The 230,686-nt window shown below is 71.2% G+C and carries 191 protein-coding genes, 5 tRNA genes and 10 pseudogenes (2 of these 206 running past the window's edge); 108 read left to right on the forward strand and 98 right to left on the reverse strand.

All coding sequences use genetic code 11. From position 1 onward, the window contains the following. Window positions 1-412: the 5' portion of a methyltransferase domain-containing protein gene (locus tag V4Y04_RS12435; RefSeq protein WP_332427717.1), read on the reverse strand. The gene continues 584 nt to the left of window position 1, outside the view; only the first 412 of its 996 coding nucleotides appear in the window; the start codon lies at window positions 410-412; its stop codon lies off the left edge, out of view. Between the two features lie 137 nt (window positions 413-549). On the opposite strand from V4Y04_RS12435, the gene V4Y04_RS12440 reads away from it, so the two are divergent. Continuing rightward, on the forward strand, window positions 550-954 hold the full coding sequence (locus V4Y04_RS12440) for a globin (RefSeq protein WP_332427719.1): 405 nt from the start codon (window positions 550-552) through the stop codon (window positions 952-954). Between the two features lie 57 nt (window positions 955-1,011). Here V4Y04_RS12440 and V4Y04_RS12445 read toward each other — a convergent pair whose 3' ends face one another. From V4Y04_RS12445 to ettA, 3 genes are read right to left on the reverse strand one after another with little or no spacing between them, the layout of a single operon-like run. Next, entirely contained in the window at window positions 1,012-1,713 is a 702-nt protein-coding gene (locus V4Y04_RS12445; protein WP_332427720.1) for a hypothetical protein, read from the reverse strand. After that, complete coding sequence (locus tag V4Y04_RS12450) at window positions 1,710-2,156, reverse strand: acyl-CoA thioesterase (RefSeq protein WP_332427722.1); 447 nt, start codon at window positions 2,154-2,156, stop codon at window positions 1,710-1,712. Before V4Y04_RS12450 ends, V4Y04_RS12445 begins: the two co-directional genes overlap by 4 nt. A gap of 4 nt (window positions 2,157-2,160) precedes the next feature. After that, complete coding sequence (gene ettA, locus V4Y04_RS12455; RefSeq protein ID WP_332427723.1) at window positions 2,161-3,825, reverse strand: energy-dependent translational throttle protein EttA; 1,665 nt, start codon at window positions 3,823-3,825, stop codon at window positions 2,161-2,163. A gap of 345 nt (window positions 3,826-4,170) precedes the next feature. Here ettA and V4Y04_RS37745 point away from each other — a divergent pair. Further along, window positions 4,171-4,410 (forward strand): annotated as a pseudogene (locus V4Y04_RS37745) (DUF6928 family protein); the annotation flags it as partial. Window positions 4,411-4,434: 24 nt separating this feature from the next. Here V4Y04_RS37745 and V4Y04_RS12460 read toward each other — a convergent pair. The 5 genes from V4Y04_RS12460 to V4Y04_RS12480 all read right to left on the reverse strand — a co-directional run bounded on the left by V4Y04_RS12460 (window position 4,435) and on the right by V4Y04_RS12480 (window position 10,824). Further along, entirely contained in the window at window positions 4,435-4,563 is a 129-nt protein-coding gene (locus V4Y04_RS12460; protein WP_332427724.1) for a hypothetical protein, read from the reverse strand. Window positions 4,564-4,572: 9 nt separating this feature from the next. After that, window positions 4,573-5,952, reverse strand: coding sequence for a Cys-Gln thioester bond-forming surface protein (locus V4Y04_RS12465; RefSeq protein ID WP_332427725.1), 1,380 nt, complete (start codon window positions 5,950-5,952; stop codon window positions 4,573-4,575). A 333-nt stretch (window positions 5,953-6,285) separates the two neighbouring features. Beyond that, window positions 6,286-6,879, reverse strand: coding sequence for a single-stranded DNA-binding protein (locus tag V4Y04_RS12470; protein WP_332427726.1), 594 nt, complete (start codon window positions 6,877-6,879; stop codon window positions 6,286-6,288). Window positions 6,880-7,137: 258 nt separating this feature from the next. Beyond that, complete coding sequence (locus V4Y04_RS12475) at window positions 7,138-9,216, reverse strand: YfjP family GTPase (protein WP_332427727.1); 2,079 nt, start codon at window positions 9,214-9,216, stop codon at window positions 7,138-7,140. A gap of 3 nt (window positions 9,217-9,219) precedes the next feature. Then, complete coding sequence (locus tag V4Y04_RS12480; protein WP_332427728.1) at window positions 9,220-10,824, reverse strand: dynamin family protein; 1,605 nt, start codon at window positions 10,822-10,824, stop codon at window positions 9,220-9,222. A 320-nt stretch (window positions 10,825-11,144) separates the two neighbouring features. On the opposite strand from V4Y04_RS12480, the gene V4Y04_RS12485 reads away from it, so the two are divergent. Then, window positions 11,145-11,220, forward strand: a tRNA-Arg gene (locus tag V4Y04_RS12485). A gap of 87 nt (window positions 11,221-11,307) precedes the next feature. On the opposite strand, the gene V4Y04_RS12490 is transcribed toward V4Y04_RS12485, so the two are convergent. The 3 genes and pseudogenes from V4Y04_RS12490 to V4Y04_RS12495 form a co-directional block, all read right to left on the reverse strand. After that, window positions 11,308-11,658: a tyrosine-type recombinase/integrase gene (locus V4Y04_RS12490; protein ID WP_332427730.1), complete on the reverse strand. Its 351-nt coding sequence runs from the start codon at window positions 11,656-11,658 to the stop codon at window positions 11,308-11,310. Window positions 11,659-11,721: 63 nt separating this feature from the next. Beyond that, a pseudogene (locus tag V4Y04_RS37750) lies at window positions 11,722-11,853 on the reverse strand (IS630 family transposase); the annotation flags it as partial. 121 nt (window positions 11,854-11,974) lie between these two features. Beyond that, window positions 11,975-12,409, reverse strand: a complete 435-nt coding sequence (locus V4Y04_RS12495) for a pentapeptide repeat-containing protein (protein WP_332427731.1) — start codon at window positions 12,407-12,409, stop codon at window positions 11,975-11,977. 272 nt (window positions 12,410-12,681) lie between these two features. On the opposite strand from V4Y04_RS12495, the gene V4Y04_RS12500 reads away from it, so the two are divergent. The 3 genes from V4Y04_RS12500 to V4Y04_RS12510 all read left to right on the forward strand — a co-directional run bounded on the left by V4Y04_RS12500 (window position 12,682) and on the right by V4Y04_RS12510 (window position 15,367). After that, window positions 12,682-13,617 (forward strand): DUF1963 domain-containing protein, encoded by a 936-nt coding sequence (locus V4Y04_RS12500; RefSeq protein ID WP_332427732.1) that lies wholly within the window; start codon window positions 12,682-12,684, stop codon window positions 13,615-13,617. A gap of 248 nt (window positions 13,618-13,865) precedes the next feature. Further along, entirely contained in the window at window positions 13,866-14,156 is a 291-nt protein-coding gene (locus tag V4Y04_RS12505; protein ID WP_332427734.1) for a chaplin, read from the forward strand. Window positions 14,157-14,392: 236 nt separating this feature from the next. Further along, window positions 14,393-15,367, forward strand: a complete 975-nt coding sequence (locus tag V4Y04_RS12510) for an alpha/beta fold hydrolase (RefSeq protein WP_332427736.1) — start codon at window positions 14,393-14,395, stop codon at window positions 15,365-15,367. A 125-nt stretch (window positions 15,368-15,492) separates the two neighbouring features. On the opposite strand, the gene V4Y04_RS12515 is transcribed toward V4Y04_RS12510, so the two are convergent. From V4Y04_RS12515 to V4Y04_RS12545, 7 genes are all read right to left on the reverse strand, one after another. After that, window positions 15,493-15,771, reverse strand: a complete 279-nt coding sequence (locus V4Y04_RS12515; protein WP_332427738.1) for a hypothetical protein — start codon at window positions 15,769-15,771, stop codon at window positions 15,493-15,495. 143 nt (window positions 15,772-15,914) lie between these two features. Further along, window positions 15,915-16,181 (reverse strand): hypothetical protein, encoded by a 267-nt coding sequence (locus V4Y04_RS12520; protein WP_332427740.1) that lies wholly within the window; start codon window positions 16,179-16,181, stop codon window positions 15,915-15,917. A gap of 148 nt (window positions 16,182-16,329) precedes the next feature. Continuing rightward, window positions 16,330-16,608, reverse strand: coding sequence for a hypothetical protein (locus V4Y04_RS12525; RefSeq protein WP_332427742.1), 279 nt, complete (start codon window positions 16,606-16,608; stop codon window positions 16,330-16,332). Window positions 16,609-16,750: 142 nt separating this feature from the next. Beyond that, window positions 16,751-17,020 (reverse strand): hypothetical protein, encoded by a 270-nt coding sequence (locus V4Y04_RS12530; RefSeq protein ID WP_332427743.1) that lies wholly within the window; start codon window positions 17,018-17,020, stop codon window positions 16,751-16,753. Window positions 17,021-17,251: 231 nt separating this feature from the next. Beyond that, window positions 17,252-18,121 carry a tyrosinase family protein gene (locus V4Y04_RS12535; protein ID WP_332427744.1) on the reverse strand — a complete coding sequence of 290 codons (870 nt, stop codon included), beginning with the start codon at window positions 18,119-18,121 and terminating at the stop codon, window positions 17,252-17,254. After that, window positions 18,105-18,614, reverse strand: coding sequence for a tyrosinase family oxidase copper chaperone (locus V4Y04_RS12540; protein WP_332427745.1), 510 nt, complete (start codon window positions 18,612-18,614; stop codon window positions 18,105-18,107). Before V4Y04_RS12540 ends, V4Y04_RS12535 begins: the two co-directional genes overlap by 17 nt. Window positions 18,615-18,750: 136 nt before the next feature. Beyond that, window positions 18,751-19,026, reverse strand: a complete 276-nt coding sequence (locus V4Y04_RS12545) for a hypothetical protein (protein WP_234373339.1) — start codon at window positions 19,024-19,026, stop codon at window positions 18,751-18,753. Between the two features lie 541 nt (window positions 19,027-19,567). Here V4Y04_RS12545 and V4Y04_RS12550 point away from each other — a divergent pair. The 8 genes from V4Y04_RS12550 (at window position 19,568) to V4Y04_RS12585 (ending at window position 29,128) form a co-directional block, all read left to right on the forward strand. Further along, the gene (locus V4Y04_RS12550) at window positions 19,568-20,665 is read left to right on the forward strand and encodes a DUF3344 domain-containing protein (RefSeq protein ID WP_332427749.1); all 1,098 of its coding nucleotides are present in this window, start codon (window positions 19,568-19,570) and stop codon (window positions 20,663-20,665) included. Then, window positions 20,662-22,008: a glycosyltransferase family 4 protein gene (locus V4Y04_RS12555; protein ID WP_332427751.1), complete on the forward strand. Its 1,347-nt coding sequence runs from the start codon at window positions 20,662-20,664 to the stop codon at window positions 22,006-22,008. Before V4Y04_RS12550 ends, V4Y04_RS12555 begins: the two co-directional genes overlap by 4 nt. Beyond that, the gene (locus tag V4Y04_RS12560; protein ID WP_332427753.1) at window positions 22,005-23,432 is read left to right on the forward strand and encodes an exopolysaccharide biosynthesis polyprenyl glycosylphosphotransferase; all 1,428 of its coding nucleotides are present in this window, start codon (window positions 22,005-22,007) and stop codon (window positions 23,430-23,432) included. The genes V4Y04_RS12555 and V4Y04_RS12560 overlap by 4 nt, the downstream gene beginning before the upstream one ends. Window positions 23,433-23,437: 5 nt before the next feature. Next, a complete protein-coding gene (locus V4Y04_RS12565; RefSeq protein ID WP_332427755.1) occupies window positions 23,438-24,817 on the forward strand; it encodes an O-antigen ligase family protein in 1,380 nt (459 codons plus the stop codon). Then, complete coding sequence (murJ, locus tag V4Y04_RS12570; RefSeq protein WP_332427756.1) at window positions 24,814-26,508, forward strand: murein biosynthesis integral membrane protein MurJ; 1,695 nt, start codon at window positions 24,814-24,816, stop codon at window positions 26,506-26,508. The genes V4Y04_RS12565 and murJ overlap by 4 nt, the downstream gene beginning before the upstream one ends. Window positions 26,509-26,620: 112 nt before the next feature. After that, window positions 26,621-27,310, forward strand: a complete 690-nt coding sequence (locus tag V4Y04_RS12575; RefSeq protein WP_332432811.1) for a polysaccharide deacetylase family protein — start codon at window positions 26,621-26,623, stop codon at window positions 27,308-27,310. 1 nt (window position 27,311) lies between these two features. After that, entirely contained in the window at window positions 27,312-28,469 is a 1,158-nt protein-coding gene (locus tag V4Y04_RS12580; protein ID WP_332427758.1) for a glycosyltransferase, read from the forward strand. Continuing rightward, entirely contained in the window at window positions 28,466-29,128 is a 663-nt protein-coding gene (locus tag V4Y04_RS12585; protein WP_332427759.1) for a lipopolysaccharide biosynthesis protein, read from the forward strand. Before V4Y04_RS12580 ends, V4Y04_RS12585 begins: the two co-directional genes overlap by 4 nt. Before the next feature lie 47 nt (window positions 29,129-29,175). Here V4Y04_RS12585 and V4Y04_RS12590 read toward each other — a convergent pair whose 3' ends face one another. Further along, a complete protein-coding gene (locus tag V4Y04_RS12590) occupies window positions 29,176-30,534 on the reverse strand; it encodes a glycoside hydrolase family 26 protein (protein ID WP_332427760.1) in 1,359 nt (452 codons plus the stop codon). A 203-nt stretch (window positions 30,535-30,737) separates the two neighbouring features. Between V4Y04_RS12590 and V4Y04_RS12595 the strand changes: the two genes are divergently transcribed. Further along, window positions 30,738-32,009: a carboxylate--amine ligase gene (locus V4Y04_RS12595; protein ID WP_332427761.1), complete on the forward strand. Its 1,272-nt coding sequence runs from the start codon at window positions 30,738-30,740 to the stop codon at window positions 32,007-32,009. Window positions 32,010-32,011: 2 nt separating this feature from the next. Beyond that, the gene (locus tag V4Y04_RS12600) at window positions 32,012-33,280 is read left to right on the forward strand and encodes an FAD-dependent oxidoreductase (protein ID WP_332432812.1); all 1,269 of its coding nucleotides are present in this window, start codon (window positions 32,012-32,014) and stop codon (window positions 33,278-33,280) included. 236 nt (window positions 33,281-33,516) lie between these two features. On the opposite strand, the gene V4Y04_RS12605 is transcribed toward V4Y04_RS12600, so the two are convergent. The 5 genes and pseudogenes from V4Y04_RS12605 to V4Y04_RS12625 form a co-directional block, all read right to left on the reverse strand. After that, complete coding sequence (locus V4Y04_RS12605) at window positions 33,517-34,452, reverse strand: chaplin (RefSeq protein ID WP_332427762.1); 936 nt, start codon at window positions 34,450-34,452, stop codon at window positions 33,517-33,519. Between the two features lie 356 nt (window positions 34,453-34,808). After that, a pseudogene (locus V4Y04_RS12610) lies at window positions 34,809-35,024 on the reverse strand (long-chain fatty acid--CoA ligase); the annotation flags it as partial. A gap of 216 nt (window positions 35,025-35,240) precedes the next feature. Then, on the reverse strand, window positions 35,241-36,944 hold the full coding sequence (locus V4Y04_RS12615; RefSeq protein ID WP_332427763.1) for a vWA domain-containing protein: 1,704 nt from the start codon (window positions 36,942-36,944) through the stop codon (window positions 35,241-35,243). A 217-nt stretch (window positions 36,945-37,161) separates the two neighbouring features. Continuing rightward, complete coding sequence (locus tag V4Y04_RS12620) at window positions 37,162-38,088, reverse strand: ABC transporter permease (protein ID WP_332427765.1); 927 nt, start codon at window positions 38,086-38,088, stop codon at window positions 37,162-37,164. Next, window positions 38,085-40,739 carry an alpha/beta fold hydrolase gene (locus tag V4Y04_RS12625; RefSeq protein WP_332427766.1) on the reverse strand — a complete coding sequence of 885 codons (2,655 nt, stop codon included), beginning with the start codon at window positions 40,737-40,739 and terminating at the stop codon, window positions 38,085-38,087. Before V4Y04_RS12625 ends, V4Y04_RS12620 begins: the two co-directional genes overlap by 4 nt. A gap of 896 nt (window positions 40,740-41,635) precedes the next feature. Here V4Y04_RS12625 and V4Y04_RS12635 point away from each other — a divergent pair. The 4 genes from V4Y04_RS12635 to V4Y04_RS12650 all read left to right on the forward strand — a co-directional run bounded on the left by V4Y04_RS12635 (window position 41,636) and on the right by V4Y04_RS12650 (window position 45,003). Next, entirely contained in the window at window positions 41,636-41,830 is a 195-nt protein-coding gene (locus V4Y04_RS12635; protein WP_055691319.1) for a helix-turn-helix transcriptional regulator, read from the forward strand. A gap of 45 nt (window positions 41,831-41,875) precedes the next feature. Beyond that, entirely contained in the window at window positions 41,876-42,232 is a 357-nt protein-coding gene (locus V4Y04_RS37755; RefSeq protein ID WP_443080004.1) for a TetR/AcrR family transcriptional regulator, read from the forward strand. Between the two features lie 66 nt (window positions 42,233-42,298). Further along, window positions 42,299-42,538 (forward strand): heavy-metal-associated domain-containing protein, encoded by a 240-nt coding sequence (locus V4Y04_RS12645; RefSeq protein WP_332427768.1) that lies wholly within the window; start codon window positions 42,299-42,301, stop codon window positions 42,536-42,538. 98 nt (window positions 42,539-42,636) lie between these two features. Further along, on the forward strand, window positions 42,637-45,003 hold the full coding sequence (locus V4Y04_RS12650) for a heavy metal translocating P-type ATPase (RefSeq protein WP_332427770.1): 2,367 nt from the start codon (window positions 42,637-42,639) through the stop codon (window positions 45,001-45,003). Window positions 45,004-45,747: 744 nt separating this feature from the next. Here the strand turns inward: V4Y04_RS12650 and V4Y04_RS12655 are convergent. Together V4Y04_RS12655 and recD2 are read right to left on the reverse strand one after the other, a co-directional pair. Further along, entirely contained in the window at window positions 45,748-47,037 is a 1,290-nt protein-coding gene (locus V4Y04_RS12655) for a citrate synthase (RefSeq protein WP_332427772.1), read from the reverse strand. 243 nt (window positions 47,038-47,280) lie between these two features. Continuing rightward, window positions 47,281-49,533, reverse strand: a complete 2,253-nt coding sequence (recD2, locus tag V4Y04_RS12660) for an SF1B family DNA helicase RecD2 (protein WP_332427773.1) — start codon at window positions 49,531-49,533, stop codon at window positions 47,281-47,283. A gap of 69 nt (window positions 49,534-49,602) precedes the next feature. On the opposite strand from recD2, the gene V4Y04_RS12665 reads away from it, so the two are divergent. Continuing rightward, a complete protein-coding gene (locus tag V4Y04_RS12665) occupies window positions 49,603-50,175 on the forward strand; it encodes a Uma2 family endonuclease (RefSeq protein WP_332427774.1) in 573 nt (190 codons plus the stop codon). A 94-nt stretch (window positions 50,176-50,269) separates the two neighbouring features. On the opposite strand, the gene darG is transcribed toward V4Y04_RS12665, so the two are convergent. Further along, on the reverse strand, window positions 50,270-51,358 hold the full coding sequence (gene darG, locus V4Y04_RS12670) for a type II toxin-antitoxin system antitoxin DNA ADP-ribosyl glycohydrolase DarG (RefSeq protein ID WP_332427775.1): 1,089 nt from the start codon (window positions 51,356-51,358) through the stop codon (window positions 50,270-50,272). 40 nt (window positions 51,359-51,398) lie between these two features. Beyond that, the gene (gene darT / locus V4Y04_RS12675) at window positions 51,399-52,064 is read right to left on the reverse strand and encodes a type II toxin-antitoxin system toxin DNA ADP-ribosyl transferase DarT (protein ID WP_332427777.1); all 666 of its coding nucleotides are present in this window, start codon (window positions 52,062-52,064) and stop codon (window positions 51,399-51,401) included. Between the two features lie 256 nt (window positions 52,065-52,320). Between darT and V4Y04_RS12680 the strand changes: the two genes are divergently transcribed. After that, window positions 52,321-52,626 (forward strand): hypothetical protein, encoded by a 306-nt coding sequence (locus V4Y04_RS12680; protein ID WP_332427779.1) that lies wholly within the window; start codon window positions 52,321-52,323, stop codon window positions 52,624-52,626. Window positions 52,627-52,658: 32 nt separating this feature from the next. On the opposite strand, the gene V4Y04_RS12685 is transcribed toward V4Y04_RS12680, so the two are convergent. Together V4Y04_RS12685 and V4Y04_RS12690 are read right to left on the reverse strand one after the other, a co-directional pair. After that, the gene (locus V4Y04_RS12685) at window positions 52,659-52,856 is read right to left on the reverse strand and encodes a DUF397 domain-containing protein (RefSeq protein ID WP_332427780.1); all 198 of its coding nucleotides are present in this window, start codon (window positions 52,854-52,856) and stop codon (window positions 52,659-52,661) included. Window positions 52,857-52,864: 8 nt separating this feature from the next. Further along, a complete protein-coding gene (locus V4Y04_RS12690; protein WP_332432813.1) occupies window positions 52,865-53,590 on the reverse strand; it encodes a DUF5753 domain-containing protein in 726 nt (241 codons plus the stop codon). Window positions 53,591-53,725: 135 nt separating this feature from the next. Between V4Y04_RS12690 and V4Y04_RS12695 the strand changes: the two genes are divergently transcribed. Then, entirely contained in the window at window positions 53,726-54,490 is a 765-nt protein-coding gene (locus V4Y04_RS12695; protein WP_332427781.1) for a hypothetical protein, read from the forward strand. A 558-nt stretch (window positions 54,491-55,048) separates the two neighbouring features. Here V4Y04_RS12695 and V4Y04_RS12700 read toward each other — a convergent pair. Then, a complete protein-coding gene (locus V4Y04_RS12700) occupies window positions 55,049-55,924 on the reverse strand; it encodes an alpha/beta fold hydrolase (protein ID WP_332427782.1) in 876 nt (291 codons plus the stop codon). Window positions 55,925-56,032: 108 nt separating this feature from the next. Here V4Y04_RS12700 and V4Y04_RS12705 point away from each other — a divergent pair, with 108 nt between their 5' ends. Beyond that, window positions 56,033-56,539 carry a CGNR zinc finger domain-containing protein gene (locus V4Y04_RS12705; RefSeq protein ID WP_332427784.1) on the forward strand — a complete coding sequence of 169 codons (507 nt, stop codon included), beginning with the start codon at window positions 56,033-56,035 and terminating at the stop codon, window positions 56,537-56,539. 122 nt (window positions 56,540-56,661) lie between these two features. On the opposite strand, the pseudogene V4Y04_RS12710 reads toward V4Y04_RS12705, so the two are convergent. After that, window positions 56,662-56,868: pseudogene (locus V4Y04_RS12710) on the reverse strand (IS1380 family transposase); the annotation flags it as partial. Here V4Y04_RS12710 and V4Y04_RS12715 point away from each other — a divergent pair. Next, window positions 56,810-57,031 (forward strand): hypothetical protein, encoded by a 222-nt coding sequence (locus V4Y04_RS12715; RefSeq protein WP_332427785.1) that lies wholly within the window; start codon window positions 56,810-56,812, stop codon window positions 57,029-57,031. The pseudogene V4Y04_RS12710 and the gene V4Y04_RS12715 sit on opposite strands and share 59 nt — an antisense overlap. A 48-nt stretch (window positions 57,032-57,079) precedes the next feature. Here the strand turns inward: V4Y04_RS12715 and V4Y04_RS12720 are convergent, their stop codons facing one another. Genes V4Y04_RS12720 through V4Y04_RS12730 form a run of 3 tightly spaced genes read right to left on the reverse strand, consistent with a single transcriptional unit; the run spans window position 57,080 to window position 59,717 of the window. Next, a complete protein-coding gene (locus V4Y04_RS12720) occupies window positions 57,080-57,739 on the reverse strand; it encodes a response regulator transcription factor (RefSeq protein WP_332427786.1) in 660 nt (219 codons plus the stop codon). Continuing rightward, a complete protein-coding gene (locus tag V4Y04_RS12725) occupies window positions 57,736-58,884 on the reverse strand; it encodes a sensor histidine kinase (RefSeq protein WP_332427787.1) in 1,149 nt (382 codons plus the stop codon). The genes V4Y04_RS12720 and V4Y04_RS12725 overlap by 4 nt, the downstream gene beginning before the upstream one ends. Then, complete coding sequence (locus V4Y04_RS12730) at window positions 58,881-59,717, reverse strand: CPBP family intramembrane glutamic endopeptidase (RefSeq protein WP_332427789.1); 837 nt, start codon at window positions 59,715-59,717, stop codon at window positions 58,881-58,883. Before V4Y04_RS12730 ends, V4Y04_RS12725 begins: the two co-directional genes overlap by 4 nt. Window positions 59,718-60,499: 782 nt before the next feature. Between V4Y04_RS12730 and V4Y04_RS12735 the strand changes: the two genes are divergently transcribed. After that, window positions 60,500-61,723, forward strand: coding sequence for an RNA-guided endonuclease InsQ/TnpB family protein (locus V4Y04_RS12735; RefSeq protein ID WP_332427791.1), 1,224 nt, complete (start codon window positions 60,500-60,502; stop codon window positions 61,721-61,723). Window positions 61,724-61,839: 116 nt separating this feature from the next. Here V4Y04_RS12735 and V4Y04_RS12740 read toward each other — a convergent pair whose 3' ends face one another. Continuing rightward, entirely contained in the window at window positions 61,840-62,004 is a 165-nt protein-coding gene (locus tag V4Y04_RS12740) for a hypothetical protein (RefSeq protein WP_332427793.1), read from the reverse strand. A 203-nt stretch (window positions 62,005-62,207) separates the two neighbouring features. Here V4Y04_RS12740 and V4Y04_RS12745 point away from each other — a divergent pair, with 203 nt between their 5' ends. From V4Y04_RS12745 to V4Y04_RS12805, 13 genes are all read left to right on the forward strand, one after another. Continuing rightward, window positions 62,208-63,296, forward strand: coding sequence for a LacI family DNA-binding transcriptional regulator (locus V4Y04_RS12745; RefSeq protein WP_332427795.1), 1,089 nt, complete (start codon window positions 62,208-62,210; stop codon window positions 63,294-63,296). After that, window positions 63,293-64,861: a sugar ABC transporter ATP-binding protein gene (locus V4Y04_RS12750; protein ID WP_332427796.1), complete on the forward strand. Its 1,569-nt coding sequence runs from the start codon at window positions 63,293-63,295 to the stop codon at window positions 64,859-64,861. Before V4Y04_RS12745 ends, V4Y04_RS12750 begins: the two co-directional genes overlap by 4 nt. Beyond that, window positions 64,851-66,806: an ABC transporter permease/substrate-binding protein gene (locus V4Y04_RS12755; RefSeq protein ID WP_332427797.1), complete on the forward strand. Its 1,956-nt coding sequence runs from the start codon at window positions 64,851-64,853 to the stop codon at window positions 66,804-66,806. Before V4Y04_RS12750 ends, V4Y04_RS12755 begins: the two co-directional genes overlap by 11 nt. Before the next feature lie 117 nt (window positions 66,807-66,923). After that, window positions 66,924-67,826 (forward strand): ribokinase, encoded by a 903-nt coding sequence (locus tag V4Y04_RS12760; protein ID WP_332427799.1) that lies wholly within the window; start codon window positions 66,924-66,926, stop codon window positions 67,824-67,826. Further along, complete coding sequence (gene rbsD / locus V4Y04_RS12765; RefSeq protein ID WP_332427801.1) at window positions 67,823-68,212, forward strand: D-ribose pyranase; 390 nt, start codon at window positions 67,823-67,825, stop codon at window positions 68,210-68,212. The genes V4Y04_RS12760 and rbsD overlap by 4 nt, the downstream gene beginning before the upstream one ends. 374 nt (window positions 68,213-68,586) lie before the next feature. Further along, window positions 68,587-68,919 (forward strand): hypothetical protein, encoded by a 333-nt coding sequence (locus V4Y04_RS12770; RefSeq protein ID WP_331450291.1) that lies wholly within the window; start codon window positions 68,587-68,589, stop codon window positions 68,917-68,919. A 46-nt stretch (window positions 68,920-68,965) separates the two neighbouring features. Continuing rightward, window positions 68,966-69,277: a pore-forming ESAT-6 family protein gene (locus V4Y04_RS12775; RefSeq protein WP_055574214.1), complete on the forward strand. Its 312-nt coding sequence runs from the start codon at window positions 68,966-68,968 to the stop codon at window positions 69,275-69,277. Between the two features lie 89 nt (window positions 69,278-69,366). After that, entirely contained in the window at window positions 69,367-69,756 is a 390-nt protein-coding gene (locus V4Y04_RS12780) for a DUF6507 family protein (RefSeq protein ID WP_332427812.1), read from the forward strand. Beyond that, window positions 69,753-72,356 carry a hypothetical protein gene (locus V4Y04_RS12785; protein WP_332427814.1) on the forward strand — a complete coding sequence of 868 codons (2,604 nt, stop codon included), beginning with the start codon at window positions 69,753-69,755 and terminating at the stop codon, window positions 72,354-72,356. Before V4Y04_RS12780 ends, V4Y04_RS12785 begins: the two co-directional genes overlap by 4 nt. A gap of 140 nt (window positions 72,357-72,496) precedes the next feature. Then, window positions 72,497-73,237 carry an immunity 49 family protein gene (locus V4Y04_RS12790; RefSeq protein ID WP_332427816.1) on the forward strand — a complete coding sequence of 247 codons (741 nt, stop codon included), beginning with the start codon at window positions 72,497-72,499 and terminating at the stop codon, window positions 73,235-73,237. A 72-nt stretch (window positions 73,238-73,309) separates the two neighbouring features. Further along, window positions 73,310-74,209, forward strand: coding sequence for a hypothetical protein (locus V4Y04_RS12795; RefSeq protein ID WP_332427819.1), 900 nt, complete (start codon window positions 73,310-73,312; stop codon window positions 74,207-74,209). Between the two features lie 174 nt (window positions 74,210-74,383). Further along, entirely contained in the window at window positions 74,384-75,247 is an 864-nt protein-coding gene (locus V4Y04_RS12800) for an immunity 49 family protein (protein ID WP_332427821.1), read from the forward strand. Between the two features lie 142 nt (window positions 75,248-75,389). After that, complete coding sequence (locus V4Y04_RS12805; RefSeq protein WP_332427823.1) at window positions 75,390-76,268, forward strand: immunity 49 family protein; 879 nt, start codon at window positions 75,390-75,392, stop codon at window positions 76,266-76,268. A gap of 42 nt (window positions 76,269-76,310) precedes the next feature. Here the strand turns inward: V4Y04_RS12805 and V4Y04_RS12810 are convergent, their stop codons facing one another. The 3 genes from V4Y04_RS12810 to V4Y04_RS12820 all read right to left on the reverse strand — a co-directional run bounded on the left by V4Y04_RS12810 (window position 76,311) and on the right by V4Y04_RS12820 (window position 77,311). Beyond that, on the reverse strand, window positions 76,311-76,706 hold the full coding sequence (locus V4Y04_RS12810; RefSeq protein ID WP_332427825.1) for a hypothetical protein: 396 nt from the start codon (window positions 76,704-76,706) through the stop codon (window positions 76,311-76,313). 76 nt (window positions 76,707-76,782) lie between these two features. After that, a complete protein-coding gene (locus V4Y04_RS12815) occupies window positions 76,783-76,983 on the reverse strand; it encodes a hypothetical protein (protein ID WP_443080005.1) in 201 nt (66 codons plus the stop codon). Between the two features lies 1 nt (window position 76,984). Beyond that, window positions 76,985-77,311 (reverse strand): hypothetical protein, encoded by a 327-nt coding sequence (locus V4Y04_RS12820; RefSeq protein ID WP_332427827.1) that lies wholly within the window; start codon window positions 77,309-77,311, stop codon window positions 76,985-76,987. Between the two features lie 201 nt (window positions 77,312-77,512). On the opposite strand from V4Y04_RS12820, the gene V4Y04_RS12825 reads away from it, so the two are divergent. The 7 genes from V4Y04_RS12825 (at window position 77,513) to V4Y04_RS12855 (ending at window position 87,366) form a co-directional block, all read left to right on the forward strand. Further along, entirely contained in the window at window positions 77,513-78,361 is an 849-nt protein-coding gene (locus V4Y04_RS12825) for a helix-turn-helix domain-containing protein (RefSeq protein WP_332427829.1), read from the forward strand. Then, window positions 78,340-78,549 (forward strand): DUF397 domain-containing protein, encoded by a 210-nt coding sequence (locus V4Y04_RS12830; protein WP_332427830.1) that lies wholly within the window; start codon window positions 78,340-78,342, stop codon window positions 78,547-78,549. The genes V4Y04_RS12825 and V4Y04_RS12830 overlap by 22 nt, the downstream gene beginning before the upstream one ends. A gap of 308 nt (window positions 78,550-78,857) precedes the next feature. Next, entirely contained in the window at window positions 78,858-79,124 is a 267-nt protein-coding gene (locus V4Y04_RS12835; RefSeq protein ID WP_332427831.1) for a hypothetical protein, read from the forward strand. A 16-nt stretch (window positions 79,125-79,140) separates the two neighbouring features. Further along, complete coding sequence (eccD, locus tag V4Y04_RS12840; protein ID WP_332432814.1) at window positions 79,141-80,526, forward strand: type VII secretion integral membrane protein EccD; 1,386 nt, start codon at window positions 79,141-79,143, stop codon at window positions 80,524-80,526. Window positions 80,527-80,547: 21 nt separating this feature from the next. After that, window positions 80,548-81,831, forward strand: coding sequence for a hypothetical protein (locus V4Y04_RS12845; RefSeq protein ID WP_332427832.1), 1,284 nt, complete (start codon window positions 80,548-80,550; stop codon window positions 81,829-81,831). Between the two features lie 112 nt (window positions 81,832-81,943). Further along, on the forward strand, window positions 81,944-85,960 hold the full coding sequence (eccCa, locus tag V4Y04_RS12850; protein ID WP_332427833.1) for a type VII secretion protein EccCa: 4,017 nt from the start codon (window positions 81,944-81,946) through the stop codon (window positions 85,958-85,960). Beyond that, entirely contained in the window at window positions 85,957-87,366 is a 1,410-nt protein-coding gene (locus tag V4Y04_RS12855; protein WP_332427834.1) for a DUF6177 family protein, read from the forward strand. Before eccCa ends, V4Y04_RS12855 begins: the two co-directional genes overlap by 4 nt. A gap of 101 nt (window positions 87,367-87,467) precedes the next feature. Here the strand turns inward: V4Y04_RS12855 and V4Y04_RS12860 are convergent, their stop codons facing one another. Genes V4Y04_RS12860 through V4Y04_RS12870 form a run of 3 tightly spaced genes read right to left on the reverse strand, consistent with a single transcriptional unit; the run spans window position 87,468 to window position 90,636 of the window. Continuing rightward, window positions 87,468-88,301, reverse strand: coding sequence for a sugar phosphate isomerase/epimerase family protein (locus V4Y04_RS12860; RefSeq protein WP_332432815.1), 834 nt, complete (start codon window positions 88,299-88,301; stop codon window positions 87,468-87,470). A 20-nt stretch (window positions 88,302-88,321) separates the two neighbouring features. Next, window positions 88,322-89,488, reverse strand: a complete 1,167-nt coding sequence (locus tag V4Y04_RS12865) for a dihydrodipicolinate synthase family protein (protein ID WP_332427836.1) — start codon at window positions 89,486-89,488, stop codon at window positions 88,322-88,324. Further along, window positions 89,485-90,636: a Gfo/Idh/MocA family protein gene (locus tag V4Y04_RS12870; RefSeq protein WP_332427837.1), complete on the reverse strand. Its 1,152-nt coding sequence runs from the start codon at window positions 90,634-90,636 to the stop codon at window positions 89,485-89,487. The genes V4Y04_RS12865 and V4Y04_RS12870 overlap by 4 nt, the downstream gene beginning before the upstream one ends. A 320-nt stretch (window positions 90,637-90,956) precedes the next feature. On the opposite strand from V4Y04_RS12870, the gene V4Y04_RS12875 reads away from it, so the two are divergent. The 3 genes from V4Y04_RS12875 to V4Y04_RS12885 all read left to right on the forward strand — a co-directional run bounded on the left by V4Y04_RS12875 (window position 90,957) and on the right by V4Y04_RS12885 (window position 93,829). Continuing rightward, window positions 90,957-92,003, forward strand: a complete 1,047-nt coding sequence (locus V4Y04_RS12875) for a LacI family DNA-binding transcriptional regulator (protein WP_332427838.1) — start codon at window positions 90,957-90,959, stop codon at window positions 92,001-92,003. Window positions 92,004-92,248: 245 nt separating this feature from the next. Beyond that, complete coding sequence (locus V4Y04_RS12880; protein WP_332427839.1) at window positions 92,249-92,881, forward strand: dihydrofolate reductase family protein; 633 nt, start codon at window positions 92,249-92,251, stop codon at window positions 92,879-92,881. Window positions 92,882-93,028: 147 nt separating this feature from the next. Further along, window positions 93,029-93,829, forward strand: coding sequence for a sugar phosphate isomerase/epimerase family protein (locus tag V4Y04_RS12885; protein WP_332427840.1), 801 nt, complete (start codon window positions 93,029-93,031; stop codon window positions 93,827-93,829). Between the two features lie 230 nt (window positions 93,830-94,059). Here the strand turns inward: V4Y04_RS12885 and V4Y04_RS12890 are convergent, their stop codons facing one another. Next, a complete protein-coding gene (locus V4Y04_RS12890) occupies window positions 94,060-95,118 on the reverse strand; it encodes an EamA family transporter (protein WP_332427841.1) in 1,059 nt (352 codons plus the stop codon). A 91-nt stretch (window positions 95,119-95,209) separates the two neighbouring features. On the opposite strand from V4Y04_RS12890, the gene V4Y04_RS12895 reads away from it, so the two are divergent. From V4Y04_RS12895 to V4Y04_RS12905, 3 genes are all read left to right on the forward strand, one after another. Next, on the forward strand, window positions 95,210-96,211 hold the full coding sequence (locus V4Y04_RS12895) for a LysR family transcriptional regulator (RefSeq protein WP_332427842.1): 1,002 nt from the start codon (window positions 95,210-95,212) through the stop codon (window positions 96,209-96,211). A 437-nt stretch (window positions 96,212-96,648) separates the two neighbouring features. Beyond that, window positions 96,649-98,616: a glycoside hydrolase family 3 protein gene (locus tag V4Y04_RS12900; RefSeq protein WP_443080006.1), complete on the forward strand. Its 1,968-nt coding sequence runs from the start codon at window positions 96,649-96,651 to the stop codon at window positions 98,614-98,616. A gap of 197 nt (window positions 98,617-98,813) precedes the next feature. Beyond that, window positions 98,814-99,461 (forward strand): hypothetical protein, encoded by a 648-nt coding sequence (locus V4Y04_RS12905; RefSeq protein ID WP_332427843.1) that lies wholly within the window; start codon window positions 98,814-98,816, stop codon window positions 99,459-99,461. 28 nt (window positions 99,462-99,489) lie between these two features. Here V4Y04_RS12905 and V4Y04_RS12910 read toward each other — a convergent pair whose 3' ends face one another. The 3 genes from V4Y04_RS12910 to V4Y04_RS12920 all read right to left on the reverse strand — a co-directional run bounded on the left by V4Y04_RS12910 (window position 99,490) and on the right by V4Y04_RS12920 (window position 105,680). Continuing rightward, a complete protein-coding gene (locus V4Y04_RS12910) occupies window positions 99,490-100,932 on the reverse strand; it encodes a S28 family serine protease (protein WP_332427845.1) in 1,443 nt (480 codons plus the stop codon). 166 nt (window positions 100,933-101,098) lie between these two features. Continuing rightward, entirely contained in the window at window positions 101,099-101,485 is a 387-nt protein-coding gene (locus V4Y04_RS12915) for a hypothetical protein (RefSeq protein WP_332427847.1), read from the reverse strand. Window positions 101,486-101,948: 463 nt separating this feature from the next. Further along, window positions 101,949-105,680, reverse strand: coding sequence for an ABC transporter ATP-binding protein (locus V4Y04_RS12920; RefSeq protein ID WP_332427848.1), 3,732 nt, complete (start codon window positions 105,678-105,680; stop codon window positions 101,949-101,951). A gap of 233 nt (window positions 105,681-105,913) precedes the next feature. Here V4Y04_RS12920 and V4Y04_RS12925 point away from each other — a divergent pair, with 233 nt between their 5' ends. Next, window positions 105,914-106,789: an endonuclease I family protein gene (locus tag V4Y04_RS12925; protein WP_332427849.1), complete on the forward strand. Its 876-nt coding sequence runs from the start codon at window positions 105,914-105,916 to the stop codon at window positions 106,787-106,789. Between the two features lie 51 nt (window positions 106,790-106,840). Here V4Y04_RS12925 and V4Y04_RS12930 read toward each other — a convergent pair whose 3' ends face one another. The 5 genes and pseudogenes from V4Y04_RS12930 to V4Y04_RS12950 form a co-directional block, all read right to left on the reverse strand. Further along, on the reverse strand, window positions 106,841-107,620 hold the full coding sequence (locus tag V4Y04_RS12930; RefSeq protein ID WP_332427851.1) for a M48 family metallopeptidase: 780 nt from the start codon (window positions 107,618-107,620) through the stop codon (window positions 106,841-106,843). Window positions 107,621-107,624: 4 nt separating this feature from the next. Then, a complete protein-coding gene (locus V4Y04_RS12935) occupies window positions 107,625-109,958 on the reverse strand; it encodes a type I restriction enzyme subunit R domain-containing protein (RefSeq protein WP_332427852.1) in 2,334 nt (777 codons plus the stop codon). Further along, a pseudogene (locus V4Y04_RS12940) lies at window positions 109,852-110,574 on the reverse strand (type I restriction endonuclease); the annotation flags it as partial. The gene V4Y04_RS12935 and the pseudogene V4Y04_RS12940, both read right to left, overlap by 107 nt. Window positions 110,575-110,642: 68 nt before the next feature. Further along, complete coding sequence (locus tag V4Y04_RS12945; RefSeq protein WP_332427854.1) at window positions 110,643-111,008, reverse strand: hypothetical protein; 366 nt, start codon at window positions 111,006-111,008, stop codon at window positions 110,643-110,645. Then, window positions 111,005-111,484 carry a hypothetical protein gene (locus V4Y04_RS12950; RefSeq protein WP_332427855.1) on the reverse strand — a complete coding sequence of 160 codons (480 nt, stop codon included), beginning with the start codon at window positions 111,482-111,484 and terminating at the stop codon, window positions 111,005-111,007. Before V4Y04_RS12950 ends, V4Y04_RS12945 begins: the two co-directional genes overlap by 4 nt. 77 nt (window positions 111,485-111,561) lie before the next feature. Between V4Y04_RS12950 and V4Y04_RS12955 the strand changes: the two genes are divergently transcribed. Together V4Y04_RS12955 and V4Y04_RS12960 are read left to right on the forward strand one after the other, a co-directional pair. After that, window positions 111,562-112,356 (forward strand): helix-turn-helix domain-containing protein, encoded by a 795-nt coding sequence (locus tag V4Y04_RS12955; RefSeq protein ID WP_332427856.1) that lies wholly within the window; start codon window positions 111,562-111,564, stop codon window positions 112,354-112,356. Next, complete coding sequence (locus tag V4Y04_RS12960) at window positions 112,349-112,570, forward strand: DUF397 domain-containing protein (RefSeq protein WP_332427858.1); 222 nt, start codon at window positions 112,349-112,351, stop codon at window positions 112,568-112,570. Before V4Y04_RS12955 ends, V4Y04_RS12960 begins: the two co-directional genes overlap by 8 nt. 82 nt (window positions 112,571-112,652) lie before the next feature. Here the strand turns inward: V4Y04_RS12960 and V4Y04_RS12965 are convergent, their stop codons facing one another. From V4Y04_RS12965 to V4Y04_RS12980, 4 genes and pseudogenes are all read right to left on the reverse strand, one after another. Continuing rightward, on the reverse strand, window positions 112,653-113,963 hold the full coding sequence (locus tag V4Y04_RS12965) for an AAA family ATPase (RefSeq protein ID WP_332427859.1): 1,311 nt from the start codon (window positions 113,961-113,963) through the stop codon (window positions 112,653-112,655). A 218-nt stretch (window positions 113,964-114,181) separates the two neighbouring features. After that, window positions 114,182-114,337, reverse strand: a pseudogene (locus tag V4Y04_RS12970) (aminoglycoside phosphotransferase family protein); the annotation flags it as partial. A gap of 106 nt (window positions 114,338-114,443) precedes the next feature. Next, a pseudogene (locus tag V4Y04_RS12975) lies at window positions 114,444-114,836 on the reverse strand (VOC family protein). 33 nt (window positions 114,837-114,869) lie between these two features. Then, window positions 114,870-116,093: an RNA-guided endonuclease InsQ/TnpB family protein gene (locus V4Y04_RS12980; RefSeq protein WP_332427861.1), complete on the reverse strand. Its 1,224-nt coding sequence runs from the start codon at window positions 116,091-116,093 to the stop codon at window positions 114,870-114,872. A 14-nt stretch (window positions 116,094-116,107) separates the two neighbouring features. Between V4Y04_RS12980 and V4Y04_RS12985 the strand changes: the two genes are divergently transcribed. Further along, on the forward strand, window positions 116,108-116,266 hold the full coding sequence (locus V4Y04_RS12985) for an Arc family DNA-binding protein (protein WP_332427863.1): 159 nt from the start codon (window positions 116,108-116,110) through the stop codon (window positions 116,264-116,266). An 83-nt stretch (window positions 116,267-116,349) separates the two neighbouring features. Here the strand turns inward: V4Y04_RS12985 and V4Y04_RS12990 are convergent. After that, window positions 116,350-116,505, reverse strand: a pseudogene (locus V4Y04_RS12990) (helix-turn-helix domain-containing protein); the annotation flags it as partial. Window positions 116,506-116,704: 199 nt separating this feature from the next. Here V4Y04_RS12990 and V4Y04_RS12995 point away from each other — a divergent pair. Then, window positions 116,705-117,571 carry an AraC family transcriptional regulator gene (locus V4Y04_RS12995; protein ID WP_332427864.1) on the forward strand — a complete coding sequence of 289 codons (867 nt, stop codon included), beginning with the start codon at window positions 116,705-116,707 and terminating at the stop codon, window positions 117,569-117,571. Between the two features lie 821 nt (window positions 117,572-118,392). Here the strand turns inward: V4Y04_RS12995 and V4Y04_RS13000 are convergent. From V4Y04_RS13000 to speB, 8 genes and pseudogenes are all read right to left on the reverse strand, one after another. Then, window positions 118,393-118,677: a hypothetical protein gene (locus V4Y04_RS13000; RefSeq protein ID WP_332427865.1), complete on the reverse strand. Its 285-nt coding sequence runs from the start codon at window positions 118,675-118,677 to the stop codon at window positions 118,393-118,395. A gap of 189 nt (window positions 118,678-118,866) precedes the next feature. After that, entirely contained in the window at window positions 118,867-119,178 is a 312-nt protein-coding gene (locus tag V4Y04_RS13005) for a hypothetical protein (protein ID WP_332427866.1), read from the reverse strand. A 428-nt stretch (window positions 119,179-119,606) separates the two neighbouring features. Further along, a pseudogene (locus tag V4Y04_RS13010) lies at window positions 119,607-120,552 on the reverse strand (RHS repeat-associated core domain-containing protein); the annotation flags it as partial. Between the two features lie 117 nt (window positions 120,553-120,669). Beyond that, window positions 120,670-121,422 (reverse strand): annotated as a pseudogene (locus tag V4Y04_RS13015) (transposase family protein). Between the two features lie 565 nt (window positions 121,423-121,987). Next, window positions 121,988-128,254 (reverse strand): DNRLRE domain-containing protein, encoded by a 6,267-nt coding sequence (locus V4Y04_RS13020; RefSeq protein ID WP_443080007.1) that lies wholly within the window; start codon window positions 128,252-128,254, stop codon window positions 121,988-121,990. Window positions 128,255-129,060: 806 nt separating this feature from the next. Further along, entirely contained in the window at window positions 129,061-130,377 is a 1,317-nt protein-coding gene (locus V4Y04_RS13025; protein ID WP_332427868.1) for an MFS transporter, read from the reverse strand. Between the two features lie 79 nt (window positions 130,378-130,456). Beyond that, window positions 130,457-132,142, reverse strand: coding sequence for a thiamine pyrophosphate-binding protein (locus V4Y04_RS13030; protein WP_332427869.1), 1,686 nt, complete (start codon window positions 132,140-132,142; stop codon window positions 130,457-130,459). Beyond that, window positions 132,139-133,119, reverse strand: a complete 981-nt coding sequence (gene speB, locus V4Y04_RS13035) for an agmatinase (protein WP_332427870.1) — start codon at window positions 133,117-133,119, stop codon at window positions 132,139-132,141. The genes V4Y04_RS13030 and speB overlap by 4 nt, the downstream gene beginning before the upstream one ends. Before the next feature lie 175 nt (window positions 133,120-133,294). Between speB and V4Y04_RS13040 the strand changes: the two genes are divergently transcribed. The 4 genes from V4Y04_RS13040 to V4Y04_RS13055 all read left to right on the forward strand — a co-directional run bounded on the left by V4Y04_RS13040 (window position 133,295) and on the right by V4Y04_RS13055 (window position 137,274). Beyond that, window positions 133,295-134,881: a PucR family transcriptional regulator gene (locus V4Y04_RS13040; protein WP_332427871.1), complete on the forward strand. Its 1,587-nt coding sequence runs from the start codon at window positions 133,295-133,297 to the stop codon at window positions 134,879-134,881. A 280-nt stretch (window positions 134,882-135,161) separates the two neighbouring features. Then, window positions 135,162-135,896: an RNA-guided endonuclease InsQ/TnpB family protein gene (locus tag V4Y04_RS13045; protein WP_332427873.1), complete on the forward strand. Its 735-nt coding sequence runs from the start codon at window positions 135,162-135,164 to the stop codon at window positions 135,894-135,896. Next, on the forward strand, window positions 135,850-136,446 hold the full coding sequence (locus V4Y04_RS13050) for an RNA-guided endonuclease InsQ/TnpB family protein (protein ID WP_332432817.1): 597 nt from the start codon (window positions 135,850-135,852) through the stop codon (window positions 136,444-136,446). Before V4Y04_RS13045 ends, V4Y04_RS13050 begins: the two co-directional genes overlap by 47 nt. 27 nt (window positions 136,447-136,473) lie before the next feature. Next, window positions 136,474-137,274 (forward strand): phosphatase, encoded by an 801-nt coding sequence (locus V4Y04_RS13055; protein ID WP_332427875.1) that lies wholly within the window; start codon window positions 136,474-136,476, stop codon window positions 137,272-137,274. A gap of 33 nt (window positions 137,275-137,307) precedes the next feature. Here the strand turns inward: V4Y04_RS13055 and tesB are convergent, their stop codons facing one another. From tesB to V4Y04_RS13070, 3 genes are all read right to left on the reverse strand, one after another. Beyond that, complete coding sequence (gene tesB, locus V4Y04_RS13060; RefSeq protein ID WP_332427876.1) at window positions 137,308-138,198, reverse strand: acyl-CoA thioesterase II; 891 nt, start codon at window positions 138,196-138,198, stop codon at window positions 137,308-137,310. 47 nt (window positions 138,199-138,245) lie between these two features. Further along, a complete protein-coding gene (locus tag V4Y04_RS13065) occupies window positions 138,246-139,403 on the reverse strand; it encodes an acyl-CoA dehydrogenase family protein (protein ID WP_332427878.1) in 1,158 nt (385 codons plus the stop codon). A gap of 673 nt (window positions 139,404-140,076) precedes the next feature. Further along, complete coding sequence (locus V4Y04_RS13070) at window positions 140,077-140,673, reverse strand: SACE_7040 family transcriptional regulator (protein WP_332427879.1); 597 nt, start codon at window positions 140,671-140,673, stop codon at window positions 140,077-140,079. 85 nt (window positions 140,674-140,758) lie between these two features. On the opposite strand from V4Y04_RS13070, the gene V4Y04_RS13075 reads away from it, so the two are divergent. From V4Y04_RS13075 to V4Y04_RS13090, 4 genes are read left to right on the forward strand one after another with little or no spacing between them, the layout of a single operon-like run. Next, window positions 140,759-142,375 carry a carboxyl transferase domain-containing protein gene (locus tag V4Y04_RS13075; RefSeq protein WP_332427880.1) on the forward strand — a complete coding sequence of 539 codons (1,617 nt, stop codon included), beginning with the start codon at window positions 140,759-140,761 and terminating at the stop codon, window positions 142,373-142,375. A 41-nt stretch (window positions 142,376-142,416) separates the two neighbouring features. Beyond that, window positions 142,417-144,396 (forward strand): acetyl/propionyl/methylcrotonyl-CoA carboxylase subunit alpha, encoded by a 1,980-nt coding sequence (locus V4Y04_RS13080; protein WP_332432818.1) that lies wholly within the window; start codon window positions 142,417-142,419, stop codon window positions 144,394-144,396. Next, window positions 144,393-145,340 carry a hydroxymethylglutaryl-CoA lyase gene (locus V4Y04_RS13085; RefSeq protein ID WP_332427881.1) on the forward strand — a complete coding sequence of 316 codons (948 nt, stop codon included), beginning with the start codon at window positions 144,393-144,395 and terminating at the stop codon, window positions 145,338-145,340. Before V4Y04_RS13080 ends, V4Y04_RS13085 begins: the two co-directional genes overlap by 4 nt. Before the next feature lie 5 nt (window positions 145,341-145,345). Beyond that, window positions 145,346-146,509: an acyl-CoA dehydrogenase family protein gene (locus V4Y04_RS13090; RefSeq protein ID WP_332427882.1), complete on the forward strand. Its 1,164-nt coding sequence runs from the start codon at window positions 145,346-145,348 to the stop codon at window positions 146,507-146,509. Between the two features lie 51 nt (window positions 146,510-146,560). Here V4Y04_RS13090 and V4Y04_RS13095 read toward each other — a convergent pair whose 3' ends face one another. Continuing rightward, window positions 146,561-146,899: a hypothetical protein gene (locus tag V4Y04_RS13095; RefSeq protein WP_332427883.1), complete on the reverse strand. Its 339-nt coding sequence runs from the start codon at window positions 146,897-146,899 to the stop codon at window positions 146,561-146,563. A gap of 186 nt (window positions 146,900-147,085) precedes the next feature. On the opposite strand from V4Y04_RS13095, the gene V4Y04_RS13100 reads away from it, so the two are divergent. The 8 genes from V4Y04_RS13100 to glmS all read left to right on the forward strand — a co-directional run bounded on the left by V4Y04_RS13100 (window position 147,086) and on the right by glmS (window position 157,132). Continuing rightward, entirely contained in the window at window positions 147,086-148,132 is a 1,047-nt protein-coding gene (locus tag V4Y04_RS13100) for an ABC transporter substrate-binding protein (protein ID WP_332427885.1), read from the forward strand. 608 nt (window positions 148,133-148,740) lie between these two features. Further along, window positions 148,741-150,183 carry a lysine decarboxylase DesA gene (gene desA, locus V4Y04_RS13105; protein ID WP_332427886.1) on the forward strand — a complete coding sequence of 481 codons (1,443 nt, stop codon included), beginning with the start codon at window positions 148,741-148,743 and terminating at the stop codon, window positions 150,181-150,183. Continuing rightward, complete coding sequence (locus tag V4Y04_RS13110) at window positions 150,167-151,459, forward strand: lysine N(6)-hydroxylase/L-ornithine N(5)-oxygenase family protein (RefSeq protein ID WP_332427887.1); 1,293 nt, start codon at window positions 150,167-150,169, stop codon at window positions 151,457-151,459. The genes desA and V4Y04_RS13110 overlap by 17 nt, the downstream gene beginning before the upstream one ends. Beyond that, entirely contained in the window at window positions 151,456-152,046 is a 591-nt protein-coding gene (locus tag V4Y04_RS13115; protein WP_332427888.1) for a GNAT family N-acetyltransferase, read from the forward strand. The genes V4Y04_RS13110 and V4Y04_RS13115 overlap by 4 nt, the downstream gene beginning before the upstream one ends. A 26-nt stretch (window positions 152,047-152,072) precedes the next feature. Then, a complete protein-coding gene (locus V4Y04_RS13120; protein WP_332432819.1) occupies window positions 152,073-153,851 on the forward strand; it encodes an IucA/IucC family protein in 1,779 nt (592 codons plus the stop codon). Between the two features lie 145 nt (window positions 153,852-153,996). Continuing rightward, window positions 153,997-154,935, forward strand: coding sequence for a DUF4429 domain-containing protein (locus V4Y04_RS13125; RefSeq protein ID WP_332427889.1), 939 nt, complete (start codon window positions 153,997-153,999; stop codon window positions 154,933-154,935). A gap of 108 nt (window positions 154,936-155,043) precedes the next feature. Next, window positions 155,044-155,301 carry a hypothetical protein gene (locus tag V4Y04_RS13130; protein ID WP_332427890.1) on the forward strand — a complete coding sequence of 86 codons (258 nt, stop codon included), beginning with the start codon at window positions 155,044-155,046 and terminating at the stop codon, window positions 155,299-155,301. A gap of 13 nt (window positions 155,302-155,314) precedes the next feature. Then, window positions 155,315-157,132, forward strand: coding sequence for a glutamine--fructose-6-phosphate transaminase (isomerizing) (gene glmS, locus V4Y04_RS13135; protein WP_332427892.1), 1,818 nt, complete (start codon window positions 155,315-155,317; stop codon window positions 157,130-157,132). A gap of 186 nt (window positions 157,133-157,318) precedes the next feature. Here glmS and V4Y04_RS13140 read toward each other — a convergent pair whose 3' ends face one another. Then, a complete protein-coding gene (locus V4Y04_RS13140; RefSeq protein WP_332427894.1) occupies window positions 157,319-157,861 on the reverse strand; it encodes a universal stress protein in 543 nt (180 codons plus the stop codon). Window positions 157,862-158,740: 879 nt separating this feature from the next. On the opposite strand from V4Y04_RS13140, the gene V4Y04_RS13145 reads away from it, so the two are divergent. From V4Y04_RS13145 to V4Y04_RS13155, 3 genes are all read left to right on the forward strand, one after another. Next, window positions 158,741-160,033 (forward strand): helix-turn-helix domain-containing protein, encoded by a 1,293-nt coding sequence (locus V4Y04_RS13145; RefSeq protein ID WP_332427896.1) that lies wholly within the window; start codon window positions 158,741-158,743, stop codon window positions 160,031-160,033. Window positions 160,034-160,254: 221 nt separating this feature from the next. Then, entirely contained in the window at window positions 160,255-160,857 is a 603-nt protein-coding gene (gene orn / locus V4Y04_RS13150; protein WP_332427898.1) for an oligoribonuclease, read from the forward strand. A 141-nt stretch (window positions 160,858-160,998) separates the two neighbouring features. Further along, window positions 160,999-161,071, forward strand: a tRNA-His gene (locus V4Y04_RS13155). Window positions 161,072-161,194: 123 nt separating this feature from the next. Here V4Y04_RS13155 and V4Y04_RS13160 read toward each other — a convergent pair. Then, complete coding sequence (locus tag V4Y04_RS13160; protein ID WP_332427900.1) at window positions 161,195-162,250, reverse strand: LacI family DNA-binding transcriptional regulator; 1,056 nt, start codon at window positions 162,248-162,250, stop codon at window positions 161,195-161,197. Window positions 162,251-162,596: 346 nt separating this feature from the next. On the opposite strand from V4Y04_RS13160, the gene V4Y04_RS13165 reads away from it, so the two are divergent. The 4 genes from V4Y04_RS13165 (at window position 162,597) to V4Y04_RS13180 (ending at window position 167,536) form a co-directional block, all read left to right on the forward strand. Next, window positions 162,597-163,955: an ABC transporter substrate-binding protein gene (locus tag V4Y04_RS13165; RefSeq protein WP_332427902.1), complete on the forward strand. Its 1,359-nt coding sequence runs from the start codon at window positions 162,597-162,599 to the stop codon at window positions 163,953-163,955. A gap of 5 nt (window positions 163,956-163,960) precedes the next feature. Then, window positions 163,961-164,983 (forward strand): carbohydrate ABC transporter permease, encoded by a 1,023-nt coding sequence (locus tag V4Y04_RS13170; protein WP_332432820.1) that lies wholly within the window; start codon window positions 163,961-163,963, stop codon window positions 164,981-164,983. A gap of 12 nt (window positions 164,984-164,995) precedes the next feature. Next, window positions 164,996-165,901 carry a carbohydrate ABC transporter permease gene (locus tag V4Y04_RS13175; RefSeq protein WP_332427904.1) on the forward strand — a complete coding sequence of 302 codons (906 nt, stop codon included), beginning with the start codon at window positions 164,996-164,998 and terminating at the stop codon, window positions 165,899-165,901. A gap of 195 nt (window positions 165,902-166,096) precedes the next feature. After that, on the forward strand, window positions 166,097-167,536 hold the full coding sequence (locus V4Y04_RS13180; protein ID WP_332427905.1) for a GH1 family beta-glucosidase: 1,440 nt from the start codon (window positions 166,097-166,099) through the stop codon (window positions 167,534-167,536). A gap of 259 nt (window positions 167,537-167,795) precedes the next feature. Here the strand turns inward: V4Y04_RS13180 and V4Y04_RS13185 are convergent, their stop codons facing one another. Continuing rightward, on the reverse strand, window positions 167,796-169,205 hold the full coding sequence (locus V4Y04_RS13185; RefSeq protein WP_332427907.1) for a sensor histidine kinase: 1,410 nt from the start codon (window positions 169,203-169,205) through the stop codon (window positions 167,796-167,798). After that, on the reverse strand, window positions 169,202-169,921 hold the full coding sequence (locus V4Y04_RS13190; RefSeq protein ID WP_332427908.1) for a response regulator transcription factor: 720 nt from the start codon (window positions 169,919-169,921) through the stop codon (window positions 169,202-169,204). Before V4Y04_RS13190 ends, V4Y04_RS13185 begins: the two co-directional genes overlap by 4 nt. A gap of 108 nt (window positions 169,922-170,029) precedes the next feature. On the opposite strand from V4Y04_RS13190, the gene V4Y04_RS13195 reads away from it, so the two are divergent. Then, window positions 170,030-170,662: a hypothetical protein gene (locus V4Y04_RS13195; RefSeq protein ID WP_332427910.1), complete on the forward strand. Its 633-nt coding sequence runs from the start codon at window positions 170,030-170,032 to the stop codon at window positions 170,660-170,662. 131 nt (window positions 170,663-170,793) lie between these two features. On the opposite strand, the gene V4Y04_RS13200 is transcribed toward V4Y04_RS13195, so the two are convergent. Beyond that, the gene (locus tag V4Y04_RS13200) at window positions 170,794-171,663 is read right to left on the reverse strand and encodes a spermidine synthase (protein ID WP_332427911.1); all 870 of its coding nucleotides are present in this window, start codon (window positions 171,661-171,663) and stop codon (window positions 170,794-170,796) included. 42 nt (window positions 171,664-171,705) lie between these two features. Beyond that, complete coding sequence (locus V4Y04_RS13205) at window positions 171,706-172,206, reverse strand: hypothetical protein (protein ID WP_332427914.1); 501 nt, start codon at window positions 172,204-172,206, stop codon at window positions 171,706-171,708. A gap of 374 nt (window positions 172,207-172,580) precedes the next feature. Here V4Y04_RS13205 and V4Y04_RS13210 point away from each other — a divergent pair, with 374 nt between their 5' ends. Next, window positions 172,581-174,023: a tetratricopeptide repeat protein gene (locus tag V4Y04_RS13210; RefSeq protein WP_332427915.1), complete on the forward strand. Its 1,443-nt coding sequence runs from the start codon at window positions 172,581-172,583 to the stop codon at window positions 174,021-174,023. A 128-nt stretch (window positions 174,024-174,151) separates the two neighbouring features. On the opposite strand, the gene V4Y04_RS13215 is transcribed toward V4Y04_RS13210, so the two are convergent. After that, the gene (locus V4Y04_RS13215; protein ID WP_332427916.1) at window positions 174,152-174,748 is read right to left on the reverse strand and encodes a histidine phosphatase family protein; all 597 of its coding nucleotides are present in this window, start codon (window positions 174,746-174,748) and stop codon (window positions 174,152-174,154) included. A 183-nt stretch (window positions 174,749-174,931) separates the two neighbouring features. Here V4Y04_RS13215 and V4Y04_RS13220 point away from each other — a divergent pair, with 183 nt between their 5' ends. The 7 genes from V4Y04_RS13220 (at window position 174,932) to V4Y04_RS13250 (ending at window position 181,473) form a co-directional block, all read left to right on the forward strand. Then, window positions 174,932-175,906 (forward strand): phosphatase PAP2 family protein, encoded by a 975-nt coding sequence (locus V4Y04_RS13220; RefSeq protein ID WP_332427917.1) that lies wholly within the window; start codon window positions 174,932-174,934, stop codon window positions 175,904-175,906. After that, entirely contained in the window at window positions 175,887-177,083 is a 1,197-nt protein-coding gene (locus V4Y04_RS13225) for a hypothetical protein (RefSeq protein ID WP_332432821.1), read from the forward strand. Before V4Y04_RS13220 ends, V4Y04_RS13225 begins: the two co-directional genes overlap by 20 nt. Further along, entirely contained in the window at window positions 177,074-178,747 is a 1,674-nt protein-coding gene (locus tag V4Y04_RS13230; protein WP_332427919.1) for a hypothetical protein, read from the forward strand. The genes V4Y04_RS13225 and V4Y04_RS13230 overlap by 10 nt, the downstream gene beginning before the upstream one ends. Beyond that, window positions 178,744-180,096 (forward strand): AAA domain-containing protein, encoded by a 1,353-nt coding sequence (locus V4Y04_RS13235; protein WP_332427921.1) that lies wholly within the window; start codon window positions 178,744-178,746, stop codon window positions 180,094-180,096. Before V4Y04_RS13230 ends, V4Y04_RS13235 begins: the two co-directional genes overlap by 4 nt. 105 nt (window positions 180,097-180,201) lie before the next feature. After that, window positions 180,202-180,573, forward strand: coding sequence for a hypothetical protein (locus tag V4Y04_RS13240; RefSeq protein ID WP_332427922.1), 372 nt, complete (start codon window positions 180,202-180,204; stop codon window positions 180,571-180,573). 200 nt (window positions 180,574-180,773) lie between these two features. Continuing rightward, a complete protein-coding gene (locus tag V4Y04_RS13245; protein WP_332427924.1) occupies window positions 180,774-181,409 on the forward strand; it encodes a bifunctional DNA primase/polymerase in 636 nt (211 codons plus the stop codon). Continuing rightward, window positions 181,400-181,473, forward strand: a tRNA-Lys gene (locus V4Y04_RS13250). The genes V4Y04_RS13245 and V4Y04_RS13250 overlap by 10 nt, the downstream gene beginning before the upstream one ends. Window positions 181,474-181,510: 37 nt before the next feature. On the opposite strand, the gene V4Y04_RS13255 is transcribed toward V4Y04_RS13250, so the two are convergent. Continuing rightward, on the reverse strand, window positions 181,511-182,965 hold the full coding sequence (locus V4Y04_RS13255; protein ID WP_443080174.1) for a M6 family metalloprotease domain-containing protein: 1,455 nt from the start codon (window positions 182,963-182,965) through the stop codon (window positions 181,511-181,513). A gap of 336 nt (window positions 182,966-183,301) precedes the next feature. Between V4Y04_RS13255 and V4Y04_RS13260 the strand changes: the two genes are divergently transcribed. Beyond that, on the forward strand, window positions 183,302-185,269 hold the full coding sequence (locus tag V4Y04_RS13260) for a putative bifunctional diguanylate cyclase/phosphodiesterase (protein ID WP_332427925.1): 1,968 nt from the start codon (window positions 183,302-183,304) through the stop codon (window positions 185,267-185,269). Here the strand turns inward: V4Y04_RS13260 and V4Y04_RS13265 are convergent. The 3 genes from V4Y04_RS13265 to V4Y04_RS13275 form a co-directional block, all read right to left on the reverse strand. Beyond that, entirely contained in the window at window positions 185,197-186,387 is a 1,191-nt protein-coding gene (locus tag V4Y04_RS13265; RefSeq protein ID WP_443080008.1) for an LLM class flavin-dependent oxidoreductase, read from the reverse strand. The two genes, V4Y04_RS13260 and V4Y04_RS13265, sit on opposite strands and share 73 nt — an antisense overlap. A 204-nt stretch (window positions 186,388-186,591) precedes the next feature. Beyond that, on the reverse strand, window positions 186,592-187,323 hold the full coding sequence (locus V4Y04_RS13270) for a maleate cis-trans isomerase family protein (protein WP_332427927.1): 732 nt from the start codon (window positions 187,321-187,323) through the stop codon (window positions 186,592-186,594). Next, window positions 187,320-188,345, reverse strand: coding sequence for a maleate cis-trans isomerase family protein (locus V4Y04_RS13275; protein WP_332427928.1), 1,026 nt, complete (start codon window positions 188,343-188,345; stop codon window positions 187,320-187,322). The genes V4Y04_RS13270 and V4Y04_RS13275 overlap by 4 nt, the downstream gene beginning before the upstream one ends. Window positions 188,346-188,602: 257 nt before the next feature. On the opposite strand from V4Y04_RS13275, the gene V4Y04_RS13280 reads away from it, so the two are divergent. Together V4Y04_RS13280 and V4Y04_RS13285 are read left to right on the forward strand one after the other, a co-directional pair. Beyond that, window positions 188,603-189,568 (forward strand): D-2-hydroxyacid dehydrogenase, encoded by a 966-nt coding sequence (locus tag V4Y04_RS13280; protein WP_332427929.1) that lies wholly within the window; start codon window positions 188,603-188,605, stop codon window positions 189,566-189,568. A gap of 62 nt (window positions 189,569-189,630) precedes the next feature. Then, a complete protein-coding gene (locus V4Y04_RS13285) occupies window positions 189,631-191,052 on the forward strand; it encodes an amidase (RefSeq protein ID WP_332427931.1) in 1,422 nt (473 codons plus the stop codon). A 470-nt stretch (window positions 191,053-191,522) separates the two neighbouring features. Here V4Y04_RS13285 and V4Y04_RS13290 read toward each other — a convergent pair whose 3' ends face one another. Next, on the reverse strand, window positions 191,523-192,017 hold the full coding sequence (locus V4Y04_RS13290; protein ID WP_332427934.1) for a DUF3830 family protein: 495 nt from the start codon (window positions 192,015-192,017) through the stop codon (window positions 191,523-191,525). A gap of 97 nt (window positions 192,018-192,114) precedes the next feature. Between V4Y04_RS13290 and ehuB the strand changes: the two genes are divergently transcribed. The 6 genes from ehuB (at window position 192,115) to V4Y04_RS13320 (ending at window position 196,494) form a co-directional block, all read left to right on the forward strand. Further along, window positions 192,115-193,041: an ectoine/hydroxyectoine ABC transporter substrate-binding protein EhuB gene (ehuB, locus tag V4Y04_RS13295; protein WP_332427935.1), complete on the forward strand. Its 927-nt coding sequence runs from the start codon at window positions 192,115-192,117 to the stop codon at window positions 193,039-193,041. Then, window positions 193,038-193,754 carry an ectoine/hydroxyectoine ABC transporter permease subunit EhuC gene (gene ehuC, locus V4Y04_RS13300; protein ID WP_332427937.1) on the forward strand — a complete coding sequence of 239 codons (717 nt, stop codon included), beginning with the start codon at window positions 193,038-193,040 and terminating at the stop codon, window positions 193,752-193,754. Before ehuB ends, ehuC begins: the two co-directional genes overlap by 4 nt. Further along, window positions 193,754-194,404, forward strand: coding sequence for an ectoine/hydroxyectoine ABC transporter permease subunit EhuD (gene ehuD, locus V4Y04_RS13305; protein ID WP_332427939.1), 651 nt, complete (start codon window positions 193,754-193,756; stop codon window positions 194,402-194,404). The genes ehuC and ehuD overlap by 1 nt, the downstream gene beginning before the upstream one ends. Before the next feature lie 124 nt (window positions 194,405-194,528). After that, window positions 194,529-195,257 carry an ectoine/hydroxyectoine ABC transporter ATP-binding protein EhuA gene (gene ehuA, locus V4Y04_RS13310; RefSeq protein WP_332432825.1) on the forward strand — a complete coding sequence of 243 codons (729 nt, stop codon included), beginning with the start codon at window positions 194,529-194,531 and terminating at the stop codon, window positions 195,255-195,257. Window positions 195,258-195,528: 271 nt separating this feature from the next. Continuing rightward, on the forward strand, window positions 195,529-196,287 hold the full coding sequence (locus V4Y04_RS13315) for an IclR family transcriptional regulator (RefSeq protein ID WP_332427940.1): 759 nt from the start codon (window positions 195,529-195,531) through the stop codon (window positions 196,285-196,287). Window positions 196,288-196,420: 133 nt separating this feature from the next. Then, window positions 196,421-196,494: transfer RNA gene (locus tag V4Y04_RS13320), tRNA-Lys, on the forward strand. Window positions 196,495-196,615: 121 nt separating this feature from the next. Here V4Y04_RS13320 and V4Y04_RS13325 read toward each other — a convergent pair. The 3 genes from V4Y04_RS13325 to V4Y04_RS13335 form a co-directional block, all read right to left on the reverse strand. After that, window positions 196,616-197,221, reverse strand: coding sequence for a lytic polysaccharide monooxygenase auxiliary activity family 9 protein (locus tag V4Y04_RS13325; RefSeq protein WP_332427942.1), 606 nt, complete (start codon window positions 197,219-197,221; stop codon window positions 196,616-196,618). Between the two features lie 275 nt (window positions 197,222-197,496). Continuing rightward, complete coding sequence (locus tag V4Y04_RS13330) at window positions 197,497-198,675, reverse strand: SPFH domain-containing protein (protein ID WP_332432826.1); 1,179 nt, start codon at window positions 198,673-198,675, stop codon at window positions 197,497-197,499. Window positions 198,676-198,700: 25 nt separating this feature from the next. After that, window positions 198,701-199,594 carry an NlpC/P60 family protein gene (locus tag V4Y04_RS13335; protein ID WP_332427944.1) on the reverse strand — a complete coding sequence of 298 codons (894 nt, stop codon included), beginning with the start codon at window positions 199,592-199,594 and terminating at the stop codon, window positions 198,701-198,703. A 322-nt stretch (window positions 199,595-199,916) separates the two neighbouring features. Between V4Y04_RS13335 and V4Y04_RS13340 the strand changes: the two genes are divergently transcribed. The 3 genes from V4Y04_RS13340 (at window position 199,917) to V4Y04_RS13350 (ending at window position 204,588) form a co-directional block, all read left to right on the forward strand. Beyond that, a tRNA-Lys gene (locus tag V4Y04_RS13340) sits at window positions 199,917-199,990 on the forward strand. A gap of 468 nt (window positions 199,991-200,458) precedes the next feature. Next, window positions 200,459-202,651 (forward strand): glycosyltransferase family 2 protein, encoded by a 2,193-nt coding sequence (locus V4Y04_RS13345; RefSeq protein ID WP_332427946.1) that lies wholly within the window; start codon window positions 200,459-200,461, stop codon window positions 202,649-202,651. Continuing rightward, a complete protein-coding gene (locus V4Y04_RS13350; RefSeq protein ID WP_332427948.1) occupies window positions 202,648-204,588 on the forward strand; it encodes a kelch motif-containing protein in 1,941 nt (646 codons plus the stop codon). The genes V4Y04_RS13345 and V4Y04_RS13350 overlap by 4 nt, the downstream gene beginning before the upstream one ends. Window positions 204,589-204,732: 144 nt before the next feature. Here V4Y04_RS13350 and V4Y04_RS13355 read toward each other — a convergent pair whose 3' ends face one another. From V4Y04_RS13355 to V4Y04_RS13365, 3 genes are all read right to left on the reverse strand, one after another. After that, entirely contained in the window at window positions 204,733-205,755 is a 1,023-nt protein-coding gene (locus V4Y04_RS13355; protein ID WP_332427949.1) for a glycoside hydrolase family 6 protein, read from the reverse strand. 307 nt (window positions 205,756-206,062) lie between these two features. Further along, window positions 206,063-206,725 (reverse strand): class F sortase, encoded by a 663-nt coding sequence (locus V4Y04_RS13360; RefSeq protein WP_332427951.1) that lies wholly within the window; start codon window positions 206,723-206,725, stop codon window positions 206,063-206,065. Between the two features lie 11 nt (window positions 206,726-206,736). Next, the gene (locus tag V4Y04_RS13365) at window positions 206,737-207,333 is read right to left on the reverse strand and encodes a hypothetical protein (protein WP_332427953.1); all 597 of its coding nucleotides are present in this window, start codon (window positions 207,331-207,333) and stop codon (window positions 206,737-206,739) included. 475 nt (window positions 207,334-207,808) lie between these two features. Between V4Y04_RS13365 and V4Y04_RS13370 the strand changes: the two genes are divergently transcribed. Beyond that, window positions 207,809-208,588: an HAD-IIA family hydrolase gene (locus tag V4Y04_RS13370; protein ID WP_332427955.1), complete on the forward strand. Its 780-nt coding sequence runs from the start codon at window positions 207,809-207,811 to the stop codon at window positions 208,586-208,588. 7 nt (window positions 208,589-208,595) lie between these two features. Here V4Y04_RS13370 and V4Y04_RS13375 read toward each other — a convergent pair whose 3' ends face one another. Then, entirely contained in the window at window positions 208,596-209,396 is an 801-nt protein-coding gene (locus V4Y04_RS13375; protein ID WP_332427957.1) for a hypothetical protein, read from the reverse strand. Window positions 209,397-209,562: 166 nt separating this feature from the next. Then, window positions 209,563-210,888, reverse strand: coding sequence for an ROK family transcriptional regulator (locus V4Y04_RS13380; RefSeq protein WP_443080009.1), 1,326 nt, complete (start codon window positions 210,886-210,888; stop codon window positions 209,563-209,565). Here V4Y04_RS13380 and V4Y04_RS13385 point away from each other — a divergent pair. After that, a complete protein-coding gene (locus V4Y04_RS13385; RefSeq protein WP_332427961.1) occupies window positions 210,887-211,966 on the forward strand; it encodes a Gfo/Idh/MocA family oxidoreductase in 1,080 nt (359 codons plus the stop codon). The two genes, V4Y04_RS13380 and V4Y04_RS13385, sit on opposite strands and share 2 nt — an antisense overlap. Continuing rightward, window positions 211,963-212,454 carry a heme-degrading domain-containing protein gene (locus tag V4Y04_RS13390; protein ID WP_332427962.1) on the forward strand — a complete coding sequence of 164 codons (492 nt, stop codon included), beginning with the start codon at window positions 211,963-211,965 and terminating at the stop codon, window positions 212,452-212,454. The genes V4Y04_RS13385 and V4Y04_RS13390 overlap by 4 nt, the downstream gene beginning before the upstream one ends. A gap of 124 nt (window positions 212,455-212,578) precedes the next feature. Here the strand turns inward: V4Y04_RS13390 and V4Y04_RS13395 are convergent, their stop codons facing one another. From V4Y04_RS13395 to V4Y04_RS13410, 4 genes are all read right to left on the reverse strand, one after another. Then, window positions 212,579-213,013: an SCO4225 family membrane protein gene (locus V4Y04_RS13395; protein ID WP_332427965.1), complete on the reverse strand. Its 435-nt coding sequence runs from the start codon at window positions 213,011-213,013 to the stop codon at window positions 212,579-212,581. Window positions 213,014-213,343: 330 nt separating this feature from the next. Beyond that, window positions 213,344-214,114 carry a YidC/Oxa1 family membrane protein insertase gene (locus V4Y04_RS13400; RefSeq protein ID WP_332427967.1) on the reverse strand — a complete coding sequence of 257 codons (771 nt, stop codon included), beginning with the start codon at window positions 214,112-214,114 and terminating at the stop codon, window positions 213,344-213,346. Window positions 214,115-214,242: 128 nt separating this feature from the next. Further along, window positions 214,243-214,590, reverse strand: coding sequence for a DUF6412 domain-containing protein (locus V4Y04_RS13405; protein WP_443080175.1), 348 nt, complete (start codon window positions 214,588-214,590; stop codon window positions 214,243-214,245). A gap of 229 nt (window positions 214,591-214,819) precedes the next feature. Further along, window positions 214,820-218,035, reverse strand: a complete 3,216-nt coding sequence (locus tag V4Y04_RS13410; RefSeq protein WP_332427969.1) for an alpha-L-rhamnosidase — start codon at window positions 218,033-218,035, stop codon at window positions 214,820-214,822. A gap of 374 nt (window positions 218,036-218,409) precedes the next feature. On the opposite strand from V4Y04_RS13410, the gene V4Y04_RS13415 reads away from it, so the two are divergent. Beyond that, window positions 218,410-219,420 (forward strand): SEC-C domain-containing protein, encoded by a 1,011-nt coding sequence (locus tag V4Y04_RS13415; protein ID WP_332427971.1) that lies wholly within the window; start codon window positions 218,410-218,412, stop codon window positions 219,418-219,420. Window positions 219,421-219,520: 100 nt separating this feature from the next. Here the strand turns inward: V4Y04_RS13415 and V4Y04_RS13420 are convergent, their stop codons facing one another. Continuing rightward, the gene (locus V4Y04_RS13420; RefSeq protein WP_332427973.1) at window positions 219,521-220,282 is read right to left on the reverse strand and encodes an IclR family transcriptional regulator; all 762 of its coding nucleotides are present in this window, start codon (window positions 220,280-220,282) and stop codon (window positions 219,521-219,523) included. A 249-nt stretch (window positions 220,283-220,531) separates the two neighbouring features. On the opposite strand from V4Y04_RS13420, the gene V4Y04_RS13425 reads away from it, so the two are divergent. The 3 genes from V4Y04_RS13425 to V4Y04_RS13435 all read left to right on the forward strand — a co-directional run bounded on the left by V4Y04_RS13425 (window position 220,532) and on the right by V4Y04_RS13435 (window position 224,152). Beyond that, window positions 220,532-221,884 (forward strand): MFS transporter, encoded by a 1,353-nt coding sequence (locus tag V4Y04_RS13425; protein ID WP_332427974.1) that lies wholly within the window; start codon window positions 220,532-220,534, stop codon window positions 221,882-221,884. Window positions 221,885-221,948: 64 nt separating this feature from the next. After that, window positions 221,949-222,527, forward strand: coding sequence for a nuclear transport factor 2 family protein (locus V4Y04_RS13430; protein WP_332427976.1), 579 nt, complete (start codon window positions 221,949-221,951; stop codon window positions 222,525-222,527). 269 nt (window positions 222,528-222,796) lie between these two features. Next, entirely contained in the window at window positions 222,797-224,152 is a 1,356-nt protein-coding gene (locus tag V4Y04_RS13435) for a S28 family serine protease (RefSeq protein ID WP_332427978.1), read from the forward strand. A 475-nt stretch (window positions 224,153-224,627) separates the two neighbouring features. On the opposite strand, the gene V4Y04_RS13440 is transcribed toward V4Y04_RS13435, so the two are convergent. The 4 genes from V4Y04_RS13440 to V4Y04_RS13455 all read right to left on the reverse strand — a co-directional run. Beyond that, window positions 224,628-225,965, reverse strand: a complete 1,338-nt coding sequence (locus V4Y04_RS13440) for a jacalin-like lectin (protein ID WP_332427980.1) — start codon at window positions 225,963-225,965, stop codon at window positions 224,628-224,630. Between the two features lie 301 nt (window positions 225,966-226,266). Then, window positions 226,267-228,423, reverse strand: a complete 2,157-nt coding sequence (locus tag V4Y04_RS13445) for a glycoside hydrolase family 9 protein (protein ID WP_332427982.1) — start codon at window positions 228,421-228,423, stop codon at window positions 226,267-226,269. Window positions 228,424-229,603: 1,180 nt separating this feature from the next. Next, window positions 229,604-230,341: a VOC family protein gene (locus V4Y04_RS13450; RefSeq protein ID WP_332427984.1), complete on the reverse strand. Its 738-nt coding sequence runs from the start codon at window positions 230,339-230,341 to the stop codon at window positions 229,604-229,606. Window positions 230,342-230,565: 224 nt separating this feature from the next. Continuing rightward, window positions 230,566-230,686, reverse strand: the end of a protein-coding gene (locus V4Y04_RS13455) for a GNAT family N-acetyltransferase (protein ID WP_332427985.1). It continues 590 nt past the right edge of the window; 121 of the gene's 711 nt are visible here — the last part of the coding sequence; the start codon falls outside the window, past its right edge; the stop codon is at window positions 230,566-230,568.

The following is a 230,686-nucleotide window of genomic DNA, read 5'->3' on the forward strand; positions in this document are numbered from 1 at the left end:
GGTGGGCGAGCAGGGCGGCGTTGTAGCCGCTGCCGGTGCCGATCTCCAGGACCCGGTCGCCGTCGCGGACGCCCAGTCCGACGAGCATCACCGCCATGAGGGACGGCTGGCTGCTGGAGGAGAGCAGCTCGCCGTCGCGCATCCGGATGGCCAGCGGGACGTCCTCGTACGCGCCGCGCAGCCAGGCCTCGCCCGCCCGGGGGTCGGTGCCCTCGCCCCACCGCCGCTCGTAGCCGCCGATGGCGCCCACGTAGTAGTACGGCACGAACAGATGACGCGGAACGGTCTCGAAGGCCTCCCGCCACACCGGGTCGGCGTCGAACGCCCCGCTCGCGGCGATCTCGCGCACCAGCGCCGCCCGCGCCGAGCCGGCGAGGTCGTCCAGGTCCCGCTGAGCAGCGTGCCCACCCATGCCTCCACAGTACGAGCACCAGCACGGGGCGGGTCCCGGAACCGGGGCGGGGTCCCGTCCCGGTTCCGGGACCAAAGGGCAGAACGGCGGGACCTAGGGCTTGAGGCCTATGCCGCCCCGTCTGAGACCATGGACGGGTGACAGAGATTCGGCGCGGCACGCTTCAGGAGCAGACGTTCTACGAGCAGGTCGGCGGGGAGGAGACCTTCCGCCGGCTCGTCCACCGTTTCTACCAGGGCGTGGCCGGTGACCCGCTGCTGCGTCCCATGTACCCGGAGGAGGACCTCGGACCGGCCGAGGAGCGGTTCACGCTGTTCCTGATCCAGTACTGGGGCGGTCCGACCACGTACAGCCAGAACCGGGGCCATCCGCGGCTGCGGATGCGGCACGTGCCGTTCAAGGTCGATCAGGCCGCGCACGACGCCTGGCTGAGTCACATGCGCGACGCCATCGACGAACTCGGCCTGTCCGAGGAGCACGAGCAGACGCTGTGGAAGTACATGACGTATGCGGCGGCCTCGATGATCAACTCCCCGGGCTGAGTCACCCTCCGGGCCGAGCCCTCTCCGGACCTGGACACACCGGGGGCACACCGGCGTTCAGCGCACGCTGAGCCCCAGCGCCCCGGCCGTTCCCGCCCGACGCAGGGCGATCGACCCGTACGGCGTCCGCAGCCGGAGCCATGCGCCCGAGGCGAGCAGCACCGGCTCACCGGGGTCGCCGTCCGCACCGGCGGACGTGGCCGCCGCCCGCAGGAACCCCAGCGACTGGGCCGCGTGCACGGCCCGCACCGGAAGGTCGGTGCGGGCGACCGTGCGGGACCAGATCTCCCGCCCGATCCGGTCGAGTTCGGCCCGGGTGCGCGACTCGGGCGCCAACTCGCCCGTACGCGCCTTGAATTCGGCGACCGCGGCGGCGACGAGCGCCCGCAGGGAATCCGGTGCCGGCAGCCCGGGTTCGGCCTGCCAGCCCTTGCGCGGAGGCAGCATCCCGGCCCATGGCGGCCCGGTCACCGCGCCCGGCACGGCGGCGGTGACAGCGGTCTCGTCCACCGACTCCAGCAGCTCACCGGCGGACACCGTCACGTCCAGGGTGACGTCGATGCCGTCCTCGTACGGCTTGGCCAGCCGCACGGTGCGGACGGCCAGCACCTCGAAGGAGGGCGGCCGGCCGAACACGGCGAGTGCGGTGCCCGACGCCTGGAGGCGCACCGCGGCCCCACGGTCGTAGTGGAGCAGCCGGGAGAGGAAGGCCGCGAGGTCCGCGGCCTCCCTCTCGTCGGCGAGATGGAGCACCGTCATGCCGCGACGGCCTCCTCCTGCTCGGTGTCGGCGGCGGCGTCGCTCCCGCTGTCGCCGTCGTCCGTGTACTCCTGGAGGAACTCCCGCTCCTCCTGGGTGATCCGGCGCGGACGCTGCGCCTCGAAGTCGAACGGCACGATCACCGTGGAGGCCCGGACATAGACCTGGTCGCCGTCCTTCACCTCGTAGGTGAGGGTGAAGGAGGCGGCCCGGATCTGTGTGACCCACAGCTCGATGTCCACGGGCGCGTGCCGGTGGACGAGCTGCCGCTTGTAGTCGATCTCGTGGCGGGCCACCACGGACCCCTGCTGGAAGTCCTTGTCCGGGCGGAACAGGAAGTCGATACGGGCCTCCTCCAGATACCGGAGGAAGACCACGTTGTTGACGTGACCGTACGCGTCCATGTCCGCCCAGCGCAGCGGGCAGCGGTAGATGTGCCGCAAGAGATCAGCCCCGGGTCAGCTTCTTGTAGGTGGCGCGGTGCGGGCGCGCGGCGTCCGCGCCGAGCCGCTCGACCTTGTTCTTCTCGTACGAGTCGAAGTTGCCCTCGAACCAGAACCACCTGGACTCGCCCTCGTAGGCGAGGATGTGGGTGGCGACGCGGTCCAGGAACCACCGGTCGTGGGAGATGACCACGGCGCACCCGGGGAACTCCAGCAGCGCGTTCTCCAGGCTGGAGAGGGTCTCGACGTCGAGGTCGTTGGTCGGTTCGTCGAGGAGCAGCAGGTTGCCGCCCTGCTTGAGGGTGAGCGCGAGGTTCAGCCGGTTGCGCTCACCGCCGGAGAGGACACCGGCGGGCTTCTGCTGGTCCGGACCCTTGAACCCGAAGGCGGAGACGTACGCCCGCGAGGGCATCTCGACCTGGCCCACGTTGATGTAGTCGAGCTCGTCCGACACGACCGCCCAGAGCGTCTTCTTGGGGTCGATGTTGGCGCGGTTCTGGTCGACGTAGGAGATCTTGACGGTGTCGCCGACCTTGACCGACCCGGAGTCGGGCTCCTCGAGGCCCTGGATCATCTTGAACAGCGTGGTCTTGCCGGCGCCGTTCGGGCCGATGATCCCGACGATGCCGTTGCGCGGCAGCGTGAAGCTGAGGTCGTCGATCAGCAGCTTGTCGCCGAAGCCCTTGCTGAGGTTGTTCGCCTCGACGACGACACTGCCCAGCCGCGGGCCCGGCGGGATCTGGATCTCCTCGAAGTCCAGCTTCCGCATCTTGTCGGCCTCGGCGGCCATCTCCTCGTACCGGGCGAGACGGGCCTTGGACTTGGCCTGGCGTCCCTTGGCGTTGGAGCGGACCCACTCGAGTTCGTCCTTGAGGCGCTTCTGCCGCTTGACGTCCTTGGCGCCCTCGACCTTGAGGCGGGTGGCCTTGGTCTCGAGGTACTTGGAGTAGTTGCCCTCGTAGCCGTGCAGGCGGCCGCGGTCGACCTCACAGATCCACCCGGCGACGTTGTCCAGGAAGTACCGGTCGTGGGTGACGGCCACGACGGTGCCCTCGTACTTGGCGAGGTGCTGCTCGAGCCAGTTCACCGACTCGGCGTCGAGGTGGTTGGTGGGCTCGTCGAGGAGCAGCAGGTCGGGCGCCTCGAGCAGCAGCTTGCAGAGCGCGACGCGGCGCTTCTCACCACCGGAGAGGTTGGCGACGGCCCAGTCGCCGGGCGGGCAGCCCAGGGCGTCCATGGCCTGCTCGAGCTGGGCGTCGAGGTCCCAGGCGTTGGAGTGGTCGAGCTGCTCCTGCAGCTTGCCCATCTCGTCCATGAGCTCGTCGGTGTAATCGGTCGCCATCTGTTCGGCGATCTCGTTGAACCGGTCGAGCTTGCCCTTGACCTCGGCGACACCCTCCTGGACGTTCTCCAGGACGGTCTTCTCCTCGTTCAGCGGGGGCTCCTGGAGCAGGATGCCCACCGTGTAACCGGGGGTGAGGAAGGCGTCACCGTTGGACGGCTGCTCCAGCCCCGCCATGATCTTCAGAACGGTCGACTTACCGGCACCGTTCGGACCGACGACACCGATCTTCGCCCCCGGGTAGAAGCTCAGGGTGACGTCGTCGAGGATCACCTTGTCGCCGTGCGCTTTGCGCGCCTTGCGCATGGTGTAAATGAACTCAGCCAAGAGAAACCGTCCGGCAGCTTGAAACTGGCAGTGGGCAGATACACCCCATCTTGCCCGACCGCCACCCCTAGGGGGAAACCCGTTCCGCCCGGAACCTCCGATCCAGGGCTTCGACGGCCGCGACGGCGACTCGTCCATCACTTCTGCCACTTCCGATACTTCCGACACTTCCGACACTGTCGGTCGCTACTGGTCGGCGTCGAGAGCCCCAGACAGCCCGGGAACGGCCCTCGGCCGAGCAGACGGGCCGGGTCACCTTCGTTGTCAGTGCCTGCGGCTACGGTGCGTCCGCCATCAAGGGCAACGCTCTGGGGAGGGGCTTTGGGAGCCAAGACGGGACTGTTGGTGTACGCCGACGGCGACGTGCCGGGGTTGCTGCGACGAGTGGGTGCGGCGGACCTCGACCGGACAGCCGTCATGATGTGGCGGCTCTACCCGGACCGGGAGATCGAGCAGTGCGAGGGCTCGAACCTCTGGGACGGCGTGTACCCGCCCGAGGGAACGGTGTACGCGGCGGGCCGGCCGGGTGTGGAGGTCATCGGCGATCGGGAAGTGATGATCGGCGCCCCTTCCCGGCTCCCGGAACACCTCGCGGGGGACGCCATCCGCTCAACTGATCACCTGATAGAGCCAGTCCGACAGCACGAACGCCTGATCGCGGGTGAGCGTGATGCTCACCGTTTCGTCGTCCTCGCCGCCCGCCGCGTCCCGGGCCGGTCGGCGGTCGGCGGTTGGCACCGGTGTCGGTCAGTTGCCGCGGCCCGCCTCGCGCTGTCGGGTGATGACCAGGGCCGTTCCGCCGAGGACGACCAGGGTGATGGCGGTGCCGACGATCCAGGGGGCGGCGCTGGGGGCGCCAGTGGCGGCGAGGTTGACGTCGCCGTCGGTGGAACCGGCCGCCGCCACGGGGGCGGGGGTGGGGCCGCTCAGGGTCTGGATGTCGACGCCGGTTTCGGCGGCCTTGGTCCTGCAGTCGAGCATGCCGGTGAACCGCTTCTCGAAGCCGTCCGCGCCCTGGACCGTGAAGTCGTACGTCCGGTCCTCGGCCACCGGAACCGTCACCGTGCGGGTACCGCCCGGCTCCACGGTGTACTCGCGCTCCGCCACTTCGAAGGTGAAGGGCTCGTCGTCCTGATTGGTGGTGACGACGTCGACGCCGCCCTCGGCGCAGTTCTTCCGGGCGGTCATCGCCGGGATCGCGCCCTGCTCCGCCCATGTCGCGCTCGCCGTCGCGGAGACCGTCGAGGTGCTGGAGCCGGCCAGGATCTGCGTCTGGCTGCGGCTCTCGGCGGCGAACGCCCGGCCGACCGGCACCGTGGCCGAGGCCTGCGCGGCCACCTGGACCGTGCCCTCGGGCGTGTCCTCGGGTATCTCGAAGAACACCTCGGTGCCGTCCACCGCGCTGATGACCGGCAGGCCGTCCGCGTCCAGGATCCGCACCCCGCTCGTGGCGGCGTCCACCGGCGGCGACATCGTCACACCGCGCGCGTCCGTACGTACCGTCACCGGGCCGAGCAGCTCTCCGGGGCGTCCGGAGACGACCGGCGGGTCCAGGGTGAGCGACGCCTGCGGCTCCGCCTGGTCGCGCGCGTTCTTCTCCAGGTAGTCGGCGAGCTGCTCCGCCTGGGGGTCGACGGCGTCCACGTCCACGTTGTCGGAGTAGCGCCAGATCGCCACCTGCGTGCCGGCCGCCGCGTCCTGCTCGGTCAGCTCGCCCCGGACGCCCGCCCGGTCGGCGAGTGCCGCGAGGTCGTTCACCTGGGGGTAGGAGTTCCGCAGGATCCAGTGGATCCGGCCGGCGTCCTCGTTGGCGCCCAGCGAGGTCCCGCTCCAGTCGGCCTCGTGGTACTCGGCGTCCGTCTGCGTGGGGGTGTGGATGTCGACGCAGTAGGTCTGCAGCATGCCGCCGCCCTCGACGGACATCTCGAACAGGCCCGCCGACACCTGCTGGTCCCCGGCGGCGCCGCGGATCACGGCCTCGCCGTACGTCTTCAGGCCCTCCACGGTCGCCGCCGCTCCGCCCTCACCGTGCGTCGCCCCGTCGTCGGCCACCGCCGTCCCGGCGCCGGCGAGCACACCGGCGGCGATGAATCCGGACACCAGCGTTCCGGCGGCGAGACGTCTCACCGGCCCGAGCCCACGTGCGGACGACGCAGAGAATCCAGAGGACGCAGCAAACACCGATTTCCCTTCCGAGCGGGACCCGTTGACGTGGGGGGCGGGTCCCACCAGCAGAATTACCGGCCCCGAGAACCCCGGGAGCCATGCCCGGAATCCTAAGTACGTCGCGAACCGCGTCCGTCGGTGATCACGTCGGAGGGCTGATCCGACGTGGAATCGTTATCGCCGGAGTGGGTACGAACACGGCCTGTCGATAAATCATCTCGGGATCGTTCGCCATGGATTCGCCGATAAGCCGCACTTCGGTCAGCTCCGTCACCGAGGGCCGGACCGGCGACATCACGTCACCATGGCTGGTTCCGGCGACGGTTGTGCGGCGGCAGGCTGGGTGGTGGCGGTGCCGGCGGCGGCTCCGACCATTTCCGCGACACCCACCACGCCCGTCACACCCGCCACTTCGACGGTTTCGGCGGTCTCGGCGGTCTCGGCGGTTCCAACCTCCTTGGCTCCCTCGCCCGGCCTGGTCTCCCACGTGGGTTCCGGCCGGTCCGGGGAGGCCTGTTGCGGGTCCGGGCGGCCCGCCCGGCGGAAGGCCGACGTGCCCCGGGCCAGGTCGTGACCGATCGCCACCGCGTCGAGGTCCGCCGAGGTACGGCCCTGCTGCCCCTCGCGGGTCTCCGTGCGCACCTTCAGCCTCCCCTGCACGATCACGGGTTCGCCCACCGACAGCGAGGCCGTGGCGTTGGCGGCGAGCTGGCGCTGGGCCCACACCGTGAAGAAGTTGGTGTGTCCGTCCGCCCACATGGCCTTGTCCCGGTTCCAGTACCGCGACGTGACCGCCAGCCGGAACCTCGCCACCGGTCCGGACGCCGTCTCCCGGAACACCGGCTGCGTCGCCACGTTTCCCACCGCGCAGATCATCGTCTCGTTCATCGCGCCTGCCTCCCCCGCCCGGATACCGGCACCGGCGGCCGGGCGGTTACGCGTACGGGCCCGTCCCGTACGGCTGCGCGTCAGACTGCCGCCGTCGGGCCGGGCCCGCTGACACCTGTGGACCACCGCCGGTCTGTGGACAACTCCGCCACCCGTACGAGCGACAGCGCAAAGGGGCCGTGCAGGAGGAGGTGCACAGGAGAGAGGTGCGCAGGAGGAAGCTGGCAGAAGGCTGGCAGGAGTGGCCCCTCGTATGCCTCAGCCCATCCCCACACCCACCCCCGCCACCCGTCCGTACTCCTCCCGTACCTCCCGGTACCGCAGCAGTTCCGAAGCCACCGGGTCCAGGACCCGGGCGCGGCCGCACCCCGCGGCCGCCTCCCGCAGCCGTTTCTCCGCCGCCAGGCCGTGCCGCCGGGCCGGCCCGCGGGCCGCCATCCGGCAGCTCCACTCGACGATCGGGCCGCCGACGATGCCGATCACCATCAGCAGCACCGGCACGCCCAGATTCGGTGACATGAATCCGATGATCTGGCCCAGCAGCCACAGCCCGCCGACGAACTGGATGATCGTCATCGACACCTGGGCGAGTACGGCCGCCGGCCACCACCCGGGCCGCGGCGGCCGGCCCGGCGGCAGTGCGGCGCGTACGGCGAGGTCGTCCAGCGCCTCCGGCAGCCCCTGGGAGCCCCGTACGGCCGCCTCGCGCACCGCCTGCGCCCACGGCTCGGGCAGTCCGTCCGAGGCCTGGTCGGACACCGTGCGCACCGCCTGTTCCACCCGCTGCCTGGCCGTGATCTCCTCGTCGGGCTGCGTCCACTGCGGAAGTTTCCCGGTGAGCGGCCCGCCCCGGTCCTCGAACCAGCGCCACAGCCGCAGCCACGGGGTGCCGCACGCGCGGTTGGCGTTGCGCAGCCAGGCGCGTTCGGCGGCCTCGCCCGCCGCGGTGGCGCCCACGGCGTCCGCGAGCCGGTCCGTGAACTCCTCCAGCGCCTCCTCGCTGAGCCCGGCCCACCGGCGGTTGGCGTAGACGGGCCACAGCCGGGCCGCGGTGATGTCCACGTCCGCCGCGACACGGCGGCCGGCCGCTCCCCGCTCGGCCACGAACTGGCCGAGCGCTTCGCGTAGTTCACCGACCCCGTCGCCGGTGAGCGCGGACAGCGCGAGGACCGTCGTACCGGGTTCTCCGTACTCGCCCAGGGCGATGCCGTCCTCGTCGAGCAGGCGGCGCAGATCGTCCAGGACCTGTTCGGCGGCCTCCCCGGGCAGCCGGTCGATCTGGTTGAGGACGACGAACATGACCTCCGCGTGGGCCGCCATGGGCCGCAGGTAGCGCTCGTGCAGCATCGCGTCGGCGTACTTCTCCGGGTCGACGACCCAGATGACGGCGTCGACCAGGTCCAGCACCCGGTCGACCTGTTGACGGTGCTGCACGGCCGCCGAGTCGTGGTCCGGCAGATCGACGAGGACGAGTCCGCGCAGCTGCTCGTCCGCGTCCGCCGTCGCCTGCAACGGGCGCCGTCGCAGCCGGGGCGGGATGCCGAGCCGTTCGATGAGACCCGCGGCGCCGTCGCTCCAACTGCACGCGATGGGCGCGGAGGTGGTCGGCCGTCGTACGCCGGTCTCCGAGATGACGGCTCCGGCGAGGACGTTGAACAGCTGCGACTTGCCGCTGCCGGTCGCGCCCGCGATGGCGACGACGGTGTGCTGCCCGGAGAGCTTTCGCCGCGCGGCGGCCTCGTCGAGGACCCGGCCCGCCCCGGCCAGCGTCCGGCTGTCGAGCCGGGCCCTGGACAGCCCCACCAGTTCGCGCAGCGCCTCCAGCCGGGACGTCAGGGACGCGTCGTACGCCAGGGAGGTCACCGTCTGCGGCACGGACGCGCGGGGCTCCAGCGCGGCGTACGGCTCGGACCCGAAACCGAACCCGGCCCGGCTCCCTGTCCCGGCCCCTGTCCGCGGCCTGGCCCTTCTTCCCGACCCGGCGGTCCCGCTCACCCGGCGTGCGATCAGCCCGTCGGCCCAGGAGGCCTGCGTGGACGCCCTGTCCTCGGGTGCCCTGCCGTCGTCCCCCTCGTCCCCCTCGTCCTTCTCGTCCTCCTCGTCCTCCTCGTAGGCGTCATCATCCCTGTACACGTGGTCCCCGTACTTGTCGTTCCCGTACTTGTCGTCTCCGTACGGGCCCTGCTCGCGCCCGCCCTGCTCCTGCCCCTCCGCCCCGCACGCGTCCTCGGGAAGACCGGCCCCCTCGGGCCGCTCGGCCGCCTCGGCCGTCCCGGACGCCTCTGAACCCTCGGAGCGCTCGGTGTGGTCCTGGTCCTGGTCAGTGATGGCGGTCACCGGTCACCTCTCCTTCTGCAGTACGGACAACGCGGCGATGAGTTCGGCCTGGGGCTCCGGATGCACCTCGAGCGCGTCGAGCGGCGTGAGCCGGCGTTCACGTTCGGCGTGCATGACCTGGTTCACGTACTCGATGAGCAGCCGTCCGCTCCGGTCGCGCAGCCGTACCGCCCCCTGTGCGCCGATCCGTTGGGCGAGCTTCTCCCCCGCGGTCCGCGCCCGGCGCCCGCTCAGCAGCGCCGTGGCGGTCAGGGCGGCGACGGTCTCGGGATCGGGGGCGGGACCGCGGTCGAGCTCTCGGACCTCTTCCTCGGCGTACTCCTCCAGTTCGCGCCGCCACCGTCGTACGGCCAGCCCGATCCGGTGTTCGACGCTCTCCGTCGCCCCGTCGCGGTCGGTGAACTCCGGTGATTTCGCAGCCGGTTCGCGCCGCCAAGCGGTGTCGACCCGTTCGTCGGCGGCGGCGACGGCGCACAGCAGCAGGGCGCCCATGCCCTCCACGAGGGTGTCGAGGAGTTCGCCGGGCGTGCAGTCGAGCGGGAAGGCGCGCCACCGTTTGAGCGCGTCGCCGGCGAGCACGGTTCCGGCCTGCAGCCGGCCGCGCAGGCGTGCGTGCTCCTTGTCGTACGCCCCCTCGACGGCGGAGGTGAGCCGCAGCGCGGCGGCGTGCTGCGCGGCGGCGGCACCGGCGAGTTCCGGCATGCGGGAGTTGAGGGAGTCGAGGATGCCGTGGGCGGTGCGCGCCATGACGTGCGCGCGGGCGGCGGGGTCCTGCGTCTGGTGGACGAGCCAGGTCCGCAGCGACGCCACGGCGGAGGCCGGCAGGAGCCCGCCGCCCCAGGCCGACTCGGGCAGTTCGGGCACGGTGAAGCGCGGTACGTGGCCGAGTCCGGCCTTGGTGAGGAGGGCGCCGTACTGCCGGGACACCTCGGACACGACCTGGTGGGGCACCCGGTCCAGGACGGTCACCAGGCTGACGTCGTACTCCTTGGCGGCGCGCAGCATGTGCCAGGGCACGGCGTCGGCGTAGCGCGCGGCGGTGGTGACCATGACCCAGATGTCCGCGGCGCAGATGAGTTCGGCGGCGAGGACGCGGTTGTCGGCGACGAGGGAGTCGATGTCGGGGGCGTCGAGCAGGGCGAGGCCGGGCGGGACGCTGTCGGCGGTCTCGATGCGCAGGACACGTGCCGGGTTCTCTCCCGGGAGCAGCAGGTCGTCGACCTCCCGACGGGGACCCCATACGCGCGTGAGGTCGGGCAGGATGCGCATCCCGCTGAACCAGTGGTGGTCCTCGGGGTGGCAGACGAGCACCGGTGTCCGGGTCGTCGGCCGCAGCACGCCCGCCTCGCTGACGCGCCGCCCCACGAGTGAGTTCACCAGGGTGGACTTGCCGGCCCCGGTGGACCCCCCTACGACGGCGAGCAGCGGCGCCTGGGGCTCTCTCAGCCGGGGTACCAGATAGTCGTCGAGTTGTGCGAGCAGTTCGTCGCGGTTGGCACGCGCGCGTGCGGCCCCCGCCACAGGCAGCGGGAAGCGTGCGGCGGCGACACGGTCGCGCAGGGCGGAGAGTGCGTCGAGCAGCTGAGGCCGTACGTCCAAGGTCACCACATGTGAAGAATGCCCAATTTCATGGGAATTCTGAAGCATATGACCATGTCTGCGCGCCGATCTAACACAAGCGGATGGAAGGGGCGACCGGGGCGCGCACACAGCCGAGGCATAACGAGTGCACAACACCCGATGCGCTAGGGGTCAAAATCGGTGCATGATTCGTACCCGCCTGCGATTATCGGGACCGCTTCACCGGACCTCCACATCGAGCCACGGAGGCGAGGCGACAGGGGCAAGGACGCGGGAGCCCTATCCTTGTCCCCGGCGACGTCAAGGACCGGGACACCCGGGCACCACGACAGTGGCCACCACACCCGGCCCCCGTAGCTCAGTGGATAGAGCAGGCGCCTTCTAAGCGCTTGGCCGCAGGTTCGAGTCCTGCCGGGGGCGCCACCCGTCACCAGCCAGAACGCCCCAGAGGGGTCCTCCCCTCCAGGGCGTTTCGTGCCTCTGACGGCAATACTGACGGCAACGACCCCGTCACTCGGCGGCCGGCAGGCTCCCCAGCCGGTCCGGAGCGGCCCGCTTCTCCGTCATGCCGGCGTGCGCGTAGATGTTCATCGTCACATCCAGCGCGTGGTGACCCGCGATGTCGCGGACGATGTGCGGCGGGATGCCGAGACCCAGCAGCAGCGTCACGCAGGTGTGCCGGAGGTCGTGGAACCGGACCTCCCGACCCGGCCGCTCGCGGATCGGGCAGAAGTGCCGGTTCAGGTTCCGCGGCTCGATCGGGGTGCCCCGCCGGTGGTGAAGACCAGGCCCGTCTCCTGCCCCCTCTCCCCTGCCGCCTGTCGCCCCCCGCCTGGATCCCACGGCGCCGGCGGAGAGCATCCACGCAGACAACCGGGAGCGGGACAGGACGCTCCGAGCGGCGCGTCCTGGACGCGGTCGACATCTGGCCGGCTCCTGCTCCGGAATTGCGAACAGGGCCTCGTTCAGCTTGGGGCGGGCAGCCGACCCCTTGGAGTGCAGAACTTGCCGGCCGTCGTCCTGCCAGGCTCGGGGCCACCGTTGCACCGAGCGCACATCTGATACTCCGGCTGTAGATCGTGATCTTGCGTGGCGTCGCTGGGTACTTCGGTTGGCGCGGGTCGGCGCTCAACCTCAGCCTGGTCGGGGTTGAGATCGGCGCGCCGCCTGGCAGGCCCTACTCGTTCCCGTCATGCCCGAATGGCCAGCCGATGACGCCTTCCGCTTGGACATTGCGCAGGGTCGCTCCCCCGAACCGGGCCCCGGTGACGTCGGTCGGCCCGAGCGGGGGCATACCGGTGTTCACACTTCCGAGCCTGGCGCCGGTCAGATCGGTGTCGCGCAGGTCGGCACCCCGTAGATCGCATCCGGCCAGGCTGACCTCGCGCAGTGAAGCCCCGCGCAGGTCTGCGCCACTGAGGTCGCAGAACTTGAACCAGCACCCGTCCAGAGTGGCGTGGCGTAGATCTGCCCCGATGAACAAGCAGCGGGTGAACCGCAGCCGCGACGTGCGGGTGGAAGCAAGGTTCCGGCCGGTGAAGTCCTCACGGTTCACGGCCGCATGGCGGTGAAGCGCGGCAAGTCGCTGTCTCGCGGTCGGTGACGTGGCCATGTGCGCCAGGGTGTCAGCCGGGCCGGTGGCCGTCGCCCGGATTTCCGACGGTTCGCCGCCCGCCGGCCGATCACGCAGGTCCAGGCGGGGCCGGGAACGGGTGCGGCCACCGGTGAACTCGCCCACCACCGCTGTCACTCCACCACGTCGGCATCCCCGCCCACCCTGGTCAAGGTCGCAGGTTCCCGACGGCGGGTGGCCCGGCGTCTTCCGCGTGGCGGCGGCGAGGCCCTGGGGAGGGAATTGTCAGAGGTGCACGGCAGGATGACGGGATGTCATACACCGATGAGTTCCGGGTCTTCGCCCGTCGGCACGGCGTCTCCGACGACTCCATCACGCGCATCATGTGGATGATGCAGCCGTCCGTCCACCTGCGCATCCTTGATCCGTCCGAGGTCGGCCCCGACGATCTCGTGGTGGGTCACACCGGCGGGCTGCCGGAACTGCCCGAGGATGTCCCGTGGGACGGGGACGTCTACGTGGCCGGTCTCGACCTGGCCGCGATACCGGAGCAGCCGCTGGACCTCGGGCTCCCCCGCGAAGGGCAGTTGCTGTTCTTCACGAACCGCGGCTACGACGACGAAGAACCCGCGCCGGTCGTCCACGTACCGGCGGGAACCGTGACAGCCGTACGCCCCGCGCCCTCGGGCGCGTACTCCGAGGACCCCTCCGACACGTGGACGACGGACGTCCTCGAACGGCGGGTGCTGGTGTGCCGCACCACCGGCACGTCGTGGGACGTCCTCGACTGGCTGTGGGATCCCGACGACGACTTCGCCGAGGCGGAGGGCCGTATGCCGGACCTCGAGGGAGCGGACGTGGAGGACGAGGCCCGTCCGCTGCTGGCCGCGTTCACGGAGTACGCCGAGCGGGTCGGGACCGTTCCGTTCGTACACCGGACCTGCGGACTGCGCGGGGTGGAATTGAACCCCCAGTACTACCGGGCCGACTACGCAACGGACTTCCTGAAGAAGGGGGAGGAGGCCGTGGTCGTCTGCAGGGACGAACCGGAGCGGTTCGACGAGCTGTACGCCGAGGCCCTGCGGAACGCCGTCTCCGAGCAGGAGGGCGGACCGTGGCTGAACCTCCTGGAGTTCGGCGAGGACGCCGTCTTCCACACCGGGGACGGCGAAGTGGGCTGGCTCATCAACCGTGACGACCTTCTGGCGGGGCGTTTCGACGACGTCGTGCAGTCGTACCACTGCTGACCCCGCCGCCGCCTTCCCGGACCGTGGACCCGATCCGTGCCACCGGACGCGGAGCGAACGCGGGCGATCAGGACACCCCACACCGTTCGGGATGTCCGCAGTGACCGGGAACGGACCCAAGACCCATTCCTGGTCACTGCTCAGAAATCGGTGGCGGATCACCGTGACTCGTCGCGCTTCTCCGCGTTGAACGGGGAGCACGGCCGCGCCCCCTGCGGCCGCGCTCATCGAACAAGAAGGAGAACGTGATGTCGCGCATCGCGAAGGCTGCCTGCGTCGCACTCGGCACGGGTGTCGTGGCCCTGAGCGGGGCCGGTACGGCTCTGGCGGACGCGGGTGCCCAGGGCACCGCCGCCCACTCCCCGGGCGTCCTGTCGGGCAACCTGGTCCAGGCCCCGGTCCACGTGCCGGTCAACGCGTGCGGGAACACCGTCAACGTCATCGGCGCGCTGAACCCGGCGTTCGGCAACACCTGCGTGAACGAGGACGGTCAGCACCACAAGAACCACAAGAACCACAAGAGCGCTTACGGGAACTGACCCCGTACGCGTCATCAGCAGAACGTCCAGAGCCCCGGCACCTCGAGCGCCGGGGCTCTCGCCGCTCCCGGCACCGCCCCTGGGAACCCGGCTCTCAGGCTCGGCGGTTGCCGCCCGGCGGACCGTACATGCCTTGCCGCCGGGATCGCCCACAAATGAGTGATTACGAACAAAAGCCTTGATTGCTGGTAATCATGGACTGGTTCGTCGTCATTTCCCCTGTCCCGGAGCCGTCCATGCGCACTGCCCTCACCACCCCCCAGGGTTCACTGACCACACAACGCCGCGGGTCCGCTTCCCCACCGCCGGAGCAGGTGGAGGAGCGGACCCTGACGTTCGAGGGCTTCACTTACGGGTGCCGGATCGTCCATCAGAGCGCTCCGCGCACGGCGCCGTTGCTGCTGCTAGGGGGCTCGTCCCAGAACCGGTATTCCTGGCAGGGGCACGAGAAGTGGCTGGCGCCGTTGTGCACAGTGATCACCGTGGATCTCCCCGGATACGGCAGTGCGGACTTCCTGCCCTCCCGCTACGGGATCGATTTCCTTGCCGCCGCGGTCCAGCACATGCTGGTGGAGATCGGGATGCCGCCGGTGAATCTCTTCGGAGGCTGCTTCGGTGAGGTCGTCGGCCTCCGCTTCGCGCAGCTGCATCCCGAGTCCGTCCGTCGCATCGTCTTCTGCGGCGCCGCGATGCGTCTTCCCGAGATCTACACCGAGGCGGTACCGCGTCTGGCGCAGGCGCTGGAACGGGGGGAGATCGAAGCGGCGGCCGACGGTCTGGTGGGGCTGTTCATGTCGAACCCGGGTGCCGGTCAGGTCCGCAGGCACGCGGCCGTCGCGCGCCTTCTGCATCACCAGTTCATGAACCAGACGCCGGACGAGCTCAAGAAGGCGGTCGAACACAACACGAGGCTGGTGACGCACGGCTGTTACGAGCCCCTGCCCGCCCCCGCCGTGCCCGCCCTGGTGTTCACGGGCGAGTACGACACCCTGTGCACACCGCAGATGGGCCGTGAGCTCGCCGCGACGATTCCGGCGGCGCGGTTCACGACGGTCAAGGAGGCGGACCATCTGGTCACGGTCGAGCGCAGGCAGGAGTCCTCGGAGCTGATCGGCCGCTTCTGTACCGACCGCCCCATCGACGACCTGCCGTACTGCACTCCCGTGGAGTCACCGGGTGCCGGCCTCGCCTGCGCGACGGCCCAGCGGTGACGGACGCACGACGAGTGGCCGGAACCCGGTACCGGGTTCCGGCCACTCTCCGCCGTACGGGTGGTCCGACGCGGGGGATGCCGACGTGAGGGGTGCCGCGAAACGGCACTCGGTCGTCGGAGGCTTCAGGACTTCTCGGCCGGGAGGACGAGGTTGTTGGCGCAGGAGACCTCGGCGTTCTCACCGGAACAGGTCTGCTCCGACTTGTTGACGAAGTGGATCGTTCCGTACTGGTCGGTCACGATCTCCTGCTCGCTCACCTGCACGCAGCGAACGGTGCCCTTTTCGTCCTTGACGCAGTTGTCCGGATCCTCGGCACCGAACGCCTGGACGGCACCGGCGCCAACCAGCGCGAGCCCACCGAGGACCCCCGCCGCCGCTGCGATCTTGTTCGACTTCACCATCTACCTTTTTCCTTGACGGTCAACCCGCCGCGACCGAGCGGCGGGGCCGGTCCGGACCTCCGGACCGGCCGATGTGCCGGGCGGTCCCGGGGCCCGAACCACGGGTTCGGGCCCCGGGACCCCCCTGGATCACCTGGCGGTGATCAGCCGCCGATGGCGAAGCTGGAGGCGCAGGAGACCGCGTTGGTCTCGGTGTTCTCCGCGTTGCCGAGGCCCAGGATGCCGACCGCGAGGTTGATGTCGTCGATGTTGATGAGGCCCTGCTTCGAGTTGTCCTGGACGCAGGTCGTGGTCTGCGTGTTGTTGAGCTCGACCTCCGGCCCGTCGTTGGCGTGACCGACTCCGGCGCCGAGGAAGCCGGCACTGCCGAGCATGGCCATGACGACCGCAGCCTTCTGGTACTTGCGCATTACTTCTCCTTCTGATTTGACACGGACCGTGAGGGCCCGGTCACTTTCAGTCGCTAATGTAGGCGACGATTACGGCAGTTGATAGACGAAACGCCGCATCGCTCCTTTTTTTCAAACAAGGCGATATCGCACCCGAGCGGCGGAGGCCTCAAGCCCTCCCGCCACCGAGGAGAGCGCCGCTCGCACAGGAGACCTCGACACCCGAACCGGAGCAGGTCTGCTCCTGCTCGTTGGTGAAGCGGACCTTCCCCTGCAGGTCGGCCGGGAGTCGGTACTCCCGCACCTGCTCGCAGCGGATGGTTCCCTTGCCGCCCTTGAGGCAGCTGCCGGAGCCCTCGACGCCGACAGCCTGGACGGCACCGGTGCCGATCAGGGCGACGCCGCCCAGGATCCCTGCCGCCGCTGCGATCTTCTTCGGCTCGAACATCTGCCTTTTCCTTGACGGTGGCCCCGCCGCGACTCGGCGGCGGGGCCGGTCCGGACCTCCGGACCGGCCGATGTGCCGGGCGGTCCCGGGGCTCGAACGCGCGGTTCGAGCCCCGGGACCCCCCTGGATCACCTAGCGGTGATCAGCCGCCGAAGGTGAAGCTGGAGGCACAGGCCACCGCGTTGGTCTCGGTGTTCTCCGCGTTGCCGAGGCCCAGGAGGGCACCGACACCGGCGTTGACGTCGTCGATGTTGACGAGACCCTGAACCGAGTTGTCCTGGGCGCAGTTCGTGGTCTGCGTGCTGTCGAGCGTGAACGAGGGGTCGTCTCCGGCGTGGCTGACGCCGGCACCGAGGAACCCAACACTGCCGAGCATGGCCAGGACGACGGCAGCCTTCTGGTACTTGCGCATTACTTCTCCGATTTCACGAGTCCACACAGCCCGTGTTGGGCTGGTCACTGACAGTGCATAACGTAAGCGACGTTTGCGACTTTGGACAGCCAAAACACCCATGCACGTAAGTTTCTTGTGAAAATGCACGTCACAGGCCTGTCACACGCGCATCGGGCGGCCCAAGAGCGCGTGTCCGCCCGGCGCCCCGAGCGCCGGGGTTCTTCTCATGGGGCCCGACACGGCGCCGCCTCACGCGTACCGGTAGATCCGGCCGACGTCCTCCAGCTCGTCCGGTGTCACGTCCCACGGCGGCAGCTTCTCGTGCCGTGCCACGATCCGGCGGTGCTGCTCGTCGTCGGGGCCCGGCGGTTTCGCGGGGAGGTAGCGGGCCCCGCCGCCGTGCCGGCGCTGCCAGCGGTACCACTGCAGATCGACGAAGGCGTGGTGCAGCCAGAAGACGGGGTCGTTGACGGAGGCGGCACCGAGCATGGCCCCGCCGACCCAGCGGTGCACCCTGTTGTGGTTGCGCCAGGACGGGCTGCCCCAGCCGGTGCTCCAGCCCTCCAGCTTGTTGCGGAAACCCCGCGTGACCGTCGAGTCCCAGGGCCCCGCGTCGTAGACGGGATCCTCCAGCGCCTGCTCCAGGTCGCTCGTGGTGGGCAGCTCGATCGGGTCGCGGCGGCGGCCGAGGTCCCGGGTGAGGAACCCCCCGTCGGTCATGCCCACTTCGATGGTCCAGTTGCCCTGACCGTACGCGAACGGCCCCGTCATCACCTGCTGGTCGGACCGGCGCCCGTCGCCGCCGAGGAAGTCCGCCGTCCACAGTGCGGAGGTGGTCGTGCGGTCACGGGTCCAGTCCCAGTACGGAATGGTCACCGCCGAGTCCACCCGGCGCAGGGCGTCCTCCAGGTCGAGCAGGAACCGGCGGTGCCAGGGCAGGAAGGAGGGCGCCATGTGCGCGGTGCGCAGTCCGCGCTCGCCGTCGGAGGAGTAGTACGCGAGGTGCATCCGCACGAACTCGTCGTACTCGCCCCGCCGTTTGACCTCCAGCAGCGCCTTGACGAGCCGTAGCCTCTCGGCCGCCGTGAGCGTGCCCGCGTCCTTACGCACGTACGCCATGCCGGCCCTCCCCGTGCGCGTGTCCCGCACCTCCCGGCTCCGACGCCGCATCGCTCAGCCGCTCGCCGGGGCCGAGCGTGTCGACGGCCGCGCAGGCGGCCTCTAGCGGCGTCCGGTGGGAGAAGTAGTGGTCGACCGTGCTCAGCCAGCCGCCGTCGGCGCGGCGCATCAGATGCAGGGGGCGGCCGTCCACCGTGACGTGCCACCGGCCGTCCTCGGCCGCGGTGCGCCCCGGCACCCACACCCCTCGGATGCGGCGGCCGCGGTAGGTCCGCTCGAAGGCGGAGGCGGTGTCGCCCGGGGGGTCCGTTTCCGCGGGCCCGGGGCGCGGAGACCGGAAGGCGGCGAGCACCGGGGCCAGGACGCCGGCGAGGGCACCGGCCCGCAGGCCTCGTGCCACGTCCCGCCGTGTTCTGCCCGCCGGTCCGGGCGGCGCCGGGCGCGGCACCGCGTCCTCGGCACCCACGGGTGCTGAGCCAATGGGAACGACCATGATCCACTCCTTGTCCGAACGGTTGTCGCTGTTCCAACCGTCGAACCTGCCGCATGGTCACCTCCGCGTGGCGAAGGGGTGAACACACGAAGTCGGCCCCCGGTCCGGACCGGGGGCCGACTTCGTACGGCGCGTCTCAGGCGTGCAGCCCCAGATCGCCGTGCACCGGCTTGGCCTGGTTCACCACGTCCGCCGCCTCCTCCGCGGTGCCGAACATCGACGTCCGGGACTCGGTGGCGCTCGACTCGTCCTGCGGCGACATGAGTTCGAAGGGGACCGCAGCGCGCGTGTTCAGGCCGGTGTCGAGGCCGGTGGACGCCAGGTCGATCTCCTGCGCGTACGCGGGCGCGGCCATGCCGGCGGCGATCAGGGACCCGGCAATGACGGCGGCAGCCTTCAGGGACTTCATCATGTTCCTTTCTTCGGCAACGCGGGTCGCCGGAGGGGGCTTTGTGTCGCCGTGCTCAACGATCCTCGGCCGGTGCGGAAACCGGGGAACCACGGATTGGCGAGTCGTCATATGAGATCAAACGGGTGGTGGCACCACCGGCGCCGGCGGAACGGTGACCGCGGGCGTCGAGGTTTCCGGTCCGCACGAGCGGCGCGGCAAGCCTTCGACGTCCCCTTTTCACCCGTACGGCCCTGATCCGCCCGATGAGGTGGCGGGGCGGGACCGCCCGGGTGTCACCCACGGAGGGCCGAATTCACGATTCCAACACACTTGTCGGCGTTGATTGAGTTTCGGCAAATTTGTCCGGCTGGTGGCTAGAGTTGTGCCGACGCACCCCCAGAAGCGGACGCATCGCACTCGTCGTGCTGCCTGCTCCATCCCGGCGGTCCTGCTCGTCGTCGCCGTCCTCGGGCGAGGCTCCGACATCGGCGGCACCGCCGGCCGCGGACGTCGTCTTTACCCATCCGGTCACCGCCACCCGTTCCGAAAGGCTCCGACGGTCATGCGCCAATCCCTGGGTCAGTTGCTTCGCCCTGCCACGGTGGGTGTCCTCGCTCTTGTCGCGATGTGGGCACCCTGCGGCTCCCCCGCCGCTGCTCCGGCCGCGCCGCCCGCGCCGGAAGCGAGCAGTCTCGCGTTCGACCAGCGGTATCACGCGCTCCAGCACGGCGGCATCGTGCGCGCGGCCAACTCCTCCGCCACCTGCCGTACGGCCCAGGCCTCCTCGTGCGCGGACGTGCAGGCGGGCGCGCAGGCGGTGAACGGCGACTTCGACATGTTCTACGTCGACGTCGACCGCGACCCGAACACCTACAACTCCTCCCGTTCGGAGGTCCGCCTGCCCTCCGGCTCGCAGGTGACGTACGCGCGCCTGTACTGGGGCGGCAACCTGCGCGTGGGCGAACAGAAGCCCGCGGAGGACAACGGGCGGGTCCTGATCGCCGAACCGGGCGGGGACTACAAGGAGCTCCTCGCGGACACCGTCGTCGGACACGACGTGGCGGACGGCGCGGACGCCTTCCAGGCCTCGGCGGACGTGACCGGGCTGGTGCGGGACAGCGGGCCGGGCCCGTACACCGTGGCGCAGGTCAACGTGGCCGCCGGCCGGTCGGCGGCCGGCGCGTGGGGCGGCTGGACCCTGGTGGTGGCGTACGAGAACCCGGCGGAGCCGCTGCGGCACCTCTCCCTCTGGGACGGCTTCGCGCCGCTGCAGTCCCGCACGGGACCCGAGGTCCGGCTCAGCGGCCTGGACCTCGCCGCGGGCGCGGAGGGCCAGGTGGGACTGGTCGCGTACAACGGCGACCGCGGCACCACGGGCGACTCGCTCACCGTGACCACCGGCACGCCCGCTTCCACCGCGACGCTCTCCGACTCCGCCAACCCCGCCGGCGACGTCCTCAACTCCACCATCAGCGGGCCCGCCGGGGCGGCCCCGGCGCGGGTGCCGGCGTACGCCAACACCCTCGGCTACGACTCCGACGTGTTCACCCTCGGACGCGGTCTGCTGCACGCCGACGACCGGATGAGCCTCCGGCTCTCGTCCCAGCGGGACGCGGCCTGGGCCGGCGTGCTCTTCACTGCCCTCGACGCCCGGCGATGAACACGCCGCTCCCCGTCCCGAGCTCCGTCACGAACGAGGAATCCGGACGCACGGACCTGCCCCCCTCCGACCGCCGGCCACGGGTACTGCACCTCACCCAGCCGGTGGAAGGCGGGGTCGCGCGCGTGGTGACGGACCTGGTCCGTACGCAGGTCGCGGACGGCCTGGACGTCACCGCGGTCTGCCCCGACAGCGCACTCGCCCTCCACCTGGGGACGCTCGGCGCGCAGGTACGGAGCTGGCGGTCGACGCGGTCGCCCGGCCCGTCGCTCGTGCGGGAGGTACGGCACCTCACGCGGGTGATCGACGAGGTGCGCCCCGACCTGGTGCACGCGCACAGCGCGAAGGCCGGGCTCGCCGGGCGGCTCGCGGTGCGCGGGCGGATTCCGACGGTCTTCCAGCCGCACGCCTGGTCGTTCGAGGCGGTGGGCGGGGTCACCGCGACGCTCGCGCTCGGATGGGAGCGATGGGGGGCGCGCTGGGCCACGCGGGTGGTGTGCGTGAGCGAGGCGGAACGGGCGACCGGCATGCACGCCGGGATTTCCGGACGGTGGACCGTCGTCCCCAACGGCATCGACCCCGAACGCTTCTGCCCGGCCGGCACCGCCACCGCGCGGGCCGGGCTCGCCCTGCTCGCCGCCCTCCACCCCGCGGCGCCGCTCGTGGTCTGTGTGGGGCGGCTCTGCCGGCAGAAGGGGCAGGACGTCCTGCTGCGGGCGTGGGACGCCGTCGTGCAGCGGGTGCCCGCCGCGCACCTCGTCCTGGTGGGCGACGGGCCGGACCACGACCGGCTGCGCGCCCGGGCCCCGGAGTCCGTGCTGTTCGCGGGAGCCGTCCCCGACGCCTCGCTCTGGTACCAGGCCGCCGATCTCGTCGTCCTGCCGTCCCGTTGGGAGGGCATGGCCCTCGCCCCGCTGGAGGCGATGGCCTGCGGACGTCCCGTGGTGGTCACCGACGTCGACGGCGCTCGCGAGAGCCTGCCGCCGTCCTTCGCCTCCCGTTGTCTGGTACCGCCGGAGAACCCGAGGGCTCTGGCCGAGGCCCTGTCCGGGCTGCTGCTCGACCCGCCGCTGTGTGAGTCGCTCGGCGACCTGGGCCGTCGGCACGTGCTGTCCGTCCACGACGTACGGCACACCGCCGAACAGGTCGCCGACGTCTACCGCGACCTGCTCGGCACCTGGCCCTCCAGAGGGAGGGCGTGTCCGTCCCGGGCCGTCGAGCGTGACGAGGCCCGCGGCGCCGAGCAGGGGCAGCCGCTCGACGCGGGCTGCCGTGCCGAGGCGGCCGACCGGACCGCGCAGCGCGTCGATCCCACCAAGTACAGGGAGACCATCCACTCGTGACCGCCGAACGCACCATGACCTCCCCCGGCGTGCCGCCGGGGGACCACGGTTCCTCGTCCGTCTCCGTCATGCCGCCGCGCGACACCGCCGGCGGTCTGCGGCTGTCCGGCCCGCGTCCTTCGGCGCGGCCGCCTTCGCCCGTACCGCTGTTTCTCACGGACGCCGCCGCGGCCCTGCTGGGTGTGCTGGCGCTGTCCGGCACCCAGCGGCACTCCCTGCTCGTCGCCCTGTTGACCGCCGCGTCGCTGCTGCTGCGCCCTCGCGGCGGCCGGTCGCCGGGGCCGGGGCTGCTGGAGGAACTGCCCGCCGTGTGCGGGCGGGTCGCGGTGGCCTGGCTGGCGTCCGCGGCGCTCTGGGCGGCGTACCGGCCGGAGCACGCGTTGTCCGCCGGCACCGTGCTGACGGGCCTCGTCCTGCAGTCGGCGGCCGGCTGTGCGCTGCGCGCGGCCGTGCGCGGGCGGCGGCGCGCCGCGCTGCGGCGCCATCCGCACGCGGCGCTCGTCATCGGCCCGGCGGCGACCGCGCAGCGCGTGGCCGCCGCCCTGCTGCGCCACCCGCGGTGCGGTGTGCGGCCGGTGGGGGTCGTCGCCGAGCAGCCGGACGGCGTCCAGGGCCTGCCGGTGCTGCGCACCGGTGCGGAGGTCGAGCGGGCGGTCATCCAGAACGGGGTGCGGGCCGTGCTGGCCGTTCATCCCTCCGTACGCGCCGGACAGGGCCCGCTCCTGCGCGCGCTGGCCGAGGCCGGCTGCGTGATCTGGGAGGTCGACGCCGATTCCCCGTCGTACCCGGCGAAGGAACGACTGGCCGGTTTCCCGTGCCGTCTCCTGGACCTGTCACCGGCGCGCCGCGGCAGCGCGGGCAAGCGCATGCTCGACATCCTCGTGTCGGGGGCGCTGCTGCTGCTGGCCGGTCCGCTGCTGCTGGTGTGCGCGCTGACGCTGCGGATCGTCGACGGGCCGGGCGTGGTGTTCCGACAGGAGCGCATCGGCAGGGGCGGAGAGCCGTTCACACTGCTGAAATTCCGTACGCACCGGCCGGTCGACGCGCACGAGTCGGCGACCCGGTGGAGCGTGGCCGACGAGAACGAGATGCGCCGGTTCTGCCGCATGCTGCGGCGCACCTCGCTCGACGAACTGCTCCAGTTGTGGAACGTGCTCCGCGGCGACATGAGCCTGGTCGGGCCGCGCCCCGAACGCCCTTATTTCGTCTCCCAGTTCAGCCGGACCCACCCGGGTTACGCGGCCCGGCACCGGATGCGGGCCGGCATCACCGGCCTCGCCCAGGTCCACGGCCTGCGCGGCGACACCTCGATCGAGGACCGCTGCCGGTTCGACAACGTCTACATCGACGACTGGTCGCTGTGGCAGGACATCTGCATCCTGCTGCGCACCGCGGTCACGCTGGTCCGTCCGACGGGGAGCTGACCGACGTGAGTCTCGCTCCCGCACCGCTCCTACGCCGGGCCGCCCACCTGGTGCCGGTGCTGCCCCTGGTGGCGTTGCCCGCCCTGCTGGCCCTGCCGCTGACGTACGACGGAGCGGGGCCCGCGGACGTGGTCTCCGGGCTGGTGGTGGTGTACTGCGTGATCCGCCTGCTGCGCGAGCGGCGGCGTCCGCTGTCGCCCGCCGCGGCCGTGGTGCTGGGCCTGCCGGTCGTGGGGCTCGCGCTCGCCGCGATGGGGGCGTCCTCGCCGGAGGCCGGGTTCACCGGCCTGGGCCGCTATCTGCAGGTCTTCGTGCTCGTCCCGGCGGCCGTGCTCATCCTGGTCCGTGACCGCACCGACTTCCGGGTGCTGGCCTGGTCGTTCGTGGGACTCGCGCTATGGCAGGGAGCCGTCGGCGTGCATCAGTACGTCACCGGGACCGGCGCCTCCTACCAGGGCGAGGGCGTCCGGGCGGTCGGCACCTTCGGCGCCCATGACGTGATGGGCATGGCGACGGCGGTCTCCCTCGGCCTGGTGTGCGCGGTCGGGATCGCGCTGGGCCGGACGGTCGTGTGGCAGCGGGTGACGGCCACCGGATGCGCTGCGGCCCTGCTGCTGCCGCTCGCCCTCTCCTTCAGCCGGGGTGCCTGGATCGCGACCGCCCTGACGTGCGCCGTGCAGTTGGCCCTGACCGGGCCGCGGCGCGCGCTGAAGGTGGCCCTGGCCGTGGCCGCCGCAGGCGTGGTCCTGACCGGCGGGTTCGGCATCGGGACGGCCCAGTTGCAGGAGCGGATCGACAGCATCGCGCAGGTCGGCGACACCCCCGACCAGTCGGTCGTGGACCGGTACGCCCTGTGGGCGTCCGCCGGCGGCATGTGGCGCGAGCAGCCGCTGACGGGCGTGGGTCTGAAGGGCTTCCCCGAGTACCGCGACGGGCACGCCACCCTGGCGCTGTCCTCGGGCAGTGACATCGGGGGCGCGGGGACGGAGTACCGGAAGCAGGCGCTGCTCTCGCCGCACAGCATGTACCTGCTGGTGCTGAGCGAGCAGGGCCTGATCGGGCTGCTCGCACTCACCGGCGGCTGGCTGGCGCTGCTGGTGGGCGGGGGACGGAGGCTGCTGCGCGTCCGCAGCCGCGAGCCAGGACCCGGCGACGGACCGGGACCCGGCCGCGGACCGGAACTCGACTGTGGGCTCGTCGCCTGCGGGCTGCTGCTCTGGCTGCTGACCGACTTCGTGTACGGCGACATCGGCGGCCCCTCGACGATGCTGACCGCCCTGAGCCTGGGGCTCGCGGCGTGGTGGGCGCTGGCCGGCGGCGAGCGGGTGGACGCCGTGCCGCGGGGCGCGGTACCGGAGCGTGTCGAGGGAGCCGCGGCGCGATGACGGTGGTGCCCTCGCAGAGCCCCGCCCCCGACACCGACGGGGCGGCGACCGTGCCCGCGGCCCGTGCCGCCACGCCCGCCCGGCACGGCACCGACCCGGCCTCGGCCTCGGCTTCCCGGAAGTTCCTCGCCCGGGCCGCGCTCGTCACGGCGTCGCTGTCCATCGCCGGCTCCCTGCTCGGCCTGGTGCGCGACCAGTCACTGGCACGGCTGTTCGGTGCCGGCAGCGACACGGACGCCTTCCTGATCGCGTGGACCGTGCCGGAGATCGCCGCCACGCTGCTGATCGAGGACGGGCTGGCGATCGCGCTGATCCCGGCGTTCAGCATGGCGCTGGCCCGACGTGCCCGGGGCGAACCGGGCGACCCGGTCCGCGCCCTGGTCGCCGCCACGCTGCCCCGGTTGTGCCTCGCCTTCGCCGCGACGGCCGCCCTGGTCGCCGCTGTGGCCCCTTTCCTGGTCCAGGTCCTCGCACCGGGACTGCCCGACCCCCGGCTGGCCGTCGACTGCACCCGGCTCACGGCGATCAGCCTGCTGGCCTTCGGGATCGCCGGTTACTGCAGCGCCGCTCTGCGGGCCCACCGCCGCTTCGCCGCGCCCGGGGCGATCTACGTCGCGTACAACACCGGGATCATCGCCGCGATGTTCCTGCTCGGCCGCACGTGGGGCGTGCGTGCCGCGGCGGTCGGGGTGGCGGTGGGCGGCTGCCTGATGGTGCTGGTGCAACTGCCGTCGCTGTGGCGGCAGCTGGCATCCCGCGCACCGGCCGTCGAGGGGGCGGTGGGCGACGCGCAGGAGCGGCCGGTACGGCTCGCCCTGATCGCTGCCGTACTCCTCTTCTCGCTGTGCCGCCAGTCGCAGGTCCTCGTCGAACGCTTCCTCGCCTCATCCCTGCCCTCCGGGGCCATCTCGCACCTGAACTACGCGCAGAAGGTCGCCCAGATTCCGATGACACTGTCGCTGATGGTGTGCACCGTCACCTTCCCCGTGGTGGCGCGGGCGCTGGCGGACGGGGACACCGAACGCGCGCGCGACCGCGTGGAGCGGGATCTGGTGCTGTCCTCCTGTGTGGTGTTGACCGGCATGGGCGCGGTGATCGCCTGCGCCCCGCAGATGATCGAACTGCTCTTCCAGCGCGGCGCGTTCACCGCGAGTGACACCGGGGCGACCTCGGCCGTCATGCGCGTGTACGCCCTCGGGCTGCTGGGACAGACCCTGGTGGGGGTGCTGGTCCGCTCGTACTTCTCGGCGGGCCGGCCCAGCTGGTATCCCCTCGCGGTGATGGTCGCGGGCATCACCGCCACGTCGGTGATCGGTGCCGTCGCCGTGCGTCCCTGGGGGGTGGCGGGGATCGCCGCCGCCAACGCGTTCGGCATCACCGTCACGGCCGTCCTGCTGCTGACCGGTCTGCGGGCGTCCCGGCGCGGCAGTCCCCACGGTGTCTCCCTCCGGGTCCGGCCGGTCCTGGCCGAACTGAGCAGGCCGGTGCTCGCCGCGGTCGTCGCCACCGCCGTCGGGGCATTCGCCGCGAGCCGGTTCGCGTCCCCCGTGGCGGGTCTCGCGGCCGGCGTTCTGAGCGTGGCCGGCGTCTTCGCCGCGCTTTCCCTGGCCCTGGGCGTCCAGGGCTCCGTATCCGCAGTGCGCTCCGTGCGCACCGTCACCCGAAGGCTCATCCATGGCCGCTCCCATTGATTCCGTCGGCTCCGTCGACACCGCTGACACCGCTGACACCGCCGACACCGTCGGTTCCTTCGACACCGGCAGACGCCCCGCCGCGCCCCCGGGCCCTGTCCCATGGGTGGCGATGTACCACTCGGTGGGAGACTGCTCGGACGATCCGTACCGCATCACGGTCACGCCCGAGCGGCTCGAGGGGCAGCTGGCCTGGCTGCGCCGGCGGGGGCTGCGGGGCGTGTCCGTGGCCGACCTGCTCGCCGCCCGCGCCCGGGGCGAGGGGCGGCACCTGGTGGGGCTGACGTTCGACGACGGGTACGTCGACTTCGTCACCGAGGCCCTGCCGCTGCTGCGCCGCTGGGAATGCGGCGCCACGCTCTTCGTCCTGCCCTGGCGGCTCGGCGGCGACAACACCTGGGACCCGCTCGGCCCGCGCAAGCCGCTGCTGACCGCGGCCGGCATCCGGCACGCGGCGGCCGAGGGCGTGGAGATCGGCTCGCACGGGCTGACCCACGTCGATCTCACCCGGGCGGACGACCTCGTCCTCGAGGCCGAGGTGGCCGAGAGCCGCGATCGGCTCGCGGAGTTGACCGGCACCCGCATCGACGGCTTCTGCTATCCGTACGGCACGGTCGACGCCCGGGCCGTGCGGGCCGTGCGGGAGGCGGGCTACGCCTACGCCTGTGCCATCGCCCCCGGCCCGCTGACCGGCCCGCACGCCCTGCCGCGCGTGCACATCGGCCAGAACGACACGGCGTGGCGCCTGGGTCTCAAGTACCGGCTGCACCGGCTGCGCCGACACCCGGTGGGGGGCCGGTGAGATGAGGGCTCTGCACATCATCACCGGCCTCGGTGTGGGCGGGGCCGAGCAGCAGTTGCGTCTGCTGCTGCGTCATCTGCCCGTCGACTGCGACGTCGTGACGCTCACCAACCCCGGTGCGGTCGCCGAGGGCCTCACCGCCGACGGTGTCCGCGTCACGCATCTGGGCATGGGCGGCAACCGTGACGTGACCGCGCTCCCGCTGCTGGTCCGGCTGATCCGCTCGGGCGGCTACGACCTGGTGCACACGCACCTGTACCGGGCCTGCGTCTACGGCCGGCTCGCCGCGCGCGTCGCCGGGGTCCGCGCGGTCGTCGCCACCGAACACTCCCTGGGCGACTCGCAGATGGAGGGCCGCCGGCTGACGGCGGGGGTGCGCGCGCTGTACGTCTCCAGCGAGCGGCTCGGTTCGGCGACGGTCGCCGTGTCCCCGGCGGTGGCCGACCGGTTGGAGCGCTGGGGCGTGCCCGCTCCCCGTATCGAGGTCATCCCGAACGGCATCGACCTGGAACGCTTCCGTTTCGAGGCGGAGGGGCGCGCGCGCACCCGCCGCCGTCTCGGCCTGCCCCAGGGCGCTTTCGTCGTGGGCGGTGTCGGCCGGCTCGCCCCCGGGAAGCGGTTCGACGTCCTGGTCCGGGCGCTCGCCCGGCTCCCGGACGACCACTGGCTGCTGCTGGTGGGCGGCGGCCCCGAGGAGCACGCCCTGCGCCGTACGGCGCGGGAGGCCGGGGTGGCCGACCGGGTCCTGTTCACCGGCGAGTGCCCCCATGCCGCGGACGGCTCCCCGGGCCCCGACCTGCCGTCGCTCACCTCGGCGATGGACGTGCTGGCGTCCCCGTCCCTGGAGGAGGCCTTCGGCCTGGCGGTCGTGGAGGCGCTGGCGTCGGGCCTGCCCGTGGTCTACGCCTCCTGCCCGGCGATCGAGGACCTGCCGCCGCAGGCCTCGGCCGGCGCCCGGCGGGTGCGGGGCGGCCCCGAGGCGTACGCGCGGGCGATCGCCGAGGCCCGGGCGGCGGGCCCGCTGCCACGCACGGCCCCGAAGGCCGCGCACCGCTACAGCATCACCCGCAGCGCCGACCGTCTCATGGACGTGTACGCGACAGCCGTTTCCCGTTCTTCGTCGTCCCCTTCCTCTTCTCCGGGAGCAAGCTCCTCATGACCGACACTCCGACCCGCCGGCTCCGTCCGTTCCTGGCCCGTGCCAGGAGGTTGCCGGCCTGGTCCGCGATCGCGGCCGGCGCCCTCGTCGGCGGCCTGTCCGGTGGCGCGTACGGCCTGCTCACCTCCACGACGTACACGGCCACCAGCTACGTCGTCGCCGTACCGACCGTGAACTCCACCCCGGAGTCCGCCCGCGGTTTCGCGCAGGCGTACGGACGGGTGGCCACGCAGCTCGCGGTGCTCGGGGACGCTCAGGTGTGGGCGGGCGTGCCGACGCGGACCCTGCGGGACAGCGTGCGCACGGCGACCTCGCCGGACGCGCCGATGGTCGCCGTCTCGGCCACCTCCTCACGCCCCGACCTCGCCGTCGACATGGCCAACGCGGTCTCCCGCGCGCTGACGCAGCACGCGGAGAAGACCGCAAGCAGCACCCAGGTCCGGCTCGTGCAGTTCTCGCGCGCGGTGAAGCCGAGCAGACCGACGTCCGCCTCCCCGGCGTCGACCGCTCTGGTAGGGGCGAGTGCGGGCGGGCTGCTGGGCGGGCTGGCGTTGCTGGCCCGGCCGCGGCGGACCGGTGGGGACGGGGACGACGCTCCCGTCCCCACCGCTTCGGTACCCGGCCCCGCCACCGCCGCCGCTGTGCGCGGACAGCGGTGACGAGGGCGAATCCCGCCGGGCCGGTGACGGCCGCGGCGGGCGCGCGCTCACCAGTCGGAGCGGAGGCAGAACTTCCCGCCGAGCCAGAACTCCACCCTGCTGCCCAGATCCAGCGGCGAGCACTTCTTCGGGGGCGACGGTGCGGTGGGGACGGGTGGCACGGGCGTGAGTACCGGGGGCACCTGTGGCACCGGGAGCACCTGTGGCACCGGGAGCACCTGTGGCACCGGGGGCACCACGACATCACGGCCGGAGAGCACGGACCGGTAGTGGCGGGACGAGGCCGGGTTCTGGTCGCACCACCACACACCGTGCGGGCAGTAGTCGGTCAGCGTGTTGTACAGCGGCTTGTGCTCGTCCATCCAGGCGAGCATGCGCCGCATGTACTCGAGATTGTCACCGTTGCGGAAAAGCCCCCATTCGGGATAGGAGAGGGGTTTGCCGCGGGCTTTCGCGAAATCCACGTGTGCCTGAAGTCCGTAGGGCTCCCCGACCTGTTCGTCGAAGGACATTCCGGCCGGCTGGTCGTAGGAGTCCATACCGATGATGTCGACCGTGTCGTCCCCCGGGTAGCACTGCGTCCAGGGAACGGCGTCCCGGCCGCGGCTCGGCGTGAAGTCGAAACGGAACTCCTGGCCCGGCACCGCACGCATGGTGGTGACGATCCTCTTCCAGTACGTCTTCCAGGCCTGAGGGTCCGGTCCGCACCGATGGGTGTAGGTGACGCCGTTCATCTCCCAGCCGAGCACCAGGATCGTGTCCGGCACCTCCAACCGGACCAGCCGTTCGGCCAGCGCGCGGAAGTGGTGATCGAACTCCCCGGCCGCGCCCCGCCGCAGCAGTTCCCGGACCTCGTGGTCCGGGACGCCCTCCTCGTTGCGCTCCTGCAGGGGCACGTTGAGGACGAGCATCCGGTCGTCCTTCTCGTTGCGCCAGCGCGCCCACGACTCGAGGAAGCGGACGTCGCCCTCGATGTCGCTCCAGTGGTTGCCGGGCAGGTAGGTGTGACCGACACGGAGTTCGGCGCCGCCCAGCCAGCTGCTGAACTGCTCCATCCGCGCCACGCCCCGCTCGTCGGAGCCGAGGAAGGCGCCGAAGGGCGGGCCCTGCGCGCCCGGCACCGGGACGGCCGGGACCGGCACCGGGACGGCCGGGGGCCTGACGGCCGGGACCGGCGGGACGGCGACCGGCGGCGCCAAAACCGGTGGCGTAGGGGCGGGCCGCTGTACGAGGTCCGGGAAAACGGCCGCGGACGCCGTCGGTTCCGGGACCGGAACGCGGGAATCGCCGGTGCCCGCCACCCCCACCCCCGCCGCCGGACCGGACACCAGGGCTGCCGACACGGCCATCGCCACCGCGCCCACGACCAGTCCGCGGACCCGGACACGTTCGCGCTGTGGGGCCATTCCTGCTCCTGTCTTCGCTCTCGTTTCCGGCCTTTGAGGTTCTGACCTTCCGAGCTTCCGACCTTCCGCCTCCGGGCTCGTTATTGACGAACAGTCATCCGGAAGTCAGTCACAGGAATTCCCATGGTGCCACTGCCACTGCGGCTTTCGAGTGCCATGCTCGCCCGTGCGGGTGAGCGAATTCAGAAAGAAAGAGAAAATTCGTGCCGCTGCTCGACACCCGTGTCCCCGCCGTGATTCTGCGGGTCGACCGGAATCCCTTCCATCACGGAACGCTGGGGGCCGTGCGTTCACTGGGCAGGGCGGGAGCGGAGGTGCACGTCGTCGCCGACGAGTCCCGAAGCCCCGTGCGCAGCTCCCGCTATGTGCACCGGCTGCACACACCGCCGCCGCCCGGAGCGTCCGCGGACGACATCCTCGCCGTGCTGCGCCGTGTCGCCGGCCGGATCGCGCGTCCTGCCGTTCTGGTTCCGATGGACGACGCGAGCGCGATCGCCGCGGGACGCCTGCGGGACGCCCTCGCCCCCTCCTACCTGCTGCCGGCGATGCCGGGCACGCTGCCCGAACGCGTCGCCGACAAGGCGGAACTGGCCGCCGTGTGCGCGTCGGCGGACCTTCCGCACCCGGAGACACTCGTTCCCGACAGCCCGGAGCGGGCCGCCGCCGACGCGACGCGGCTCGGGTTTCCGGTGGTGGCGAAGTGGAGCCGGCCCTGGCTGCTGCCGGCCGGCAGCGGGCTGCGCAGCACCCTGCTGGTGCGCTCCGCCCAGCAGGCCCGGGACTTGTACCTGCGCAGCGAGGAGGCGGGCAGCCCGCTCCTGCTGCAGGCGTATCTGCCGCCGGGCCCGGCCCGGGACTGGTTCTTCCACGGCTACGCCGACCACTCGGGTGCCGTGCGCGCCGGCGGACCGGGGGTCAAACGGCTGGCCTGGCCGCGGGGTGCGGGGCTGACCGCGGTGGGCAGTTGGGCACCCAACCCGCGGGTGCGGGCCCTGGCCGAGCGGCTCACCGGTGAACTGGACTACCGCGGCGTCTTCGACCTCGACTTCCGCCGCTGCCACGCGACGGGCCGTTACCACCTGCTCGACTTCAACCCGCGCCCCGGCGCCCAGTTCCGGCTCTTCGAGGACACCGCCGGGCTGGACGTCGTACGCGCCCTGCACCTGGACCTGACGGGCCGTCCGCTGCCGGACGGGGACCCGGTGGCCGGGCGGGCTTTCGTGGTGGAGAACTACGCGCCGCTCGCCGTGCTGCGTGCGGCGCCGGGCGGACGCGAACTGGCCTGGTACGCCCCGGACGACCGAGGGCCCGGACGGGCGATGTGGTCCCTGTGGGCCCGTCATGTGTCCGGCCGGCTGCGGGAGCGGCTGGGCGGCGGCCCGGTGGCGCCGGCGTCCCCCGTGGCCCCCTTGGCTCCCGTGGCCCCCGTGGCGGTCTCCCCCTCCCTGACCGACGACGAGAAAGCGAGCAGTTGATGATGTACGACCTCCTGGTGGTCGGCGCCGGCCCGTACGGTCTGTCGATCGCCTCCCACGCCGCGGCCGCCGGGCTGCGCCTGCGCGTGTTCGGCCGGCCCATGGCGTCCTGGCGGGACCACATGCCCGGCGGCATGTTCCTGAAGTCCGAGCCCTGGGCGTCCAACCTTTCGGATCCGGGCGGACGGTGGACCCTGGCCGCGTACTGCGAGGAACAGGGGCTGACGGCACGTCACGCCGAGCCGATCCCGGTGGAGGAGTTCGCGTCGTACGGCCTGTGGTTCGCGCGTCACGCCGTGCCGGACGTGGACGAGCGCATGGTGACCCGGGTGTCGTCGGGCCCCCACGGCTTCACGGTGGTGACCGCGGACGGTCAGGCGCTGCAGGCGCGGACGGTGGCGCTGGCGGTCGGGGTGATGCCGTTCATCGAGGTCCCGGCGGTCCTGCGCGGACTGCACCCGTCCCTGGTGACGCACAGCAGCCACCACAACGGCCTCGACCAGTTCCTCGGCAAGGACGTCACGGTGATCGGCGGCGGCCAGGCGGCCCTGGAGACGGCGGCGCTGCTCGCCGAACAGGGCACGCGCGTAAGGGTGCTGGCGCGGTCCGAGCGACTGGTGTGGAACGACGTGCCGCCGCCCTGGGAGCGCCCCTGGTGGCAGTCGGCCCGCTCTCCGCACAGCGGTCTGGGCCCCGGCTGGCGGAACTGGTTCTACTCGGAGCGTCCCGGCCTCTTCCGGCGGCTGCCGCAGCGGACCCGGACCCGTATCGCGGAGACGGCACTGGGCCCGGCGGGGGCGTGGTGGGTGCGGGACCGGGTGGAGAGCGCGGTGGATCTGATGCCGGGCCACGAGGTCACCGCCGCCTGTGCGGTGCCGGGCGGGGTGCGGCTGGACACGGTGAACCACGAGGGCACCGCGGGCGCCCTGGAGACCGAGCACGTCATCGCGGCCACGGGGTTCCGGGCGCAGCGCGACCGGCTCGGCCTGCTCTGTGCCGAACTGCGCGGGGCGCTGGCGGTCCTGCCCGACGGCTCCCCGGTGACCGGACGCGGCTTCGAGTCGTCCCACCCCGGCCTGTTCCTCGCGGGCCTGGTGACCTCCTCCGGTTTCGGTCCGGCCATGCGCTTCGTCCACGGCGCGACGTTCACGGCACCCACCCTCGTCCGGGGGGTGCGCCGACGGCTCGGGGCGACTCCGCTGCGCGGGGCGACGGTCCCCGTCCCCTCGGGCGGCAGCCGGACCGAGTCGCCGGCGCCGGTGAGCGGCTGACACGGAGTCCCGCGGGACCCTTCCGGGCCGCTGCCGGCGAACAGGCCGTCAGCGGCCCGTCCCCATCGCCCGCCCCACCCCCCGTTGCCCGCCCCCTGCCCGTACCCGTCCCGTACAGCACAGCGCCCCCGGACCGGTCCGGACCCCCCGAAGGGTGGGCTCGGACCGGTCCGGGGGCGTGCTCGGCCGACAGGGTCGCGGGTGCCGGCCGGACGGGGTCCGGCACCCGGGAACCGCTATCGGCGGGCGGCCGCCCGCCCGCGGCGGTACAGCAGCGCCCCGCCCACGAGCAGGGCCGCGCCGGCGCCCGAGGCCAGCAGCGCGTTGTCACTGCCGGTCTCGGCGAGCTGGGACGGCTCTTCGCCGGTGGCCGGAGGCGGCGTGTACGTCACCGGCGTGCGAGGCGGGGTGTCCGTGCGGACGGGCGGGGACGGCGGGGTCTCGTCCTCGGGCTCGTAGCCGGGCCTCTGCGGCTCGTCCGGCGTGTATCCGTTGCCGCAGTCGTTGTCGTAGGCGGAGTTGAGCAGCCCGAGCACACCGATGGAGTTGCCGCACACGTTCACCGGCGCGTGGACCGGGACCTGGATGAGGTTCCCGGACAGTACGCCGGGAGAGCCCTCGGCGACTCCCTCCGCGTACGCGCCACCGCCGCCGGAACGGCCCTGCGAGGTGCTGGACGCGCGGTTCTCGGACCTGTCGTCGTGGCGCGAGCCGTTGACGCACGTGTTGCCGGACGCCTCGTTGAGCGCCCCGACCACGTCGACGGTGTTGCCGCACGCGTTCACCGGCGCGTGGACGGGTGCCTGGACGTTGTTCCCGGACAGCACGCCGGGGGAGTTCTTGGCGACCCCCTCCGCGTGCGCGCCACCGCCGCCGGAGCCGCCGTACGCGGGGGTGGCCGCGCGCTGATCGGACCTGTCGTCATGGTGCGAGCCGTTGACGCACGTGTTGCCGGACGCCTCGTTGAGTGCGGAGACCGCACCGATGGAGTTGCCGCACACGTTCACCGGCGCCTCGATGGGCGCCTGGACGTTGTTGCCGGACAGCACGCCGGGAGAGTTCGTGGCGGCTCCCTCCGCGTACGTGTCGGCGAGGGCGGGGGCACCGTACAGGGAGAGGAGGCCCGTGGCGGCGGCCGCCGCGAACGCTCCCCTGCTCAGAGTCTGTCGCAATGTCGTGGTCTTCCTGCTTGAAGAGGTGGAAAGCCGGCCCGGGCACGGAGATCGACGTCCGAAGTCGGCCGCGGCGGAGCCGAGAGGCCGGTGCGTCGGACGCCACAGCGTGCTACGCGTCGAGAAGAACACCCGGAGGTCCGACGGCGGCAGACTCGACGCCGGCAGCGGCTCCCGTGTTCGCCCTCGACTCACAGGCGGGAAGGCCTGCGGGACAAACCCGTGTACCGCGGACGGAGCAGCACAGCGCGTTCCTTTCTCGTGGCGTCGCGTGCCCTACTGCTTCAGTAACCCGGCATACGGGAAACGGTTGCGCAGGTTCACCCGGTTGGCCCCTTCGCGGGCCGTACGCCCCGTCAGGAGTACAGCTTCTCGATCTCCCGTGCGTACGCCGCCTGTGCCGCCCCGCGTTTGACCTTCAGGGACGGGGTGAGCAGTCCGTTCTCCTCGGTGAACTCGCCGTCGACGAGGGTGAAGGCGCGGATCGATCCGGCGCGGGAGACGGCCTCGTCGGCGTGGTCGACGGCCTTCTGGACGTCGGCGCGCGTCCGGGGGTCGTCGATCACCTCGGACCGCCGTGACCGGGTGCCAGGTGCCGTGCCGCTCCCGGCGCAGGATGACGTCGTGCGGGGCCTCGGCCGCGTTGGTGAACGGGATGTCGGCGGTGCTGCCGGTGGCCGGCCGCGGTGCGAGGGGCTCCGTACGGACCTCGCACACGACGCCGTGCTCGTCCCTGGTGGTCCCGGTTCTGGTGCGGGCGGCCAGGCCGGTACGCCGTTTCGCACGTTTCAGGACAGGCGGTCGGCGGTGCGGATCGCTTCGGCCAGGTCGTGGAGGTCCCTGTCCCCGGTGCGGTCCGCCAGGCCGGCCGCGTGGCCGGCGAGTTCGCCGAGGCCGGGAGCGCCGGGCAGGGCGCGGTGGCGGCGGCCGTCCGGGCCCAGGGCGTCGGCGAAGTAGGCGGCGGTCGCGGTGACGGCGAGGCCCCGGCCGCCGGTCCAGACGGAGTCGCCGAGGTCTCCGGCCTCCAGGGAGCCGCTCTCCTCGTGCGGGGCGCGGGAGGTGGGGTCGAGCCAGCGGACGGTGGCCGTGGCGAGGTGGCCGTCGGAGGCGCCGGACCGGGTGCGCACCGCGTACAGGGCGGTGACGGTGTGGCCGGGGCCGACCTCGCCGCCGTCGACGTCGTCGTCGCGGAAGTCCTCGTCGGCGACCCGGCGGTTCTCGTAGCCGACGAGGCGGAACTCGGCGACCACCTCGGGGTCGAAGGCCACCTGGGCCTTCGCGTCGCGGGCGGTCAGTTCGATGTTCCGCGGCAGCTGTTCGCTGAAGACCTCGCGGGCCTCCTCCTCGTCGGACACGTACACCGTGTGGCCGTCGCCCTTGTCGGCGAGGCGTTCCATGAGGGCGTCCCCGTAGTCGCTGCCGACGCCGACGCCGAAGAGGGTGATGCCGTGCTCGCGGCGGGACTCCCCGACGCGTTCGAGGATCGTGTCGGCGTCGGTGTCGCCGGTGTTGGCGAGCGCGTCGGAGACCAGGACGACCCGGTTGGTGGCGCCCTCGCGCAGCCCTTCGACGGCGGTCTCGTAGCCGGTCTCGACGCCCGCGCCGAGGTTGGTGGACTGCGCGGGCTCCAGGGCGTCGACGGCGTCGTGGATCTCGTCCCGGTTGCCGTCGAGGCGGGTCATCGGCAGAACGGTCTCGGCCTCGTCGCTGAAGGTGACGATCGCCACGGAGTCCTCGTCGCGCAGCCGGTCCGTCATGGTGGCGAGAGATTCCCGGGCGAGGTCGAGGCGGCCCGGTTCGGCCATGGAGCCGGAGATGTCGATGACGAAGGTGAGCGCGGCGGGCGGGCGGTCCCCGTCCGGCCCGGCGGACCGGGTGGCGAGGCCCACGCGGACCAGGGACCAGTCGTCCTCGTCGGTGCGGGCGCCGTCGGTGCGGTCACTGTCGGTGCGGTCACTGTCGGTGCGGTCGCTGTCGACGCGGGCGCCGTCGACGGTGACCGTGAAGCCGTTGCCGTCCGGGCGTTCGTAGTCCTGCCGGAAGCTGTTGACGAACTCCTCGGGCCGGATCGTCGACGGGTCGGGCAGCCGGCCCTCGGAGAGGGTGCGGCGGGCGTAGCCGTAGGAGGCGGTGTCGACGTCTAGGGCGAAGGTGGACAGGTGATCGGGGTCGGGCGCGATGTCCCGCCGGTCGTCCTGCTCCCCCTCGCGCTGCCGGTCCGCGCCGCGGGTGCCGTCGGGCGCGGGGAGCGGGGCCGCATCGCTGTTCCCGCCGCCCCCGGTTCCTCCCCCGGGCCCGCCCCCGCCCTCGTACGAGGAGTCGGAGGCCTTGCCGTCGTGGTCGCCTCCGTTGCACGCGGTGAGCAGCAGACCGCTCGCCGCCGTGAGCGCGACCAGCGCGGTGCGGAGGCGACGCGCCCCCCGGCGTGTCCGGGCGCCTTTCCTCCGGGTCGCCCTCGTCCCGTCCCTCGTCCCGTCCGTCGTCCGCTTCATCGTCCGTTCCCCCTGCTGCCGTTGGCGTCGACTTCTCGACTGTGACGCCGGGGCGGGGCGGAACGTGCGCTACGGGGCGTTGCGGATGGGTCTCGAAGCGGGCACGGGACGGGCCCGCCGAGACCGGTGGGTGACCTTCCGTCGAACCGGTGGGTTACCTTCCGTCAACCTGAGCCGGATCCGGGGCCTCTCGTATCGAAAAGCCCATCGAAAAGCCCTACGACACCACGTCCTTGCGGGCGAAGCCGCGGAAGGCCAGCGCGAACAGTACGAGCGCGTACGTCACCGAGACCGCGGTGCCCTGGATCATGCCGGACCACTGCGGGACCGGCTGGACCGCGTCGGCCCAGGCGAACTGCCAGTGCGCGGGCAGGAAGTGACGCCAGTCGCCGAGGGCGGTCACCTGGTCCAGGACGTTGCCGACGATGGTCAGGCCGACCGCGCCGCCGACGGCGCCCAGCGGGGCGTCGGTGCGTGTCGACAGCCAGAACGCGAGTCCGGCGGTGACCAGCTGGGACACGAAGAGGTAGCCCACGACCACCACGAGCCGCTGTGCCGCCGTCGCGGGGTCGAGCGAACCGCCGGTGGGGATCTGCAGCGGCCCCCAGCCGTAGGCGGCCGTGCCGACGAGGAGCGCGACCACCGGCAGCAGCACCATCGCGGCGAGGCTGAGTCCCAGGCCGACGACGAGCTTGGACCACAGCAGCCGCATCCTCGGTACCGGGGCGGCGAGGAGGTAGCGCAGCGAGGACCAGCCGGCCTCCGAGGCGACCGTGTCCCCGCAGAACAGGGCGACGGGGATGACGAGGAGGAAGCCGGCCGAGACGAACAGGTTCACCGCGGCGAAGTTGGCGCCGGACGCGGTGGCCGTGTCCATCAGGGTCACCCGGCCCTCGCGGCCCTCCGGTTCGCCGCCGATGGCGAAGGCGACGGCCAGCACGAACGGCAGGGCGGCCAGGATCGCGCCCATGACGAGGGTGCGGCGTCGCTTCAGCTGCCGGGCCAGTTCGACCCGCAGCGGCAGCGTGCGGCCCGCGCGGTAGCCGTCGGCCGTCTCCACCGGTTCCGCCGGCTGTCCGGGGCCGGTGGTTCCAGCGGTCCCGGCGGGCCCGTCGGCCCCGGTCCGTTCGTCGAGCGCGCTCATGCGGGACCTCCGATCATCGTGAGGAAGGCGTCTTCGAGGCGGCGGTGCGGGCCGACCGACGCCACCGGCACGTCCAGCCGTACCAGTTCGGCGACCAGGCGCGCGGCGGTGCCGTCGGCGTCGAGGCGGACCAGCAGCCCGTCGTCGGTGGGGACCGCCGAGGCGACGCCCGGCAGGGCGGCCACCTTCCCGGCGAGCGGCTCGTCCACGGGGGACCCGGTGCCGACGAGCAGGGTGTCGCCGGAGCCGACGATCTCGTGCACCGGCCCGGCCTGGACCAGCTGTCCGCGGTCCATGACGACGAGGTGGGTGCAGGACTGTTCGACCTCGGAGAGCAGATGGCTGGAGACGATCACCGTGCGTCCGGCGGCCGCGTACCGGATCATCACCTCGCGCATCTCGCGGATCTGGGGCGGGTCCAGGCCGTTGGTCGGTTCGTCCAGGATGAGCAGGTCCGGCAGGCCGAGCATGGCCTGGGCGATGGCGAGGCGCTGGCGCATGCCCTGGGAGTAGGTGCGCACCGCGCGGGCGAGGGCGTCGCCGAGGCCCGCGATCTCCAGGGCCTCCTCCATGCGGGAGTCCTCCTGCGGGCGGCCGGTGGCCTGCCAGTACAGCTCCAGGTTCTCCCGGCCGGACAGGTGCGGGAGGAAGCCCGCGCCCTCGACGAAGGCGCCGACCCGGGAGAGCACCGGCGCGCCGGGGCGGATGGCGTGGCCGAAGACGCGGATCTCGCCGTCGTCGGGCTTGATCAGGCCCATCAGCATGCGCAGGGTGGTGGTCTTGCCCGCGCCGTTCGGTCCGAGCAGGCCGAGGACCTGCCCCTTCTCCACGCGGAACGACAGGTCCCGTACGGCGTACCGGTCGGCGGACCGGGCGTAGCGCTTGCTGAGGCCGGTGATCTGCAGCGGTACGCCGGCGAGTCCGGGGTCGGGGGGCGTGGCCGTCGCGCGGCGGCGGCCGGTGAACACCAGGGCGAGGGCGGCGACGGCTCCGGCGAGCGGCAGCCACCACACCCAGGAGGGCAGCGGTGCCGCGGCGGTGGCGACCTCGGGCGCGGTGGGCACGGTGAGGTCGCCCTTCAGGGAGACCGTGTACGTCGCCGGGGCGGCCGGGGAGGCGTAGCCGAGGTCGGTGGAGGCCAGGACGAGCCGCAGGCGGTGGCCCTGCCGGACCTCGTGGTCGACGGCCGGGAAGGTGACGGTGACGTCCTTGCCCGCCTTGGCGTCCTCGACCCGGACCGGCGTGACCAGCTGGGAGGGCAGCACCTGCTGCCGCCCGTCCGGGCCGACGTCGTACACCTTGCCGAAGAGGACGGCGTCGTCACCGGTCGACTTCACGTGGACGGTGGCGGTCGGCGAGCCGGTGATCCGTAGGTCGCCGGTGACCGGGGCGGACTCGAAGCGGGCGTGCTGGCCGGGGAAGTCCAGGGAGACGCCGACGCCGAGGGAGGAGAGCTGGGAGAGGCCGCCGGCCCCGCCGAGGCCGGGCAGGGCGGAGACGGCGGGCGGACTGGCGCCGGCCGGGTTGGCGAAGCTCTGCTCGCGTCCGGTGAGCGGGAAGGTCTTCCCGCCGCCGGTCAGGCCCGGGTAGCGGTCCGCGCTCGCGCCGCTCAGCACGGCCCGCCCGTCGGTGGAGTCGACGCCTCCGGTGCGGGTGACGCGGAAGGCGGGGCCGGTGTCGGCGCCCTTGTCGTCCTTCAGATACCGGTCGAACCAGGCCCTGGTGCGGGCGCGGACGCGGTCCGCCTCCGGTTCCCCGCCGTCGTGCCCGCCGGCGATCCAGTCGACGTCGACCGGGGCGCCGTTCGCGCGGATCGCCTTCGCTGCGGCGTCGGCGTGGCCGAGCGGGAAGAGGGAGTCGGACTGGCCCTGCGTCAACAGGGTCGGCACGTCGATGCGGTCGGCGACGGCGGACGGGGAGCGCTCCTTCAGGAGCGCGACGGCCTCGGCGTCCGGGGTGCCGGACTCGGCGACCCGCTCGTACATCCGGCACAGCGCGGGCTCGAACTTCTCGCAGCCGCCGCCGGAGTTGACGAAGATGCCCGCCCACAGCTTCTTGAACACGCCGTTCGGGAACAGTGCTTCGGAGAGGTCGAAGTAGGTGATCGCCGGGGCGATGGCGTCCACCCGGTCGTCGTGCCCGGCGGTGAGCAGCGCGATGGCGCCGCCGTAGGAGGCGCCGGCCATGCCGAGGCGCGGGTCGCCGTCCTTGTCCAGCTCGACCTCGGGCTGTTCGGCGAGCCAGTCGATGAGCCGGGAGACGTCGGCGACCTCGCCCTTCGGGTCGTTCAGCCCGATCTTCCCGGTGGACTTCCCGAAGCTGCGCGCGGACCAGGTGAGTACGGCGTACCCTTCGCGCGCGAGCTCCTCGGCCTGCTTCCGCACGTCGTTCTTGCTGCCGCCGAAGCCGTGCCCGAGCAGGACGGCGGGCCGGCGGCCGTCCGGTCCGGCGGTGAAGTACGAGGTGTCGATGCGCACTCCGTCGCCGGTCGCCACCGTCCGGTCGGCGCGGTCGACCGCGGGCACGTCGTCCGAGGCGGCGGCGGTCCAGGTACCGGCACCGGCGAGCACGACGGCGGCGGCAGCGGCGGCCGCGATCCGTCGTGACCGCCGCGACCGGAGCCGTCGTGCCCCGGGCAGTCGAAGATCCATGCGTCAACCGTACGGGGTCCGCCCGTGGGTCCGACGCCGCCCGTGGGCCGAACCCGGGGACCTCCCAGCGGCGTATGCGAGGGCTCGCGCGTACTGCGTCCGTGGTAGCGGCGGGACGGCGCCGGCCGGAAGCACGGGGCGATGCGGCCCTCCGGCCCGTCCGCCGACACCACGCGCGACGTCACGCCAGGACGAACGGGCTTGCCGGTGCGGTGCGGCCGGCCGACGGGCCGTCACGCACCCCATGGGCCTTCGGACCACACCTCCCGGGTGGAAGCCCTCGGGTCAAAACCTCCGGCGCGGGGCCGTGGCGGACGGGGAGTCGTCGCACGCACTTCGCTCCTGCCAAAGCAAAGCGGCCGTCCGCGCCGGAGGTGGTCGGTGCCGGGGCCGTCAGGGGCGCCCCGGGGCGGGGACGGCGGTCGTCCCACGCGGCTCACCTCGGTTCTAGCCGTGGAGGCGAAGCCCTGTCAATGCTTTGTCCAGACATAAGGACGAGATCTTGACCTTACGTCCCCGGAACAGGCGAACCGTCCAGGGGGAACAAGGGGAAACAGCGGGTCGACGCCCGGCCGGACGGTGCCTTCACGGCCGCCGGCCGGGCCGCGGGACGACGGGCGACCCTGGCGGATCAACGGTTCCGGCGGGGCGGGTCAACACGGCCCGCCGAGAGAGCGGAGCGCACCTTTGCTTCACTTGCGTCACAAATATCCCGCTCGTGTCACGCGTGTCCCATGTACACGGCCTTTCCGTCACGCCCGGCGCACAACGGCGCCCCACCCCCGTAGGGCGTCGTTCACCGGGCAGAACGCTTGGTGATCGCCAGCACAGCACCCGGTTCCCCCTGACGGCCGCCCCCTGGCCGCCTCCGTGGTGCTCGCGGGGAGGTACGACGCATGACCGACCGACGCCTGTGGTCCTACAAGGACATCGCGGCGCACATCAAGGTGCAGCCGGACACCGTCCGTTCGTACCGCAAACACGGCCTGCTGCCTCCGCCCGACCATGTGGAGAGCGGCAAGCCGTACTGGTACGCGGACACGGTGCGCCGCTGGGTGGCCGCCCGGCCGGGCAACCGGCCACGCTCCTGAACCCCGTCCACCCCGGACACGACGGACGACGGCTGTGCCCCACCCGTGTGGTGGGGCACAGCCGTTCCCGTCGTTCAGTCGTTCCCGTCGTTCGGTCGCACCAGTCGTTCCCGTCACCCGGTCCGGCCATACGGTCGTCCGGGCCGGCTCGGCTCCGGACCGGGGCTCGAGCCCGGACTTTCCGCCTCCGCCTCCGCCTTCCGGGCCACCGGGTACACGGCGGCCGGCACCGACGCCGTCGCCCGTGAGGCGGGCGTCTCCCCCGGCGCGCCGCACCAGCTCTTCCCGGACAAGGAAGCGGTCGCGGTCGAGCTGAGCGACCCCCTGATGCACGGGATGAGGGAGATCGCCGGGGAGGCCCTCGGCCCGCCGCTCCCGGATTCATACCCCCTAGGGGTATAGTCTGGAAGTGGAGGCCCCGGCCCCGTGGGCCCCCTCGACCCCATACGCCTCGACGAGGAGCAAGACATGACCGTCCGGACCGACACCCAGGGCTCCGTCACCACCGTCTACAAGGTGAGCGGCATGAGCTGCGGCCACTGCGAAGGCGCCGTCTCCGGCGAGATCTCCGAGCTCCCCGGGGTCGAATCGGTGAAGGCCGTCGCCACCACCGGCGAGGTCGCCGTCGTCTCCGCGGCCCCGCTTGACGAGGAGGCCGTCCGCGCCGCCGTCGACGAGGCCGGCTTCGAGCTCGTCGGCCCCGCCTGACGCTGCCGTCGGCTCGGCCCGGCGTCAGGACGACACGCCCGAGCCCACTGGGGACACCGCGACCCCTCCGGAGTCCCGGACCTGCCTGGAGTACGGATATGACCGGCACCACCGCCACCGGAGCACCGATACCCGCCGATCCGGCGGGCCCGGACACCCCGGCGGCCCCCACGGCCTCGGAGGCCCCGCCCGCCTCCGAGGTCGAGCTGATCGTCGGCGGGATGACCTGCGCCTCCTGCGCGGCCCGCGTCGAGAAGAAGCTCAACCGCATGGACGGCGTGACCGCCACGGTGAACTACGCGACGGAGAAGGCCCGGATCGCCTACCCCGCCGGCACCGAGATCGCCGATCTCATCGCCACCGTGGTGAAGACCGGCTACACCGCCGAGGAACCCGCTCCCCCGCCGTCCCCCGCCTCCGTACAGGAGTCCGCACCGGACGGGCCCGGCAGGCAGGACACCACGCCGGCGGACCCCGGGCTCGCCGCCCTGCGCGACCGGCTGACGGTCTCCGCCGTGCTCGCCCTTCCCGTCGTGCTGCTCGCGATGATCCCGCCGCTGCAGTTCGACAACTGGCAGTGGCTCTCGCTCACCCTCGCCGCCCCCGTCGTCGTCTGGGGTGCGCTGCCCTTCCACCGGGCCGCCTGGACCAACCTGCGGCACGGCGCGGCCACCATGGACACCCTGGTCTCCGTCGGCACGCTCGCCGCGTTCGGCTGGTCCCTGTGGGCGTTGTTCCTCGGCGACGCGGGGATGCCCGGCATGCGGCACCCCTTCGAGCTCACCGTCGCCCGCACCGACGGCGCCTCCACGATCTACCTGGAGGTCGCCGCCGGCGTCACCGTCTTCATCCTCCTCGGCCGCTACCTCGAGGGCCGCTCCAAGCGCCGCGCGGGCGCCGCGCTGCGGGCCCTGATGGAGCTGGGAGCCAAGGACGTCGCCGTGCTCCGCGACGAGGGCGGCGGCCGGGTGCGCGAGGTGCGCGTCCCGGCGGAGCGACTGGCGGCCGGTGACCGGTTCGTCGTACGCCCCGGAGAGAAGATCGCCACCGACGGGACCGTGGTCGAGGGTTCCTCCGCCGTGGACGCGTCGATGCTGACCGGCGAGTCGGTGCCGGTGGACGTCACCGTCGGCGACGCCGTCACCGGCGCCACGGTCAACGCGGGCGGCCGGCTCGTCGTCGAGGCCACCCGTGTCGGCGCCGACACCCGACTCGCGCGGATGGCACGGGCCGTGGAGGACGCGCAGAACGGCAAGGCCGAGGTGCAGCGGCTGGCGGACCGGATCTCCGGGGTCTTCGTCCCCGTGGTGCTGTTCATCGCCGCCGGTACCTTCGGCGGGTGGCTCGGTGTCACCGGCGACACCGTCGCCGCCTTCACCGCGGCCGTCGCGGTGCTGATCATCGCCTGCCCGTGCGCCCTCGGGCTGGCCACCCCGACCGCGCTCATGGTCGGCACCGGGCGCGGCGCGCAGCTCGGCATCCTCATCAAGGGCCCCGAGGTCCTGGAGTCCACCCGCCGCGTCGACACCGTCGTCCTCGACAAGACCGGCACGGTCACCACCGGCCGGATGACCCTCCAGCGGGTCCACACCGCCGACGGCACCGACGAGAAGCGGCTGCTGCGGCTCGCCGGCGCCCTGGAGCACGCCTCCGAGCACCCGATCGCCCGTGCGATCGCCGCCGGCGCCGAGGAGCGGGTGGGGGCACTGCCGTCGGCCGAGAGCTTCGAGAACGTCCCGGGGAGGGGCGTACGCGGGCGCGTGGACGGCCATGAGGTGGTCGTGGGGCGGCTCGGCGGGGGTCCGGCGGGCGAGGAGACGGGCCCCGGGCTGCCGCCGGAGCTGGAGCGGGCCCGGGACGAGGCCGAGAAGGGCGGGCTCACGGCCGTCGTGGTCGGCTGGGACGGCACCGCGCGCGGGGTCCTCGCCGTCGCGGACGCGGTCAAGGAGACCAGCGCGGAGGCCGTCCGGGACCTGCGCGCCCTCGGGCTCACCCCCGTCCTGCTCACCGGCGACAACCGCACCGTCGCCGAGGCGGTGGGCCGGGCCGTCGGCATCGACCGGGTGATCGCCGAGGTCCTGCCCGAGGACAAGGCCGCCGTCGTCCGGCAGTTGCAGGAGGAGGGACGGTCCGTCGCCATGGTCGGTGACGGCGTCAACGACGCCGCCGCCCTCGCCACCGCCGATCTGGGCCTGGCCATGGGCACCGGCACCGACGCGGCGATCGAGGCCGGCGACCTGACCCTCGTCCGTGGTGATCTGCGAGTGGCGGCGGACGCCATCCGGCTGTCCCGTCGCACCCTCACGACCATCAAGGGCAACCTCGTCTGGGCCTTCGGCTACAACGTCGCCGCGCTGCCGCTGGCCGCGGCCGGCTTGCTCAACCCGATGATCGCGGGAGCCGCCATGGCCTTCTCCTCGGTCTTCGTCGTCACCAACAGCCTGCGGCTGCGCTCGTTTCATTGAGGTCTCGACTGGGATGACCCCCTGGAGTCCGGTACGACATTTCACATAAGCTCTTCACAAGGCTCCCGCATCTTCCTTACTCTTGGGGCGCGTCGGTAATTCAGGACCTATGCGCACCTAGCGGACAAATGCAAGAGACGCAGATCACAGTGATGTGAACGTAACCATCGAAGGGGTTCGAAGGTCTAAGTTGGCGATGTCAGGAAGCGTCTTGGGGGGCGCGACCTGGCATCTGGGGATGTCTTGGGGGACTTTCCCGGAGTTGCGTTGCCGGGGCACGTACATCGGAGAGCTTTGAGCGGCCCTCTCGAGCGTGCGCGTCCCGGCAGACCGCACGAGGCGCGGTGAGTTCCGCTCATCGCGCTCAGAGACAGCGATTCAGGCGCTGATCTTCACAGACGCCCGGCCGGATCCCGTGGGGGGAATCCGCACCGGGACATGGGAAGGCGCCCTGACGTCGGCCCGTGGGGGGACCGGCGCAGGGCGCCTTCTTTTTTTGGGGCTCGGTTCGCCTCGGGGAGCCGCCCGCCGACTCCTGCCTGCCTGTCTTCCTGCCGGTCCCTGCCGCACGAGACCGGCAGGGACCGGCAGGAGTCGGCAGGGACCGGCAGGAGTTGGCGAGGGACCGGCAGGAACCGGCGACGGGACGACGGCACCCGCCTCCGAGGGGCCGTTGATCGAACGACGAACGGCACGCCCCTCAGGGGCGTGCCGTTCGGTGGTCGCGTCGTGTGCCGCGTCCGGTCAGCGCTCCTCGACCGGGATGAAGTCGCGCTCCACCACGCCCGTGTAGATCTGGCGGGGGCGGCCGATGCGGGAACCCGGCTCCTTGATCATCTCGTGCCACTGGGCGATCCAGCCCGGCAGCCGGCCGATGGCGAACAGGACCGTGAACATCTCGGTCGGGAAGCCCATCGCCCGGTAGATCAGACCGGTGTAGAAGTCCACGTTCGGGTAGAGGCTGCGCGAGACGAAGTAGTCGTCGGAGAGCGCGTGCTCCTCCAGCTTGAGCGCGATGTCCAGCAGCTCGTCGGACTTGCCGAGGGCGGACAGCACGTCGTGCGCGGCGGCCTTGATGATCTTGGCGCGCGGGTCGAAGTTCTTGTAGACCCGGTGGCCGAAGCCCATCAGGCGGACGCCGTCCTCCTTGTTCTTCACCTTGCGGATGAAGGCGTCGACGTCGCCGCCGTCGGCCTGGATGCCCTCGAGCATCTCCAGCACCGACTGGTTGGCGCCACCGTGCAGCGGGCCCCACAGGGCGGAGATGCCGGCGGAGATCGAGGCGAACATGTTCGCCTGCGAGGAGCCGACCAGACGCACCGTGGAGGTCGAGCAGTTCTGCTCGTGGTCCGCGTGCAGGATGAGCAGCTTGTCCAGGGCGGAGACGACGACCGGGTCGGGCTCGTACTCCTGGGCCGGGACGGAGAAGGTCATGCGCAGGAAGTTCTCGACGTAGCCGAGGTCGTTGCGCGGGTAGACGAACGGGTGGCCGATCGACTTCTTGTACGCGTAGGCCGCGATCGTCGGAAGCTTGGCGAGCAGCCGGATGGTGGAGAGGTGGCGCTGGCGCTCGTCGAACGGGTTGTGGCTGTCCTGGTAGAACGTCGACAGCGCCGAGACGACCGACGACAGCATCGCCATCGGGTGGGCGTCGCGCGGGAAGCCCGTGTAGAAGTTCTTGACGTCCTCGTGCAGCAGGGTGTGCTGCGTGATCTCGCCCCGGAACGCGGTGAGCTCGTCGACGGTCGGCAGCTCGCCGTGGATCAGCAGGTAGGCGACCTCCAGGAAGGAGGAGCGCTCGGCCAGCTGCTCGATGGGGTACCCGCGGTAACGGAGGATGCCCCCCTCACCGTCCAGGTACGTGATCGCGGATTTGTATGCGGCGGTGTTGCCGTAACCGCTGTCCAGCGTCACCAGGCCGGTCTGGGAACGGAGCTTCCCGATGTCGAAGCCCTTGTCACCGACCGTACTGTCGATCACCGGGTAGGTGTACTCGCCGTCGCCGTACCGCAGTACTACAGAGTTGTCGCTCACGTCATCCCTCACCGACGTAGTGCCTCACCTTCGAGGTGCCCTGACTGTCTCTACCATCCCCCACTTGGCTCAGGAGAGTGCACTCGGGGTCGACCATCGGGCCTATTGGCGGCACTCAGTGCCGCTAGCTTGCCCATCCTGCCTCCTGTGTCCCCCTTCCGGAAGACCTCTGTGACGTTCCCGACTCACTTGATCGATCATTTTTCTTCCGGGAACGGGACGAAGGACAGCAACAACGACGGTTCAGGCGCCCGCGAGCCGGAAGTCGAGCGCCGTGCAGCGCCGGCCGGCCGAGACCGTGCGTACCGCCTGTCCGATCGCCCTGCGGGAGCCGACGAGGACGACCAGCCGCTTGGCCCGGGTGACCGCCGTGTAGAGCAGGTTCCGCTGGAGCATCATCCAGGCGCCGGTGGTCACCGGGATCACGACGGCCGGGTACTCGCTGCCCTGGGAACGGTGGATGGTCACCGCGTAGGCGTGGGCGAGCTCGTCCAGTTCGTCGAACTCGTACGGCACCTCCTCGTCCTCGTCCGTCAGCACCGTCAGCCGCTGGTCGACCGGGTCGAGCGAGGTGACCACGCCGACGGTTCCGTTGAAGACCCCGTTCTCACCCTTCTCGTAATTGTTACGGATCTGGGTGACCTTGTCGCCCACGCGGAAGACCCGGCCGCCGAACCGCTTCTCGGGCAGGTCGGGGCGGCCGGGGGTGACGGCCTGCTGGAGCAGCCCGTTCAGCGTGCCGGCGCCGGCCGGGCCCCGGTGCATGGGGGCCAGGACCTGCACGTCCCGGCGCGGATCGAGCCCGAACCTCGCCGGGATGCGGCGCGCGGCGACGTCCACGGTGAGCCGGCCCGCCTCCTCCGTGTCGTCCTCGACGAAGAGGAAGAAGTCCTTCATGCCGTCGGTGAGCGGATGCTGTCCGGCGTTGATCCGGTGCGCGTTGGTCACCACACCCGACTGCTGGGCCTGGCGGAAGACGCGGGTGAGGCGGACGGCGGGGACGGGACTGCCGTCGGCCAGCAGGTCCCGGAGCACCTCGCCCGCGCCGACGCTGGGCAGCTGGTCGACATCGCCGACGAAGAGCAGGTGGGCACCGGGAGCCACGGCCTTGACCAGCTTGTTGGCCAGCAGCAGGTCGAGCATGGACGCCTCGTCGACCACCACCAGGTCGGCGTCCAGCGGCCGGTCCCGGTCGTAGGCGGCGTCACCGCCGGGCTTGAGCTCCAGCAGGCGGTGCACGGTGGAGGCCTCGGTGCCGGTCAGCTCCGCGAGCCGTTTGGCGGCGCGCCCGGTCGGGGCGGCGAGCACCACCTTGGCCTTCTTCGCGCGGGCCAGCTCCACGATGGACCGCACCGTGAAGGACTTGCCGCAGCCGGGGCCTCCGGTGAGGACGGCGACCTTCTCGGTGAGCGCCAGTTTGACGGCGGCCTCCTGCTCGGGGGCGAGGTCGGCGCCCGTACGGCCCTTCAGCCAGGTCAGCGCCTTGCCCCAGTCCACCCCGGCGAACCCCGGCATCCGGTCCTCACCGGTGCGCAGGAGGCGCAGCAACTGGGCGGAGAGGGCCAGTTCGGCGCGGTGGAAGGGCACCAGGTAGACGGCGGTGACGGGGTCGCCGCCCTGCGGGTCGGGGACCTTCTCCCGTACGACTCCGGGGTCCTCGCCCTCCTCCGGCCCGGCGGCCAGTTCGGCGAGGCACTCGATGACGAGCCCGGTGTCCACCTGGAGCAGTTTCACCGCGTCGGCGATCAGCTTCTCCTCGGGGAGATAGCAGTGGCCCTGGTCGGTGGCCTGCGACAGCGCGTACTGCAGACCGGCCTTGACCCGGTCCGGGCTGTCGTGCGGGATGCCGACGGACTGGGCGATCTTGTCGGCGGTGAGGAAGCCGATGCCCCAGACGTCGGACGCCAGCCGATAGGGCTGGTTCTTCACGACGGAGATCGAGGCGTCCCCGTACTTCTTGTAGATCCGCACGGCGATCGACGTCGACACCTCGACGGTCTGGAGGAAGAGCATGACCTCCTTGATCGCCTTCTGCTCCTCCCAGGCGTCGGCGATCTTCTTCGTCCGCTTGGGCCCGAGGCCGGGGACCTCGATGAGCCGCTTGGGCTCCTCCTCGATGACGGTCAGGGTGTCCAGGCCGAAGTGCTGCGTGATGCGGTCGGCGAAGACCGGCCCGATGCCCTTGACCAGCCCGGAACCGAGGTAGCGCCGGATGCCCTGGACGGTGGCCGGCAGCAGCGTCGTGTAGTTCTCGACGTGGAACTGCTTTCCGTACTGCGGATGCGACCCCCACCGCCCCTCCATCCGCAGCGACTCGCCCACCTGCGCCCCGAGCAGCGCCCCGACGACGGTGAGCAGGTCGTTGGCGCCCCTGCCGGTGTCGACGCGGGCGACCGTGTAGCCGTTCTCCTCATTGGAGTACGTGATGCGCTCGAGAACGCCTTCGAGGGTGGCGAGGCGCCGCTCACCGGGGGCCGCCGCAGACTGGTTGGACATGGGTCCGACGGTACCGGTGGGGTGTGACAGGGTGCGGCCCGGAAGGGCCCTTCTCCGTAGTCTTGGGGCATGGACTACGCCAGGATGCGCGCCATCGCCGAAGACCTCGGGGCATACGCGGAGCGGCTCGAAGGGGCCTGGAGCGTCGAGATCGGGCCGTCCGGTCCGATACTGGCCATGATGCGCCCGTCCAAACGCCATGAGGGCACCATCCGCCGCATCTGCAAGCAGTTGGACGCGCAACTCCTCAGTACCCACCCCGGTCACATCTGCGCGAGCGGCCCCGAGATCGAGCATCCGGCGATCGGCCGCATGCGCCGCCCCGACGCCGTTGTCATCCCCGAGGCCACCCTCGACGAAGAAGGCCTCGCCGTCGACGCGACGCAGGCGCTGGCCGTCGTCGAGATCGTCTCGCCGTCCAACCCGAGCAACGACTACGCCGAGAAACTGGCCGACTATCCGGCCATGGGCATCCCGTATTACATGATCGTCGACCCGCGCACCGGAACGATCCAGGTGCACTCCGACCTGTGTAAGGGCCGCTACAGCAACAAGGAGCCGTACATCTTCGGCGACTCGGTGCCGTTCGGGCCGTGGACGGTGGAGACGTCGGAGTTCCGGCGGTACGGCAGGGACGGTTAGGGGCAGCGGCGGGGGTTCGGCTCGAGGGCTTCGAGGAAGGGGGCGAAGGCGGCGGCGGGGAAGGTGAGGGTGGCGCGGACCGGGGCCTGTTCCCTCACACGGGTGAGCCAAGTTCCGGTGAGGGCAGGAGGCCCGCCTCGGAGAGGCGCTGCCACGCGGTGCGCACATGAGCCTGTGTGAACAGGCGCTGCTTACGCTTGTTCCACCCGCTGATGCACGCGACAACGGCATCGGGATTGGGGGGCGGCGTGACCAATTCTTCCGCAGCGAACAGAACGGTGCTCAGGAGTTCCATGCCGAAGGCGTCTTCGAAACCGGCAGTCAGTATGTGGAATCTGTCCGCGATCTCCTCGAACTCCGGGTGCTGCTCAAGAAGCCGCTCGGCTTCGTCCACGGAGCCCCTGTCAAGCTCCAGGATCGCCTGAGCTCCGCTGGTGCCGTCCCCATACCCCGTGATGAAGTGCCCCTCCATCGCCGATACCGCCCTGTCCAATGGCTGCGAGTACGGACCGTAGATCCCCTTTTCGAAGTGAAGACCCAGCGGCAGTCGCAACTTCTGCAGAAGATATGCAATCTTGTGCGCTTCGAGCAGAGAAACGCGAGGCTCAAAGGCAAGCCCCCGCGAGATTCCACTACGGATATAGCGGTCGAGCGCAGCAAGGAAAGCGGCACGCTCGCGGTTCATGGGGGGCGCTTCGGTGGCGTTCGGCATGGAGCGGGCACTCGGCGCGCCAGACGGTTCCCACAGCCGGACCTCGACCCCGGGGATGGTGCCCAGCGCCTGGCGAATCATGGGCTCGACCTCACGCCAGGACAGACCTCCATTGCCGCACCCGAGCGGAGGGACCGCGATTGACCCGATTCCCCTCTCGACAATCTCGTCACGCAATGCGACAAGCCCCGAGGCGATGTCCTCGATTCGGGACGGCGCGCGCCAGTGACGCTTGGTCGGGAAGTTGATGACAAATCTGGGGCCCGCCATCTGACCGACCTCATGCACGTGCATTCGGCCGACCGTCACATCCCCGCGATCACAGGACGCCTTGTAATCCTTGAAATTCTCTGGATAGGCCCGCTTGAACTGCAAGGCGATGCCCTTGCCCATAACACCCACGGTGTTGACCGTGTTCACAAGGGCATCGACATCCGCCAGAAGCAGATTGCCGGTGCCGCGCGTAATCATCGCCGTCCTTCCCTCGGAGGGTCCGATCTCCTCCGCCAACTCAGTAGTACCACTCACGTCTGACACTCAGCGGGAGCTCGGCCCCCGCCTCTCTGAGCAAGCGATGCGCTTGTTGAGCATGAGCATGATCATAGGCCCCGACCTCATGCAGGGCGGTGACCGGGAGGTGTTCGAGGACCAGAAGTTCAGCCATGCGGCGTCTCATCCGGTCACCGTCGTCAGCCGTGTTCGCCCAGTACCGAGCCGCCATGATCTCCCAGTCGACAACAGTGGGCATCTCACCCAGTGTCGTGAAGTGCTGGGTGATCTCGTTTGCGCAGTTGCCGTCGCTGAAGACGAAAGGCCTTCCGGACTCCACCACCGCACCCACGGACGTGACGAGGTAGACGAGGGGCGTCTGCCCCTCCCGGTACGTCGGCACGCCACCCCGGCTGATCACGTACAGCATGGGGGACCGTGGAGCGAAGTAGAACGGAACGTAGTCAGCCGGGCAACCGTACGGCGGAACGGTGATCCGTCGGGTGCGCCGTTCGGCCTTGACCTCTCTGTCCCCGCACTCCAGCAGCACCCCTCCCCTGCCCTGCATGACGGTGTCCGAGACCAACTGCTTCTCGGTAAGGATGTCGCGCAGGTTGCGTACGTGCGTGAAGTGGAAGAGTCGCCGTTCCCCAACGTTCGTCACGAGAGCCGAGTAGACCACACTCATGCACTCCCAAGAACAGTAGTCACATCATCAACTAGCTTTGTTCGAACAATGGTTGGATGACGACAGCCGAGTCCGACGGCGAGGCCGGCGCGGGAGGACACCACGGACGGCAAGCCACCGTTCACCGGGGGCCGCCGCGGACTGGTTGGACATGGTTCGACGGCACCGGTGGGTTGTGACAGCCCACGTCCTGCCCGAGAGGCCGGAATCGGTAGGCTCTCGCGAACCAACTCGAGCAGATGGCGAGCCGCACGTGATGCGAGACCTCTACAACGTCCGGTTGCGTCCCACCGAGGCCGCTGCCGCACCGCTGACCGACGAGGAGGAGCAGCGCTTCCGGGCCGTGCTCTTCAGCGAACTCGGGAACGAGATCGCCGACCACGGCTCTGCGCGTTTCCCGGCGTACACGCCGGAGGACCGCCGCCGGCTCGTCGATGTCGCACACCGCCTCACCGCGTACTGGGGGCAGCAGGTGTTCGTCGAGGCCGAGGACCTCACCCGCCTGAGGCTCCACCTCGCGGGCCACGAGGCACGTCCGCAGACGCTGCCGACGCCCTCCTGAGGCCCCACGCCGGCAACGGCTCCGCGTACGTGTCACAACTGCTTCGCCGACTCCTTGAGGGTTTCGAGGAAGGGGGTGAAGGCGGCGGTGGGGAAGGTGAGGGTGGCTCGGGTGGGGATCTTCGAGTTGCGTATGGCTATGCGGGTGGGACTGTGCGCGATCTCCACGCACGAGTCGCCATCGCCCGGACCGGAATAGGACGACTTCTTCCAGTTGCCTGAGGTTTCCATGAAGCGCCTCACAGCTCCTTCGCCAACTTGTGAATGAAGTCGTGCGACTGCTCGGGGGAGAGCGACACATCCTCCACCCTATGAAAGAGCGTTCGAAAAGCGACGAGCTGGGCTTCCGAGTCGATGAAGGCCGCACCATGTGGGCCGTCGCGTACCACGGTGTCCAGCTTGGACACGGAACCTCCCGCGTACGTCATGGCGCTCGCGGCGCCGGCGAAGCCTTCCAGTTCGAAGGGGATGACACGGACAGTGGCATGCCCCCGTTCGGAAAACTCCAGAAGCCGAGCCAACTGGGCCCGTGATGTGCCCCGGTCGCCCACCATGATGCGCAACGCGGCCTCGTGGATGACCGCTTCGTACGGCGTCGGGGTGGACCCTTCAAGGACATTCTTGCGCTGCATCCGGTGCCGGACCCGCGCCTCAAGCTCCTCCTGCGGAAGTTCGGGAATCCGGTAGGCGAAGACAGCGCGGGCGTAGTCCTCCGTCTGGAGCGGGCCAGGGACATACAGGAACTGGACCTCGCGCAGGAACGCGGCATGGCCCTCCAGTTCGGCCAAGTCCAGGAAGGACGTGGGCAGCAGACCCCGGTACTCCTCCCACCAGCCGCGTGTCCGATCGGTGGCCATGGCGACCAGGGCGCCGATGAACTCCGCGTCCGTGCAGGCGTAGTGGGACGCGAGGCGACGCAGTCGCTGCTCACTCACTCCCACGAGGCCGGATTCGATCTGGCTGATCTGAACCCGGTTCGCTCCATTGTCTGATGCCCCATTGTGATTCGCGGGTGTACAACCCCGTGTGGATACCGGCTGTCTGTAAGGCGCTGGAGGGATGAGCCTTCGGTGCCCTTCCGTACGGAGATTGGGGATCAGGTGGGGAAGCAGGTCTGGAGAGTCGTCGTGGCCGGTGGTGCGGCGGCGGTGTTCACGGCCGTGGCCGCGGTGCCGGCCGGGGCGGCCGAGGGTGGGGTCTCGTTCACCCGTGTCCAGGTGAACGGCGGCAAGCCGATTGTGATCGGGGTGTCGAAGGAGGTCGCTGCGCCCGCCTCCTTCCGGATGGCGACCACTCACAAGTGGAAGTGGCCGGCGGTGTTCCTGTACCGCGGTGGTGCGGGTGATCGGCTGTGGCACGCCATCGAGACGAGCGACTGCATCAAGGTGAGATCGGGCGTCTGCGACTTCAACGAGACGATGTACTTCGACCCGAGCGTGTGGGACATGCGCAACAGCGAGGCCGGGGCCTGGAAGGTCGGGGCCGAGGTGTACTTCAAGGGCGGCGGTGGTGACACCGACGACAAGGGTCTGACGGTCCACGTCAAGCGCAACTCCCGCCTGACCGTCAACGCCTCGCCCGAACCGGTGTCCAAGGGCAGGACCATCACCGTGACCGGAAAGGTCACGCGGGCCAACTGGGAGACCAGGAAGTACGCCTCCTACGGAGGCCGCCTGGTGAGCCTGCAGTTCAAGCCTGCCGGCACCGCCTCCTACACCACGGTGAAGAAGGTGTACGCGAACGGCTCGGGCAGTCTCAAGACGACCGTGAAGGCCTCCAAGACGGGTACGTGGCGCTGGGTGTACTACGGCAACACCACCACCGGGCCGTCGACGTCGTCCGGGGACAAGGTCGTGGTGAAGTGATGTCCGCGGTGCCGGCGGGCTGGTGGGGGCCGAGCCGGCGGTAACGGCTGCGACGGTCAAGGCGTCGGGTCCGCCGCGAGCGGCCGTGCACGGGCCTCAGTGCAATCGGCGGTGTCCGTCCATCTGGGACAAGTGAGGTCTGGTGCGTTCAGCTGCAAGGCGGAGGAGGGCGCCGACGCGATGGGGGTCCCTCCCGCGCATGGGGGTCCCTCCCGCGCATGGGGGTCCCTCCCGCGCATGGGGGTCCCTCCCGCTCGAGCGCAGCCGAGAGTGGGGGAGCAGCCGAGAGTGGGGGAGCAGCCGAGAGTGGGGGAGCAGCCGAGAGTGGGGGAGTCGGCAACCGACGACAACGCCGCTGGGGGTCCCCCTGCTCGAAGAGCTCGGGGGAGAGCGTGCCAGACCCCACGTCTCCGGCATGATCCGCCGGACAGGCCCTGGGGCTCTTCCGGATGCGGGCGGCGGCCGGCCCGCTGGTCGAGGCGGTGGCGAGCGGTGCGTCCCGGCCGGATCCCGGCCTTGAAGATCCCGTTCACCCGCCCCGGGAACTCTTCACGGGCTTCACGCCGGTGCTCCGGCGGCGGTCAGGAACCCGCGTATGTACCCGGCCACGGTGTCCAGGTGGCTTTCGAGCAGGAAGTGGCCGCCTCCGGGAACCAGGTGGATCTCGGCGTCCGGCAGGTCCCTCGCGAAGGCGCGTGCTCCGTCCGGGCCGAAGATCTCGTCGTTCGCGCCCCAGACCGCGAGGAGGGGAACCCGGCGTTCCCGGAAGTAGGCGTGCACCTGGGGGTAGAGGGGCCGGTTGCCGGCGTAGTCGCGGAACAGGGCGAGCTGCACGAGGTCGTTGCCCGGCCGGTTGACCTCGCGGTGGTCGGCGGTCCAGGTGTCGGGGTCGACCAGTTCGGGCCGGTCCACTCCGTGCAGGTACTGCCAGCGGATGGCGTCGAGCGAGAGGGCGCCGCGGACGGCGGGTTCGGTCCGGGGGCCCGGATCCTCGCCGTACGCCCATACGGGCTTCCAGAAGTCCGGTACGAAGCCGTCCTCGTAGGCGTTGCCGTTCTGCGTGATCACCGCGGTGATCGCGTCCGGGGTGCGCAGGGCCAGCCGCCAGCCGATGGGCGCGCCGTAGTCCTGGACGTACACGGCGTAGCGGGTGACGCCGAGCTGGGCCAGGAGGGCTTCGGTGATGTCGGTCAGGGAGTCGAAGGTGTAGGTGAACGCGTCCACGGGCGGGGCGTCGGAGTTGCCGAAGCCGAGGTGGTCGGGGGCGATGACGTGGAATCGGTCGGCCAGCGCCGGAACGAGGTGACGGAACATACGTGAGCTGGAGGGGAATCCGTGCAGGAGCACGAGCGTGGGCGCCTCGCGGGGTCCCGCCTCGCGGTAGAAGACGCGATGTCCCCGCACCGTCGCGTACTGGTGGCGGATCTCAACCATGACTAACCCCTTCAATGGATTTTGATGGTTATCGCTCGGCGTCCAGTAGACCGCCCTGGGAGTAACCTGTCAAGCGACTTGATGGAGTTAGCCGGGAAGGTGAGGGCCGTGCTGGACGACCAAGCCCTGATGCAGGCACTGAACAGCACCCCTGTCACGGAGGGCCGACGCCAGGACCTGTGGCGTGACGACCAGGAGATGGACGGGTGGGCGCGGGAGCACGGGGGCCTCGGCGGCGAGGAGGAGCGCGGGTGGCTGCGCACCGCCCGGGACGCGCTCCAGGCGGCGGAGTCGGGCACACCGGCGGAGCCCCGTCTGCGCCGAGTCCTCGCGGGCGTTCACAAAGTCCCGCAGCCCAGCGCGTCGGGCGTCGAGTGGCACCTGGAGGTGCCGCCGGAGCGCAGGCTCGCCGTGGAACTCGTGCTCGCGTGGGCGGACGTCAAGGAACGCCTGCCCGGCCGTCTGCGGCCGTGCGGGAACCCCGAATGCCGCCTCTTCCTCCTGGATCGCAGTCGCGCCAACACCGCACGGTGGTGCTCGATGAAGACCTGCGGGAACCGGCTCAAGGCCCGCCGGCACCAGGCCCGGGCACGGGAGACCCCGCGCCCCGAGTAGAGCGCCGGCGAGTCGGCACCCGCACGCCGGCCGGGCGTTCGCGGCAGCCGGCGAATTCGCCTGGTGCTGTGTCCGCACGGGTTCGCCGGGTTGGGTCAGGTTGCGGTTTCGACGAGGCTTCCGCCCCAGGCACGGGCGGCACGGATGCGGTCCTCGGCCCGGGCCCGCAGCCGGTGACGGGGCTCGAGCTCGGCGATCGGCCGGCCTGAAGTGCTGGTGGCGAAACAGGTCAGCCGCATGCCCTTGGGCCGGCCGTCCAGGACATCGCCGGTGAGTTCGGCGACCCAGGCGCCGGCGCGGATCTCGCCGTCCGCCTCGGAGGACCACGCGTCCCGCCTCGGCTACAAGGTGCTGCACCTGTCGACGGGTGTGCTTCAGCCCGATGCCATCAGGTTCTACGAGCGCGAGGGCTACGCCCGCACCGAGGGCTACGGCCCCTACGTCGGCCATCCTCTCGCCGTGTGCTTCGCCCGCCGACTGGTCTGCGACTGACGGCGATTGCGACCGGCGGCGGACAGTGGGTCGGGGCCGTGGCCCGCTTCAGGACACCAGGCCCTGACGGTAGGCGTAGACGACTGCCTGGACGCGGTCGCGGAGGCCGAGCTTCGTGAGGATGCGGGAGACGAAGGTCTTGACCGTCTCCCGGCTGATCACGAGGGCCGCGGCGATCTCGTTGTTGGAGAGGCCGTCCGCGATGAGGCGCAGGACCTCCAGTTCGCGGGGGGTCAGCGGGACGTCGGGCCCGTTGTCCTCGGTGGGGCGGATCCGGACGGCGTACCGGCCGACGAGCCGGCGTGTCACCTCGGGGTCCAGCAGTGCGGCGCCCGCCGCCACGGTCCGGATCCCGTGCAGCAGCTGGGCCGGTGGCGCGTCCTTGAGGAGGAAGCCGCTCGCGCCGGCGCGGAGCGCCTCGTAGACGTACTCGTCGAGGTTGAACGTCGTCACCACGAGCACCTTGACGGGGTGCGGTACGCCGGCGCCGGCCAGGAGGCGGGTGGCCGATATGCCGTCGAGCACCGGCATGCGGATGTCCATCACCACGACGTCCGGGCGGAGTTGTCCGACGAGATCGACGGCGGTCTGCCCGTCCCCGCACTCGGCCGCGACCTCGAGATCGGGCTGGGCGTCGATGATCGTCGCCAGTCCGGTGCGGATCAGTACCTGGTCGTCGCAGATCAGGACGCGGATGGGCGCGGTCACGACGGGCTCCCGGCGGGTATGTGGGCGCGGACGACGAAGCCGCCGTCCTTCTGTTGCTCCGCGCTGAAGTCGCCGCCGAGGACGTCGACCCGTTCACGGAGACCGGCCAGGCCGCGCCCGCTCCCGGAGAGTCCGGGGGTCTTCGAGCCGGAGCCGTCCGTGCCGACCTCCACGGTGATCTCTCCCGAGCCGTGGCGCACCCGGACGGAAGTGCGGCTGCCATGGGCGTACTTGAGGGCGTTCGTCAGGGACTCCTGCACCACCCGGTAGGCCACGAGGTCGGCGCTGCCGGTCGACTCGGCCGGTGTGCCCTCTTCGGTGAACTCCACGGGCTGACCGGCCCGCCGTGTCTGTTCGACGAGGGTGAGGAGCCGGCCGGCGGGTGGGGTCCTGGGCTCGGTGCCGTGGTCGGGGTTGAGCAGGTCGAGCAGGTGCCGCAGATCCGTGATGGCACGGCGGCCGGTGTCGGTGACGGCGGTCAGGCTCTGGTCGAGGCGATCGGGGACGGCGGTCAGATAGCGGGCCGCCTCGGCCTGTACGACCATCGCCGTCACGTGGTGGGTCACCACGTCGTGGAGTTCGCGGGCGATGCGGGCGCGTTCGGCGGCGCGAGTGTCCTCGGCGACGCGGCGGCGGCTCTCGTCCTCCAGGGCCCGGGTGTGACGAACCCATGACCCGACGCCCCAGGCGAGTGCCACGGCCAGGTAGAACGTCACGAACTCGACGGGCGGTTCGCCGGGGCCGAGCCGGTGGAGCGCGACCGCCAGCGGGACGTATGCCACGGAGGCGGCGATCGCGGTTGCCCGCCTGTGGTGTTCCAGGTGGGAGGCCACGCTCAACAGCGTGATGGGCAGCGCGATGCCGGCGAGTGAGTGGTAGCCGCGGAGCTGGTCGAGGGCGAAGCCGATCGACACCACGGCGAAGCAGAGGACGGGCCACCGCCGGCGTCCGGCGAGCGGGAGGCACTGGAGGGCGATCGCCGCGACGGCCAGGGCGTCGAGGGGGCGGGTCGGCAGGCCGCCGAGCTCCGTGCCGTTGTCGTGGTAGACCAGCGAGGCGGCGAACAGGACCGCTGCGAGCGGGACGTACCAGACCGCGGCGCCCGACCGGCGCCACAGTTCCTGGATCCGCGGAAGTCCGGTCACCGGGGCAGTGTAGTGGGGGTGGCGGCGATCCGGTCGGCGCGCCGACGGGGCACCAGGTTGCCGCGCTTGCGGGCCAGCCACATGAACCCGATCGTCACCAGTACGCCGAACAGCACCGCGTACACGCTGCCTTCCGGTCCGAAGTCGCCGCCGGTGACCCATGTCGGACCCGACATCACGGTGTCCAGCAGTCCCTGCGGGGTGTCGTTGCCGGAGACCTCGGCGCTGAAGATGCCGGCCTGGACGAAGTTCCAGGCGAAGTGGAGGCCGATCGGCACCCACAGGGTGCGGGTCGCGGCGTAGGCGGCGGCGAGCATGCCGCCGGCCTCGATCGCGATGGCGAGGGCGCCCCACAGGTCGGCGTGGGGGTTCAGCAGGTGCGAGAGGCCGAACAGCAGCCCGGTCAGCGTCAGTGCGATCCAGGTGCCGGTGTACTCCTCGATGATCCTGAACAGCACCCCCCGGAAGATCAGTTCCTCCGTCACGGCGGCGGCCGCCATGAAGCCGACCAGTCCCACGGTGCCGGACACCGAGCCCAGGCCGTTGATCTCGTAGTGCGCGTTGACGTAGATGTTGGTGAGCACGGCGCCGAACATCGCGACGCCGATCAGCATCCCCCGGCCGATCGCGGCCCCGGCACCCTTACGGGCCACTTCAATGGCCGGGCGGTGCTCGGTCCTGCTGACCACCCGTCCGTAGACGAGTACGGCGAGCACGGAGACCAGGAGGCCCAGGACGAGCTGGAGCCAGGGGTCATTCTCCACGGCGGCGACCACCTGATAGCCGATCATGGCGACCACCACGACCGCCGACAACTGCCAGACGAACCTCATGAACGCTCCTCCTCCGGGTCCGCGGCCGGGGCGCCGCGACGCCTCGAACGCTACGGATCCGGCGTCCGCGAATCGTCACCTCACGGTGGACACCTGCGCGTAGCTCGCGTGGGGGACAGGCGCTCCGACGGGCCGTTCGATTCGGGTGTCGGCGCACCTGGCTGCCGGGAAGACCGCCCGCGTGTTCGCGCGTTCTCGCGCAGGAGGCACCGTCCGACGCCCCCCGAAGCGGTCACCGGCCTGGGAGTGCCTCGACGGGTATGACGTCCCGGTCGCGCTGACGTCCGGCGGGGGCCCGGCGCCCGGGACCCGGGCTCCGGGCTCCGGGCTCCGAGAAGAGCCCGACCAGGACGATCACTACGAGCGGGTTGTAGACGAAGTACGCGAAGCACGCGACACCAGTCCAGACGGGGATCGGCAGGAGCGAGCCGCGCAGCACCGTCCAAAACCTGATCCGTTCCGGCCCCGACGCCCCCACACGTTCATGCCCCACCTCAATGTGGTTCCTGGTCACCTGGTCTCTTGCGAGGAGGCCCCGGCGTTCACGCCGGGGAGGAATCGCATTCCATGACAGCGGCGCGGGACGTCGCGGCGTCCCGCCCCCTCTGAGCGTGGAGTGTCGCTGTGGCTTGCCGGGTGGGGCCGCGGGTGTGGGCGAACGTGCGTGCCCGTGTTCGCTGGTGGGGGTGGTCGGGGCGGGAGAGGGGTGCGGGTGTGCGGATCTCGTGCGTATGGTCGCCTCGCAGGGTCGGCGCGGCCGGAATGCGGACGGGGGTGAGGGCGTGGCGCACGCAGCAGGGGCCGACAGGGCGGGGCGTGCCCGGTACACCTACCGGCTGCGGGTGTCGTCGACCGCCCGCACCGCCCTGCTCGCCGAGTGGGACCGATGCCGCTGGGTGTGGAACGAATGCGTGGCCAAGTCCCGGCAGGTGCACGCCCGCAATCGCGCGCACCCGGACGACAGGCTGACGTGCGGCCCGGCCCGGCTCGACAAGATGCTGACCGAGGCCCGTGCCCGTACGCCATGGCTCCGCGACGGCGCGAGCGTGCCGCAGCAGCAGACCGTCCGGGACTTCGCCACGGCGCGTTCCAAGGCGCTGAAGGACATCGACAAGCGTCTCCCGGTGAAGCGACGTGCGGGAATGCCGCGCCACAAGAAGAAGCGCGAGGCCGCCCCGAGCCTGAACTACACCACCCGGGGCTTCCGCCTGAAGGACGGCCGTCTGCACCTGGCAGGCGGGATCGCCCTGACGGTGGTGCGGTCGCGGGACCTGCCCTGCGCACCCTCGTCGGTGCGCGTGTACCGGGACAGCGTCGGCCACTGGTACGCGTCGTTCGTCGTCGCCATCGAAGTCCAGCCGCTCCCGGAGACGGGCGCTGTGATCGGCGTGGACTGGGGCGTCAAGCAGACTGCGACCACCACGTCCGACGCGCACGACCTGCCGCACGCCCGGCACGGGAAGAACGCCGCCCAGCGCCTCGCCCGCTATCAGCGGATGATGGCCCGCCGCAAGCCCGCACGCGGGCATGCTGCGTCCAAGGGCTACCGGCGGGCGCAGGCGCAGGCCGCGAAGCTGCACAAGAAGGTGGCCCGGCAGCGGCAGGACACCGCCCGCAAGTGGGCCAAACGCGTCGTGACCGACCACGACGCAATCGCCGTCGAGGACTTCCGGCCGAAGTTCCTCGCCCACACCACCATGGCCCGCAAGGCCGCCGACGCCGCGATCGGCGCCACCAAACAGGCCCTGATCGAGATGGGCCGCAAGCACGGGCGGGACGTCCGCCTGGTGCACCCCGCGCACACCACCATGGACTGTGCGTCGTGCGGAGCGAGAACCAAGCACGCACTGCCACTGTCGGAACGTACCTACACCTGCACCGCCTGCCAGGCCGTCTCCCCCAGAGACAAGAACTCCGCACGCGTGATGCTCGTCCGGGCTGGTCTCAACCCGGCTGGTGCTGAGGGCGTAAGACCCCCGGGAGCGCTGCTCCCGGCGGCAGCCTGAGCCAGGAATCCCCCTCCTTCTCCAGGAGGGGGAGGATGTCAAACAATGCTCAGGTCGTATGACGCCATCCCACCACCGACAGCCCGGAACTTGTGCGGTGATCCGCAAGAAACTGCCTAGCCCTCTTCGGAGCGGGTCCGCCCGCGTCGCCGCAGCGGGGCCGTCGCCCACATCGTCAGGCCGACCAGGGACAGGATCACCGCACCTCCGATGACGGTGGGGACTGCCACCATGAGGAAGAAGGTGAGCAGCAGCTCCACTCCCGCCGGCTCCTCGCCCATCGTGCTCCCGCCCCGCTCCATGAACACCACGACGCCGGCCGGGAGTGATCGGTTCCGGCCCGCCGAGGGAAGGCTCCGGCGGCACCCCGCACCCCGGTCACGATTTGGTTTCGGCCGTCTTCACCCCTTGTTTCCCCTCGTGTAATCGATTCCAATCCTTGGTGCACAGCCGATGTAATCGATTCCACAAGGAGGTGGAGGCGATGGTGGGCATCAAGGATGTCGCCGCCGAGGCGGGCGTGTCCGTCGCGACGGTCTCCCGTGTCCTGAACGACCACGCGTCGGTCAGCGCGGCCGCGCGCGAGCGGGTGCTGGCCGCCGTCGAGACGCTGGGCTACCGTCCGAACGCCGTCGCCCGGTCGCTGCGCACCCACCAGACCCGCACCCTCGGCCTGGTGATCAGCGACGTCATGAATCCGTACTTCACCGAGCTGGCCCGCTCCGTCGAGGAGGAGGCCCGCGCGCTGGGCTACAGCGTGATCATCGGCAACGCCGACGAGCGGCCCGACCTCCAGGACCACCACGTCACGACCCTGCTGGACCGCCGGATCGACGGGCTGCTGGTCTCCCCCACCGACGGCGGTTCGCCGCGGATGCTGGACGCCGCCCGCGCGGGGACGCCGATGGTCTTCGTCGACCGGTGGATCCCCGGCGTGGACGTGCCCGTGGTCCGGTCGGACGGGCGGACCGCCGTACGGGACCTGGTGGCGCACCTGCACAGGCTCGGTCACCGGCGGCTCGCGATCATCGCGGGGCCGGCCGCCACCACGACCGGACGTGAGCGCGTCGACGCCTTCCGCGAGGCGCTCCGCGCGTACGGGCTCCCCCTCCCCGACGGCTACATCGGCCAGGGCGACTTCCAGGCCGACAGCGGCCGCCGGGTCACCGAGGGCTTCCTCGACCTGGCCGAGCCGCCCGAGGTCGTCTTCGCCGCCGACAACCTGATGGCACTCGGCGCGCTGGACGCCGTCCGCGCGCGCGGGCTGCGGGTTCCCGAGGACATCGGGCTCGCCGCGTTCGACGACATCCCCTGGTTCGTGCACACCGATCCGCCGGTCACCGCGATCGCCCAGCCCACGGGCGACCTCGGACGGGCCGCCGTACGCGCGCTGGTCGACCGGATCGAGGGGCGGCCCGGCGAGTCCGTCACCCTCCCCGCCCGGCTCGTCGTACGCCGCTCGTGCGGCGAACCGGCCCCACAGCTCCCGGCCCCACAGTTCCCGGTCCCACGGCCCCCGGCGTCCGAACCGCCGGCACCCACCCAGTCCCCCGTACAAAGGAGTACGTCGTGAGCAACCCGGACGAGTTGCTGCGCATCGAGGGCATCCGCAAGACCTTCCCCGGCGTGGTCGCCCTCGACAGCGTGGACTTCGACCTGCGCCGCGGCGAAGTGCACGTGTTGCTCGGTGAGAACGGCGCGGGCAAGAGCACCCTCATCAAGATGCTGTCCGGCGCCTACACGCCCGACGAGGGCCGCATCCTGGTCGGCGGCGAGGAGGTGCGCATCCACGGTGCGCAGGACTCCGAGCGCCTCGGGATCGCCACCATCTACCAGGAGTTCAACCTCGTACCCGATCTGACGGTCGCCGAGAACATCTTCCTGGGGCGGCAGCCGCGCCGCTTCGGGATGATCGACCGCAAGAGGATGGAAGCCGACGCCGCCGTCCTCCTGGAGCGGGTCGGCGTCAAGGTGCCGCCCTCCGCGCGGGTCCGCGAACTCGGCATCGCGCGCCTGCAGATGGTCGAGATCGCCAAGGCCCTGAGCCTGGACACGCGCGTGCTGATCATGGACGAGCCGACCGCCGTGCTGACCTCCGAAGAGGTCGACAAGCTCTTCTCCATCGTGCGCAGGCTGCGCGAGGACGGCGTGGGCATCGTGTTCATCACGCACCACCTGGAGGAGATCGCCGCCCTCGGCGACCGGGTCACGGTCATCCGGGACGGCCGGAGCGTCGGCCAGGTCCCGGCCACCACCTCCGAGGACGAACTCGTCCGCCTCATGGTGGGCCGGTCCATCGAGCAGCAGTACCCGCGCCTGCGGCCCGAGGCCGGGGACACCCTGCTCCGGGTCGAGGGGCTCACCCGCGACGGCGTCTTCCACGACGTGAGCTTCAAGGTGCACGCCGGTGAGGTCGTCGGCATCGCCGGGCTGGTGGGCGCGGGCCGTACCGAGGTCGTCCGCGCGGTGTTCGGCGCCGACCCGTACGACAGCGGGACCGTGACGGTCTCGGGCAGCGCGCTGCGCGCGCACGACGTCAACGCGGCGATGACGGCCGGGATGGGACTCGTCCCCGAGGACCGCAAGGGCCAGGGCCTCGTCCTGGACGCCTCGGTGGAGGAGAACCTGGGCCTGGTGACGATGCGTTCGGCCACCCGCGCGGGCCTCGTCGACCTCAAGGGGCAGCACACCGCGGCGGCCCGGATCGCCGAGCAGCTCGGGGTGCGGATGGCGGGCCTCGGCCAGCACGTGCGCACCCTCTCCGGCGGCAACCAGCAGAAGGTCGTCATCGGCAAGTGGCTGCTCGCCGACACCAAGGTGCTGATCCTCGACGAGCCGACGCGCGGGATCGACGTCGGCGCCAAGGTCGAGATCTACCAGCTGATCAACGAACTCACCGCGGCCGGCGCCGCCGTACTGATGATCTCCAGTGATCTGCCCGAGGTGCTCGGCATGAGCGACCGGGTGCTGGTGATGGCCCAGGGCCGCATCGCGGGCGAACTCCCGGCCGAGGGCGCCACGCAGGACACCGTGATGGCCCTCGCGGTCGGCACCGGCACGGACACCGGCGCGGACACCGGCAGCAAGAACGACGACACCACCGATCAGACCGACAAGGAGGGCCCCCGTGGCCACTGACACGCTCAAGAGCACGGGGGGCAAGGGCTCCGCCTCGGGCGGCCTGCGCCGCCTCCTGCTCGACAACGGGGCGCTCACCGCGCTCATCGTCCTCGTCATCGCGATGTCGGCGCTGTCCGGCGACTTCCTGACCGCCGACAACCTGCTCAACATCGGCGTCCAGGCGGCGGTCGTCGCGATCCTCGCCTTCGGCGTCACCTTCGTGATCGTCTCCGCGGGCATCGACCTGTCGGTGGGTTCGGTCGCCGCCCTGTCGGCCACCGTCCTCGCCTGGAGCGCCACCTCCGAGGGCGTCCCGGTGCCCCTGGCGGTGCTGCTGGCCATCGCCACCGGCATCGCGTGCGGCCTGGTCAACGGCGTCCTGGTGTCGTACGGCAAGCTGCCGTCGTTCATCGCGACGCTCGCCATGCTGTCGGTGGCCCGCGGTCTGTCCCTGGTGATCTCCCAGGGCTCGCCGATCCCGTTCCCCGACTCCGTCTCGCACCTCGGCGACACCCTCGGCGGCTGGCTGCCGGTGCCGGTGCTCGTGATGATCGTCATGGGCCTCATCACGGCGTTCATCCTCGGCCGTACGTACATCGGCCGCTCCATGTACGCCATCGGCGGCAACGAGGAGGCGGCCCGGCTGTCCGGGCTGCGGGTGAAGAAGCAGAAGCTCGCCATCTACGCGCTGTCCGGCCTGTTCGCCGCCGCCGCGGGCATCGTGCTCGCCTCCCGGCTGTCCTCCGCGCAGCCGCAGGCCGCGCAGGGCTACGAACTCGACGCGATCGCCGCCGTCGTCATCGGCGGCGCCTCCCTCGCGGGCGGCACCGGCAAGGCGTCCGGGACACTGATCGGCGCGCTGATCCTGGCGGTGCTGCGCAACGGCCTCAACCTCCTCTCCGTGTCGGCGTTCTGGCAGCAGGTCGTGATCGGCGTGGTCATCGCGCTGGCCGTGCTCCTGGACACCCTGCGCCGCAAGGCGGGGGCGACCCCGACCGCGTCCGGTGCGCCGGGCGGGGGCGACCGGAAGAAGCAGGCGGCGACCTATCTGCTCGCCGCGGTGGTCGCGGCGGCGATCGTCGGCGCGCTGTCCTTCCTGCACAACGGCTCCTCGGAGGGGAAGGCGCAGAAGGTCGGCCTGTCCGTGTCGACCCTCAACAACCCCTTCTTCGTGCAGATCAGGGACGGTGCCCAGGCGGAGGCGAAGAAGCAGGGCCTCGACCTGACCGTCACCGACGCGCAGAACGACGCCTCCCAGCAGGCCAACCAGCTGCAGAACTTCACCAGCGGCAGCCTCGACGCGATCATCGTCAACCCGGTGGACTCGGACGCGGCGGGACCCGCGGTGCGCTCCGCCAACGAGTCGGACATCCCGGTCGTCGCCGTGGACCGCGGGGTCAACAAGGCCGAGACGTCCGCGCTGGTCGCCTCCGACAACGTGGCCGGCGGCCGGCAGGGCGCCGAGGCGCTCGCCGAGAAGCTGGGCGGCAAGGGCACCATCGTGATCCTCCAGGGCCAGGCCGGCACCTCCGCCAGCCGCGAGCGCGGCTCCGGCTTCGCCAAGGGCCTCAAGGACTACCCGGGCATCAAGGTCGTCGCCAAGCAGCCCGCGGACTTCGACCGCACCAAGGGCCTCGACGTGATGACCAACCTGCTCCAGGCCCACCCCGACATCGACGGTGTGTTCGCCGAGAACGACGAGATGGCGCTCGGCGCGATCAAGGCACTCGGCTCCAAGGCCGGAAAGTCGGTCCAGGTCGTCGGCTTCGACGGCACGCCGGACGGCCTCAAGGCGGTCGAGCAGGGCACGCTGTACGCGTCCGTCGCGCAGCAGCCGCGCGAACTGGGCAGGATCGCGGTGGACAACGCGCTGCGCGCCGCCGAGGGCAAGAAGATCGACGAGACGGTGATGGTTCCGGTGAAGGTGGTCACGAAGGAGAACGTGGCCGAGTTCAGCGGCTGACACCGACGAGCGATCAGGACCGGGGGCGGTCGGTCATCACGACCGGCCGCCCCCGGACGACCGTGTGACTGTGCGACGACCGTATGACGACATGACGACCATGTGGGGAGCCATTCCATGTACGACTACGACCTGTTGGTCGTGGGGTCGGCCAACGCCGACCTGGTGATCGGCGTCGAGCGCCGGCCGGACGCCGGGGAGACGGTGCTCGGCTCCGACCTGGTCGTCCACCCGGGCGGCAAGGGCGCCAACCAGGCGGTCGCCGCCGCCCGGCTCGGCGCCCGGACGGCCCTGCTGGCCCGGGTCGGCGACGACGCTCACGGGCGGCTGCTGCTGGACTCGCAGCGGGAGGCCGGGGTCGACACGGTCGGCGTGCTGGTGGGCGGGGCGCCCACCGGCGTCGCGCTGATCACGGTGGACCCGTCCGGGGACAACAGCATCGTCGTCTCGCCGGGCGCCAACGGCCGGCTGACGCCCGATGACGTACGGGCCGCCGGGAGCCTCTTCCACGCCGCCAAGGTGGTCTCCACCCAGCTGGAGATCCCGCTGGAGACGGTGGTGGAGGTGGCGCGTTCGCTGGCGCCGGACAGCAGGCTGGTGCTGAACCCGTCGCCGCCGCAGCCCCTGCCGGGCGAGGTGCTGGCGGCCTGCGACCCGCTGATCGTCAACGAACACGAGGCGAAGGTGATCCTCGGCGAGGCGTGCGTCAGCGAGGAGCCCGAGGACTGGGCGCGGCTGCTGCTCGCGAAGGGCCCCCGCTCGGTGGTGGTGACGCTGGGCGGCGAGGGCTCGCTGGTGGCCTCGGCCGACGGGATCTCCCGTATCCCCTCGGTGAAGGTGCGGGCCGTGGACACCACGGGGGCGGGCGACTCGTTCACCGCGGCGCTGGCCTGGCGGCTGGGCTTGGGCGAGTCCCTGGCCGACGCGGCGGCCTACGCGGCCCGGGTGGGAGCGGTGACGGTCACCAGGGAGGGCGCGCAGGTGTCCTTCCCGACCGCCGAAGAGGTCGCGGCGCTGTGAGGAAGGGCGGAATCCTGAACCGGCACCTGTGCGGCGCACTGGCCGAACTGGGCCACACGGACCGGGTGCTGGTGTGCGACGCGGGCATGCCGATCCCGGACGGGCCGCACGTGGTGGACCTGGCGTTCCGGGCCGGGGTGCCGTCCTTCGCGGAGGTACTGGAGGGGCTGCTGGCCGAGCTGGTGATCGAGGGCGCGACGGCCGCCACCGAGATCCGCCAGGCCAACCCGGCCGCCGCGGAGCTGCTGGCAGGCCACTTCCCCGACCTCGACCTGGTCCCGCACGAACGCCTCAAGGAACTGACCGCCGGCGCCCGGCTCGTCGTCCGCACCGGCGAGGCCCGCCCGTACGCGAACGTGCTGCTGCGGTGCGGGGTGTTCTTCTGAACGTCCCGCACGCTTCGAGGGGGCCCGGTCCGTCGACCGGGCCCCCTCGGTTCCCTCCCCGTCAGAACCTCTCGGATCCCCCCCGGGTCCCCCCACAGAAGTCCTGACAGCAAGTACGACCCGCGGGGTGCGGGGAGAGTTGTACGGTCTTCGCGAAAAAAACTTTCCCGGCCTTCAGCCGGCTGCGGGTACGGGTGCGGGTGCGGTACCGGGGGCCCACGACACCGTCGTCGCGCCCGAGCCGTAGGACGTTGTCCCCCTACATGTCCGGATCACGTCACATCGTGCTCAACGACGTTGCATCCGCGACGGGTTGTGCGACAGCATGTTCGAACAGGTTTGTGATGCGTACGTGACGCACGGGGGTGACACACGTGAAGTTCGACATGGGGTCCACGACCCTGTCGGATCTGGGCAAGAACACGGTCGGTTCGAGCACCGACCTGGGCACGCTGATCCGCATGCTCATCCAGGCGGCCGAGCCGCTGGAGGGCAAGTTCAACGGTTCCGGAAAGGTCGCCTTCGACTCGTTCAAGACGCGCGCGGACGAGATCACCGCCGCCCTGAACGACTCGCTCGGCGCGATCCTCGAAGGCCAGGGCGGTATGGACACCGCGTTCGGCACCGGTGACGTGGAGCAGCAGGACAACGCCCAGAAGAACATGGGCGCGGCGAACTTCGACGCGGCCCGCTTCGGCGCGCGCTAGACCGCCGGCCGGGGCAGGGACCGACAACCACAGGGGGTTTGTGACGATGGGTCAGAATCTGGACCGCCGCTCCTACGACACCGGTGCGTCGAGCGAGGTGCAGGGTGGTCTGCAGGGCATCGTCGGCCAGTTGGAGCGCGTGCTGGCCGACCGCGACAAGGCAGTGAAGGCCGCCATGGCCGACTTCCAGGCCGACGGGGTCTCCGAGGAGTACCACGGCAAGGAACTGCGCTGGAACCGCGCGGCCGACGAGGTGCGCAGCATCATCCAACTGGTCCGCACCACCCTCGAGGACAACGACGGGACGGCCCAGGCGACGATGGCGAAGGCGCGGGCCGCGGTCGACAACATCGGCTGACGCCGACGCGTCGGCGTGTCGGCACGCCGGTGGGACGACGCCACACGGGGATACGGGGATACGGGGATACGGGGATACGGGGAATCCACATGACGGGGTGGGACATCTCGCCGTCCGGCGTGCAGCGCGTTCTCACGCGGACGGCGGAGGCGGCCGAGGGCCTCTCGGACACCGGGAAGGCCCTGCAGGAGACACTGCCGAGCGCGGCGAAGTCCGCCGGCACGATCCAGCAGGGCGGCGTGGAGAGGAGCGGGGTCCAGGGCCCGGTCGCGGCGGCGCTGGGCGAGTTCTTCACCGCCTACCAGGAAAAGCTGATGTACGTCGCGGTGCGCACGTCGAACTCCCTCAACGGAGCGGCCACCGCGACCAACGAATACGTCAAGGGCGACCTGGACATGGCCGCGCAGGCCCAGGCGAACGCGCTGAAGGAACCGAAGATCGACCTGCCGGGGGCGGGCGGGCAGCAGGGGGGCACGTGAGCGCGGACCTGATCGACCCGCAGAAAATCCCGCAGTTCACCGGCGACCTGGAGCAACTGGGCACGGACCACATGCTCCTGACCGGCGAGGCCCTCGTCTTCCGCCAGTCGGGATCCGACGTGCACACCCGCTTCCAGGGGCTGTCGGCGTGCTACACGGCACCGGAGGCGGAGCAGTTGTTCGCCACGACCGCGCCGGTGGCGGCCAAGGCGGACGAGTTCGCCGACGATCTGGAGAAGGTCGCGGTGGCCCTCAGCGCGTACGAGACGGAGATCCAGCCGCTCGTGGCCAAGCTGAAGAGCCTCAAGCGGCGTGCGGAAACCTTCCGGCACCAGATCGCGGGGGACGACGACTGGCGCGAGGACGACGACAACGTCCAGCTCAACAACGACCTGGTGTACGACGTCAACGCCACCGCGGAGGCCTTCTGGCTGGCGGAGATCGCCTGCCACAACGCGATCACCGCGCTGGTGGGCGGCTCGACGCTGATCCTCGAGGACGGCGCGGAGAAGCGCCTGGTGAAGCGCGGCACCAGCACCTACGGCTTCACCGCCGACCTGCTGAACCAGTCCGAGGAACTGCCCTGGGGCAGGACCGTGGAGAAGGAGCGGCACGGACTCGACTGGCTGGGCCACCAGGTGTGGGAGTTCGGCAAGGGATTCGTCGTCGACGGAGTGTGGGCCACGATCCAGGGCCTCGGCACCCTCGTCGGCTTCGACGGCTTCGACGCGGCGGGCGAGGCCTGGAAAGGGCTCGGCAAGCTCGCCACCGGCGTGCTCGTCACCGCGGTGCCCGTCGTCGGCGTCGCCTACTGGGCGATGCCCGAGGACAAACTGCCCTCCTACCTGCGCGACTCCCGCAACGCGGTCAAGGAGACGGGCAAGGCGCTGGTCGCCTGGGACCAGTGGGGCGAGAACCCCGCACGCGCGAGCGGCGCGGTCACCTTCAACGTCCTGACCACGGTGTTCACCGGAGGCGCCGGAGCGGCGGCGAAGAGCGGCGCGGTGGCCCGCACGGTCGGCGCGCTCGGCAAGACGGCCCGGCTGGTCGACCCCATGACGTACCTCGGCAAGGCCGCGACGTTCGGCACGGTCAAGGTCGCCGACCTGTTCGCCGGCCTGCGGGGCGTGCACGCGGGCGCCTACACCGACATCCTCTCCGGCGCGGGGCGCGTCCAGCCCGACGGCAGCGTGGTCCGGATCGCCGACGACACGCCGGTCATCCGCGACAACGTCGTGGAGTGGCCCGACGGAACCCGGCTGAACCTGGACGACGGCTCGGTCGTCCGCGCGGACGGGACTGCGGCGCCGGCCAAGGTGGAACTCTCGGCGGCGGACCGGGAGTTGCTGGAGCGGAGCCTGCCGCACGAGGAGGGCGCGCTCGTCGGGGCGGGCGACCGGGCGGGCACGCACGCCGCCGGAACCACGGCGGCCCACGTCGGCGGCGACGCGACGGGGCGGGCCGGCGGCAACACGGCGGCGACCGCCCACGTCGGCGAGCACGCCGGGGCGCGCGGCACGGACACGGTGCCCGCACGCGACACCGGCGGGCATACGGCGGGCGGCGACCACGGGCACGCGGGCGGCGACGCGACCGACGGTGGCCGGGTTCCCGCCCAGCACGGCGGCACCGGGGGCGGCAATAGAGGCGCAGACGGCCCGGGCGGATCACCGTCCGGCAGCCGCGATCCACTGGATGTCGAACGCGAGATCATGCGCCGACAGGTCGAACGGGCCAACAACGACCCCGAGTGGTTCAAGGAGCACTACCGCAAGAACGGATACCGTTGCGACACGACCTCCGAGGGTGGATACAGCCAGGCCGTACCCCAGATCACGCTCAACCCGTTCGCGCCGCCCAAATGGATCGCGGCCAGTGACATGCCTCCGGCGATCAAGGAAAGCTATGTGCGTCCGGATCCCATCGAGGGCAAGCCGGCGGATCTCCCCGACGAGACTCGGGACTACCTGAACGAACAGGCCGCCAAGCGGGACACGGCCGTCAAAGCCGACAACGCGGCGGAGGACGCCCTCAAAGCCGCAGAGAGGGCCTACGCCGCCAACCCCACGGACGAGCTGGCCGCCGCGAGGGATCTCGCCGACAGGACACACTCACCGATCCATGGCGACGCGAACCGGCAGAGCGAACTGCTCGGCGAGCACGCCGCCGAGCGCCATGCGATACCCGAGCACTACAAGGGTGCGGTGCGTCTGGACGACGGGGCGTTCGGCAACAATCGGTTCGACCAGGTGTACCGGACGACGGACGGCCGGTACGTCGTCGTCGAGGCGAAGGGGTCGACGACGGCCTCCCTCGGAGTGCGCAAGGGGCACAGCAATCGACTGGTGACGCAGGGAACGAAGGAGTACTTTGAAACAATCCTGAAGGAAATGGAAAAGAGGGCTAAAAGAAACGAAAGAAAGGGAATGAAATCCGGAGATGGGGATCTGCTCAAATCAGCAGAGGCGGAACGCAAGCTAGCCGACGACCTAGATAAGGCACTCAAAAAAGAACAAGTAGACTACGTCCTCGTAAAGGCTAAGCCCGACGGCGCCAAGTACGCTGGATATGAAATGCTGCAGTTCAATATAAAGAAATGAGGCAATTGCACGTGGTGACGAGTATTTCACGTCCCGAAATGGAGGGCAGCCACCCGATTCCGGACGCATTCCGCGAGAAACTGAACACTCGCACGCTTGCGAAGATCGAAAACCTCGAGGAGTACCCGGATAGCTTCGGGTTGACCTTCAGCAGCGCACTGAGTACGGCTAAGCTGCAGACCCTCGATGATCCCACTGCCGACAAGTTGGAGACGTGGGAGGCCTGGGTGATGGCCATGCAGGTCGGGTCCGCGTTGTTCGCTTCGGCGACCGCTCCGGAGGGCTCCACCGTCGAGTGCATGATCGGCCATGAGGTGCGGACGATCCCCGCCGTGGGGATCACGCATTTCGTGGACGCCGGCACTTGGCTGGAAGCCTTCTGGCTGGCGCTCGTCTGCCGGGACCAGGCGCGGATGACGCAGCTGTGCCAGGTGCCGATCGAGACGCTGCGCGCCTCCGGCGCCGTGTTCGAGGAGTACATCTACCACTGGGTCGACACCCTTCAGACGTACTGGCTGGAGCGGCCCGGCCTCGGGGACAAGCTCGTCGCCGCGTTCGACGGAACCGAACCGGACCGGCTGCGGTTCCTCGACCGCGAAACGATGCTCAAGGTCCTGTATCCGCCGATCAACCTGTTCTACCGCTTCATCGGACAGGACCCCGACCAGTTCAACGAGGCCCTGGTCCAGGCACTCCAACTGCACAAGGAATACTGGAACGCCGACCCCGACCGTGAGGAATCCGGCGAGGGCGACATCCCCCTCGAGATTCTCGCCCTCACCTGCCTCGCTCACGACGCCGGACGGCCCATCGAGGTCGAATCGGAGTACCTGCCCGAGCACCTGCTCAAGCGCAGCTGGCTGGGCGAATTCCCCACGTGAGACAGGTGACCGGCAGACCCCTCAGGACGGGTCTGCATAAAAGCCCGCCCTCTACCGGACGTACTACTCGTGATGTACCACTTGATGGTTCGCGCCAGTGATGCGCCAACACGCCTGCCCGTGATTCTCGCCGAAGTGTTCCATGTCGCATTGGAACAGACGGATGTGTCGGCAGAATCGGAGTGGGAGGACCGGAACTGGGATGCTGTCGTCACGTGCGAATACGAGCGCCTGCAAGGCGACTTGAACTGGTCCCTGACCGTCTACGCAGCCAATGAGGTCGATTATCGACCGGCAGAGAAGGAGCTGGCCTCGTCGGTGGCCCAGCGCCTCTCCGCGTCGATTTTCACTTCTTGGGATGCCAGATTCCCGTGGGTCCGAAGGGCGGCCCTGCCGGACGGCAGTTTCACACTGGCACGGGTGCTGCAACCGGAGGACGACAGCCCCGCTTATGTGGTCGACGCCGCAGAATCGAGAATCCCGGATCTTCCGAATGTTCCCGTAGTAAAATTTCCGGAAGCAGTGCGCGCATACAAACTCCCCACCCCGATCACCGACTCGGTCGAAGAAGCGAAGCCCGGGAGGGAAACGTCCGATCTTGTCAGCCTCCTGGGAAATTGGGAGCTTCTGTGCTCACGGCTTCGTTCCGGCTGTCCCCCGCACGGATGGTTTCCGGCGGACCTGTATCACGAGGACCTGGAACACCGAGACCGTCTCGGAGAAGCAGTGGACAGGCTCTCCCCGGAGATCATGGCGTGCACGGCCAGAGACGCCTTGGAGCAACTCGATGAGATGTACCGACGTTTCACCATTGATGACGGTGGGCTGGCACTTGCCTCAGCACTGGACGAGGGAATCACGGACTTGCCGCGCCTGTCGTGGTACTGGCGTCGTCGCCCTCTCGTCCTGCCTTGGTCCGAGAACGTCGGGCATCAGGCAGATCCGACCGATAACGAGACTCGCGCCCCATGACAGTCATCAAGGCTCAGCCTCCTCCGGATTCGGGGAGCGACTGGCTCACCCGTCCGCTGGACCGCCGTGCGACCGGCGCAAGTGCGCAGGATCTACACACGAACGATGAGCTCGAAACCTTCATGCGTACCTATCTTCATGCAGATACGGCTTACGACACCGCCGGACCCTTCCATGACCATAGAAATCACCCGGCACAGCCTACCGGCAGGAAGTGATGCCGAGCAGTTCGCTGAGCAGTTGGCCTCCGATCTGACTGACGAGATCAATGACCTCGAGGACTCATCGGAGTTGATCGACTTCGCATTCAGCTCCGGAGTAATGAACCTGCGCGCCCATTGCGTGAGTGATCCTCAGGCCGAAGCAGTGGAGACCTGGGAAGCGACGGTCAACGCGATGCAGCTGGGTTCTGCCCTGTTCGCCGTCACGGCCAAGAGTGAGGGAACAGTCGAATGCCGCATCAACGGGAAAGTGCGCACCCTTCAGGCGACCGGCCCGCTCTCGACGGCCCGCGCGGGAACCTGGCTGAACGCGTTCTGGCTCGCCGTCATCTGCCGTGAGCCCGAGCGTATGACGCAATTGTGCGAGGTACCCCTGGAGCGGCTCCGGGCGCCGGAGGGGCAGTACGACGAGTACATCTACCACTGGGTCGACACCCTGCAGACGTACTGGCTGCGCCGGACGGGGCTGGTCGAGAAGCTGACCGCCGCACTGCAGATGTCGGATCCGGCGGTCGCCCGCATCGCTCCCCGAGACCTGCTGCAGGGCATCCTCTATCCGCCGATCAACCTCTTCTACCACTTCGTACGCAGGGACGCGGAAGGCTTCAACCCCGCACTGGAAGAAGCCCTGAAACTGCACCGCGCCTACTGGACCCTCACCGAGGAACGGCAGACGGACATCGACGGCGCCATCGCTCTTGGCCCCCTTGCCATCGCCTGCTGGGCGTACGACGGGCACCTGCCCATCGAGGTCGAGTCGGACTACCTGCCCCAACACCTCCTCCAGCACGACTGGCTGGGCGAATTCCCCACGTGAAACAGGTGACCGGAATGGCTGATCAGGACAGGTCTGTAAGGAGCCAGCCCTCTACTTGACGTATTACTCGGATGTACCACTTGATGGTTCGCACCAGTGGTGCGCCAACGTGTCCAGCCGTATCGGTTAGGGGAGGGGTTCAGTGGTCACGAGTGTTCCGCGCCATGACTTCCGCACGGACAACGCGGCCGAGGCCATGGCGCCGCTCGTCGATGGGACACGCCGAGTTCTCGACCGACTGGAAAGGTCGGAGATGTCCCGCCATCGGGCGCTGAGCAGCACCCTGACCATGGCGAAGTGGCGCTGCCTGACGGATCCCGAAGCAGCCAGACTTGAGACGTGGGAGGCCTGGGTCACCGCCATGCAGGTCGGCTGCGCCCTGTTCGACTCTGCCACAGCCACCGAGGGGCCCGTACCGTGCCGCATCGGAAGCGCGGGCGAGGTGAAGAACCTGCCTGCGACGGGGCCGACGCCTTACACGCATGCGGGGGCGTGGCTCACATCGGTCTATCTGGCGACGATCTGCCGCGAGAACGATCGCCTCGATCGACTGATGCAGGTACCTGTTTCGTTCCTCCGTGCCTCTGTTCCCGAGGGCGCGGTTTTCGACGACCATGTCTACGACTGGGTCGAGGCTCTTCAGAGCTACTGGGCCGGTCGGGCAACGGAGATGTGGGACAAGCTGGTATCAGCGGTCAAAGGCACCGATCCCGAGCGGGAGGGCATCACTGACAAGGAAATGATGCTGAAGATCCTTTATCCGCCGCTCGAACTCTTCCATCGCTTCCAGCTGCGGGAAATTGATCAGTTCAACACTGCGCTGGTTGACGCCGTCACCGGGCACAAGCAGTACTGGGCCGGCGACGCGGCGCGCGCCCTGAGCGGTGACGGCCTGGTGACCCTCGCTCCCCTCGCGTTGGCCTGCATGGCTTACGACAACGAATTCCCGGTCGAGGTCGAGTCCGAGTACTTGCCCAAGCACCTGCTGAGGCGTTCATGGGTCGGCGAGTTCGAGACGTGATCCGCGTTCCCCGCGAGGCAGGCGGCCGCAGATCGTGACAGCTCAGGATGACGACAGCCAGCTCCTCGATTCCGTAGCCATGCGTCGACGGCGGTTGCGGACACGTTGCTCTTCGGTGTGCAGCGGGAGTACGTGCGCGTGCCCGGTGTGCGCGGCGGGCTGCCCGACCCGGTCGGCGCTGCGGTCCCGGTGACACGACTGGACGCGCACCATGTGGTCGAGCTCCGCGATGCACGGGCCACACGCGTACACGTCTCCCCTCGCGCCGGGCGTGGCCACGGAACCGACCCGCAGCACGGCCGCGCCCTCACGGCGGCAGTACAGCCAACACGCGCCCGTCACCCACGCGTTACCGTCGTCGGCCTGCGCGACCAGGGGCCACACTTCACGCCAGGGGTGCTCGGCGGACGGGGCGAACATCACGCCGTGCCCGTCCATTCGTAGCCGTCCGGCCGACTCCGCCGGGGCTCCATGACCGTGTGGTCGCCGAAGTCGCGACGGTAGCGCCGACGCCTCACCGTGCCGCCCCCTGATCGGGCCGGAGCGCGGAGGCGAGCGCACGGGCCGTGGCCACGTTGCAGCGCCCCAGGTCGATCAGCGCGAGCGGAGCGGACCCGGCGTACGAAGCGGCATCGAGCCCGAGGGACGGCAATGTCACCCCCGCCGCCTTGAGCGCGTCGCGCAGGTCCTCACACGCCTGTTCTGCGTCTCCCACCTCAGAGAACCTCCCCTCTGCTACGGGCATTGGCCCTGGCCACCCGCGTCCACATCAGTTCCTCGGCCCGTTCACGGACGTTCAACAGCTGCACGTCGCCGGGCAGCGCCGTCCACTCCGTGCCGCCGCCCTCCGGGCGCAGCCATACGAACCCGTCCTGGTGGTCCATGACGATCCCGCGCCTCTCCTGCCTTAGGTCATGGGCGAGTTCACCGACCGGGAGCCGACTCGCCTCCGGTTCGGGGCGGCCGGGGCGGGGCGTCGTGTCGGTCGTCTTACGTCCGCGGGAGGGCAAGGGTGCAGCCTCCTGCTGCTTCTCACTGTTCACGCTCTCAGCGTCACGGCGGGCAAGGGGGCCCGCCAGGGTGACGATGTTCCGAAGCGGGTTCCGGGACGGCTGCCACCTGGGCACTCTCACTGTTCGCACCCATGCTGTCACCGCAAGCGACTAGCGTTGGCGGATGCCCCGTTCCCTCGGGAACACGGGACGGCATGCCGACACAGCACACGGCAAGGGAGCCCGACCACCATGACCCAGCCCTCCCGGGACCTCGAACCCGTTCACTCCGCCCGCGACCTGTACGGCGTCGAGCTGCGCCGGCAGCGCCAGCTCATCGGGCTGTCGCTGGACCGGATGTCGGACATCGTCAACTACAGCAAGACACACCTGCACGGAGTGGAGACGAGGGAACGGCTCCCCCTGCCGCCCCTCTCGGAGAAGCTGGACGCGGCTTTCGGGACAGGGGAGTTGTTCCAGGGGTTGTGGGGGGCGGTGAAGCGGGAGTACATGCCGAGGCGGTTCGATCATTGTCTGGAGCTGGAGGCCCGGGCAGTGCGGATTCAGGAGTTCTGTGCAGGCATCGTCCCCGGTCTGCTCCAGACATCGGCATACATGCGTGCGCTGTTCACCGAGGGAAACCCCCAGATGAGCTCCGAGGAGATCGACCCCTTGGTCGCCGCACGCCTGGGCCGTCAGGAAGTCCTGCGCCGTGACAGCCCTCCGCACTTCTGGTGGATCCTCGGCGAAGCAGCCCTACGGCAGGCAGTGGGTGGACCGGAGGTGATGTACGGGCAACTCGCGGCACTGCTTCCCCTGGTGCAATCGCGCTGCACGACGATTCAGATCGTCCCGTTCGCGGCGGGCTCATGCACCTTGATGAACGGCACACTCATCTTGCTTACGCTCCCGGACAACTCCACCACCGTGTACCAGGAAGGCCCCAGGAACGGCGAGATCTTCGACGACCGCGAGACCGTCACACAGTGCGTGCGAGAGTACGATCTGATGAAGGCCAGCGCCCTCCCGCCAAGGGATTCAGCAGCGTTGATCGAAGCGACGATGGAGATGTACGAGCCATGCGAGTCACCCCAGACGTGAGCACCGCCCGCTGGCGTAAGTCCTCCTACAGCGGAAACCAGCAGGGGGATGCCTGCGTCGAAGTCTGCGACGACTTCGCCGACGCGGTCCCCGTCCGCGACAGCAAGAACCTGACCGGCCCTGTGATGATGCTGGACGGGGAGGCCTGGCGATCCTTCGTCGACAGCGTCAAGGACGGCTCCCTGTAGAGCGGTTACGCGGAACGAGCCCTGGTGATGTTCCAGGACCCGTTCCGGAACAAGGACTACGGCGGTCTCACGGTCCAAGAGGAATACCGGTGGGACGAGGACGGCCGACCGACGAGAAGCCGGCGTCTCGACGACCACTCGCAGGCGCCCTGAGCGGATTCCCGATCGCCGGGCCGCGGCCGCGATGCGTCTTGGGAAGTGGCTCCAGGATGATCGAGGTCGAGTCGGAGTACCTGCCCGTGAATCTGCTCAAGTACAGCCGGCTCGGCGAATTCCCCACCTGACCCGACACGAGGTGAATGAGCAGCATGCCCGCTCAGGACTACGACAGCCAGCTTCTCGAATCCGTTTCCGTGCGGCGGCGGCGGTTGCGGGACGCCCTGTTGTTCGGGGCGCAGCGGCAGCGGCGGGCCGTGGACGAGCGGGTGGGGAAGGTGATCGCCGGGATGGTGATCGCGGCCGTGCTGTGCGCGGGGTGTGTGGGGTGGTCGTTCGTTTCGAACCGGCTGATCGGGCAGAGCAGCCCGTATTCCCCCGGTGTTTCCACGCCCTCCAATAGTCCTACAAGCCGGTGATAGGTTCGCGAGTGTGATGTCTCCGGGGGCCTTGAGCAGGGAAACGGCCGGTGGGCCGGCGGTGTTGAGCCGGGTCACGCTCATCGGTGAGCGGCGCCGCGTCGACCTCGTGCTTCCGGCGCGGGAGCCGGTCGGGCTGCTGCTGCCCGAGATCATGCGGTTGCTGGACGACCGCGTGGAGGGGCGGCCCGCTTCACGTCACCTCGTCACGGTGGACGGCTCCGCGCTCGATCACGACAGCACCCTGGAGACGGCGGGCATCCGCGACGGTGCCGTCCTGCGTCTCGTCCGTGCGGAGGACGCCCCGCCCGCCCCCGTCGTGCACGACGTCACCGACGAGGTGGCGGAGGATCTCGGTCATCGGGCGTGGGTGTGGGGGCCGGCCGCGCGGCGGGTCACGGCGGGGGTCGCGAGCGTGGGTTGGGTGGTCGTCGCCGCGCTGTTCGCGCGTGCGCGGTACGACAGCTCGGTCGTCGCCGCCGCCCTGCTCGCCGCCGCCGGTGCGGCCGCGGTCGCGGGCGCGGTCCTGGGACGGGTGCGCAGGCACGGGCTCGCCGCCACCCTCCTGTGTTCCGGTGGCGCGCTCGGTGTGCTGGGCGTGTGGAGCCTTGTCGATGTCGTCGGCGGGTCGTCGGCGGGCGCTCTGCGGCTCGCCGGGGTGGCTGCTGTGAGTGTGCTGGTCCTCGCCCTGCTCGGGCTGTTCACGCCGCTGGGGCGGGGCGGGCTCGTGGGTGCCGGCGCCGTGGCCCTGACCGCCGTCGGCTGGGAGGCCGTCGTCGCCGTGCAGTCCGGCGCCGGGACGGCGGAGCAGCAGGCCCGTGTCGGGGCCGTTCTCGGCGTGGTCTCGGTGGTGGTGCTCGGCGTGCTGCCGCGGCTCGCGCTGATGGCGTCCGGGCTCTCGGGGCTCGACGACCGCCGGGCCGGGGGGATCTCCGTCAGCCGCCACCAGGTGTCCGTCGCCCTGGCCGCCGCCCACCGCGGGTTGGTGCTCGCCACGATCACCCTGGCGGGGTCGGCCGCCGTGGCCGCCGTACTGGCGCTGCGGGATCCCTCCGTGTGGACGGTGCCGCTCGCCGCGGTCGTCGCGGTGGTGCTGGCGCTGCGGGCCCGGGCGTTTCCGCTGGTGGCCGAGGTGGTCGTGCTGCTGGCCGCCGCGGCGGGCGTCGGCGTGCGGTTGCTGGCGGTGTGGGCGGAGCGGTCCTCGGCCGCGGCACCGCTGGCCGTCCTCGTGGTGCTGGCGGTCCTGCCGCTCGTCGTGCTCGCCGTGCAGCCGGCCGAGCACGTACGGGTCCGGCTGCGGCGGGCCGGTGACCTGCTCGAGTCGGTGGGGGTCATCGCGCTGCTTCCGCTGCTCGTCGGCGTGTTCGGTGTGTACGGGCGACTGCTCGGCACCTTCGCTTGAGGGCTTGAGGGGCGCGGCGGCATGACGAGCGGGGAGCAGGGACGGGAGCAGCCGTCGGCACACGCCGGTGGCGGTGGCGGTGGCGGCGACTGGCAGCGGGACGTGCTGCGGGAGCTGGGCGGCGGGGTAAGCGGCCGTTCGGACGCGGGGACGCACATCGGTGCGGAAGCGGGGGCGGGCACGGAAGGTGGGGCGCCCGGCCCGCACGTCCCCGGTCCGGTGTCCCCGACCGCCTCCGCCTTCCCGACCGCGCCCGACGCTCCGGACAGCCCGGCGTCCCCCTCCCCCGTACCGGCCGGCCGGGCCGCCGACGAGCCGGCCCCGCACCGGCCCGCGGCGCCCGCCGCCCCCGTCCCCACCCGTGCCCCTCACCTCCCGGCGGCCCCCGCCCCCGAGTCCTCCCCCACCCTCGATCCCCGTCTCCTCCTCGCCCTGGGACGCCCCCTGCACGGCGACTCCGTGACCCGGCGTACGGGGCGGGCGCTGCGCAAGCTCACCTCGTCCGTGGCACAGGACGTCGCCGAACAGACGCGGATCGCCCGGGAGTTGCAGCAGCCCGTCACCACGGGCCGGGTGGTGGCCGTCACCTCCATCCGTGGCGGTGTCGGCAAGTCCACCGTCTCGGCGTTGCTCGGGCGCACCCTCAACCACTACCGGCACGACCCGGTGCTGACACTGGAGGCGGATGCCGCGCTGGGCACCCTGCCGGTGCGCATGGGTGCGGAGGCGGTGCGCTGGACGTGCGCCGATCTCGCGCCGATCCTTCATCCGTCCATGCAACTGACGGACGTGACGGGCTACTTGGTGCCGGTGTCGGATGGTGGCTGGCTGCTGCCGGCGAGCCGGGGCCAGGTAGGTGCGCCGCTCGCCATGACGGCGTACCGCAAGGTGACGCTGGCGCTGCGCCGCTACTTCGCCGTGACCGTGGTCGACTGCGAGACGCTCCCCGGCGAGGTGGCGCGCACCGCCATGGACACCGCGCACGCCCGGGTGGTGGTCTCGCCGGCCACCGCGGAGGGGGTGAACGCCACCCGTCAGGTGCTGGACTGGCTGGCCCGGTTGCCGCACTCCGCCCTGGCCACGACGGTCGTGGCGCTGGTGTCGAGCACCCCCGACACGCTCCTCGACGACGAGACGGCCGCCGGGCACCTCAAGGAGGCCGGTGTCACCGTCGTCTCCGTGCCGTACGACCGTCATCTGGCCGGTGGCGGCCCCATCCGCACCGACCTCCTGGCGCACGACACGCGGCAGGCCGTCCTGCGGCTGACCGCCGAGGTGATGGGGCGCGCGGTGAGGGTGCGATGAGCATCCGGCCGGTGCGCCCCGGTCCGTACCCGTCCTGCCCGCTTTCCGCCGCGCCCTCCCTCACCCCCTCCCGCCCGCCTTCCGTCACGACCCGCTTCGGAGAAGTCCGCCCGTGACCCTGCAGATCGTCCATCGACCCGCCCGCAGCACCCGTCCCCCGGAACCCGCCCGGCCCCGCACGATCGAACCCCCGCCGAACCTTCCCGAAGGGAAGATCGGCAACGCGGCCACCGCGCTGCTGCCGATGGCCGGCGTCATGGGCTCCGTGATCATGATGACCGTGATCCGCAACAGCCGGTTCGCGGTGGTGGGCGCGGTCGTGCTGGTCTTCGCGCTGCTGGGCGCGGTGGCGCTGTTCCTGTCGCAGCGGGGCAAGGCGCAGCGCACCCGGCGCACCCAGCGTGAGCGCTACCTGGAGTACCTGGAGGAACTGCGGGAGGAACTCGGCGTCGCGGAGCGCCGCCTGCGGGATGCGGAGCGGGAGCTGAACCCGCCGCCGGAGGCGCTGTACGACCTGGTGCGGGACCCCGCCCGGCTGTGGGAGCGGCGCCGCCGGGACGCCGACTTCCTGCGGGTACGGGTCGGTCTCGGTGACGTACCGGCCCAGGAGCCGGTGATCCAGCAGAGCGGCACCGGCGGGGTGCTGACGCCGCCGGATCCGTTCATGCTCAACGAGGCGCGCGCCCTGCAACGCCGGTTCGCGACGGCCGCCGACGTGCCCCTGACGGTGCCGTTGGACCGGGCGGGAAATGTCAGCGTCGTCGGCGACCGGGAGGACGTCCTGCGGGTCGTCCGGGCCCTGCTGGTGCAGACGGCGGTGACGCACGCCCCCGACGACGTCGCGCTCGCCCTGGCCGTGCCCGGCGAGCGGCTCGCCGCGTGGGAGTGGGCCAAGTGGCTGCCCCACGTGCTGGATCCGCAGGCGCACGACGGTCCGGTGGCCGCCCGCCGCATCGCGCCCGATGTCCGGCAGCTCGCCGAAGGGCTCCGGCACGAGCTGGGCCGGCGGTCCGCGTACGCGGCGGAGGTGCGGCGCGGGCTGGCCGACCGGAGCGCGCTGCGGCTGGCGGGCCGGCTGCTGGTGGTCGTCGACGCCCACGGTGAGCCGGCCGCCGAACTCCCCCGCCCGGACTCGGCGGTCGGGCTGGCGGACATGGGGGTCACCGTGGTGCACCTCCTCCAGGAGCAGGTGCACGAGCCGGACGAGGTGAGCGTGCGCATCACCGTCCGGGGCGAGCGGGTGGTCGTCGAGGACGTGCGTGCTTCCTCCGCCGCGGAGGACCTGCGCGGTTCCTCCGCCGCGGAGGGCGCCGTCGACCCGGTCACCGCGGCCGGGGCGGAGGGCGTCGCCCGGTTGCTGGCCCCGCTGCGGCTGTCGCCGGAGTCCGTCGCCGAGGGGAGCCCCGTCACCGGACCGGTCGACTTCCCCGCGCTCCTCGGCATCGCCGACCCCGCCGACCTCGATCTGCCCACCCTGTGGAAGCCCCGCGGCGAACGCGACTTCCTCCGCGTACCCATCGGCCTCACGGACCGTCACGAGCCGGTTCTGCTGGACCTGAAGGAGTCCTCCCAGCTCGGCATGGGCCCGCACGGACTGTGCGTGGGCGCGACCGGTTCGGGCAAGAGCGAGCTGCTGCGCACCCTCGTCCTCGCCCTGGCCGCCACCCACTCCCCGGAAGACCTGGCACTCGTCCTGGTCGACTACAAGGGCGGCGCCACGTTCGCCCCCTTCGCCGACCTCCCGCACACCGCCGGAATGATCACCAACCTGGAGAACCGGGCCGGGCTCGTCGAACGCGTCCACACCAGCCTCGCCGGTGAGGTCAAGCGCCGCCAGCAGGTCCTGAAGGACGCCGGCAACGTCGCCGACATCGGGCACTACGCCGTGCTGCGCGCGACGGAGCGGCCGGACCTCGAACCGCTCCCGCACCTGTTCGTCGTCATCGACGAGTTCGGCGAACTCCTCACCGCCAAGCCTGACTTCATCGACCTGTTCCTGTCCATCGGCCGCATCGGCCGCTCCATCGGCGTCCACCTGCTGCTGTCCAGCCAGCGCATCGAGGGCGGCAGGCTCAAGGGCCTGGACACCTACCTGTCGTACCGGCTGGGGCTGCGCACCTTCTCCGCCGACGAATCCCGCACGGTCCTCGACACCACCGACGCCTTCCACCTGCCGCCCCTGCCCGGCTTCGGCTACCTGAAGGTCGACACCTCCACCTACGAACGGTTCAAGGCCGGGTACGTCTCCGGCGCGCACCGCGGACCGGCGGCGCGCGAGCAGCGGGACGAGGAGCCGCTCGCCCTGCCCTATCCGGCGTACAACACCGCGGGGCGCACGCAGGAGCCGGAGGAGGGACCCTCCGCCACCCGGCGGGAGACCGGCCCGACCGTCCTGTCCCTCATGGTCGGCGGGCTCGCCGGAGCCGCGCCCGCCGTGCGCCGTATCTGGCTGCCCCCGCTGCCGGACGCCGTCACCCTGGACGCGGCCGCGGGACCGGTCCGGGTCTCCGAGCACGGGCTGCACCTGGCGCGCGCCGCGGGCGGGATGCGGGTGCCGCTCGGTGTGCTCGACGACCCGGCCCGGCAGTGGCAGGGCCGGTGGGAGCTGGACCTGACCACGGCCGGCGGTCACGTGGCCGTGATCGGCGGCCCCCAGTCCGGCAAGACCACGCTGCTGCGGACCCTCGTGCTGTCCCTGGCGGTCACCCACACACCCCGCGACGTCGCCGTGTACGGCCTGGACCTGGTCGGCGGCGGCCTCTCGGCCCTGGCCGCCCTGCCGCACGTCGGCGGGATCGCCGGACGGGCCGACCGTGAGCGCGCGGCCCGTACGGTGGCCGAGGTGCGCGCCATGCTCGACGAGCGCGAGACGGTCTTCCGCGAGCACGGCATCGACTCCGTCGACCAGCTCCGCCGGCTCCGCGCCCAGGGCCGGCTGCCGCGGCTCGGCTCCACCGACGTCGTCCTCGTGGTCGACGGTTTCGGCGCGCTGCGCGACGACTTCGCCGACCTCGACGAGCCGGTCGCCGACCTGCTGAAGCGGGGCGGCGGCTACGGCATCCACGTCGTGGCGGGCATGCTGCGCTGGAACGACGTCCGTATCGCCACCCAGTCGCTCTTCGGCACCCGCGTCGAACTGCGCCTGAACGACCCCGCCGACTCCTCCGTCGACCGCAAGCTCTCCGGGACCCTCTCGCCGGACGTGCCCGGCCGGGTGCTCACCGACGGCAAGCTGTTCGCGCAGGCCGCCCTGCCCCGCATCGACGGTTCGCCCACCACCGGCGACCTGGGCCCGGCCCTGGACGAGGCGGCCCGGACCGTCCGCGCCACCTGGCACGGCGAACCCGCCGCCCCGGTGCGAGTGCTGCCGGCCCGGCTGCCGGCGACCCGGCTGCCCCCACCGGCCGCCGAACCACGCCGGATACCCCTCGGCCTCGACCAGGACGCCCTCGCCCCCGTGCTGCTCGACCTCTTCGGCGGCGACCAGCACCTGCTGGTCCTCGGCGACAACGAGTGCGGCAAGACGAACCTGCTGAAGCTGGTCGTCGCCGGGCTCGTCGAGCGGTACTCCGACGACGAGCTGGTCTTCGGCGTCTTCGACCCCCGCCGCGGCCTGCGCGGCGTCGTCCCGGAGCCGTACCGGGGCGGCTACGCCCACAACACCACGCTCGCCGGCACCCTCTCCACGGGCATCGCCGCCGAACTGCGGAAGCGGCTGCCGGAGACCGCCGATCCGGACGCACCCGAGACCGGCGAACCCGCTTTCCGGGGCCCGCGGATCGTCATCCTCGTCGACGACTACGACATCCTCACCACCGCCGGACAGCAGCCCCTCGCGCCCTTCCTGCCGTACGTCTCCTCCGCGCAGGACATCGGCCTGCACTTCGTCCTGGCGCGCCGCGTCGCGGGAGCCTCGCGCGCGCTGTACGAGCCGCTGCTGACCACCCTGCGGGAGACGGGCACCACCGCCCTGGTGATGACCGGCGACCGCACCGAGGGACAGCTCTTCCCCGGTCTGTACGCCTCCCAGCAGCCGCCCGGCCGCGGCACCCTGGTCCGCCGCGGCCGGCGCCACCAGCTCGTCCAGACCGCGCTGGCCGGAGCCGAGGAGAAGGGGGAGGAGTCGTGACCAAGGACGTCATCGCCCTCACCCCGACGATGCCGGACACCTGGGCCCTGCTGGCCGGCCTGTACGCGGCCGGGCCCGAGGCGGGCGTGACCGCCGGGTCCGGGGGCGCCGTGCTGCGTCTGTGCGCCCCGGACGGCAGGCCCCTCGTGTCGGTGGAGGCCCCGCTGCTGGTCCAGGTTCCCGGGGAGGCCGAACGGCTGCTCGGGCGGGACGTGCCCGTGCCGTTCTGGTGGACCGAGGCCCGGGCCTCCGGCGCCGTGCCCGGGGCCGAGCGGCTGGCGGGATCGGTGTGCGGGCGGCTCGCCCTGCTGCTGGGCGGCAGCACCTGGCCCGAGCCGGCGGCGGGCACCGAGGTCGTGGACGTGCGCGCGGCCGTCGCGCCGGACGACGGGCAGCCGGTCGTGGACGTCCTCACCGACAGCACGTCCGTCGTCCTGGCCGACCGGCCCGTCCTGGCCCTGACCACCTGGCTGTCCGAGGTGCTGCGCGGCACCTCCGAGTCGGGCCGGGCCCTGCAGATCGTCACCCCGCCGCACGTCCGGCTCAGTGCCCCGGCCCGCGCCACCCTCCTCCAGGTGCCCAACCGCTGGGTCGTCCAGGACCCGGCACAGGGCTACTACGACGGGCTGTCCGGGGCGGTGCTGCGCTGGCAGGACGGGACGTTCGCGCCCGCGCTCGGGGCGGACGGCACAGCCTCGGTCGCCGAGGCGTTCGGCCGGACGTCCCCCTCGAGTGACCGGCAGCTCGTCGTGGCGTTCCGCACGACGCTCCCCGCGCACGAGGACGCCGCTCTGGGCGAAGCGCTCGAGACGGCCTGGCGCGCGCTCACCGGCTCGGCCCCGGCCGGCTGGGGCACCGCGGAACCCGTCAACCTGCCCTGGTCGCCGCGCCGGCTGACCGATCTGGCCCGCGACCGGGCCCCCGAGCCCACCCATCTGCTCGTGACGGGGCACCCCGGCCGGCCCGCGCTGGCGTGGATCCGGGTGACGCGGACGACCGCCGGGGTCGAGCAGGACGTGACACTCACCCTCGGGTACGGGGAGGGCGAGGAACCGCCCCTGGAGGCGATCGGGCCCCTCGCCGAGACCCTCGTCGTGGAGCACGGCCTGACGACGATGCTGGCCTCGGTGCGGCGGGCCTCCCGCGGCCTCACGACGGCGCCCGTGCTCCAGGCACCGACCGTCCCGGTCGCCTTCACCCTGGGTGCGCGCGACGTGCGGGGCATCGGGCTCACCCACGCCCGTCGCCCGCCCGTCGGGGTACGACCCGTCGTCCTGGGGCCCGCCTCCGAGCCGGCCCTGCACTATCCGCTGGGGGACGGGTCGGACGCCGGCGCCCTCGTCGAGCTGCACCGCCTGGCGGCGCATCTGCGGGCCGGTGTGCCGGGGGCGGAGGCGGAGGTCTGACGGCGTGCTCCGCGCCTGCGGCACCATGGGCGGACGCGCCTCGCGCCCCGCGCCTCGGGACACGGAGCGCGGGATCCGGGTCGCCGCTCACGGCTCACGGCTCACGGCCGGACGTTCTCCGTGAACCTCTGTGCCGTCTCCGCCAGGACCTCGCGGCCGTCCCGGGCCCACAGGACGTCGTTGAACAGCTCGACCTCGATAGGACCGGTGTAGCCGGCCGCCTCCACGTAGCCCTGCCACTCCCGCATGTCGATGCTCCCGTCGCCGATCTGGCCGCGGCCGTTGAGGACGCCTTCGGGCAGCGGGGTGGTCCAGTCGGCGAGCTGGAAGGTGTGGATGCGGTCCTGGGCGCCGGCGCGGGCGATCTGCGCGGGCGCCGTGTCGTCCCACCAGATGTGGTACGTGTCGACGGTGACGCCGACCTGCCGGGCCGGGAACCGTTCGGCCAGGTCCAGGGCCTGGGCGAGGGTGGAGACCACGCAGCGGTCCGAGGCGTACATGGGGTGCAGCGGCTCGATGGCCAGGCGCACCCCGTGCTCCTCGGCGTACGGGCCCAGCTCCGCCAGGGCGTCCGCGATGCGTTCGCGGGCGCCGCGCAGGTCCTTGGAACCGGCCGGGAGGCCGCCGGAGACCAGGACCAGGGTGTCGGTGCCCAGGGTGGCGGCCTCGTCGACGGCGCGGCGGTTGTCGGTCAGGGCCGCGGCCCGCTCGGCGGGATCGATCGCGGTGAGGAAACCGCCCCGGCACAGGGTCGTCACCGTCAGGCCCGCGTCGCGGACCAGCTTCGCCGCCGCCTCCACTCCGTAGGCCTGGACGGGCTCGCGCCACAGGCCGACGCCGGGGACGCCCAGGTCGCGGCAGGCGTCCACGAGTTCCGGCAGGGACAGCTGCCTGACCGTCATCTGGTTGATGCTGAACCGCGCGAGGTCACCCACGGGCTCGGTCACGGGGGCGGTCACGGGGTCGCTCCGTACAGGTGCAGCAGGGTCCGCATGCGGTCCTCGGCGAGTTTCGGGTCGGGGAACAGGCCGAGGCCGTCGGCGAGTTCGTAGGCGCGGGCGAGGTGGGGCAGGGAGCGGGCCGACTGCAGGCCGCCGACCATGGCGAAGTGGTTCTGGTGGCCGGCCAGCCAGGCCAGGAACACCACGCCCGTCTTGTAGAAGCGGGTGGGTGCCTGGAAGAGGTGCCGGCTCAGCTCCACCGTCGGGTCGAGCAGGGCGCGGAAGCCCGCCGTGTCCCCGGTGTCCAGGACGCGGACCGCCTGGGCCGCCAGCGGGCCGAGCGGGTCGAAGATGCCGAGCAGGGCGTGGCTGAAGCCCTGTTCGTCGCCCGCGATCAGCTCGGGGTAGTGGAAGTCGTCGCCGGTGTAGCAGCGCACCCCGTGCGGCAGGCGGCGGCGCAGATCGATCTCGCGCTGCGCGTCCAGCAGCGAGACCTTGATGCCGTCGATCTTGTCGGGGTGGGCGGCGATGACCTCCAGGAAGGTGTCGGTGGCCGCGTCCAGGTCGGACGAGCCCCAGTAGCCCTCCAGGGCCGGGTCGAACATGGGGCCGAGCCAGTGCAGGATCACGGGTTCGGCACACTGGCGCAGCAGGTGCCCGTACACCTCGAGGTAGTCCTCGGGCGAGCGGGCGGCGGCGGCCAGGGCGCGGGAGGCCATCAGGATGGCCTGCGCGCCCGACTCCTCGACGAGCGCGAGCTGTTCCTCGTAGGCCGCCCGCACCTGGTCGAGGGTGCCGGAGGCGATCTGGCCGGAGGCGATCTGGTCGGTGCCGACGCCGCAGGCGATGCGGCCGCCGACGGCCTTCGCCTCGGCGGCGGAGCGGCGGATCAGTTCGGCCGCGCCCGCCCAGTCCAGGCCCATGCCGCGCTGGGCGGTGTCCATCGCCTCGGCGACGCCCAGCCCGTGCGACCACAGGTGGCGGCGGAAGGCGAGGGTGGCGTCCCAGTCGACGGCGGCGGGCGAGTCGGGGGTCGTGTCGGCGTACGGGTCGGCGACGACGTGCGCCGCGGAGAAGACCGTACGGGAGGCGAAGGGGGCTCCGGCGACGGGCGCGAGGGGCTCGGTGCGGGGCTCGTAGGTCCGCAGTCGGCCCTGCGCGTCGGGCAGTTCGATGGTCACAGGGAAATCTCCGGTACGTCCAGGCGGCGGCCCTCGGCCGACGACCTCAGGCCCAGTTCGGCGAGCTGGACGCCGCGGGCACCGGCCAGCAGGTCCCAGTGGTAGGGGGCGTCGGCGTAGACGTGCTTGAGGAACAGCTCCCACTGGGCCTTGAAGCCGTTGTCGAACTCGCCGTTGTCCGGGACCTCCTGCCACTGGTCGCGGAAGACCTCGGTGGCGGGGATGTCCGGGTTCCAGACGGGCTTGGGGGTCGCGGAGCGGTGCTGGACGCGGCAGTTGCGCAGACCGGCGACGGCGGAGCCCTCGGTGCCGTCGACCTGGAACTCGACGAGTTCGTCGCGGTTGACGCGGACCGCCCAGGAGGAGTTGATCTGGGCGATCGTGCCGCCCTCGAGCTCGAAGACGCCGTAGGCGGCGTCGTCGGCGGTGGCGTCGTAGGGCTTGCCGCTCTCGTCCCAGCGCTGCGGGAGGTGGGTGGCGGTCAGGGCCTGGACGGAGCGCACCCGGCCGAACAGCTCGTGCAGCACGTACTCCCAGTGCGGGAACATGTCGACGACGATGCCGCCGCCGTCCTCCGCGCGGTAGTTCCAGGACGGACGCTGCGCGTCCTGCCAGTCGCCCTCGAAGACCCAGTAGCCGAACTCGCCGCGCACCGACAGGATCCGGCCGAAGAAGCCGCCGTCGATGAGCCGCTTCAGCTTGAGCAGGCCCGGAAGAAAGAGCTTGTCCTGCACCACGCCGTGCTTGATCCCGGCGGCGTTCGCCAGCCGGGCCAGCTCCAGGGCGCCGTCGAGGCCGGTGGCGGTCGGCTTCTCGGTGTAGATGTGCTTGCCGGCGGCGATCGCCTTGGTGAGGGCCTCCTCGCGGGCGGAGGTGACCTGGGCGTCGAAGTAGATGTCGACGCTGTCGTCGGCGAGCACCGCGTCCACGTCGGTGGAGATGTGTTCCAGGCCGTGCCGTTCGGCCAGCGCGCGCAGCGCGTGCTCGCGGCGGCCGACCAGGACCGGTTCCGGCCACAGCACGGTGCCGTCCCCGAGGTCGAGGCCGCCCTGCTCGCGCAGGGCAAGGATGGAGCGGACGAGGTGTTGCCGGTAGCCCATCCGCCCCGTCACACCGTTCATGGCGATACGCACCGTCTTGCGTGTCACGTCGTTCCCTTCGTACGCGGTCCCCGCGCGCCGCACACGCCCCACCCGTCACGCACCGGCCGGCGATCGGCGGCCGGTGGCGCGAGGACTGGTGAACGTCACAGCAAGCGCTTTCTATGTATCTAGAAGCTAGCCTCTGAACGGCGGTCCGGACAAGACCACGGAGAACCCGACTTGTTCGAGGGGGCGAACAAGTGGGCGTGGGGCCATAGGGTCTGGTCGGGGGCGGGACATCGGGCCCGTACCCGGAACGCGCCCGGACGCGCCCGGACACGGCGGCCGGCGCCGATACGACGAGACGCGCGACCGGAGGACTAGAGATGACGGTGACCCTGGCGGACGTGGCGGCCCGCGCGCAGGTCTCCCCCGCGACGGTGTCGCGCGTGCTGAACGGGAACTATCCCGTGGCCGCTTCCACCCGCGAGCGGGTGCTGAAAGCGGTGGACGAACTCGACTACGTGCTCAACGGCCCCGCGAGCGCCCTGGCCGCCGCCACCTCCGACCTGGTGGGCATCCTGGTGAACGACATCGCCGACCCGTTCTTCGGGATCATGGCGAGCGCGATCCAGGGCGAGATCGGCGGTCCGGGCGGGCGGGCCGGCGGAGAGAGACTCGCGGTGGTGTGCAACACGGGCGGCTCCCCGGAACGTGAACTGACCTACCTCACGCTGCTCCAGCGCCAGCGGGCCGCCGCGGTGGTACTGACCGGCGGCGCCGTCGAGGACGCCCCGCACAAGGCGGCGATGGACTCGAAACTGCGCAAGCTGGCGGACGCCGGGACCCGGGTGGTGCTGTGCGGCCGGCCGCCGGCACCGGACACCGGGGCGATCGCGCTGACCTTCGACAACCGCGGCGGCGGCCGGGAGCTCACCGAGCATCTGATCGGGCTCGGCCACCGCCGCCTCGGCTACGTCGCGGGCCCGCAGGAGCGCACCACCACCCGTCACCGCCTCGAGGGACACCGGGCCGCGCTGGCCGCGCACGGCATCGAGGAGGACCCCCGCTGGACCGTCCACGGCCGCTACGACCGCCGCTCCGGCTACGAGGCCGCCCTCGAACTCCTGCGCAGGGACCCCGCGCTGACCGCCGTGGTCGCCGCGAACGACTCCGTCGCGCTGGGCTCGTGCGCGGCGCTGCGGGACTCCGGCCGGAAGATCCCCGACGACGTGTCGGTCGCCGGTTTCGACGACCTCCCGTTCAGCATCGACGCGGTGCCCGCCCTGACGACGGTACGGCTGCCGCTCGCCGAGGCCGGGGCGCGGGCCGGCCGCATCGCGATGGGCCGCGAGGAACCACCGCCCGGGGGGATCGCCTCCGTACGGGGCGAGTTGATGGTGCGGGGGTCCTCGGGGGCGCCGCGGGTGTGAACGGGCGGACGGGGCATGTCCCGACGCCGGAAGCCGTGTCCGTGCCGGGGCCGGTGGCTGCCCCTGTGCCGGAGCCGGTCCGTGCCGGAAGCTGCCCCCGTCCCGAGGCCGGTGGCTGCCCCTCCCGGTCGGAGTATGCGGTTCCCGTACGTGTTTTTCGGCGGCGGCGATGAGTTCCGCCGCTACCGTCGGTCTCACTTCCGTCATCGCCTCAACGGACCAGCGGACCATCAGGAGCGGCAGCCATGCGTATCGTGATCACCGAGTTCATCAGCCTCGACGGCGTCGTGCAGGCCCCCGGCGGTCCCCAGGAGGACACCGACGGCGGTTTCGCCCATGGTGGCTGGTCGCACGCCTACTTCGACCCGGAGGTTCTCGGCGGCGCCTTCGACGCGGCGCTGGGCCGGGCCGGGGCGCTGCTGTACGGGCGCCGCACCTGGCAGACCATGGCCCAGGCGTGGCCCGGGCAGGCCGGGGACCCCTTCGCCGACCGGATCAACGGCCTGCCGAAGTACGTCGTCTCCGGCACTCTCGGCGAGTCCGACCTGACCTGGAACAACAGCCGGCTCATTCCCGCCGGGGAGGCGGTCGCCCGTATCCGGGAGCTGCGCGCGGCCGAGGGCGGTGACCTCGCGATGATGGGCAGCCCCACACTCGCCCGCACCCTGCTGAGCGAGGACCTGGTGGACGAGCTCCAGCTCCTCGTCATGCCGGTGGTCCTGGGCGGCGGCAAGTCGATCTTCCCGACGGACGGCGCGAAGCGCCCGTTCGAGCTGGTCTCGTCGACCGTCGCCAAGTCGGGCGCCCAGGTCTGCGTCTACCACCGCGCCGCGCAGACACCGGCCGGGGCGTCCTCCGACGTGCCCGTGGAAGCCTGACGCCGCCCTCTCACAGGGGTGCTGTCCGCCGGAACGGCCGGCACCCCCCGCCCCCGCCCCCGCTCCACCCGCCCGCCCCGGACCCGTGCGCGACACCGGAGCGACAAGGGGATTCAGCGCCACGAGTGCTGGGTAGTGTCGGTATTCATGAAGCTGGCGTTCTCCACCCTCGGTGTCCCCGGCCTTCCGACGGCCGACGTACTGCGCCTCGCGACCGCGCACGGCTATCACGGCGTCGAACTGCGCGCCCACCCCGAGGAACCGGTTCACACCGGTCTCACTCCCGCCGAACGGACCGATGTGGCCGCCGAGTTCAAGGCGGCCGGCGTCGAGATCCTGAGCGTCGCGGGCTACCCCAAGGTCGCCGCGCCGGGCGAGGACGAGGCCGTCATCGCCGAGATCCGTGCCCTTCTCGCTCTCGCCCGCGACCTCGGCGCCCCCTACATCAGGGTCTTCCCGGGCGGTTCACCCGACCAGACTCCCGAGGAGGCCGACGCGACGGCCGCCCGGCGGCTGGGTACGGCCGCCGAGCACGCGGCCGACGCCGGCGTGCGCATCCTGCTGGAGACCCACGACTCCCACCGCACCGGCGCCGACGCGATGCGGATCCTCGGCCTCGTGGGACACCGCCAGGTGGGCGCCCTCTGGGACGTGATGCACACCTGGCTGGGCGGGGAGCAGCCCGTGGAGAGCTACGCGGCCCTCTCCCCCCACCTAGGCTACGTCCAGGTCAAGGACATCGCCTCCGCCGAGGACACCACCCCGCTCCCCCTCGGCGAGGGCATCCTCCCGCTAGCCGACTGCGTGGAGGTCCTCTCCCGCCACGGCTGGGACGGCTGGCTCTGCTGGGAGTACGAGAAGCGCTGGTACGAGAAGGCCGCCCCCCTCCCCGACCTCCTCGCTCCCGGCCGGGCCCACCTCTCCCACCTCCTCAACGACTCGGCGTGAGCGGCTGCCGCTGACCAGCGGGCCCGGCGCCCCGGCCGGCATGCCGGCGTGACCCACGCGTCGGCGGCCCGTCCGGCACCTCGCTCCGCCGGCGTGACCTCCGCGTCGGCGGCCCGTTCGCCCCGCGGCCGGCCCGCCGCTCCCGGGCACCTGACCGCCGGGCCCTTCCTCCCGGCCCGCCCGCCGGTCCCGCCCCTCAACGCATCGGCGTGATCAACGATTCGGCGTGATCACCGGCTCTGCACAACCGGCTCCCGCCCACCGGCCGGTCCGGCGCCCCGCCCCGTCGGCGCGGCTCCCCGGGCGCCGGACCCGTGTGTGTCGTCGGACCCGTGTGTGTCGTCGGACCCGTTTGTGTCGTCGCCGGGCCCGTTCGTCTCTCCGCCGGCCCTCTCCGTCCCGGCCCCGGTCTCCTTCTTCCGGCCCTCCCGCCGGTCCCGCCCGCCGAACGAGGCGAGGGCCACCCCGCCCACCAGCAGCGCCGCCGCGCACCACCGCAGCGGGGACACCGGCTCACCCAGGAAGAGGGCGGCCGACGACATCCCGAAGACCGGTACCAGCAGGGAGAACGGCGCCACCGTCGACGCGGGGTGACGGCGCAGCAGCCATCCCCAGGCCCCGAAGCCGAACACGGTGGCGCCCCAGGCGACGTACAGCAGCGCTCCCGCCCCCGGCAGGTCCAGTGCGCCCAGCGCCTCCAGGTCCCGTGACGGGCCCTCCAGGAGCAGTGAGAGCACCAGCAGCGGCAGGACCGGCACCGTGCTCACCCACACCATGAAGTTCAGGGCGTCGTCGGGCGCGGCCCTGCGGGTCAGTACGTTCGACACGCCCCAGCAGGCGGCCGCGGCGATGACCAGGGCGAACGCGCCCAGGGGACCCGAGGCGCCCTCGTCGGCGGCGGCGACGCCGATCCCGGCCAGGGCCACCGCCATGCCCACCAGCCGGATACGCGCGGGCCGTTCACCCAGGAGCAGGAACGCGAACAGGGCCGTGAACACGGCCTGGATCTGGAGCACCAGGGAGGACAGCCCGGCCGGCATGCCCGCGTCCATGCCGACGAACAGCAGCCCGAACTTGGCCACCCCGAGCGCGAGGCCCACCCCCACGATCCACTTCCACGCCACCTTCGGGCGCCCCACCAGGAAGACCGCGGGGACCGCCGCCGCGAGGAAGCGCAGCGCGGAGAACAGCAGCGGCGGGAAGTGGTCGAGACCGATCTCGATGACGACGAAGTTCACGCCCCAGACGGCGGCGACGAGAACGGCGAGCAGGACGTGGGAAGGTCGCATACGTCGAGGATCACCGCCCCGACCCTTCAGCACCAGCGACGATTCCTGCATGGTGGGGTGAAGCACCGCTTACCGATCGGGGAGCCGTCCCATGCTCGACCTCCAGCGTCTGCGCGCCCTGCACGCCGTGTCCGTGCACGGCACCGTCGGGGCCGCCGCCGCGGCGCTCGGCTACACCTCCTCCGCCGTCTCCCAGCAGATCGCCAAGCTGGAGCGGGAGACCAGGACCGTGCTGCTGGAGCGGGAGGGCCGGGGCGTGCGCCTGACCGACGCGGCGTACCATCTCGTCTCCACCGCGCAGGAGTTGCTGGCGATCGTGGAGCGGGCCGAGACCGAGCTGGAGGAGCGGCGCGGGGTGCCGTCCGGTCGGCTGACCATCGCCGCCTTCGCGTCGGCGGCCCGCGGGCTGATGCCGCCCGTACTGGCCGACCTGGCCCTGCGCCATCCCGCGCTCGACACCCGGCTGACCGAGATCGACCCGCACCTGTCCGTGGACCTGGTCGCCAAGGGCGCGGTCGATCTCGTCGTCGCGCACGACTGGGACATCGCGCCGCTGCCCGCCCCGGGGGGTGTGGAGCAGGCGGTCATCGGGGACGACCTGTGCGATCTGCTGGTGCCGCTCGGGCATCCCTTCGCGGAGCGCGGCACGGCGGTACGGCGCGAGGAGCTGGGCGGCGAGCGGTGGATCTGCCAGCCACCGGGGCGGGTCTGCCACGAGTGGCTGGTGCGCACCCTGCGGACCGCGGGGCACGAGCCGGACATCGTGCACCAGGCGGACGAGAACCCGACCCTGGTCGCCCTGGTCGCGGCCGGGCTCGGCATCGCCCTGATCCCGCGGCTCGGCCGGGGTCAGCTGCCCGACGGGGTGGTGGAGGTCCCGCTCGACCCGATGCCCGTACGGCATCTGTACGCGCTGTGGCGGGCCGGTGCGGCGCGCCGTCCGGCGATCGCGGAGACCGTGCGCACCCTGCGCGCCCACTGGCCCGCCGTCTCGGCACACCGGTCCCACGCACCGCAGTCACCCGGGCCGTCCCAGCCACCCGGGCCGTCCCAGTCGGCCGAACCGTCCCGGTCGGCCCGGTCCGCCCGGTAGCCCCAGGCACCCCGGCCTTCCCAAGCACCCCGGACATCCCAGCCACCCCAGCCACCCCAGTGGCCCCGGGCGTCCCGGGTCCGGGCGTCCCGGGTCCGGGCGTCCGCACCGATCCGGGATTTCCGCCCGCACCGGGGAACCCCGGGCCGAGTCCTCCCGTCCAATGCCCGGACTGCCGGAGGAGTCTCCGCGGTGCGGTGTCGGCCACTCGCCACTGGCTGCGATCGCCGACCCACCCTCTCCGCCGCGCCGCGGCCGGCAGCACCGCCGCCATCGGCGCGCCCCCTCCCGAAGCGCCGGTGGCGGCCCCGCCCGCGTCCCCGCCGGCCTCACCTCTCGCGCACTCCCTTGACTGGCAGAAACTTCCCGGATATTGGTGACCCCTTGGAAGTTTCCTTCAGCGGATCCCCCGTGGATCACCTCCCAAAGGAGCGCACGTGCCCGACAGCAGCACGGGAAGCACAGGAAACACGGAGACCCCGGAGACCCCGGAGACCCCGGAGACGGCGGAGCACACGGTGGACCCGGTGAACGCGGGAAGCACCGGGAGCGCCGCGCGTCCGTCCAGACGTGCGGTCCTCGCCGCGACGACGGCGGTCACCACCGTCCTCACCACCGTCCTCGCCGCCGGTGCCCCCGCCGGTGCCCCCGCGTACGCGGCCGGCGCCTCCGGCGCCACCTCGGCCCCCGCCTCCCCGGACGACCGGAAACTCCGCGCCCTCGTCTCCCGGATGACCCTGGAGGAGAAGGTCGGCCAGCTGTTCGTGATGCGGGTCTACGGCCACTCCGCCACCGAGCCCGACCAGGCGGACATCGACGCCAACCTCGAGGAGATCGGCGTGCGCACGGCCGCCGAACTGCTGGAGAAGTACCGGGTCGGCGGCATCATCTACTTCACCTGGGCGCACAACACCCGTGAGCCGCACCAGATCGCGGCTCTCTCCAACGGCATCCAGAAGGCGTCCCTCGGCCTGCCGCGCGGGCTGCCGGTGCTCATCTCCACCGACCAGGAGCACGGCATCGTCGCCCGCGTCGGCGCGCCGGCGACCCTGTTCCCGGGCGCGATGGCCGTCGGGGCGGGGAGTTCCCGCTTCGACGCGCGCGACCTCGGCAGGATCGCGGGGCGCGAGCTGCGCGCCCTGGGCATCCGTCAGGACTACGCCCCGGTGGCCGACGTGAACGTCAACCCGGCCAACCCGGTCATCGGCGTACGGTCCTTCGGGTCCGAGCCGGAGGCGGTGGCTCGGCTGGTGGCCGCCGAGGTCGCCGGGTTCCAGCAGTCGGGGGTCGCGGCGACCGCCAAGCACTTCCCCGGGCACGGCGACACCGCCGTCGACAGCCACACCGGTTTCCCGGTGATCACCCACAGCCGGGAGCAGTGGGAGGAGCTGGACGCGCCGCCGTTCCGGGCGGCGATCGCCGCGGGCATCGACTCGATCATGACGGCCCATCTGATGGTCCCGGCGCTCGACGACTCCGACGACCCGGCCACCCTCTCCCGTCCGATCCTCACCGGCATCCTCCGCGAGGAGCTGGGCTACGACGGGGTCGTGGTCACCGACTCCCTCGGTATGGAGGGCGTGCGGACGAAGTACGGCGACGACCGGGTGCCGGTGCTGGCCCTGAAGGCGGGCGTGGACCAGTTGCTCAACCCGCCCTCCCTGGACGTGGCGTGGAACGCCGTCCTGAAGGCCGTCCAGGACGGCGAGCTGACCGAGGAACGGCTCGACGAATCGATCCTGCGCGTCCTGCGCCTGAAGGCGAAACTGGGCCTGTTCAAGGACCCGTACGCCGCCCCGGACGGCGTGGACCGCAGGGTCGGCACGCGCGCGCACCGGGCGGCGGCCGACCGGATCGCCGACCGGACCACCACCCTGCTGGTCAACGAGGACCGCGTGCTGCCCCTGTCGCGGCGCCGACAGCCGAAGCTGCTGGTCGTGGGCGCCGACCCGGCCTCTCCGTCCGGCACGACGGGACCTCCGACCGGCGTGCTGGCGGGCGCGCTGAACGAACTGGGCTTCACCGCCACCGCCCTGCCCACCGGTACGACGCCGTCGGCGGCGGTGATCGACCGAGCCGTGACGGCCGCGCGGGAGGCGGACGCCGTGGTCGTCGGGACGTACAACGTGACGGCGTCCTCCAGCCAGCGGACCCTGGTCGAGCGGCTCCTGGCGACCGGCAGGCCGGTGGTCGCGGTGGCGATCCGCAACCCGTACGACGTGGCCCACCTGCCCGCCGTGCGGGCCTTCCTGGCGACGTACTCCTGGACCGACGTCGAACTGCGGGCGGCGGCCCGGGTGATCGCGGGCCGGGTGGAGCCGCGCGGGACGCTGCCGGTGCCGGTGCAGCGGGCGGACGACCCGGCGGCGGTGCTGTACCCGGTCGGGCACGGGCTGAGCTACTGACCACGGCATCCGGGGTTTCCCGCGCCCTGGTTTCCCGCGACCCGGTTTCACGCGCCCGGGTAGCCCGTCGGACGTAGCACCCGTACGTCACACAACCGACGCACCCCCACCAACATGCGCAAAGTGTGCCGTATGTCCAGCGTGACCCGCTGTGGCGGGTCACGCTGGACGGGGGCGTTCGGGGGAGGGTGACGCACGTGAGAAGTTCCCTGGGGGCGGTGTGCGCGCTCGCCGTGCTGGCCGCGGCCCTGTCGGCCGGCTGCCAGAGCGCGCCCGGCGGCGCCGACGAGAACGGCCGTCCGGCCGGACAGCGGACGGCGACGGTGTCACCGGCACCGGCACCGCTCCGGACCTCGGGCTACGGGGCGGTGTTCCTCGGGATCGACGAGTGCAGTTCGTTCGGCCGGACCAGTTTCACCGAGGTGCCGTGCGCCGGCGAACGGGCGGCGGCCCGGGTGGTCGCCCGCCACGACGGGACCGTCCGGGACGGGCCGCGCTGCCCCGCCACCACGGACTTCGTCCTGCACATCAGCGAGCAGCTCCCCGCGTCCGACGAGGACGGCGACGGGGCGGTGCCGCGCGGCTACGCCTGTATGCGCAACCTCCAGCCCCCGCACCCGGGCGATCCCGGCGGCGGGGGCGGGCCGCGCACCATCGTCGGCGACTGCGTGCGCGGGCTGGACGACGGTCAGGTCCGCGAGACGGCCTGTGACGGCGAGGGGGAGCAGCGGCCGGAGTACAAGGTGACCGAGGCCGTGGACGCCAGGTCCCGGTGCCCGGCGTCCACGACCCTCTATGTCCGGCTCGGTGGCGATTCACCGGTGGGCTGCGCCCGTCCGGTGTGATCCCCGCCGCCGTCGCGGCCCGGTGTTCCTACCGGTGCAGCGCCGGCTCCCGCCGGATGTCCCGCACGTCCAGCGTGCGGTCGAACTTCGCCAGCGGCTTCGCCTCGGCCGGGTTCTCCTTGACCGCGTTCGGGGCGACGCCCGCCCAGTCGAGGATGCGGGCCGTGGCGAGCGCCTTCTCCTCATCGACCAGACCGGCCACGTTGGCACCGTGGTTCATGCCCGGGGCGGTCAGCACGTACGAGTCGCGCGCGCCCTTGCCGAGCCGGAAGGGCTCGGCACCCCACGGGTCGTTCTCGCCGTAGACGAACAGCATCTGCCGGGCGTTGCCGCGCACCCAGGTGTCGATGTCGCGCATGGCCCGGGGTTCGAACGTCATCGGGATCGAGCGGGGCACGAAGTTGCGCGGCGGCTGGTAGCCGTGGCGGACGTACTTCTTCTCGATGTGCGGGAAGCGGATCGTCGGCGCGCCGAGCTGCGTACCGGCCTGGTAGTAGTACGGCGTGTACGGGCTGAGGCCCTGGTCCGTGTAGAACGAGAAGCCGGAGATGGTGTCGACCGAGGTCCAGATCTCGTCGTCGGTGGCGTTCCTGGCGTCGGCCGGGATCTGCTCGCAGTCCTGCACCGTGCCGTACTGCCAGAAGCCCCACACGTAGTCGAGGACGACGGCCTCGTACGCCCGGTCCGCGCTGCCGACGGTGTCGAAGGTGTAGCCGTTCTCGGCGGCGTACGCCTCGTACCTCTGCTTCAGCGGTGCCCGGCGGACCAGCGCCTCGCGCTGCACGCCGTTGAGCCGGTCGCGGCACTCCTTGGTGCCGACCTTCCTGAAGAAGCGGTCGTAGGCCGAGTCCTCGTGGTTCACCACGTCGTTGGGGGCGACGTAGGCGACGACGCCGTCCATGTCACGCGGGTAGAAGCGCTCGTAGTACGTGGCGGTCATGCCACCCTTGGAACCGCCGGTGGAGATCCACTTCTCGGAGTAGATCCCCTTCAGTGCCTTGTGGATGCGGTGCTGGTCGCTGGCGGCCTGCCAGATGTCCAGCGTGGACCAGTCGGCCGGGTCGGGGCGGGACGGGGTGAAGAAGCGGTACTCCATGGAGACCTGGTTGCCGTCCACGATCTGGGTCGGCTCGCTGCGCCGCGGCGTCGTCGAGACGTTGTAGCCGCCGGTGAAGAAGACGGTCGGCCGCGCGACGTCCTTGTGCAGCACGGTGATCCGCTGCTGGAAGGTGCCCTTGGCGGGCCTGCGGTGATCGACCGGCTGGGTGTAGTTCAGGACGAAGAAGCGGTATCCGGTGTAGGGCTTCTCCTCGACCAGGCTCATGCCCGGGACGGAGAGCAGCCTCTCCTTGATGTCGGTGCCGGCGGTGACGTCGGTCTCGGCGGCGGTGGCGGCGGTGGCCGCGCTCGCCGCACTCACCGTGCCGATCAGCATCGTGAGCGTCAGCAGCCATCTGAGCGCCTTGCGCATGCACACTCCCCTGTGAGACAGATGTGGCCGGGAAACTAGCCGACCAACTCGCCCCAGCACCAGGGGACATGGGGATAGCCCTCGGTGCAGAGAGGGGCAAAGGCCTTACCCGGGACGGAAATTCCAGCTCGGGTCCGGGTGCGCGTTCTCGGGTCCGGGCGCGCGTTCAGCACAGGATCCAGCCGGAGCTGACCGACCCGCCGGCCACCCTGCCCTTCACCCAGACGCAGCGGCGCCCGGCGTGCACGGTGACCGGGCCGGCGTGCCGCTTGTAGCGGCCCTCGTCGACCACCGGACGGCCGCCGCGCGCCCTGATGCTCACCGACATCTTCCGCTTGGTGCCGGGTTTCTTGGCGAGGGTGACGGCGCAGAGGTAGCCGCCGCGCTTGTAGACGACGACCGAGCCGGTGGAGAACGGCAGGGTGCGCATCTTGCGTCCGGGGCAGTGCGCCGCGGCCTGGGCGTCGCCCGGCGCGGCGACCACCAGCAGCCCCGCCGCGGTCAGCACCGCCAGGCCGAGCGCGAGTAACCGGCGTATCGCTCCGCTTCCCACTGCCGTTCCTCCCCGTACCGGATCGCACCGCATCGAAGCCCGCGTCGAAGCCCGTACCGCACCTGCCGCGACCGAGGGCGTACAGGTGTACGGACGCATGGCGTACGCCGGATGGTTGCCCACCCGCATCCCCGGCCTCACGCGCGCCCTGCACCCGCACCCCGGCCCGGCTGGTCACACCCCGGGCCCACCCCCTCGGGCCCACCCCCTCGGGCTCACGCCCCGGGCCCCACACCCCCGGACTCACACCCCGGGCCCCACACCCTCGAACTCACGACCCAAGCCCACACCCCCGGACCCGCACCCCGGACCCCACACCCTCGAACTCACGACCCAAGCCCACACCCCCGGACCCACACCCCCGGACCCGCACCCCGGACCCCACACCCTCGAACTCACGACCCAAGCCCACACCCCCGGACCCACACCCCCGGGCTCACGCCCAGGGCCCACATCCTCGGGCTCACCGCCCCGCGCCGACCGGTTCCTCCGGTTCGGCCTCTCCGACGAAGGTCCGCCACAGTGCGGCGTACCGTCCGTCGCGAGCCAGCAGTTCGTCGTGCGTGCCGTCCTCGGCGACCCGGCCGCGGTCCATGACGACGACCCGGTCGGCGCGGGCGGCGGTGGTCAGCCGGTGTGCGACCACCAGCGTGGTGCGCCGTCCCGCCAGCCGGTCCGTCGCCTGGTTGACCTGGGCCTCGGTGGCCAGGTCGAGGGCGGCGGTGGCCTCGTCGAGCAGCAGGATGTCGGGGTCGACGAGTTCGGCGCGGGCCAGCGCGATCAGCTGACGCTGTCCGGCCGAGAGGTTCCGGCCGCGCTCGGCGACCTCGTGCAGGTAGCCGCCCTCCAGCGTGGCGATCATCTCGTGCGCGCCGACCGCGCGGGCCGCCGCCTCGACCTCGGCGTCGGAGGCGTCCGGGCGGCCGTAGGCGATGGCGTCGCGGATCGTGCCCGGGAAGAGGTAGGCCTCCTGCGGGACCACGCCGAGCCGGTGCCGGTAGGCGGTGATGTCGAGGTCCCTGAGGTCGGTGCCGTCGACGGTGACCCTGCCCCCGGTCGGATCGTAGAACCGGGCCACCAGCTTGACCAGGGTGGACTTCCCGGCACCGGTCTCGCCGACGAACGCGACGGTCTGCCCGGCGGGGATGCGCAGGTCGATGCCGCTGAGGGCCTCCTCCTCGTCCCCGTAGGCGAAGTCCACGTCCTCGAAGACGACCTGGCCGCGCAGGGAGGGCACGCCGAGGGGTTTCGCGGCGTCCTGGGTGGACGCCGGTTCCCGCAGCAGTTCCTGGATGCGGCCCAGGGAGACGGACGCCTGCTGGTAGCCGTCGAAGACTTGGGAGAGCTGCTGCACGGGGGCGAAGAACAGGTCGATGTAGAGCAGGTACGCGACCAGCGCACCCGTCGTCAGTGTCCCGTTGTCGACCCTGATCCCGCCCACGACGAGGACCGCCGCCGCGGCCGACGACGCCAGGAACTGCACGAACGGGAAGTAGACCGAGATCAGCCACTGGCCCCGGATACGGGCGGCCCGGTAGCCGTCGCTGCGCTCGGCGAACCGCCGGTTGCCCAGCCGCTCGCGCCCGAAGGCCTGCACGATGCGCAGCCCGGACACCGACTCCTGGAGGTCGGCGTTGACCGCCGAGATCCGCTCCCGGGCCAGTTCGTACGCCTTCACGCTGGCCCGGCGGAAGAAGTACGTGGCGATGATCAGCGGGGGCAGCGTGGTGAAGACGATCAGGGCGAGCTGTACGTCGATCACCAGCAGGACGCCCATGATGCCGAAGAAGGTGACCACCGAGACGAACGCGGTGACCAGGCCCGTCTGCAGGAACGTCGACAGCGCGTCCACGTCGGTGGTCATCCGGGTCATGATCCGGCCGGTCAGCTCGCGCTCGTAGTAGTCGAGGCCGAGCCGCTGGAGCTGGGCGAAGATCTTCAGCCGCAGTGAGTACAGCACGCGTTCGCCGGTGCGTCCGGTCATCCGGATCTCACCGGTCTGCGCCGCCCACTGCACGGTCACCGCGAGCAGGCCGAGCAGCGCGGACGCCCAGACGGCGCCGAGGGCGGCCTGGGTGACGCCGGCGTCGATGCCGTGCCGGATCAGCACCGGCAGCAGCAGGCCCGCGCCGGCGTCCACGGCGACGAGCGCGAGGCTGATGAGCAGGGGCGTGCGGAAGCCGCGCAGGAGGCGGCGCAGTCCGTAGGATTCCTCCGGCTGCACGGCCCGGCGCTCGTCGATGTCGGGGACGTCGTCGGCCGGGGGCAGCGCCTCGACCTGGGCGAGCAGTTCGGGGGTGGCCGGGCTGCCGGCCAGGGCGGTGTCCTTGGGCTCGCGGTCGCCGGTCCACAGGCGGGGGGTGACTTCGCGCTCGGCGTCGAACTCGGCGTCCAGCTCCGCGCGGACCGTGGTGTCGGCGGTGTCGTCCTGGCGGAGGGCGGCGGCCGGGTGGTGGCCCGGGGAGACGCCGCCCAGTTCGTCGGGGTCGGTGAGCAGCCGGCGGTAGAGGGCGGAGCGCCGCTGGAGCTCGTCGTGGGTGCCGATGTCGGCGAGCCGGCCGCCGTCGAGGACGGCGATGCGGTCGGCGAGGTTGAGGGTGGAGCGGCGGTGCGCGATCAGCAGGGTGGTGCGACCGCGCATGACCTCGGCCAGCGCCTCGTGGATCTCGTGCTCGACGCGGGCGTCCACGGCGGAGGTGGCGTCGTCGAGCACCAGCAGGCGCGGGTCGGTGAGGAGGGCGCGGGCGAGCGCGACGCGCTGGCGCTGGCCACCGGAGAGGGTCAGTCCGTGCTCGCCGACGGTGGTGTCGTAGCCGTCGGGCAGTTCGGTGATGAACCGGTCGGCCTGGGCCGCCCGGGCGGCGGCCACGATCTGTTCCTCGGTCGCCTCCGGGCGGCCGTAGGCGATGTTGGCGCGCACGGTGTCGGAGAAGAGGAAGGAGTCCTCCGGGACCAGCCCGATCGCGGCCCGCAGCGACTCGGTGGTCAGCTCGCGCACGTCGTGCCCGCCGACGAGGACGGCGCCGCCGCCGACGTCGTAGAAGCGCGGCAGGAGCAGCGAGACGGTGGACTTGCCGGAGCCGGAGGCACCGACGACGGCGAGGGTCTCGCCGGGCCCGATCTCGAAGGACAGACCGTCGAGGACGGGGCGCTCCGGGTCGTAACCGAAGGAGACGTCGTCGAACTCGACGGTCGCGGGGGCGTCGGCGGGGAGCTCCTTGGTGCCGTCGGCGAGGGACGGCTCGGTGTCGATCAGTTCCAGGACGCGTTCGGTGCCGGCCCGCGCCTGCTGTCCGACGGTCAGTACGACGGCGAGCATCCTGACCGGGCCGACGAGCTGGGCGAGGTAGGTGGAGAAGGCGACGAAGGTGCCCAGCGTGATGTTGCCGCGTACGGCGAGCCAGCCGCCGAGCGCGAGCATCGCCACCTGGCCGAGGGCGGGGACGGCCTGGAGGGCCGGGGTGTACCGGGAGTTCAGCCGGATGGTCCGCAGCCGCCCGGCGAACAGCCGCCGGCCGACCTCGCGGAGCTTGCCCGTCTCCTGCTCCTCCTGCCCGAAGCCCTTCACCACGCGCACCCCGCTGACGGAGCCGTCGACCACTCCGGCGACGGCGGCCGCCTGGGCCTGCGCGTACCAGGTGGACGGGTGCAGCCGGGTGCGGCTGCGCTTGGCGATCCACCACAGGGCGGGGGCGACGGCGAGGGCGACGGCCGTGAGCGGCAGCGACAGGGACGCCATGATCACGAGGGAGATCACGAACAGCAGGATGTTGCCGATGGTCATCGGCAGCATGAAGAGCAGGCCCTGGATCAGCTGGAGGTCGCTGGTGGCCCGCCCGACGACCTGCCCGGTGGACAGCTCGTCCTGGCGGCGGCCGTCGAGCCGGGTGATCGTCCGGTACATCTCGGTCCGCAGGTCGTGCTGGACGTGCAGGGCGAGCCGGCCGCCGTAGTAGCGGCGGACGAAGGTGAGGGCGTAGACGACGGCCGCGGCGCCGATCAGGGCGCCCGCCCAGGGGGCCATGGCGCGGGTGTGGTCGCCGATCACGTCGTCGATGATCACCTTGGTGACCAGCGGGACCAGCGCCATCACGGCCATGCCGCCGAGGGACGAGCCCAGGGCCAGCACGACGTCCCCCGGATGACGCCACGCGTACGCGCCCAGTCGCCGTGCCCATCCCTGCTGCGGTGTCACGCGGGTGCCCTCCGGTCGTGCCGATCCGATCGTCCTGATCTACCGGAAGGCACCAACACACCCTGAAGCGGATTTCATCCCTCCGCAACGTTTGGGGAGGCCGGGGTCACTCCAGAGGGGCGCTCTCCGCAAGGACGTCACGTAATCGACACCGCATGTACATTCATACAACTTCATGCGCATGTCACGATGCGAAAACCCTCATTCAACTCGCGTAGACGGGACACCCCCACATGCTCGCGATACGCATGCGCACCCGGCACCGCAGGGCGGTGGCGTTCGCCACCGCCGCCGCCCTCACCGCCCTCGCCGCTCCCGCCCTGACCGCGACCCCCGCCACGGCCACGACCGAGCCCCCGGTGACGGCGGCGGCCACAGTTACGGCTACGGCGACAGCGACAGCGACAGCGGCGAACTCGGACTACGACTCGACGTACTACAAGAACGCGATCGGCAAGACGGGGACAGCCCTCAAGTCCTCGCTGCACACGATCATCAGCAGCCAGACGAAGCTGTCCTACTCGGCGGTCTGGGACGCGCTGAAGGCCACCGACCAGGACCCGAACAACAGCAACAACGTGATCCTGCTGTACTCGGGGGTCTCCCGCGGCAAGTCCCTCAACGGCGGGAACACCGGCAACTGGAACCGCGAGCACGTGTGGGCCAAGTCCCACGGCGACTTCGGCACCTCCACCGGCCCCGGCACCGACATCCACCACCTGCGCCCGACGGACGTCCAGGTCAACAGCATCCGCGGCAACAAGGACTTCGACAACGGCGGCAGCGCCGTAGCGAACGGCGGCGGCAGCCTCACCGACTCCGACTCCTTCGAACCCCGCAACGCCGTCAAGGGCGACGTGGCCCGCATGATCCTCTACATGGCGGTCCGCTACGAGGGCGGCGACGGCTGGGCCGACCTGGAGCCCAACAACAACGTCAACAACGGCAGCAACCCGTACATGGGCAGGCTCTCCGTCCTGAAGGCGTGGAACGAGCAGGACCCGCCGGACGCCTTCGAGCAGCGCCGCAACCAGGTCATCCACGACTCCTACCAGCACAACCGCAACCCGTTCATCGACCACCCGGAGTGGGTCGAGGCGATCTGGTAGGCCTCACCGTGGCTGAACTCCTCTACTCAGAAAGGGGGAGTTCAGCCCGGCTTACCGGACGTCACCCATCCAGAGCCGCCGCCCCAGCTCGTCGAGGTCCGCGCGCCGCCCCTCGTACTCGGGCAGCGCGGTCCGCAGCAGCCGCCAGAAGTCCTCCCGGTGCCCGGACACCTTCACGTGGGCCAGTTCATGGGCGATGACGTAGTCGATCAGATGCATGGGCAGCTGGAAGAGCGGCCACCCGAGACTCATCAGACCCTTGGCACCCGCCCCGGCCTGCGGCGGCCGGTATGAACCCCACCGGTCTCCCAGGTCCCGCACGTCGAGTTCCGGCTCGGTCACCCCCATGCGGGCCGCCCAGGGCTGAAGCCGCTGTCCCGTCCAGTTCCGGCCGGCCCGGCAGTACCAGTCGACCAGCGCCGCCCGACCCGCCTGGGGCTCCGCCGCCAGATCCGGGCCCATGACGAGACGCCCCGCGATCAGCCGGACTCCTCCGGCCGCTCCCTCCTCACCGGACACGGCCAGCCGGTACGTCCTCCCCAGATAACGGAAGACCTCTCCGTCGACGAACTGTTTGACGGGGCTGAGCGGGCGTGTGCGCTCCCGCTCCCGCCGTTTGGTCACCAGCCAGTCCCGGTGTGCGCGGACGAACTGTTCCGCCTCGGCCGTCGAGCGCCCGGCCGGCGTGTGCAGGGTGAGGGTCGCGTCGGTCTCGACGGTCAGCGCGAACCGTTTCCTTCGGGCGCTGGCACGCACCCGCAGAGACAGCCCCTCCACGGTGAGGAGTGTTTCGGGGACGGGGTACGTCGAGGGATTGGCCGGCGCGGTCACGCGCCTATTCTCCCCTCGCCCTGTTCCGGAACTGCCGGAGGTTGTCCTGCGCGAAGGACGCCAGGCGCTCGGCCGCGTTCTCCAACGACACCCAGTCCCCCTTCACGGGCCGGACATGGCCACTGAGCAGGACGTCCTGGAGGTCTCCGGCCAGCGCGCTGATGTCCTGGTGCTGCCCCTGGTACGACGCCCTGGCCATGGTCCGGGTGGCCATGGCGCACACCTTGTCCGTGAGCCGCCTGATGTCGCCGCCGTCGGCGAGGCTGATCCCGGGTGTGTCCTCCAGGATCTGCTCCACGAGCCGGTACGCCCGCTGTTCGAGCGGCGTGAGGCCGGCGAGCTCCGGGGACTCCTCCTGTTCCTGCCTGGCCTCCTCGATCAGCGGGCCGAACTCCTCGATCTGCTCCTCGAAGCGCCCCGGTATCGTGCGCAGGATCTCTTCCAGGCGCTTGGAGAGCCGCTCGTACTTCGCGGGGTCCTCCCGCTTCGTCCGCTCCTCCAAGTGGAAGCGGAGCGCGTGGCCCATCTCCGCCGCCGCCTCCTGCGGCGGCAGCCGCCGCACGGCGTCGTCGAAGGTGAGGGCGGTGAGCGAGACCGGCGGGATGACCTGGTCGATCTCCGGCCCTTCAAGGTGGTCGGCGATCATCGCCCGGACCTTGCGTCCGTACCGGCGCAGGGTGAACGTGCCACCCTCGGCGTCCCGGCACAGCCGCCGCACCCGCTTCTGGAGCAGGCTCCAGCGCCGGGCGTCCGCCACGTAGTCCAGGGCGTCCTCGTGCGGAAGGACGCGTTCGAGGGTGGCGAGGAACTTGTGCAGCACCTCGTCGAAGTCGAACCGCAGGTCGTCGGGCTCCAGGGCGAGGGCCGCGGGCCCCAGCTTGGCGAGCTGGTCGAGCTGCGCGTCGTCGATGCCGTTGCGCCGCAGGAAGTCGCGGACCTCCTGTGCGGCAGGGCCGAGTTTGTCCACCTCGTAGGACAGATCTCGCATGGTGTCGGTGACGTCGGCGTTCCGGTACCCGGCGAGTGCTCTGGAGAGGTGCTCGAAGACGCCGTAGTAGTCGACGACGTAACCGACCTCCTTGCCGGGCGAGGTGCGGTTGACACGCGCGACGGCTTGGAGCAGCTCGGCGTCCCGGATCGGCCGGTCCAGGTAGAGCACCTGTTCGCGCGGGGCGTCGAATCCCGTGAGCAGCATGGACTTCACGATCAGGAACGCGACGGGGCTGTCGGGGTGCACGGGGTCGGGCACCGAGGTGGGGAGCGGCGGCGGCCCGCTGTTCGCGGCATCAGACCACGGAGTGTTCATGCCGCCGGCGGGATCGGTGGGAGGGGTCGGAGCCTGCGGTGGATTGAAGGGGGTCACCGCAACCCACTCCGGATCGGGCGCCAGCTCGGGGAAAACCTTCTGGAAGCGCTCGGTGTACGCCTCCTGGCGACCGGCGTCGGTCCACTCCCTCCATTCTCCCCGCTTGTGGCCGGAACCCGGGGAGATGACGGGAACGAAGTCGATCCGCCGCAGCAGCGCCCGGAACTGGTGGGCCTGGTGGAGATAGCGCTGTCTGACGGACAGCTTCTCCAGCGGGGTCCCCGTCACCGACTCCGGGTCGAACTCGGCCAACTGGTCCAGCAGTTCGTCACGGGCCTTGCGCAGGGCGTGGTGGTACTGCACGGCCGCCTTCCGGCTGACGGCCGCGACCTGTGCCTTGAAGCCGCCGGGCAGCACGGTGGTCACCCAGTGTTCCAGCATGTCCTCGGCCTTCGCCTCGATCATGGGAACGGACTCGGCGACGTCCCGCTCGGTGGGCCACCGCTTGAGCAGCGCGGCCCGCTCCTCGGGGGTGCGGTCCCGGACGAGGTCGTCGAACCCCTTGTCGAGGACCTCCCCGTCACGGACCTCGCCCTCCCCGGTCCGCCCCTCGTAGCGGATACGGACGACGACGCCGTCGTGCTCGGCGTCCTCCATCCGGTACTCGTCGAGGAAGCCCCGCGGCGAGTCGCCCCGCCCGAAGATCCGGCGCGTGTCCTCCTCGCGCCCGGTGATGATCGGCGTACCCGTGAACCCGATCTTGGCGGCGTTCGGGATCGCCTTGCGCAGGACGGCGTGCAGGACGCTGGTGTGGGAGCGGTGTGCCCTCCTCCTCCGGCTCGACGCTGCGCCACGGGTGGAAGTGCTCGGGCTCGGAGGTGACGGTCCCCAGGTGGGCGGTCTCGCCGGTCGCGGCGACGAGGAGCTGCACGGTCCGGAACAGTTCCGGTACACCGGCGGGGACCGGGGTACCGGTGGCGTCGAGGTCCAGAACGGGATTCCCCGCGTAGTGCCGCAGATCGAGCACGGCACTGCGGACGGGCTCGGCGAGATCGGGGCTCTTGCACTCGACGGCGACGAGCGGGATGCCGTTCACGAAGAGGACGAGGTCGAGTATCGACAGCTCCCCGGAACGGCTGCGCACGCGGAGCTGGTCGACGACGGTGAAGGTGTTGCGCGTGACGAGGTCCGGATGCCACTCGACGTACTGGACGGTGGCGGACGGGCCGCCGTGCGCGGCGGAGGGCGAGGGCAGCGTCCAGCCGTGGAGCAGCATGTCGGTGGCGGCGAGGTTCGCCTGCACGACGCCCTTGCCGAGGGAGAGGGAGGCCAGCTCGCCGACCGCCCGCCGGATGTCGTCCTCGCCCATCCAGGGCTGACCGTCACCGCCCCGGAGGTTGATCCGCCGCAGCGCGGGTCCGAGCTGGTCGACCAGCAGCAGCACGGCCGCGTCGAGCGTGTCCAGCTCCACGCCCGGGACGTGCGTCCACCCCATGGCCTCCAACTGCGCGACCAACGGCCGCTCCACCTCGTCCCGTTCGACGTGCACCACCACAGCCCGCGCCCCTCCGTACGTCCCGCCGTTCCCCGGAGATGCATTCAGTGCCCAGGGGGCGGGGTGAGGGGAAGGGATCCAGGTGGAGGACATGGCTGAGCGCGCGGACGTACGGGGCTTTGTGCCGGTACGTCCGCACGTTCGGCGGCGGAGCGGGTGGGTCAGGTGCCGGGGTCCTCTTCCGGGGCGGGGGCGGAGCTTTCCTCGCCGCCGTGGGGCACGGGGAGGCGTGCTCCCCTGCTGCGGGCGATGCGGTGCACGTCGTGGAGTGCCTCGGCCAAGCAAGCGGCGAGGTAACGGAGTTGGGGTGTGGTGGCCTTGTCGTCGCCCAGGAGGTCGACGGCGTGGCCGAGAAGGTCGTCGGCCATGCCGAGCTGGATGGCTTCGACGTCGTCGGCGAGGCGCGAGAGACGGCTGGTGCCGGTGTCGTCGGTGACGAGGTAGCAGGGGTTGCCGTCGAGGTTGGACCAGGGGAGGAGGCGGGGCCGGCTGGCCGTGGTGGCGGCGTCGTGGCTCTTGTAGATCACGCGGCCACCTCGTTGCCCCGGATGCGGCGCGGGCCGACGTCGACACCGTGGATGTGCCGTGGCCCTACGTCGATGCCGTGCACGGCGAGCCAGAGAGTTCGGCGGCGGGCGCGCTGCTGCCTGGCCTGGACGCGTCGTTCGTGGGCGAGGAGGTAGGGGCGGACGAGCCGGGAGTCCTCTCCGTGGAGGAGGGCCTCGTGCGGGGAAGGGCGGCGGCCGGGTGCGACGGGGGCGGCCGGCACGGGGGTGGGCCGCGCCGCTCCCCCGGCGCGGTGCCGGTTCCGGTGCCGGTGGCGCCCGGAGGCGGGCCACAGGAGCCGGAGCAGCGGCTCGACGAGGCGGGCGATACGGTGCAACACGTCTTCAACTCCGATGCGGTTGAGGGCCATGCCCCCGGGCCGTCGGTAGCGGTCGCGGGGGTCTTCCGTGCCCGAGGGCAGGTCGACATGCATGGACATCGCTGTGTAGCGATCCACTCACAGAGTGAGACCGGCCGGGCTAGGCTCGCCAGAGGGGCGGAGGTGACAACGCATCTGTCACATGGGAGTTGACGATGAGCAACATCTATGGGGAGTGGTTGAAGGCGCAGCGCGAGGCGGCCGGGCTGACGCAGCAGGAGCTGGCGACGGCCGCCGTCATGACGCGTTCGCACATCTCGCACATCGAGGCGGGCCGGCGCACCCCGTCCAAGGAGGACGCGCGACGCCTCGACAGGGCGCTGAACACGGGCGATGTACTCAGCAGCTTCCTGCCGGACGACGACACCGCTGTCGCGGGGTACTTCGAGTCGGCCCTTCAGCTCGAACAGCAGGCAACGATGATCCGGGAGTTCGCCCTGTCGTTCATCCCCGGCATCCTCCAGACGGAAAGGTACGCGCGTGCGGTTCTGAGCATGCCGTTCCCTCCGGCGAGTGAACAGGAACGTGACAGACGCCTTGTCACACGCCTGGAACGCGCAAAGATCCTTGCCGACCCAGTGACACCCGTAGTGTGGGCGCTACTGGACGAGGCGGTGCTACGACGCCGGATCGGCGGCCCGGAAGTCATGGCGGAGCAGATCAACCACCTCATCAGACTCGCCAAGGCCGAACGGATCCAACTGCACCTTCTGCCTTTCACGTTGGGCATGCATCCCCTCATGAGCAACATGCTCACGCTGATGTGGTTCGAGGATCAGCCACCCGTGGCCTATGGCGAAGGCCTGTACATGGGGAAAATCCACGACAGTCCATCAGTGGTTCAGGAGCTGCAGCATCGCTACGATTTCGCACTGGGCAACGCTCTGCCGCTCAAGGAATCACTGGATCTGCTCAGGGCAACAGCAAAGGACTACGAACATCATGGCTGACCGAGCGATACCGAACGCAGGGGTGCGGAAGGGCTGGCGGAAGTCCTCTCACAGCAACGACCAGGGCGGCAGCTGCCTGGAGGTCCTGGACGACCACCCTGCAGGTGTCCCTGTCCGCGACTCAGAGAACCCCGACGGCCCGATTTTGCTCTTCGCACGACAGAACTGGTCACCGTTCGTCACAGCAGTCAAGGACGGCCACCTGTCCGCCTGACCGCTCACCGCCACGATCCATCCGGCCCGCAACCTTTGGGCGGGCCGGACACCGTTCTCTCAGGCCGCCACGCCAGAGACTGTCACCTTGCCCTCGGTGAAGATGAAGACCTGACGCTTGCGCTGCCCGCCCCGTCCGCTCGCTCGCCTGTCCCGTCGTACGTGCCGGCCTCACGCGCCACCAGCAGCCGCCGCGCGATCTGCCCCTCCAGGAGAGCCGGAACCCCGCCGAAGGCCCCCGCGAGATAGGACTGCGTGAGGTCCTCGTCCTCGCCCGGCTCCGCATCGGTGAGCGGGTACAGCCCGGTCGCCCCGTCCTTGTCCTTCTCCGTCAGCCACACCTGCGCCGGGTCGAGGAGCCGCTCGCCGCTCGGGGTGGTGAGCACCGTCGCGTCGTGCGATGTGAAGACCAGCTGGGCGCCCTTGGGGTTCGCGTACGGGTCGTGGAAGAGCCGGACGACCTCGGCCGCGAAGCGGGAGTGCAGGCTGGCGTCGAGTTCGTCGACGAGGAGGACCGCGCCTTCGTCGAGGGCGAGGAGGAGAGGGCCCAGGAGGGCGAACCAGGACCGGGTGCCGTAGGACTCCTCCTGCCAGTCGAAGGGCACGTCCCCGGCAGCCGAGTGGTGCGTCAGCTTCACCGTGTCCCGGCCCGGACCGTCCTGGACGACCGTCGCTCCGGTGATGCCGAGGTCGGCCACTCTCAACAGCTCCTGGATCCTGGTGGCCCTCGGACCGGACAGTTCCTTCGTGGTGTACCGCGCGCGCTCGTCCCGCTCGGCCTCCGGGCTGATCATCCAGAGGTTGCGGCGGAACCAGTGGAACAGCGGGGAGAGCTGCGGGTGGTTGTCCGTGCCGGCCGTGGAGAGCAGCAGGGCGTTCGGCCGCGTACGCCGTACGAGCTGGGCCCGGTCCCTGACCCGTCCGCCGGGCCACTTGAAGACGTCCGGCCGGGAGGCGTCGCGGTCGAGCCATTCCTGACGGCGACCGCGCGGGTAGCTGTGCAGCCATTCGGACTCGACACGGGTGGCGCCGAGCTCGAAGCCGTACGTCCAGCGGACCCCGTCGATGACGACATCGACCTCGAAGAAGGAGGGTTCGCTCTCGCTCTTGGGGTGCAGGGAGAAGACCTGACGCGGTATGCCGTCGTAAGAGGCCCAGTGCGCGTAGGAGTTGAGGACCGCGTTGCGCATGTCGGTCATCGCGGTCAGCACGTTGGACTTGCCGGAGGCGTTGGCCCCGAAGATGCCGATCAGCGGGAGCACGGAGAGGGATCCGCCACCCGCGAGGTCCACCGGGTTCACCGATGCGTCCTGTCCGTCACCGGGCGCGACGAAGGACAGCTCCTGCTCGTCACGCAGGGACCGCACGTTCGCGACGCGAAATCTCAGTAGCAAGCCGTCCTCCTCTCCGCGCTCAGGGTAGTCGTCGCCTCCGGTAACGGCCTGACGGGGAAGCCTGTGACCTCAGGGAACATATCGTCCACCGGATCGCCTCCGCAGCCGATCGAGTGATCAACATTCTGTAGGCATCGGAAGGACGACCACCCGGAGTGGGTCGAGGCGATCTGGTAGCCCGCTGACCCCGTGGTGTTCGGCGACACCGTCCCGGGCGCCACGGGTGCCACCCGGGCCAGGACGTCACACGGCAGCAGCCGCAGGGTGAGCTTGTTCGAGTCGTGGAGAACGAGCGCGTCGTCGACGGTCAGCCCGAGCGAGGAGGCGGTCGACATGGCCGCGGCCACCGCGCGCGGGACCTCAGACACCCGCATCGCCGCCTTCATCGCAGCATGGAAACACGGCCCGATGGTCCGCGGCCGGCGACTTCCTCAGCAGGTTCCGGCCGTGGCGCGCCCTGCGTCCTCCGTGCACACCGTCTCAGACCTTCGGCTGGGTGAAGCGGATGCGGTTGCCGAAGGGGTCACGCAGGCCGCAGTCGATTCCGTACGGGCGCTCGGTGGGTTCCTCGGTGAACTACACGCCCTTCTCCAGCAGCCTCTCGTAGGTCCTGCGGCAGTCGTCCGTGGTGAGGATGAACCAACCGCCCATGGCCCCCTTGGTCACCAGCTCGCGTACCTGCTCCGCCGTCTCCTCCGACATCGCCGGAGCGCCCGGCTTCTCCAGGAGGATCTGCCACTCGGGGTGACCGGGGACGCTGACGGTCAGTCAGCGCATGAAGCCCATGTCGATGTCGGCGGTGACCTCCAGACCGAGCTTGCCGACGTAGAAGTCGAGGGCCTCGTCCTGGTCGAGGACGTACATCTTTGACATCCTCCCCTCCCTGAAGGGGAGGGGATTCCTGGCTCAGGCCGCCTCCGGGAGCAGCGCTCCCGGAGGTCTTACGCCCTCGGCACCAGCCGGGTTGAGACCAGCCCGGACCAGCATCACGCGGGCGGAGTTCTTGTCCCTGGGGGACACGGTTCCGCATGTGGTGCAGGTGTAGGTACGTTCCGAAAGAGGAAGTGCGTGCTTGGTTCTCGCTCCGCACGATGCGCAGTCCATGGTGGTGTGCGCGGGGTGCACGAGGCGGACGTCCCGCCCGTGCTTGCGGCCCATTTCGAGCAGGGCCCGCTTGGTGGCGCCGATGGCGGCGTCGGCCGCCTTGCGGGCCATGCTGGTGCGGGCGAGGAACTTCGGGCGGAAGTCCTCCACGGCGATGGCGTCGTGGTCGGTCACGACGCGCTTGGCCCACTTGCGGGCGGTGTCCTGCCGCTGCCGGGCGACCTTCTTGGAGACCTGCGCGGCCTGCCGCCGCGCCCTCCTGTAGCCCTTGGACGCGGCCTGCCCCCTGGCGGGGCGGCGGCGGGCCATCATCCGCTGATAGCGGGCGAGACGCTGCGCGGCCCGCTTGCCGTGTTCGGCGTGCGGGAGGTCGTGGGCGTCCGATGTGGTGGTGGCGGTCTCCTTGACGCCCCAGTCGACACCGAGGACGGCGCCGGTTTCGGGAAGCGGTTGCACCTCAGTGGCGACGACGAACGACGCGTACCAGCGGCCGAGGCTGTCCCGGTACACCCGCACCGACGACGGAGCGGACGGCAGTTCGCGCGACCACACCACCGTCACGGCAATGCCGCCCGCCAGGTGCAGACGGCCGTTCTTGAGGCGGAACCCTCGGGTGGTGTAGTTCAGCGTCGGCTCGGCGTCACGCTTGCGCTTGTGCCGGGGCATGCCCGCACGCTGCTTCACCGGCAGACGGCACTCGATGTCCTTCAAGGCCTTGGAGCGGGACTTGGCGTAGTCCCGGATCGTCTGCTGCTGCGGGACGCTCGCGCCGTTCCGCAGCCACGGCTGCTTGCTGCGGGCCTCGGTCAGCATCTTGTCGAGCTGTGCCGGACCGCAGGTCAGCTTGTCGTCGGGGTGCGCCTTGCTGTGGGCGTGCACCTGCCGGCACTTGGCAACGCATTCGTTCCACACCCATCGGCAGCGGTCCCACTCGGCAAGGAGTGGGGTGCGGGCGGTCGACGGCACGCGGAGCCGATAGGTGTACCGGGAGTGCCCGGCGTCCTTGGCCATCCGCAGCATCGCCATGGCATCATTTTAGCATGGCCGATGAGAAAAGAATCTCCCTCCGACTCCCCACCGACCTGCACGCACGGCTGGTTGAACAGGCTCGTGCGGACCGGCGGTCCCTCAACTCCGAGATCATCCACCTGCTTGAGGTCGCCCTCACCGACACGGATGGAGACGGCCAATCGCCCTGACGGCGATTCGTCTTTCCTTGCCCTGCTCCGCAGGGGTCCGCTTCTCCCCCGCAAGCGGGCGGTACCCCCACCCCGGCCTGAAGTCCGGGGCATCCTCGGAGGTACCCGGTGAAGTGCGCCGGTGACACATGGGCGATGCGCGCCAGGGCGGGGACGTCCATCGGCTGCGCGTAGTCGCGGTCCATCGCGTCCCGCGCCCGGAGCATGCGGCGGTTGGTCTCTTCGGCGGCGCGGCTCACGGGGCCATCCCATCACGGTCCACTCGCCCCGCACCACGCACGGACCGGTCACGGCCGGCAGGCCGCCGACGTGCGTCGACGCTCCGGCGGGGGACGTCGCTCGGCCGTCTGTCGTACCCGACCGGATCGGGCACAGGATGTCGGGTCCGGCAGGGTGGTTCCTTCCTAACGTGAGTGAGCGAAGGGGAAGGAGACCGGGGTGCTGGAACGGCTGAACCAGGCCATGGAACACATCGAGCGCCACCTCGATCAGCGGATCGACGCGGCCGACCTGGCACGGATCACGGCGACGTCGGAGTACCACTTCCGCCGGCTGTTCTCCGCGCTGGCGGGAATGCCGCTGTCGGAGTACATCCGGCGCAGGCGGCTCACGGTCGCCGGTGCCGAGGTGCTGGCCGGGAACCGGACGCTGCTGGAGATCGCGATGCGGTACGGCTACACGTCGGGGGAGGCGTTCGCGCGTGCGTTCCGCGTCATGCACGGCGTCGGTCCCGGCGAGGCCAGGCGGTCCGGTGCGAGTCTGCGGTCCCAGCAGCGGCTGTCCTTCCGCCTCACCGTCGAAGGGAGCAGCAGTATGCGCTACAGGATCGTGGAGAAGGACGAGTTCCGCGTGGTCGGCAGGAAGGCACGCGTCCCCCTCGTGCACGAGGGGATGAATCCCGCCATCGCCGACTTCATCCGGGGCATCGGGCAGGAGACGCTGCAGCGCATGCGGAGCCTGTCCGATCAGGAACCGCGGGGGATCGTGGGAGTGAGCGAGAACCTCGACCCGAGCCGGGCGGAAGGAACCGAACTCGACTACTACCACGGGGTGGTGACCCGTGCCGCCGCGCCCGAGGACATGGACGCGCTCACCGTGCAGGCCGGGACGTGGGCCGTCTTCGAGAGCTCCGGGCCGTTTCCGCAGGCGCTCCAGTACCTCTGGCGGGACGTGTTCACACAGTGGTTCCCGTCCAATCCGTACCTGAGCCGGCCGGGACCCGAGATCCTGCGGACCCGGCTGTCGCAGGATGCCACGCAGGCGGACGCGGAGCTGTGGATCCCCGTGGAGCGGGCGGCGGTCTGAACGACGGCGTGCGGCGGCGGCCCGGCCGCCGCCGCACGCCGGAGATGTTGGTCAGAGCCTTGAAACGAACCGGGTCTCCCGGGCCCGGACCACGAAGGGCCGGGAGAGGACGGTGACGGTGACGGAGAGGGCGGCCGGGACGGTGATCGTGAGGCCGGGGCCGAGGTACGGGGCGAGGACTGCGGCGATCGCGGTTCCTCGGCGGTGGTCTTCTGAGTGGCGGGCTGGTCGTCGTGGATCACCGCCCTCCAGAAGTGACCCACCCGCGTGAAAACCGTGAGCGCATCCGCCCCCACTGTCCAGATGTCACTCATTTGAGCGCTTACTGAATTCGGCGCTTCGAGGTCAGTCCGATCTGTCGAGAGTGAGGCCGGTCCCGGCGAGGAATCCGCCGAGGATGCCGTGTCGGTACTGCAGTGCCTTGAGCCTCCTGCCTCCTGCCTCGGCCACGGCACTCCCCCTGCTACGCCGCTCAACCCACCCGACGGAACTGCGCTACACCCGACCACCGCCCACCCCGGGGGAACGAGGGTCCCCCGGGGCCGGGCCCGGTCATGGCCGTTGCGCCCGGATGCGGGCGGTGGACCGTGGTGCCCGGCCGGGTGCCGGCATCGATGCCGACCCATATCCGCTCGTGAGACGTGCTCAAGCCCGTCGCTCCGTATCTCTCGTGACCAGCACCCCATGGTCCGAAGGACACCCCGCCGACAGGTCCCTGATAGGACTCCCGCTCTCCCTGGTCAGAGGGGATCTCCTTTTCCATGCCCAAACCCCGAACGGACCATCACCCGGCGAATCGTGGTTCAGTCAGCCATCCTCGTTCAACTCTTGCCGACATGGAACCCGTCGGGCCAACAAATGGTATCCAGGACGTACTCGTGCACGAAGAAACCATTCGGGGAACGTCTGAACCCAGGCAGGGCTCGCGCCCTCTCGATTCGTTCTTCAGCCAGCTGCCTGCTTGAGTACAGGCCAAGCACCTTGAAACTGTCCTCACTGTCATCCCAGAAGAGCGGTTCACCATCTTCCATAAAGTCAGGTGCTACATCTTCGGGCTCAACTGACATGTGATGCCGGTGCACCAAAAGATAGACGATTCGATTCATTTCAATCCTTTACCGGGATTTCAAAGTTGGTAGGGACAGACCACCGGACGGTACCCATCCGCGCCAATATGGACGGACGACCTGCTCCGTCCGCACCGGGGTGCCGACAGTCCGACGGTCGCGCATAGAGCCAGCCGTACCCCCGTCAAGCTCGAAGACCCCTTTTTGCTCACCGAATGAATGAGGAAGTCAGTCCTCCTGAATTCCTTCTGGATACTCCGTAAAATATCCGTCGGTCCACAGGTCCTCATCAAGCATGAGGGGTGAAATGCAGAAACAATCCGGCTCATCACGGAACCCCGGCAACTGCTTCGCACCCTGACCCCGCGCCCCGGCCATCTCCCTATCGCTGTAGATACCGAGAATTCGCCACTCCTCCTCGTCCAGATGTATGCCGCCGTCCAGATCTCGATGGATCGCCTCCCCGTCCTCCTCTACGGCAAGATGGCGGGCATGCCACAAGACGAAAACCTCGGGCTGGGAGTGACGTTCAGTCATCATGCACGCTTTCTTTCGTAGGTAAGCTTTCGGGGGGTGCGCGACCGCACCCCCCGAAAGCTTACAAGTACCCGCTACTTCCGGTCGAAGTATTTCTTCGCCTTACTAATGGGCCCACCTGCACCCATCTCCCGCTTCGTAGGGGGCCGACGGAACTCCTTCTTAAAGTATTCTATCGCAGATTGCTCTGCCGACTTTCCCGGGATTTTACTCTTTCCCCTGACGAAGCTCGGGGCGTCGGTGGCTCTTTCCTTCCCGGACTTCTTTGACGCCTTCGCCCACAGGATTTTGACTTGCTTGACGGCCCAGGCCTTACCCTTCAGCCAGATGAGGGCGGCGATGCCGATGACGGCTCCGACACCGATGATGGCGAGCACCGTTCCAGCGCTCACGCCTAGCCCCGCTGCGCCGACGAGTGCCAGGGCGGTCATGCGTCCGTCGAGGTCGAGCATGTTGACCGGGTCGCCGCACACGTAGTCGTAGCTGTTGCAGCTGCCACCCGCCACGGGGTCGACGGACAGGAATCTCCCCTTGGCGGGGTCGTACAGCCGGACGCCCATCAGAGTCAGCCCCGTGACGCTCTCACTGGAGCGCTGATAACCGCCGAGCCAGCCATAACGGGCTTCGGACTGACCACCCCTGGAGTTTCCGTACTCATCGACGTCCAGGGCCGTGGGCGCCTCGCTGGTGTCCAGAGAGAGCAGGAGACTGACGTCTCCACGGATGTTGGTGAGTTGGAGGACTGTTCCACCAGCCTTGGCGGTGGTGGCAGTCAGCCGGCCGTCGAGGCCGGTGACATTGCGCGTCAATACGCCGGTGGCTGCCTCTTCGGTTATCCAGCGGGGGCTGTCGTCGTCGCTGTCGTAGTGGTTGACCTTGGAGCCGGTCTGGGTCCAGGTGGAGCCGCTGCCGGTTTCGGTCTTCCAGGAACGGAAGCGCAGGTTGGCGTCAAGTTGCCAGGTTTGGCGCTTGCCGTTGGCGGTCTGCTGGTGGGCGACGTCGTTGGCAGGTACCGGTGCCGGTGCCGGTGGCGGCGGCGGTGCCGGTGCCGGTGGCGGCGGCGGCGGCGGCGGCGAACCAGTAGGTGGTCCCCCGGGTCGCGGCGTCCGTGCCGGTCGCGCCGGGCAGGAGTTGCTTGGTGACCCGCCCCTGGGCGTCGTGCTCCGTGGTCTCGGTGATGGCGAGACCACCGGGGTCCTTGACCGTCTTCGTCGGCAGGTCCTTAGCCCAGTCATAGACCATCTGCGTGGCACGCAGGTCACCGAGCACCGAGGGGTGCTCGGTGACCTGGGCCCCGGTGGTGGTCCTGGTGACCTGGTCCTTGACCTTGGCCGTGCCGTTGGTGGGCCGACTGGCGTCGTACTCGTTCACGGTCCAGCGCACCCCGCAGCGACACGCGACGTCCCCGAACCTCACCACGAGGACAAACCGGGGTGAACTGATCACCTCACCCGAGCAACGTCATGGCTGACGAATCGGGGTCAATGAGCTTCTTCAGCGTTGACGCTCCAGGGTGAGGATGGCCTTGGCGATTGACGTCATGCGGTTGGGGCTGCATCGGGACCTGCGGAAGATTCGCCAGGACTTCAGGTTCGCGACGCCGCGTTCGACGGGCGCTCGCGCTGCGGCCAGTGCCTGGTTGAGGGTCTTTTCGGTGGGGGTGAGTTCCCGCAGAGGCCTGCGCTTGATGCCGGTGGTCAGCCACGGGCCGGCGCCTTGATAGGCGAGATCGGCCAAGATGGGAACGCCCTGGCGCTCGCAGATCCGGATGATCCGGTGGGTGCGGGCTGGGGGAGGTCAGGTCGTGGGTGCGGCCCGGCAGGGCGGGCGAGAGCCACAGCAGTCGGCCTTCGGGGTCGGTGACGACCTGCACGTTCACGCCGTGGCGCCGGTGTTTGTGGGAGTAGTCGACCCGGCCGTCGCCGACCCGGTCGCACTCGGCGAGGGTGCCGTCGAGCAGGACGAAGTCGGGTTCGTGCTCGCGCAGCTTCTTCAGCAGACCCGGTGCACGTTCGGCGAGCAGGTCGACGACTGCGCTGGTATAAGCATGGGCGGTGGACTCGCTGATCCCGAACCCGGCGGCGATCTTCGCCAGAGTGGTGCGTCGCGCAGGTACACCAGTGCCACCATCGCGCGCTGAGACGGGCGGAGCTTGCATCGCCGGTCGCCCTCACGGGTGATGATCAGCATGGTGACCCACTCCACGAGTGCATGCGGCAGGTCGAGTACGGCAGGATGGCTGACCAACGAGGCCCCCGAGCAATGTGATTGAGACGTCAGACATCTCGATCAACAGCCCGGGGGCCTCGCTCGTTGCGCTTCACGGCCCATCACCGGATCGGTGGCCAACTCGAAGAAGCTCAATGATCCTGCCGACGGAGATTGCTCCTACGAACCACCTGTGAGAGGCGCATCGCGTCGGGCCTTCACAGAGGCGGCGATGTTCAGCCCCACGGACGTCAGGAGAAGTCCGATTCCTATGACATTCCTGATCCCGGCTGAATCTCCGGTCGCTCCGATCGCCAACGGCACGACGAAAACCAATCCGGCGGCGTAGACGGCAAGAAAACCCCAGCCACGCAACCGGACTCCATCAGCGCGCTTCCGGTCCCAGGGGGGGACCCAGCCGAGGATCATGGCCAATCCGATTGGTACCACCAAGGTCATGGCGGATAGGTAAAGCCAGTACAAAGTCCACTTCCCTGAGTCCATGCGATGGTGGGCGAGGGCGGGGGCTTCCTTCACAGCCCCCGTCCTCGCTCTACGTTTCCCGATGCTTCACCGGCGTATCTGTCCGGCAATCACCGGTCTGTCAGCACCTTCGGGTCCAGTGCCACACCCCTCCGATGGCTCCGAAAGGCGGGATGGCTCGCGCGGCAAACCCTACCGTCAGGCAGCGCTTGTGGTAGTTGGCCTTGGCGGCGGTCTTCTGCACCCATCCCGAGTAGGCCCCGGCGGCGAGGCCGAAGCCCACACCGAACGGCCCCATCAACATGACGGCGCCCCAGACGAAACCGTAGAAGTAGTGGGCGCTTCTCCCGATCTTGGCTGTGTGACTTCTGTTGAAGTGGAAGTACACATTCGATTTGAAAGTTGTGATGCCCCAGTTCCGCGTGGTCCACGCGTTGATCACGAGACGGCCCCAGGCGTAGTACCTGGTCTTGTTCCAGCTGTACCGGCCGTCCAGATCGTATCGGTTGACGGGGTCGGCGCTCGCGTACTCGTAGGCGTTGTCGTTACCTCCGTAGACAGGGTCGGCGGAAAGGAACCGGCCCGTCTGCGAGTTGTAAAGACGCACTCCCATGAGGGTGAGACCGGTGGGCGTCTCGGCGGATCGTTGGTGGGAACCAAGCCATCCGTACCGGACAGCTGTCCCCTCCGACCGCGTGTTCCCGTACTCGTCCGCGTCCAGGGCCGTCGGCGCATCGCCAGCGGTCAACGGAAGCAGCAGTGCGACGCCTCCATGGACGGTGGTCAACTGGAGCACGGTGTTCCCGGTCCTGCCGGTCACGGCAGCCAGCCCCCCGGACAGGGACTGAACATTGCGGGTCAGCACCCCGGTGGCGGTGTCCTCGACGATCCAGCGGGGACTGTCGCCGTCACCGTCATAGTGGTTGCGCCTAGACGCGGTCTGGGTCCAGGTGGTGCCACTGCCGGTCTCGGCCGTCCAGGAGCGGAAGCGCAGTGCGGCATCCAGGTTCCAGGTCTGGCGCTTGCCGTTCGCGGTCTGCTGGCGGACGAGGTCGTTGGCGTAGTAACTCATGGTGCCGTTGCCTGGCGCGGCGGTGGTGCGGCCGAATGCGTCGTAGGTGTAGCCGGAGTCGACGATGCGGTCGGCGCTGTCATAGGTGTGGCTGGTAGTGGTGCCTCCGGTGGTGGCGCAGTCGAGTCCGGGTGCGGCTGTCGTCGTGGTGAGCGACTTGCGGTTGGTGCGCGCGTCGAAGGTGTAGGCGCGGCGTGCGCACACCGTTTCAAAGGTGTCCTCGACGGTGGTCAGCCGGCCGACGGCGTCGTAGCGGTAAGCCTGGTCGGACCAACCCGCGTGCGTGGTGTTCTGCCCGTGGACGGACTCGGTCACCGTGTCTGAGTAGACGATCGTGCCGTCGCTGTCACGGGTATAGGTACGATCCGTGGTCGTTCCGGTGCTGTCCTCGGTGACTGTGAGGGTGTAGCCACCGGGCAGCTTCTCGGTGGCTACCGAGCCGTCCGCGTTGTAGGTGGCGGAGAAGGCGCCGGCGACGGAGTCGGTGGTCCTGGTGGCCAGGCCCCGGGGTTCGGCCGTGTGGTCGTAGGTGTAGGTGACGGTGGAGGGGACGGTGTCGGTGACCTTGACCGGGCGGTCGAGCAGGTCGTACTCGGTAGTGGTCTTCCCGCCGTCGGCATCCGTGTATGAGATCAACCGGCCAAGTCGGTCCAGCTGCCGGGTGATCGTTCCGCCGGTCGGGGAGACGGTTCTGACGGCGCTCCCGGTGTCCGGGTCGTACTCGGTGGTGGACTCGGGCACCGCCTGCCCGACCCCACCGGTGATCTTCATCGTGGTGGGGCGGCCCGCCGCGTCGTACGAGACGGATGTGGTGCGGGTGGCTCCGTTAGCGGTCTCGGTGACCTTGGCGGAATCGCCCCACTGCGTGTACTCGGTGGTGATGGTCGGCAGCTGCGTCGGGTTGCTCCCGCCGCCGGTGACCGTACCACCGGGACCGACCGAGCAGACCAGATCGGCCCACTCCGGACGCCCGGCGCAGGCGCCGGTACCCGTCGCGGACCAGTAGGTGGTGACTCGGGTCGCGGCGTCGGTGCCGGTCGCTCCGGGCAGGAGCTGCTTGGTAACGCGGCCCTGGGCGTCGTACTCAGTGGTCTCTGTGATCGCCAGGCTTCCGGGGTCCTTGACCGTCTTCGTCGGTAGCCCCTTGACCCAGTCGTAGACGGTCTGCACCGCCCGGATCTCGCCGTGGGCGGTGGGGTGCTCACGCACCTGGGCACCCATGATGACCTTGGTGATCTGGTCCTTGACCGTGGCGGTGCCGTCGGTCGGGCGCCCTGCGTCGTACTCGTTGACCGTCCAGGTGCGCGCGGTCACCGGGGTGCCGGAGGACACCAGGGTGGTGGCGCCGGACTTCAAATCGGCGGTCAGGTCGACGCGGCGCAGCGGGCCGAATTCCTCCACCTTTCGGGTGCCGGTCGCGTTGTAGACGGACCGGGTGGCGAGCAGATCGGCGCGCTCGGCACCGGTGAGTTGGGCGATGCCCAGGTCGGCCTGGACGGCCCGGTCACCGGCGGTGATCCCCAGAGCAACAGCCCGGTTGCCGGCCGACAGCTCCCGGAGAACGTTGCCGAACCGGTCGTACTCCGTGGTGGTGATGTTCTTGCCCGGGTCAATGGTGTTCACCTGCTGACCGGAGGCGTTGAAGTAGCTCACCGAGGCTCTGCGGTAGTCACCGGCTGCCAGGCTGGTGCCCGCGTGTGAAGCCGGAATCACGTCCGCCGGGAAGATGGCCGTCGCGTCGGTCGGGGCATCCAGTTGACCCCAACCCTTCACGTTTGCCACTCCCATGGCGTGCGGGGCCTGGTTGCCGGTCAATGGAACACCGTAGACGATAGAAGTGACGGCGCTGCCTTCAACCTCATTGACGGTACCGGCCTTGAGACCTTGCCGGGACGCCTTCAACAGCATCCCATCACCCGAGACCGTACCGGCCCCGGCATTGCCGTAGCTGAACGTCCACGGCAGCTCACCAGGCGGGGTGAGCTTGGTGACCCGACCGTCTGCGTCGTACTCGTACTGGGCCTTCAGCGCGGGGCTGATCTGCGGGTTCCACGTCTGGCGCATTCGGCCGGTGGCGTCGTAGGCGTAGGTCTGCACCGCGCTGGAGACGGCGTTCGCCGCGCCCGGGGCAGTGGACCACAACCGGATCTCCTTCACCTGGCCCGCGTAGTCACCGAGGATGTCGCCGGTGGCGGTGGTGGATGTGGCGTAGACGAACTCCATGACCCGGCACCCCTTGGTGGCGGGGGCGGTTTCGCAGGCAGCCGCGTTGGCCGCCGAGGTCGGGGCAATGATCCGCTTGGGGCGGGCCAGCTTCTTGCTGTCGACGGTCACCGTCTCGGAGACCACGGTGGTCGTGGAGTTGGTCAGGCCGTCGCGAAGAATGCTGGAGACCTGCCAGGCAGTTGCAGCCGCGTCAGCCTTCTTGAACGTCGTCACTGTGCCGTCGTTGTCAGCAAGGGTGAACGAACTCGTGACGCTGCCTTGGAGAGTCAGATGCTCCAACCCGGGCTCGGGTATCCAGCCGGTCTTCGCCGCGTTGGCGGTGAAGTGCTGCTCAGTGCCTTCGGATCCCACGAGCACAACAGCCGTGGCCGAGGTGCTGCGCAGGTGGGAGTAGTCGGACTCGCCAACCTCCGCAGCCACGCCGCTGACCCACTCCTTACCGAAGATGGGGATCTGTCCGTCCTGCTTCGCCCCCTTGTCCGGGACGCGGGAAGAGGAGGTCCGGGACACCGACATGCCCAGAGCCGAGGCGTCAGTGCCTGAGAGTTCGTAGTCACCGGTGATTGGATTCACCATGCCCGGGCCGATCTCGGTCGCGGATGCTCCGTCGGCGTTGCGGTCCACGACGACGGTCAGCGGTTCGGTGGATCCGGTGGCGGAGCTGGGGCCGGTGAAGTCGGCCTTGAGCTGTACCGAACCGTCGGGGTCGACGGTGTCGGTGGCGTTCCAGACCAGCGGCGCGTTCCTGCCGCCAGTCATCGGGACCGGCCAGGCAGTCAGCGGGGTGCCGCCGGAGGCCACGTGGCCGGCGGGAATCCGCACCCACGGGTCGGCCTCGGAGCGGCGCCAGGAGAAGGAGACCTTGTCGTACTTGTCGGCATCGGCCTCAGCGACCAGGGGTAGGCGGCGCGCGGTGCGCTCACCCTCGCCGGGCTGGATGAACCCGCCGGGTCCGGCATGGAAGATGTAGTCGATGGCCTCCGACTTGTTGTCGGCCTTGTCGACGGCCTGCACCTGCAGGGTGTGGGTGCCGTCCTTGGGCGGGGTGATCGACAGGGCCTTGGCCGTGCTCGCGCCGCCGGTGGAGACCTTGGTCCAGGTCACACCGTCCAGCGACCACTCCAGCCAGTGGTGGTCACCGCCGGCGGGCGGGGTGACGGTGAACGTGCCGGCCTGCCCAGTGCCCTTGACCCACTTGTCCGACGGATAGTCCGTGGAGACGATCTTCGTCGGCGCGGACGGCGCCTTGGCATCGACGGTGAAGGTCTTCCACGCCGACCAGCCGTTGTTGTAGTGCGCACCGTCATAGGGGGAGGTGCGGAACTTGTACGTCTTGCCGTCCGCGAGCACCCCGGAGGGGACGGTGACGGAGGCGACCTGCCCGGAGGGCACGTACTTCGAGACGAGGACGTTGCCGACCTGGGTGTCGGTGGCGTTGTCGAAGATCTGGAAGGTGCCGTTGACCTTGTCGCCGTCGGCGTCGACGAAGGTGTCCCGCAGGGTCGGGGTGAGAGTGTTCACCGTGTAGGCGCCGGAATAGGAGAAGTACGGCGGGCCGGCTTCCTGCTTGGTGCCGGTGCGCGGCCGGTAGTTGTAGGTGACCACCAGCTTCGGCGGGTTCGTGGCCGCGTTGGCGGAGTTGACGCGCTTCCACTGCGCCACGACCGACTCGTCGGTGGCGCGGATGCCCATGTGGCCGCGGGTGGCCTTGGCCGAGGCCCACTCCTGCGCCAGCGTGGTCACGTCGGCGTTGATCCAGCCGTCGGGCTGGCTGGTGCACGAGGTGTTGCCGCGGGTCTCGGTGGAGGTGGCCTTCTTCGCCGTCATGACCGGCCGGTTGGTCCACCGGCTGGAGGTGGACGCCGCGGGCGAGGACCACACCTCCCACGGGTAGGCCTTGCAGTCGGCGTTGTTGCCGGAGTGGAAGTTCCACAGGCTCAGCTTGGCGTCCAGGACGAGGGCGTCCTGGACCGGCGTGGTGTTCCAGGTGATGAAGGACTGTGCGGTACGCGGAGTGCCGTCGGCGTTCTTGGTGCCCGGGTTGCCGAAGTCCAGCTCCACGTCGGTGGACCAGTCGACGGTCTCGCCCTGCTGCACGTAGGTGTCGAAGACATTGCCCAGCGAGGAGGTGGACGGGTCGATGGTGACCGGGTACTTGGTGGCCGAGTCAGTGAGGAAGTCCGCGTCCGGGGTGATCACCAGGTCGACGGAGGCGCCCTTCTGCACCACCTTCATGCCGACCCGGGCCTTGCGGGTGTGCTCGCCGGAGCGCTGGTCGACGGTGGAGTCCCACATCACCGGTGCGGGCATCACCGCCCGCTTCTTGTTCTTCTTGTCGGTGAACAACACACTGCCGTCGGCGAGTTGCTTCGCCTTCAGGCCCTTGGCCTTCAGCGGCAGCGTGTAGGAGTAGTCACCGGTTTCGGGGCGCTGCTTGAGTTCGACGTACTGCTCGAAGCCGGTCCGGGTGGCCTCCACGACCACGTCCGCGCCCGGCACGGCGTTGACGTACTCCGCCCGGGTGCCGTCCAGCTTCGGCTCGGGCAGACCACCCTTCCACTGCAGGGTGATCTGCTGATCACCCTCACCCAGGGTCACCAGGTCGGTGGCCTTGGCCTGCTGAGCGGCCTTCAGCGACTTCGCCGGGGTCCCGGACCTCCCGGCCAGGCGCAGCCCACCCGGGTGCGCTACGGGCTCGACCGCCCCGTCGTCGCCCCGGACGAGATCCAGGTCCACCTCGCGCCACCGCCCGGTGGCCTCGTCCGTGAACCGAACGGGCCCGGCGGTGAGTTCCGTGGTGAGGGAGCCGTCCTTGTTCACCCAGGTCGTCGAGGTCTCGGTACGTTCCGAGAGCGCCTCCACGCGCTTGCCCGACAACCGGGCCGCGACGCGCGCCGACGGGAGGTCCGCGGCCTGAGTGGCTGCCGCACTCTTCGGCTTCTTGGGATTCTGCGGTGCGGCGAGGGCCGTGGAGTGCGTTCCGTCAAGGAGCGCGACGGAAAGGGCCAGGGACAAGCTCCCCACTATCAAGCACGTGCTCGCCCTGGACCAAGGGCGTCTGCGTCGATGGTGCGCATGGTTGCGAATCATCCAGATTCTCCGGTTTTTTCCACTTCACGAATACGCCACATCTGTGACGTGTTCATGAAGCTAGCCGGAGCGAAAAGAGAGCAAAGGCGGCAAGCGGGAGGCAAAAGGATCTTGCTCCATCAGATCAAGACCATGATCTTTATCACTCAAGGCGCCCACCCGAATACGTTTAGTACCCCATCAGCGGTTCGTGTCCTGAGCTGCGTTTTCGATAGTGGCAGCGGCGGCGATGACCTGGTGGTTTCTTCTCCAGGCAGACCGGTTCAGCGCGTGGGTGACGGGCTTGTGGTCGACTCGCGGGCGGGGCGGGAGAAGTATCCAGGAGGCGCCGGATCTCTGCCACGGTGAGCGGGACGGAGGCTGATTCGTTTCTGCGGCCCCTTTTGCGGCCTCGCCGCCGGCCTGGGCGGCGAGTACGGCCAGGCCGGCACGGGCGAACATGGCCAGGATGATGTGCCGGCACCAGCCGATGTAGCGGCATATCGTGCTCGCCCACCCCTTCCTTGCGGTGATGGCCGTGCAGGAGAGCGAAAAAGGGGTGGCCAGGCCGACACACTCGACCTCGTGGACCTGACACCAGCCGACATCAGTGGTCTGCCGGCAGCTGAACCTCGCCGCCATCCTGCAGGCCGCGACTACGCCGTGCACTGGTCCCGATGGCGACGCCGCCACCAGGTACGTGCCCGACCTTGTCATTGCATGCGGCGCGGGCTACCCGCTGGTGGGATGGCCGGCCCCAGACCGCCCCGCATGTCACGTCCCCGCCACACTCCCCACCGCCAGGCCACTGAAGTCCGGCTGGAGTGCTAAGCCCTCTCCGAACCAACCGGCCCTGTGACCTGGGGCGATCGGGCGCGGAGCACGAAGGGGCGGGAGAGGACGGTGACGGCGACGGAGAGGGTGGCCAGGGCGGTGATCGTGGGGCCGGGGCCGAGGTACAGGGCGATGCCGCCGGCGATCGCGGCGCCGATGCCCTGCCAGGTCATCCGGCCGGCGGACTCCACACCCTGGACCTGGCCGCGGACCGGGTCCGGGGTCAGCGCGAGAAGCTGTTCCTGGAGCGGCAGGGTGGCGGCGAACCCCGCACTGGCCACGAACACCGCGACCGCCGCCACCCAAGTGGGCGGGCTCGCGGCGAACAGCAGGTACGGCACGGCGAGCAGCAGCCGCAGGGCGAACGCGCAGCGGCGTCGCCGGTCGGCGGTGAGCAGTCGCCCGACGGTCAGGTCTCCGAGGAGCATGCCGGCCGAGCCGGCGGCCAGGAGGACGCCGGCGTGCTCCGGGTCATAGGAGATGAACAGCGCCTCGCAGCCGACGATCAGGCCGTTGGGAACCCACAGGTTCAGCAGCAGCGCGCGCCTGCCGGGGTGGGAGAAGAGCTCGGCGTTGGTCGCCCAGGTCCGGCGCAGTCCTGAACTCGGTCCGGAACGCGGTCCGGGACGGGCGCCGGAGCGGGCGCCGGGACGGCCCGGGTCGGCCGGGCGGGTCGAGTACTCCCGGACGGTCGTCGCCACGGCGACCAGCCCGAGTCCGGTCAGGACGGCGGCGACGACGAAGACCTCGTACGGGCTCAGATACCGCAGCAGCAGGGCGCCTACGGCGAAGCCGAGGACGGCCGTGCCGCCCGAGGTGATGTTCATCAGCGACCGGGCGAGCGCGTACGCGGAGGCCGGCACGACTTCGGCGAGCAGCCCCATCCGCGCTCCGGTGCCGAGGGACTGGAAGAACCCCAGTACCAGGAGGAGTCCGAACCGGGCGGCCAGGGGCAGCCCCGGAATCGCCTGCGCGGCCACGCCTGCCAGGGAGACGCACTGGAGCATGACCAGGATGCGGCGAGGGCGTTTCCCGTCCGCGACCGACATCAGTGTCAGCGCGCCGAGCACGGTCGCGAACGTGGCGCCGTACATGCTCACGGCCGTCAGGAACGGGGACCGGGTCCGGTCGTTGACCAGCGTGCCGAGCGCGAAGCCCGACAGGGTGCTCGCGGCGACCGTCAGTGTGAGGCCGGCGTACAGGCCGGCGAACTCACGGTTGCGGAGCAGAGCACGGTAGCCGGTGGCGGGAGGCACGGTGGGTGGGGAAGCGGACGCGGAAGGGGGCGCGGAGGCGTCGTCGGAAGGCATGAAAAAAGCCTCCGAGCGTGCCCGCTGGGCGCCGGAGGCCAACTAGCACAGTTTAACAGGGAGTTCGGTCGGCAGCCGCTCAATTCAGGTGCGTCGGTGCGAACATCCGCAGGACCGCGGGAAGGACGACCACGGACGGGCCCGGGGTGGTCAGGGCCGCCGCCAGGTCGCGTTCCAGCGTATCGGGGGTGGTGCGTACCGCCGGGACGCCGAAGGATTCGGCGAGGGTGACGAAGTCCGGGCCGGTCAGGTCGGTGGCCGTGGGTTCGCCGTAGGCGTCGGTCATGTACTGGCGCAGGATGCCGTAGCCGCCGTCGTCGACGATGAGCCAGGTGACGTCGAGGTGGTGCTGACGGGCGGTGGCCAGTTCGGCGACGGAGTACAGGGCGCCGCCGTCCCCGGAGACCGCGAGGACCGGGCGGGTGGGGTCGGCGACCGCCGCGCCGAGGGCGGCCGGGAGGCCGTAGCCGAGGCCGCCGGCGCCCTGGGCGGAGTGCAGCTGGTTGGGGCCCTTGGCGTCGAAGGCGGACCAGGCCCAGTAGGCCAGGATCGTCATGTCCCAGAAGGACGGCGCGTCGTCGGGCAGGGCGCGGCGGACGGACGCCAGCACCTCCTGTTCCAGGGTGAGGTCCTGGGCGGCGATGCGTTCGGCGACCTTCGACAGCAGGGTGCGGACGCGTTCCGGTGCCGTCGTGTCCTCGCGTGGCTCCGCCGTCTCCAGCAGGGCCTGGAGTGCGAGGCGCGCGTCCGCGTGGATGCCGAGTGCCGGGTGGTTGGACTCCAGCTTGCCGAGGTCGGCCTCGATCTGGACGATCCGGCCGCGCGGTGTGAACGTGTGGTAGTTCGAGGAGAGTTCGCCCAGTCCCGAGCCCACGACCAGGAGTACGTCGGCGTCCTCGAGGAAGTCCGTCGTGTGCCGGTCCTCCAGCCAGGACCGCAACGACAGCGGATGCGTCCAGGGGAAGGCCCCCTTGCCGCCGGGCGTCGTCACGACCGGTGCCTGGATCAGCTCGGCGAGCTGCCGCAGCTTGCCCGAGGCGTCGGAGCGGATCACTCCCCCGCCCGCGATGATCGCCGGGCGCTCCGCGTGCGAAAGCAGGTGGGCGGCGAGCGCGGTCAGTTCGGGGCGCGGGGGCAGTTCGTCGGGGGTGGCGTCCATGGCCGTCACGACCGGCAGGGCCGTCGGGGCGTCCAGCACGTCCTGCGGGATCTCCACCCACACGGGACCGTGCGGCACCGTCAGCGCCGACTGCCAGGCCGCCGTGATCGCCGACGGGATCTGGGAGGCGGCGCGCACGGTATGGACGGACTTGACCACGCCCCGGAACGAGGCCGCCTGGTCGGGCAGTTCGTGCAGATAGCCGTGCCGGCCGCCGCCCAGCCCCGCCGTCGGCACCTGGCTGCCGATCGCCAGGACGGGGGCGGACGCGGCGGCGGCCTCCTGGAGCGCGGGCAGCGCGGTCAGCGCGCCCGGCCCGGTCGACAGCAGCAGCGGGGCCGCCTCACCGGTGACGCGGCCGTACGCGTCCGCCGCGAAGGCGGCGTTGTTCTCCACCCGCAGGCCGACGTACCTGAGGCCCGAGCGGCGCAGGGCGTCGAACATGCCGAGCGCGTGCTGGCCGGGCAGCCCGAAGACGGTGGTCGCGCCGAGGCCGGCCAGGGTCTCCACGACCAGGTCCCCGCCGGTGCGGCCGGGAGGCGGGTTCAGCGCGGCCTCCGTCTGGGCCGGGGTCGGGCGGAGCACCAGGTCGTGGTCGTGGGTCACTTGCCCTCGTTCTCCTTACGGGCCGCTGCGATCTGGCGGGACATGATCGTGGTCAGCTCGTACGCCGTGTGGGAGGCGGCGATCGAGGTGATCTCCGCGTGATCGTACGCGGGGGCCACCTCGACAAGGTCCGCCGAGACCAGGTTGCAGGAGGCCAGCCCGCGCAGGATCTCGAGGAGTTCGCGGGAGGTCAGGCCGCCGGCCTCGGGGGTTCCGGTGCCGGGGGCGTGCGCCGGGTCCAGGCAGTCGATGTCGATGGAGATGTACAGCGGGCGGTCGCCGATGCGCTGCCTCAGCTGGTCGGCGACCTCGTCGGCGCCCCGGCGGTAGACGTCCGCCGAGGTGACGATGCCGAAGCCCATCTTCTCGTCGTCGGTGAGGTCCTGCCTGCCGTAGAGCGGACCGCGGATGCCGACGTGGGAGAGGGCGGAGGTGTCGAGGATGCCCTCCTCCACGGCCCGGCGGAACGGGGTGCCGTGCGTGTACTCGGCGCCGAAGTAGGTGTCCCAGGTGTCCAGGTGGGCGTCGAAGTGGAGCAGTGCGACCGGGCCGTGCTTCTTCGCGACCGAGCGGAGCAGCGGCAGGGCGATGGTGTGGTCGCCGCCGAGGGTCATCAGGCGGGCGCCGGTGCCGAGCAGGTCGTCGGCGGCGGCCTCGACGGTCTCGACGGCCTCGTTGATGTCGAACGGGTTGACGGCGATGTCGCCGCCGTCCGCGACCTGGGCGAGGGCGAAGGGGGAGGCGTCCTGCGCCGGGTTGTAGGGGCGCAGCAGCCGGGACGCCTCACGGATGGCGTTGCCGCCGAAGCGGGCGCCCGGCCGGTAGGAGACGCCCGAGTCGAACGGCACGCCCACCACGGCGATGTCCGTGCGGCCGACCTCGTCGAGGCGGGGCAGTCGGGCGAAGGTCGCGGGGCCCGCGTACCGGGGGACGCGGGAGGAGTCGACGGGCCCGCGGGGCGTCTCGTTGCTGCTCATGGGTACTGCCTTCTTTCCTACGCTTCGCCGCGTATGCACTGCCTGCCGCATGACTTTACCGGCGCCGGGGACCTGGTTCCCGGTCGCACTGTCGGCGACGTTAGGTGGCCGGAAAGCGGCTGCAAAGTGTACGTTTCATCCACTTCGAACGATCAACATGGAGGAAACGTCCACCATGCCGGACCCCACGGTTCCCCCCACGCCTCCGGTGTCCCTGGACGCGCTCCTGGCACGGGAGGACCTGGGCCTGCGCCGGGTCGCCGGCCCGTCGGACCCCGGTGTCGTCGTGCGCTGGGCGCACACCTCGGAGATGGCCGACCCGTACCCGTATCTGCTGGGCGGTGAGCTGCTGCTGTCGGCGGGGGTGCACATCCCGGACGGGGCGGGCCCGGGGTACTTCGACGCCTATGTGTCCCGGATCGTGGCGGCGGGCGGCGCGGCGCTCGGTTTCGGTCTGGCCCCGGTGCACGACACCCTGCCCGAGGCACTGGTCGCGGCCTGCGACCTCCAGGGGCTGCCGCTGCTGGAGGTGCCGCCGCGGACCACGTTCTCCGGGGTGGCCCGCGCGGTGTGGCAGCTGATGGCGCAGGCCCGGCTGGCGGAGCTGCGCCGCGTGACGGAGGCCCACCGCGGTCTCGCCTCGGCCGCCGCCCGCCCGGACCCGGTCCCCTCGGTCCTGCACCGCCTCTCCCGGCACCTGGACGGCCGGGCGGTCCTCTTCGGCCCGGAGGGCACGGAGATCGCCGCCGCGGGCCGCGCCCTGGGCGAGGAGACCGACACGGCCCTGGCGAAACTGGCCGAGGTGGTACGCCCGCCCTCCCCGGCCGGGCAGGCTCGGTCCCGCCCCTCGCCCGCCTCCGCCACGGACACGGTCGCCGGGGTCCGGCTGGCCGCCTACGCGCTGGGGGCCGGGCACGGGTTCGTGCTGGGTGTCGCGGCCCCGTCGCGGGACTCCGGGGACCACACCATCGCGTCCGTGGCCGCGGTGCTGCTCTCCCTGCTGACCGGTGAGCAGCAGAGCGGCACCGGCGCGGCCCGCTCCGCCGCGCTCGTACGGCTGCTGCTGGGAAGCGCGCCCGAGGAGGTGGCGCCGTTGCTCGGCGGCGAACCGTGGCGGGTCGTGCACGCGCACCGGACCGTACGCCCCTCGGAAGTACAGCCCCCGGAAGTACAGCCCCTCAAGACCCGGTCCCCGGAGACCCGGTCCCCGGGGGCCGTATCTCCGGAGATACGGCCCCCCGAGATACGGCCCCCGGACGCCCTGGCGGCCTCCGCGCTCGGCGCGGCGCTCGGGTCGGCGCTGGTGGATCCGGCGGACGGGGTCGTGCGGGTGCTCGTGCCGGACGGACGGGAGCCGGAGGCGCAGCCGGGCTGGACCCTGGGGGTCAGCGCCGCCGTCGCCCCGTACGACTGGCCGGCGGCCGACACCCAGGCGGCCCGCGCGCTGGCCCGCGCCCGTGCCACCCGGGTCCCGCTCGTCGTGCACGGCGCCCGCCCCGCGCTGGACGACCTGGTCCCCGCGGCGGACGCCCGGGCCCACGCCCGCATGCTGCTCGCCCCGTTGGCGGGCACGCCCGCGCTCACCGACACCCTGCGCACCTGGCTGTCCCTGCACGGCAGTTGGGACCGCACCGCGGTGGCCCTGTCCGTGCACCGCAACACCGTGCGGCAGCGGATCGCCCGGTGCGCGGCCCTGCTGGACGCCGACCTGGACGACCCGGACGTCCGCATGAACCTGTGGTTCGCCCTGCGCCACACCTAAGCCCGAGCCGCCGTGTCCGAAACCCGGGCCTGACCACCTCTCTCTTGCCGGGCGAGGGTGCCTGGTCCCTTCAGGGCGGGGAAATGTCCGTTCCCACGGAACGGGGCAGGGATGGCCGCATCGTCTTCGGGATGGTGTGGCGTCCGGAGGAGACGGCGGCAAGTTCGGCTACAAGCAGGTGTGACGGTGCGCGGCTGTGAGTGGTGGGGTCGGTCGCTCGTTCGGGTGAGTCTGACCGGATTCGAAGAGGGGAACGAGTGGCGGGGCTACGTTTGACGGCATGTCACGTTTCCGGATGTACCCGACGAGCGAGCAGGCGGAACGGATGCTGTTGCACTGTGCGCACGCCCGGTACGTGTGGAATCTGGCCGTCGAGCAGCACGCGCACTGGGAGCTCGGGCGGAAGCCCGCGCCCGGGTTCGCCGAGCAGTGCCGTCAGCTCACCGAGGCCCGGCGGGAGAACGCGTGGATCGCTGCGGGAAACGCGGACGTGCAGCAGCAGGCCCTGAAGGACTTCGCCAAGGCCAAGAACGCCCGGTTCACCTCCGGCTTCGGCGAGCCGACCTGGCGCAGGAAACACCGGCATGAGGGTTTCCGGGTGATCGGCACCGACCGCGTCCCGGAGTCCAATCCGGACGGCGCCCCGAAGCTGAACGCCAGGGGCAGGCAGGTCATGGGCCGCTCCGTGGTGGTACGGAAACTCAACCGCCGGTGGGCGCGGGCGAAGGTACCCGGCTGCGGCTGGGTGCGCTTCCGTCTCACCCGCGCCGAGCTGCCGAGGGCGAAGACGTTCCGAGTCACCTTCCGCAACAACCGGTGGCACATCGCCTTCGCCGTCGTTCCCGAACCGGCCGACGGGCCCGGTACGGGGGAGGTCATCGGCATCGACCGGGGTGTGAAGATCACCGCTGCCCTGTCCGACGGGCGGAAACTGAACTGCCCACAGCTCACCGCCCGCGAGCGCGCGGATCCGCAAGCACCAGCGGCGCGCGGCCCGCGCCCCCAAGGGCAGTGACCGCAAGAGAGCCGAGCACGCCAAGGTCGCCAGGATCAAGGCCCGCGAGGCGGACCGGCGCAAGGACTGGTGCGAGAAGACCTCCACCATGCTCGCCCGCACCTACCGCCTGATCCGGTTCGAGAAGCTGAACATCACGACCATGACCCGCTCGGCGAAGGGAACCGTCGCACAGCCCAGTACACGGGTGCGGCAGAAGGCCGGGCTGAACCGGGCGATCCTCGCCCAGGGCTGGGGCCTGCTGCGCCGCCGGACCGGGGAGAAGGCCCCGGGCCGGGTGGAGGATGTTCCCGCCCCCTACACCTCGCTGCGGTGCAGTGCCTGCGGATGGATCGCGAAGGACTCGCGCAAGAGCCAAGCCGAGTTCGTCTGTGTGTCCTGCGGGTTCAGTTGCCACGCGGATGAGAACGCAGCGGTCAACGTCGCGGCAGGACAGGGCGGGATTCCCCGCCCCCGGCGTGCAGCCGGTGCCGGAGGGGTGACAGCGGCCACCGGCCGCTCGAGCGCCCGTGAACCTCGACCCACCCGGGTCGGAATCCCCCTCCTTTGAGGAGAGGGAGGATGTCAAAATGGGGGCATGCCGATATCCGGGACGCCCAGCCGCGCCGAACTCCTCGCCCACCTCGCCGCCACGCGCATCGCGGGTGCTGTCGCCACCCCGCGCGAGAACAATCTCTCCCACTACCGCAAGCTGGCGAACGGCGACCGCCACTACTGGCTCGGCCTGGAGCTCGGCGACCGCTGGAGCGACGAGCAGGACGTGCTCGCGGTGATGGCGGAGCGGGTCGGGGTCAGCGACGACGCCGAGCACCGGTACGGCCAGGACACCATCGATCCCGAGCTGACCGTGGCCGCCCTGGAGCGGATGGCGGGGCGGCTGCGGAAGGCGGCGGACGGGCAGCAGCGGGTGCTGCTGGCCACCGGTCATCCCGGCGGCCTGCTCGACGTGCACCGTGCCACGGCCGCCGGGCTGCGCGCCGCCGGCTGCGAGATCGTGGTGATCCCGGACGGGCTGGCCACGGACGAGGGCTACGTGATGCAGTTCGCGGACGTGGCGGTGCTGGAGCACGGTGCCACGCTGTGGCACACCCACTCCGGTGAGCCGATGAAGGCCATTCTCACCGCCCTGGAGCGCGAGGGCCGCCCGCTGCCCGACCTGGTGGTCGCCGACCATGGCTGGGCGGGTTACGCGGGGCAGCACGGCGTGGACTCCGTCGGCTACGCGGACTGCAACGACCCGGCACTGTTCCTGGCCGAGGCGGAGGGCACCGTCCAGGTGACGGTCCCCCTCGACGACCACGTGGTCAGCCCCCGCCACTACGACGCGATGACGGCGTACCTGCTGGCGGAGGCGGGACTGGACCAGGGCGCCCGTTAGGGGCGGCTGCCAGGAGGGCCGTCAGGACGGCCGTCAGGACGGCCGTGGGGGCTGCTCCTCGCGCGGGACGCGGACCAGGCCCTCCTGGATGACCGAGACCGCGAGGCGGCCGTCCTGGGTGTAGATGCGGCCCTGGCCGAGGCCCCGGCCGCCGTGCGTGGACGGGGACTGCTGGTCGTACAGCAGCCATGCGTCGGCACGGAACGGGCGGTGGAACCACATCGCGTGGTCGAGGGAGGCCCCGACCACGTCCCCCACCGCCCAGCCGCCGCGGCCGTGGGCGAGCAGCACCGAGTCCAGCAGCGTCATGTCGGAGACGTAGGTGGCGAGGACGACGTGCAGCAGCGGGTCGTCAGCGAGTTTGCCGTTGGTGCGGAACCACACCTGGGAGTGGGGTGCGCGGGGCTCGCCGAAGCGGCCGTAGGGCGGCTCGTCGACGTAGCGCAGGTCCACGGCCCCGCGGGCCTCCAGGAAGCGCTCGACGACGTCGGGGTCGAGGTGCCGGTAGTCGCGCAGCCGTGCCTGGGAGGTGGGGAGCGCGTCCGGGTCGGGCGCGGACGGCATCGGCTCCTGGTGCTCCAGGCCCTCCTCGTACGTCTGGAAGGACGCCGAGAGGTGGAAGATCGGCTTGCCGTGCTGGACCGCGACGACCCGGCGGGTGGTGAAGGAGCGGCCGTCACGGATCCGGTCGACGGTGTAGACGATGGGCGCGCCGGCGTCGCCGGGACGCAGGAAGTACGCGTGCAGGGAGTGGGCGGGCCGGTCCGCGGGGACGGTGCGCCCGGCGGCGACCAGCGCCTGCGCGGCGACCTGCCCGCCGAAGACCCGGGGGACGACGGCGAGGCGGGACTGGCCGCGGAAGATGTTCTCCTCGATCTGCTCGAGGTCGAGCAGATCGAGGAGATCCTGTAGTGCCTGGCTCATGGGGTCAGTTGTACCGGTGCTCGTAGAGGCCAGGGATGTCGGACGTCTTACAGGCCCATGTCCTTGGCGATGATCGACTTCATGATCTCGCTGGTGCCGCCGTAGATGCGGTTGACGCGGTTGTCCGCGTACAGGCGGGCGATCGGGTACTCGTTCATGTAGCCGTAGCCGCCGTGCAGCTGGAGGCAGCGGTCGATGACGCGGTGCGCGACCTCGGTGCAGAACAGCTTGGCGGAGGCGGCCTCGGCGGGGGTGAGTTCGCCCGCGTCCAGGGCCTCGGTGGCGCGGTCGGCGACGGCCTCGGCGGCGTCCACCTCGGCCTGGCAGGCGGCCAGCTCGAACTTGGTGTTCTGGAAGTGGGCGACCGGCTTGCCGAAGACGGTGCGCTCCTGCACGTACTGCTTGGCGAACCGGACGGCGGCCTTGGCCTGCGCGTAGGCGCCGAAGGCGATGCCCCAGCGCTCGGAGGCCAGGTTGTGGCCGAGGTAGGAGAAGCCCTTGTTCTCCTCGCCGAGGAGGTCCTCGACGGGAACCTTGACGTCGACGAACGCCAGCTCGGCGGTGTCGGAGGTCTTCAGGCCCAGCTTGTCGAGCTTGCGGCCGACGGAGTAGCCCTCGGACTTGGTGTCGACGGCGAACAGGGAGATGCCGTGGCGGCGGTCCTCCGCGGTCGGGGCGTCGGTGCGGGCGCAGACGATCACCTTGTCGGCGTGGACGCCGCCGGTGATGAAGGTCTTGGCGCCGTTGAGGACGTAGTGGGTGCCGTCCTCGCTGAGCTTGGCGGTGGTCTTCATGCCCGCGAGGTCGGAGCCGGTGCCCGGCTCGGTCATCGCGATGGCCCACATCTCCTCGCCGGTGGCGAACTTGGGCAGGTAGCGCTTCTTCTGCTCGTCGGTGGCGAGCATCTTGAGGTACGGCAGGGCCAGCAGCACGTGCACGCCGGAACCGCCGAACTGCACGCCGGCGCGAGCGGTCTCCTCGTAGAGGACCGCCTCGAACTTGTGGGTGTCCATGCCCGCGCCGCCGAACTCCTCGGGCACGCTGATCCCGAAGATGCCCAGCTCACCGAGCTTGTAGTAGAAGTCGCGGGGCGCCTGGCCCGCCGCGAACCACTCGTCGTAGACCGGGACGACCTCGGCCTCGATGAAGTCGCGGATGGTCTCCCGGAAAGCCTCGTGGTCCTCGTTGAACACCGTACGGCGCACGCCGCCACCCTCCCTCGCGCCTGGTCCGGCGCCGCTCTCGCGTTCCTGGTCGCCCGGCGTGGAGTGCCCTGTGATCCGGCCACCCCACACGCCTAAGCGCTTGCTCAGAGACTCAACCGTACCGGCGAGTAGCCAGAGCCGTCCAGACCACGCCCCCCGTAACGCTCGTCACGTACGCCGGGGCCGGGCGCCCCGCACGCCGACGCCGGGGAGGCCCCGGGACGGCGAGTCCGGGGCCGGGGCCGGGCCCCGGGCCGGGGCAGGCCCGGGACGGCGAGTCCGGGGCCGTGACGATCCCCCGGCCGGGGCGGGCCTCCGGTCCGACCGGGCTCCAGACCGGGAGGACCCCAGACCGGGAAGACCCGGGAGGGCGAATCCGGGGCTGGACCGGGTCGGGCCGATCCCCCGGTCCGACCGGGCTCCAGGCCGGGAAGACCCCAGACCGGGAAGACCCGGGACGGCGGATCCGGGGCCGGGGCGATCCTCAGGCCGGGGCGGGCCCGGGATGGCGAATCCGAGGCTGGACCGGGTCGGGCCCCGATCCGGCCCGACCTCAGACCGGACCGAACCCCCGATCCAACCTGACCCCAGACCGGGCCGGGCCCCAAACCGGACCGGACCCCAGACCGAGCCGAACCCCGTCGGGCCGGGCCCCGTCGGGCCGGGCCCGGGGTCAGGCCGGGCCCGCCGCGGCGAAGGCGCCGCGGGCCATCCGATGCAGGAGTGCCGCCGTCGTGGCGCGGCCGGGCAGGGAGCCGGACCGGGTGAGGTGCGGGGTGGAGTTGAGCAGCCCGAACACGGAGTGCACGGCCGAGCGTGCGGCGGGTTCGGCCAGGTCCGGGTACAGCGCGCGCACCACCCCGACCCACAGTTCGACGTACTGCCGCTGCAGCTGCCGCACCAGTTTGCGGTCGCTGTCCCGGAGGCGGTCCAGCTCACGGTCGTGCAGGGTGATGAGGGGCCGGTCGTCGAGCGCGAAGTCGATGTGGCCCTCGATCAGCGAGTCCAGGACCACCTCTGGAGCCGCCCCGTCGACCTCCTTCAGGCGCTGTTTCGCGCCGGTGAGCAGCTGGCCGCTGATCCCCACCAGCAGTTCCGCGAGCATCGCGTCCTTGCCCGGGAAGTGCCGGTACAGGCCGGGGCCGCTGATGCCGACCGCGGCGCCTATCTCGTCGACCCCGACTCCGTGGAAACCGCGCTCGGCGAACAGCCGCGCGGCCTCCCTGAGGATCTGCTCGCGGCGGGTCGGGGCGTCGGTTCTGGTGGCCATGGAATCGATTCTAGACAGCGGGGTTAGCGGTCGTTAACCTGAAGGGAACGCGTTAACGCTCATTAACCAGTGAGGGGACCGCAGGATGCACGAGGCACCGGAGCTTCACAGCGCGGCCGATCCCGCGTCGGAGTCCTTTCGGGCCAACGAGGAGGCGCACCGCGCGCTCGTCGAGGAGCTGCGCGTCAAACTGGCGGCGGCCGCGCTCGGCGGGGGCGAGCGGGCGCGGGCCCGGCACACCGCGCGGGGCAAACTGCTGCCGCGCGAGCGCGTGGACACCCTCCTCGACCCCGGTTCGCCCTTCCTGGAACTGGCCCCGCTGGCGGCCGACGGGATGTACGAGGGGCAGGCCCCGGCGGCCGGGGTGATCGCCGGGATCGGGCGGGTCGCCGGACGCGAGTGCGTGGTGGTCGCCAATGACGCGACCGTCAAGGGCGGCACCTACTACCCGATGACGGTGAAGAAGCACCTGCGCGCGCAGGAGGTGGCCCTGGACAACCGGCTGCCCTGTGTCTACCTGGTGGACTCCGGTGGGGCGTTCCTGCCGATGCAGGACGAGGTGTTCCCGGACCGGGACCACTTCGGGCGGATCTTCTACAACCAGGCCCGGATGTCCGGCGCCGGCATCCCGCAGATCGCGGCGGTGCTGGGTTCGTGCACGGCGGGCGGGGCGTACGTCCCGGCGATGAGCGACGAGGCGGTGATCGTGCGCGGCCAGGGCACGATCTTCCTCGGCGGCCCGCCCCTGGTGAAGGCGGCCACCGGCGAGGTGGTCACGGCGGAGGAGCTGGGCGGCGGCGAGGTGCACGCGCGGGTCTCCGGCGTCACCGACCATCTCGCCGAGGACGACGCGCACGCGCTCAGGATCGTGCGGAACATCGTCGCGACCCTCCCGGCGCGCGGTCCGCTCCCCTGGGGGGTCGAGCAGGCCGTGGAGCCCAAGGTCGACCCGCTGTCGCTGTACGGCGCGGTCCCGGTCGACTCCCGTACGCCGTACGACGTGCGGGAGGTCGTCGCGCGCGTGGTGGACGGGTCGCGGTTCGCCGAGTTCAAGGCGGAGTTCGGGCAGACCCTGGTCACCGGTTTCGCCCGGATCCACGGCCATCCGGTGGGGATCGTCGCCAACAACGGCATCCTGTTCTCCGAGTCGGCCCAGAAGGGCGCCCACTTCATCGAGCTGTGCGACCAGCGCGGCATCCCGCTGGTGTTCCTGCAGAACATCTCCGGCTTCATGGTCGGCAAGGACTACGAGGCCGGCGGCATCGCCAAGCACGGCGCCAAGATGGTGACGGCGGTGGCGTGCACGCGGGTGCCGAAGCTGACGGTGGTGGTCGGCGGTTCGTACGGCGCGGGCAACTACTCGATGTGCGGCAGGGCGTACTCGCCCCGTTTCCTGTGGATGTGGCCGGGCGCCAAGATCTCGGTCATGGGCGGTGAACAGGCCGCCTCGGTGCTGGCGACGGTCAAACGCGACCGGTCGGAGGCGCGCGGGGAGAGCTGGCCGGCCGAGGACGAGGAGGCGTTCAAGGCGCCGATCCGCGCGCAGTACGAGCGGCAGGGCAATGCCTACTACGCGACGGCCCGCCTGTGGGACGACGGGGTGATCGACCCGCTGGAGACCCGGCAGGTCCTGGGCCTGGCCCTGACCGCGTGCGCCAACGCGCCACTGAGTGACCCTCAGTTCGGCGTCTTCCGGATGTGAGGGGACCTCAGAGGATGGCGAATCAGACCATGTCGGCTCAGATGTTCGAGACGGTGCTGGTGGCGAACCGGGGCGAGATCGCCGTCCGGGTCATCCGCACCCTGCGGTCGATGGGTGTGCGCTCGGTGGCCGTCTTCTCCGACGCGGACGCCGACGCCCGGCACGTCCGCGAGGCCGACACGGCGGTGCGGATCGGACCGGCACCGGCCGCGGAGAGCTATCTGTCGGTGGAGCGGCTGCTGGAGGCCGCCGCCCGCACCGGCGCGCAGGCGGTCCACCCCGGCTACGGCTTCCTCGCCGAGAACGCCGGGTTCGCGCGGGCGTGCGCCGAGGCGGGACTGGTGTTCATCGGGCCCCCGGCGGACGCGATCGCGCTGATGGGCGACAAGATCCGCGCGAAGGAGACGGTGAAGGCGGCCGGGGTCCCGGTCGTGCCCGGCTCCAGCGGCAGCGGGCTGACGGACGACCAGCTCGCCGCCGCCGCTCGTGAGATCGGCATGCCGGTGCTGCTGAAGCCGTCCGCGGGCGGCGGCGGCAAGGGCATGCGCCTGGTGCGGGACGCGGACCGGCTGGCCGAGGAGATCGCCGCCGCCCGGCGCGAGGCCCGCGCCTCCTTCGGTGACGACACGCTGCTCGTCGAGCGGTGGATCGACCGCCCCCGGCACATCGAGATCCAGGTGCTGGCCGACGGCCACGGCGATGTCGTCCACCTCGGTGAGCGCGAGTGCTCCCTCCAGCGGCGTCACCAGAAGATCATCGAGGAGGCGCCCAGTGTGCTCCTCGACGAGGAGACCCGGGCCGCGATGGGCGAGGCGGCGGTCCAGGCGGCCCGCTCCTGCGGCTACCGGGGCGCGGGCACGGTGGAGTTCATCGTGCCGGGCAACGATCCCGCCGCGTACTGCTTCATGGAGATGAACACCCGCCTCCAGGTGGAGCACCCGGTCACCGAACTCGTCACGGGGCTGGACCTGGTGGAGTGGCAGTTGCGGGTGGCGGCGGGCGAGCGGCTCGGCTTCGCGCAGGAGGACGTCCGGCTCACCGGTCACGCCGTCGAGGCCCGTGTCTGCGCCGAAGACCCCTCCCGCGGCTTCCTGCCCTCCGGCGGCACGGTGCTGAAGCTGCGCGAACCCCAGGGCGACGGGATCCGTACCGACTCCGGGCTCAGCGAGGGCACGGAGGTCGGCAGCCTCTACGACCCGATGCTGTCCAAGGTGATCGCGTACGGCCCCGACCGCGCGACCGCGCTGCGCAAGCTCCGGGCCGCGCTCGCGGAGACGGTCACGCTGGGCGTGCCGACCAACGCCGGGTTCCTGCGGCGGCTGCTCGCGCACCCGGCGGTGGTGAGCGGCGACCTGGACACGGGGCTGGTGGAGCGCGAGGCGGAGGGCCTGGTCTCCGTCGAGGTCCCCGAGGAGGTGTACGAGGCGGCGGCGGCCGTACGACTGGACGCGCTGCGGCCGCGCGGCGACGGCTGGACGGACCCGTTCTCGGTGCCGGACGGCTGGCGCCTGGGGGGTACGCCGAGGCCGGTCGCGTTCCACCTCCGGGTCACGGACCCGGTGGAGTACACCCCGCGCGGCTCCCACACCGTCACCGACGACCGCGTGTCGGTGACGCTGGACGGTGTCCGGCACACCTTCCACCGCGCCGCCGACCGGCTCGGCCGGGACGGCGACGCCTGGCACGTGCGCGACCACGACCCGGTGGCCGCGTCCCTGAACCGCGCGGCGCGTTCCGGCGCCGACTCGCTGACCGCGCCGATGCCCGGCACGGTGACGGTGGTGAAGGTCGCCGTCGGCGACGAGGTGGGCGCGGGCCAGAGCCTGCTGGTGGTGGAGGCGATGAAGATGGAGCACGTCATCTCCGCCCCGCACGCCGGCACGGTCACCGAGCTGGACGTGGCCCCGGGCACGACGGTCGCGATGGACCAGGTACTGGCGGTCATCGCTCCCACGGAGACGCCTGCGGAGACACCCTCGGAGACGCCCGCGGAGACGCCTGCCGAGGAGGAGACGGCATGAACGCCCCGCAACCGGTCCTGCCCATGGCCGTACCGGCCGAGGGACTGCCCGCACGTGTGCGGATCCACGAGGTCGGCGCACGCGACGGACTGCAGAACGAGAAGGCGACCGTCCCGACGGAGGTGAAGGCGGAGTTCATCCGCCGCCTGGCCGGCACGGGCCTGACCACGATCGAGGCGACGAGCTTCGTCCACCCCGAGTGGGTGCCCCAGCTGGCGGACGCCGAGGAGCTGTACCCGGCGGTCGCCGGCCTGCCGGTGTCGCTGCCGGTCCTGGTGCCCAACGCACGGGGCCTGGACCGCGCGCTGACGCTCGGCGCCCGCCGGGTCGCCGTCTTCGCCAGCGCCACGGAGTCCTTCGCCAGGGCCAACCTCAACCGCACGGTGGACGAGGCACTGGCGATGTTCGAGCCGGTGGTGAGCCGGGCGAAGACACAGGACGTCCATGTCCGGGGCTACCTGTCGATGTGCTTCGGCGACCCCTGGGAGGGCGCGGTCCCTCTCCCCCAGGTGGTGAGGGTCTGCGGGGCCCTGCTCGACATGGGCTGCGACGAGCTGAGCCTGGGCGACACCATCGGGGTGGCGACCCCGGGCCACGTGACCGCCCTGCTCACCGCGCTCGCCGAGGCCGGCGTGCCCGTGAGCGTCCTGGGCGTGCACTTCCACGACACCTACGGCCAGGCCCTGTCCAACACCCTGGCCGCGCTCCAGCAGGGCGTCACCACCGTCGACGCCTCCGCCGGCGGACTGGGCGGCTGCCCGTACGCGAAGTCCGCCACCGGCAACCTCGCCACCGAAGACCTCGTGTGGATGCTGCGCGGCCTCGGCATCGACACCGGGGTCGACCTCGGCCGTCTCGTCGCCACAAGCGTCTGGATGGCCGCTCACCTGGGCCGGCCCAGCCCGTCCCGCACCGTCCGAGCCCTCTCCCACCAGGAGCAGTGAACGACATGGACCACAAGCTCTCCCCCGAGCTGGAAGAACTCCGCCGTACGGTGGAGGAGTTCGCGCACGACGTCGTGGCGCCGAAGATCGGTGACTTCTACGAGCGGCACGAGTTCCCGTACGAGATCGTCCGGGAGATGGGCCGCATGGGCCTGTTCGGCCTGCCGTTCCCGGAGGAGTACGGCGGGATGGGCGGCGACTACTTCGCGCTGGGTGTGGCGCTGGAGGAACTGGCCCGGGTGGACTCGTCGGTGGCGATCACCCTGGAGGCCGGGGTCTCCCTCGGTGCCATGCCGGTGCACCTCTTCGGCACGGAGGAGCAGAAGCGCGAGTGGCTCCCCCGGCTGTGTACGGGCGAGATCCTGGGCGCGTTCGGCCTGACCGAGCCGGACGGCGGCAGTGACGCGGGCGCGACCCGTACGACGGCCCGCCTCGACGAGTCGACGAACGAATGGGTCATCAACGGCACCAAGTGCTTCATCACCAACTCGGGCACGGACATCACGGGCCTGGTCACGGTGACGGCGGTGACCGGGCGGAAGCCCGACGGCAGGCCGCTGATCTCGGCGATCATCGTCCCGTCCGGCACGCCGGGCTTCACGGTGGCGGCCCCGTACTCGAAGGTCGGCTGGAACGCGTCGGACACCCGCGAACTGTCCTTCGCCGACGTCCGCGTCCCGGCGGCGAACCTGCTGGGCGAACAGGGCCGGGGCTACGCCCAGTTCCTGCGCATCCTCGACGAGGGCCGCATCGCCATCGCGGCCCTGGGCACGGGTCTCGCGCAGGGCTGTGTGGACGAGTCGGTGAAGTACGCCAAGGAGCGGCACGCGTTCGGACGGCCGATCGGTGCCAACCAGGCGATCCAGTTCACGATCGCGGACATGGAGATGAAGGCCCACACGGCCCGCCTGGCGTGGCGTGACGCGGCGAGCCGTCTGGTGGCCGGCGAGCCCTTCAAGAAGGAGGCGGCCCTGGCCAAGCTGTACTCGTCCACGGTCGCCGTGGACAACGCCCGTGACGCCACCCAGATCCACGGCGGCTACGGCTTCATGAACGAGTACCCGGTGGCCCGCATGTGGCGCGACTCCAAGATCCTGGAGATCGGCGAGGGTACGAGCGAGGTCCAGCGGATGCTGATCGCCCGGGAGTTGGGGCTGCCGACGGGTTGACGGCCCGGGAGGCGTGCGGTGCGGGCCGGCGAGCCCGGTCCGCCGGCCGCCTCACCCGTCGAACAGGGCGGACAGGACCGCTATCAGCACCATCGGCACCGGGACGAGTCCCGCGCTCGCCGTCCAGTAGCGCCGCCGGGCGCAGGACTCCGGGCGGACCCATTGGTTCAGCGGGATCCACAGAGCGAGGAAGACGGCCCACACCGGGATCAGGATCATCACCCAGGGGAGCATGCCGTCGTTGTCCGTGGGCTCCCTGGAGGTGGGGCCCGGCTCCGCCAGGGGACAACTCACCACGAACATCATCGACAGCCACAGCGGCACCACGGCCACGACCCCGAGGATCAGGTTGACGGCCAGGGGAGCGCCCCATCGTCTGAGCGCCTGCACGCCCAACCCCCTTTGCCCATGAGGGGGTCACTGTACGGAACGGGCTTCGCCACCGTTCCGGGCGGGGAGGAACATCCGGCCCCCTCTGGACATTCCATGAGGTTAGGCTAACCTAAGTCTGCCTCTGATCCGAGGCGCCGCAAGCCCGCACCCCACGGCTCCGTACGCATGAAAGCAGACCCAGCCATGTCGAACGCCAGAACCGCCCGCTTCTCCCGTCGCGGCATCCTCGCCGCCGGTGGCGCCCTCGGACTCGGTGCCGTGCTCGCGGCCTGCGGGGACGGCGACGCGAAAAGCGGCGGCTCGGACTCGTCTGCGGCCGCCGAGGAGTCCGGTCCCTGGTCCTTCAAGGACGACCGCGGCACGACGGTGAAGCTGGACAAGGTCCCCGTGAACATCGTCGCGTTCACCGGTGCCGCCGCCGCGCTCCACGACTACGGCGTCCAGGTCAAGGGCGTCTTCGGTCCGACGAAGACCAAGGACGGCAAGGCCGACGTCCAGGCCGGCGACATGGACATCAGCAAGGTGACCATTCTCGGCAACACCTGGGACCAGTTCAACGTCGAGAAGTACGCGACGCTCTCCCCCGAGGTCCTCGTCTCCACCACGTTCGACGACGCGGGCACCCTCTGGTACGTCCCCGAGACGTCCAAGGACAAGATCGCCAAGCTCGCGCCGAGCGTCGCCGTCTCCGTCTACGACCGTCAGCTGACCGCGTCGCTGGAGCGCATGTGGGAGCTGGCCGAGTCGCTGGGCGGCGACATGAAGGCCGCCAAGGTCACCGATGCGAAGAAGCGCTTCGAAGAGGCTTCCGAGCGGCTGCGCAAGGCCGCGAAGGCCCATCCCGACATCAAGGTGATGGCCGGTTCCGCGAGCCCGGAGCTGTTCTACGTCTCCGGCACCGACCTCTCGGTCGACCTGGAGTACTACAAGGCCCTCGGGGTGAACTTCGTCGAGCCGACCGAGAAGGCCAAGGAGCCCACCGGCGGCTGGTTCGAGAGCCTGAGCTGGGAGAACGTCGACAAGCACAAGGCCGACGTCATCATCATGGACGACCGCAGCTCGGCCATCCAGCCCGCCGACATCACCGAGGCGACCTGGAAGAAGCTGCCCGCGGTCAAGGCCGGTCAGGTCATCGGGCGTTCCGCCGAGCCGATCCTGTCGTACGACAAGTGCGTCCCGCAGATCGAGGCCCTCGCCGAGGCCATCGAGAAGGCCAAGAAGGTCAGCTGACCGTCCCCACCCTCTCCGTCACCGGAGTTGTCCGTGACCACTGCCGCAGCCGCCCCGTTCCGCCCCCTCCCCCAGGTCGCCGGAACGGGGCGGCTCGGTCCGCTTCCGGCTCGGACCTCCTCCGCCGGGGCCGGCCTGCACGCGTTCGGGTCCGACGGGCCCGACCGTTCCCTGACGCCGCTCCCGCCGCAGCCATTCCCGCCTCCCGCCGGCCGCCTCCCACCGGCAGCCTCTCGCCTCCCGCCGGCCGCCTCCCACCTCCCGCCGGCCGAGCGGCCGTACGCGTGACTCCCGGGTGAGCCCGGCCGTGTGAAGCGGCTGCGGCGGCACTTCGCCGGAGAGGGTGGTCCCGACCGCCGCCGCGTCACCTTCATGGGACACCGGCGACGCGGCCCGGCGGAGCAGCAGATGCCGAAAAGCACGAACGGCGTTGTCTGCGAATTCACTTGAGCCCGTCTCACACCTCATGACGGAGTGAGGACGGTCACGGTGGCAACGGGAATGAAACTCGCTGGCTTAGGTTAGGCTCCCCTAAGTAAAAAGCGGGCCGCACCGCGGCGCGCCCGCCACCTCCCCGCACCGGACCGTCCCCCACCGGAGGCCCCCACATGCGCTCGCACCTGCTCAACGACACCACCGCGGAGCACTATCGCCGCTCCGTGACCGAAGGAGTCGAGCGGGTGGCAGCCAAACTCGCCACCGCACAACGTCCGTTCACCGGCGTCACGGCCGACGCCCTCGCCCCCGTCATCGAGCGGATCGATCTCGACCGGCCGCTGCACGACACCACCGCGGCGCTGGACGAACTGGAGGACGTCTACCTCCGGGACGCGGTCTACTTCCACCACCCCCGCTACCTCGCCCACCTCAACTGCCCGGTCGTCATCCCGGCCGTGCTCGGCGAGGCCGTGCTCTCCGCCGTCAACTCCTCCCTGGACACCTGGGACCAGTCGGCCGGCGGCACCCTCATCGAGCGCAAACTGATCGACTGGACCGCCGCCCGGATCGGTCTCGGCGCCGCCGCCGACGGGGTGTTCACCTCCGGCGGCACCCAGTCCAACCTCCAGGCGCTGCTGCTGGCCCGCGAGGAGGCCAAGACCCGCGACCTCGCGAAACTGCGCGTCCTCACCTCCGAGGTCAGCCACTTCAGCGTGCAGAAGTCGGCGAAACTGCTCGGCCTCGGCCCGGACGCCGTGGTGTCGATCCCCGTCGACCACGACCAGCGGATGCAGACCGTGGCCCTCGCCCGCGAACTGGCGCGCTGCGCCGAGGACGGCCAGGTCCCCATGGCCGTCGTCGCCACCGCCGGCAGCACCGACTTCGGCTCCATCGACCCGCTGCCCGAGATCGCCGAACTGTGCGCGCAGTACGGCGTCTGGATGCACGTGGACGCCGCCTACGGCTGCGGACTGCTCGCCTCGCTGAAGCACCGGGACCGCATCAGCGGCATCGAGCACGCGGACTCGGTCACCGTCGACTACCACAAGTCCTTCTTCCAGCCGGTGAGTTCGTCCGCCGTACTGGTCCGGGACGCGGTCACGCTGCGGCACGCCACCTACCACGCGGAGTACCTCAACCCGCGCCGCATGGTGACCGAGCGCATCCCCAACCAGGTGGACAAGTCCCTGCAGACCACCCGCCGCTTCGACGCGCTGAAGCTGTGGATGACCCTTCGCGTGATGGGCGCCGACGGCATCGGCGGGCTCTTCGACGAGGTCTGCGACCTGGCCCGGGACGGCTGGCGGCTGCTCGCCGCCGACCCGCGCTTCGACGTGGTCGTCGAGCCGTCGCTGTCCACGCTCGTCTTCCGGTACGTCCCGGCCGCGGTCACCGACCCCGCGGGCATCGACCGCGCCAACCTCTACGCACGCAAGGCCCTGTTCGCCTCCGGTGACGCGGTCGTCGCGGGCACCAAGGTCGCGGGGCGCCACTACCTGAAGTTCACCCTGCTGAACCCCGAAACCACGACGGCCGACATCACCGCCGTCCTCGACCTGATCGCCGGCCACGCCGAGCAGTACCTGGGAGAGTCCCTTGAGCGCGCATCCTGAAGCCCCGGACACCACCTACGACTTCGTCGGTATCGGTCTCGGCCCCTTCAACCTCGGCCTCGCCTGCCTCACCGAACCCATCGGCGAACTCAACGGCGTCTTCCTGGAGTCCAAGCCGGACTTCGAGTGGCACGCCGGGATGTTCCTCGACGGCGCCCATCTCCAGACGCCGTTCATGTCGGACCTGGTCACCCTCGCCGACCCGACGTCCCCGTACTCCTTCCTCAACTACCTGAAGGAGAAGGGCCGGCTGTACCCGTTCTACATCCGCGAGAACTTCTACCCGCTGCGCGTCGAGTACGACGACTACTGCCGCTGGGCCGCCGCGCGGCTGAGCAGCATCCGGTTCAACACCACCGTCACCGAGGTGACGTACGACGAGGCGGCGGAGCTGTACGCCGTACGGACCGAGGCGGGCGTCACCTACCGCGCCCGGCGGCTGGTGCTCGGCACCGGGACCGTGCCGTTCGTGCCCGAGGTGTGCCGGGGCCTGGACGGCGGCCTGTTCCACACCTCCCAGTACATGCACCGCAAGGCGGAGCTGCAGGAGAAGAAGTCGGTCACGATCGTCGGCAGCGGGCAGAGCGCCGCCGAGATCTACTACGAACTGCTCTCCGAGATCGACGCCCACGGCTACCGGCTCGACTGGGTCACGCGCTCCCCGCGGTTCTTCCCGCTGGAGTACACCAAGCTGACCCTGGAGATGACCTCCCCGGACTACATCGACTACTTCCGGGCGCTGCCCGAGGAGACCCGCTACCGGCTGGAGCAGGAGCAGAAGAGCCTGTTCAAGGGCATCAACTCGGATCTCATCGACGCGATCTTCGACCTGCTGTACCAGAAGAACGTCAGCGGCGGCGACCGTCCCGTCCCCACCCGGCTGCTCAGCAACTCCACGCTGACCGGGGCGCGTCACGAGGACGGCGCGTACACGCTCGGCTTCCACCAGGACGAGCAGGGCAAGGACTACGAGATCCGCACCGAGGGCCTGGTGCTGGCCACCGGCTACCACTACGAGCGGCCGGCCTTCCTCGGCCCGGTCGAGGACCGCCTCCGTTTCGACGGGCACGGCCGGTTCGACGTGGCCCGCAACTACTCCGTCGACGTGACCGGCCGGGGCGTGTTCCTGCAGAACGCGGGCGTCCACACGCACAGCGTCACCAGCCCCGACCTGGGCATGGGCCCGTACCGCAACAGCTGCATCATCCGCGAGCTGCTCGGCACCGAGTACTACCCCGTCGAGAAGTCCATCGCCTTCCAGGAGTTCACCGTATGAGCACCACCGGCACCGGTGCCGACGCCTTCACCGGCAGCGGCCTGCGGACCGCGCTGGGCACCTTCGGGGTCCGCCCGCTCGACCCGCCGAAGGACGCCGCGCTGCTGCACTCCTGGGTCACCCACCCCAAGGCGGCCTTCTGGATGATGCGGGACGCGACACCGGAGGACGTCGAGCGCGAGTACCTGCGGATCGCGGCCGACGAGCACCACCACGCCCTGCTGGGCCTGCACGACGGCGTCCCCGCCTTCCTGATGGAGACGTACGACCCCGTCCACCGCGAGCTGACCGGACTGTACGAGCCGGCGCCCGGCGACGTCGGCATGCACTTCCTGGTCGCGCCGGCCGGCACCCCGCTGCACGGCTTCACCCGGGCCGTGATCACCGCCGTCCTCGCGCACATCTTCGACGACCCGGCGGCCCTGCGGGTCGTCGTCGAACCGGACGTGTCCAACACGGCGGTCCAGGCCCTGAACGAGGCCGTGGGCTTCGTCCCCGTACGCGAGATCGACAAGCCGGAGAAGAAGGCGTTGCTGAGCTTCTGCACCCGTGAACAGTTCACCGCGGCCACGGGGGTGAGCGTGTGAGCCCCGCAGACGCGAACCGCGCAGACGTGAGCCCCGCCGGCGCCGTGGGCCATCTGACCCCCGAGCGCTGGGAGAGGGCCGACCGTCTGCTGATCCGCAAGGCGCTCGCCGAGTTCGCCCACGAGCGGCTGATCACGCCGGAGCCCGCCCCGCGGCAGGCGGACGGGTACGTCGTCCGCAGTGACGACGGGCTGACCGAGTACCGCTTCACCGCCGTCCGCCGTGCCCTGGACCACTGGCAGGTCGCCGCCGAATCCATCACCCGCCACCGCGGCGGCGGTGAACTCCCGCTCGCCGCCCTGGACTTCTTCATCGAGCTGCAGAAGTCGCTGGGGCTGAGCGACGAGGTCCTGCCGGTGTACCTGGAGGAGATCTCCTCCACCCTCTCCGGCACCTGCTACAAGCTGGCCAAGCCCGCCGTCACCTCGGCCGAGCTGGTGGACGCCGGTTTCCAGGCCGTCGAGACCGGCATGACCGAGGGCCACCCCTGCTTCGTCGCCAACAACGGGCGCCTCGGCTTCGGCGTCCACGAGTACCGGGCCTACGCGCCGGAGACGGCGAGCCCGGTACGGCTGGTGTGGCTGGCCGCGCACCGCTCACGGGCGGCGTTCACCGCCGGTGTCGGCATCGAGTACGAGTCGTTCCTGCGCCAGGAGCTGGGCGAGGACACCGTCGGACGCTTCCACCGGACGCTCACGGAACAGGGACTCGACCCGGCCGACTACCTGTTCATCCCCGTCCATCCCTGGCAGTGGTGGAACAAGCTCGCCGTCACCTTCGCCGCCGAGGTCGCCCGCCGCCACCTGGTGTGCCTGGGCGAGGGCGACGACGAGTACCTGGCCCAGCAGTCCATCCGTACCTTCTTCAACCGGTCGAACCCGCACAAGCACTATGTGAAGACGGCCCTGTCCGTCCTCAACATGGGCTTCATGCGCGGTCTTTCGGCCGCGTACATGGAGGCCACCCCGGCGATCAACGACTGGCTGGCCCAGCTGATCGACAGCGACCCGGTGCTGCGGTCGACCGGGCTGACGATCATCCGGGAGCGGGCCGCGGTCGGCTACCGCCACCTGGAGTACGAGAAGGCCACCGACCGCCACTCGCCGTACCGCAAGATGCTGGCCGCGCTGTGGCGGGAGAGCCCGGTGGCGTCGCTGCGGGAGGGCGAGTCCCTCGTCACGATGGCCTCGCTGCTCCATGTGGACCACGAGGGGACGTCCTTCGCGGGCGCGCTGATCGAGCGGTCCGGCCTGACGCCGGTCCAGTGGCTGCGGCACTACCTGCGCGCCTACTACACGCCGCTGCTGCACAGTTTCTACGCCTACGACCTGGTGTACATGCCGCACGGCGAGAACGTGATCCTCGTCCTCGAGGACGGGGTGGTGCGCCGCGCGGTCTACAAGGACATCGCCGAGGAGATCGCGGTGATGGACCCGGACGCGGTGCTCCCGCCGGAGGTCTCCCGCGTACGCGTGGAGGTGCCGGACGACCAGAAGCTGCTGTCGATCCTCACGGACGTCTTCGACTGCTTCTTCCGCTTCCTGGCCGCCGACCTCGCCGCCGGGGGCGTCCTCACCGAGGACGACTTCTGGCGGACGGTCGCGGAGATCACCCGCGAGTACCAGGCGTCGGTGCCCGAACTCGGCGACAAGTTCGCCCGGTACGACATGTTCGCCCCCGAGTTCGCGCTGTCCTGCCTCAACCGGCTCCAGCTGCGCGACAACCGGCAGATGGTCGACCTCACGGACCCGTCCGGCGCGCTCCAGCTGGTCGGCACCCTGGAGAACCCCCTCGCGGGGTTCTGACCCGCGATCCGACCCACGAACGGACGGGCACCCCGCGGTACGGTCCTGCGGGGTGCCCGTCGTCCTTGGTGAGGAGACCGGGCAAGCCGCGGAGACCGGCCGAGGTCCGGACCACGCTCCCGCGGACCGGTGGAACAATCGCCCCATGGCGGAAATCATCCAGAAGGACGGCACCTGGGTCTTCGACGGGGACACCCTGCGGCTGACACCCGGCCGGGACAAGAGCGTCGGGCTGCTCCGCCGGACCCTGGGCGAGCTGACGGTTCCTCTGACGGCGTTGGCGGGCATCTCGTTCGAGCAGGGCCGCAAGGCGGGGCGGCTCAGGCTCCGGCTGCGCGAGGGCGCCGACCCCCTGCTCCAGGCGGCCGGCGGCCGGCTCACCGAACCGCACGACCCGTACCAGCTGATCGTGGAGTCCGACCGGTACGGCGTCGCCGAGTACTTCACGGAGGAGGTCCGCAACGCCCTGCTGCTGGACCAGGTGCCCTCCGATCCGGTCTCCGGCTATCTGCTGCCCGGCCCGTCCGTGCCGCTGTCGGTCGCCGCCGGGGACGGCTCGGCGAGCTTCGACGGGGAACGGGTACAACTGGAGTGGAACTGGAAGACGGAGGACTCCAAGTCCGCCGCCGGGGCCCGCGCCCTGGCACTGAGCGAAATCACCGCGGTGGAGTGGCTGCCGGCGGGCGGGCTGGAGAACGGCCACCTGCGTTTCCTCGTGCGCCACGCGCCCACCAAGGCCCCGGCGAAGTACGACCCCAACGCGGTGGAGCTGTGGGGCTTCAAGAAGGACCCCCTGATGGCGCTGGTCGCCGCCGCCGTCCAGGCCCGCCTCCCCCACCCGGCCGCCCGCGACACCGCGCTCGACCCGGTGCGCGACACGGCGAAGGACACCGCGCCGGCCGCCGTCGGCAGCGCGCGTCCGGCGGGCCCGGAGCCTGTGGGCGCGGCCGGCTCCCCCGCCCGCGAGGACGACCACGACGCGCTGCTGCGCCGGCTGCGTGAGCTGGGTGAACTGCGTCGTGCCGGGGTGCTGACGGACGAGGAGTTCACCCAGGCCAAACAGGCCGTCCTGAGGCGCATGTAGGACGGCCGCGCGCACACGCGTTCACCTTCGCTCCACCCGGCATCGCCTTCCTGCCCGAAATCGGGCAGAATTCTTGCGTGAACCCCTCCCTTACCTCAGGATCGTCGAGTGCACGACGAACTTGTTGATCACCTGACGCGGTCCTCGCCCCTCAGCCGGGGCGAGGCGCTGCGTGTGGTCCAGGACGTGCTCGCCTACTTCGATGAGACGACCGAGGATTTCGTCCGTCGCCGCCACCGCGAACTCCAGGCCCAGGGCCTGGTGAACGCGACGATCTTCGAACGGATCGAGGCGGATCTCAGATACCGCACCGTGGCCCCGCCCGAGCTCTCGCTCCGGCAGCTGCGGCGCATCGTCTACGGCTAGGGAAACACCACATATGTGCGGAATCGTCGGATACATCGGCAGGCGTGAGGTCGCCCCTCTGCTGCTCGAAGGTCTGCAGCGGCTGGAGTACCGGGGCTACGACTCGGCGGGCATCGCCGTCACGTCCCCGAAGGCCGCCGGTCTGAAAACGGTCAAGGCCAAGGGCCGGGTGCGCGACCTGGAGGCGAAGGTCCCGGCCCGCTTCAAGGGCACCACGGGCATCGCCCACACCCGCTGGGCCACCCACGGCGCCCCGTCCGACGTGAACGCGCATCCGCACCTGGACGCCGAGGGCAAGGTCGCGGTCGTCCACAACGGCATCATCGACAACGCCGGTGAGCTGCGCCGCAAGCTGGAGGCGGAGGGCGTCGAGTTCCTCTCCGAGACGGACACCGAGGTCCTCACCCACCTGATCGCCCGCTCGCAGGCCCTCAAGCTGGAGGACAAGGTCCGCGAGACGGTGCGGATCATCGAGGGCACCTACGGCATCGCCGTGCTGCACGCCGACTTCCCGGACCGCATCGTGGTGGCCCGCAACGGCTCGCCCGTGGTGCTCGGCATCGGCGAGAAGGAGATGTTCGTCGCCTCGGACATAGCCGCCCTGGTCACCCACACCCGGCAGATCGTCACCCTCGACGACGGCGAGATGGCCACCCTCAAGGCCGACGACTTCCGTACGTACACCACCGAGGGCACCCGCACGACGGCCGAGCCGACCACCGTGGAGTGGGAGGCGGCCTCCTACGACATGGGCGGCCACGAGACCTACATGCACAAGGAGATCCACGAGCAGGCCGAGGCCGTGGACCGGGTGCTGCGGGGCCGGATCGACGACCGGTTCTCCACCGTGCGCCTCGGCGGCCTGAACCTGGACGCGCGGGAGGCCCGCCGGATCCGCCGGGTGAAGATCCTCGGCTGCGGCACCTCGTACCACGCGGGCATGATCGGCGCCCAGATGATCGAGGAGCTGGCCCGCATCCCCGCCGACGCCGAGCCGGCCTCCGAGTTCCGTTACCGCAACGCGGTCGTCGACCCCGACACCCTGTACGTCGCGGTGTCCCAGTCCGGTGAGACGTACGACGTGCTGGCGGCGGTGCAGGAACTGAAGCGCAAGGGCGCCCGGGTGCTGGGCGTGGTGAACGTCGTCGGTTCGGCGATCGCCCGCGAGGCGAACGGCGGCATGTACGTGCACGCCGGGCCCGAGGTGTGCGTGGTGTCCACCAAGTGCTTCACCAACACCACCGTCGCCTTCGCCCTCCTCGCCCTGCACCTGGGCCGCACCCGCGACCTGTCCGTGAGCGACGGCAAGCGGATCATCGAGGGACTGCGCAGGCTCCCGGGGCAGATCACCGAGATCCTGGAACGGGAGGAGGAGATCAGGAAGCTGGCCCTGCAGTACGCCGAGGCCCGCTCGATGCTCTTCATCGGCCGCGTCCGGGGCTACCCGGTGGCCCGTGAGGCGTCGCTGAAGCTGAAGGAGGTCTCCTACATCCACGCGGAGGCCTACCCGGCGTCCGAGCTCAAGCACGGCCCGCTGGCCCTGATCGAGCCCGCGCTGCCCACGGTCGCGATCGTCCCCGACGACGACCTGCTGGAGAAGAACCGCGCGGCGCTGGAGGAGATCAAGGCCCGCAGCGGCCCGATCATGGCCGTCGCCCACCGGGAGCAGGAGAAGGCCGACCACACGATCGTCGTCCCGAAGAACGAGAACGAGCTGGACCCCATCCTCATGGGCATCCCGCTCCAACTCCTCGCCTATCACACGGCGTTGGCCCTGGGCCGGGACATCGACAAGCCCCGCAACCTCGCCAAGTCGGTCACCGTCGAGTAGTCGGGCGAGCAGCCGGCCGAGCAGTCGGGCGACCGCCCCCGAAGGCCTCCGGACGCCCGCGTGGGCGGGGCAGGGACCCCGCCCCGCCCACGCGCGGTCCTTCACTCCGGCCCCCGTCACGCCGGTCCCCGTCGGCCGCGGTCCGGTCCCCGTCGGCCGCGGTCCGGTCGCCGGCCGGCCGACGCGTCAGGGAATGACCACGACCGGGCGCTGGGCCCGCTTGGCGAGCCGGCCCGCGACGGAGCCGAAGAGCCGGCCGACGAGACCGTGGGTGGAGCCGACGACGATCGCGTCGGCCTCGTACTCCCGGCCGACCTCCTCGAGTTCGTGACAGATGTCGCCGCCGCGCTCGACCAGGATCCAGGGCACCTCGGTGAGGTAGTCGGCGCAGGCCAGTTCGAGACCGAGGACCTCGGTGCGATGGTCCGGGACGTCGACGAAGACCGGGGGCTCACAGCCCGCCCACACCGTGGTCGGGAGCCGGTTGGCGACATGGACGATGATCAGCGCGGAACCGAAGCGCCGGGCCATGCCGATCGCGTACGCGAGGGCGCGCTCACTGGAGGTGGACCCGTCGAAGCCGACGACGACGCCGTGCCGGAACGCCGGATCACAAGGGTGGCGCGACTGAGCCGCGCCCAAGGGCTCGGCGCCCAGCGGCTCTGCCGCCGCGGGGTCGACGAGGGGTCGCTTGCGGTCCGCGGGTTCGAAGAATTCGTGACCGGCCATGGCTGTCTCGGCGTTGTGATCCTTGTTGTGAGGGACGACAGGCTGCGTCGGAGCTGTGTCCGGGAATCATCTTCCCAACCCCATACCCCCAAGGGTACGGCGGCACTCCTCCTTCACGCAGATCCCGCCCACGCTGGCCGACGGGTATCCCGGAGCATGCCCGAGGGGACACCCGTCACGCAATGGTCGCTGCGTTGTACAGGCGGTTTGCACAGGGCAGGCCCAGCCGCGAGAGTGGGGCGCGCCGGGAGCGCCGACGCCGCGGGCACGGTGACCGACGCCCGCCCGCACACTGAAACCCCCGTGCGCCGCGCCGCGCGAAGCGCCCGCCACGACCGGAGTCGAAGCGGACCCGGAGCGGGCCCTGAGCCGACCCGGAGCCGACCCGGAGCGGGCCCGCCGGGCCGACCCCGCCCCACTCCTCCCGCCGGCCCGCGACGGGCCTCGGAACGGACGCGTCGGACCGGTCCGCGACCTGGCGGAGAGACACCGGTCGCCTGACCGGTTTCCGCGCACGCGGCCGTATGTTTTCAGCCAACTTCCCTAACCTGCGCATCGACTGGTGCGACCACCCCCCAACCCCCGTTCGACCTGCACGGACAGGGTCCGGAGGGCCCCGCACACCCTATGGGGATTGGCCACCGCGACAAGGCGCACTTCCCTGCACGCCCCACGAGTGCAACCCTTCGTGATCGAATGCTTCACGCCAAGTTGCCAAGTCGACAATCCGCCGGGGGCCGAACTGGCCACCCGGGCAAGGCGGGACACAGTAGATTCGATCTTGACTGTCTTACGGCGGGGGACTCGTGCAGGACCGAGGGGAAACGTGCAGGTGCGACACAACCGAGGAGCCGCGACCACCGAGGGGGGCTTAGCAGTATGAGCCACGACTCCACTGCCGCGCCGGAAGTCGCGGCCCGGAAACTCACCGGGCGACGCCGCAAGGAGATCGTCGCGGTGCTGCTGTTCAGCGGCGGCCCCATCTTCGAGAGTTCCATACCGTTGTCGGTGTTCGGCATCGACCGCCAGGACGCCGGCGTGCCGCGCTACCGCCTGCTGGTGAGTGCCGGCGAGGAGGGCCCGCTGCGCACCACGGGGGGTCTCGAACTCACCGCGCCGCACGGCCTGGAGGCGATCGCGCGGGCGGGCACCGTTGTCGTGCCCGCCTGGCGTTCGATCACCTCGCCACCACCGGAGGAATCACTCGAGGCGCTGCGCCGGGCCCATGAGGAGGGCGCCCGCATCATCGGGCTGTGCACCGGAGCCTTCGTGCTCGCGGCGGCCGGCCTGCTGGACGGCCGTCCGGCGACGACCCACTGGATGTACGCGCCGACGCTGGCGAAACGCTATCCGTCGGTGCACGTCGATCCGCGCGAACTCTTCGTGGACGACGGCGACGTGCTGACCTCCGCCGGTACGGCGGCCGGAATCGATCTGTGCCTGCACATCGTGCGCACGGATCACGGCAACGAGGCGGCGGGGGCACTCGCCCGGCGTCTCGTCGTCCCGCCGCGCCGGGCGGGGGGTCAGGAACGCTACCTGGACAGGTCTTTACCCGAGGAGATCGGCGCCGACCCGCTCGCCGAGGTCGTCGCCTGGGCACTGGAGCACCTCCACGAGCAGTTCGACGTGGAGACGCTGGCGGCACGCGCGTACATGAGCCGTCGTACGTTCGACCGCCGCTTCCGCTCGCTGACCGGCAGCGCGCCGCTGCAGTGGCTGATCACGCAGCGGGTGCTGCAGGCACAGCGCCTGCTGGAGACGTCGGACTACTCCGTGGACGAGGTCGCGGGCCGCTGCGGCTTCCGCTCACCGGTCGCGCTGCGGGGCCACTTCCGGCGCCAACTGGGTTCGTCCCCGGCCGCCTACCGGGCCGCGTACCGCGCACGGCGCCCCCAGGCGGAACGGCACCAGGGCTCCGACGGCCTCCTGAACACCCCGGGAGCCGTCCCGTCCGGACCGGCGCACCAGCACGGGCATACGGGCCACCCCGGCCAGGCGCCCGCCGCGCTGCATCCGGACAGCCCGGTGCCGCACCAGTCCCGGCGTGCGGCGGCCGCGAGCGCCCTGGGCGGGCCGCCTTCGGCGTCCTCGGCCGACCCGGGCCGTGAGGCCCGCGAGGCGTACGCCCAGGCCCGGGCGAGCGTGCCGGGCCAGCGCAGCGCGCCGTGAGGCGGACCTGAGACGAGCGTGCAGGACGGGCGGGTCCGAGCAGGGCCCGCGGCAGGCGACAGTCGGCACTGCGGGCCGGAGGCGGAATCCTCCGGCCCGCAGTGCTGCCGCCGCCCCGCCCCGCACCCCCTGCCGCCCCTTCCCGCCCTCTCCCCGTCCGCGCCGTACACCCCGGTCCCCGCCCGGCCCCCTGTGCTCCTGCGCCCCGTAAGGTAAGACATATGAACGATCGCATGGTGTGGATCGACTGCGAGATGACCGGCCTCTCGCTGTCCGACGACGCGCTCATCGAGGTGGCCGCCCTCGTCACCGACTCCGAGCTGAACGTGCTCGGTGACGGTGTCGACATCGTCATCCGCCCGCCGGACGGGGCACTGGAGACGATGCCGGAGGTGGTGCGTCAGATGCACACCGCGTCCGGACTGCTCGACGAGCTGGCGGACGGCACCACACTGGAGGACGCCGAGCAGCGCGTCCTCGCGTATGTGAGGGAGCACGTCAAGGAGCCCGGCAAGGCCCCCCTGTGCGGCAACTCCGTCGGCACGGACCGCGGATTCCTGCTGCGGGACATGCCGACGCTCGAGGACTACCTGCACTACCGCATCGTCGACGTGTCCAGCGTCAAGGAGCTGGCGCGCCGCTGGTACCCGAGGGCGTACTTCAACAGCCCCGAGAAGAGCGGCAACCACCGCGCGCTGGCCGACATCCGCGAATCCATCGCGGAGCTGCGCTACTACCGCGAGGCCGTCTTCGTACCGCAGCCGGGCCCCGACTCGGACACCGCGAAGAAGATCGCCGCGAAGCACGTCCTGCCTGCGCAGTAGGCACGCGCCGGGCGCACGACGGGCGCATTCGGGGGCCGTCCGGAGGGCGCCGCGAAACCGTGGCGCGAGCACCCCTTCGGACCAGGTACACTTTTTCTCGGCCGGTCGGGAAAGATTCAGTCTCCACCGATGACGGCCATGGTGGGTGTAGCTCAGCTGGTAGAGCACCTGGTTGTGGTCCAGGAAGTCGCGGGTTCAAGTCCCGTCACTCACCCTGAATGAAAGAGGCCCCCTCGGGGGCCTCTTTCGCGTTGCGGGCCGGCCGCTCACCCCGCCGGCCGCTCACCCCGCCACCGGTGCCGCGTACGTCACGGCACCGGTCCGAAGCCGTCGGCCGCTACGACGAGGCCCGCTCCACCAGCTCCGTGGCCAGCACCACCTGGCGTCGGTCCAGTTCCCGGGAAGCGGGCGGTCGACGGTCGGCGACCTCGGCGAGGAGCAGGTCGATCATCGCGCGGCCCATCTCCTCGATGGGCTGGCGCACGCTGGTCAGCGGCGGGTCCATGTGGCGGGCGATGGCGGAGTCGTCGTAGCCGACCAGGGCCACGTCGTCGGGGATGCGGCGGCCCGCCTCCCGCAGCGCGTGCCGGGCACCGGCGGCGGTCACGTCGGAGGCGGCGAAGACCGCGTCCAGGTCCGGGCAGCGCTCCAGCAGTGCCGTCATCGCGCTCCGGCCGCCCTCCTCGGAGAAGTCACCCGCCTCGATCATCAGGTCGTCCGCGGGGTGGCCCGCGTCGCGCAGGGCGTCGCGGTAGCCGTCGACGCGCCGCTGCGCGCCGTACACGTCGAGGCGGCCGGTGATGTGGGCGATGCGGCGCCGGCCCCGGCCGAGGAGGTGCTCGACGGCCTGCCGGGCACCGCCGTAGTTGTCGGAGTCGACCGAGGTCAGCGTCTCCGCGGCCGACCGGGGGCCGCTGATCACCGCCGGGATCTCCAGCTGGGCGAGCATGTCGGGCAGCGGGTCGTCGGCGTGCACGGAGACCAGCAGCACACCGTCCACCCGGTGCGCGGCCAGGTAGTCGGCGAGGCGCTGTCGCTCCCGGTCGCTGCCCGCGAAGATCAGCAGCAGCTGCATCTCGGTGTCGGAGAGCGCCGCCCCCACCCCGCGCAGCATGTCCGAGAAGTACGGCTCGGCGAAGAAGCGGGTCTCCGGCTCGGGCACGACCAGCGCGATCGCGTCGGTGCGGTTGGCGGCGAGGGCGCGGGCAGCCGTGTTCGGGACGTAACCGAGCTCGGCGACGGCGGCCTCCACGAGGGCGCGGGTGGCGTCGCTCACCCGGGGTGACCCGTTGATCACCCGGGAGACCGTGCCCCGGCCGACACCGGCGCGCGCCGCCACCTCTTCGAGGGTGGGGCGGCCACCCCCGCGGCCCCGCGCTCCGTGGCTTGCCATGTACGCCCCGCCTTCCGTCGCATGTCCCGCTGGCCTGGAATCTAACAGCCCTGTCAGCGGCGGCGACCGCTGCCAGGGCTGCCGTCCGGGGCTCCGGGCCGTCCGTCGGCGGGGACCGGGCGTCCAGTTAACAGCCCGATAACTGAACGCAGTTCTCCCCGTCCGGTCCCTTGACACCCCCGCCCAGACCCGCGACTCTTCAACACATCACTTGTGGGAGCGCTCCCACGGTACCTGACACATACACAACCCGCACGTTCCCCACCCGCGCCGCAGCATGCAGGAAACGGGCCCAACCACGCCGTTGGCCGGGGGGTCGGCACGTCAGGGCAACAGGAGGACGCACATGCGAGCACGTACCCTCCCCCACTCTCGGCAGCGCTCGAACGGGGGGAAGCCCATCGCCCGCAAGGCGCTGGCCGTCGCAGCGGCGGTGGCGCTGAGCACCGGGCTGCTGGCCGGCTGTGCCGACGACGGCGGAGACGGCGACTCCGGCTCCTCGTCGGGCGGCGAGGGCAAGACCACGATCCAGCTGGGCTTGTTCGGCACCATGGGATTCCAGGAAGCCGGTCTCTACACCGAGTACGAGAAGCTGAACCCGGACATCAAGATCGCCCAGAATGTCATCGAGCGGAACGAGAACTACTACCCGGCGCTGCTGAACCACCTCACCACCAACAGCGGTCTGATGGACATCCAGGCGATCGAGGTCGGCAACATCGCCGAGGTCGTCGGCACCCAGGCGGACAGGTTCATGGACATGTCCAAGGTCGAGGGCGTGAAGCCGGAGAACTGGCTGGACTGGAAGTGGAAGCAGGCCACCACCAAGGACGGCCAGACGATCGGCCTGGGCACCGACATCGGCCCGATGGCCATCTGCTACCGCAAGGACCTCTTCGAGAAGGCCGGTCTGCCCACCGACCGCGAGGAAGTCAGCAAGCTGTGGGCGGGTGACTGGAAGAAGTTCATCGAGGTCGGTGAGAAGTACAAGAAGAATGCCGACAAGAGCACCTTCTTCATGGACTCCCCCGGTGGCCTGATCAACGCCATCCTCAGCAGCGAGGAGGAGAAGTTCTACGACTCCTCCGGCGAGGTCATCTACAAGAGCAACCCCGCCGTCAAGGCCGCCTTCGACCTGACCTCGGAGGCCGCCTTGAAGGGGCTGGTCCAGTCGCAGACGCAGTTCCAGCCGGCCTGGGACACGACGATCGCCAAGAGCAAGTTCGCCACCGTCGCCTGCCCGCCATGGATGCTCGGCACCATCAAGGGCAAGTCCCAGCCGGACGCCGCCGGCAAGTGGGACGTGGCCGTCGCACCCAGGTCCGGCAACTGGGGCGGCTCCTTCCTCGGCGTGCCCAAGAGCGGCAAGAACGTGAAGGAGGCGCAGAAGCTGGCGGCCTGGCTGACCGCGCCGGAGCAGCAGGCCAAGCTGTTCGCCGTGCAGGGCAGCATCCCGAGCGCCCCGGCCGCGTACAAGCTGCCCGAGGTGCTGGACGGGAAGAACGAGATGACCGGTGACGCGCCGGTCGGCACGATCTTCTCCGAGGCCGCCCAGCAGATCCCGGACCAGGTGATCGGCCCGAAGGACCAGATCATCCAGCAGGGTCTGACGGACAACGGCGTCATCTTGGTGACCAAGGGCAAGTCGCCGGAAGAGGCATGGGAGACGGCCACCAAGACCATCGACAACAACCTGGACAAGTGACCCGCATGGCCACCCGCCACCACACCGCCGCGCCCCCCGTGAAGGGGGGCGCGGCCCCGGGCCGTCCGCCCGGGAGCTCCGGATCCTCGGATCCTGAGACCAAGGAACAGCGGCGCCGGGCCAAGCTGTCCCGCCGCTGGCAGCGCGACATGCGCTGGAGCCCGTACGCGTTCGTCTCGCCGTTCTTCCTGCTGTTCCTCGCCTTCGGCCTGTTCCCGCTGCTCTACACCGGCTGGGCCTCGCTGCACCAGGTGGAGCTGACCGCCCCGACCGACATGAGCTGGGTGGGGCTGCGCAACTACACGCGGATCTTCGACGACGAGTTCTTCTGGAACGCGGCGCGGAACACCCTGACCATCGGCGTCATCTCGACCGTCCCGCAGCTGCTGATGGCGATGGGCATCGCTCACATCCTCAACTACAAGCTGCGCGCCTCGACGTTCTACCGGGTCGCGATGCTCGCGCCGTACGCCACCTCGATCGCCGCCGCCGCCCTGGTGTTCGTGCTGCTCTTCGGGCGTGACTACGGCATGATCAACTGGGCGCTGGACTTCGTCGGGATCGACCCGATCGACTGGCAGGGCGAGAAGTGGCCCTCGCAGTTCGCCGTCTCGTCGATCATCATCTGGCGCTGGACCGGTTACAACGCGCTGATCTACCTGGCCGCGATGCAGGCGATCCCGCAGGACCTGTACGAGTCGGCGGCGCTGGACGGCGCCAACCGCTGGCAGCAGTTCATCCACGTGACGCTGCCCTCGCTGCGCCCGACGATCCTGTTCACGGTGGTGGTCTCCACGATCGGCGCCAGCCAGGTCTTCGGTGAGCCGCTGCTGTTCGACGCCAACAAGGGCGCGTCCGGCGGCGCGGAGCACCAGTTCCAGACGCTCGGCCTGTACCTGTACGAGCAGGGCTGGGTGAACCAGCACCTGGGCCGTGCCTCGGCGATCGCCTGGACGATGTTCGCGATCCTGATCGTCATCGGCCTCATCAACCACGTCATCTCGCGCCGGCTGCGCGCCAGCAGTTAAGGAGTTGTGGCCGTGACGACGACTGTGACGCCCCCTGAGACCACGCCCGCCAAGGAGCCGAAGCGCCCACGCCTGCCGAAGTCGGCGCGGGCCGGCGGAACGCTGCACGGCGGTCCGATCGCGTACGCGATCCTGATCGTGTTCACGCTCGTGTCGCTGTTCCCGCTGGTGTGGACCGCGATCGCCGCCTCCCGGGACAACCAGCGCCTGGCGGATACCCCGCCGCCGTTCTGGTTCGGCTCGAACCTGTTCAAGAACCTGGAGATAGCCTGGACCGACGCCAACCTCGGGGAGGCCTTCCTCAACACCACGATCGTGGCGGGCATCTCGGCGGTCACCGTCGTCGTCCTGTCGACGATCGCCGGATTCGCCTTCGCCAAGCTGCGCTTCAGGGGCCGCAACGCGGCGATGCTGATCGTCATCGGCACGATGATGATTCCGCCGCAGCTCAGCATCATCCCGCTGTACATGATGGTCGCCAAGCTGGACTGGACCGACCAGCTGCAGGCGGTCATCTTCCCGTCGCTGGTGAGCGCCTTCGGTGTGTTCTTCATGCGGCAGTACCTGCTCCAGGCACTGCCGGACGAGGTCATCGAGGCCGCCCGGGTGGACGGTGCGAGCAGCTGGCGCGTGGTGTGGCACGTGGTTTTCCCGGCCGCGAGGCCGGCGATGTCCGTGCTCGGCATGCTGATGTTCGTGCAGACCTGGAACGACTTCCTGTGGCCGTTCCTGGTGCTGACCCAGACCGGCAACCCGACCGTGCAGGTCGCGGTCGCGGGACTCGGCCGCGGTTACACCCCGGACCAGTCGCTGATCATGGCGGGTGCGCTGCTGGGCACGCTGCCGCTGCTGCTGGTCTTCGCGATCTTCGGCAAGCAGATCGTGGGCGGCATCATGCAGGGCGCGGTCAAGGGCTGACGCGCGCATCCCCTCCTCGTACATCCCTTTCAGGGGCCGGGACACCGGCGCCTCGGCCCCTGCCCGTCCCCCTCCTCCCTGTCCGTTCCTCTTCTCTTCTCCCCCTCTCTCCCCCTCTCCCCTCTTCCCCGCTACTCCTTCCCCCTGCTCACTCCGACTCGCAGGTCCTCCACGACCGCCTATGGGAGCGCTTCCATGTCTGACTCCGCAACGCCGTTGACCCCGGCGGCTTTTCCCCCCGCCTTCCTCTGGGGCTCCGCGACCTCCGCCTATCAGATCGAGGGCGCGGTGCGGGAGGACGGACGGACCCCGTCCATCTGGGACACCTTCAGTCATACGCCGGGAAAGACCGCCGGCGGCGACACCGGTGACATCGCCAACGACCACTACCACCGCTACCGCGACGACGTGGCGATGATGGCGGACCTGGGCCTGGGCGCCTACCGCTTCTCCATCTCCTGGTCCCGGGTGCAGCCGACCGGCCGCGGCCCGGCCGTGCAACGCGGCCTGGACTTCTACCGCAAGCTGGTCGACGAGCTGCTGGAGCACGGCATCAAGCCGGCCGTCACCCTCTACCACTGGGACCTGCCGCAGGAGCTGGAGGACGCGGGCGGCTGGCCGGAGCGTGACACCGCCTACCGTTTCGCCGAGTACGCGCAGATCGTCGGCGAGGCGCTCGGCGACCGGGTGGAGCAGTGGATCACGCTCAACGAGCCGTGGTGCAGCGCCTTCCTGGGCTACGCGTCCGGCGTGCACGCGCCCGGTCGTACCGACCCGGCGGCCTCGCTGCGGGCCGCCCACCACCTGAACCTGGCACACGGGCTGGGCACCAAGGCGCTGCGGTCGGTGATGCCGGCCCGTAACTCCGTCGCGCTCAGCCTCAACACCTCGGTGGTGCGGCCCCTTTCCCCGGACGACCCGGCGGACCTGGCGGCGGCGCGCAAGATCGACGACCTGTCCGGCGGCATCTTCCACGGCCCGATCCTGCACGGCGCCTACCCGAAGACGCTGCTGGAGGCGACCTCGTCGCTCACCGACTGGTCGTTCGTCCAGGACGGCGACCTGGAACTGATCCACCAGCCGCTGGACGCGCTGGGCCTCAACTACTACACGCCCACCCTGGTGTCGGCGGCGGACCCGGACGCGAAGGGTCCGCGGGCCGACGGTCACGGGGCGAGCGAGCACTCGCCGTGGCCCGCCACGGACGACGTCGCCTTCCACCAGTCTCCGGGCGAGCAGACCGCGATGGGCTGGTCCGTCGACCCGACGGGCCTGTACGACCTGATCATGCGCTGCACCCGCGAGGCGCCCGGCCTGCCGCTCTACATCACCGAGAACGGCGCGGCCTACGACGACAAGCCCGGCGCCGACGGCGCGGTGCACGACCCGGAGCGCGTCGCCTACCTGCACGGCCACCTCTCCGCGGTCCGCCGGGCCATCACCGACGGCGCGGACGTACGCGGCTACTACCTGTGGTCCCTGATGGACAACTTCGAGTGGGCCTACGGCTACGAGAAGCGCTTCGGCGCGGTGTACGTCGACTACACGACCCAGCAGCGGACCCCGAAGTCCAGCGCCCTCTGGTACGGCCGGGCGGCTCGGTCGGGAGCCCTGCCGGAGCCGGACGGCATCTGAACCTCCCGGGAACGGGGGACACGGGGGAACCGGGAGCGGGGGAACGGGGGCGGGGGAACGGGGGCGCGGTGTCTCAGGGGGAGCGCCGCGCCCCACGCGGGTGGTCCCCCGCACGGGTGTCCGCACCCCGCCCGGGGCGTGCCCGGGGCCGTCTTCCTGCCGGGCGGTGCCCGGACAGGTACCGGGGCGGACGCCCGGACCGACGCGCGCCCCGGCCGGACGGGAACCGGCCGGGGCGCGCGCCGGTGTGTTCTCCGGGTCAGGCCCGGAACGTCGGCACCAGGCGCCCCGGGCGACGGCGGCGTACGGTCCCGCGGTGGCCGCGGCCCCGGCCGCGGGGCGCGCCCTCGCGTCCGTCCAGCTGGATCCAGATCCGTACCTCGGTTCCGCCGAGCATCGACGAGCCGATGCGGACGTCCCCTCCGGTGGCCTCCGCGAGACGGCGCACTATGTCCAGGCCGAGCCCGGTGGAGCCGTCGTTGCCGGAGCCCCGGCCGCGGGCCATCGCCGCCTGGGGGTCGGGTATGCCGGGACCCGCGTCGGAGACGAGCACGATCACCGCGTCCTCGCCGTTGTGCACGTCGACCGCGAAGGCGGTGCCCTCGGGGGTGTGCCGGAAAACGTTGCCGAGCAGGGCGTCGAGGGCGGCGGCCAGATCGGCGCGGGCCACGGGGATGCGTACGGGGGTGTCCGCGCCGGCCACCCGCCAGGTACGGCCCTCGTCCTCGGCGAGCGCCGACCAGAACACCATCCGCTCCCGGACCACTTCGGCCGCGTCGCAGCCGGCGCCGGGGCCGGCGGCTGCCGTCTGCGGTTTGGCGTCCCGCGCGGTGCGGATGATGATGTCGACCTCGCGCTCCAGTTGTTCCACCGCCGCGCGGGTCTGTTCGGCGGCCGGTCCGTCGCCGAGCGAGGCTGCGTTCAGCCGCAGCACGGTCAGCGGGGTGCGCAGCCGGTGGGAGAGATCGGCGGCCAGTTCCCGCTCGTTGGCGAGGAGTTGTACGACCTGGTCGGCCATGGAGTTGAACGCCACGGCCGCCAGCCGCAGTTCGGTCGGCCCCTTCTCCGGCACCCGCGCACCCAGTTTGCCCTCCCCCAGTTCGTGCGCGCCCTCGACCAGCCGTTGCGCGGGCCGCACCATCCGTACGCCCAGCCGGTCGGCGACCGCGACCGAGCCGAGGACGAGGGCGGCGCCGACCGCCGCGAGCACCGCCCAGGCCGTGCCCACCCCGTTGGTGACCTCGGACTCGGGGACGTACACCTCGACCACGGCGATCTCGCCGCTGCTGAGCGCGACCGGCTGGAGCAGCGCGGAGCCGCCGGACACCGGGGAGGTGGAGACGCGCCCCAGGTTCCGTACCGCCTCGATGTCCTCGGCGGTGGCGTGCCGGCGGCCGATGTCGAGGGGCTTCTCGCCGTCCGCCGCGGGGATGTGCACGGCCATCCCGGCATCGGACCCGCCGGAACCGGCGGAGGCGACGACGCGTTCGAGCTGGCCGCGGTCGGTGGTGATGGACAGCGCGGGGGCAACCGCGGCGGCTTCCCGTTCGGCGTTGGAGAAGGCGCGGTCGCGGGCCATCTCGCGGATGACCAGACCGAGCGGCACCGCGAAGGCGACCACGACCATCGCGGTCACCGCCACGGACACCTTCACCAGGGCCCACCTCATCGCGGCTGCTCCGCTCCGGGGACCTGAGCGGCGGGCGGCTCCAGTTTCACGCCGACGCCCCGCAGGGTGTGCAGATAGCGCGGCCGGGCGGCCGTCTCCCCCAGTTTCCGGCGCAGCCAGGAGAGATGGACGTCGATGGTCTGGTCGTCGCCGTACGACTGCTGCCACACCTCGGCGAGGAGTTCCCGGCGGGCGACGACGACACCTGGCCGCCCGGCGAGGAAGGCGAGGAGATCGAACTCACGCCGGGTCAGGTCGAGCCGTACGCCGTCGAGTTCGGCCTGGCGGCGCAGCGGGTCGACGGTCAGTCCGCCGACCCGGATCACCGGGGACGGCGCGGCCTGACCCGCGAGGGAACGGGCCCGGCGCAGGACGGCCGCCATGCGGGCCGAGAGGTGTTCCACCGAGAAGGGCTTGGTCAGGTAGTCGTCCGCGCCGGCGTTCAGCAGCCGTACGATCTCCGCCTCGTCGTCCCGCGCGGTGGCGATGATCACCGGCACGTCCGTGATGCCGCGCAGCATCTTCAGTGCCTCGGAGCCGTCCAGGTCGGGCAGCCCGAGGTCCAGGATGACGACGTCGAAACGGAAATGGGCGACCTCGCGCAGCGCCTCCAGCGCCGTCCCCACACTGCGCACGGTGTGCGCGGCATCGGTCAACTGCCGGATGAGCGCCGAGCGTACGAACGGGTCGTCCTCGACCACGAGAACACTTGCCATGGGCGGCACCGTACGCCATGCCGGGCGGGCCGGCGGCGGCCTGTGGACAACTCCGGATCCCGGAGGGGACGCGACACCCGTGGGGCGGGTGAGGCAGTATGGCCGGCGATGCGCAGAGGACTCGTACACCTGTTGGCCTGGCTGCTCGCCACGGGCGCGGCGGTCACGCTGTCGTGGTGGGGGGTGCACACCGTGATGGCGGGCACCGCCTACGACCCTCCGCGTGCGCTGCCCGTCCCGGCCGGGGACGCGACGACGCAGGAGTCGAAGCCGGTGTCGTCCTCGACCCGGCGCCCCTCCGACGGGGAGACGCCGAAGGACGCCGGGGACGACAAGGACGGCGAGGGCTCGAAGGACAAGGGCGCCGGCAAGGACGCGAAGGACGCCGAGGATTCGGACGCGAAGGCCTCCGAGTCGTCGCGGCAGTCGGCTCGGGAGCCCGGCGGGACGTCCGCCGCACCCGAGCCGAAGCCGGCCGACCCCGGGCCGGCCGGCGGCGACCCGGCCCCGGCGGCCCCCGGCGAGGTCAAGGCCTACGACACCGCCGGCGGCCGGGCGGTCTTCGACCTCGGCGAGACGTCCGCTTCCCTGGTGTCGGCGACGCCCGGGGCGGGCTGGTCGATGCAGGTGTGGAAGACGGAGTCGTGGATCCGGGTGGAGTTCGCGTCGGGCGCGGACCGGGTGTCGGTCTTCTGCACCTGGCACGACGGCCCGCCGCGCGTGGAGATCGGCACGTACTGACCGGCGCAGACCGACCGGCACGGGCTGACCGGCACGGACCGACCGGCACGGACCGACCGGCACGGACCGACCGGCACGGACCGACCGGCACGGACCGACCGGCACGGACCGACCGGCACGGACCGAGGCGGTCAGCGGAACACCGATGCCGGTGGCGCGGGTGAGGCGACCGCCGCCAGGTCGGTGACCGGGGCGGCTCCGCCGGCGAAGTTCCTGAGTTCCGGGCCGTGCTGGACACGGCCGGGGTGCGGGTCGGAGGCCGCGCGGCGGGTCAGTTCGGCGATCGGGAGGGGCAGATCGGAGGCGACCAGCACGGCGTTTCCGAAGCGCTTGCCGCGCAGGACCACCGGGTCGGCGATCAGAGCGAGTTCGGCGAACCGGGCGGCGGCGGTGGCGATCTGGCCGCGCAGATGGGCCAGCGGCGGTCCGTCGGCGAGGTTGGCGGCGTAGACCCCACCGGGTGCGAGGGCTCTGCGGACGTCGTCCAGGAATTCGGTCGAGGTCAGGTGGGCGGGGGTGCGGGCGCCGCTGAACACGTCGGCGACGACGAGGCCGGCCCATCCGTCCGGTACCTTCGCGAGCCCTTCCCTGGCGTCCACCGAGCGCACCCTGATCCGTGACCTGGGGTCGACCGGCAGCTCCCGGCGGACCAGTTGCACCAGCTTCGCGTCCCGCTCGACGACCTGCTGGGTGGACCGGGGCCGGGTGGCGGCGACGTACCGGGCGAGGGTGAACGCGCCGCCGCCGAGATGCACGGCCTGCAGGGGCCGGCCGGCCGGTGCGACGGTGTCGACGACATGTCCGAGCCGCCGCTGGTACTCGAAGGAGAGGTACGCCGGGTCGTCCAGGTCGACGTGCGACTGCGGGGCGTCGTCGATCAGCAGCGTCCACGCCCTCGGCCGCTCCCGGTCGGGGACGAGCCGGGCGAGCCCCCCGTCGACGCTCTCGACGACGGTGTCGGCGGCGGCCTGCCCGCGCCCGGAGTTCCTGGTCCTGCCCATGGGGCCATTGTCACCCGACGCCCGCCCCCCTCACCCATCCCCTCACCGGCCCCCCTCACCGGCCGCCCGCTCACCACCCGCCCGCGGCGGCCCCCACCGGTAACCGTCCACCGCGTCGATCAGACGCTGCGCCTCGCCCAGCGCCTCCCGCAGGGCCGCGGGGTCGGTGGCGAGGTCGGTGCCCTCGGGCGGCAGCAGCCAGTCCGAGCCCTCCATCGGCGGCTCGGGGGCGGAGGCCTCGGGTGCGGAGGCCTTGAGGTCGGAGGCCTTGAGGGCGAGGGCCGGGTGCGGTCCACGGCCGTCGGTCTCCCAGCAGGTGCTGCCCGGCACGTCCCACTCCGCGGCCGTCCCCGGCGGCACCAGGAACCCGAGCGTGCGCCCGCCGTCGTCGTGCAGGACGGGACCCACCGCGTCGCCCGCCTCACCGCGCCGGAGGATGTCGACCGCCTCCAGGCCCTGGCGGGCCGGAACCGTCACCACGTCGCAGCCGCCCGACGGCCCGCCGCGCGGCGTCCGGGGTTCACTGCTCCGGCTGTTCGTCATCCCGGCCTCCACATCCCGGCCTTCGCATGTCCGGCCTCCACCACCCGCGCTCCTGCGGCCCCGCCCGAACGGGCGGGGCCGGGAACCGGGAGCCGAATGCGCTCCCGGTCCGTCTCCCGGTCCACCGGTTCAACGCGGCGGACCGTCAACGGCTACGGCGGAACCCAATAGCACAGAATGGCAGTTCATGGCGGATCACGTACGAGATATCCGGTTTGTTGCCAAACTTTGCGTGGCGGCTCCGTCACAGCGGGTACGTTCTTGCCCGCCGGTACCAGAGCGGCGCCGCGCGGCACATGGACGCACCATGACGAACCGCAAGAAACCGCCCTGATGTCCGGCATGGTTCGACGGTTCGCAGAGAGGACCCGGCCATGGCGTCGTCAACGGTGCCCTCGTCACCACCCGACCGGCCCCCGCGGCCGAATCTCGTCTTCCGGCAACTGCGCGGACCGCGCTCGCCGGCCGAGTTCGCCGCGTCGGTCCGCCGTGCCGCTCGCGAGATCGGCGAGCGGGTCAGTTGTGACGCGCGGTATGTGCACCGGGTGGAGGCGGGTGAGATCCGCTGCCCCAACTACGCCTATGAGCGGGTGTTCCTGCACATGTTCCCCGGCCGCACGCTGACCGACCTGGGCTTCGCGTCCCGCGCGTCGGTCCGCGGGCGCCGGACGCGGGACGCCGGGGGCACTCCCCCGGCGCCCGCCGGGGCCCCGGCGCTCGTCACCGGTGAGAGCAGCGGGGCCGCCGAGCCCTATGACACGCAGAACCCGTACGACACGCACCACGACTACGAGGAGAGCGACGTGCTGCGTCGCGCATTCATGACCCGCGGGGGCGCCACGGTGGCCGCCGCCTCGCTGAGCCCGCTCGCGCTCGCCCCGGACGCCTCGGCGGCACAGCACGCCGTGCGCCGCCCCGGTGCGAGCGACGCCGGAGCCCTGGAAGAAGCCGTCCGCCACATCCGGCTGCTCGACGACCGGCACGGGGCCGACGGCCTCTACCGACGGGCCTCCGCACCGCTGCGCGCCGCCTACGCCCTGCTCGACGCCGGCGCGACCCGGCAGCGGACGGCGGACCGGCTGTACGCGGGCGCCGGTGAACTGGCCATCTCGGTGGGCTGGCTGGCGCACGACTCGGGCCGCTTCGACGACGCCCGCTCGCACTACGCGGAGGCACTGGCGACCGCGCGGGTGACGGGAGACTCAGGGCTCGAGGCGCACGCCTTCTGCAACACCGCGTTCCTCGCCCGCGACGCGGGCCGGCCGCGGGAGGCGGTGCGGGCGGCGCAGGCGGCGCAGCGGGCCGCGCGCCCGCTCGGCTCGCCCCGGCTGATGTCGCTGCTGGCGCTGCGCGAGGCGGGCGGCTGGGCGGGGCTCGCCGACCGGGCGGGCTGCGAGCAGGCGCTGGCCCGCGCGCAGGCCTACTTCGACCGCGGCACCACGCCTGCCGACCCCGAGTGGATGACCTTCTACGGGGAAGCCGAGCTGGAGGGCCTGGAGGCCCAGTGCTGGTCCACCCTGGGCGACTGGCCGCGGGCGGCCCGGCACGCGCGGCGGGCGGCGGAGCTCCAGGACCCGCACTTCACCCGCAACATCGCGCTGTACACGGCGGAGCTGGCGGACGACCTGGCGCGCGGCGGACACCCCGACGAGGCGGCCGCGGCGGGGATGCGGGTACTGGACCTGCTGCTGGAGGTCCAGTCGTCCCGGGTCCGGACGATACTGGCGGGCACCGCGCGCGTCCTGCTCCCGCACCGCCACGCCTCGGGCGTCTCGGCCTTCCTGGACCGCCACGCCTCACTCCCCCGCGCGGTGTGACCGGCACCCGCGCGGTGTGACCGGCACCCGCGCGGTGTGAGCAGCCGCACGCGCGCGGCGACCGGCACCCGCGCGGGTGGCCGGTTCCCGCGGGCGACCGGCGGGAACGACGGACGGCCCCGAGGCGTTCAGCCCGCCAGGTGCCCCAGGTCGTTCCAGCTCTCGACGGCCGGTTCCCCGTACGCCCAGCCCAGGACCGACAGGGAGGTCGGGTTGAGGCGGATGCGGGCCGCGAAGTCGAGCGGCAGTCCCAGCCAGCGGGCGCCGATGGAACGCAGGATGTGCCCGTGGGCGAAGACCAGGACGTCACGGTCGGCGGAGCGCGCCCAGGCCACGACCTCGTCCGCGCGGGCCGTCACCTCCCCGAGGGTCTCCCCCTCGGGGACACCGTCCCGCCAGATCAGCCAGCCGGGGCGGTCCGCCTGTATCTCCGCGGGGGTCAGTCCCTCGTAGGCGCCATAGTGCCACTCCATGAGGGTGTCCCAGGGCTGCGCGCGCTCGCCGAACCCGGCGAGTTCGCAGGTCTCCCGTGCGCGGGAGAGCGGGCTGGTGCGCACCTCGATGCCCGGCACCCCGTCGTACGGCGGCCGGTGCAGGCGCTCACCGAGCAGCTTGGCACCCTGGCGGCCCTCGTCCAGGAGCGGTACGTCGGTCCTGCCGGTGTGCTTGCCGGACAGCGACCACGCGGTCTGTCCGTGCCGGGCCAGCAGCATGCGCGGTGCCATGGGAGACCTTCCGGAGAAATCACAGGTGGAACCCCTTCATCATCGCGCACCCTGGATACGGGCAACCCGGTGGGCGATCCCGACGTCTATCAGGGCCGAGGCGCCTCCGCGGGGTGCGTCCACACCGTAGAGTGGCCGACCGCCGCAGGGGCGTCGTATCGGAACGAGGGAGAGGGCGAACGGATGCCGCACACCGAGACACCGGGTACCGAAGGGGCCCCGGCGACCCGGCTGCGCTGGTGGACCGAGCTGCCGCTGATCCTTCTCGTGTACGCCTGCTACTCCGCGGGGCGGCTGTTGGTCCGGGGCGATGTCACCGACGCCGTGGACCACGGTCTGGCGATCCTGCGCATCGAGCAGGCGCTGTACCTCAACGCCGAGCACCCGCTGAACCGTCTCTTCACGCGCGAGCCGTGGCTGGGGATACCGGCCGACTTCTGGTACGCGTCGCTGCACTACCTGGTGACGCCCGTGCTCCTGGTCTGGCTGTTCCGCTCCCGCGCGGTGCGCTACCGCGCCGCCCGCACCTGGCTGATGACGTCGACGTTCATCGGGCTGATCGGCTTCACGCTGCTGCCCACCTGCCCGCCCCGGCTGCTCGACGCGAGCCACGGCTTCGTCGACACCATGGCCCAGTACAGCTCGTACGGCTGGTGGGCGGGCGAGGCCAGCGCCCCCAGAGGCCTGGGCGGACTGACCAACCAGTACGCGGCGATGCCGAGTCTGCACGTGGGCTGGGCCCTGTGGTGCGGGGTGATCCTGTGGCGGTACGGCGGTACGCGCCCGGCGAAGACCGCCGCTGTGATCTACCCACTGGTGACAATCGTCGTGGTGATGGGCACCGCCAACCACTACTTCCTCGACGCGGTCGCGGGTGCCGCCGTGATGGGCGCCGGACTGCTGCTCACACCGGTCGTGTTGCGCACCACGGACCGGGTGAGGGCCCGTGTGCTGCCGCGCTTCGCACCGGCCCCGGTGGTCTCCTCCGTCCCGGGTTCCCCGATTGTCAGTGACGGATGCCAGACTTCCACGGGTGAGCAATTTCCAGGGCAGCGGCAGCGACAGCTCGAGCCACGGTTCGCCTCCGGAACCGAGCCGGGCGACTCCCCTCCGGCCCACGGGGAAGACGCCGAGACAGCTGCGGCACCGGCTCGCTGAACTGCGCGGTCCGGACGTACGGGCCAAGGCGCTGGACGCGCGCGCCCTCGCCGCCCTGGCCGCCAACCCGGGCTGCGAGCGGCGCGCGATCCTCGACGGCGCGGGGGTGGACAAGGCCACGCTCGCGGGCGCGTTGGGCTCCCCGTCGGTCTTCGGCCAGTCCCAGTTCGCGTTCGTCCGGGGCAACGCGTTCGAGGCCAAGGTCAAGGCCGACGGCGGTACGGAGCTGCTGCGGCTGGTCCACGAGAAGCTGGACCGCTCGGCCGAACCGCCCGCCGCCGCCCGGGTGCCCGACCTGTCCGCGGCGGGCCACGCGGGGCGTGCGGCGCGTACGGAACTGGCGCTGGGCGAGGCCGTCCTGGCGCCGGGCGAGTGGACGCTGCTCGACCATCCGCTGCTCGCGCTGGACGTCGCCGGTTCCCCGGCCTTCCTGGAGCCGGACGCGGTGGTGGTGCACCCGGACGGCAGTTGGACGGTCGTGGAGATCAAGTCCTTCCCCCTGCTGGACGGGTCCGCCGATCCGGCGAAGGTCGGCGCGGCGGCCCGGCAGGCGGCGGTGTACGTCCTCGCACTGGAGGAGGTCGCCGCCCGCCTCGCCACCGCACCGGACGCCCCGAACACCCCGAACGCCTCCGGCGGGGCTCCCCGGGTGCGGCACCGGATCCTGCTGGTGTGCCCCAAGGACTTCTCCAACCTGCCGACCGCGTCCGCGGTGGACGTGCGCAAGCAACGTGCGGTGACCGCCCGTCAGCTGGCCCGGCTCACCCGCATCGAGAACATCGCCGACACGCTCCCGGACGGCACCTGCTTCGCCCCCGAACTGCCCCGCGAGCGGCTGACGGCGTCCGTGGAGTCCGTCCCGGCGAGCTACGCGCCGGAGTGCCTGTCCGCGTGCGAACTGGCCTTCCACTGCCGGGACCGTTCCCGGGCACAGGACGCGGTGACCACCCTGGGCCGCCCGGTCCGTGCCGAACTGGGCGGCCTGACCACGGTCGAGGACGTACTGGCGGCGGCCCGCGGTGAGCTCGGCGACCCCGACGATCCGACGGTCGCCGCCCTGCGCAGGGCGGCGGCACTGCGCGCGGAGGCGCTCGCCGGAGCCGAGGCGTTCGCCGGCACGCGGGCCCTCGCCGGCGTGGCGGGGACCGCCCCCGCGGAGGTGGCCCCTTGTCTCTGATCACCACCCTCGCCCGCCTCGAGGCCGTCAGCACCGGCCGTGCCCGGCCCGCCGCCACCGTCCGGCACCGGCATCTGTCCCGGCGGCCCCTGGTGTTCGTGCCGCTGACCACCGCCGGTGAGGCGGGCGCCCCGCTCGGCGCGCTGGTGGGCACCGACCGGGACGCGCCCCGGCTGCTGGCCGTACCGCAGCCGCGCGACCGTGATCTCAGGTTCGCGTTCCTGGCCGAACTGGCCGACGTGGTCCTGCCCTACATCGACGGCTGCGCCGAGGCCGTGGAGGCCGCGGAACGCAGCGAGACCGACCCGGAGACCGGCAAACGGATCAAAGTCGAGGTCGAACTGTGCGCGGACGCCCCGCAGCTGATCGTGCCGAGCCGGGCCGGTGTCGAGCTCGTACGGCTCCTCGGCCGTTCCACGCGGTTCAGGCGCACGGCGGAGCAAGACCCGGAGGCGCCCTTCCCGGCGCCGCCCCGGGTTCCGTTGCTCGGACGGTGGCTGACGCACTTCGGGGAGCGGGCCCGGGTGCCCGGGTCGTCGCTGCTGCCCGCCATGACCGATCTGCTGGGCCGGCACTGGGCTACCGGGCAGTCCACCCTGGAGGACCAGCACCTGGGGGCGCTGCTCGCGTGGATCGACCCGCCCGCGGGCCGCTCGGGCGCCGAGGCCGCGCGGGAGGCGGAGCTGGCTCGGGACGCCGACGGGCAGTTGCGGTGCCCGCCCGCGGGCCCGGCGACCGACCCGGCGTTCGACAACAAACTGCTCGCCCCGGCGATCGAACGGTACGACCGCGCCCGTACGGCGCTCGCCGCCGCGCAGGACGGCCTGGAGGCCGACGAGCGGCTCGGCGCGCTGACGGCGGCGGAGCGGGAGATCCGCTCCCTGGTGGAGAGCCGTACGCGGCCCACCTGGGACGCGGTGTGGCGGGGCCTGGACCTGCTGCGCGCGCTGCCCGAGGGCACGCGGGTCGAGGAACGGTGGACGCGCGACCGCTGGTCGTTCACCGGCCACCGGGACCGGGTGCTGGCCGGAGAGCCGCCGCAGCCGCGCCGCGACGACGCGGTGACCGCGGCCAACAAGCTCGCCACGCGCGAGCGGGAACAGGCCCGGCTGGAAGCGCAGGAAGCCTTGGACGACCCGTTGGTGATGGCGGGCCGGCGGCTGTCCGGGGAGGCGTTCGCGGGCGAGGTCACCGACGTCGTCATGGCGTACAGCGAGAGTAAGCGGCCGAGCCCGCGCCCGCTGGTCACCGTCCGCACGGACGACCGCCCGCACCTGGGCGCGCGGACCCGGGTGTACCGCTCGCTCGGCGGAAAACCGCAGGCGGCCGAGTTCGTCGCGTACGAGGACGAGACCGACAGGCACGGGAGGGACGGCGCCGAAGAGGGATCGGCCGGGGAGGGGCTGTCCGGGGAGGGGGCGGTCACCGGCGGGCTGCTCGTCCTGCGGATCATGGACAAGATGGGCCGCGGCAAGGAGCCGGAGGCGGGTTCGGTGCCGGAGAAGGGCGACCGCGTCTGCTTCACCCTGTTCGAGCACGAGCCGCGCGGCGGGGCGAAACTGCCCGACCCGGAGGAGACACCGTGGACACACGGCGGCCCGCCCGGCGCGGAGGCCGCCACGCAGGAGCCCGCCGACCCGGTGACCGAGGAGGACGTGCTGTGACCCGCCACTCATCCGCCGAGGCCGTCTTCGACGCCGGCGCGGCCGCCACCCGTGCCACCGACGCGATCCTGCGCGACACCCTGTACGGCACCGCCCGCGGTGTGGTCGTCGACTCTCCGCCCGGCGCCGGCAAGTCCACCCTCGTGGTCCGCGCGGCGCTGGAACTGGCCGACGCGGGCCGCCCGTTGATGGTGGTGGCGCAGACCAACGCCCAGGTCGACGACCTGGTGCTGCGGCTCGCCGAGAGGAACCCCGCCCTGCCGGTCGGCCGGCTGCACAGCAGTGACACCGACCCGTACGACAAGGCGCTCGACGGGCTGGACAACGTCCGCAAGTCGGCGAAGGCGGCCGACCTCGCCGGGCTCGACGTGGTCGTCTCGACGGCCGCCAAGTGGGCGCACGTCAAGGGCGTCGAGCCATGGGCGCACGCGATCGTGGACGAGGCGTACCAGATGCGTTCGGACGCGCTGCTCGCCGTGGCCGGGCTGTTCGAGCGGGCACTGTTCGTGGGTGACCCGGGGCAGTTGGACCCGTTCTCGATCGTGGGCGGCGAGCAGTGGGCGGGGCTGTCGTACGACCCGTCCGCGTCCGCCGTGACCACGCTGCTCGCGCACAATCCCGAGCTGCCGCAGCACCGCCTGCCGGTGTCGTGGCGGCTGCCCGCCTCGGCGGCGCCCCTGGTGTCGGACGCGTTCTACCCGTACACGCCGTTCCGCAGCGGCACCGGGCACGGCGACCGGCGGCTCGCGCTCGGGGTCCCGTCGGACGGTTCGGGGCCCGACCGGGTGATCGACGAGGCCGCCGAGTCCGGCTGGGGCCTGCTGGAGCTGCCCGCCCGGCACACCCCGCGCACCGACCCGGAGGCGGTACGGGCGGTGGCGCTGGTGGTCCGCCGGCTGCTGGACCGGAAGGGCGCCTCGGTCTCGGAGCGGTCCCCCGAGGCCGTGCCGCTCACCGCCGACCGGATCGCCGTCGGCACCGCGCACCGCGACCAGGCGGCGGCGGTACGGTCGGCACTGGCCGCGCTGGGGGCGGCGGACGTCACCGTCGACACGGCGAACCGGCTCCAGGGCCGGGAGTTCGACGTCACGGTGGTGCTGCACCCGCTGTCCGGCCGCCCCGACGCCACCGCCTTCCACCTGGAGACGGGCCGACTGTGCGTACTGGCCTCCCGGCACCGGCACGCCTGCATCGTGGTGTGCCGGGCGGGCGTCGGCGAGCTGCTGGACGCCTACCCGTCCACGGAACCGGTCCAGCTGGGCACCCTCGTGAAGTTCCCGGACGGCTGGGAGGTCAACCATTCAGTCCTGGCCCACCTCGCCCGGCACCGGATCCCCTGCCGGCCATGACCCCACCGGCCCCGAGGCCCTCTTGCGGGACGCGGGAGAATGGAAGGTGGCCCGCTCCTCCCAGTGGGCCGAAGCGCACGCACGAGCAAGCACGAAGGAGAAGACATGGCGGAGCCCACGCCGCGTCGGGACGCACCGCGGCTACGCCCCGCGCCCCTGTTGTTCGAGCCCACGGCGGCGGCAGCCGATCCGGAGCACTTCTTCGACCTTGAGTCGATCGACGACCCGCGCGCACTGCTGGAGCGGGCGACGGAACTGACGCTCGCGTTCCGTGTGGCGGCGGACCGGGCGATGGAGTTCCAGGCGATGGCGGCGGCCCAGCTGGCCGACCCCCGGCACTTCGACCGGCTGACGGCCGCCGACATCGCCGAGCGGGCCGAGTGGACCGAGGACTACGCGAAGAAGATGGTCGAGTTCGGCCGGGACCTGCTGCGCGGGGGCGAGGGCCAGGACCAGGGCCCCATAGAGCCTTCGTGAGGCACGACGCCCCGTACGACCGCCCCGGGCCGCCGGCCACCGGACCCCGGACCACCGCCCCCGCCCCTGCCTCCCCGAAGTCATCCGGTCGAACAGGCGTGGCATATGCCAGGTGGGCACGATACCTCCCTCACCTCCTCCGCGTCCCCGGTTCCCGCAACTCTGGGAAACCGCTCCCTCACCCCCGGTAGACAGACGGCATGAGCAGTACACGCAACGCCCCTGATGCCGGCCGTGCCACCGGCGCCACCGATGCCACCGGGGTCACCCCGGACGGCGCCGCCTGGCTCGCCTCCGCAGGAACGTATCCGCGCAGTGCGCTCTCCCTCTGGGAGGAGCGGCCGGAGGCGCCGATCGTGCTGCCCTGCGGCTCCGTCTTCGATGTGGTGAGCGCGCCCTCCACCTTCGGACGCCGGATGCTGGACCGGATGTGGGACGAGGGGCCGGGTTCGGGTCCGGTGGCCGGGTTCCGCGGCCGGATGCTGCTGTTCGCGGCACCCGGCACCGCCCAGCGGCTACCCGCGCTGCTGGGGTGGGAGGAGTGGGACGCCCGCGGCAGGGGCCCTGGGGAAGCGGGCCGTACGGGCGCGGTTCCGCCGCTGCTGTGCCACGGCGCCGGAGACGCGGTGACCGTTCCGGCCCCGGCGCCCGGTGCTCGCGCGGACCGTTCCGGCTCCCGTTGGCTGGTCGCCCCGGACACGCGTCATCCCTGGCTGCCGGGCCCGGAGGTGCTGCTCTGGGCGGCCGTACGGGCGGCTCGCGCGGCCGTACGGATATCGATTTTTCCTCCCGCCGATCAGAGTGCTAATGTCTACGACGTCAGCAGGCGCCGCTAGCTCAGTTGGTTAGAGCAGCTGACTCTTAATCAGCGGGTCCGGGGTTCGAGTCCCTGGCGGCGCACGACACGGAAAGGCCTCTTGCCACGGCAAGGGGCCTTTTACGCGTCCTCCCCGCCCACACCCGCTCCCCCTCTCTCGCTCCCGCTCCCGTCCTCGTCCCGGCCGGTGCTGATCTGTACCGTCCAGTCGCCCGAGGCCGTGCGTCCCTCCACCTCCACCCGTACGCCCTCCCCCGGCACCGTGAAGCTCTCACCGAGGGCGACCGGGGCGTCCGCGAGGGGCGGGTAGACCGAGTCCCCCCAGCAGGCCTCCGTGTGCGGGTGGGCGTCGATCACCTGGACCGGGCCGCCCCCGGACCGGGTGGCGCCACGCACCTGGTAGACCAGCACCCCCGGCCGGCAGGCGCCCACGTCGTCGCCGACCGGGCTCCGCGCCTCGAAGGCGAGCACGGTGTCCGGGCCGGTGCGCACCACCGCGAGCTTGACGCCCCGGCCCAGCCCGAAGGACGGCACCCCGGCGGCGCTCGTCACCGGCACCCCGGGCCCCGCCCCCAGTGGTTCCAGCGTCAGCCGTACCGGCTCCGTGCCCCGCACGCACCGCACCTGCCGGGAGTCCAGCCAGCCCAGCTTCCACTTGTGCCAGCCGAACAGGTCGGGGGCGAGCCCGAACTGGCTGCCCATCAGGTCCCAGTCGCCGACATGGGTGTCCCAGTCGCCCTTGCCGTCCACGGGCCGGTCGTAGAGGTCGGGGAGGTCGAAGACGTGGCCGGTCTCGTGGGCGAGGACCAGCCGGTCCGGGGGATGGTCCTCGAACACGGTGACGACCCGGCGGATGTCGGTGCCGTCCGCCCGCAGCGGGGTCTCCAGGTTGACGACCTTCGTGGCGTCGGAGTCCACACCGGGCGCGTCCGGGTCGGCGACGAAGTACACGACGTCGTAGCGCGAGAAGTCGACCTGGGGGTCGGCCGCGGCGAGCGCGTCGCGCAGATAGGCGGACCGGTGCCGCGTGGTCCAGTCACGCCGTATGGCGTACGCGGTGGACGGGCGCGGCATCCGGATCCAGTCGCGCAGGGCGTGCGGGTGCAGGGAGAACCTGCCGTAGGAGACCCGGTGGAAGAAGTCGCCGGTGGCGGGGAAGTGGTCGGCGGCCAGTTCCCCGGGTGTGGTCAGCGGGTTCGAGTCCGGGAAGGACAGGAACACCATGACCGCGTCCAGCCGGCCGGACGGACGGGGGTAGGCGGCGTTCCAGGTGTCCAGACCCTCCGAGTGGTGCGCGTCGGTGCGGGTCAGGGCGCACGGCACCGCGGAGAACGGCTCGGTCGCGGAGGGTGCGGCCACCATGGAGGTCGCCGCGAGCGCCGACATGGTGGTGCACACGGCCGTGGTGCCGCGCAGCCGAGGGCGTGACAGCGGACCGCCGGGTCCCAGCCGGTCCGGCCCCGGGAGCCCCGCCCTCGGCCACCGCGTCACCCCCGGACGGCCCAACTCCCTCAGACGGCCCAACCCCCTCAGAGCCTCACGGCCGAGTCCCCTCGGGGCGAGCTGACGCGGCACGGGGACCTCCGGGAGACGGTTCACGGGACACCGCACCCAGACTGTGATGGTTTGCAGTAATACGCCCTGTTTATCTGCACCGGACGGGTGAGGGACGGCACAGTCCGTTCACAGGTGACACCCCGAACCACTCACGGAACGTCACAACTGGTCGGAGGCCTGAAGAAGCCGTCCACCTCCGAGCAGAAACGATCTGGCAGAGATGCGGGACCGTCCTGGACACTGGACAGTGACTGGAAGGGCTTCAGGGAGACCTCTATGATCGGCACACTTTCCTGAGACATTCCTGAGGCTTTCCGGCACGGACGGCGATCGAGTGCACGGCGGGAGCGAGCGGTGAGCGGAACGTCCCAAGGGCCGACGCCCGCAGCAGATTCCAACCGACCGACCGTCACGGAGAGTGAGATCACTGCCCCACCCCGTACCGGGCGCGCCGAGCTCCCCCCGCCTCCGTCGTACCGCTCGGTCTTCGCGGCCGCCCCCCTCGCCATGGCCGTGGTCGGCCGTGACGGCAGGGTGATCAGCGCCAACGGCACGCTCGCCGCCCTGCTGGGCCGCGCCCCGGACATCCTGGTCGGTGCGGTCGCCGCCGACCTGGTGGACCTCCCTTCCGACGCCCGCGCCTGGCACGCCTACCGCGACCTGCTGAGCGGCCGGCCGGGCCGGCTGCGCTGCACACGACGGCTCAAGCACCCCGAGGGACACTCCCTGTGGGTGCAGGTGTCGGTCGCCCCGCTCCCTCCGGACGACGGCGCCGCCCACGGCGAGTACGACGCACACGACACGCACGACGCACAGGGCTCACAGGGCACCCACGACTCGCACGGCGTGCTGCTCTCGGTCACCGACATCAGCGCCCGCCATGAACTCCAGGCCCGGCTGAGGCACTTGCAGATGCACGACCCGGTGACCCGGCTCCCCAACCGCACCCTGTTCTTCGAACGGCTGACGGCCGCCCTGGAGGCGGAGTCGTACGAGCAGAGCGGCACCGGCCGGATCGGGCTCTGCTCCCTGGACCTCGACGGCTTCAAAGCCATCAACGACGCCCTGGGCCACCGCGTCGGCGACCGGCTGCTGGCCGCCGTCGCCGAACGGCTGCTGCTGTGCGCCGAGGAGGCGGGCCGGGCCAGGACCGGCACCCCGCTGGTGGCCCGGCTCGGCGGGGACGAGTTCGCGCTGCTGGTGGAGGACTCCACGGGCACCGAACAGCTCGCCGACCTCGCCGAGTCGGTGCTCGCCGCGATCCAGGACCCCTTCGACGTGGCCGGCCAGCGGCTGTCGGTGTCCGCGTCCATCGGTGTGGTCGAACGGCACGCGGCCGGGACCACGCCCACCGCGCTGATGCAGGCCGCCGACACGACCCTCTACTGGGCGAAGGCCGACGGCAAGTCCCGCTGGACGCTGTTCGACCCGGAGCGCAACGCGCACCGCATGACCCGTCAGGCCCTCGCCTCCGCGCTCCGCCCCGCCGTCGAGCGGGGCGAGTTCGCGCTGGAGTACCAGCCGCTGGTCGGCATGGAGGACGACCGGGTGCACGGGGTGGAGGCCCTGGTCCGCTGGAACCATCCGCAGTTCGGCACGCTGACGCCGAATCGGTTCATCTCCATCGCCGAGGAGGACGGCTCGATCGTCAAGCTCGGTCGCTGGGTGCTGCGCACCGCCTGCCGGCAGGCCCGCAGCTGGCAGGTCGAGCATCCCGGGGAGCCGCCGATCTTCGTCAGCGTGAATGTGGCGGTCCGTCAGGTCTGGGACTCCGACCTGGTGGCGGACGTCGCCGAGACCCTGAAGGAGACGGGTCTGGCGCCGCAGCTGCTCCAGCTGGAGCTGACCGAGTCCGCGGTGATGGGCTCCTCGGGCCGGCCGCTCCAGGCGCTGACCGCGCTCAGCGATATGGGCGTACGCATCGCCATCGACGACTTCGGCACCGGCTACTCGAACCTGGCCTACCTCAGCCGGCTTCCGGTGTCGGTGCTGAAACTGGACGGCGCGTTCGTCCGCGGCTTCCAGTACGAGGACCGGGCCGCGGCGCCCAGCCCGGCGGACGAGGCCATCGTGGAGGCGATGGTGCAGCTCGCCCACCGGCTGGGGCTGACGGTCACCGCGGAGTGCGTGGAGACCTCGGCGCAGGCCACCCGGCTGCGCCGGATCGGGTGCGACACCGGTCAGGGCTGGCTGTACTCCCGCCCGGTGCCGCCGGACCGCATCTCCGAACTGCTGGGCGCCCCGGGGGTTCAGGCGGACGTCGTCGGCGACCCGGTCGTCGGCAACCCGGTCGTCGGCGACCCGGTCGTCGGCAACCCGTAGGCGTCCGCGATGAGTTCGTAGGACCGCAGGCGTACGTCACCGCTGTGCGCGTTCGCCGTGATCATCAGCTCGTCGGCGCCGGTGCGCTTGTGCAGGTCGTCCAGACCGGCGCGGACCTCGTCCGGGGTGCCGTACACGACGTTGGCGTTCCACGAGTCGACGAACTCCTGCTCCATCGGCGAGAACGGGTGCGCCTCGGCCTCCTCCGGGGTGGGAACCAGCCCGGGGCGGCCGGTGCGCAGCCGGACCATGTTGAGCGCGGCGGCCAGGACCTGGCGCCGGGCCTCCTTCTCGTCCTCGGTCGCGAGCGCGGAGACGCCGATCATGGCGTAGGGCTCGTCGAGGACGTCGCTCGGGCTGAACGACTCACGGTAGAGGTCCAGCGCGGGGATCGTGTTCTGCGCCGAGAAGTGATGGGCGAAGGCGAAGGGCAGGCCGAGCATGCCGGCCAGCCGGGCGCTGAACCCGGAGGAGCCGAGCAGCCAGACCGGCGGCCGGTGCGGCGACTGCACCCCGCCCGGCGAGGTCGCCTGGACCGGTCCCGGGACGGCGTGTATCCGGTGGTAGTGGTGGCCGTCGGGGAAGTCGTCGTCCAGGAAGCGGATCAGCTCGGCGAGCTGCTGGGGGAAGTCGTCGGCGCCCTCGTTCAGCCGGTCGGTGCGGCGCAGCGCGGCGGCGGTGGCGCCGTCGGTGCCGGGGGCCCGGCCGAGGCCGAGGTCGATCCGGCCGGGGGCCAGCGCCTCCAGCGTGCCGAACTGCTCGGCGATGACGAGCGGGGCGTGGTTGGGCAGCATCACTCCGCCCGAACCGAGCCGGATGCGCTCGGTGTGCGCGGCGAGGTGGGCGAGGATCACGGCCGGGGACGAGGACGCCACACCGGGCATGGAGTGGTGCTCGGCGACCCAGTGGCGGTGGAAGCCGCGCGCCTCGGCGAGCCGGGCGAGGTCGACGCTGGTGCGCAGCGCGTCGGAGGCGGTCTGACCGGCCCCGACCGTGACCAGGTCCAGCACGGACAGCGGAACGGGCGCCGAGCCGTGCGTCACGCCGCGGATCCCGTCGGCTTCCCGGACCTCGCCGGCTCCTCGGCTCTCGGCGCCTGCGGTGTCGTCTGCGGCCACGGTGGGGTGCCTCCTGTTTCGAGTGACGTTCGCCGTCTTCGCAACAGGAGACCGCCCCCGCTTATTCCCTGGCGGGACGCCCGAGGGCCGCCCCGGGACCCCACATGGCTCCGTACGGAGCCGTACGGCTCCACATGGCTCCGTACTCGCTCCACGGAACTCCACGCGGCTGGGGCACGGAACTCCACGCGGCTCCGCGGGCCGCTACGCCTGCACGATCGGTTCCCGCGTGAACAGGGCGCCCAGGCTCGGCGCGTTCACCCGGCGGTCGGCCAGGCGCAGCCCCTCCCAGACGGAGACCTGGTTGGCGGTGAGGACCGGTTTGCCGAGCTCCTTCTCGAGGGCCGGGAGGTGGGCGGCCGTGTGCAGGGCCGTGTCGGGGAGGAGGAGGGCCTGGGCGTCCGGGTGGTCGGCCGCGCGGGCGAGGGCGAACAGCTCGGCCTCGCCCCAGGTGCCGACCTCCGCCGCCGTGATGACCCCGGAGCTGGTCACCGCGGTCACCTCCACCCCGCCGGCCGCCAGGAACTCCGCGAAGAGCGTGGCCACGTCGTCCGGGTAGGTCGCCCCGACGGCGACCCGCCGGGCCCCGATCTCCCGCGCCGCGTGCACGAAGGCGAAGGACGTGGAGGAGGCGGGCAGGCCCGCCGTACGGGCGAGGGCGCGCACCTGCTCGTGGGCGCCCTCCCAGCCGCGGACGAAGCTGCCGCTGGTACAGGCCCACACCACGGCGTCGGCGCCGGTGAGCCGCAGTTCCTGGAGGCCGGCCGCGAGCCGGTCGGCCGCGCCCATCTCGAGCAGGGCGTCGGCCCGGTGCGCGTCCTCACCGATCTCGGTGTGCACCAGGTCCACCCGTACGTCGCTGCCCAGCAGTTGCTCGATGCGCGGATAGTCGTCCTCGGCGGAGTGTCCGGGGTAGAGGAATCCCAGTGCGGTCATGTCCAGCCTTCCTGCTGCTTCTCGTCCGGTCCGCCGGACACGCCCTGCGCGCCCGGCACACCCTGCGCGTCCGACACGCCGTGCGCGCCCCGCACGTCCGGTGGCTCCTGCCCTTCCGGCAGTACGGAGCCGGTCGGCACCACCGGTCCGGCGGCCGGCACCACCGGTCCGGCGGCCGGCACCACCGGTCCGGCGGCCGGCACCACGGTGCCGGCCGCCGGGCCCGGCAGTGCGCTCCCGGTACAGCTACCGCTACCACTACCGGTGCCGGTGCGCGCCGACGTGTCGATCAGCGCCTGATACGGTCCCACCGCTCGGGTACCCAGTCGGCGCAACGCCGCCCACATGGTCACCTGGTTGGCCGAGATCACCGGTATGCGCAGTTCCGCCTCCAGTTGCGGAATCACGTCGTAGGTCGGCAGGTTGGTGCAGGACAGGAACAGCGCGTCCGCCGCACCGAGCCGGCCGCGCGCCGCCGCCCGCCGGGCCATGTCGACCACCTCGCGGTAGGCGACCTTCCAGATCTGCCGGGTCAGGCCCATGTACGCGCGGCCGGTGACCGTGACCCCGGCCTGCGCCACGTACTCCTCCAGCGCCCGGGTCACCGACACGGTGTAGGGCGTCACCAGCGCCAGCCGCCGTACGTCCAGCTCCACCAACGCCTCCAGCAGTGCGCCCGAGGTGGTGATCGCGGGGACCGAGCCGGCCCTGCTCATCGCCTCGCACATGGCGTGCTCACCCATGGCCCCGCCGACGAAGCTGCCCGACGTACAGGCGTACGCGACGACCTCGGGGGTGACCTCGGTGAGGGTGCCCACGGCATTCTGGAGGGTCTCGTGCTCGCTGATCATGCGGGCGAGGTCCAGGCTCACCTCGACCGGCACGTACGGCGTCCGGGTGACGTGCAGGGACACGTCGTCGGGCGTCCACCGCCACAGCTCGCGGTCCAGCGCGAAGTCGAAGGGGGCGACCACCCCGACACCGCGCTGCGGGCCTGGTCCGCCGAGAAAGGAGACGTCCATGTCAGCACCGGCCTCACGGTGAGAGACGAGCACGCAACGGTTCGTGGAAACGCCCGTGTTGACGACGGTAGGTTCGGGGTGCCAGCGTGGTCAATCCGTACATCTCAGACTTCCGGTCCTATGAGGGAAAGGCAGCCATGACCTCTCCTCGGACGACCCCCTCGACCGGCCCCGCGGCCGGCCCCTCGACCAGTCCTTCGACCGGCCCTTCGACCGGCCCTTCGACCGGCCGTTCCCTCACCCCCGGGATCTCTTCCGTGCCCCTTCCCACGCTGCTCGTCCTGGACGCCGATCCGCCGCCCCGGCTGGGCCGGCTGACCGGCAGGGTCCGCGTCGAGCACGCGGACGCCTCGACGCTCGCCGAGCGGCTTCCCTCCGCCGACGTGCTGCTGGTCTGGGACTTCACCTCGCACGCGGTACGCGCCGCCTGGCCGGGCGAGGGCCCCAGGCCGCGCTGGGTGCACACGGCGAGCGCGGGCGTGGACCATCTGATGTGTCCGGAACTCGCCGTCTCCGACACGGTGGTCACCAACGCGCGCGGTGTCTTCGACCGGCCGATCGCCGAGTACGTCGCCGCGCTCGTGCTGGCGATGGCGAAGGACCTGCCGCGGACGCTGGCGCTCCAGCGGGAGCGGACCTGGCTCCACCGCGAGTCGCGCGGGGTCGCCGGGACCCGTGCCTGCGTCGTCGGATCGGGGCCGATCGGCCGGGCGGTCGCCGGCACGCTCGAGGCGCTCGGCGTCACCACCGCGCTGGTCGGCCGCACCGCGCGCGCGGGGTCGGACGGCACCGCGGCCGTGCACGGCGCCGAGGACCTGGACCGGCTGATCGCCCGCGCCGACTGGGTGGTCGCCGCCGCGCCGCTCACCGAGCAGACCCGGGGCATGTTCGACGCCCGCCGTTTCGGGCTGATGCAGCCGTCCGCCCACTTCGTCAACATCGGCCGCGGACCGCTGGTCGTCGAGGACGCGCTCGCCGAGGCGCTGGAACGGCGCCGGCTCGCGGGCGCCGCCCTGGACGTCTTCACGTCCGAGCCGCTCACCCCGGACAGCCCGCTGTGGGATGTGCCGGGACTGATCGTGTCCCCGCACATGAGCGGGGACACCCTGGGGTGGCGGGACGAACTCGGCGCCCAGTTCGTGGAGTTGTACGAGCTCTGGGCCGCCGGCAAGCCACTGGTGAACGTGGTCGACAAGCAGCGTGGGTATGTACCCGGACACTGACCCGCCCGGCGTCCGCCGGCACCCCCGGCCCGCCCGGCACCCCTGACCACCCGGGAGCGTGGATGACCCGAGGCACCGACCCCACCGACCGCACCGCTCTCACATCCCTCACCGCCGTGCGGCTCCTCGACGGCTACCGCACCGGCGCGTTCGGTCCCGTGGCGGTGACCCGCGCGGCGCTGGAGCGGGCCCAGGAGATCCAGCCGGAGGTGAACGCGTTCGTCCGGCTCTTCCCCGATCAGGCGCTGGAACAGGCCGCCGCGTCCGAGGAGCGGTGGCGGCGCGGCGAGCCGCACGGGCTGCTCGACGGGGTGCCGGTCACGGTGAAGGACATCCTGCTGCTGCGCGGCGCCCCGACCCTGCGCGGCTCGCGCGCCGTCGACCCGGCGGCGGGCCGCTGGGACGAGGACGCGCCGTCGGTGGCCCGGCTGCGGGAGCACGGCGCCGTCTTCCTGGGCAAGACGACGACCCCCGAGTTCGGCTGGAAGGCCGTGACGGACTCCCCGCTCAGCGGCGTCACCCGCAACCCGTACGACCCGGCGCGCACCGCCGGGGGCTCCAGCGGGGGCGCGGCGGCTGCCGTGGCGCTGGGCGCGGGACCGCTGGCGCTGGGGACGGACGGCGGGGGCAGTGTCCGCATCCCGGCGGCGTTCTGCGGCGTCTTCGCGCTGAAGCCGACGTACGGGAGGGTGCCGCTGTATCCGGCGAGCGCGTTCGGCACGCTGGCGCACGTCGGCCCGATGACGCGGGACGCGGCGGACGCGGCGCTGATGATGGATGTGATCAGCGGCCCGGACTCCCGCGACTGGTCGGCGCTGGCCCCGTCGCCCGGCTCGTTCCGGGAGGGGCTGGGCGGCGGGGTGCGGGGGCTGCGGGTGGCGTACTCGCCGTCGCTGGGCGGGCAGGTCGCGGTGGCGCCGCAGGTCGCGGCGGCGGTGCGGCGGGCGGTGGAGCGGCTGGCCGCGCTCGGCGCGTACGTGGAGGAGACCGACCCGGACTTCTCGGATCCGGCGGACGCCTTCCACACCCTGTGGTTCTCCGGGGCGGCGCGGGTGGTGCAGCACCTCACCCGTGAGCAGCGGGGGCTGCTGGATCCCGGGCTGCGCGAGATCTGCGCCACCGGGGCGCGCCGGTCGGCGCTGGACTACCTGGCGGCGGTCGACGTCCGGATGGATCTGGGCCGGCGCATGGGCCGTTTCCACGACACGTACGACCTGCTGGTCACTCCGACCGTGCCCCGCACCGCGTTCGAGGCGGGCGTGGAGGTGCCGAAGGGATCGGGACACCGGCGGTGGACGGGCTGGACCCCGTTCACCTACCCGTTCAACCTGACCCAGCAGCCCGCGGCGACCGTCCCCGTCGGCACCGACGCGGCCGGACTGCCGATCGGCGTCCAGCTCGTGGCCGCCCGCCACGCCGACGCGCTGGTACTGCGGGCGGCCCACGCACTGTACGAGTCCGGTACGGCCGGGGCGGCCGGGTAGCCCGAGGGTCCGCCGGGCCCTCCGAAGGGCCCGGCGGGTCCGGGGCGTCCGGCAGGCCCGAGGGGCCCGGCAGGTCCGGAGCGTCCGGCAGGCCCGGGGAGGGCCCGGGGCGGCCAAGGGCCCGGCAGGTCCGGGGCGTCCGGCGGGTCCGGGGCCCGGCAAGCCCAGGGCCTCCGGCGGACCCGAGGCCCGGCAAGCCCAGGGCCTCCGGCGGACCCGAGGGGCCCGGCAAGCCCAGGGCCTCCGGCGGACCCGAGGGGCCCGGCAAGCCCAGGGCCTCCGGCGGACCCGAGGGGCCCGGCAGGTCCGGAGCGTCCGGCAGGTCCGGGGCCTCCGGCGGACCCGAGGGGCCCGGCAAGCCCAGGGCCTCCGGCGGACCCGAGGGGCCCGGCAGGTCCGGGGCGTCCGGCAGGTCCGGGGCCCGGCAGGTCCGGCAGGTCCGAGGGGACCGGGGCCCGGAGGGACCGGGATCACGCCCGCCGGAAGCTGAGGCTCTCCCCCGCCGCGCCCGTGCGCCACAGGTCGTTGCACCCGTCGGCCATCTCCGCCAGGCCCTCGACGACCTGGCCCCAGACGATGCCGGGCACCCAGCCCACGTCGCCGTTCAGCAGCAGGTTGTTGCGCTCGTAGAACAGGGCCAGGTCCACGACCGTGGCGCCGGGGCCGACCTCGCGGTCGTAGCCGTAGGCCTTGGTGCCCAGTTCCGCGCCCGCGAAGGAGAAATAACAGAGATCTCCCGGAATAGGGGTGACCGTCGGGTTCTCCAGCGGCGGCTCGGACGGAGCGAAAGGCGGGAAAAGGGCATAGATCTCGTTGCGGGCGTATTTGGCGTGATAGACGTCGCCGGACAGGGGCAGGGAGTCCCAGACGGCCGCGCAGGTGACCGGCGCGCGATCGTCGAGCAATCGGGCGGTACAGGTGATTCCACGTTTGACCAGGGAGACCTCGACATATCGGTGAATCATGTGCCCCATCGTCCCGCACCGGTCAAGGCCACCCGACCGCCGAACGGGGCCGAAAATGGCGGGAATACTCGGCATTGATTCGGGTAGCCGCGCCGCCATGGCTCCACCACTGGGAATACCACTGAGACGACGCGGGGAAGCGTCCGCGCCCGTCGGGCCCTCACGCCGGTCGCTGCTCGCGGGGGTCGCGGCGCTCGGCGCACTGGGCGCGGCGGGCTGCTCGCGCGTCCCCACCGAGGCGAGCACGGGCGGCGGTGACCAGCTCGAACGGCTCAAGGCGGCGGGTGTGGTCCGGCTGGGCATCGCCGGCGAGATCCCCTTCGGCTACATCGACAAGGACGGCAACCTGACCGGGGAGGCACCGGAGCTCGCGAAGGTCATCTTCAAGCGGCTCGGCGTGGAGCGGGTGCAGCCCGTGCCCACCGAGTTCGGTTCGCTGATCCCGGGCCTGAACTCGCAGCAGTTCGACGTCGTGGCCGCCGGGATGTACATCAATCCCGAGCGCTGCGAGCAGGTCATATTCTCCGACCCCGACTACCAGATGCTCGATTCCTTCATCGTACGCAAAGGCAACCCGAAAGGGCTGACCAGCTACAAGGACGTCGTCGAGAAGAAGGCGAAATTCGCCACCGGCACCGGGTACGCGGAGATCGCGTACGCGGTCGAGGCCGGATATCCGGAGGGCGACATTCTGATCGTCCCCGACCAGGTCGCCGGGCTGAACGCGGTGGAGGCCGGGCGGGTCGACGTCTTCGCCGGTACCGCGCTCACCACCCGCGAGGTGGTGAAGAAGTCCGCGAGGGCGGAGGCCACCGAGCCGTTCCAGCCGATCGTCGGCGGGGAGCCGCACACCGACGGCGGCGGTTTCGCGTTCCGTCCCACCGAGACGAATCTGCGCGACGCGTTCAACGAGGAGCTGGCGAAGCTGAAGGAGAGCGGCGAGCTGCTGCGGATCCTGCGGCCGTTCGGTTTCACCGAGGACGAGATGACGGATCTGACCGCGAAGGAGCTGTGCGGCGGATGACCTCAGGACTCTGGGAACTCGTACTCAAGGGCGTCTGGGTCACGATCCAGCTGCTGGTGCTCAGCGCGCTGCTCGCGGCCGCGGTCTCCTTCGTGGTCGGTATCGCGCGCACCCACCGGCTGAAGTTCGTCCGCTTCCTCGCGGGCCTCTACACCGAGGTGTTCCGCGGCACCTCGGCGCTGGTGATGATCTTCTGGGTGTTCTTCGTGCTGCCCCCGGCCTTCGGCTGGCAGCTGGTGCCGCTGTGGGCGGGCACGCTGGCGCTCGGCCTGACGTACGGCGCCTACGGCTCGGAGATCGTGCGCGGCGCGCTGGCCGCCGTCGACCCGGCGCAGCGCGAGGGCGGGATCGCCCTCAGTTTCACGCCCGCGCAGCGGATGCGGCTGATCATGCTGCCGCAGGCGGTGCCGGAGATGATCCCGCCGTTCTCCAACCTGCTAATCGAGCTGCTCAAGGGCACCGCCCTGGTGTCGATCATGGGCATGGGTGATCTGGCGTTCAGCGGCAACCTGGTGCGCCTGGCACTGCAGGAGAGCGCCGAGATCTACACGTACATCCTGCTCATCTACTTCGTGATCGCCTTCCTGCTCACCCGGATCATGCGCGGTCTGGAGAAGAAGCTGAAGGCCGGCGTCGGAAAGAAGCCCGTGCCCGAACCCGATCTGGAACTGAAGCGGGCCGAGACGACCGGTGTCGGCGGGGGTGGTGTCTGATGAAGTGGGACTGGAACGCGGTCTCCGAGTTCATGCCGTACTTCTGGGACGGTCTGCTGGTCACCCTGCAGATCCTGGTCCTCGGCTCCCTGATCTCGTTCGTCCTCGGCCTGGTGTGGGCCCTGCTGATGCGGGTGCCGTCCCGCTGGGTGACCTGGCCGGTCGGCGCGGTGACGGAGTTCGTCCGTAACACTCCGCTGCTGGTGCAGCTGTTCTTCCTGTTCTACGTGCTGCCCGAGTGGGGGGTGACCTTCTCGGCGCTGACCACCGGCATCTTCGCCATCGGTCTGCACTACTCGACGTACACGATGCAGGTCTACCGCGCGGGCATCGAGGCCGTGCCGGTGGGCCAGTGGGAGGCGGCGACGGCACTGAACCTGCCGCTGCGCCGGACGTGGACCGCGGTGATCCTGCCGCAGGCCGTACGCAGGGTGGTCCCCGCGCTCGGCAACTACGTCATCTCGATGCTGAAGGACACGCCCCTGCTGATGGCGATCACCGTGCTGGAGATGCTCGGTGAGGCCCGCCTGTTCTCCCAGCAGCACTTCCAGTTCACCGAGCCCCTGACGGTGATCGGCTTCGCCTTCATCGTCATCTCCTACCTGGCCTCCCTTGCCCTCCGATCCCTGGAGCGACGCCTTGTCCACTGACAGCACCCGGCCCAGCACCCCTCCCGTCCCCGGCCCCGTCCCCGGCCCCGAGAAGACGGCCGATCCGGCGGTCGCTCCGGCGGCCGATCCGGCGGTCGGCACCGCCCGCGCCTCCGGCAGCGAGCTGATCCGGCTGGAACGGGTCACCAAGCGGTTCGGGAACCACACGGTCCTGGACAACCTGGACTTCTCCGTGGACGCCGGAAAGCACGTCACCCTGATCGGGCCGTCCGGGTCGGGCAAGACGACGATCCTGCGGCTGCTGATGACGCTGCTGAAGCCCGAGGAGGGCACGATCACCGTCGACGGGGACCAGCTGTTCCCCGCGCAGGAGAAGCAGGTCCGCGAGATCCGCAAGAAGATCGGAATGGTCTTCCAGCACTTCAACCTGTTCCCGAACATGACCGTGCTGCGGAACATCACCGAAGCGCCGGTCACCGTGCTCGGCCTGCCCAAGGACGAGGCCGAGGAGCGGGCGCGGGAGCTGCTGGAGATGGTCGGGCTGACCGAGCACGTCGACAAGCACCCCTCGCAGCTGTCCGGTGGTCAGCAGCAGCGGGTGGCGATCGCGCGGGCGCTGGCCATGCGGCCGCAGGTGCTGCTCCTCGACGAGGTGACCTCGGCGCTCGACCCGGAGCTGGTCGCGGGTGTCCTGGACGTGCTGCGGGACATCGCCCGCTCCACCGACATCACGATGCTCTGCGTCACCCACGAGATGAACTTCGCCCGGGACATCTCCGACCGCGTCCTGATGTTCGACCAGGGCCGGATCATCGAGTCGGCCTCGCCCGAGAAGCTCTTCAGCGAGCCCGAGCACGACCGGACCCGGGAGTTCCTCAGCGCGGTCCTGTGACGTCGGGGCGGTGTCCGGGGTGGGCGCTCTCAGGGCGGACGGTCCCGGAACGGACGATCCCGGAACGGACGATCCCGGGGCGGGCGGTCCCGGGGCGACGCCCGAGGTCCGCGCCCCGGGGCATCCCCTTGGCATATGCCCGTGGACCGGCGCCGCAGTTGGGAGAGCCGCAATCTAGTCAACACCCGCTCCTCGGAAGCCGCTTGACGGCTATCGTGGAGAGGATTCGCTGACCGGATTGCGGCACCATGAGCGAGCGCAGGGGGAAACCGTGGCGCTGAAGCACAAGCCGACCGCCCCGCACCACTCGGTCCAGGACGCCCTGCGCGTCCTGGACACGGTGGCGCGGCACACCACCGGAGTCACCGACACCCAGCTCGCCCGTGAGACCGGCCTCGGCCCGGAGCGACTGACCACGCTCCTGCCGATGCTGCGCCGCGAGGCCTACGTCGAGCAGAGCGCCGACGGCACGTACGTCGCCGGGGAGGCCTTCGCCCGTCTCGGCTCGGCCCACGAACACGAAGCGGCACTGCACGGCAAGCTCCAGCGCACCCTGGACCGGCTCCGCGACCGCGTGGGCGCCGCCGTCTACATGAGCCGGTACGTGGACGGCGAGGTGAAGGTCACCCAGTACGCCTCCGGGCCGTCCCTCCCGAAGGTCCACGAATGGGTGGACTTCCGCGACGCGGCCCACGCCACCGCCATCGGCAAGAGCCTGCTGACCCAGCTGGACCACAACGGCCGGCGTGAGCATCTCGCCCGGCACCGGACGGTCCGGCTCACCTCGCGCACCATCACCAGTGACAAGGTGCTGCTGTCCCGGCTGGCGGCCCACCCGCCCACGGTGCCGGTGCTCGACCTCCAGGAGTACGCGATCGGCACGGTCTGCGCGGCCGTCCCGGTCACCGCCGGTTCCTCGGTGGGCTGCCTGGCCCTGTCCCTGCCCGTCGAGCACGCCCACCGCCTGCGCCAGGCCGCCGAAACCCTCAACCGCAACGCGGCCCCGGTGCTGCTGTCGCTGACGATCTAGGGAGCGGGTCGCGGGGGACATGGGGAGCATGGGAGGGCGCGGGGAGGCATCGGGCCGGTGCGGTCGGAAGCACCCCCCGGGAGCAGGTAGTATTTTCCGCGTCGCCGACCGCGGAAGCGGACGGCGGAGTCATGCGCCGCTAGCTCAGTTGGTTAGAGCAGCTGACTCTTAATCAGCGGGTCCGGGGTTCGAGTCCCTGGCGGCGCACAGTGAAGGGCCTCTCGCTCCCGCGAGAGGCCCTTCTGCGTGCCCGGCGCGGGTGCGGATCACACCCGGCCGGGGCGTGGCATCGGGGTTCGGTGCCGGACGGGTGACGCCGGAGAGCGCGTCAGAAGGTGACGTCCGAGCAGGCGTAGAACGCGTTGGTCGTGTCGGCGACCGACCACACCGCGAGGATGACGTGGCGCCCGCTCAGTCCGGACGGGAGCGTGCCGCTGTGCGAGAGCGTCTGCGGCGGGCGCTGCCCGTTGTAGGGCACCTTCAGGAACGGGGTGAGGTTGAGGTCGGACCGGGCCAGGTTGTGGTTCTGGTTCCAGCCCGGCTTGGTGATGTAGTACGAGAAGTCGCTGGTGGCGTGCATGGCCGTGAACTGCCACCGGAAGGTGTAGTTCTGGCCGCCCGACACCCTGGTGGCCGGCCATGCGCCGCCCGAGGGCGTCTTCGGGCCGTCGAGCTGGGCGAACCGCGTGTTGTCGGCCGAACAGAGCCGGCCGTCGGCGGCGCCGGAACCGGGGAAGCCCTTCGGGCCCTCGACGCTCTGCGGCTCCCACTGGATGGAACCGCAGTTGGTGACGCCGCCGTTCTGGCAGAGCTTCTGCCTGCTGATGGGGAGGTCGGTGTAGCCGTGGCCGCTGGCACCGCCGGAGGAGAGCACGAGCGCTCCGGTCGTGGCCAGCCCCACCGCGGCTGCGTACAGCTTGGTCTGTGCGCGCATGCTGCCGCTCCTGGGGAACGTGGGGGGGGTGGGGGGGGTGGTGGGGGAGTGTCAGTGAGCTGATGCAGGTAGGTCTAGACCAAGTCTCAGATTAGGGCCGCCGATTGAGCATGTCCATACCAATAACGCAATCCGTTCGACGCCTCCCCGCACCCGGCTCGCCCCGGCCACGGCAGTCCCTGCGTCCCCATCTCCCTGCGTCCCCATCTCCCTGCGTCCCCATCTCCCTGCGTCCCCGTCTCCCTACCTCCCTACCTCCCTACCTCCCTACCTCCCTACCTCCCTACCTCCCCTGCTCCCTTGCTCCCCTGCTCCCCTGATCTCCCGCTCCCTTGCTCCCCCCGTCCCGCGCAGAACGCCACCGTCAGATCCTTCACCAGCACCTTGCGCTCGTAGTCGTCCAGATCCACCAGGCCTCGCAGGGTCAGCCGGGTCACCGTGTCCTCCACCGAGTCCACGACCGAGGTGAGCGCGCTCGCCCGCCGCCGGGCGTCCAGCTCGGCGATCAGGCGCCGGTGTATGGCGGCGGCCACCTCTGGGGCGTACTCCGCCCGGACCGGCCGCACCGCGAACACCTCGATCCCCACCGGGCCCGCGTCCGCCGCGACCAGCCGGGTCAGCGCGCCCTGTGCCGTGCCCGCCGCACCTCCCGGCTCGCCCGGCGCCTCCACCGGCACCCGGAGCAGCGCCGCCTCGACGCACTCGCGCACGTACCTCTCGTGGTCCTCGACGCCCAGGGTGGCCCGCGCGGTGTCCCGTACCCGCCACACGACCAGGACGACCACCCGCAGCGCCACCCCGCCGCGGTCGGCCGCCTGCATCGGCTCACTGCGCCAGTGGCGCAGCCGTACGTCGACCCGGCGGCGCAGCAGCAGCGGGTTCACCCACAGCAGGCCGGTACGCCGGACGGTCCCGCGGTAGCGGCCGAACAGGCCGAGCACCCAGGCCCGCCCGGTCCGGCCGCGCGCCAGCCCGCCGAACCCGAACAGTCCGAGAGCCCCTGCAGCCGCGTACGCCGCCCACTGCGCGGGCCCGAGCGCGACGGCCCCCGCCGGTGGCAGGACGCCCGCCCACCACGAGGTGGCCACGCACCCGGCCGCCCCGCACATCCCGGCGAGCACTCCCGCGCCCCCGGGCAGCACCCGGGCGGGCCGCTCCACCGGCCCGGGGTCGGCCCCCGGTACGGGTGACCGGGACGCTTCGGCGGCCGGGCGACGGAGCCGCGGCTGCTCCCCCGTGCCCTGCCGGCACCCGACGACCGCGGGGCGCGGCCGCGCGGGCACCGGGTCGGGGCCGTCGCGGAACAGCAGATGGACGGGGATGTCGGTGGTGGACTCGTTGCGGATCACCCGCCCGGACCGCCCCACCGCCGGGCGCTCGCTCCCGGCCGGACGCCAGTGTTCGGGGGTACGGGGATCAGGCGTGCGGGAATCAGGCGTGTGCGGGCCAGGCATGTGCGGGTCAGGCGTATGGGGAGTGTCAGGAGTGGTCAGGGTCATGCGTGCCTCCAGCCTTCGCGCCGCCGGCCGTCAGCAGCTCCCAGGTCAGCGAGCCCGGTAGTCCGCCCGTGAGGATCCCCCCGCGGGCGGAAGCGGTCACGCCCAGGTACCGGTACGGGACGTAGCCCGCCGAGTTGTTCCAGTAGGCGTACGGGGTGGTCCGCCGGAGCGTGTTCGGGCGGGTCTGCTCGTAGGCGACGTAGGTGGTGCGTGTGCTGTCCGTCCAGCCGCCGAAGAGGACGGCGTGGGAGCCGCCCTGCGGGTCGGCCGCGTTGTGGAACAGCAGCATGTCCCCCGGCTGGAGTTCCGCCTTCGTGATCTTCTGCCCGTACTGCCCGAGGCTTCCGGTCCATTCGTTCGCGGGCAGGTCCCACGCCATCGAGACGAAGCCCGAGCAGTCCTGCCGGTATCCGTCGGACCAGTACGCGGACGCGCTGTACGGGACCTTCGCGGCGACCCATTTCTCGGCCCGTTCGATGATGTCCGCGCGGGTGATCGCGCGGACCGACGACGGGGGCGAGGGGTCCGCGGGGTACGTGGGATCCACGGGGTCGGTCGTCCGGCCGTCGGGGCCGTACAGCGGCCCCCTCGGCCCCTGCGGGGTGGCGGGCCCCTCGTCGGCGGGGGCGCCCCGGACTCCGGGAAGACCGGGGCGGCCGGCGGTGTGCGGGGCGGCCAGGGCGGGGACCGCGTACGCGCCGATCACCGCCGACACCGCGGCGGCGGCCACGACGAGGGGGCGGAGCGCCGCTCGCCGACCGGCTGTACGGACGGCCGGCGAGGGGGGAAGGACGAGCGCACGCCGCCCGCGCACACAGCCGGGGCAGTCGCAGTCGCTCGCGGGATCGAACTCCTCGAACACCGGAGACTCCACGCGCTCCACACGCTCCCGGCGCTCCCCGCACACCCCGCAGTCCGGGCGGCCCGGGTCATCCGGGCGACCCGGGCGGCCCGGGCGACTCCCCTCACAGTTCCGGCCACATACCCGGTCACACGCCCGGTGAAATAAGTCACGTCTGTGCATAAAAATCAGCTTCTCAACTGTCCACGGGGCACGCACTCTGACGGTCCGAATGATGTAAGCGCACCGGAGTGGGCCCCGGCGCGGGCGACGGCGCCGGGGCGGGACTCGGGCCCCGCCCCGGCGGATGGTCGGGAGCACCCGCCGGGGTCCGGTAGAGTTACGGGGTCAGCGAGCGCCGCTAGCTCAGTTGGTTAGAGCAGCTGACTCTTAATCAGCGGGTCCGGGGTTCGAGTCCCTGGCGGCGCACCGACAGCACGGGCCCCTCGTCACCGAGGGGCCCGTCGCTTTTGGCCGGAAACCCTCTCGCGCCCGTTGAACGCCTCCTCTTTGTCACACATATGGAACAGGAGCCCCACGCGACTCCCTCGACCGTCACAATGGGATCGCATGACCGGTGAGTACCAAATTTCACACCTTGCGATCATGATGAAACCCGTCCAACCTGGTTCCTTCACGATGCCGCGGGTTCGCGGCCGTTGGGGGGGCGGAAGACCGGCCGCGGACGGCACGGGACAAGGAATCCCGCCCTCCGGGTGATGCCGCGGGGGACGCGTCATGCAACCGTATGAAGCGCTGTGCCGTGTCTATATGGTGTGGGTGCCGTGGTGACAGCGATCCACCATTGACACGTCCGGGCCGGTCGAGGGGGACCGCACACGGGCGGAAAGAAGCGACGAAACACGCGGCAAGACCGTGTGTGGGGGGATGACACTCATGACGTCGACGCCGTCGGGCGCCCAAAGGGACGACGACCCGTCCCAGACCACCCAGCTCAGGGTGCCTGCGCACCGGACAGGAAACACGGGCGCTTTCCGCCGGATCAAGAAGACGCTGCCGAGATACGACTACGAGCACTACAGCCGGCTCGCGGGTCCCCTCACCCAGCCCGATCCGAACAAGCCGTACACGGTGCAGTACCGCTCGCTGATCTCGCAGGAGCCGCACCGCATCCGCATCGTGCTGATGCTGGCCGCGGCCCCCCTGCTGTCGGTGGTGCTGCTGGTGTGGCTGCTCCAGCCCGCGCACTGGACGGAGCGCGACTACCCGGCGTTCGACTGGCTGCCCACCCTCGACATCGTGATGCTCGTCTCGATCGGTCTGATCGAGCTCTTCCGCTGCATGAACGTGCTGTCCAACGCGCACGCCACGCTGGTCGCCCGCGATCCGGTCCCCGTCGTGCCCGAGACCGGCACCAAGGTCGCCTTCCTCACCTCCTTCGTGCCCGGCAAGGAGCCGCTGGAGATGGTGACGAAGACCCTGGAGGCGGCGGTCAAGATCCGCCATCGGGGCACCATGCACGTCTGGCTGCTCGACGAGGGCGACGACCCCGAGGTGAAGGAGGTCTGCGCGCGTCTGGGTGTGCACCACTTCTCCCGCAAGGGCGTCGCGAAGTGGAACCAGCCCAAGGGCCCGCACCGCGCCAAGACCAAGCACGGCAACTACAACGCCTGGCTCGACGCGCACGGCGACGACTACGAGTTCTTCGCCTCGGTGGACACCGACCACATTCCGCTGGCGAACTACCTGGAGCGGATGCTCGGCTTCTTCCGCGACCCGAACGTCGGCTTCGTCATCGGCCCGCAGGTCTACGGGAACTACGACAACTTCGTCACCAAGGCCGCCGAGTCGCAGCAGTTCCTCTTCCACGCGCTCATCCAGCGGGCCGGCAACCGCTACGGCTCGCCCATGTTCGTCGGCACGTCCAACGCCGTGCGCATCAAGGCGCTCAAGCAGATCGGCGGTCTGTACGACTCGATCACCGAGGACATGGCGACCGGCTTCGAGATGCACCGCGCCAAGAACCCGGCGACGGGCAAGAAGTGGCGTTCGGTCTACACCCCGGACGTGCTCGCGGTCGGTGAGGGCCCCAACGCCTGGACGGACTTCTTCACCCAGCAGATGCGCTGGTCCCGGGGAACCTACGAGACGATCCTCAAGCAGTACTGGAAGGGCTGGTACTCGCTGCCGCCGAGCAAGCTCTTCAACTACACCATGATGATCATCTTCTACCCGATGTCGGCCCTCAACTGGATTCTGGCCGCACTGAGCTGTGCGCTGTTCCTGGGCCTGGGCGCCTCGGGTGTGAACATCGACCCGGCGGTCTGGCTGATGCTCTACGGCAACGCCTCCGCGCTCCAGATCGGCCTCTACATCTGGAACCGCCGCCACAACATCTCCCCGCACGAGCCGGAGGGCTCCGGCGGTGTGGCCGGTATGGCCATGTCCGCGCTGTCGGCGCCGCTCTACGCGAAGGCGCTGATCGACTCCGTCCTGCGCCGCAAGAGCAAGTTCGTGGTGACGCCCAAGGGCGACTCGGCCAGCCCGGACACCTGGTTCGGCACCTTCCGGTACCACTGGTACTTCATCCTGATCTTCGGTGGCTCCCTCGCCGCCGGTTTCGTCTACGGACACGCGCACCCGGCGATGATCATCTGGGCGACGTTCGCCCTGCTGGTCACGGCCGCACCCCTGTTCGTCTGGCGGCACAGTATGCGCCAGGACAGGAAGAAGCCGCCCGGCGCCCATGCGTCGGGACGGCTCCCGGCCGACCGGCCGGCAACGGAGCCACCGAAGGACTTCGCCCACGAGCCCGCGACCCAGCAGCTGCAGACGCTCCCGCGGGTGCAGCAGGCGCAGGCGCAGGCGCAGACCCCCGGTCAGTACCAGGGGCAGCAGTACCAGGCTCAGGCTCAGCAGTACGGGCAGCACCACGCCCAGCAGCAGCCGCACGCCGCGCACGGCCGGCAGGACCGGCCCAGCTGGGCCGCCTCCCACGGCGGACCGGCGGGGCAGGGAGAGCCGGAAGGCCCGGCGGGGCCGGGCGGAGCGACAGGTGCCGGGAACAGCTCCGGCAGTGACCAGACGATGCAGATCGCCCTGGGTGGACTTGGGGGACGTAAGGAATGAACGACCGTGCAGGCCGCCGCCGCGCCCGTCGAATCGCGATAGGCACCACGGTGGTACTCGCGCTGGCCGGCATGAATGGACCGTGGCTGTACCGCTTCGGATCCGAGAAATACCACCAGTACAAGATCAACAAGCCGGAGTACAAGGCGGAGAACGGCCGCTGGGAGATCGTCGAGTTCCCGGAGAAGTACCGCCAGAACACCATCCACGCGGCGCTGCTGCACACCGGCAAGGTGCTGCTCGTCGCGGGTTCCGGCAACAACAAGGACAACTTCGACGCCAAGCAGTACGACACCCGTATCTGGGACCCGGTCAAGAAGACCATCAAGAAGGTGCCGACGCCGAGCGACCTGTTCTGCACCGGCCACACCCAGCTCGCCAACGGCAACCTGCTGATCGCCGGCGGCACCAAGCGGTACGAGAAGCTCAAGGGTGACGTGACGAAGGCGGGCGGCCTGATGGTCGTCCACAACGAGAACCCGGACAAGCCGATCACCCTGCCGGCGGGCACCAAGTTCGTCGGCAAGGAGAACGGCAAGACCTTCGTCTCCAAGGACCCGGTGCTCGTCCCGCGCGCCGAGAAGAACTTCGACAAGGAGACCGGCGAGTTCCTGGGCAACACCCCGGGCTACGGCCGTACCTACGTCGAGGCGCAGAAGGAAGGCGCCAAGCACCAGACCGGTACGCAGGACAACTACACCGTGCAGGGCCTCAGCGGTGAGGACGCGCAGAACACGTACGGCATCGCCGAGAAGCTCGCCCTGGACAAGAAGGACTTCCAGGGCATCGACGACGCCTTCGAGTTCGACCCGGTCGCGGAGAAGTACATCAAGGTCGACCCGATGAAGGAGGCCCGCTGGTACCCGACGCTCACCACCCTGAGCGACGGCAAGATCCTCAGCGTCTCCGGCCTCGACGACATCGGCCAGCTGGTCCCGGGCAAGAACGAGATCTACGACCCCGAGACCAAGAAGTGGACCTACACGGACAAGATCCGTCAGTTCCCGACCTACCCGGCGCTGTTCCTGATGCAGAACGACAAGATCTTCTACTCGGGCGCGAACGCCGGCTACGGCCCCGACGACGTGGGCCGCGACCCGGGCATCTGGGACGTGGAGACCAACAAGTTCACCAAGGTCCCCGGCATGAGCGACGCCAACATGCTGGAGACGGCCAACACCGTGCTGCTGCCCCCGGCGCAGGACGAGAAGTACATGGTGATCGGCGGCGGCGGGGTCGGCGAGTCCCCGCTGGCCAGTGAGAAGACCCGGATCGTCGACCTCAAGGCCGACAGCCCGCGCTTCGAGGACGGCCCCTCGATGGACAAGGGCACCCGCTACCCGCAGGCCTCGATCCTGCCCGACGACAACGTGCTGATCTCGGGCGGCTCGGAGGACTACCGGGGACGCGGCGACTCCAACATCCTCGAGGCGCGGATCTACGACACGGCGGAGAACGAGCTCAGGCGCGTCGCCGACCCGCTGGTGGGCCGCAACTACCACGCCGGTTCGATCCTGCTGCCCGACGGCCGCCTGATGTTCTTCGGCTCGGACCCGCTGTACGGGGACAAGGCGAACACCAAGCCCGGCGAGTTCGAGCAGCGCATCGAGATCTACACGCCGCCGTACCTCTACGGCGAGAACGCGCAGCCCAACCTCGCGGGAGGCCCGCAGACCATCAAGCACGGCGAGTCCGGCACCTTCACCTCGAAGGACGCCGCGTCGGTCAAGAAGGTCCGGCTGATCCGGCCGAGCGCCTCGACCCACGTCACCGACATCGACCAGCGCTCCATCGCCCTCGACTTCGAGACCGACGGCGACAAGCTGACGGTGACCGTGCCGGAGAGCCGGAACGTGGTCCAGGCGGGCTGGTACATGATGTTCGCCGTCACCGCGGACGGAACACCGAGCAAGGCCCAGTGGGTGCAGGTGCCGTAACCGGCCCGACCCGACAGCCCGCGCCCGGCACATACGGGCACACGCGCAGGGGGCGTCCTCCGTCATGGAGGACGCCCCCTGCGCGTGTGTGCGGTGTGCGGTGGATGACGCGTGGTGTGCGGTACGGGGTGGGGGTGTGCGGGGTCAGTCGCCGGCCTTGGCGAGCTTCACCGCGTAGTCCTCCCACCATTCGCCGGCCTTCGGGCCGCCCTTGCACTCACCGTCCGACTCGCCGGGCCGCTTCACCCACAGATACGCGTCCACCAGCGGGTCCGCCGTCTTGATCGTCGGCGTCTCGCCGAGGGCACGGCCGGGCGGGTTGCACCAGCGTTCGGCCGCGTCGCCCCCGGTGTACGGGCCGTTGCCGTTGCGGCTGGTGTCTACGACGAAGGGCTTGTCGCCGACCTTGGCGGAGAGCTGCTTGCCGTAGGCGATGGACTCCTCGGTGGAGTAGAAGTTGGAGACGTTCACCGAGAAGCCGTCGGCCCGGTCGACGCCCGCCCACTTGAGCGGCTCGAAGATCTGGTCGGGGTTGCCCCAGCCGGCGTTGCCCGCGTCCAGGTACACCGTGGTGTTCTTCAGGCTCTTGAGCTTGTCGACGGCACCGTTGAGGACGTCGTAGCGCTCCTCGTGGAACTTCTCCGGTGTGCAGCCGTCGACCAGGTGGAGCACCGCGTCGGGCTCCAGGATCACGGTCGCCGCCCGGTCCCCGATGCCCTTGGCCACGCTGTCGATGAAAGCGCGGTAGGCATCGCCGTCGGCGGCACCGCCCTGCGAGTACTGACCGCAGTCGCGGTGCGGGATGTTGTAGAGGACGAGCAGCGCGGTGCGGCCCGCCTTGTCGGCCGCCTCGGTGAAGCCGCGGGTCTGCCCCTCCGGGTTCTCCGGGCTGATCCACTCGGCGGCGGGCTGCTCCGCTATCTTGCGGATCTGCTCGGCCTCCGGCTTCTTCCCGTCTGCCCTCAGATCGGCCATCTGCCGCGCGGCCGTGCCCTCCGGGTTGACCCAGAAGGGGTTCGCGTCCTTGGGCTGCTGCGTGATCTCCGCGCCGGCCGCCTCGTCCGAATCGCCGCCGGAGGAACACGCCGTCATCAGCAGCGCAGCCCCCAGTACCGCTGCCGACGTCCGCCTCCTGGCGAACGCCCCGACCCCCCTGCTGCCGTACATCCATCCCCCCTTGGGTGCACTTGTTCCGTGCGTGCCGAGTCCCAATCCTGACATACGCGCCGCGGCAGCCACGCGGCCGAGCCATTCTTGCCCGCGCGCTGTTACGGCCGTCGTACGGTGACAGGTCGCCTGGGGCGATCACGGAACGCGACCGGGGACGGGCGGGGGCGTCGCCCGCCCCGGAGCCACGTCCGGGCCGGGTGGACGGGGTGCTCGGGGCGGGGAGCGGTCGCGCTCGGGGCGGGGTGGACGGGGCGCTCGGGCGGGGACGCGGTCGCGCCCAGGGTGAGGGCGCGGTGGCGCTCGCTCAGGCGGTGGTGCCCGTCAGGTACGCGGAGACGACCACGTTCGCCGTGTAGCGGTCGCGTGCCGTGTCGAAGGTGCCGCCGCAGGTGATGACGCGCAGTTCGGCCCGGCCCGGGCGGCGGGGCCCGTAGGCCTGCCGGGCGTCGAACCCGTCGCGGGCCAGGACCTGGACGTCCTCGATCGTGAACTCGGCGACCTGGTCGTCCTCGCGGACCACCCGGATCTTCTGGCCGGGTTTCAGCGTGCTCACCTTGTAGAACACGGCGGGCCGGGTCTCGGTGTCGACGTGTCCCACCACCAGCGCGGTGCCGGACGCTCCGGGCGCCACCCCGTCCGCGTACCAGCCGACCACGTCCGGCCGGTCGAACGGCGGCGGATCGAGCGCGCCGCGTTCGTCCAGGCCGCGGGAGACCACCGGGGCCCGGACGTCCAGGCCGGGTATGTCGAGGCGCTGCGGCGGCGCCTCGCCCAGCGGGCGGTGGGCGGGCGGAAGGTCCGCCCGGGGCGGCCGGCCGGCGGCCGCCATGTCACCGGTGGAGGGGTCCGGCCCGCCGGGGTGCGGGCCGGTCGCCTCCCCGCCCCACAGCCAGAGCACGAGCAGCAGCACCACCCAGGCCACACCGGTGAGCAGCCGGCCCGGGCGTATCTCGTCGTGATCGGACACGGTCGGCCGCCTCAGCCGGTCGTTCTGCGGCTCCGCCGGACGCGGTTGCGTACGACGGCTCCCGCGGCGGCGGCCGCGAGGAAGAGTCCGGTCACCGTCTGCGCGGCACCCGGCCCGCCCTCGTCGACACCGGTGCCGGTGCCGGTGCCGACGGCCAGGGGGGCGCCGCCGCCACCGCCCGCGTCGACGGGGGCGACGGGCGAGGCGTGGGCGGTCGGCTCGGCGGCCTCCGGCTTCGACGGTTCGGCGGTCCCGGCGGGCAGGTGGCGGGCGGGGGCGACCTTGATCGTGCCCTGGCGGGCCCGCTCGCCGCAGTTGACCAGCACGGGGTACGTGCCCGCGGTGAGCGTGGAACGGACCCGGCTCTCGCCGACGAGTACGCCGTCGGCGACGGTGAGCCGGACCTCGGAGACGAACGCCGAGGACACGGCCAGCGCCGTCCGCTCGGCACACTCCGCCACCTTGAGGGTGACGTCGGTACCGGGCGCGGGGACCACCGGTGTCACCGAGACGCCCGTGTCGTCCGCCGTGTCCGCCGCGTACGCCGCCGGGGTGAACGCGGCGGCGGCCAGGATTCCGGTGCAGAGAGTGAGTCGCAGTGAACCCATCGTGTACCTCCAGACACCGGGAGCGTGCCCCGTCGAGCGGGGTACCGCACCCTCAGGGCGCGGTGGTTGCTCCGTACGGGTGACATGGGAGGGGACTGCTCCGAGGTCCGCCTTTGGAGCCGAAAGTGATCGACGGGACGTGCGACGGAATCCACGAGCTTGGCCAACCGATACGGCAATCGGGGCTCGAAATATCAGGTTCGGGCCTCATCGTGAAGTCATAGAACGTACATTCGACGGAAAGGGGAGACGTACACCGTGGAGATGAAGCGGCGGGAGCTGACACGGGTCATCGAGGCCGTGGTGATCAAGCCCGCAGGCAAGGGTGGTACTCAACGGGGCGCTTTCCGAACCGACTTGCTCGAGATGATGTGGAAGTGACGGTACGCATCTCCGCCGGGGCAGCCCCGGCGCAGAAGTGTCTGCATAGCATGAGGTCGTCCCATGGTCCACGTACGGCAGGAGTCCATCTCCCATGACAGAGCGCAAACCCATCGAGTCGTGGCTCACCGACATGGATGGGGTCCTGATGCACGAAGGGGTGCCGGTCCCCGGTGCGGATGCCTTTATCAAGAAGCTGCGCGACCTGGGGCGGCCGTTCCTGGTCCTCACCAACAACTCGATCTACACGGCCCGAGACCTGCACGCACGCCTGAACCGGATCGGGCTCGATGTGCCGGTCGAGAACATCTGGACCTCCGCCCTGGCGACAGCGACGTTCTTGGACACCCAGCACCCCGGCGGTACGGCCTACGTCATCGGCGAGGCCGGCCTGACGACGGCCCTGCACGACGCGGGCTACGTCATGACCGATACCGACCCCGATTTCGTGATCCTGGGTGAGACTCGTACGTACTCGTTCGAGGCTCTGACGAAGGCCATCCGTCTGATCGACGACGGAGCCCGGTTCATCGCCACCAACCCGGACAACACCGGACCGTCTCCCCAGGGCGCGCTGCCCGCGACGGGTTCCGTGGCCGCGCTGATCACAAAGGCCACCGGGAAGAAACCGTACTTCGTCGGTAAGCCGAATCCTCTGATGATGCGAACCGGCCTCAACGTCATCGGAGCGCACTCAGAGACCAGCGCCATGATCGGTGACCGGATGGACACCGATGTGCTGGCCGGGCTCGAAGCCGGAATGGAGACCTTCCTCGTCCTCACGGGCCTGACGACGAAGGACGACATCAGCCAGTACCCGTACCGGCCGACCAGGATCGTGGAGTCGATCGCGGATTTGGTGGACCTCGTCTGAGACGGCGTCAGCGGCGCCGCCGTCCCCGCAGTACGACCACGCTCCCGGCAGCCAGCAGCAGGGCGGTTGCCGCCAGCGCCGCACCCAACCCTCCGAACCCGGTGCCGGAGAGTTCGTGGGCGAGGGGGAAGCGACTGTCACCGGGGGCGGGAGAGGTGAGGCCGGTGCCGTCGGAGTCGGCGTCGTGGGCTCCCGGTTCGGGTTCCGTTTCGGCACGTGTCTCGATGCGGAACCGGTACTCGTCCGACTGTCCGACCCAGTCGCCGTCGCCTTCGCCGTCGCCTTCGCCGTCGTCCTCGTGCCGCTGGACGATCGCGGCCGTGACGACGACCTCGTTGGCCACGGCGTCGGACGTGAGGGCGAGCCGTACCTTCACGGTGAGGGTCCGGCCGGCCCCGACGGTGAACCCCTCGAAGCCGGCGTCGTCGTCGGCGAGGACACCGACGAGTTCGTCCTCGTCGGTGGTCTCGAAGCGGACGGTGTGCGGCGGTTCCCGGTCCGCCGCGTAGAACTCCAGCACCGTCTGCGAGGCCCGCAGCGCCCGCTTGTCGTCGTAGAGCACGACGACCGGGTGGATGCCACCGCAGGAACGGTCGGTGGTGTTGGTGAGTGCCAGGTGCCAGGTGCCGAAGCCGCCCCCGGCCCGGTAGGAGTCGGGGCCGCCTTGGATACGGGTGGTCAGCGGGAAGTCGGACTCGTCCGCGGCGGCGCAGGCGGGCGGCGGTGTTTCCGCGTGGGCCGGGGCCGCGGGGGGAAGAATCGCGGCCACCGCCGCCAGGAACAGGGACGCGGGCGTGCAGAGTCGCATGCCATACGGCCTTGCCGTTCGGCGGGCGGACACCACGGGGGCGCCTCCGATCGCCCCCGCACGGCGGCACGATTCCCCCCGCTCGGCGTAACCCGCCGTCCCGCCCGGCTGCTCCGTCCGTCTCCCCGTCCCCTCCCTCTTGTCCTTTTCTTGTCCCTCTTGTCTCTTATCCGTCGCCCCGTCCGAACACCGGGGCCAGGACCGACTGGGCCGCCCCCTCGGCGACCCGCTGCCCACTCCCCTGGCGTCCCCCCTCCCCGCCGCTCCGCCCGCCGCCCGAGGCGATCCGTACCGGGACGGGGGTGTCCCCGGTGCGTCGGGCGCGGGCCTCCAGGACCTCGCGCACACCTCGTACGAACGTCTCCGGGGCCGCCTCGACGATCCGGCCGCCGAGCAGGACGCGGTCGATGTCCAGCAGGCCGACCAGATTCGCCGCGCCGGTGCCCAGGACCCGGGCCGCCTCGTCCGTGTCGCCCCTGGCCACCGCGCCCAGGCACAGGGCCTCGACGCAGCCCCGGTCGCCGCAGCCGCAGGGCGGCCCGTCCAGTTGGAGGACCTGGTGGCCGAACTCCCCCGCCCCGGTCCGCGGCCCCCGGTGCACGCTGCCGCCGATCACCAGCCCCGCCCCGAGTCCCGTGCCGAGGTGCAGATAGGCGAAGGAGCCGCCCTCGCCGCCCACGGCCAGGCCCAGCGCCGCCGCGTTGGTGTCCTTGTCGACGACGACCGGCACTCCCAGCCGCCGCGACAGCGCGTCCCTCAGCGGGAACCCGTCCCATTCGGGGAAGCCGGTCACCCGGTGCAGGACGCCTCGGGCGTGGTCCAGCGGTCCGGGCAGTGCGATCCCGGCGCCGAGCAGGGAGAGGCGGCGGCGTCCGCGCACGGTCGCCTCGTCCCCCGGCTCGCCCGGCTCCGCCGGTGCCTCCCGCGGTTCCCCGTCCCGTTCGCCCCACAGTTCCTCGATGACCCCTGCCACCCGGGTCAGTACCGCCTCCGCGCCCGCGCCCAGGTCCAGGGGGGTGTTCCGCTCTCCCACGACCGTCCCGTCGAGGTCGACCAGGACGGCCCGTAGTTCGTCCCGGTCCAGGTGCACGCCCACCGCGTGCCCGGCGTCCGGCACCAGGCGCAGGACTGTCCGGGGTTTGCCTCCGGTGGACGCCCGGCGTCCCGCGTCCGCCGCGAGGCCGTCCGCTCGTAGCCGGGCGGTGATCTTGCTGACCGCCTGGGGGGTGAGCCCGGTCCGCTCGGCGAGCTCGAGCCGGCTGATGCCCTCCGCTCCCGCGGTCCGCAGCAGGTCGAGCACGAGCGCGGTGTTGTGGCTGCGCAGGCCGAGCAGGTTGACCCCGGCCGTCGCAGGCCCGGTTCTGCCCGTCGTGTCCCTGCCCGTCGTGCCCCTGCCGTTCGGTCCGGCGTCCGGTCCGCCGTTCGTCCTGTTCACCCGCCCATTCTCTCCCGTGCTTGCACTTTGGCAACAGCGTTGCGAAAGTAGGAGCATGACTGGTACTCCTCTTCGCGTCGGCCTCGTCGGCTACGGCCTCGCGGGCTCCGTGTTCCACGCCCCGCTGATCACCGCGACCGAGGGCCTCGCCCTCGACACGGTGGTCACCTCCAACCCCGAGCGGCAGCGGCAGGCCCGCACCGAGTTCCCGGACGTCCGCGTCGCGGCCACTCCCGACGAGCTCTTCGAGCGTGCCGGCGAGCTGGACCTGCTCGTGATCGCGTCGCCGAACAGGACGCACGTCCCGCTCGCCACCGCCGCCCTGAAGGCCGGCCTGCCGGTCGTCGTCGACAAGCCCCTCGCCGGCACGGCGGCCGAGGCCCGTGAGCTGGCGGCGCTCGCCGAGGAGCGCGGCCTGCTCCTCTCCGTCTTCCAGAACCGCCGCTGGGACAACGACTTCCTCACCCTGCGCAAGCTGGTGTCCGAGGGCACGCTCGGTGACGTGTACCGGTTCGAGTCCCGCTTCGAGCGCTGGCGGCCGGAGCTCAAGGGCGGCTGGCGGGAGTCCGGCGACCCCGCGGAGATCGGCGGTCTGCTCTACGACCTCGGCAGCCACGTCGTCGACCAGGCGCTCGTCCTCTTCGGCCCGGTGACCTCCGTGTACGCCGAGGCGGTCGTCCGCCGTGAGGGCGCGCGGACGGACGACGACACCTTCATCGCGCTCACGCACGCGAACGGCGTCCGCTCCCACCTCCACGTCTCCGCGACCACGGCCCAGCTCGGCCCGCGCTTCCGCGTCCTGGGCTCCGAGGCGGGGTACGTCAAGCACGGCCTCGACCCCCAGGAGGCCGCCCTGCGCGACGGCCTGCGCCCCGGTACCGGAGCAGGCGCCGACTGGGGCACCGAGCCCGAGGAGCTGTGGGGCCGCGTCGGTTCCGGGGAGTCCCCGCTGACCGACGGCGGACGCCCCGAGCCGACCCTGCCCGGCGACTACCCCGCCTACTACACGGCCGTGGCGAAGGCCCTCCTGGAGGGCGGCCCCAACCCGGTGACCGCACAGGAGGCCGCCGCCGCCCTGGACGTGCTGGAGGCGGCCCGCCGCTCCGCCGACGAGAAGGTGACGGTGACGCTGTGACACAGCCCGCATCCACCCCCGCTCCCGTCCCCACCGTCGAGGAGCTGGAGGCGCAGGAACGCCGTCTGGTGTTCCGCCGGTTCACCCACGAGGACGCCTGGGCGCTGGGTTCCCTGCTGGTGGAGATGGCCCGGGAGCGGCAGGCCCCCGTCGCCATCGACATCCACCGCGCCGGCCAGCAGCTCTTCCACGCGGCACTGCCCGGCTCGGCCCCCGACAACGACGCCTGGATCGCCCGCAAGCGCCGGGTCGTCGAGCGGTACGGTGCCGCGTCGTACCTGGTGGGTGCCCGGCACCGGGCCAAGGGCACGACGTTCGAGGAGTCCTCCCGCCTCGACCCCGACACCTACGCGGCCCACGGCGGTTCGTTCCCGATCACCGTCGAGGGCGCGGGCGTGATCGGCGCGGTGACGGTCTCCGGCCTCCCCCAGCTCGAGGACCACCGGATGGTGGTGGAGGCGCTGGAACGGTACCTGGAACGGCTTTAGGGCCTCTCGTCCGGATCAGGCCGGGCTCGCGGGATCCGGCCTGATCCAAACGCCCCCCTAGTCCCACCCCAGGCCCGCGGCCGCCGAACAGCCGCGGCTCCTCACCGACGGGGACCTCGCGGGTTCAGGCGCGCCAGATCAGCACGATCAGGCCGAAGAACGCCAACAGGCCCATCGGAACCAGGAAGGGGGAGGCACCGGGCCGGCGGGAAGCCGAACGGGACAGGGCGGCGATGATCCTGGCGTTCGCGAAGGCCGCCGACAGCCAGAACACCGTCCACAACGGTTCGAACAGCCAGGCGGGCGCCGCGTGGTAGAAGCTGTAGCCCAGCAGCCACTCCTCGACGTGGCTCAGGTAGATCATCACGGACGCCACGAACGTCCAGGGCATACAGAGGATGACGGCCAGAAACCGCACCATCCAACTGGACTCCACCAGGCCGAGGTTCCCGGCCGAGGCCCAGATCGCCAGAACGGCGACGATGCCGAAGTAGACCCGTGAGGTCCGGTCGCTCGTCGCGTCCTCCACGGCACTACGGATTTTCAAGGTGCCAGTCACCAGCAGTCCTTATTACTAGATGGTCCCCTGGGGGCCACCCGGCCGGGTGGCCCCCAGGGGCACTCAACGGTTTTCGGCAGACGCCGCGGCTACCAGATGTGCCGTCTCAGGTTGCTGGCCAGCTTGCTCCAGGTGTTGTACGCACCCTTTCACTCCGCTGATGAAGCCTCCACGTCTCCGGGCAGCGCAGGATCGGCAGCGCAGGAAGGCGGCGGTCGGTATCCGTGAGAAGCCGCCACCATGGCCCTTTCACGTACTGAACCGTCCCTCCACGGCCGGCCGCCCTTCACCGTGGGCCCGTCTCCGCGGGCCCACGCCTCCACGAGCGCGTCACCGATGGAGCGCGGCCCGCTCCACCACACCCCACGCCATGCTGGTGACCACGTACAGCGCGGCGGCGAGCGGGACCACGGCCACGGTGACGAGCGTGAAGAACGACAGGAACGGCGTCACCTTGGCCACGGCCCCCATCCCGGGCACCGCGACGGGTTCCGCGGCACCCTTGCCGGTGCCACCACCACGTCCACTACTGCTACCGGCACCCGCACCCGCACCGGTCAAGGCCGCGTTCGCCGCCATCGACCGCTTGGTCAGCCGGTAACTGAAGGCGGCGACCGCCACGACGACCGCGAACAGCCCTGCGTACACGAGCCCCGCCCCGCCGAGCGGCCCCCCGTCCCCCAGCGCGTCGACCCAACGGCCGCCCAGCGGAGCGGTGAACAGCTCATGGCCGAGCAGCTCGTTGGGCCGCCCGCCGATCGTGGTGTTCGAGAACAGGTAGAACAAGAGGAAAAAGGCGGGCAATTGGAAGAGGCTGGGCAGGATTCCGGCCAGCGGCGACACCTTCTCCCGGGTGTGCAGGTCGAGGAGGGCCCGCTGAAGCTTCTCGGGGTTGCGGCCGTACCGGCGCCGCAACTCGGCGATCTTCGGCTGGAGTCGGGCCCTCGCCTTCTGACCGCGCGCCGCGGCCCGGGACAGGGGGTGGACGAGGAGTCGTACGAACGCGGTGAACAGGACGATCGCGGCGGCTGCCGCGGAGAGGCCGAACAACGGCTGGAGCAGGTCGGCCAATTGCTCGACCAGGCTGGCGAAGACGGACATGGGTGAGCCCTCCGAGGGTCTCGTCGTGCCGAAGGCCCCGGGCGTACCGGGACGGGAAAGAGGGATGACGGCATGACGACCCACGCGGGGCGTGGTGGACGAAGGTGAGAACGGGTGCCCTACGTGCCCTACGCGACGGTCGTCGGGAGGGCGTGTCCGGGAGCTCTGGGCCGGGTGCGGCCCCTGGCGTCGGGGTCGCGTTGCGGCAGGAAGGCGGTACGCCGGTCGCGGTCGCGGAGGGCCGTACGCACCAGGGTGGGCGGCACGACGGACGCGCTGCGCGCGAGGACGACGGCGCACACGGTGAGCGTGGCGGCGGCCGCGGTGGTCGCGGCGAGCGCGACGGTGCCGGAGAGTCCGGACAGCCCGCCGGTGGCCGGCAGCATGAGCAGGGCGACCTGGAGCAGCGGGAGCAGCACGGTGACCGCGGCGAAGGCGGCGCGCACGTCGCCGCGAACGGGCGTCGCGACGCGTATCGCGGTACGGATCACCGACACCCCCTGTCCCTTCGCCTCGCGCCCGGTCGGACCCGGCACGATGCACGATCCATTCCTGTCCGCCATCTCAACGTCCGGGACCGGCACAACAGTTCCGTACGGTTCCGCGAAGTTCCGCGAAGTTCCGCAGGAGCCGCATCCGCCGTCCGCCCTCCCGCTCCCGACCGTGCGTACGGACAGGGAGGGCGGACCGCGCCGCTGTCACATGTCACACGGTGAACCGGTGGTTTCCCGACCCCACCTCGAAGACGGCGAAGCCGTTCTCCGCACGCACGAAGGTTCCGTGGGTGTGTGTGACGCGCTTGGGGTGGTCCGTCGGGATCCACACCTCGGCGGTGGTGTTCGCCGGCACGCCGCACGACAGCCGGAATCGGCCGGACCGCTGCTCCCACGCGGTGGAGACCGGGCCGTAGAGGGAGGTGAAGGTCGCCCGGGCGGAGGTGACCTCGCCGCCCGGGCGCGGGCGGATGACGATCTGCCGGTAGCCCGCCCGGCCCGGGGCGATGCCGGCGATGTTGGCGTACATCCACTCCCCCACGGAGCCGTAGGCGTAGTGGTTGAAGGAGTTCATGCCCGGGGACTGGAACTCGCCGTCCGGCTGGAGGGAGTCCCAGCGCTCCCACATGGTGGTCGCGCCCTTGTCCATCTGGAAACCCCAGCTCGGGAAGGTGCGCTGGTGCAGCAGGCGGTAGGCGACCTCGGTGTGGCCGGTGTCCGTGAGGACGGGCAGCAGGCGCGGGGTGCCGAGGAATCCGGTCGACAGGTGCCAGTCGCGTGCTTCGATCAGGGCGACGAGGCGGTCGGCCGCGGCCTTGCGCAGGGCGTCCGGAACCAGGTTCATGGACAGGGCGAGGACGTAGGCGGTCTGGGTGTCTCCCTTCACCTTGCCGTCGGCCGTCACGTACGCCGTCTCGAACGCTGTGCGTACGCGCGCGTGGAGGTCGGCGTAGGGTGCGGGATCCTCCCCCAGTTCCGTCGCGATCAGTGCCGCGAGGTCGGCGCTGTGCGCGAAGTAGGCGGTGGCGATGACGTCCTTGGGCGTCTCGTCGGACACGTTCAGCCAGTCGCCGTATCCCGCGTCCGGACGCAGCAGGCCGGTGCTGTTCTGCTCCAGGTAACGCAGCCAGGCCTGGACGGACGGCCAGGCATCCTCGAGGACCTGCCGGTCGCCATACGTCTGGTACAGGGCCCACGGGACCGTGACCCCCGCGTCTCCCCAGCCCGCGACGCCCTTGCCGATGTCGCCGGCCTGCGGGGCCACGTCCGTGAACGCGCCGTCGGACGTCTGTGCGTCGCGGAGGTCGACGAGCCACTTGGTGAGGAAGCGGGCGGACTCCATCGTGTAGGTGGCCGTGGGCGCGAAGACGTTGATGTCGCCGGTCCATCCCAGTCGTTCGTCACGGGCCGGTGTGTCCGTCGGGACGGAGAGGAAGTTGCCGCGCTGCCCCCAGGTGATGTTGCGGTGCAGCTGGTCGATCATCGGTACGTCGGTCTCGAAGGTGAGCGTGAAGGGTGCGGAGGTGTGCATGACCCGTCCGGTCACGGCCGACGCCGGCGGTGTGCCGGGGAATCCGGTCACCTCGACGTAGCGGAAGCCGTGGAAGGTGAAGCGCGGTTCGTAGACCTCCTTGCCGGTCCCCTTCAGGATGTAGGTGTCCGTCGCGGCGGCCGACCGCAGGTTGGCGGTGTAGAGGGTGCCGTCGGGGTTGAGGACCTCGCCGTGCCGCAGCCGCACCGCGGTGCCCGCCTTGCCCGACACGCGCAGTCGTACCGAGCCGACCATGTTCTGGCCGAGGTCGAAGATGAAGACGCCCGGCTTGGGTTCGGTGACCTTCTGGGTGCGGAGTTCCTTCTCGACGCGTACGGGGCCGTCCACCTGCGCGACGATCCGCGGCGGGGCGGCGGCGTCGGCGTCACGTACCGGACGCCACGCTCCGTCGTCGAATCCGGGTGAGGTCCACCCGGCCGTCTCCTTGCGGGCGTCGTAGGTCTCGCCCGCCAGCAGGTCGGCGGAGACGATCGGGCCCTGGGCGGCACGCCAGTCGGGCCCGGTGGTGATGCGCTCGCTCGTCCCGTCGGCGTACTCGACCTCCAACTGTGCCAGCAGCCCCGGGTGTTCCCCGTACTGGTGCGGTCCGAACCAGCAGATGTTGCCCGCGTACCAGCCGTGGGCGAGGTGGACGCCGAGGGCGTTGGCTCCCGGGCGGAGCGCGTCGGTCACGTCGTAGGTCTGGTACTGCACGCGCTTGTTGTAGTCGGTCCAGCCCGGTGCCAGTTGATCGTTGCCCACCCGCTTGCCGTTGAGGTGGGGTTCGTACACGCCGAGGGCCGTGGCGTACAGACGGGCGCGTGCGACCTTCTTGCGCGGCAGCCTGAACTCGTGGCGGAGCTGGTGGGCGGCGAACAGCACCGGCACGACCTCGCCCCACGGCCCGGCGCCCCAGGCGGCGGCCACCTTGGCGGCCTGCCACCCGGTGTCGTCGAAGTCCCGCTCGCGCCAGTCGTCGGCCGGCTCCCGGTCGGTGGACCTCCACGCGCCGTCGGTGACGATCCTGCGCTCGCCGGAGGCCGTGGTCAGGGCGAGTACGCCGATGAGGCCGGCGGGGCCGACCGTGCGGTTGGTCGCGGAGACGGCCAGGATGTTCGTGCCGGAGCGTAGGTGCTCGAGGACGTCGATGACGTCCGGGCGGCGCCATCTCCGCTCGTCCGAGTCCAGGGCGGTGCTCGCCACTTCGGTGCCGTTGACGGAGGCGACGTAGGCGTCGTCCGCGCTGAGCACCAGCGTGGCCGCGGTGACGGCGTCCGGGAGGTCGACGGAGAGACGGAACCACCGGGTGTCCGCCGGAACGCTCTGCGCCGGTTCGCCCTCGGGGAACCAGATCCACGAACTGCCCTCCAGGGAAGGGGGTTCGGTGAGGGAGGCGGGAGCGGATATCCACCGCGCGGACCACTCGGCCTCGTCCATCAGGCCGGTCTCCCACCAGGACGGTTCGCTCCACGGCGAGACGGCTCCGCCGGCGTCCCAGACACGCACCGACCAGTGGTAGCGCGTACGCGGCTCGAGCCGGGGTCCGTCGTAGGAGACGAGAACGGACTCGGCCGAGGCGACCTTGCCGCTGTCCCACACGTCCGGGCGGGTCAGGCGGGCCACGCTCGACGCGATGCGCACCTGGTAGGCGCTCTGTCGCTGCCCCGGTGCGGTCGCGGTCAACGGCCAGCTCAGACGCGGTCGGGCCACGTCCAGGCCCAGGGGGTGGCGCACGTACTCGACGGTCGGAGAGGTCACCCGTAAGGCGCTCCCTCCCTTGCGCGCGGCGGAGGGCGCGGCCCCCGCCGGCACCGCTCCCGCGGCCGGCACCGCTCCTGCGGCCACGGCGCCCACCGTGGCCGCGGCGCTCGCGAGAATGTTCCTTCTACTGATCACAGCGGCTCCATCGGAGAGAGGGGAGTCGTAGAGGGTGAGTCATAGAGCGTGAGTCATAGAGCGTGGCAATCGAAGCTGAATCGATTCATGCGAACGTAAAGGGAACGCGAGACACCGTCAATAAGCGTGCGCGGATTTTCGTCATACCCGTCGGGTAAACGATGGAAGCGACGCGAGCGGCCCGATTCAGCCGGACCCAGGGAATTGAACCCTTTCAAAATGATCAAGAATAGCGGTACCGGCGACGGAAACGAGGGCCCGAACGCCCCCTCCCCGCCGACCTCCCGCCGGCCTCCTCGACGGGCACGGGCACCGACTCCGGCACACCGGCACCGTCTCCTCACCTGTCACCGGTCGGCAGTACGGTGTCCCCCATGCGCCCCGACACGCCCGCCGAAAACGTCGACCACACCGCCGAAGCGGCACGCCTGGAGCGGACCGCCGGTCTCTATCCCGAGGACGCCGAAGCCCTGCTGCTCCGGGCCGCCGCCCATCTCGAACTCTCCGGCGACCGCCCCGCCGCGGCCGCCCTCTACGACCGGCTGCTGGCCTCCGACAGGGAGCTGGAGAGCCCGTACCTGGTCCGCGCCCTGAAGGCCTCGAACCTCTGGGAGTACGGCCACGAGGCGGAGGCCCGCGCGATCATCGACGGCATCCGCGCCGCGGCCCCGCGCGATCCGGCCTCCTGGGTGGTCGTCGCGGAGTCCCTGGAGGCCCACGACGAGCTGGAGCAGGCGCACGAGATGTTCACGGAGGCGGTGCGCCTGCTGCTCACCGACGTGCCGGAGCCCCCGGCCGCCGCCCACCCGCTCCTCTTCGGCCGCCACCGCGTGCGCAGGATGCTGGGCGCGGCGCACGACGAGTGGGACGCCCTGGCGGACACCGTCCACAGCCTGCCGATCACCCTGGACGAACTCCACGACCCGAAGCGCGTCTGGTCACTGGGCTCGGAGAACCCGGCGGAGCTGGAGGCGGAGATCTCCCGTCTGCGAGCGGAAGTGGGCGCGTACCGGATGGCCCTGTCCCGCCCCTTCCCGGTGGCGGTCCTCCACTGGCCGGCGGACGAACTGACCGAGCTCCTGGAGGCGTACCCCTCCCTCGCCATCGAGTACCCGTCGCACGAGGAGCACCTGGCCACGATAGAGACGGCCCTGCGCGAACTGGCCTCCTCGGGCACCCCCAACCTGGGCATCGTCCCCGGCACCGTCCCCTCGTACGAGGCCTTCGCCGCCTCCGAGGGCACCACCCCCGACGACGCCGACCTCCTCCCCCAGTACGCGACCACCCTGGCGGCCCGCGGCCGGGCCATGCCCTGGCCGCCGCAGCGGTCGGCCCCCTGCTGGTGCGGCTCGGGCCGCCCGTACGGGGAGTGCCACGGCGCCTGACCGACGACCGGCCGGGGCAGCAGCCCTGCCCCGCCCCACCCCACCCTGGCCCGCCCCGCCCCACAGAGAACCCGACGGCCGTCATGAAGGGGCGCTCGGGCTAGTGCTGGAGCTTCGAGGTGAGCTTTGCCTGCATCTTCTGTGTCGCCTGGTGCAGGGCTTGGGTGAGTGCCGTCTCGGACGGGGTGCGGGGGTCCTCGCGGGTGAAGCAGAGGCGCGCCTGCGGCCCCGAGATGGTGATGGCGATGGGCGGGTACCCCTGAGGGGTGGGGAGCGTCTGCGCGAGTGCCGCGATGCCGGGCTGGGTCTCCTCGACGTTGCGTGCGTAGCCGCGCTGCCTGACGTTCTCCAGTTCGGCTTCGAGGGCCGTGCGGGTCGGGGTGGTGGTCTTCGCCGCGTGCGGGAGGGGTTCGTTCGGGTAGATCCGGCGGAGCTGCTCGGTGGTGAGGGTGGCGAGGAGGGCTCGTCCGCAGGCCGAGGTGTGCGCGGGGAGGATCGTTCCCGCCCGGGCTTCGATGCGCATGTGGTGCTGTGAGGCGATGCCGTAGATGTAGCGCACCGCCTGCCCTTCGAGGACCGCGAACTCCACGGTCTCGCCGGTTGCCGCCTGCAGCTCGAGCAGGTCGTCCTGGATGAGGTGGGTGAAGTCCGTGTCGGCGTGGGCGGGGCGGGCACTGGTCATGGCCGGGCCGAGACGGTAGCCGGGGCCGTCGAGTGAGCGACGCATGAAGCCGTTCGCCTCGAGGGTGGCCAGGAGCCGGTGGGCGACGGAGGTCCCCACACCCAGTTCGTCGGCGGCACGGGCGAGGGTGACGACCGGCTCCTGCTGGGCCAGTGCAAGCAGTCGAAGTGCCCTGTCCACAGTTTGCAGAGTATTCACGCCCCGATGTTCCCACATACAGGGAATGATTGACTAGCCACTCCCTGATAGTGGATTCTCTCGATGTCCGCAGGCGAACGCACACTCGAACGGGTGTCTTTGCGTGATGCGGACTCCTGGGCGCGAGATCACCCCCTTGCCTGCCCGTGGCGTAAGTGGCCGCTGAGGCGTGAACCGCCCGTCAGCTCATGTGACGTGCCGCGCAGTGAGGACACCGAGGAGAGTGAAGCAATGAGAGTCAGTGGACTCGATGGCCAGGCCGAAGCGACTCAGCCGGACACGGCACCGGAGGGCTCCGGGGGCCCGGAGGACGGGAGCGGGACACCCACCGCCCGGCGCGCGGTCGTCAGTGGCGCGCTGGGTTCCGCACTGGAGTGGTTCGACTTCTCCGTGTACGGCGCGTTGTCGGCCACGGTGTTCCCCCAGCTGTTCTTCCCCGACCTCGCGCCGGGCACCGCACTGCTGGCGTCGTTCGCGACCTTCGGAGTCGGGCTGGTGGCACGCCCCCTGGGCGGCCTCGTGTTCGGCATGCTGGGCGACCGGCTCGGCCGCCGGAACGTCCTCATGTTCACGCTGCTGCTCATGGGCGTGGCATCGGTGCTGATCGGCCTGCTTCCGACCTACGCCACGGCGGGAATGGTGGCTCCGGCCTCGCTGGTGGTCCTGCGTTTCCTGCAGGGCTTCGCCCTGGGTGGCGAGCACACCGGGTCGCAGCTCATGGTGATGGAACACTCGCCGAGCCGGCGCCGCGGTATCGCGGGTGCTCTGATGTCGGTGGGATCGCCGATCAGCCAGGTACTCGCCACACTCACACTGACCGGACTCGCCGCGTGGCTCACCGAGGACCAGTTCACCAGCTGGGGCTGGCGGATTCCCTTCTTGATGAGCGTGGCGCTCATCGCCGTCGGGTACTACATCCGGCACCGCGTCGAGGAGACTCCGGTCTTCCTCGCCAACGAGGGCAAGAGCGAGCAGCCGGCGCGCGGGCTGCTGAGGCAGCACCGGAAGACCGTGACGCTGCTGGTGCTCGCGTGGGCCGCGCCGGGAGCGCTGTACTACATCACCGTCACCTTCGCCATCAGCTACCTCACGGGCCAACTCGGATTCGACAAGAGCTCCACCTTCGGGCTGATGGTCGTCGCGAACTCGATCTCCATCGGGGCCAGCCTGCTCGGCGGCTGGTCCAGCGACCGGATCGGGCGAAAGCGCGTCCTCTTCACGGGTCTCGCGGTGCTGCTGGCCTTCCTCGTCCCGTTCTTCCTGATCCTCGACACAGGCAACTGGTGGCTGGCCGCGCTCACCATCACGGGTGCGCTGTGCGGTGTGCAGTTCATGACCGGATGCCAGGGAGCCTTCTACGCCGAGGCGCTGCCGACCCCCGTCCGGTACACCGGATCGGCTCTCGGACTCACCTGCGGAAACATGATCTTCGCCGCACCGGCGCCCCTGCTCGCGACGTGGCTGATGCAGATCTCGGGGAACGGAACCCTGCTGATCACCGCCTACGGCCTGCTCACGATCCTGATCTCCGCCGTGGCGATCCGCCTGCTCCCGGACCGTACCGGCCGGCAACTCGATGCGTGACAGGGACCGCACCCTGCCGTACGCGCCCCCACCTGCCTGAATCCTCACCCAAGGAAGAAAAACAATGACCGACGATGCAGCTCGCGCCGCCAGCGTGGTGACCGAGGAAGACCTTCGCCTCCTGAGGGAACTGAAGGTCAAGGACCGGCTGCACGACCTCGAGGTCGCCTACTGTCGCGGGATCGACCGGCGTGACCCCGAGCTGCTTAAATCGATCTACTTCGAGGACGCCTTCGTCCGCCTGGGCGACATGAAGGAAGGCGGGGTGGACGAATGGGTGGACTGGATCATCGACGAGTTCAAGCCCCGGTTCGAGAACACCACCCACTACCTGCTGAACGAGTGGTACAAGGTGGACGGCAAGACCGCCGAGGGGGAGACCCATCGCCTCTCGTACCACCGGTTCGGGGACCCGTCACGCGAACTGATCGCCGCCAGCCGCACCTTCAACCGGTACGAGGAACGCGACGGCGTCTGGAAGATCACCTTCCGCGAGGTGATCCGGGACTGGATCCACGAACGCCCCGTGGACCGGGACCTGTTCACCGGCGGGTTCGCCATGGAGCTGAGCAAGCCCGGCCCCGAGGACAAGAGTTACGAGGTCCTCTCGATGTTCGGCCGAGGTCCGCTGCGGCCCGAGTGACCCCTGGTCCCGTATCCGGCCACAGCCCCGCCGACCGCGGGGACAGGCTCCGCGGGGAACCCGCACCACCATGAGCACCGATGACCTCGCCCTTTCCCCCGGGGGCGGGGTCATCGGTTTCCCGGCGCCACCGCCCGCTCAGCCGTACGTCGTGTCCTCCCCTCCGCCGCCTCCCCCCTGCGGGGGAGGCGGATCCCCCACGCGCGCGATCTTCCCGCGCCGTCCGGCGGCTGTACTGGAGGCATCCGACGTCGAGGGAAGGACACCCGATGCACCTCTGGACGAGACGACGCCTGCTGCTCTCGACCGCCTCGGCGGCCTCGGCGGCCGGTCTCGCCACGACGGCGTCCGCTCCCTCCCACGCCTTGACCGGGACGCCTCCCGCACCCGCCCCCGACGACGACCTCGTGCGCCGTCTGGGCTCCCTGCCGGGTGTGCGGATCGTGGAGGAACGGCCGGGCGCCGAACCGGGATACCGCTTCTTCGTGCTCGGACTGCGCCAGCCGGTCGACCACACCGACCCCTCGGCCGGCACGTTCGAGCAGCGCCTCACCCTGCTCCACACATCCGCCGAGCGCCCCACCGTCCTGTTCACGACCGGCTACGCGGCCTCGCTCACGCCACGGCGCACCGAACCGACCGTCCTCCTGGACGGCAACCAGCTCCACGTCGAGCACCGCTACTTCGGAACCTCACGCCCCAGCGCCCACGACTACTCCCACCTGACCATCCGCCAGGCCGCCGACGACCACCACCGCATCGTCCGCACCTTCCGCCGGCTCTACCGAGGCGCGTGGATCTCCACCGGTGGCAGCAAGGGCGGCATGGCGAGCGTGTACCACCGCCGCTTCCACCCCCACGACGTGGACGGCACCGTGGCCTACGCGGCCCCGAACAACGTCGACGACCGCGACGACTCCGCCTACCTCCGCTTCCTGGAGACCGTGGGCACGGCCGCCGACCGCGAGGCGATCAAGTCCGCCCAGCGCCGGCTCCTGCTGCACCGCGCGGAACTGGTCGCCCGCTACCAGGCCGCGACGACCGCCGCCGGGGACACCTTCCGCATCGTCGGCAGCGCCGACAAGGCGTTCGAGATCGCCGTCCTGCGCGTCCCGTTCATGTTCTGGCAGAACGGCGGCAGCCCGGCGGACCTCGCCGCCGTTCCCGGCCCGGACGCCACCGCCGACCAGCTGTACACCTGGCTGGACGACACGGCGGGCCTGGCCCTCTACGCCGACGCGATCGCCCGCGTGTACATCCCGTACTGGTACCAGCTCGGCACCGAGATGGGCTATCTCGACGTCCCCACCGCCCACTTGGACGGCCTGCTGCGCCACCCAGGCGCCATCGAGCCGCGCTCCTTCGTCCCCCGCGACATCCCCCTGCGCTTCGACCCGGACGCGATGCCGGACATCGACCGCTGGGTCCGCCGCAGCGGCACCCGCCTGCTGTTCGTCAACGGGACGCAGGACCCCTCGACCGCCGAGTCCTTCCCACCCGGCCGCCACGACTCCCGCGTCCTGTGGATCCCCGGCGCCAACCACCACACCACCCTCGCCGACCTCCCCACCCCGGACCGCACCGAGGCCACCGCAATGCTCACCCGCTGGTCCGTCCGCGCCTGAGGGCCCTGAAGGAACTGGAGGCCCCAGCGGAAGGATCTCCTGCGACACGCGGGTTCCACAGTCGCGAGAGTTGACCGGCGGCTGTGGAACCCGGCTGCTCACTCGGCCCACCTGGCTTGCTCGGCTTGAACTCCTGACGAAATGAGGTGCTGCCGGCTCGACGTGGTCCGACGGCACCGTGCAGTCGTGCTGGTGTCACGACCCCAGAGGGCGAACCTGGAGACGACTGGTGTCACTGCATGCGCAGCAGAGACCCGCGGCTTCCCGCCAGTGCTCTCGCACGGGTGGCAGCTGAAACCTGCTTGCGCAGTCGCCCGGCGAGCCGATACCCAGCACTTGAAAGATAAGGAGGACATGGCGTTGCGGGCAGGACCAGTAACCGCGCTGCGCGGCCCTCGGCTCCCGGAAGCGGCTCGGAGCCGGGCGCGCGGTGCACCCGGCTCCCCGGGCCGGGACGCCGCCGTGACCGCGGGGGTCAGTGCTGGGCGTAGATGAAGCCGATCTTGTCGACCTCGTCGCCGGAGCGGCCGTGGAATCCGGCGATCCGCCAGCCGGAGGGCGCCGTGCGGGTGACACAGTCGGACGTGGGCGAACCGCCGGCCAGGGTGCGGCCGAGGTTCGTCGTGAACTTGGCGTGGAAGATCCGGGTGCGGCCGTCCTTCTTGGCCTGGCACAGGTACGCGGTGGTCACGTACTCGGTGCTGCCCAGCGTCAGCGAGGAGGCGGTGCCGCCGGAGCCGCCGTGGGCGAGCGTGGTGCCGTTGCTCAGGGTGATGCTCATCCGGTCGACGCGGGAGCCGGCGCGCAGGGCGACGGTGGTGGCGCGGGCCGACGCGGGGACGCTGTCGATGTCGTTGAAGTAGGTGCCGTGCGGGCCGCCGAACTGGTCGCTGAGCCGGAAGCCGGCGTTGCGCGACCAGGAGAACCCGACCGCGATCGGGTCGTGGTCGGAGAGCATGAGCCCGTCGCTGGTGAGGAACTCGGCGTGCTCGTTGTCGTAGGAGGTGGCGTTCAGTGACACGAGCTTGCTGCCGCGGTAGAGGATCTTGTCGACGACCTCGCACGTGTTGGGCACGGTGGGCTGCGTCTGGTCGCAGACGAGCGCGGCGCTGCCCTTGGCGGGAGGGGTGCCGCCGCGGATCAGCTTGACCCACGCGTCGGTGAGGCCGTTGGCGGAGGCGAACTCGGCGATGGTGTCGCCGGAGCGGGTGTAGCGGGTGTTCGTGTCGCCCATGACGACGACTGCGTTGCCGGCGGAGTGGCTCTTGATGAAGGCGGTGAGCTGGTTGAGGTTGTCCGCGCGGGAGGCGAGGTCACCGTCGCTGGTCCCGGCGTTGGTGTGGACGTTGTAGAAGTCGACGTAGACGCCCTCGGCGAGCCGCTCACGCATGAAGGTGAAGCCCTTGGGGGTCAGGCAGTCACCCGAGTCGAACTGGCAGGAGTTCCAGCGCACCCGCTCGAAGTCGTCCACGTCGTAGGAGACCTTCGACAGGGTGTTGAGTCCGCTGCCGATACCGGCACCGCCGCTGGTCGGGGTGCGGTGGGCGTGCGCGGTGTCGGCCGCGTAGAGGTGGGCGTGGTAGTTGAAGTCCTCCTGCACATGGACGATGTCGTACGGCGCGATCCGCCGGCCGATCTCCGTGGTGCTGGACTCACGGGGCGTCGGGGCGCTGGAGAGACTCCCGGGCAGGCCGGCGACGTTGTAGCTGAGCACGCTGAACGTGCCCGAGTCGGCGGCCGACGCGGAGGGGGCGGCGGCGGTGAGCCCGCCGAGGGTGGCGGCGGCGGCCAGACAGGCGAGGAGTCTTCGCATGAGGGAGTATCTCCTGGGGGGCGTGAAGCAGGTGGGGGCATGCGGGTTCGCAGAGTACATGTCAAACGCAGCGGCAAAGTCTCATGAGTCCCTTCTCTCTTGTGAACCGCTTGGACAACATTCACGGGCTTCTCGGCCGATCCTTTGCCCGTTCGTCGACTTGGCTGACCACCGGGGCAGTTGAGCGTCGTCCCCGGCTCCGGTCGCGGGAACCACGGCCCGCCGCGCACGCGCGGCGGGCCGTGGTCCGGGCGGCGTCCGTCCGCTCGGCCGTCGTCCCCCTGTCCGTTCGCGCCGAGGGTCAGGCGCAGGCGCTTCCGTTGAGGGTGAAGGCCGTGGGGGAAGGATTGCTTCCGCTGAGCGACCCCTGGACGCCGAAACTCGCCGTCCCCCCGGCCGCGATCACCCGGTTCCAGTCCGCGTTGCGGGCGACGACGGCGGTGCCGCTCTGGGTGACGGTCGCGTTCCAGGCGCTGGTGACTCGCTGGCCGCCCGCGTAGCTCCACCCCAGCTGCCACCCGTCCACGGCGGCCGAGCCGGTGTTCTTGACGGTCACCGTCGCGGTGAACCCGTCGCTCCAGGCGTTGTCCACCGTGTACGTCACCGCGCAGGCCGCGGTGGGTTGCTCGCCGGTGGACGTCCGCTCGGCGGCGTAGGCGGCGAGCCAGGCCAGCGGGGCGTTCCAGTTGACCGCCACCTCGTTGGTGGAGTACGAGCCGATGTCATCGACGTAGCACGCGGCGGGCGCGCAGCCGGCCAGCCTTTCCTCCGCCACCGGGTCCTGCAGGGCGCTGTTCGGGCCGCCCGCGAGCGAACCCGCCGGCGGGTTGGGCAGCGAGGCGTCCGCCTGGTGCGCCCAGAAGCGGTGATGCTGGTTGCGCGAGAACGTCTCGCCGTAGCCGGTGACGTAGGACTGCCCGAGAGCGTTGCGGCCGAGCAGGTAGTCCATCGCCTCGAGCACCCCGGCGCGGTAGCGCCCGGCACCGGTCAGCTCACCGGCGACGGCCATGACGATCGCGTTGTTGGCGAGTTCGCTGTTGGAGCCCCAGAAGTATCCGTCCGTGGGGATGGGCATCCCGTAACCCTGTCCGGCCATCGTGGACAGGTGGCTGTCGGCGGCCGAGGTCACCGAGGAGCGGATGCGGGTCAGGTCGGCGGCGGGCAGCCCGTTGGGCACGGTGGCCAGGGTGAGCCGGCCGAGCGCGGCCGTGTCCGCCCAGCCGAAGCCGTACCGGGTGAAGGCGCCGGTGGAGGTGTGCCAGGTCGAGGAGGTGACCGCGTCCCGGTAGGCGCTCTCGCCGGTCGTCGCGTACAACTCGGCGGCCGCCCAGTAGAACTCGTCGCTCACCTGGGTGTCGCCGTAGGCCCCGCCACCCGTGCTGTCCGAATCCGGCGCGTAGAGGGCCGGATTGGCCCGCGCCGCCGTCCAGGCCTTGCGGGCGGCCGCCAGGCAGCGGTCGGCGAACGCGGCGTCGTACGGCCGGTAGACGCGGGCGCACTGCGCGGCGGTCGCCGCGAGGTTCAGGGTCGCCGCCGTGGACGGGCGGTGCAGCTCACGGACCTGGGCGTCCTGCTCGGGGCGGGTCGGTATTCCGGTCCAGGCCGCGTCGTGCACCTTGTGGAACGCCATGCCCGCGTACGGCTTGCCGTCGGGCACCTGCATCCGCATCAGGAAGTCCAGCTCCCAGCGCGCCTCGTCCAGGACGTCCGGCACGCCGTTGCCGCGCTCGGGGACGCGCAGGGTCGAGTCGCCCAGCGCCGCGTCGGTGCCCGCACGCCTGGCCCGCTCGAAGGAACTGACGACGAGCCAGGTGGAGATGCCTCCGTTGACCACGTACTTGCCATGGTCGCCCGCGTCGTACCAGCCGCCCCTGACGTCCCGGGTGTAGTCGCAGATCCCGGACTGGCAGGGGACGGAGGTGTCGCCCTTGTTCGGCGCCACGCCGAGGTGCCCGGCCGGGCGCGCGTAGGCGGAGCCCACCAGGGAGGAGTCGATGGCGATGCCGCTGCGCTGGTGGTAGAAGAACGCCATCGCGTCCGAGCGCAGGCCGTCGTAGAGGTCGGCGCGGATGTCGAACGGGTCGCTGTTGCTGCCGTCCACCGTCAGGACGTACCCCGACCCCGTTTCTCGGTGCGAGGAGAAGTCGGCCACCTGGACGGACTGCCCAGAGGCCTGGTCCGCGCCGTGCGGGACGGTCGAACCGGAGGCGACCAGCGTGCCGGACGCGGTGCGCAACCGCCAGGTGAGCGCCTGCGACGACGTGGTGACGACGGTGGCGCGCTTGGGGCCGTCCGGCAGATAACCGACCTGATTGACACGGACGGCCGTGGTCGCCGCCGCGGCGGCGGGGAGTCCTGCCGCGGCCGGCGCGGTCAGCAGACCGCCGACGAGGAGTGAACTGGCCAGTAGGACTGCGGAGAGGGTTCTGCGCCTGCGTAACGACACGGAGGTGGGCATGAGCGGCTCCTGAGTCACTGCGGGGGGGGCTCCCGGATACTGGGAGCGCTCCCATGGTGGACCTGCCGGGGTGCGAGTTCAAGAGCGGGAGAAAGGGGTCTGCCGCGCCCCCGCCCTCCGTGTGCCGTGCCGCTCCGTCCCGTGTCGCTCACCAGCCGTCGACGCGGGTGGCGGTGGTGCCGAGGATCCGTCTTCGCCCCTGGCACGTCCTCGACGCGGGCGGGGGCCGGTGCGCGGTGCGGCCTCCGGTGAGCCGCGTCCGGGGGTTCAGTGCGGCGCGCGACCGGCGTGTCCTGGGCCGCCTCGGCGGGGTCGGGGGTCTCCGGATCCTGCCCGGGGGCGAAGCAGGACTGCGCGGCGCCGTAGTTCCGGCCAGGGCCGGGTCGCGGGCGCGCCCCGGCGGCCCTGCGGCGTCGGGGAGCACTCGAACCGTGGTGGAGGTGAGGTTGATCTTGCGTAGTGCCGCAGGCCGGGAGACTCGCAGAGGTTGCGCGAGCAGTGTCCCGACCCGATCCGCCCTGGCCCGGGTCGGCGGTGACGGCGTAGGGGGTGGCCGTGTTCATGACTTCCGGTTCCGGCTCGACTTCTGTGATCGATAACGCCGGGTTATCAGGTCCACGATCTGGCGCTTAGGTATCTGCGCAGGTCAGATGGATGATCGCCGCCTCCGGGGCAGCACGTGGCCAGCAGGGGGCCGGACGGTGTGAGGCGAGGTGCCCGCCGCCGGAGCGCGGTGGGCACCTCTGCGACGACGCGTTCACTCCTCCGGTCGGGTGGGTGGAGTGGCTCCGCCCGATGACCCGTCGGCGCGAACGGGACGTTCCCTGGTGCGAGTGCGCTGCTCTGCCGACCGGGCGTTGCGTGCGATCGACGAAGGGGAACCTGACCTGCGGCCCGGCGCCACAAGGGCGGGCCGCCCGATGGACAGCCAGCCGGTTCCAGGGGCGGGGCGGACTGTCCAGGGCGGCCGAAAGCCGTCGCGTAGCACCGCCGTAGGCGCCGGGGCCGTACGAGCACCGGCCCCACGGCGGCCTGCTCGTGGCGTTTCCGGCGTCCGATGACGCGCGCTGAATCACCGGGACACCACCCCCGTCCCGGCGGCATTCGCTGACGCCACGCGGTCTTCGCCGCTGACCCACGAACGGGCTGACCCACAAACGGCCGGAGCCGTCGCTCGAGGTCAGCGAGGCGTGAGGAGGCAGAACTCGTTGCCCTCCGGGTCGGCCAGAACCGTCCAGGGGAACGCGGACTGGTCGATACCGGGGTCGGTGGCGCCCAGGGCGCGCAGCCGGGCTTCCTCTGCTCCCAGGTCGTCACCGGGGTAGGGGCGGACGTCGAGGTGGACGCGGTTCCACACGCTCTTGGTGTCGGGGGTGCGGAGGAACTCCAGGTAGGGGCCGACGCCCTGGGCGGAGCGCATGGTCGCGTGGTCGTCGGCGACCTCGTGCAGCGTCCAGTCCATCGCCTCGCCCCAGAACCGGGCCATCGCCCGCGGGTCGGTGCAGTCGACCACCACCGCGGCGATCGGCCCGGTGTCCCGGTAGACCGGGCGGGGCTCCAGGACACAGAACTCGTTGCCCTCCGGGTCGGCCATGACCGTCCAGGGGACGTCGCCCTGACCCACGTCGGCGGGCGTCGCGCCGAGGTCCTTCAGGCGCGCGACCAGCTCCGCCTGATGGGTGGTCGAGGTGGTGGCCAGATCAAGGTGCACCCGGTTCTTCACCGTTTTCGGTTCCGGGCGGGCGATGATGTCGATGCAGACGGCCACGGGGTCGGGGTAGGCGAAGCCCACGGGTTCGAGGTTGGTCACACCGGGCGCCTCGCTGTCGACACCCCACCCGAGTGCCTCCGCCCAGAACCGGCCGAGCACGGAGTCGTCCCGGGCCTTCATGTTGATCTGCACGAGTCTCGTTGCCATGCGCAGATCCTAGAAGCCGCCGCCGGACCGGGCCGCCGCGATCAGACATGTGCTCAGCCCGGCGCTGACCGTGGTCCCCCCCCTCGTCGAGACTGTGCGGTTCCTTGCTGGTGTGCACTGACGACGAGACGGTGGCCGCCGGCCACAGCAGAGATCCCGCACGTCACGGACAAGGGATCCGGACCCGCCCCCGGACCGGACCCCTCACCGCGTGCTGCTCCTCGCTAGGCAGCTCGGCGCGCCGGGTGGAAGTTGATGCGTTCGCTGACGACGGGGAAGCCGGCCTTGGCGAAGTTCGCGGCCATGGGGAAGTTGCCCCGGTCGGTCCCTCCGCCGATGAACTCC

Origin of the sequence: Streptomyces sp. P9-A2 (assembly GCF_036634175.1) — a bacterium.
Classification (GTDB): domain Bacteria; phylum Actinomycetota; class Actinomycetes; order Streptomycetales; family Streptomycetaceae; genus Streptomyces; species Streptomyces pratens.

Excerpts from the sequence above, each read along its gene's own strand:
- V4Y04_RS12665 (WP_332427774.1), top strand. The coding sequence starts at position 49,603 with ATGGACTACGCCAGGATGCGCGCCATCGCCGAAGACCTCGGGGCATAC.
- V4Y04_RS13075 (WP_332427880.1), top strand. The coding sequence starts at position 140,759 with ATGCACGAGGCACCGGAGCTTCACAGCGCGGCCGATCCCGCGTCGGAG.
- V4Y04_RS13085 (WP_332427881.1), top strand. The coding sequence starts at position 144,393 with ATGAACGCCCCGCAACCGGTCCTGCCCATGGCCGTACCGGCCGAGGGA.
- V4Y04_RS12880 (WP_332427839.1), top strand. The coding sequence starts at position 92,249 with ATGCGTATCGTGATCACCGAGTTCATCAGCCTCGACGGCGTCGTGCAG.
- V4Y04_RS12895 (WP_332427842.1), top strand. The coding sequence starts at position 95,210 with ATGCTCGACCTCCAGCGTCTGCGCGCCCTGCACGCCGTGTCCGTGCAC.
- V4Y04_RS12580 (WP_332427758.1), top strand. The coding sequence starts at position 27,312 with ATGAGGGCTCTGCACATCATCACCGGCCTCGGTGTGGGCGGGGCCGAG.
- V4Y04_RS13275 (WP_332427928.1), bottom strand. The coding sequence starts at position 188,345 with ATGGACGTCTCCTTTCTCGGCGGACCAGGCCCGCAGCGCGGTGTCGGG.
- V4Y04_RS12795 (WP_332427819.1), top strand. The coding sequence starts at position 73,310 with ATGTACCACTTGATGGTTCGCGCCAGTGATGCGCCAACACGCCTGCCC.
- V4Y04_RS12550 (WP_332427749.1), top strand. The coding sequence starts at position 19,568 with ATGCGCCAATCCCTGGGTCAGTTGCTTCGCCCTGCCACGGTGGGTGTC.
- V4Y04_RS12745 (WP_332427795.1), top strand. The coding sequence starts at position 62,208 with ATGGTGGGCATCAAGGATGTCGCCGCCGAGGCGGGCGTGTCCGTCGCG.
- V4Y04_RS13025 (WP_332427868.1), bottom strand. The coding sequence starts at position 130,377 with ATGCCTTCCGACGACGCCTCCGCGCCCCCTTCCGCGTCCGCTTCCCCA.
- V4Y04_RS13380 (WP_443080009.1), bottom strand. The coding sequence starts at position 210,888 with ATGCTCCTACTTTCGCAACGCTGTTGCCAAAGTGCAAGCACGGGAGAG.
- V4Y04_RS12800 (WP_332427821.1), top strand. The coding sequence starts at position 74,384 with ATGACCATAGAAATCACCCGGCACAGCCTACCGGCAGGAAGTGATGCC.
- V4Y04_RS12470 (WP_332427726.1), bottom strand. The coding sequence starts at position 6,879 with ATGAACGAGACGATGATCTGCGCGGTGGGAAACGTGGCGACGCAGCCG.
- V4Y04_RS12545 (WP_234373339.1), bottom strand. The coding sequence starts at position 19,026 with ATGATGAAGTCCCTGAAGGCTGCCGCCGTCATTGCCGGGTCCCTGATC.
- V4Y04_RS13325 (WP_332427942.1), bottom strand. The coding sequence starts at position 197,221 with ATGCGCGCACAGACCAAGCTGTACGCAGCCGCGGTGGGGCTGGCCACG.
- V4Y04_RS12910 (WP_332427845.1), bottom strand. The coding sequence starts at position 100,932 with ATGCGCAAGGCGCTCAGATGGCTGCTGACGCTCACGATGCTGATCGGC.
- V4Y04_RS12575 (WP_332432811.1), top strand. The coding sequence starts at position 26,621 with ATGTACCACTCGGTGGGAGACTGCTCGGACGATCCGTACCGCATCACG.
- V4Y04_RS13180 (WP_332427905.1), top strand. The coding sequence starts at position 166,097 with ATGTCTGACTCCGCAACGCCGTTGACCCCGGCGGCTTTTCCCCCCGCC.
- V4Y04_RS12525 (WP_332427742.1), bottom strand. The coding sequence starts at position 16,608 with ATGTTCGAGCCGAAGAAGATCGCAGCGGCGGCAGGGATCCTGGGCGGC.
- V4Y04_RS13020 (WP_443080007.1), bottom strand. The coding sequence starts at position 128,254 with ATGATTCGCAACCATGCGCACCATCGACGCAGACGCCCTTGGTCCAGG.
- V4Y04_RS13400 (WP_332427967.1), bottom strand. The coding sequence starts at position 214,114 with ATGTCCGTCTTCGCCAGCCTGGTCGAGCAATTGGCCGACCTGCTCCAG.
- V4Y04_RS13425 (WP_332427974.1), top strand. The coding sequence starts at position 220,532 with ATGAGAGTCAGTGGACTCGATGGCCAGGCCGAAGCGACTCAGCCGGAC.
- V4Y04_RS12625 (WP_332427766.1), bottom strand. The coding sequence starts at position 40,739 with ATGGATCTTCGACTGCCCGGGGCACGACGGCTCCGGTCGCGGCGGTCA.
- V4Y04_RS13345 (WP_332427946.1), top strand. The coding sequence starts at position 200,459 with ATGACGTCGACGCCGTCGGGCGCCCAAAGGGACGACGACCCGTCCCAG.
- V4Y04_RS13070 (WP_332427879.1), bottom strand. The coding sequence starts at position 140,673 with ATGGCCACCAGAACCGACGCCCCGACCCGCCGCGAGCAGATCCTCAGG.
- V4Y04_RS12680 (WP_332427779.1), top strand. The coding sequence starts at position 52,321 with ATGCGAGACCTCTACAACGTCCGGTTGCGTCCCACCGAGGCCGCTGCC.
- V4Y04_RS12650 (WP_332427770.1), top strand. The coding sequence starts at position 42,637 with ATGACCGGCACCACCGCCACCGGAGCACCGATACCCGCCGATCCGGCG.
- ehuB (WP_332427935.1), top strand. The coding sequence starts at position 192,115 with ATGGCTCCACCACTGGGAATACCACTGAGACGACGCGGGGAAGCGTCC.
- V4Y04_RS12495 (WP_332427731.1), bottom strand. The coding sequence starts at position 12,409 with ATGGCCACGTCACCGACCGCGAGACAGCGACTTGCCGCGCTTCACCGC.
- V4Y04_RS13290 (WP_332427934.1), bottom strand. The coding sequence starts at position 192,017 with ATGATTCACCGATATGTCGAGGTCTCCCTGGTCAAACGTGGAATCACC.
- V4Y04_RS13055 (WP_332427875.1), top strand. The coding sequence starts at position 136,474 with ATGCCGATATCCGGGACGCCCAGCCGCGCCGAACTCCTCGCCCACCTC.
- V4Y04_RS12875 (WP_332427838.1), top strand. The coding sequence starts at position 90,957 with ATGACGGTGACCCTGGCGGACGTGGCGGCCCGCGCGCAGGTCTCCCCC.
- V4Y04_RS12515 (WP_332427738.1), bottom strand. The coding sequence starts at position 15,771 with ATGGTGAAGTCGAACAAGATCGCAGCGGCGGCGGGGGTCCTCGGTGGG.
- V4Y04_RS13170 (WP_332432820.1), top strand. The coding sequence starts at position 163,961 with ATGGCCACCCGCCACCACACCGCCGCGCCCCCCGTGAAGGGGGGCGCG.
- V4Y04_RS13355 (WP_332427949.1), bottom strand. The coding sequence starts at position 205,755 with ATGTACGGCAGCAGGGGGGTCGGGGCGTTCGCCAGGAGGCGGACGTCG.
- V4Y04_RS13210 (WP_332427915.1), top strand. The coding sequence starts at position 172,581 with ATGGCGTCGTCAACGGTGCCCTCGTCACCACCCGACCGGCCCCCGCGG.
- recD2 (WP_332427773.1), bottom strand. The coding sequence starts at position 49,533 with ATGTCCAACCAGTCTGCGGCGGCCCCCGGTGAGCGGCGCCTCGCCACC.
- V4Y04_RS13140 (WP_332427894.1), bottom strand. The coding sequence starts at position 157,861 with ATGGCCGGTCACGAATTCTTCGAACCCGCGGACCGCAAGCGACCCCTC.
- V4Y04_RS12830 (WP_332427830.1), top strand. The coding sequence starts at position 78,340 with ATGCGAGTCACCCCAGACGTGAGCACCGCCCGCTGGCGTAAGTCCTCC.
- V4Y04_RS13205 (WP_332427914.1), bottom strand. The coding sequence starts at position 172,206 with ATGACGAACAGCCGGAGCAGTGAACCCCGGACGCCGCGCGGCGGGCCG.
- V4Y04_RS13440 (WP_332427980.1), bottom strand. The coding sequence starts at position 225,965 with ATGCGAAGACTCCTCGCCTGTCTGGCCGCCGCCGCCACCCTCGGCGGG.
- V4Y04_RS13445 (WP_332427982.1), bottom strand. The coding sequence starts at position 228,423 with ATGCCCACCTCCGTGTCGTTACGCAGGCGCAGAACCCTCTCCGCAGTC.
- V4Y04_RS12890 (WP_332427841.1), bottom strand. The coding sequence starts at position 95,118 with ATGCGACCTTCCCACGTCCTGCTCGCCGTTCTCGTCGCCGCCGTCTGG.
- V4Y04_RS12700 (WP_332427782.1), bottom strand. The coding sequence starts at position 55,924 with ATGGTTGAGATCCGCCACCAGTACGCGACGGTGCGGGGACATCGCGTC.
- V4Y04_RS13190 (WP_332427908.1), bottom strand. The coding sequence starts at position 169,921 with ATGGCAAGTGTTCTCGTGGTCGAGGACGACCCGTTCGTACGCTCGGCG.
- V4Y04_RS13375 (WP_332427957.1), bottom strand. The coding sequence starts at position 209,396 with ATGCGACTCTGCACGCCCGCGTCCCTGTTCCTGGCGGCGGTGGCCGCG.
- V4Y04_RS12540 (WP_332427745.1), bottom strand. The coding sequence starts at position 18,614 with ATGGTCGTTCCCATTGGCTCAGCACCCGTGGGTGCCGAGGACGCGGTG.
- V4Y04_RS13330 (WP_332432826.1), bottom strand. The coding sequence starts at position 198,675 with ATGCCTGGCCCGCACACGCCTGATTCCCGCACGCCTGATCCCCGTACC.
- tesB (WP_332427876.1), bottom strand. The coding sequence starts at position 138,198 with ATGAGCCAGGCACTACAGGATCTCCTCGATCTGCTCGACCTCGAGCAG.
- V4Y04_RS12520 (WP_332427740.1), bottom strand. The coding sequence starts at position 16,181 with ATGCGCAAGTACCAGAAGGCTGCGGTCGTCATGGCCATGCTCGGCAGT.
- V4Y04_RS13005 (WP_332427866.1), bottom strand. The coding sequence starts at position 119,178 with ATGATGACTGAACGTCACTCCCAGCCCGAGGTTTTCGTCTTGTGGCAT.
- V4Y04_RS13240 (WP_332427922.1), top strand. The coding sequence starts at position 180,202 with ATGGCGGAGCCCACGCCGCGTCGGGACGCACCGCGGCTACGCCCCGCG.
- V4Y04_RS12825 (WP_332427829.1), top strand. The coding sequence starts at position 77,513 with ATGACCCAGCCCTCCCGGGACCTCGAACCCGTTCACTCCGCCCGCGAC.
- V4Y04_RS12490 (WP_332427730.1), bottom strand. The coding sequence starts at position 11,658 with ATGCTCTCCGCCGGCGCCGTGGGATCCAGGCGGGGGGCGACAGGCGGC.
- glmS (WP_332427892.1), top strand. The coding sequence starts at position 155,315 with ATGTGCGGAATCGTCGGATACATCGGCAGGCGTGAGGTCGCCCCTCTG.
- V4Y04_RS12505 (WP_332427734.1), top strand. The coding sequence starts at position 13,866 with ATGTCGCGCATCGCGAAGGCTGCCTGCGTCGCACTCGGCACGGGTGTC.
- V4Y04_RS13370 (WP_332427955.1), top strand. The coding sequence starts at position 207,809 with ATGACAGAGCGCAAACCCATCGAGTCGTGGCTCACCGACATGGATGGG.
- V4Y04_RS12600 (WP_332432812.1), top strand. The coding sequence starts at position 32,012 with ATGTACGACCTCCTGGTGGTCGGCGCCGGCCCGTACGGTCTGTCGATC.
- V4Y04_RS13365 (WP_332427953.1), bottom strand. The coding sequence starts at position 207,333 with ATGGGTTCACTGCGACTCACTCTCTGCACCGGAATCCTGGCCGCCGCC.
- V4Y04_RS12810 (WP_332427825.1), bottom strand. The coding sequence starts at position 76,706 with ATGGACGGGCACGGCGTGATGTTCGCCCCGTCCGCCGAGCACCCCTGG.
- V4Y04_RS13160 (WP_332427900.1), bottom strand. The coding sequence starts at position 162,250 with ATGGCAAGCCACGGAGCGCGGGGCCGCGGGGGTGGCCGCCCCACCCTC.
- speB (WP_332427870.1), bottom strand. The coding sequence starts at position 133,119 with ATGAGCAGCAACGAGACGCCCCGCGGGCCCGTCGACTCCTCCCGCGTC.
- V4Y04_RS12730 (WP_332427789.1), bottom strand. The coding sequence starts at position 59,717 with ATGAGGTTCGTCTGGCAGTTGTCGGCGGTCGTGGTGGTCGCCATGATC.
- V4Y04_RS12845 (WP_332427832.1), top strand. The coding sequence starts at position 80,548 with ATGACGAGCGGGGAGCAGGGACGGGAGCAGCCGTCGGCACACGCCGGT.
- V4Y04_RS13245 (WP_332427924.1), top strand. The coding sequence starts at position 180,774 with ATGAGCAGTACACGCAACGCCCCTGATGCCGGCCGTGCCACCGGCGCC.
- V4Y04_RS13415 (WP_332427971.1), top strand. The coding sequence starts at position 218,410 with ATGCGCCCCGACACGCCCGCCGAAAACGTCGACCACACCGCCGAAGCG.
- V4Y04_RS12760 (WP_332427799.1), top strand. The coding sequence starts at position 66,924 with ATGTACGACTACGACCTGTTGGTCGTGGGGTCGGCCAACGCCGACCTG.
- V4Y04_RS13185 (WP_332427907.1), bottom strand. The coding sequence starts at position 169,205 with ATGAGGTGGGCCCTGGTGAAGGTGTCCGTGGCGGTGACCGCGATGGTC.
- V4Y04_RS12740 (WP_332427793.1), bottom strand. The coding sequence starts at position 62,004 with ATGGGCGAGGAGCCGGCGGGAGTGGAGCTGCTGCTCACCTTCTTCCTC.
- darT (WP_332427777.1), bottom strand. The coding sequence starts at position 52,064 with ATGAGTGTGGTCTACTCGGCTCTCGTGACGAACGTTGGGGAACGGCGA.
- V4Y04_RS13080 (WP_332432818.1), top strand. The coding sequence starts at position 142,417 with ATGTTCGAGACGGTGCTGGTGGCGAACCGGGGCGAGATCGCCGTCCGG.
- V4Y04_RS13220 (WP_332427917.1), top strand. The coding sequence starts at position 174,932 with ATGCCGCACACCGAGACACCGGGTACCGAAGGGGCCCCGGCGACCCGG.
- ehuC (WP_332427937.1), top strand. The coding sequence starts at position 193,038 with ATGACCTCAGGACTCTGGGAACTCGTACTCAAGGGCGTCTGGGTCACG.
- V4Y04_RS12925 (WP_332427849.1), top strand. The coding sequence starts at position 105,914 with ATGCTCGCGATACGCATGCGCACCCGGCACCGCAGGGCGGTGGCGTTC.
- V4Y04_RS12590 (WP_332427760.1), bottom strand. The coding sequence starts at position 30,534 with ATGGCCCCACAGCGCGAACGTGTCCGGGTCCGCGGACTGGTCGTGGGC.
- V4Y04_RS12500 (WP_332427732.1), top strand. The coding sequence starts at position 12,682 with ATGTCATACACCGATGAGTTCCGGGTCTTCGCCCGTCGGCACGGCGTC.
- V4Y04_RS12985 (WP_332427863.1), top strand. The coding sequence starts at position 116,108 with ATGGCCGATGAGAAAAGAATCTCCCTCCGACTCCCCACCGACCTGCAC.
- V4Y04_RS12510 (WP_332427736.1), top strand. The coding sequence starts at position 14,393 with ATGCGCACTGCCCTCACCACCCCCCAGGGTTCACTGACCACACAACGC.
- V4Y04_RS13350 (WP_332427948.1), top strand. The coding sequence starts at position 202,648 with ATGAACGACCGTGCAGGCCGCCGCCGCGCCCGTCGAATCGCGATAGGC.
- V4Y04_RS13195 (WP_332427910.1), top strand. The coding sequence starts at position 170,030 with ATGCGCAGAGGACTCGTACACCTGTTGGCCTGGCTGCTCGCCACGGGC.
- V4Y04_RS13385 (WP_332427961.1), top strand. The coding sequence starts at position 210,887 with ATGACTGGTACTCCTCTTCGCGTCGGCCTCGTCGGCTACGGCCTCGCG.
- V4Y04_RS13145 (WP_332427896.1), top strand. The coding sequence starts at position 158,741 with ATGAGCCACGACTCCACTGCCGCGCCGGAAGTCGCGGCCCGGAAACTC.
- V4Y04_RS12685 (WP_332427780.1), bottom strand. The coding sequence starts at position 52,856 with ATGGAAACCTCAGGCAACTGGAAGAAGTCGTCCTATTCCGGTCCGGGC.
- V4Y04_RS12620 (WP_332427765.1), bottom strand. The coding sequence starts at position 38,088 with ATGAGCGCGCTCGACGAACGGACCGGGGCCGACGGGCCCGCCGGGACC.
- V4Y04_RS13200 (WP_332427911.1), bottom strand. The coding sequence starts at position 171,663 with ATGGGCAGGACCAGGAACTCCGGGCGCGGGCAGGCCGCCGCCGACACC.
- V4Y04_RS12955 (WP_332427856.1), top strand. The coding sequence starts at position 111,562 with ATGAGCAACATCTATGGGGAGTGGTTGAAGGCGCAGCGCGAGGCGGCC.
- V4Y04_RS12555 (WP_332427751.1), top strand. The coding sequence starts at position 20,662 with ATGAACACGCCGCTCCCCGTCCCGAGCTCCGTCACGAACGAGGAATCC.
- V4Y04_RS13045 (WP_332427873.1), top strand. The coding sequence starts at position 135,162 with ATGTCACGTTTCCGGATGTACCCGACGAGCGAGCAGGCGGAACGGATG.
- V4Y04_RS12775 (WP_055574214.1), top strand. The coding sequence starts at position 68,966 with ATGGGTCAGAATCTGGACCGCCGCTCCTACGACACCGGTGCGTCGAGC.
- V4Y04_RS13115 (WP_332427888.1), top strand. The coding sequence starts at position 151,456 with ATGAGCACCACCGGCACCGGTGCCGACGCCTTCACCGGCAGCGGCCTG.
- V4Y04_RS12635 (WP_055691319.1), top strand. The coding sequence starts at position 41,636 with ATGACCGACCGACGCCTGTGGTCCTACAAGGACATCGCGGCGCACATC.
- V4Y04_RS13430 (WP_332427976.1), top strand. The coding sequence starts at position 221,949 with ATGACCGACGATGCAGCTCGCGCCGCCAGCGTGGTGACCGAGGAAGAC.
- orn (WP_332427898.1), top strand. The coding sequence starts at position 160,255 with ATGAACGATCGCATGGTGTGGATCGACTGCGAGATGACCGGCCTCTCG.
- V4Y04_RS13165 (WP_332427902.1), top strand. The coding sequence starts at position 162,597 with ATGCGAGCACGTACCCTCCCCCACTCTCGGCAGCGCTCGAACGGGGGG.
- V4Y04_RS12645 (WP_332427768.1), top strand. The coding sequence starts at position 42,299 with ATGACCGTCCGGACCGACACCCAGGGCTCCGTCACCACCGTCTACAAG.
- darG (WP_332427775.1), bottom strand. The coding sequence starts at position 51,358 with ATGATTACGCGCGGCACCGGCAATCTGCTTCTGGCGGATGTCGATGCC.
- V4Y04_RS13215 (WP_332427916.1), bottom strand. The coding sequence starts at position 174,748 with ATGGCACCGCGCATGCTGCTGGCCCGGCACGGACAGACCGCGTGGTCG.
- V4Y04_RS13090 (WP_332427882.1), top strand. The coding sequence starts at position 145,346 with ATGGACCACAAGCTCTCCCCCGAGCTGGAAGAACTCCGCCGTACGGTG.
- V4Y04_RS13000 (WP_332427865.1), bottom strand. The coding sequence starts at position 118,677 with ATGAATCGAATCGTCTATCTTTTGGTGCACCGGCATCACATGTCAGTT.
- desA (WP_332427886.1), top strand. The coding sequence starts at position 148,741 with ATGCGCTCGCACCTGCTCAACGACACCACCGCGGAGCACTATCGCCGC.
- V4Y04_RS13040 (WP_332427871.1), top strand. The coding sequence starts at position 133,295 with ATGCCGGACCCCACGGTTCCCCCCACGCCTCCGGTGTCCCTGGACGCG.
- eccD (WP_332432814.1), top strand. The coding sequence starts at position 79,141 with ATGTCTCCGGGGGCCTTGAGCAGGGAAACGGCCGGTGGGCCGGCGGTG.
- murJ (WP_332427756.1), top strand. The coding sequence starts at position 24,814 with ATGACGGTGGTGCCCTCGCAGAGCCCCGCCCCCGACACCGACGGGGCG.
- V4Y04_RS12980 (WP_332427861.1), bottom strand. The coding sequence starts at position 116,093 with ATGGCGATGCTGCGGATGGCCAAGGACGCCGGGCACTCCCGGTACACC.
- V4Y04_RS13100 (WP_332427885.1), top strand. The coding sequence starts at position 147,086 with ATGTCGAACGCCAGAACCGCCCGCTTCTCCCGTCGCGGCATCCTCGCC.
- V4Y04_RS13285 (WP_332427931.1), top strand. The coding sequence starts at position 189,631 with ATGACCCGAGGCACCGACCCCACCGACCGCACCGCTCTCACATCCCTC.
- V4Y04_RS13450 (WP_332427984.1), bottom strand. The coding sequence starts at position 230,341 with ATGGCAACGAGACTCGTGCAGATCAACATGAAGGCCCGGGACGACTCC.
- V4Y04_RS12960 (WP_332427858.1), top strand. The coding sequence starts at position 112,349 with ATGGCTGACCGAGCGATACCGAACGCAGGGGTGCGGAAGGGCTGGCGG.
- V4Y04_RS12530 (WP_332427743.1), bottom strand. The coding sequence starts at position 17,020 with ATGCGCAAGTACCAGAAGGCTGCCGTCGTCCTGGCCATGCTCGGCAGT.
- V4Y04_RS13270 (WP_332427927.1), bottom strand. The coding sequence starts at position 187,323 with ATGACCGCACTGGGATTCCTCTACCCCGGACACTCCGCCGAGGACGAC.
- V4Y04_RS12615 (WP_332427763.1), bottom strand. The coding sequence starts at position 36,944 with ATGAAGCGGACGACGGACGGGACGAGGGACGGGACGAGGGCGACCCGG.
- V4Y04_RS12780 (WP_332427812.1), top strand. The coding sequence starts at position 69,367 with ATGACGGGGTGGGACATCTCGCCGTCCGGCGTGCAGCGCGTTCTCACG.
- V4Y04_RS12445 (WP_332427720.1), bottom strand. The coding sequence starts at position 1,713 with ATGACGGTGCTCCATCTCGCCGACGAGAGGGAGGCCGCGGACCTCGCG.
- V4Y04_RS12885 (WP_332427840.1), top strand. The coding sequence starts at position 93,029 with ATGAAGCTGGCGTTCTCCACCCTCGGTGTCCCCGGCCTTCCGACGGCC.
- V4Y04_RS12585 (WP_332427759.1), top strand. The coding sequence starts at position 28,466 with ATGACCGACACTCCGACCCGCCGGCTCCGTCCGTTCCTGGCCCGTGCC.
- ehuD (WP_332427939.1), top strand. The coding sequence starts at position 193,754 with ATGAAGTGGGACTGGAACGCGGTCTCCGAGTTCATGCCGTACTTCTGG.
- V4Y04_RS13125 (WP_332427889.1), top strand. The coding sequence starts at position 153,997 with ATGGCGGAAATCATCCAGAAGGACGGCACCTGGGTCTTCGACGGGGAC.
- V4Y04_RS13435 (WP_332427978.1), top strand. The coding sequence starts at position 222,797 with ATGCACCTCTGGACGAGACGACGCCTGCTGCTCTCGACCGCCTCGGCG.
- V4Y04_RS12535 (WP_332427744.1), bottom strand. The coding sequence starts at position 18,121 with ATGGCGTACGTGCGTAAGGACGCGGGCACGCTCACGGCGGCCGAGAGG.
- V4Y04_RS12835 (WP_332427831.1), top strand. The coding sequence starts at position 78,858 with ATGCCCGCTCAGGACTACGACAGCCAGCTTCTCGAATCCGTTTCCGTG.